The organism is Streptomyces sp. NPDC087901 (assembly GCF_044742205.1).
Taxonomy (GTDB): domain Bacteria; phylum Actinomycetota; class Actinomycetes; order Streptomycetales; family Streptomycetaceae; genus Streptomyces.
This window is the reverse complement of the sequence record NZ_JBIUUC010000001.1, coordinates 229,938-460,623: the sequence shown is the minus strand read 5'-3', so window position 1 is coordinate 460,623 and position 230,686 is coordinate 229,938. Positions and strand designations below refer to the sequence as shown.

Genomic DNA, 230,686 nt, shown 5'->3' with positions numbered 1-230,686 from the left:
TGCCGTTGCAGGTCCTCCCGGACGGCACGTTCGTCGCCAGGTTCACGCCTTCGGCCATGCCGGGATCCAACGGCCCCCGCCCGCTGAAGAGCGGCCGGTGGAACTTCTACCTGCGGTCCGGGGACGGCAGCCCCGACGTACCCTTCGTCATCGACCGGCTCGCCGTGCCGGCCTTCCCGGTCTCCGGCGAACACGCAGGCCGGGAGTACCACTTCGAATCCCGCTGGTACGACTTCCCCCAGCTGCAGTGCCCCTCCGATCTGACCATCCTCGAACGCGGCCGCTACCGGCAGGACAGGCTGCACCACGAGGTGTACGAAGCCGGTCGCGGTAAGCCGCTGCGCGACGCCGTGCTGTACATCAGCTACAACGGCAAGCAGTACTCCGACAGCCCGCGCGCCATCCACGAGGAGCTGCTCCGGCGTCATGCGGATGTCGAGCACCTGTGGCTGGTCAGGGACGGGCAGGTGGACCTCCCGCCCACGGCCGAGAAGGTCCGCTTCTGGGGAACCGAGTGGTACGACGCGCTGGCCCGCTGCCGGTACATCGTGACCAACGCCCACCTCCCCCACTGGATCGAGCGCCGGCCGGGACAGGTCATCGTCCAGACCTGGCACGGCACCATGCTGAAGAAGATCGGCCTGGACATCACCGCGCCGAAGTTCAATCCGCAGTACCACACCCAGCTCCAGCAGGAGTCCCGCAGCTGGAACATGCTGGTGTCCTCCAACCGGTTCAGCACCCCGATCCTCAAGCGGGCCATGGGGTACGACGGCGAGATCGTCGAGACCGGCTATCCGCGCAACGACTACCTCTACGCACCCGACCTGAAGGCCCGGGCCAAGGAGATCAAGGCACGGATCGGGCTGCCGGACGACAAGAAGGTCGTGCTCTACGCCCCCACCTGGCGCGATGACCTGGCCCATCGGCAGGGGCAGTTCAAGTTCGATCTGCGACTGGACATCGAGCAGGCGCGGGAGCGGCTCGGTGACGATCACATCCTGCTGATCCGTCGTCATTCCAACGTGGTGGACAGCATCCCCGGAGCCGGGAACGGATTCGTCTTCGACGTGTCCGAGTACCCCGACATCGCCGATCTCTACCTCATAGCCGACGTCATGATCACGGACTACTCGTCCGTGATGTTCGACTACGCGCATCTCAGGCGGCCGATGCTCTTCTTCACCTACGACCTCGAGCACTACCGGGACCAGCTGCGCGGCTTCTACTTCGACTTCGAGAACGACGCGCCCGGCCCGCTGATCAGCACGTCCGAGGAGCTGATCGGCGCGATCCGCGACATCGACGAGGTGGCGGCCGCGCACGAGGAGCGCTACGAGCGGTTCCACCAGCTCTTCTGCGACCTGGACGACGGCCATGCCTCGGCCCGGGTGGTGGACCGCATGCTGGAGAAGGCGAAGGAACTCGCCGACGAGCGCGAGTAACGAGCAGTCCCCGACGCAAGAAAAGCCGGGCACGGCCGGAGGATCCGGCCGTGCCCGGCTTTCAGGAAGCCCCGAGCCCTACGCGAACGGGTCGAACTCCTGGTACTCCTTGCTGACGTCGTCGCGCTCTTCCTCACGGTCGCGCCGGCGCTGCGCGGCCGGACGCGGCTCCTCGAGCCGGTGGTCCTCGCCACGGCGGCCGAGCATCTCCGCACCGGCCGTCACCGTCGGCTCCCAGTCGAAGACGACGGCGTTGTCCTCGGCCCCGATGGCCACCCCGTCGCCCGCCCGGGCTCCGGCCTTGCGCAGCGCGTCCTCGACACCGAGCCGGTTCAGCCGGTCCGCCAGGTACCCGACGGCCTCGTCGTTGTTGAATTCGGTCTGGCGGACCCAGCGCTCCGGCTTCTCGCCACGCACCCGGTAGATGCCGTCGTCCTCCAGGACCACGGTGAAACCGGCGTCGTCCACGGCCTTGGGCCGGATGACGATACGGGTCGCCTCCTCCACCGGCTTGGCGGCACGCGCCTCGGCGATGACGCCGGCCAGCGCGAAGGAGAGCTCCTTGAGACCGGTACGGGCGACTGCCGACGCCTCGAAGACGCGGTAGCCGCGGGCCTCCAGGTCCGGACGGATCATGTCCGCCAGGTCCTGGCCGTCCGGGATGTCGATCTTGTTGAGGACGACGATGCGGGGCCGGTCCTCCAGCCCCCCGTACAGCTTGAGCTCCTCCTCGATCATGTCGAGGTCGGAGACCGGGTCACGGTCGGACTCCAGCGTCGCCGTGTCCAGTACGTGCACCAGCACCGAGCAGCGCTCGACGTGGCGCAGGAACTCCAGGCCGAGGCCCTTGCCCTGGCTGGCGCCCGGGATCAGACCCGGGACGTCGGCGATGGTGTAGACGGTGCTGCCCGCGGTGACCACGCCCAGGTTCGGGACCAGGGTCGTGAACGGGTAGTCGGCGATCTTCGGCTTGGCAGCCGAGAGCACAGAGATCAGCGAGGACTTGCCGGCGCTCGGGTAGCCCACCAGGGCGACGTCGGCGACGGTCTTGAGTTCCAGGACGATGTCCCGGCTCTCACCGGGCTCGCCGAGCAGCGCGAAGCCGGGGGCCTTGCGCCGGGCGGAGGCCAGCGCGCCGTTACCGAGGCCGCCGCGGCCGCCCTGGCCGGCGACGAACATGGTGCCCTGGCCGACGAGGTCGGCGAGCACGTTGCCGTCCGTGTCGAGCACGACGGTGCCGTCCGGCACGGGCAGGATCAGGTCCTGGCCCTCCTTGCCGGTGCGGTTGTCACCGGCACCGGGCTGGCCGTTGGTGGCCTTGCGGTGGGGGTGGTGGTGATAGTCGAGGAGCGTGGTGACGGCCTGGTCGACGATCAGGGTCACATCACCGCCACGGCCGCCGTTGCCGCCGTCCGGGCCGCCGAGCGGCTTGAACTTCTCACGGTGAACGGAGGCGCAGCCGTGGCCCCCGTTACCCGCGGCGGCATGCAGCTCGACGCGGTCCACGAAGGTGGTCATGGTTGGAACCTCCAGTTACATACGTGCAGAAATGTCTCGCTCGTGCCCCTGTAGGAGCAACACGCGAAAGGCGGACCCACTTCCCGAAAAGGAAGTGAGGTCCGCCTCCACGTCAAACCGCTCGACGAGCGCCGAAAATCAGCCGGCGATCGGAACGATGTTCACGACCTTGCGGCCACGGTGCGTGCCGAACTCGACCGCACCGGCGGCGAGGGCGAACAGCGTGTCGTCGCCGCCACGGCCGACGCCCGTGCCCGGGTGGAAGTGGGTGCCGCGCTGGCGGACCAGGATCTCACCGGCGTTGACGGCCTGACCGCCGAAGCGCTTCACGCCGAGCCGCTGAGCATTGGAATCGCGCCCGTTCCGGGTGGACGATGCGCCCTTCTTGTGTGCCATGTGTTCTCAGTCCCTTACTTCGCAGCCGCGGGGATACCGGTGACCTTGATCGCCGTGTACTGCTGGCGGTGACCCTGACGACGGCGGTAGCCGGTCTTGTTCTTGTAGCGAAGGATGTCGATCTTCGCGCCCTTGTGGTGGTCCACGATCTCGGCCTGGACCTTGATGCCGTCCAGCACCCACGGGTCGCTGGTCACTGCGTCGCCGTCGACAACGAGCAGGGTAGAGAGCTCTACCGTGTCGCCAACCTTGGCGGTGGGAATCTTGTCAACCTCAACGATGTCGCCGACAGCAACCTTGTGCTGGCGACCACCGCTGCGCACGATGGCGTACACGCGGATCTCACTCTCACTCGAAGCGAAAACCTCTGAAGCCAGCCGCTCACACGGGTCCGGGGACCCGTGGTGATCCGGATTGGATGAGCGGCCTCTCCCGAACGAGCGGGAGGTGAGTGCTCAGAGGTGTGGCGAAACAAACGCCGACGGTCAAGATTACGGGGCCCTGTACAGCCGGGTCAAACCGGGCCCCGTTCCCGGGCGGCCCGGCCTCAGGACCCGGCTGCCCTGAGGTAGTCGGCGTAGGCGTCCCGGATCCCGTCCGGGGACAGGTCCAGATGCTCCAGGATCGTGTACCGGCCCGGTCTGGTCCGGGGTGCGTAGCCGACCACCGAGACGAACTCGTCCGCACTGAACCCGATCTCCTCCGCGGTGACCGGCAGACCGTGGCGCCGCAGCGTCTCGGCCATCCGTGCGGACTCCTGGTGCGCGCCGCGCAGGTGCATCGCGAACGCCGCGCCCAGACCGCACTGCTCACCGTGGCTCGCCGCACGCTTGGGGAAGAGCAGGTCGAAGGCGTGGTTGATCTCGTGGCAGGCGCCGGAGGCGGGACGGCTATCGCCCGACACCGACATCGAGATGCCGGTCAGCACCAGCCCCTCGGCCAGCACCCTGAGGAAGCCGTCGTCCGCGAGGGTCCCGGGGTGGCGCAGCACGGCCTCGCCGGCCTGCCGGGCCATCGCGGCGGCCAGTCCGTCCATGTCCTCGCCGTTGACCCGGTGGGCGAGCTCCCAGTCCGCCACCGCGGAGATGTTCGAGAGCGCGTCACCGATCCCGGACCGCACGAAGCGGACCGGCGCCTCACGGATGATGTCGAGGTCGATCACGACGGCGATCGGGTTCGGGACACCGTACGAGCCGCGGCCCGCGTCGTTGTCCAGCGTGGCCACCGGTGAGCACAGACCGTCGTGGGACAGATTCGTCGCCACGGCGACCAGCGGCAGCCCGACGCGCGCCGCCGCGAACTTCGCACAGTCGATGATCTTGCCGCCGCCGAGGCCGACGACGGCGTCGTACCGGCCGGACTTCATGGCCTCCGCGAGCTTGACGGCATCGTCCAGAGTGCCGCCGCCCACCTCGAACCAGGAAGCACCCGGCAGACTGTCCGAGAGCCGCTCGCGCAAGGCCCGCCCGGAACCCCCGCTGATCGCGATCGCCAGCTTGCCCGAGCCGGAGATCCGCTGATCGGCGAGGACGACCGCCAGATCGGCCAGCGCGCCGGCCCGGATGTCGACGACGACCGGTGCGGGGATCAGCCGGGTCAGTACTGGCACGCGATCTTCCTGCCCTTGGCCAGGTCCTCGTGGTTGTCGATCTCGACCCACGTGACGTCACCGATCGGCTCCACGTCGACCTTGAAGCCTCGGTTGACGAGCTCCTGGTAGCCGTCCTCGTAGTAGAGGTCCGGGTCCCGCAGGTACGTGGTCCTCAGCGCGTCGGCCAGCTCCTCGGCGGCCTCTCCCTCGATGAGGGTGACACCGATGTACTCGCCGGTGGCCTCGGCCGGGTCCATCAGCTTCGTGATCCGCTGGACACCCTTCTCGGGGTCGGCCACGACCTTCATCTCCTCGTCGGCGAGCTGCTTCACCGTGTCGAGGGCGAGGATGATCTTCTTGCCCTCGCCGCGTGCGGCGAGCAGCGTCTTCTCGACCGAGACGGGGTGCACGGTGTCGCCGTTGGCGAGGATCACCCCGTCCTTGAGGGCGTCACGGCCGCACCAGAGGGAGTAGGCGTTGTTCCACTCCTCGGCCTTGTCGTTGTCGATCAGCGTGAGCGTGACGCCGTACTTCGCCTCAAGGGCGGCCTTGCGCTCGTACAGGGCTTCCTTGCGGTAGCCCACGATGATCGCGACATCGGTCAGGCCCACCTCGGCGAAGTTGCCCAGTGTCAGGTCGACGACGGTCAGGCTCTCCTCGTCCCCCTCCGGGCCGACCGGCACCAGGGCCTTGGGCAGCGTGTCGGTGTAGGGGCGCAGACGGCGGCCTGCGCCGGCCGCCAGAATCATGCCGATCATGAGGGTTCTCCTCGGTCCATGGTGTGGATGGCTCGGGTGGGGTGCGTGCGTGCGCGGTCGCTCAGAGCTCGGTGGCCACGAAGGCCCGCAGCCAGGTACGGAAGTCCGGACCCAGGTCCTCGCGCTCGCAGGCGAGTCTGACGATGGTCCGCAGATAGTCGCCGCGGTCACCGGTGTCGTAGCGGCGGCCACGGAAGACGACGCCGTGCACCGGACCGCCGAGACTCTCGTCGGCGGCCAGCTGCTGCAGCGCGTCGGTCAGCTGGATCTCGCCGCCCCGGCCCGGCTCCGTGTCCCGCAGCACTCCGAAGACGGCGGGGTCCAGGACATAGCGTCCGATGACCGCCAGACTGCTGGGGGCCTCGCCGGTCTCCGGCTTCTCGACCAGTCCGGTGACCCGGACGACGTCGTCCTCCGGCGTGGTCTCCACCGCGGCGCATCCGTACATGTGGATCTGCTCGGGTGCGACCTCCATCAGCGCGACGACGCTGCCGCCCTCGCGCTCCCGGATCTCGGCCATGCGGGTCAGCAGCGGGTCACGCGGGTCGATCAGGTCGTCGCCGAGCAGGACCGCGAACGGCTCGGCACCCACATGCGGTTCCGCGCACAGGACGGCGTGCCCGAGGCCTTTCGGGTCGCCCTGCCGGACGTAGTGCATGGTCGCCAGATCGCTGGACTCCCGGACCCGGTCCAGCCGTTCGCCGTCGCCCTTGCGGGTGAGCGCCGACTCCAGCTCGTGGTTCCGGTCGAAGTGGTCCTCCAGGGCGCGCTTGTTGCGCCCGGTGATCATCAGCACATCGGTCAGCCCCGCGGCGGCCGCCTCCTCCACGACGTACTGGATCGCCGGCTTGTCGACCACCGGCAGCATCTCCTTGGGCGTCGCCTTCGTCGCCGGCAGAAACCGGGTACCGAGCCCGGCGGCAGGTACGACGGCCTTCTGGATCCTGTGCATGTGCTGAGACTTCCGTGTGGGGGCGGGAGCGGCCGGCACCGGAACGCAGCAGGCCGGCCCCGTGGAGGGACCGGCCTGACTGCGTCACGCGCGGTACGAGGAGATCAGACCTCGTCGGCCGAAGCCGTGACGGCGGACGACGACTGCTCGGCCGCCACCGTCTTCTTCGACGTCGCCTTCTTGGCCGTCGTCTTCTTCGCGACGGTCTTCTTGGCCGCCGTCTTCTTGACGGCCGCCTTCTTGGCCGTGACCTTCTTCGCGGTCTTGCGGGCCGCCTTCTTGGCCGGTGCCGGTTCGGCCTCCGCCTCAGCGGCGGACTCCGGCTCGGCGGCCGGCTCGGCACCCGTCACCACGACGACCTCGGCGTCCTCGGCACCTGCGGGGGAACCCGCGGGCGCGGTGGCCTTACGGGTCGCCCGGCGCCGGGCACGCGGCGGTGCGGCCGGCTCCTCGGCAGGGGCCTCGACGTGCGGCGCCTCGACGACCGGGTCCTCCGCGGCGACCGGGTCGGCGTCGGACACCGGCTCCTCGGCGACCGGGGCGGGCTCGGGGACCACGACCGGCTCGGCGGCCGGTGCGGGCGAACCCGCCGGGGCGGTCGCCTTACGGGTCGCCCGACGGCGCGTACGGCCCTGCGGCGCCTCGGCCGGGGCCTCGGCGACCGGGGTCTCGGCAACCGGCTCCGGTGCCACGACCGGCTCCGGCTCCACCACGGGCTCCGGCGCCACGACCGGCTCGGCCACCGGGGCCGGGGCGGACGCGGACCGCGGCGCACCGGCCGGGGCCGTCGCCTTACGGGTCGCCCGGCGACGGCCACGGCCGCGCGAGGCGGCCGCCTCGGCCTCGGCCGGGCTGCTGTACAGCTCCTCGTCCGGGACGAACTCGGGCTCGGGAAGCGCCAGCGGGGCGGCGACCTCCGCAGCCACCTCGGCCTCGGTCTCGGCCTCGTGGTCCTGCTCGTGGTCCTGCTCGTGCTCGTGGCCGTGCTCGTGCTCGTGGTCCTGGCCGGAACCGCCGCGGCGCTTCTTGGACCGCTTGCCGTTGCCACCGCCACCGACCGAGGTGGGCTGCTCCATGTGCACGATCACGCCGCGCCCGTTGCAGTGGACACAGGTCTCGGAGAAGGACTCCAGCAGACCCTGGCCGACCCGCTTGCGGGTCATCTGGACCAGGCCAAGCGAGGTGACCTCGGCGACCTGGTGCTTCGTACGGTCACGTCCCAGGCACTCCAACAGACGCCGCAGCACCAGGTCCCGGTTGGACTCCAGCACCATGTCGATGAAGTCGACGACGACGATGCCACCGAGGTCGCGCAGCCGCAGCTGACGCACGATCTCCTCGGCCGCCTCCAGGTTGTTCTTGGTGACGGTCTCCTCGAGGTTGCCGCCCTGACCGGTGAACTTGCCGGTGTTGACGTCGACGACGACCATCGCCTCGGTCTTGTCGATCACCAGCGAGCCGCCGCTCGGCAGATAGACCTTGCGGTCCAGCGCCTTCATGAGCTGCTCGTCGATCCGGTACGTCGCGAAGATGTCGACCTCGGAGGTCCACCGCGACAGCCGGTCCGTCAGGTCGGGCGCCACGTGCGAGACGTAGCCGTGGATGGTCTCCCACGCCTCGTCACCGCTGACGATGACCTTGGAGAAGTCCTCGTTGAAGATGTCGCGGACGACCCGGACGGTCATGTCCGGCTCGCCGTAGAGCAGCGTCGGCGCGTTGGAGCTGCCGCTGCTCTTCGACTTCTTCTGGATGTCCTCCCACTGCTGCTGCAGCCGCTCGACATCGCGGCGCAGCTCGTCCTCGCTCGCACCCTCGGCGGCGGTACGGACGATGACGCCCGCGTCCTCGGGGACGATCTTCTTGAGGATGGTCTTGAGCCGGGCGCGCTCGGTGTCGGGCAGCTTGCGGCTGATCCCGGTCATCGAGCCCTCGGGCACGTAGACCAGGTAGCGGCCGGGCAGCGAGACCTGGCTGGTCAGGCGGGCACCCTTGTGGCCGATCGGGTCCTTCGTCACCTGGACGAGGACGGACTGGCCGGACTTGAGCGCGGTCTCGATGCGGCGCGGCCCGTGGGCCATGCCGAGCGCCTCGAAGTTGACCTCACCGGCGTACAGGACGGCGTTGCGGCCCTTGCCGATGTCGACGAACGCGGCCTCCATGGACGGCAGGACGTTCTGGACCTTGCCCAGGTAGACGTTGCCGACGTAGCTGGTGGCCTGCTCCTTGTTGACGTAGTGCTCGACGAGCACGTTGTCCTCGAGGACGCCGATCTGGGTGCGCTCGCCGTTCTGGCGGACGACCATGACGCGCTCGACGGCCTCGCGGCGGGCGAGGAACTCCGCCTCGGTGATGATCGGAACCCGGCGGCGGCCCTGCTCACGACCCTCGCGACGGCGCTGCTTCTTCGCCTCCATACGGGTCGAGCCCTTGATGGACTGGACCTCGTCGAAGCCGGTGCCGGGCTCGCGCTCGGCTTCCTTCTTGCGGGGTTCGCGGACCTTGACGACCGTGCGCTCCGGGTCGTCCGTGCCGTTCTCGGCGTCGGACGAGGAGTCACCGCTGCGACGGCGGCGACGGCGGCGACGCCTGCTGCTGCTCGATCCGGAGGCGCCGGACTCGTGGTCGTCCTGCTCCTCGTCGCCGTCGTCCTCGGACTCCTGGCCGTGCTCGTGCTCGTCGTCGGAACGGTCGGCGGCGTCGTCCGCGTGCTGCTCTGCGGCGTCGTCCTCGGCGGACTCACCGCGACGGCGGCGTCGGCCACCGCGACGACGACGGCGCGACGGGCGGTCGCCGTACTCGTCGGTCTCCTCACCGTCCTGCTCGGCGTCGCCCTCGTTCGAAGGCTCCTGCTCGTCCTCGGCCTGCTCCTGGACCGGGGTGGCGGCCGGAACGGGCGCGGCGGCGGGCTCGGCCTCGGCGGCCTCACCGCGGCGGCGGCGACGGCGGCGCGAGCCGCTCTGCGGCGCGGCCTCGGCGGGGGCGGCCGTCTCGGCGGGGGCGGTCTGCTCCTCCACCGTCGTGATCTCGTCCTCGGGCTCCTCGTCGTGCGAGGCCGGACCGGCGGCAGCCGCTGCGGCGGCCGCGGTCTCCGGGGTCTGGAACATCGGCTCGGCGAAGACCGGCGCCTGGAACACGGCGACGGCGGGGCGCTCGGCCCGACGGCTCCGGCGCACGGGCTCCTCGACCTTGCCGGTGAACTCGGGCCGGCCCGCCGCGGCGGTGGCCCGGCGACGCTGACGGCCGCGCGGGGCGGCCTCCTCGACCTCGGCGGTCTCGGCGGCCAGCTCCTCCACGGCTGCCTCGGGCAGGCTCTCGCCCGTCTGGATCTCGGTGCGCTCCTCGGCGGCCTCCGTGACCTGCGGGGCACCCGCGGGAGAGGTCGCCTTGCGGGACGCACGACGACGGCCGCGCGGGGCCTCGACCGGCTCGGCGGCTTCGACGGCCTCGGCCGTTTCGGTGACCTCGGCCGGCTGCGCCGGCTCGGCGGCGGCCTCGGTCCGGGCGGCCTGCGGCGCACCGGCGGGGGCGGAGGCCCTGCGCCGGGTACGGCCACGCGGCGCCTCGGCGACGACGGGCTCGGCAACGGCGGGCTCGGCGGCCTCGGCCGCGACGGCCTCCTCGACGATCTCGGCCACCTCGGCGGCCTGCGGCGCACCGGCAGGGGCGGTCGCCTTACGCACGGCGCGACGGCGCGCACGCGGCGCCTCGACCGGCACCTCGGCTTCTTCCTCGACCGGCGCCGCAACCGGCTCCACGACCTCGACAGCCTCCGCGGCCTGCGGCGCACCCGCCGGGGCGGTCGCCTTACGGGACGCGCGACGGCGCGCACGCGGCGGCTCGACCGGCTCCACGGTCTCTTCCTCGGCCGGCGCCGCAACCGCGGCGACCGGCTCCACGACCTCGACAGTCTCGACGGCCTGCGGCGCTCCCGCCGGGGCGGTCGCCTTGCGGACGGCGCGACGGCGCGCACGAACGGGCGGCGCGGCCTCGGCCTCTGCGGTGTTCTCGGTGCTGCTTTCCGACACTCCGGCGTCAACGGTCGGTATGGCCGACGACTCGGCTCCGGCCTGTGCGCCCCCTGTCGGCGGGCCCGCCGGGCGGGATGCGGCGCGGCGCCTGCGGCGCGGCGGCAGCTTGTCCCCGGGGGTGTTGTTGTCTTCTGCGTTCCCGGGGGTGCCGGGTTCGGTGGACTGAGGCATGCGGGCGGTTCTCCCGTCGGGCTCCCGGGCGCCGCGCCTGATTCCGGTCCGGCACGGTCCGCATGGTGTACGCGGTACCGCCGTCCGGGGCGCGGGCGCCGCACGGGAACTGAATGTCTGGCTCGCCGGTTCCGTACGCGTTGTGCGCACGGCCTGGCGAAAGTCTTATGGGTCTCAGCACAGCCCGGCCCAGGTGGCTCCCGAGTCCGAGGGCTGCGCTACAACGACCGCCTTACGCGGAACCTGCACCCTCCGGCGCCGTCGCGACGGCGGTCCCGGTGGCCGTGGGTAGAGCGGCCGGGGCTGCCTCGCGGTCAGGCGCGAGCGGGTCGGTCACCGTGCCGGACTCCTCGTCGAAGAGCCCCTGCGCCAGCCTGGTCACCGCTGCGGGGACCGGCGGCGCCAGGTCGGCCACAACGCGGAGACCGGACAGGACGTCGTCAGGCCGAACGGCAGGTGTCACGTGCCGAACAACCAGCCGCAGTATCGCACAGGCCTTGTCCCCGGGCCTATCAGGCTGATGATCAAGGGCCTGCAGGTCGACGACCGCGGAGCGGGCGTCAAAGCTCCGCATGCCGTTCTTCGTGCGGCGCTCGACCTCGACGGTCTCGGCCGCGTTGAACGCGGCGACGGCCTTCTCGGCGTCCTCCACGGCGACCCCGTTCAGCCGCATCTCCCAGATGGAGGCGGTGAGCCGGTCGGCGAGACCCGAAGTGCGGGCCTCGACGGCGTCGGTGATGTCGAGACCGTCCGGCAGCGAGTCGTTGAGCAGCTCGCGCAGCGTGCCCGGATCACGGGCCTCGGTGAGCGCGATCTCCAGGAACTCGGCCTCGCTGCCCGTGCCGGTGGGTGCGGCGTTGGCGTACGAGACCTTGGGGTGCGGGGTGAAGCCCGCCGAGTAGGCCATGGGCACCTCGGAGCGGCGCAGCGCCCGCTCGAAGGCACGCTGGAAGTCTCGATGACTGGTGAACCGGAGGCGGCCGCGCTTCGTGTAGCGCAGTCGGATGCGCTGCACTGCCGGTGCGGGCGGCGGGCCTTCGGGCTGTCGCTTGCCCAGTGGTTCTTCTCCTCGGTGCGGAGCGGACGCGGTGACACGCCGCCCTCGAAATACGGGTGGCCCGGGGGCGTCCGGTCCGGCTCACCCCTGCTGGGCGGATTTCTCTTTCCGCAGGGAGATCTCTGGTTCGGGCGCCGCGCTGGGCACAGTCGTTGTACTACCCAGAGTACGCGCAGACAGGCTTCCCGGTTCCCGGGGCTCGCGTTCGCGCGCTCCGCCGACCAGGGCCCGCCATGCGTCGCTCCTGGCCTGCCGGACGGTCTCGCGGGCCGTGCGCAGCGTCTGCCGGGCCGTCCGGCCCGCCGCGCGGGCGGCCCGCCCGGCGGGGGCGAACACGGCGTCGCGCAGGAAGTGCCCGACCGGGGTGCACACCGTGCGGTAGGCCCAGGTCACCGGCGCCCCGACGAGATGCCACGCCAGCCAGGCCAGCGCCCGGCCGATGGCCCGCGAGATGAATCCGGCGACGCGCCAGGCAACGCCGAACGCGGCGGCGATCTCCCGGCCGACGGGGGTCAGGATCCGCCGGTACACCCAGACCACCGGGCTGACGAGAAGCACCGTGACCAGCCACCGGACGGCGGCCCACAGCCCCCGGCAGCCCGCCTCGATGCCACGGACCAGCAGATCGAGCAGCCAGGCGATGCCGTGACCCAGCGGGGTGAGCAGTTCCCGGTACGTCCACACCAGCGGCAGCACGATCAGGTGCTCCACCAGCCAGGCGACGGCCAGCCCCAGCGGCTTCAGGACGTAGCGCCACAGGAGGACCACCGGCATGACGCATACGACGGTGAGCAGCCACCTCACTGCGGTGGCGACGCCGCGTCCGGCCGGAAGCAGGAGTGCCCGCCAGAGCCACCGCAACCCGTGCCCCACCGGAGTGAGCACCTGCTCGTACAGCAGGACGAGCGGCACCACGATCGCGTACCGCACCCCGGGCACCACCACGTACTGCCACAGCGCGACCCACGGCCACACGAACACCGCCATGGCCAGCCACCGCAGCCCGTGCCCCAGAGGGGTCAGTACCTGTGCGTACAGCCAACGGGCCGGGATCGCGACCAGCACATCGAAGAGCCACGCCAGCGCGCGCCCCAGCGGGCGCAGCAGGATCCGGTCGGCAGCACGGGCACCCGCGACCAGGGCGTCCCAGACCATCCGCACCGGCAGGACGAGGACGAGGACGACGATCCTCACCGGAATCCTGACGAGCGTGGTCAGACAGCCGTCACCGCTCTCGTACCGCGCGGGTGCCTGGTGCTTTCCGTATTCCATGCACCTCATGACGCGAAGGCCCGGCCGGGGGTTTCCCCCGGCCGGGCCTTCGTCACCAAGATGTCACCCGGCAGAGGCCGGGCGCCGCCATGTCACCGGCAGATCTACTTCACGACCGTCAGCGGCAGGAGCTTCTTGCCCGTCGGCCCGATCTGGATGCTCGTGTCCATCTGAGGACACACACCACAGTCGAAGCACGGCGTCCAGCGGCAGTCCTCGACCTCGGTCTCGTCGAGCGAGTCCTGCCAGTCCTCCCAGAGCCACTCCTTGTCGAGACCGGAGTCCAGGTGGTCCCAGGGCAGGACCTCCTCGTACGTCCGCTCGCGGGTGGTGTACCAGTCGACGTCCACACCGAAGTCGGGCAGCGTCTTCTCGGCGCTCTTCATCCACAGGTCGTAGCTGAAGTACTCGCGCCAGCCGTCGAAACGGCCGCCGGCCTCGTAGACGGCGCGGATGACGGAGCCGACCCGGCGGTCGCCGCGGGAGAGCAGGCCCTCGACGATGCCGGGCTTGCCGTCGTGGTAGCGGAAGCCGATCGAGCGGCCGTACTTCTTGTCTCCGCGGATCTTGTCGCGGAGCTTGGTCAGCCGCGCGTCGGTCTCCTCGGCGCTGAGCTGCGGAGCCCACTGGAACGGGGTGTGCGGCTTGGGGACGAAGCCGCCGATGGAGACGGTGCAGCGGATGTCGTTCTGCCCGGAGACCTCGCGGCCCTTGGCGATCACCTTGACCGCCATGTCGCCGATCTGGAGGACGTCCTCGTCGGTCTCGGTGGGCAGGCCGCACATGAAGTACAGCTTCACCTGACGCCAGCCGTTGCCGTACGCGGTGGAGACCGTACGGATCAGGTCCTCCTCCGAGACCATCTTGTTGATGACCTTGCGCATGCGCTCGGAGCCGCCCTCGGGGGCGAAGGTGAGACCGGAGCGGCGGCCGTTGCGGGTCAGCTCGTTGGCCAGGTCCACGTTGAACGCGTCGACGCGGGTGGAGGGCAGCGAGAGGCCGATCTTGTCCTCGGTGTAGCGGTCCGCGAGGCCCTTGGCGATCTCACCGATCTCGGTGTGGTCCGCGGAGGAGAGGGAGAGCAGGCCCACTTCCTCGAAGCCCGTCGCCTTGAGACCCTTCTCCACCATGTCGCCGATGCCGGTGATGCTTCGCTCCCGCACGGGGCGCGTGATCATGCCGGCCTGGCAGAAACGGCAGCCGCGGGTGCAGCCGCGGAAGATCTCCACGGACATCCGCTCGTGGACGGTCTCGGCGAGCGGGACGAGGGGCTGCTTGGGGTAGGGCCACTCGTCGAGGTCCATGACCGTGTGCTTGGACACGCGCCACGGCACGCCCGACTTGTTCGGCACCATGCGGCCGATGCGGCCGTCCGGGAGGTACTCGACGTCGTAGAAGCCGGGGACATAGACGCCACCGGTCTTCGCGAGGCGGAAGAGCACCTCCTCGCGGCCGCCGGGACGGCCCTCGGCCTTCCAGGCGCGGACGATCTCGGTGATCTCCAGGACGGCCTGCTCACCGTCGCCGATGACCGCGCAGTCGATGAACTCGGCGATCGGCTCGGGGTTGAACGCGGCGTGACCACCCGCGAGCACGATCGGGTCGTCGAGGCCGCGGTCCTTGGCGGCCAGCGGGATGCCGGCCAGGTCCAGGGCGGTGAGCATGTTGGTATAGCCGAGCTCGGTGGAGAAGCTCAGCCCGAAGACGTCGAACGCCTTGACCGGGCGGTGGCCGTCCACAGTGAACTGCGGCACCTTGTGCTCGCGCATCAGCGCTTCGAGGTCCGGCCAGACGCTGTAGGTGCGCTCCGCGAGGACGCCCTGGCGCTCGTTGAGTACCTCGTAAAGGATCATGACGCCCTGGTTGGGGAGTCCGACCTCGTAGGCGTCCGGGTACATGAGGGCCCAGCGGACGTCGCATTCGTCCCACGGTTTGACGGTGGAGTTCAGCTCACCGCCGACGTACTGGATGGGCTTCTGCACATGCGGGAGCAGAGCTTCGAGCTGTGGGAAGACCGAATCGACAGACATCGCGAACTTTCGAGAGCTGGCAGGGGTGACCATCCAGCGTACCGCGCCGCTCAGTCTCCGGACGCCGTCCGGATCTCCGCGCGGGAGGCGCGGGCCCACACCCCGGGCAGCTCCCGCTCGCGTGCCGCGGCCGTCGCCTCCTCCTGCCCGTGCAGCAGGCCCCAGGTGAACGAGGACTCCCCCGCCGCGTGGGCCTGGACGGCGAGGGCGCGCAGGGCGTCGCGGGCGACCACGCTGTCCTGGTGGTCACCGAGGACGCCTTGGACGGCCTTGAGCCGCTTGACGGACTTCCTGGCCGGTTTGCCAAGGGCGGGGCGGGCTGCCTCTGCCGCGTAGCGTGCGCGTTTCGCCGCCTTGCGGGCGTTGTGCAGGGCGGCGTCGCGTTCGGGGCCGGGCGGGTGTTCCAGGGCGTGGGCGATCCGGGTGGCGAGGCGTGCCTGGTCCTTGTGGGCGGCGCGGGCGAGCGCCTTGCCGGGCGGGGCGGCGGCCGCGGGCAGCAGGGGCGGGTCGGCGAGGAGCGCTTCCAGGGTGTGCAGCAGCGCGAGGTAGCGTGCGCCGTCGAGGACCGCGACGGTACGGCGGCGGGAGCCGCTGCGGCGTGCCGTGGACCAGATCCGCAGCCGGGCGCGGACCGGGCCGAGGGCCAGGGTGCGGGGCAGTGCGTCGAGCCGGGTGCGCAGGCGGGCGTCGAGGACCTCCTGGTCGCGGTCGACGCCGAGTTCCGCTGCGAGCCACTTCAGTTCCTCGCCAACGGGGTCGGTGACCGTCCGGTCGAGGACCTTCCGGTACGTACGGAACGCGCTGCGGAGCCTGCGGGTGGCGACCCGCATCCGGTGCACGGAGTCGGGCAGGCCCCGGCGCACGGCCGGGTCGAGGGCGACGATCGCGGTGATCTGGTGACGTACGTAGGCGAGGACATGGTCGCCCGCCGTGTGCGGCGGCGCGGTGGGCTGCGGTTGCCGCTTCTTCTTCGGGGAGGTCTCGGTCAGGGCGCGGGACAGTTTGGAGGGGGCTGCGGAGGGCTGTATCCCGGCCTTGCGCAGCCGCCGTTCCACGGCGTCGAGGAAGGCCGGGTCGCCGTCGTCGGCGAGTTCGACCTCGATCTCGGTCCAGGCGGTGCTGCGGCTGCCGCCGTGCAGCCGCTCGGCCCGGACCTCGTCGACGCTGAGTTCGGCGAGCGGTTCGCCGTCCGGGCCGTTGAGCAGGTGGACGTCGCGGGCGGAGCGGAGCCGGACCACGGGGACGACGGCGGTGTCGCGGACCCGGGAGCGGATCAGTCCGGCGAGGCCGGGCGGCAGGGTGTCGGAGAGCGGGGCCCGGATCTCGTCACGGATGCCGGAGGCGACCGGGAACTTGAGGTGCCAGCCTGCGTCGTCGCCGCCGGTGCGACGGCGCAGGGTGAGGCTGTCGGCCGCGAGCCGGAGGTCCTCGGTGTCGTAGTAGACGGCGTCGAGTTCCATGACGCCCTGGTGGTCCACGGCGGCGACCCCGGCCACCCGCGTCAGGTCGGGCAGCCGGCTGTCGCCGGCCGGTTCGTACTTCCGCTCGATCTCGCGCTTCGCGTCCGCCATGCATCGAATCTAGACGTCATATGCGCACTTGGGCAGTGGCCCCGCAACGGCTCAGGCCGTTATCGGCCGTTGCACCCGGATCGACTGGAGCAGTCCGATGGCCACCCAGACGGCGAACATCGAGGAGCCTCCGTAGGAGACGAACGGCAGTGGCAGTCCGGCGACCGGCATGATGCCGAGCGTCATGCCGATGTTCTCGAAGGCCTGGAAGGCGAACCAGGCGATGATTCCGGCGGCGACGATCGTGCCGTAGAGCTCGGTGGTCTCGCGGGCGATGCGGCAGGCGCGCCACAGGACGACACCGAGCAGGACCAGGATCAGTCCGGCGCCGAGGAAGCCGAGTTCCTCACCGGCGACGGTGAAGACGAAGTCGGTCTGCTGCTCGGGGACGAACTGGCCGGTGGTCTGGGTGCCCTGGAAGAGGCCGGTGCCGGAGAGGCCGCCGGAGCCGATCGCGATGCGGGCCTGGTTGGTGTTGTAGCCGACGCCGGCCGGGTCGAGTGCCGGGTTGGCGAAGGCGGCGAACCGGGCGATCTGGTAGTCGTCGAGCAGTCCGAGCTGCCAGATGGCGACGGCTCCGGTGGCGCCCGCGCCGAGGAGTCCGAAGACCCAGCGGTTGGACGCCCCGGATGCCAGCAGCACGCCGAGCACGATGACGACCATGACCATCACGGAGCCGAGGTCGGGCATGCCCATGACGACCGCCATCGGGAGCGCCGCCAGGCCGAGGGCCTTGGCGACGGTGCGGTGGTCGGGGTGCGGCTGGTCGCCCGCGTCGACGCGGGTGGCGAGCAGCATCGCCATGCCGAGAATGATGGTGATCTTGGTGAACTCGGAGGGCTGGAGGGAGAAGCCGCCGGGGAGGAGGATCCAGGCGTGGGCGCCGTTGACGGTGGTGCCGAGCGGGGTGAGGACCGCCATCACGAGGACCACGGACACGCCGTACAGGATCGGCACGGCACCGCGCAGGGTCCGGTGGCCGAGCCAGATCGTGCCGACCATCAGGGCGAAGCCGATGCCCGTGTTGAGGGCGTGACGGAAGAGGAAGTAGTACGGGTCGCCGTGGGTGAGCGAGTCACGTCCACGGGTCGCCGAGTAGACGAGCAGCGAGCCGATGAAGGACAGCGCGATCGCCGAGCCGAGCAGCGGCCAGTCGAGGCGGCGCACGACGGAGTCGCGGGCGGTGAGCCTGCCCCAGGTGGAGCGCTCGGGGGCGTACCGCTGGACGGAGAAGCCTGCCATCAGTCGCGCCTCCCCAGGACCGCGGCGAGCGTCTGCGCGCCCGGCGGCTTCTGCGATTCGGGGTTGTAGGGCTTGATCCTCGGGGCGTCGATGGTGCCGTCCGTCTGGATCTTCGGCAGGGACTTCTGCGGCGTCGGCAGCAGGGCCTTCTTGAGGTCCTGCTTGCCCGCGGCGTCGAGGCCGTAGAGCGCGTTGTAGATGTTGCGGACGGCGGGTCCCGACGCTCCGGAACCCGTACCGCCCTGGGAGATCGTCATGACGATCGAGTAGTCCTTGGTGTACGTGGCGAACCAGGAGGTCGTCTGCTTGCCGTAGACCTCGGCGGTACCCGTCTTGGCGTGCATCGGGATCTTGTCCTGCGGCCAGCCGCCGAATCGCCAGGCGGCGGAGCCGCGGGTCGCGACACCCGCGAGGGCTTCGTCTATTTCGTTGCGCGTCTTCCGGGTGAAGGGGAGCTTGCCGTGCGAGGTGGGCTCGATCGCCTGGACGGTCTTGCCGTCGCCGCTGACGATCGCCTTGCCGACGGTGGGGTCGTAGAGGGTGCCGCCGTTGGAGATGGCCGCGTAGATGGTCGCCATCTGGATCGGGGTGACGAGGGTGTCGCCCTGGCCGATCGAGTAGTTGACGGAGTCACCGGCGCGCATCTTGTCGCCCTCGAGGCAGTTCTCGTACGCGATCTTCTCGACGTACGTGCCGTCCTTCTTGCCCTGCTTGCACCAGGCGTCGTGGTTGGCCTTGGCGAAGTTCTTCTTCCACTCGCGGTCCGGGACGCGGCCGCTGACCTCGTTGGGGAGGTCGATGCCGGTCTCCTTGCCGAGGCCGAACTGGTGGGCGGTCTTGTAGAACCAGTCGTTGGCGTTCTTCTTGGGGCTGTTGCCGCCGTCCTTCTGCCACTCCTTGTGCGCGAGGCCGTAGTACACGGTGTCGCAGGAGACTTCGAGGGCGCGGCCGATGCTGATGCTGCCGTAGCCCTGGGACTCGAAGTTCTTGAAGGTCTGGCCGCCGATGGAGTACGAGCTGGGGCAGGGGTAGTTGCCGTCGAACGGGTACCCGGCGTTGACCGCGGCGGTGGAGGAGATGACCTTGAAGATGGAGCCGGGGGCGGCCTGGCCCTGGATGGCCCGGTTCAGCAGCGGGAAGTTGGAGTTCTTGCCGGTGAGCTTGGCGTAGTCCTTGCCGGAGATGCCGCCGACCCAGGCGTTGGGGTCGTAGCTGGGCAGCGAGGCCATGGAGACGACCCGGCCGGTCTTGGCCTCCATGACGACGACGGCGCCGGAGTCGGCCTTGTAGTTCTCGCCGGTGTTGGTGTCGAACTCGGTACGGGCCGTCTTCATGGCCTGGTTGAGCTCGTACTCGGCGACGGCCTGGACGCGGGCGTCGATGGAGGTGACGACGCTGGCGCCGGCCTCCGCCTCGTCGTTCTTGGCCTGGCCGATGACCCGGCCGAGGTTGTCGACCTCGTAGCGGGTGACGCCCGCCTTGCCTCGCAGCTCCTTGTCGTACGTGCGCTCCAGTCCGGAGCGGCCGACCTGGTCGGAGCGGAGGTAGGGCGAGTCGCTGTCCTGGGCCTTGGTGATCTCGTCGTCGGTGACGGGTGAGAGATAGCCGAGAACCTGGGCGGTGTTGGCCTTGCCGGGGGCGGCGTAGCGGCGGACCGCGGTGGGCTCGGCGGTGATGCCGGGGAAGTCCTCCGCGCGCTCACGGATCTGGAGGGCCTGCTGGGTGGTGGCCTCGTCGGTTACCGGGATCGGCTGGTAGGGCGAGCCGTTCCAGCAGGGCTGCGGGGTCTTCGCGTCGCAGAGCCGGACCTTGTCGAGGACGTCCTTGGGCTTCATGTCGAGGACGCCGGCGAGCCGGGTCAGGACGCCCTTGCCGTCGTCGTCCATCTTCAGCAGCTCGGTGCGGCTGGCGGAGACGACGAGGCGGGTCTCGTTGTCGGCGAGGGGCACGCCGCGGGCATCGAGGATGGAGCCGCGGGCGGCGGGCTGAACGACCTGCTGGACGTGGTTGTTCTTCGCCTCGTCGGAGTACTCCTGGCCGTTGCGGATCTGGAGGTACCAGAGGCGGCCGCCGAGGGTGAGCAGCAGGGAGAAGACGAGGACCTGGATGACGATGAGGCGGATCTGGACCCGCTGGGTCCGCCCGGTCTCGGGAATGTTGGTCACGGGGCGCCCCCGGTGGTGGTCGGGCCGGTTCCTGTGCGGAGTTCCGCGTCGTCCGCGCGGAGCGCGGGCGGGGAAGTCCGGTCAGGACCCAGGGCTACGGGGGGCGAGGCCGGCGCCTCCGGGTGATGCGGTGTCACAGTCGCTTGACTCCCTTGATCCGTCCGGCGCGGGCGGCGCGGTTGCGGGCGGCCTTGACGCGCAGTCCGCCGCGCTGGCTGCCGATCCGGAGCCCGGTGCCCGCGGCGAGCCAGCCGGCCGCGGCATCGCCGCGCCCGGAGGAGGACTCGGTGAGCGGGTCGTTCACCGTGCGTCTGGCGATCGCCATGATCAGCGGAACGGTGAACGGCGCGAGAAGCAGGTCGTAGACGGCCGCGGTGAACAGCAGGCTGCCCAGCCCCACATGGCGGGCCGCCGTGTCGCCGACGAGCGCGCCGACGCCGGCGTAGAGCAGGGTCGATCCGACCGCCGCCGCGACGACCACCGCCATCGGGACGAAGGCGGACTTCAGCTGCCCGTTCTCCGGCCTGGCGAGTCCGGCGAGGTAGCCGATGACGCAGAGCACCAGGGCGTACCGCCCGGCGGCGTGGTCGGCCGGGGGTGCCAGGTCGGCGAGGAGGCCCGCGCCGAAGCCGATGAGGGCCCCGCTGACGTGCCCGTACACGAAGGCCAGTCCGAGGACGACCATGAGCAGCAGATCGGGTACGGCGCCGGGGAGCTGGAGCCGGGAGAGTACGGACACCTGGACGACGAGGGCGATCACGACCAGAACGATGGAGAGCAGAGTCCGGTTGACACGCATGGGGATCAGCTCTACCTCTGTTCGTTTACCGCGTTGTCGGCGTTCGGTGTGGCGTTCCCGCTGGGGTTGGGGTCCGGGCTCCCGCTGGGGCTCGCGCTCTGGTGGATGTTCCCGACGACGTTGCCGCTGGTGTCGACGATGTCGCCGTTGGGCGAGATGGTGACGGTGACGGTCGGGGTGGGCTTCGGCTTGGCCGGCTTGACGGCCTTCTTCGGCAGGACGGCGTCCCGGGGGTCCTCGCGGGGTGCCTGGACGACGATGCCGACGATGTCGAGCTTGGTGAAGCCGACGTACGGGCGGACGTAGACCGTACGGGTCAGTTCGCCGCCGGACGGGTCGACGCGGACGACCTCACCGACCGGGACGCCGGGCACGAAGGGCTTGTCCTTGCTGGAGCCGAACGTGACGAGGCGGTCGCCCTTCTTGACCTTGGCCTTGCCGTTCAGGAACTGGACGGACAGCGGGCGCGAGCCCTGGCCGGTGGCGAAGCCGAGTTCGTCGGTGGACTCCATACGGGTGCCGACGGTGAAGTCGGGGTCGTTGGCCAGGAGCACTGTGGCGGTGTCCGGGCCGACGGTGGTGACGCGGCCGACGAGTCCGTCGCCGTTGAGGACGGTCATGTCGCGCTTGAGGCCGTCCTTGGAGCCGGCGTCGATGGTGACGGTCCAGGAGAAGCCCTGGGCCGCTCCTATGGCGATGACTTCGGCGGCCTTGATGCCGTACTGGCCGGCGTCCGACTTCTTGAGCATCTTGTCGAGCTCGCGGACCCGGCTGCGGTTCTGGTCGTCGCTGCCGAGCTCGGCCTTGAGCGCGGCGTTCTGTTTCTCCAGCTCAGCGATCTTGTCGTGGCGGTCGCCGGAGGCGCGTACGGCCCCTATGGCGTTGCCCACCGGGTCGACCGCTGCCGCCACGCCGTTCTCCACCGGTCCGAAGACCGTGGCGGCGGCCTGCCGGGCGCCGTCCACCGGTGACTCCTCGCCGCCGCGGATGTCCACCGTGATCAGTGCGAATGCGATGGCGATCAGCAGCACCAGGAGCAGCCGGCTCTCTCGTGTGTCCCTCACGTGCGGCGGCCGTGCCTTCCTCGTAGGAATGTTCGTGCCTGTATATCAACGATCCTCCGCGCGGAGCGGCAGCGTCCGCGCGGAGGTCGTTGAATTTCTAGCGCCGGGGCTGGGCGTCCAGCACCTGCTGGAGAGCCTCGAACTCCTCGACGCACTTGCCGGATCCGAGCGCGACGGAGTCCAGCGGGTCCTCGGCGATGTGGATCGGCATGCCCGTCTCGTGGCGCAGCCGCTCGTCGAGGCCGCGCAGCAGCGCGCCGCCGCCGGTCAGGACGATGCCGCGGTCCATGACGTCGCCGGACAGCTCCGGCGGGCACTTGTCCAGCGTCGTCTTGACCGCGTCGACGATCGCGTTGACCGGCTCCTCGATCGCCTTGCGGACCTCGGTGGCGGAGATGACCACGGTCTTGGGCAGCCCCGAGACGAGGTCGCGGCCCCGGATCTCGGTGTGCTCCTCCTTCTCCAGCTCGAACGCCGAACCGATGGTGATCTTGATCTGTTCGGCGGTGCGCTCACCGAGCAGGAGCGAGTACTCCTTCTTGATGTGCTGGATGATCGCGTTGTCCAGCTCGTCACCGGCGACCCGGATGGACTGGGCAGTGACGATTCCGCCGAGCGAGATGACCGCGACCTCGGTGGTGCCGCCGCCGATGTCGACGACCATGTTGCCGGTGGCCTCGTGGACCGGCAGGCCGGAACCGATGGCCGCCGCCATGGGCTCCTCGATGATGTGCACCTGGCGTGCGCCGGCCTGCGTCGACGCCTCGATGACGGCGCGTCGCTCGACCCCGGTGATGCCGGAGGGCACGCAGACGACGACCCGCGGGCGGGCCAGGTAGCGGCGCTTGTGGATCTTCAGGATGAAGTAGCGGAGCATCCGCTCCGTGATCTCGAAGTCGGCGATCACGCCGTCCTTCAGGGGCCGTACGGCAACGATGTTGCCCGGTGTACGGCCGATCATCTTCTTGGCCTCGGAACCGACCGCGAGGATGCCGCCGGTGTTGGTGTTGATGGCCACGACGGACGGCTCGTTCAGAACGATGCCGCGCCCCCTGACGTACACCAGCGTGTTGGCAGTCCCGAGGTCGATAGCCATGTCACGGCCGATGAACGACATTGAGTTCCCCTTGTTCCCCATGAGGATGCGTCGGGCCTTCCCAAGCGAAAGCGGTGATGGCTTGTTTTGGTAGGCGAGGTGAGCGCTGCGGGCGTGGAAGCTTCCATCGTAGTGCCGGAAACACCGACACAGCGCGAGGGTCCTTCGCCATGCTGAGCAGAACGGGTGGCCGTTCCACTCATGGTGACGTTACGTCGGAGTCATGCGTTCCCGCGATCCGGAACCCTATGCCGAAGGGCGACCGAATTACTTCGGTCGCCCCAGGTCATCAGCGCTGTTCGGCTGATCCGAAGTCAGGAAAGTCCCGGAAAGAACAGCTTCATTTCTCGCTCTGCGGACTCCTCGGAGTCCGAGGCGTGGATGAGGTTCTCCCGGGTGATGGTGCCGAAGTCGCCACGGATCGATCCGGGCGCGGCGGCGATCGGGTCGGTGGGGCCCGCCAGGGCGCGCACGCCCTCGATGACCCGCTCGCCCTCGGCGACCAGCGCGACGACCGGGCCGGACTGCATGAACTCGACGAGCGGCTCGTAGAACGGGCGGCCGACGTGCTCGGCGTAGTGCTGCTCCAGCGTGGCGCGGTCGAGGGTACGGAGCTCCAGCGCCGTGATCTTCCAGCCGGCCTTGCGCTCGATGCGGCCGACGATTTCGCCGACCAGACCGCGACGGACGGCGTCGGGCTTGAGAAGAACGAGGGTGCGCTGGGTCATGTGCGGCTCCTTGCAGGCATACGGGTGCGGTGAGGCGAGGTTACAGGGGTTCGGTGACGGGCCGGCGGCCGGGTTTGGCCGCCCGGTCGCAGGCCGCCCGGCAGCCTCTCTCAGGTACCGGCAGGCGCCTGTGCGGCCTCCTGCGCGGCCCACCGGGCCTTCACCTCGTCGATCTTGCGGCCGTAGTGCACGGAGGCCCACCACAGGCCGCCGAAGACGAGGCCGAGGATGAACATCATCGGGACGACGAAGCCACTGGCGAGCAGCGCGATCTGGAGCGCCCAGCCGAGCTGTATGCCCCCGGGACGGGTGATCATCCCGCAGAGCAGCACGGAGAGCAGCATGCCGATGCCGCAGACCGTCCAGACCGTGGCGGACGTCAGGTCGTCGGACTTCATCGCGACGAGTCCGGCGAACCCGATCACGAAGAACTCACCGATCAGCGTCGATGCACAGAGCGTACGCACTTCGGTCAGCGCCTTCCCATAAGCAGCCGGGCCTCGCCGACCGTGATCACGGATCCGGTCACCAGCACCCCGGCGCCCGCGTACTCGTCCTCTTCCTCGGCGAGGGTGATCGCCGCCTCCAGCGCGTCGTCGAGCCGGGGTTCGACCTGGACCCGGTCGTTGCCGAAGACCTCGACGGCTACCGCGGCGAGCTCGTCCGCGTCCATCGCGCGTGCGCTGGAGTTCTGGGTGACGACGACCTCGGCGAAGATCGGCTCGAAGGCCTCCAGGAGCCCCCGGACGTCCTTGTCGCCGCTGGCGCCGACCACACCGATCAGCCGGGAGAAACCGAAGGCCTCGGAGAGCCCCTCGGCGGTGGCCAGGGCGCCCGCCGGGTTGTGCGCGGCGTCCAGGACGACGGTCGGGCTGGAGCGGACCACTTCGAGGCGGCCCGGCGAGATCACCGCGGCGAAGGCCTTACGGATGATGTCGGCGTCGAGCGATCCGGTCTGCTCGGCGCCGATCCCGAAGAACGCCTCGACCGCGCAGAGCGCCACCACCGCGTTGCGTGCCTGGTGGGCGCCGTACAGCGGAAGGAAGATGTTGTCGTACTCGCCGCCGAGGCCGCGCAGCGTCAGCAGCTGGCCGCCGACCGCGATCTCCCGGGAGACGACACCGAACTCCATGCCTTCGCGGGCCACGGTGGCGTCGACCTCGACGGCCTTCTTCAGCATCACCTGGGCGGCGTCGACGGGCTGCTGGGCGAGGATGACCGTCGCGCCCTGCTTGATGATCCCGGACTTCTCCACCGCGATCTCGCCGGGCGTGGAGCCCAGCCGGTCGGTGTGATCCAGGGAGATGGGGGTGACGACGGCGACCGTGGAGTCGATCACGTTGGTCGCGTCCCAGCTGCCGCCCATGCCGACCTCGACGACGGCGACGTCGACCGGCGCGTCGGCGAAGGCCGCGTACGCCATGCCGGTCAGCACCTCGAAGAAGGAGAGCCGGTAGGGCTGCTGCGCGTCGACCATCTCGACGTACGGCTTGATGTCCTGGTACGTCTCGACGAACCGCTCGGGGTCCATCGGAGAGCCGTCCAGGCTGATCCGCTCGGTGATCGACTGGACGTGCGGCGAGGTGTAGCGGCCGGTGCGCAGATCGAAGGCGCCGAGGAGCGCCTCGATCATGCGGGCGGTGCTCGTCTTGCCGTTGGTACCGGTGATGTGGATGGAGGGGTAGGCGCGCTGCGGCTCGCCGAGCACGTCCATCAGCGCGGCGATGCGCGCCACCGACGGCTCCAGCTTGGTCTCGCCCCAGCGCCCGGCGAGCTCCTGCTCCACCGCGCGCAGCGCCTTGTCCACCTCCGGATCGGCGGGGCGGGCGGGGACCTCGTCACTCTGGGGCGGCCCGGAGGCGGCGCGCAGCGTACGGCTCCCGGCCTCGATCACCGCCAGGTCGGGGTCGCGCTGGGTCGCTTCGTCGACGATCTCCGCGAAGGTCTCGTCGGAGTCGGACGCGTCGTGCCGGTCGGAAGGGCGGGGCTCACTCACGGGGCCCAGTCTACGGATCGGCACGGACATCGCGCGCAGCGCCCGGCGACCCTGGGCAAGAGGAAGCCCCCGTACCCCTCCTGCGGGGGACACGGGGGCTTCGTGACGGTCTCAGCCCTGTGGCAGGGACGCCAGCTGGCTGGTGATCCGCTCGATGTCGGCCTCTGCCTTGGCGAGCCGGCCACGGATCTTGTCGACCACGTTGTCCGGGGCCTTGGCCAGGAACGCCTCGTTGCCGAGCTTGCCGGTGGCCTGCGCCTTCTCCTTCTGCGCGGCCTCCAAGTCCTTCGTGAGGCGCTTGCGCTCGGCGCCGACGTCGATCGTGCCGGAGAGGTCGAGCGCGACGGTGGCACCCGCGACCGGCAGCGACGCGGTGGCGTGGAAGCCGTCGCCGGCCGGCTGGAGCCGCGCGAGCTGGCGGATGGCCGCCTCGTGCGGGGCGAGCGCGGTCCCGGTCAGGGTGAGCTCGGCCGGGACCTTCTGGCCGGGCTGGAGACCCTGGTCGTTGCGGAAGCGGCGGACCTCGGTGACGACCTGCTGGACGAGCTCGATCTCCTGCTCGGCCGCGTCGTCACGGAAACCGCTGTCCTTGGGCCAGTCGGCGATGACGACGGACTCGCGGCCGGTGAGCGCGGTCCACAGGCTCTCCGTGACGAACGGGACGACGGGGTGCAGCACACGCAGCATCACGTCGAGGACCTCGCCCAGGACCCGGCCGGAGACCTCGGCCGGGCGGCCGCCGCCGAAGAACGTGGTCTTGGACAGCTCGAGGTACCAGTCGAAGACCTCGTCCCAGGCGAAGTGCCGGAGCGCCTCGCTGAGCTTGGAGAACTGGAAGTCGTCGTAGTACGCGTCGACTTCGGCGACCGTCTTGTTGAGGCGGGACAGGATCCAGCGGTCGGTCACCGACATCTCGTCGGCGGACGGCAGCTCGCCCTCGATCGTCGCGCCGTTCATGAGCGCGAAGCGGGTGGCGTTCCAGATCTTGTTGGAGAACTTGGCGGAACCCTGGACCCACTCCTCACCGATCGGGACGTCGGTGCCGGGGTTGGCGCCGCGCGCGAGCGTGAAGCGCAGCGCGTCGGAGCCGTACTTGTCCATCCAGTCCAGCGGGTTGACCACGTTGCCGAAGGACTTCGACATCTTCTTGCCGTGCTCGTCGCGGACCATGCCGTGCAGGACGATCGTCTCGAACGGCGGGACGCCGTCGTTGACGTACAGGCCGAACATCATCATCCGGGCGACCCAGAAGAAGAGGATGTCGTAGCCGGTGACCAGGACGGAGTTCGGGTAGAACTTCGCGAGGCTGTCGGTCTGTTCGGGCCAGCCGAGCGTGGAGAACGGCCACAGGCCGGAGGAGAACCAGGTGTCCAGGACATCGCTGTCCTGGGTCCAGCCCTCGCCCGTGGGCACCTCGTCGTCCGGTCCGACGCAGACGACCTCGCCGTTCGGGCCGTACCAGACGGGGATGCGGTGGCCCCACCAGAGCTGGCGCGAGATGCACCAGTCATGGAGGTTGTCGACCCAGTCGAAGTACCGCTTCTCCATCTCCTGCGGGTGGATCTTGACCTTGCCGTCGCGGACGGCGTCACCGGCCGCCTTGGCGAGCGGGGCGACCTTGACCCACCACTGGAGGGAGAGGCGCGGCTCGATGGTGGTCTTGCAGCGCGAGCAGTGCCCGACGGAGTGGACGTACGGCCGCTTCTCGGCGACGATCCGGCCCTCGGCCCGCAGGGCGGCGACGATGGCGGAGCGGGCCTCCAGGCGGTCCAGGCCCTGGAAGGGGCCGGGGACCGTGATGACGGCGCGCTCGTCGAGGACCGTGAGGAACGGCAGGTCGTGACGCTTGCCGATCTCGAAGTCGTTCGGGTCGTGCGCCGGGGTCACCTTGACGGCTCCGGTGCCGAACGCCGGGTCGACGTGGTGGTCGGCGACGACCGGGATCGTACGGTCCGTCAGCGGCAGCTTGATCTGCTTGCCGACCAGATGCTTGTAGCGCTCGTCATCGGGGTGGACGGCGACGGCGGTGTCACCGAGCATCGTCTCGGCGCGGGTGGTGGCGACGACGATGGTCTCGTCGCCCTCGCCGTACTGCATGGAGACGAGCTCGCCGTCGTCCTCCTGGTACTCGACCTCGATGTCGGAGATCGCGGTGAGGCAGCGGGGGCACCAGTTGATGATGCGCTCGGCGCGGTAGATCAGCTCGTCTTCGTACATCTGCTTGAAGACCGTCTGGACGGCCTTGGACAGGCCCTCGTCCATGGTGAAGCGCTCACGGGACCATGCGACGCCCTCGCCGAGGCGGCGCATCTGCCCGGAGATCTGGCCGCCGGACTCGTTCTTCCACTGCCAGACACGCTCGACGAAGGCCTCGCGGCCCAGGTCGTGGCGGGACTTGCCCTCCTTGCCGAGCTCGCGCTCGACGACGTTCTGGGTGGCGATGCCGGCGTGGTCCATGCCGGGCTGGTAGAGCGCCTCGAACCCCTGCATCCGCTTGCGGCGGACGAGGGCGTCGATCAGCGTGTGCTCGAAGGCGTGTCCCAGGTGCAGGGATCCGGTGACGTTGGGCGGCGGGATGACGATGGAGTACGGCGGCTTGTCGCTGTTCTCGTCCGCCTCGAAGTAGCCGCGTTCTACCCAGCGCTCGTACAGCTTCCCCTCCACCTCGGCCGGCGTGTACTGGGTCGGCAGTTCGGGGGTGCTGGCTGGCTGCTGCGCTGCGTTCTCGGTCACGCCCCACAGTTTAGGGCCGTCACAAGCGTGCACTGAAACCGGTTTGTTCAGTAACGGTCTCCCTCCCGGTGCCCCACGGTCGTGGGCCGTCCGTCAGGATGTTCGGAACGCATAAGAACGCATGAGCATGACGAACAGGGGACACCGCAGATGAGCTACAACCAGCCGGGCCCGTACGACGGCCAGCCGCAGCAGGGCCAGCCCGGCCCGTACGGCCAGCAGCCGGGCCCGTACGGCGGCCCGCCGCCGCAGGGCCAGCCGCAGGGCCAGCCCGGCTACGGCTACCCGCAGCAGGCCCCCCAGGGTGTTCCGCCCCAGCAGCAGCCCCCGCAGCCGGGCTACGGCTACCCGCAGGCCCAGCAGCCCGGCCCGTACGGCCAGCAGCCCCCCACTCCCCCGTACGGCGGCCAGCCGGCATACGGCCAGCAGCCGGGATTTCCGCCGGCCGCTCCGCCGAAGAAGAAGACCGGCCTGATCGTGGGCGGCGTGATCGTGGCGCTGGCGGTCATCGGGGGCGGGGTGTACTTCCTGACGTCGGGCGGCGCCAGCAACAGCGATGTCGCGGACTCCACCAAGGGGTACAAGCTGACGCCTGCGGCTTCGGTGGACGCGTACAAGGCCACGGGCAGCGCCAAGACTGTCAGCCCGCTGACCGGCGCCAAGAAGACCTCGATCGAAAACTCGGGGATCAAGAACCCCAGCGGCGTCAGCACGAGCTACCAGGGCGGCTCGGAGAAGGATCTGAGCATGAAGATCCTCAGCTTCCAGGGCTACTGGGGCGACGTGAGCGACCCGGCTGCGGTGATCAACCACTCGTTCGACGAGGCCAAGGCAAACATGAACCAGGGAGACAGCGGGACCAAGGCCGAGTTGCTCGGTTCACCGAAGGATGTCACCCCGGCTGGGTTCAAGGGCGCGCTGATGCGGTGCCAGAACCTCAAGATGGACAACCCCGAGGGTGACGGAAGTGTCGACAAGGGGCCGAAGTCCCTTGAGATGCCTGTCTGCATCTGGGCCGACTACAGCACCGTCGGCATCGTCACCGGCATCGACATGGGTCTCGCCATGACCAACAAGTCCATGTCGCAGGATGACGTAGCCGCCCTCACGGCGAAGCTCTACAACACCTCCCGCACCAAGAACTGATCCACGCAACGCGAAGGGGCGCCCCGCCGGCTGAACCGGCGGGGCGCCCCTTCGCGTTGCCTACGAAACCGCGGCTACGCCGACTTCTCGTGCCGCCCGTCGTCGCCCTTGCCGATCGTCCGCGGCTCGCGCGGGACCAGGGTCGGGTTGACGTTGTTGCGGACCACGTCCGACGTGATGACGACCCGGGCGACGTCCTTGCGGGACGGCACCTCGTACATCACCGACTGGAGGACCTCCTCCATGATGGCTCGCAGGCCGCGCGCGCCGGTCTGGCGCAGGATCGCCTGGTCGGCGATGGCCTCCAGCGCCTCGCGCTCGAACTCCAGCTCCACACCGTCGAGTTCGAACAGCCGCTGGTACTGCTTCACCAGGGCGTTGCGCGGCTCGATGAGGATCTGGAGCAGAGCCTCGCGGTCCAGGTTGTGGACCGAGGTCAGGACCGGGAGGCGGCCGATGAACTCGGGGATCATCCCGAACTTCACCAGGTCCTCCGGCATGACCTCCTGGAACTGGTCGCTCGCCTGGATCTCCCGCTTGGAGCGGATCGTGGCGCCGAAGCCGATGCCCTTGGCGCCGGCCCGGGACTCGATGATCTTCTCGAGGCCGGAGAACGCGCCGCCCACGATGAACAGCACGTTCGTCGTGTCGATCTGGATGAACTCCTGGTGCGGGTGCTTCCGCCCGCCCTGCGGCGGCACGGAGGCGGTGGTGCCCTCCAGGATCTTCAGCAGGGCCTGCTGCACGCCCTCGCCGGAGACATCGCGGGTGATCGACGGGTTCTCGCTCTTGCGGGCGACCTTGTCGATCTCGTCGATGTAGATGATCCCGGTCTCGGCCTTCTTGACGTCGTAGTCCGCGGCCTGGATCAGCTTCAGCAGGATGTTCTCGACGTCCTCGCCGACATAGCCGGCCTCCGTCAGCGCCGTCGCGTCGGCGATGGCGAACGGGACGTTGAGCATGCGGGCCAGTGTCTGCGCGAGGAGCGTCTTGCCCGAGCCCGTGGGGCCCAGCAGCAGGATGTTGGACTTGGCGAGTTCGATCGCGTCGTCGCGGTTCGCACCGCCGCCGTTCTCACCGGCCTGGACCCGCTTGTAGTGGTTGTACACAGCGACCGAGAGGGCCTTCTTCGCGGGCTCCTGCCCGACGACGTACCCCTCGAGGAACTCGTAGATCTCGCGAGGCTTGGGAAGTTCTTCCCAGCGGACCTCGCTCGTCTCCGCGAGCTCCTCCTCGATGATCTCGTTGCAGAGATCGATGCACTCGTCGCAGATGTACACACCGGGTCCCGCGATGAGCTTCTTCACCTGCTTCTGGCTCTTTCCGCAGAACGAGCACTTGAGCAGGTCGCCGCCATCACCGATGCGTGCCACGAGGTGCTTCCCCTTCGCCTGGGAGACGCCTGGTTCAGCGGCTCCTGGTGCCTCTATCCGACGGTACCTTGCCTGGCCCCCCGTTCGGGCCCCCCTTGGCACGGTTCACACGGCCGAGGCCGGGTGAGCCTGCCGTACCAAGGGGTAAAGGCCGACGTCAGGCGGCCGCTCCGGCCGCGCTCTTACGGGTCGCGACGATCTGGTCGACCAGACCGTAGGCCAGGGCGTCATCGGCGGTCAGGATCTTGTCGCGCTCGATGTCGTCACGGATCTTCTCGATCGGCGTGGTGGAGTGCTTGGCCAGCAGCTCCTCCAGCTGGGCCCGCATCCGCAGGATCTCGTTGGCCGCGATCTCCAGGTCGGAGAGCTGCTCACGGCCGGTCTGCGAGGACGGCTGGTGGATCAGGACACGCGCGTTCGGCAGCGCCAGGCGCTTGCCCGGCGTGCCCGCGGCGAGCAGCACGGCCGCGGCGGAGGCCGCCTGGCCCATGCAGACCGTCTGGATGTCCGGCTTCACGAACTGCATCGTGTCGTAGATCGCGGTGAGCGCGGTGAACGAGCCGCCGGGGCTGTTGATGTAGATCGAGATGTCCCGGTCCGGGTCCATCGACTCCAGGCACAGCAGCTGCGCCATGACGTCGTTGGCGGACGCGTCGTCGATCTGCACACCGAGGAAGATCACGCGCTCCTCGAAGAGCTTCGCGTACGGGTCGTACTCACGCACGCCCTGCGAGGTGCGCTCCACGAAGCGCGGGACGATGTAGCGGTTGTCCACCTGCGGGCCGGTGTAGAGGCCGCTCGCGGACGCGCCGGGGAAGTTGTTCATGTGGGTGTTCACCATCCTGGTGGCGTTCTGTGGCTGGGTGTCTCGGCGTACGAGAGAAAAGCGGTGCGGTGTGGCGCGATCCGGTGGGAGCCGGGTCAGGCGCCGGTGCCGCCGCCGCCCGGAACGCCCGATGCGACCGTGATGATCTCGTCGATGAGGCCGTACTCCTTGGCCTCCTCCGCGGTGTACCAGCGGTCACGGTCGCCGTCGCGGATGATCGTCTCCACGGTCTGGCCGGAGTGGCGGGCGGTGATCTCCGCCATCCGCTGCTTGGTGCGCAGCAGGTACTGGGCCTGGATCTTGATGTCCGACGCCGTACCGCCGATACCGGCCGAACCCTGGTGCATGAGGATGTCGGTGTTCGGGAGCGCGAAGCGCTTGCCGGCGGCGCCGCCGGTGAGCAGGAACTGGCCCATCGAGGCCGCCATGCCCATACCGATGGTGACGACGTCGTTCGGGATGTACTGCATGGTGTCGTAGACCGCCATGCCGGCCGTCACCGAACCGCCGGGGCTGTTGATGTAGAGGTAGATGTCCTTGTCCGGCTCGGCGGCAAGGAGAAGCAGCTGTGCGGTGATCTTGTTGGCGATGTCATCGTCGACCTGCTGACCGAGGAAGATGATGCGCTCGCCGAGCAGTCGGCTGTAGACCTGGTCACCGAGGCCTCCACCGAGGGACGGCTCTCCGGCGGCGTAGGGCATCAGATTCGTCACGTATCCACCTGCTCGTCTCTGACGGCTCCGGCCGTCTCAGCGTCTTCGTACCGGGTGGGCCGGGACTGCCCGACCCTTCCTCTTCATGGACCCTAACGCGCAGGTGGGACAACGCCATCCCGCTTCCGCAACTGTTCGCTGGGAGCGCAAGCTCCGCAGTCCGCACAAGGGTTGTGGGGAACGTCCGCCGATACGACGACGGGCTCCGGACGCAGTGGCGTCCGGAGCCCGTCGTGCGGGGTTCAGCGCGAGGCTCAGGCCTCGGTCTTCTCCTCGGAGGCGTCGGCGGTGCCCTCGGCGGCCTCGACCACCTCGGTGGCCTCCTCCGCCGCCTCTTCGTCGTCCTCCAGCTCGACGAGCTCACCATTGGTGTCGACGACCTTGGCGGCCTCGACGACCACGGCCAGCGCCTTGCCGCGGGCGACCTCGCCGACGAGCATCGGCACCTGGCCACCCTCGACGACGGCCTGGGCGAACTGGTCCGGGCTCATGCCGGAGGAAGCAGCGCGCCGCATGAGGTGCTCGGTGAGCTCCTCCTGGTTGACGTTCAGCTTCTCCTTGTTGACGAGCTCGTCAAGGATGAACTGGGTCTTGATGCCCTTGATGGCCTGCTCGGACGTCTCCGCCTCGAACTCCTCGAGGGTCTTGCCCTGGATCTCCAGGTACTTCTCGAGGTCGAGACCCATCTGGCCGAGCTGGTGGTGCTCCAGGTTGTGCTTGCGGGTCTGGACCTCGTCCGCGAGCAGCTTCTCCGGGATCGGGACCTCGGCGAGCTTCAGCAGCTCCTCGAGGACGCGCTCCTGGGCCTGGGTGGCCTGGTCGTACTGCTTGGTGTTCTCCAGGCGCTTGCGGCTGTCCGCCTGCAGCTCCTCCAGCGTGTCGAACTCGCTGGCCATCTGGGCGAAGTCGTCGTCCAGCTCGGGGAGCTCACGGGCGGCGACGGCGGTGACCTTGACGGTGACCTCCGCGTCCTTGCCCTCGGCGGAGCCGCCCTTCAGCGCGGAGGTGAAGGTGGCCTCGCCACCCGCCTCCAGGCCGGTGACGGCGTCGTCGATGCCTTCGAGGAGCTCGCCGGAACCGATGGTGTACGAGACACCCTCGGCCACGCCGTCCTCGAGGACCTCGCCCTCGACCTTGGCCTGCAGGTCGATCGTCACGACGTCGCCCTCGGCGGCGGCGCGCTCGACCGGGTTGGTCGAGGCGAAGCGCTCGCGGAGCTGCTCCACGGCCTTCTCGACGTCCTCGTCGGTGACCTCAAGCGCGTCGACGGTGACCTCGATGCCGGAGTAGTCCGGGATCTCGATCTCGGGGCGTACGTCAACCTCGGCGGTGAAGGACAGCAGCTCGCCGTCCTTCAGCTCCGTGATGTCGACCTCCGGCTGGCCGAGGACGTTGAGCTCACCCTCGTTGACGGCCTCGGTGTAGAACTTCGGGAGCGCGTCGTTGACGGCCTCCTCCAGCACTGCACCACGGCCGAACCGCTGGTCGATGACCCGGTTGGGGATCTTGCCCTTGCGGAACCCCTTCACCGTGACCTGCTGGTTGATCTTCTTGTACGCCGCGTCGAGGCTGTCCTTGAGCTCCTCGAAGGGCACCTCAATGCTGAGCCGAACCCGGGTCGGGTTCAGGGTCTCCACGGCGCTCTTCACGGTTCGGTCTCCTTGGTGGCTGACTTCTTGGGGTTCTGCTCCACCGCACAGGAGGCGGCTTCGCGGACCGAGCCCGGTACATCAGACACACGGGCACGCATTTTGCATAGTAACGGCAAGGGGGAGAACTCCCACAATGCGATCTTGCCGGTGGTCGGGGTGGCCGGATTCGAACCGACGACCTTCCGCTCCCAAAGCGGACGCGCTACCAAGCTGCGCCACACCCCGTCGGTGCGACACGTAGGGTACATGCAGACGGGCAGTGCATCGGACGCTTTTACGCGGGCGCCGCCGGACTCGGAGCCGCGTGCCGCAATCAGGTGTGCGGACAACGGCCGCGACCCGCTACGATGCTTCTCGTGCCGCGGTCCCCGTGACCTGCGGTGCGCTGCATGCGGGCGTAGCTCAATGGTAGAGCCCTAGTCTTCCAAACTAGCTACGCGGGTTCGATTCCCGTCGCCCGCTCCATGCTTCGGGCCCGGCCCGGCGGATCCCCTCGGGGATGTCCGCCGGACCGGGCCTCCTGCGTTCCCGGCCGGCTCCGGCCGCCCCCGCACGGAGCGGCCCCGGCCAGTGGCCGACCCGACGGACAGTTGACCTGCCGGACAGTTGATCCGGCAGACAGCTGATCCGTCGGAAGCCGATCTGTTCAGAAGCTGATCTGGTTGATGCTCTGCGCTATCGAGTCCATGAACTTCTGGATCGACGGCGCCATGCCGGTCGATGCCAGGAAGAAGCCGAAGAGCACCGCGACGATCGCGGGTCCGGCCTTGATGGAGCCACCTCGGATCAGGACCACCAGGATGATCGCCAAAAGAAGCACCACGGACAGTGAAATGGCCACGACTGCTCACACCCTCGGTCGGTCCGCCTTGCCGGCCCGGAGGCGTGCGGCCGCGCACTCCTCCGTTGGCATCCATCGTGCCACCAACTCCCCTGTGGTCGCTGCCAGGTGAGGAATCGACCTGTCGATATCGCGCCATCTTGCGCCCCCTGCGCCCCCTGCGCGCCGGTCACTTGACGAGGCGGGACCGAGCGCCGGCCGTGCGGCACCAGGCCCTCCGGCAGAGCGCCCAGCAGCGGAGACCCTCTGCGGCCAGGAAATTGCAACGGTGATCGTTTCCGTATCCACACAGTTCATTCACAGGCAATTCCTATGCCGAGGCGAGACGTAATTGACCGCGATCAACTGCCTGCCGATATGCACCATTTAAGCAGGATTAACACGGGCATACCGGACAGTTTTCGATGGTTTGACATTTAATCGAACGGGAACACGCAATATCCGACGGTGGTTTTACGAATTGCAATCGAGGCGTCTAGGGTGCCTGAGATGTTCCAAGCTCCGAACGTATTTCAGAGGGCCACGCTCCCACCGGCGACCCGGGAGTCGGAGCCCAGACCCCGAGCAGTGGTGATCACGGACGACGGCCCCGCCCCGGCCCCGGTCCGGCCTGCGAAGGACGCTGCCTCGAAGAGGCGTGACGCCTACTTCGACAATGCCAAGTACCTGGCCATCGTGCTGGTCGCGGTGGCTCACTCATGGGTGCCGGTCATGGAAGGGAGCAGGGCGGCCCGGGCGCTGTACATGGTGACCTACACCTTCCACATGCCGGCCTTCATCATCATCTCCGGCTACTTCTCGCGCTCGTTCGACATGAGCCCGGCCAAGGCGAAGCGCCTGATCACCGGCGTCGCCGTGCCGTACGTGGTGTTCGAGACGGCCTACACGCTGTTCCGGCGGTACGCCAACGGCGAGTCCGACGCCGCGATCAGCCTGACCGACCCGTGGTACCTCGCCTGGTTCCTGATCGCGCTGTTCATCTGGCGGCTCACCACCCCGCTGTGGCGCAGCATGCGCTACCCGCTGACGGTCTCCCTCGTCATCGCCGTGCTCGCATCGGTCACCCCCGGGATCACCGAGCACCTCGACCTGCCGCGCGTACTGCAGTTTCTGCCGTTCTTTGTTCTCGGCCTCCAACTCAAGCCCGAGCACTTCCAGTTGGTCCGACGCCGTGAGGTGCGCCTGCTGTCCTTGCCGCTGTTCGCCGGGGCGTTGGCCCTTGCCTACTGGGTGGCGCCGCGGATCACGACGGACTGGTTCCTGCGTGACTACTCCGCCCAGGACCTGGACGCACCCTGGTGGGCGGGCGTGCTCATGACGCTCTTGCTGTTCGGTGGAGCGGTGCTGCTCACCGCCGGGTTCCTGTCATGGGTCCCCAGGCGCCACATGTGGTTCACGGTGCTCGGAGCCGGCACGATCTGCGGCTATCTGCTGCACGGGTTCATGGTGAAGGGCGTCGAGTACTCCGGGCTCATCGACCGGAACGACTGGCTGGTCTCGCCGGCCGGTCTGGTGCTGGTCACCGTCGTCGCCTCGGCCGGGGTGACTCTGATGTGCACGCCGCCGGTACGGCGAGTCCTGCGGTGCGTGACCGAGCCGGACATGAACTGGGCGTTCCGGCGGGAGTCCGCGAAGCTCTGAGCGGAACACCTCGGAGAGCAGAACACCGCCGTCAGGCACCCGGACACGTCGGAGCCCGGCCCGTTCGCGGGCCGGGCTCCGACGTGTTGGCTCAATCCCGTTGTTCGGCGGACGGTTGCGGGACGGTGAGCCCGAGCAGCTCCCGTACCAGCGCATACTTTTCGGTCAGCCGGGTACGGGTCGCCGGCTCCAGCGCCGCGAGGCGGGCCGGGTCGGCGTTGTGCGCGAGGTCGGCCTCCTTGATCAGCAGGGCGCCGGGCGTGGCCAGGATGCGCCGGGAGTACGCCGGCAGGTCCTCGCCGTCCCGCTTGGTGACGGCGAGGACCATGTCCTTGACCTTCTGCGGCAGCGCGGCCCCGGCCAGCCACTGCTCCGACAGCGCGTCGTCCTCGACCGCGTCGTGCAGCCAGGCCGCGGCGATCTGTTCGTTGCTGCCGCCCCGGGCCCGCACCCCCTCGGCGACGGCCGCAAGGTGCTCGCTGTACGGCCTGCCCGCCTTGTCCCGCTGCGCGGCATGGGCCTCGCGGGCGATGGCCTCGACTTCGGTCAGGGTCAGCTGTGCGCGTGATGCCGTCATGGCCCGACCCTACGAGGCGCCGCCCTCGTTGCCTGCCCTTCACCGAGAGCCCACCGACGGTCATAGTTGCAGCGTCAATCGTTCGGTAAACTAATTACTGACGATTTCTTGACGCTCTCTTGACCTGACGAAGGACAAGCTCATCGGACACGCAGACACGCTCATAGCCATGGGCGGCGCCTTCCTCGCCGCCGCCGTCCTCGCCCGCGTCGGCAGCCGTATCGGACTGCCGACCATCCCGCTGTTCATCCTGGCGGGGATCCTGCTCGGCCCGCACACCCCCGGCATCGTTCTCGTCGCCGACCCGCACGACCTGGAGATGCTCTCCGCACTCGGCCTGGTGCTGCTGCTCTTCTACCTCGGCCTGGAGTTCCACCTCGACGACCTCAAAGCGGGCGGCCGCAAGATGGCCGTCGCGGGCGGCGCCTACCTCGCCCTGAACGTCGGCGCCGGGCTCGGGTTCGGCTTCGCGCTCGGCTGGGGCACCTCGGAGGCGCTGGTCCTCGCCGGGGTGCTCGGCATCTCGTCGTCGGCCATCGTCACCAAGGTCCTGGTGGACCTCGGCCGCATCGGCAATCCGGAGACCAAACCGATCCTCGGCATCATCGTCGTCGAGGACGTGTTCCTCGCCCTGTACCTGGCAGCCCTCCAGCCCATCCTCTCGGGCGCCGACAGCCTCGCATCGGCCGCGGTCGACGGCGGCAAGGCCTTCGGATTCCTGCTGATCCTCGCGCTCGCCGCCCGGTTCGGCACCAAGGTCATCGGCAAGCTCATCAACACCCGGGACGACGAACTCCTCGTCATCTCCTTCCTCGGCGCCGCCGTCCTCGTGGCCGGCATCTCCGAGTGGTTCGGCGTCGCTGACGCCATCGGCGCCTTCATGGTGGGCCTGATGCTCGGCAGCACGACCTCGGGGACCCGCATCCTCAAGCTGGTCCATCCGCTGCGCGACGCCTTCGGCGCGATCTTCTTCTTCGCCTTCGGCCTCTCCATCAACCCGGGCGACCTGCCGACCGTGCTGTGGCCGGTACTGGCCGCCGTGGCGGTGACCCTCGCCATGAACGTCGTGGCCGGGCTCGCCGCCGCGAAGGTGTACGCGTTCGGCCCGCAGGCCACGGCGAACATCTCCACGACCCTGGTGGCGCGCGGCGAGTTCGCCCTGATCCTCGCCACGATGGCGGCGGGCGCGGGGCTGGACGAACGGCTCTCCCCGTTCATCGCGGGCTATGTGCTCGTCCTCGCGGTCCTGGCACCCCTGGCTGCCGGGCGCTCGCACTGGCTGGCCCGGCTGCTGCCCGGCGGGCGCGAGGCGATTCCGCTCCCGATCCGGTGACGTGTACCCGGCTGCGTTGACGTGCGTCCGGTTCGAGCCGGTTGTGCACGGTTCAGGATCTGCGTGACAGCAGCAGCAGTGCCCGGTCGTCGTTGACGTCCTTGGCGCAGGCCTCGATGAGGTGCCAGGCCGCGCCCTCGAAGCCCGTGGTGACATAGCGGTCGGCCTCGCCCGTCAGCCGGTCGATGCCTTCCGCGATGTCACGGTCGGAGGCCTCCACCAGCCCGTCGGTGAACAGCATCAGCACGTCACCGGGGGCCAGATGCCCCTTGACGGCGTCGAACTCCGCCCCGTCGTACACCCCCAGCAGCGGGCCCTCCGCCGCCATCTCCTCCCACTGACCGCTGCCGGCGTGGAGCTGGAGGGCGGGCGGATGGCCTGCCGAGAGGAGCTCGTAGTCACCGGACTCCAGGTCCAGGACCAGGTGGATCGAGGTGGCGAAGCCCTCGTCCCAGTCCTGGCGCAGCAGATAGCCGTTGGCCGCGGGCAGGAAGCCGTGCGGCGGCAGCGATCCGAGGAGTCCGCCGAAGGCACCGGAGAGCAGCAGTGCCCGGGAGCCCGCGTCCATGCCCTTCCCGGAGACGTCGGTGAGTACGGCCTCCAGCGTGCGGCCGCCGTTGGTGCGGGCCGCGACGACGAAGTCCCCGGAGAAGGACTGGCCGCCCGCCGGGCGCAGCGACATCTCGCGGTGCCAGCCCTGCGGGAGGCGGGGCAGCGCGCTCTGGACCCGGATGCGTTCGCGCAGGTCGAAGAGCATGGTGCCGCCGCGCCGCCACGGAACGCCGACCCTGGCACGGAACTGGGCGAGGATCAGGCCCAGGAATCCGCAGGCGGCGACCGCCAGCACGGTGCCGGGGGTGACCCGGGCCGGGCCGTCCTCGTACGGACCGAGCCAGAGGGACTCCACGATCAGGGCCGCGGCGGCGGTCGCGTACAGGCCGAGCAGGCTGGCGGGCCGCAGCAGCAGTCCGCCGGCGACGATCGGCAGGACGAGCATGGTGGGCGAGCACCACACCGGGTTCCACAGGGTGGCGCAGGTGATCGCCGGGATGGTCAGCAGCAGCCCGGCCAGGGCGATCCAGTCCGATCCGTCCCCGCGGAAGTAGTCGACCCCGGACCTGCGCAGCGTGGTGCGTACCCGGTGTGCCGATTTCCGCCATCGGGCCGGGTATCTCTCTGCTCCTGCGCGTCGGGCCATTGCGGGGACCTTATCCACCCTGCGGGCTCCGGTGCAGGGGGACCCCTGTGACAATGCGTTCGAAAACGACTCGCCTCGCTGCGAAAGCCCTGGTAGGGATGGCATATGACAACAGAGCTCCGCGTTTTGCAGCCTTCCGAATGGAACAAGTGGTTCTCGTCCTTGGAGCTCGCGTTCGGAGGGGCCCAGGAGCCCGCCGAGCAGCGGGAGCAGTATCAGTCCGTGACCGAGTACGAGCGGTCGATCGGAATCTGGGACGGCGACGACGTGGTCGCGACGGCGGGTGCGTTCAGCTTCCGGGTGGCCGTGCCCGGCGGGGCGCTGGTGCCGGCGGCCGGGGTCACGATGGTGAGCGTCGCGTCCACCCACCGCAGGCGCGGCCTGCTGACCGCGATGATGCGCCGCCAGCTCGACGACGTACGGGCGCTGGGTGAGCCGGTTGCCCTGCTGACGGCGTCGGAGCCGGCGATCTACGGCCGGTTCGGGTACGGGGCGGCGACCCGTCAGATGTCGCTGGCGATCGACACGGACCGGGTGCGGCTGAGCGTGCCCGAGGGCACGGACGAGGTCCGGCTGCGGTACGCGCGCGAGGACGAGGCGGTCGCGGCGTGCGAGAGCGTGTACGCGAGGCTGGTGCCGGGCCGGCCCGGCACCCCGGCCCACGGTCCCGGCTGGGAGCGCAAGTCGCTGGTCGATCCGGCGAGTTCACGCGAGGGCGGCTCTGCGCTGCAGTGCCTGCTGGCGGAACGTGACGGCGAACTCGTCGGCTATACGAATTACCACATCAAGCCGGAATGGGAGAATGCGGGCCCCAAGGGGCGCATCGTGGTGAGCGATCTGGCGGCGCTGGACCCGGCGGCGTACGCGGCGCTGTGGCAGTTCCTGTTCGGGATCGACCTGACATCGACGGTCGAGGCACGGAACAGGCCGGCGGACGACGCCGTACTGCATCTGGTGTCGGACGTGCGGCGGTGCGACATCCGGCTGCGGGACTCACTCCATGTACGTCTGGTGGACGTGGGCGCCGCGCTGGAGGCGCGGACCTACCGGGGCCCACTGGACGTGGTGTTCGAGGTCGAGGACACCTTCTGCCCCTGGAACGAGGGGCGTTGGCGGCTGACGGTCGACGCGAAGGGTGGCGCGTCGTGCAAGCGCACCGAGGACGCGGCTGATCTGGCGCTGTCGGTACGGGAGTTGGGCTGCGCGTATCTGGGCGGTGAGGCACTGGTCTCGCTGGCCCAGGCCGGACGGGTGCGCGAGCTGCGGGCCGGTGCGGTGACGGAGGCGTCGTCGGCGTTCCTGTCCGACGTGGCGCCGTGGCTGCCGCGGGGGTTCTAGGGCACTGTCAGGCGGACTGGCACCCCGGACACCAGAACAGGTTCCGGGCTGCCAGGTCAGCCGTGCGGATCTCCGTACCGCAGATGTGGCAGGACCGGCGGGCGCGCCGGTAGACGTACACCTCGCCGCCGTGGTCGTCCACGCGCGGCGGGCGGCCCATGGCCTCGGGCAGGTGCTCGGGACGCACCGTGTCGATGCGGTTGTTCCGCACGCCCTCGCGCATCAGCGCGCCCAGGTCCGCCCAGATCGCGTCCCACTCGCGGCGGGTGAGGTCCCTGCCGGCCCGGTACGGGTCGATGCCGTGCCGGAACAGCACCTCGGCGCGGTACACGTTTCCCACGCCCGCGACGACCTTCTGGTCCATCAGCAGGGCCGCCACGGTGATCCGGCTGCGGGAGATCCGCTGCCAGGCCCGCTCGCCGTCGTCACCGGGGCGCAGCGGGTCGGGGCCCAGCCGGTCGTGTATCGCGCGCTTCTCGGCGTCGGTGATCAGGGCGCAGGTGGTGGGGCCCCGCAGATCCGCGTGGTGCTCGTCGTTCAGGATGCGCAGCCGGACCGTGTCGGTGGGCGGCGGGGCGGGGACCGTACCGAATCCGAGCTTGCCGAACAGGCCGAGGTGGATGTGGACCCAGCCGGTGTCCCGGAAGCCGAGGAAGAGGTGCTTGCCGTGGGCGTCCGCCCCGTCCAGCACCCGGCCGTCGAGCAGGGCCGCGCTGTCGGAGAACTTTCCCTGCGGGCTGCTCACCCGCACCGGCCACCCGGCGAACCGGTCCCGGTGGTCCTCCGCGAGGCGGTGGATGGTGTGTCCCTCGGGCACGGCTGCGGTTCTCCTCGGTGAGGTGAGAGGTGTGGGGCTGGGCGGGGCGGACATGGCTGTGCCGCCGGGGCTGCCGGCGGCACGGAGTGGGTGGGGCGGTCAGCCCTGCTGCGGGTGGTGGGCCGGGATCGGGGGGAGCTCGCCGGTGTTCTCGTACGCCGTGAGCATCTCGATGCGGCGGGTGTGCCGCTCCTCGCCCGAGTACGGGGTGGAGAGGAAGATCTCGACGAACTTGGTGGACTCCTCGGCCGTGTGCATCCGGCCGCCGATGGAGATCACGTTGGCGTTGTTGTGCTCGCGGCCCAGCGCGGCGGTCTGCTCGCTCCAGGCGAGTGCGGCGCGGACGCCCTTGACCTTGTTCGCGGCCATCTGCTCGCCGTTGCCCGAACCACCGATCACGATTCCGAGGCTGTCCGGGTCCGCGGCCGTCTTCTCGGCGGCACGCAGGCAGAACGGCGGGTAGTCGTCCTGGGCGTCATAGATGTGGGGACCGCAGTCGACGACTTCGTGGCCCTGTGCCTTGAGCCACTCGACGAGGTGGTTCTTGAGTTCGTAACCGGCATGGTCGGATCCGAGGTACACGCGCATGGGAGGAGTGTGGCACGAGTGACGCCGGGTAGCCGACGACGGGGTGCGGTGTGCCTCTGATGTGCGGGCCCTGTGTGCGCAACGCCACTGAGGCAACGATCCGGTCAACGAACCGGAAGAGGGGGTTCCGCTTTCGGGGTTCATCGGGCTTCAATGCATCGCTTGCCCCTCCGCCACCGCGGGGCGGCCGGCAACGCAACCGAGTGATCCGAAAACGTAAGGATTCGATCCATGACGTCGCAGACGACTCTGGCAGGGCCGGGCCAACAGCCCGACGGGCCGGACCGTTCGGACCGGACGGAGTCCCAGGGCGGGCTCCAGGCCGGTCTCAAGAACCGTCACCTCTCGATGATCGCGATCGGCGGTGTGATCGGGGCGGGCCTGTTCGTGGGCTCCGGGGCCGGCATCGCCGCCGCCGGACCGGCCATTCTGCTGTCGTACGCACTGGTCGGCCTGATGGTCGTCTTCGTGATGCGGATGCTCGGCGAGATGGCGGCCGCCCGCCCCGCATCGGGCTCCTTCTCCACCTACGCCGACCAGGCGCTGGGCCGCTGGGCCGGTTTCTCGATCGGCTGGCTGTACTGGTTCTTCTGGGTCGTGGTGCTCGCCGTCGAGGCCACGGCGGGTGCCAAGATCCTGGAGGGCTGGGTACCGGGCGTACCGCAGTGGGGCTGGGCCCTGATCGTGATGCTGGTGCTGACCGCGACGAACCTGGTCTCGGTCGGTTCGTACGGCGAGTTCGAGTTCTGGTTCGCCGGGATCAAGGTGGTCGCGATCGGCGCGTTCGTGATCGTCGGTCTGCTCGCCGTCTTCGGCGTGCTGCCCGGATCGGACCACGCCGGATCGGGGCTCGCCCACCTCACCGACACCGGCGGCTTCTTCCCGGAGGGTCCGGGCGCGATCCTCACCGGGGTGCTGATGGTCGTCTTCTCCTTCATGGGCAGCGAGATCGTGACGCTGGCGGCCGGCGAGTCGGAGAACCCGCAGCGCGCCGTCCAGAAGGCCACCAACAGCGTCATCTGGCGGATCGCCGTCTTCTACCTGGGCTCGATCTTCATCGTGCTGACGCTGCTGCCGTGGAACGACCCGTCGATCCTCGAAAAGGGCAGCTACGTCGCCGCGCTCGACGTCATCGGCATCCCGCACGCCGGCCAGGTGATGGACGTCATCGTGCTGACGGCCGTGCTGTCCTGCCTCAACTCCGGCCTCTACACGGCCTCCCGGATGGCGTTCTCGCTCGGCGGCCGCGGCGACGCCCCCAAGGCGTTCGCCCGGACCAACAAGCGGGGCGTGCCGCAGGCGGCGATCCTCTCCTCCGTCGTCTTCGGCTTCGTCGCCGTCTTCTTCAACTACCAGTGGCCCGACACCGTCTTCGCGTTCCTGCTGAACTCCTCCGGCGCGGTCGCCCTCTTCGTCTGGCTGGTCATCTGCTTCACCCAGCTGCGGATGCGCGGGATCATCCTGCGCGAGTCCCCCGAGAAGCTCGTCGTGCGGATGTGGCTCTTCCCGTATCTGACCTGGGCGACCATCGCGATGATCTCGTTCGTGCTGGTCTACATGCTCACGGATGACGCCGGTCGCGAGCAGGTGCTGCTCTCGCTGCTGGTCGCGGTGCTGGTGGTGGCCGTCTCACTGGTCCGGGAGGCGCGCAGGCGCCGGAGCGGTACGCCGGCCGGGTCCACCGGAAGCTGATCATCCATACCTGACGGCTGTTGTCAGGTATGACGGGGAGGCTCTCCCTCGCAAGCGCATCGAGCGAGCGACTGGAGAGCCTCCGCCATGACTGCCGCCCCCACCGGATACCAGACCGGTTTCGCGATTCGCCCGGACCTCGTCGTCGAGGCCGCCGGGGCCGAGGACGTACGGACCGCGGTGGCCCGGGCCGCCCGTGACCGGCTCCGGGTCGGCGTCCACGCCACCGGGCACGGGCTGCCGGGCCCCGTCGAGGGCGGAGTCCTGATCGACACCCGGCGGATGGACTCCGTCCTGGTCGATCCGGTGCGCCGCACCGCCCGGATCGGCGCGGGCGTGACCTGGGGCCAGGTGATCGAGGCCGCCGCTCCGCACGGGCTCGCCCCGCTGAACGGCTCCGCCCCCGGTGTCGGGGCCGTCTCGTACACGCTCGGCGGAGGTCTCGGCGTGCTGGCCCGGGAGTTCGGCTACGCCGCCGATGCGGTCCGCTCCTTCGACGTCGTGACCGGGGACGGGGTGCTGCGCCAGGTCACCGCCGAGGACGAGCCGGAGCTGTTCTGGGGGCTGCGCGGCGGCGGGCACCGGCTGGGCGTGGTGACGGGGATGGAGACCGGGCTGGTCCCGGTGGCCCGGCTGTACGGCGGCTCGATCGCCTTCGACGGGGACGGGGAGGCCGGTGCGGAGGTGCTCCGGCGCTACCTGGAGTGGACCCGGTCCGTGCCAACGGCCCTGACCTCCTCGGCCGGCGCGCTCGTGTACCCGGACATCCCTCAGGTGCCGCAGGAGTTGCGCGGCCGGTACGTGATCTCGGTGCGGGTCGCGTACACCGGCTCCGCGGCCGAGGGCGAGCGCCTCGTCGCACCGCTGCGGGCGATCGGACCCGCACTGGCGGACTCACTGCGGGAGATGCCTTACCCCGACAGCCACACCATCCACAGCGATCCGCCGTTCCCGCACGCCTACTACGGGGACGGGCTGATGCTGAGCGGGATCGATCCCGGACGTGCGGCGCGGGTGCTGGAGCTGACCGGCCGGACGGCACCGATGATGACCGTGGTGCAGCTCAATCATCTGGGCGGCGCCCTGGCCGCCGCGCCGGACCCGGACAGTGCCGTGCCGTACCGGGACGCCGGCTTCCTGCTCCGGCTGCTGTCGCCGCTCGCCGGTACGGACGTGCCGTCGGTCCGGGCGCTGTATGAGCAGGTGGCCGCGGTCCTGGGGCCGCTGGTCGTCGGCCGTTCGCTCAACTTCTCCTTCGGCGGCGGGGACCGCACCGAGGGCCTCCACGGCCCGGAGACGCAGAAGAGGCTCGCCGGTCTGGTGTCGCGATACGACCCGGCGAGCCTCTTCGGAGGCGCTTACGGAAGCGGTGGCGTCAGCCGCGACGGCCGATGAGCTTCCAGGACGCGGGCAGCGCGCCCATGGCGAGCGCGGCCTTCAGCGCGTCGCCGAGCAGGAACGGAGTCAGACCGGCCGCGATCGCGGCGCTCGCCGACATGCCGGTGGACAGCGCCAGGTAGGGCACGCCGACCGCGTAGATGATCGCCGAGCCGAGCACCATCGTGCCCGCGGTGCGCAGCACGGAGCGGTCGCCGCCGCGGCGGGCGAGGCCGCCGACGACGGTGGCGGCGAGCAGCATGCCGAGCACGTAGCCGAAGGAGGCACCGCCCGCGCCGGAGCTGCCTGCGGAGAACCACGGCATGCCGGCCATGCCGACGAGTGCGTACACGGCGAGGGCCAGGAAGCCGCGGCGGGCGCCGAGCGCGGTGCCGACCAGGAGCGCGGCGAAGGTCTGGCCGGTGACCGGGACCGGGGAGCCGGGGACCGGGACGGCGATCTGGGCCGCTATGCCGGTCAGCGCGGCGCCGCCGAGCACCAGAGCGGTGTCCACGGCGTAGCGGTGCCGGGCGGCGGGCAGCAGATCGGCGAGGACCGCTCCGGTACGGACGGGGGCGGCGGCAGCAGTGCTCATCGGGACTCCGCGGGGTGAGGGCAGGTGGGGACAGACTGAGCCTGACGTTAGCCGACGGAGTATCGCCTGATCACCATCAGCGGCCCACAAAGCGGTGGTTGGAGGATTGGTGGGATTCACACAAAGCGGGGCCCGCAATCACATCGGGGCGTGACGCTCATCACTGAGGTGATGGCAGACAGCGCCACCCCCGGCCGGGAGGGGCGGATGAGTCCGTACTGTGAATTCCCTCTAAAACGACCGTTCATGGCGGCGACCGGTCCCGCGCGGCCGGGTGCGCGCGGTGTGTGAGCCTGGTGCCCGTATAGCGGACGGCGGTTCCCCGTGACCGGGGCGCGTGTTCAGACTGTGTACACGTCCCCCCGTCTCACCGACCGAACAGAGCTCGTCCATGTCTCGGACCTCCGCGCCTCCCCCCACAGGCTCTCCGGCTGTCGCCTCCGGCACCGGAGGCGACTCGGCCCTCACCCACGGACTCAAGCAGCGCCACCTGTCGATGATCGCCCTCGGCGGTGTCATCGGCGCCGGACTGTTCGTCGGCTCCGGGGCGGGCATCGCCGCCGCGGGGCCGTCGATCGTCATCGCCTACGCCGTCTCCGGCCTGCTGGTCATGCTCGTGATGCGCATGCTCGGCGAGATGTCGGCTGCCAATCCCGCCTCCGGTTCGTTCTCCGTCCACGCCGAGCGGGCCATCGGGCCGTGGGCGGGGTTCACGGCGGGCTGGGCCTTCTGGGTGCTGCTCTGTGTGGCCGTCGGCCTCGAGGGCATCGGCGCCGCCAAGATCGTCACCGGCTGGCTGCCCGGGACCCCGGAGTGGGCCTGGGTGGCACTGTTCATGGTGGTGTTCCTGGGGACGAACCTGGCCTCGGTGACGAAGTTCGGTGAGTTCGAGTTCTGGTTCGCCGCGCTCAAGGTCGCCGCGATCACGCTGTTCCTGGTGCTGGGCGTGCTGGCGGTCCTCGGGGTCCTCCCGGGCACGGACGCCCCGGGCACCGCCAACCTCAGCGGTGAGGGCGGCTTCATGCCGAACGGATCCGAGGGCCTGGTCATCGGGCTGCTCGCCTCCGTCTTCGCGTACGGCGGCCTGGAGACCGTCACCATCGCCGCCGCGGAGTCCGAGAACCCGGTGCAGGGCGTCGCGAAGGCCGTGCGGACGGCGATGTGGCGGATCGCGCTGTTCTACGTCGGCTCGATGGCGGTCATCGTCACGCTGGTCCCGTGGGACGACCCGAAGGTGGTGGAGGTGGGTCCGTTCTACGCGGCCCTTGACCACCTCGGTATCCACGGCGCGGCGGAGATCATGAACGTGGTCATCCTGGTGGCCCTGCTCTCGGCGATGAACGCCAACATCTACGGCGCCTCCCGCATGGCCTGCTCCCTGGTCGCCCGCGGCCAGGGTCCGAAACGGCTCGGCCGGGTCACCTCCGGTGTGCCGCGCACGGCTGTCCTGGTCTCGTCGGTGTTCGGCTTCCTGTGCGTACTGCTGAGCTACTGGCGCCCGGACGACGTGTTCCCCTGGCTGCTCAACATGATCGGCGCGGTGATCCTGGTCGTCTGGATCTTCATCGCGGTCTCCCAGCTGATCCTGCGCGCCCGGATGGAGCGCGAGGCGCCCGAGAAGCTGGTGGTGCGGATGTGGCTCTTCCCGGGCCTGACGGTGGTGGCGCTCCTCGCGATGGCCGGCATCTTCGTCCTGATGCTCCGCCAGCCCGACACCCGCGACCAGTTGGTGGCGACGGGCGTACTGACGGCGGCCCTGATCGCGGTCGGAGTCGTACGGCAGCGGCGTTCCGCGGCGGCGACGGACAAGTAACCCGGTACGCAGAGAACGCCGGGCGGGCCGGATCATTCCGGCCCGCCCGGCGTTTTCGCGTGCGCCCGAGCGGGTGCGAGGCCATGGTCCTACGCCGAAGGGCTGATCCGCCCTCAGTCACTCCTGCTGTTAGCCTGCTCCTGCATATAGTTTGCAATAACAACTGGGCAGCAGCTGGAGGGTTCGAACCATGGCCACGTACACGCTTCCGGAACTCCCGTACGACTACGCGGCGCTCGAACCGGTCATCAATCCGCAGATCATCGAGCTCCACCACGACAAGCACCACGCCGCGTACGTCAAGGGCGCGAACGACACCCTGGAGCAGCTGGAGGAGGCACGGGACAAGGAGGCCTGGGGGGCGATCAACGGGCTCCAGAAGAACCTCGCGTTCCACCTCTCCGGCCACATCCTGCACTCGATCTACTGGCACAACATGACCGGTGACGGCGGCGGCGAACCCCTGGCCGCGGACGGTGTCGGCGGCCTCGCGGACGCGATCACCGACTCGTTCGGCTCCTTCGCGGGCTTCAAGTCCCAGCTGACGAAGGCCGCGGCCACCACGCAGGGCTCCGGCTGGGGCGTCCTCGCGTACGAGCCGGTCAGCGGCAAGCTGATCGTCGAGCAGGTCTACGACCACCAGGGCAACGTGGGCCAGGGCTCGGTCCCGGTCCTGGTCTTCGACGCCTGGGAGCACGCCTTCTACCTCCAGTACAAGAACCAGAAGGTCGACTTCATCGAGGCGATGTGGCGCGTCGTCAACTGGCAGGACGTGGCGAAGCGGTACGCGGCCGCCAAGGAGCGCGCCGACGTCCTGCTGCTCGCCCCCTGACCCCCGGCACACCGAGAACGTCCTGCCTCGTGATCGTCTTCTCAACCTTCACCGGGCAGGCGGACGAAGGAGGGGTCCCCGCCTGGACATGACAGGCGGGGACCCCTTTGTCCTACGGGAAATCCACCTGCCCCAGCCGCCCGGCTCGCCTATCGTCGATCTGGTCTCCGGCCCGGGGAAACAGCTCCGGCCGGTACCGGAACCACCACATGGGGGATGACTGTGCGCTACCGCGACCTGGGACGCAGTGGACTGTCGGTGTCCGAGATCGGCTACGGCGCCTGGGGCATCGGTGAGTCCAGCTGGGTGGGCGCGACGGAGGACGAATCCGTGCGGGCCCTCCACCGGGCCGTCGACCTCGGCGTGAACTTCATCGACACGGCGCGCGGATACGGCGAGAGCGAACGCATCGTGGGGCGGGTCGTGCGCGAGCGGGCCGATGACGAGGTGCTCGTCGCGACCAAGGTGCCGCCGAGGAACGGGAAGTGGCCCGCACCGGACGGCACGGATCCCGGCGACGCGTTCCCGGGCGAGCACATCCGTACGAGTGTGGAGACGAGCCTGAAGGCGTCCGGCCTCGACCACTTCGACGTCCTGCAGTTCCACGTCTGGAACGACGAGTGGGTGGGGCGCGGGGACTGGCTGGAGACGGTCGCCGGGCTGAAGCGGGAGGGCAAGATCCGGCTGTTCGGCGTCTCCGTCAACGACCACCGGCCCGAGAGCGCGCTCGCGCTGGTGCGCAGCGGCGCGGTGGACAGCGTGCAGGTCATCTACAACGTGTTCGACCAGGCACCGGCCGACGAACTGCTGCCGGCCTGCGAGGAGCACGGCGTCGGGGTGATCGTGCGGGTCGCGTTGGACGAGGGCGGGCTGACCGGCCGGATCACTGCGGACACGACGTTTCCCGAAGGCGACTGGCGCAACCGCTACTTCCGGGACGACCGCCCCGCCCAGGTCGAGCGGCGGGTGGCGGCGATCGTCGCGGACCTGGGCATCGAACAGGACGCGGTCGCGGAGCACGCGCTGCGCTTCGTCCTGAGTTCACCGGCGGTCTCCACCGTCATCCCCGGCATGCGCAGCGTGCGCCATGTGGAGCGCAACACCGCCCTGAGCGACGGGCGTCCGCTCACCGCCGACCAGCTCGCCGTGCTGGCCGGGCACCGCTGGCAGCGCAACTTCTACTCCTGAGCCACGGGCGGGCGCCGGCCGTCGGCCAGGCGCCCGCCCCAGGGCACTCACCGGGCCGCCGTGTCGTCCTTCGTCCACGGACCGACGCCGAGCCGGCCCGTGGTCCCGAGGTCGAGTTCCGGGGTCACCGTCACGGCCGCGGCGCCGGCCTTCGCCGTGACCCTGGCGTACGGGGCGTTCACCGCGTCGCCCGCGCCGGTGGTGTTGCGCCAGGCCAGGTTGGCGTACGCGGACTCGCCCGGCTGCAGCGTCACGGGCCGGGGCGCGGCATCGCCGCCGATCCCGGTGGAGATCTTGTCGGTGCCGTGGAGGATCCGCACGCCGCTCACCGGCTCGCGTCCCTCGTCCAGCAGTTGGAGCCCGGGATACCCCTCGACCCGGTAGGCGGCGGTGCCGCAGTTGAGCAGGTGGAGGCCCACCACGCGCAGGCCCATGGCGGCGTCGCCCCGGTCCGCCGTGACACGGATACCGGAGGGCGGGCAGGTGCCGGACCCGGAGGACGCCTCGTCCGCCGGGACGGCGCGCACCTTGATGATCCGGGCCGGCCTCTCCCGGGCCACGACCGGTTCGTCGTCCGTGTCGAGGGTGCGCCGCACGGTCTGGCCGGGCTTCACCGACTCGACCGTGCGCGTGGTGTTGTCCATGGCCTGACCGGACTCGTTCATCAGGGCGAACGTGATGGTGAAGGTGAGCGCTTCCTTCTCGGTGTTGGTGACCTCGAACTCGGTGACCGGAGCCCCGGAGGGGCCGCAGAGCCGGTTGACGAGGGTCACGTTGTCCCACGTCCGGCCCGAGGGATCGGCGACGGGCGAGGCGGACGCGCACGTGGCGGAGGCGGCAGGGGTCCCCGAGCCGCCGGCCGTCTCCGTCCCGCATCCGGCGAGCAGCGCGGTGCTCGCGAGGGCGGCACACAGGGCGAGAGGGGTGGCGGTACGCATGCGCCCAGAAGATCAGGGGCCGCCCACCGCGGCTGTGCTCCAGGTCACATATCGCGTCACGGTGGCGTCACAACAGCGGCCGGGGCGTGCGGGCGTGCGGGCGTGCGGGCGTGCGGGCCAGGCATCGCGCGGCAGACGGCAGTCCGACGACAGCACCGGGGCCGGCCCTCAGATCCGGAAGACCGATCCCACGAACTCCGCGAGCAGCCGTTCCTTCAGCGGTCCGGGGAGCGCGTCCAGGAGGACCAGGACCGGGGCCATCCGCGTCGGCAGTCCGCCGTCGCCGGTGAGCCCGGCGAAGGCCAGGACCGCCTCGATCTCGTCGGGCCCGAGCTTCGACGGATCGAGCCCCGCGGCCAGTTCGGCGAGGGCGGGATCCACCGCGACCGGGGGCAGGGCGCGGGCCGCGCGCAGCGCCGTCGCGAGATCGGCGAGCAGGGCGTCCACCTGGCCGACCGTGGCCGGGGTCAGGGTGAGGTGGAGGTTGGGCGGCAGACCGTCGAAGGAGAGCTGCGGCTGGAGATACCAACCGCGCTCCCGCATCTCGTCCGCCAGGTGCAGCAGCAGGCTCAGGCCCGGGGTGTCGTCCGGTCCGTCCACGAGCGTGAAGGCGACGAGCCCGGCCGAGGGATCGCCGAGCACCCTGACGCCGCCCATGGTGCGCAGCCCCGCGAGCAGCCGGTCGGACGCCTCGGCCACCCGGCCCGCCAGCGCGGTGTACCCGTCCGCGCCGACGTACCGCAGCACCGCCCACGCCTGGGCCAGCAGTCCGGCGGACTTGGTGCCCTGGACGGTCGGGTTGACGACGGGGTAGCCGGGCCAGCCCGCATGGGCGAAGTACTGGTGGCGGCGGAGTTCCGCGTCGCGGTAGAGCACCACGGACGCACCCTTGTCGGCGTAGCCGTACTTGTGCAGGTCCACGGAGAGCGAGGTGACACCGGGCACGGAGAGGTCGAACGGCGGTATCTCCCGGCCCGCGCGCCGCAGATGGGGCAGGAGCCAGCCGCCGATGCAGGCATCCACATGGCACAGGACGCCCCGTTCGGCGGCGGCCGCCGCGATCTCGGCGACGGGATCGATCACGCCGTGCGCGTACGAGGGGGCCGAGGCGACGACGAGGGCGGTGCGCGAGGTGATCGCAGCGGCCACGGCGTCGGCGTCTGCCCGGTACGTGGCCCGGTCGACGGGCACCACGACCACTTCCAGGCCCAGGTAGTGGGCCGCCTTGTGGAAGGCGGCATGGGCGGTGGAGGGCAGCACCAACTGTGGTTCGGTCACGCCGCGTTCGGCCCTGGCGTGGTCGCGGGCGGTCTTCACCGCGAGCAGGATCGACTCCGTGCCCCCGCTGGTGAACGTGCCTTGCGCACCCGGCACGCCCAGCAGCTCGGCCGCCGCCCCCACCACGTCGTTCTCCAGCCGGGCGACGCTCGGGAAGACCGTGGGGTCCAGGCCGTTGACGGTCGCGTACGCGCTGTACGCGGCGGCGGCCAGCTCGTCGAGGCCCTCCAGGCCCGCGTCGTAGACGTACGCGAACGTCCGGCCGCCCCGGGTGGGGGCGTCGGCGCCTCGCAGGGCGGCGAGTTCGGCGAGGACGTCCGCGGCGGGGACGGCGGGTGCGGGATCAGTCGGCATGGGCGGGCTCTTCCTGGAGAGGGGCTCGGTACAGGTGCAGCAGCCAGAGGCTCGCCGCGGCCAGGACGGCGGGGATCACGCTCATGCCGAGCGTGATCCCCGTCAGCGCCGTCTCGGGCTGGTCCACCCGGTGGCCGGCGTCCGAGGACCGGAAGCCGGTCACGGCCAGCACCAGGGCGAACGCCCCCGCACCCAGCGCGAAGGCCAGGGTCTCGGCTGCGGTCCACAGCCCGGTGAAGGTCGCGGCCCGCCGCTTCCCGGTCCGGGCCACGTCGTCGGCGAGGGTGTCGGCCAGCATGGTGAGCGGCAGCAGCTGGAGCCCGGCGTAGGCGATCCCGATGACGGCGACCGCCGTATAGCCGAGGGCCGGTCCCGCCTGCCGGGTGAAGGCGAGCGCGACGGCGCCCACAAGGTAGAGCAGGGATGCGCACCACTGGGCGTACGAGGTGGAACGGAGCCGGGCCAGCCGGTTCCACAGCGGCATGAACAGCACCAGCGGGCCGATCATGCAGGCGAAGAGCGGGGTGACGGCACCGGCCGAGCCGAGGGTGTACGTGGCGAAGTACTGGACGCCCGCGAGCATCAGGCCGATCGCGAGGGCCTGGAGCGTCCACATGGCGACAAGGGTGCGGAACGGCCGGCTGGAGCGGGCGGCGGCGAGCTGGGCGCGCAGGGAAGGCTCGGCCTCGCTGCGGGCGACGGCCGGGGCCCGGCGGGTGGTGAACCAGGCGCCGAACATGCCGACGGCGAGGAGCACGGCGACCGCGAGGCCCATCAGCCGGTAGCTCGCCGGGGTGTCCCCGTCGGCGTGCGCGATGGCGGGGGCGAGCGCCCCGGAGAGCAGGATGGCGACGCCGAGGAAGGCGACCCGCCAGCCGAGAATCCGGCGGCGTTCGTCCGGGTCCTCGGTCATCTCGGCGGGCATCGTCACGTACGGCACCTGGAAGACGGCGTAGGCGGTGGCGGCCAGCAGGAACAGGGCCGCCACGTAGCCCGCGGCGGCCGCGCCGCGCAGCGGCGGTGCGGCGAAGAGGAGCACGAAGAGCGGGGGCAGGGTGCAGGCGCCGATCAGCAGGAAGGGCCGGCGCGGACCGCCGCGCAGCCGGCTGCGGTCGGAGACGGCACCGACCAGGGGATTGATCAGGACGTCCCAGGCCTTGGGCAGGAACACTGCGGCGCCCGCGACGGCGGCGGGCACGGCGAGCACATCGGTGAGGTAGTAGAGCAGGATCAGTCCGGGCACGGTGGCGAACGTGCCCGTACAGAGCGAGCCGAGCCCGTAGCCGATCCTGACCCGGCGGGGCAGGCGTGGGGCCGTGTCCGGTTCCGCTTCCGGGGCCGTGCGGGCGTCGGCTGGCATGCCGCCGATCATGAACGAGAGTTCGAGCCCGCGGCAAGGGTCCGGTATGACAGGCGTGTGAACTCGGCCTGCGGCGGCCACGGTTCGGGCCAGGCCCGTTGTCATACCCCTGCTGCATGCTTCGGCCCATGGACACCAAGGAATTCTGGAAGCTGATCGACGACGCGCGCACCCTGGTCGTCGACCCCGCCGACGCCAGGGCCGTGGCCGGGCGGATGGCGGCGCTGCTCGCCCAGCGGCCGGCGGACGACATCCTCGCCGCGCAGCAACTGCTGTGGGACCTGATGGCGGTTTCCTACCGGGCGCCGCTCTGGGCCGCGGCCTACACGGTCAACGGCGGATGCTCGGACGACGGCTTCGACTACTTCCGGGCCTGGCTGATAGCGCAGGGCCGGGAGGTGTTCGAGCGGGTGGTGGCCGACCCCGACGCACTGGCCTCACTGCCGGTGGTCAGGGCGGCAGCGGCCGAGGGCGCCGACCTGGAGTGCGAGCGGGTGCTCGGGGTGGCGTGGGACGCGTACCAGGAGGCGACGGGCGAGCAGCTGCCCCCGGCCTCGTTCACGATCGACTATCCGGCGCTGGACCCGGATTGGGGCTTCGACTTCGACGACGCGGAACAGATCGCGCAGCGGCTGCCCCGGCTGGACGCGCTGTACGGGTGAGACGCCGGGGTGGGGGGGCCGGCCGGCCCCCGCACCCGCACCCGCACCCGCACCCGCACCCGCACCCGAGGACGGTCGGTCGAAGACGGTCAGACGGTCAGTCGAAGACCGGGCCCTGCGTCCGGGTCCGCTTGATCTCGTAGAAGCCCGGGATCGACGCGACCAGGAGCGTGCCGTCCCACAGCTTCGCCGCGTCCTCGCCCTTCGGGGCGGGGGTGACGACCGGACCGAAGAAGGCGATCTGCTCGCCGTCCGCGCCGGGCACCGCGATGACCGGGGTGCCGACGTCCTGGCCGACCTTGTCGATGCCCTCCTGGTGGGAGGCGCGCAGCTCGGTGTCGTACGCGTCGGAGTCGGCGTACTCCGCGAGCTCGACCGGCAGGTCGACGTCCTTCAGCGCGCCCACGATCGCCTCGCGGGTGGGGCCCTCGCCCTGGTTGTGGAATCGGGTGCCGAGCGCGGTGTAGAGCGGGCCGACGATGTCGTCGCCGTGCTTCTGCTGGGCGGCGATCACCACGCGGACCGGGCCCCAGGCCTTGTTCTCGAGCATGTCGCGGTACTCGTCGGGAAGCTCGTCCAGCCGGTTCTCGTTGAGCACGGCCAGGCTCATCACGTGCCAGCGGACCTCGACGTCGCGGACCTTCTCCACCTCCAGCATCCAGCGGGAGGTCATCCAGGCCCAGGGGCAGAGCGGGTCGAACCAGAAATCGGCGGGGGTCTTGCCGGTCACCGTGCTGTTGTCAGACATCTCTCTCCTCATGAGGGCCGATCGCATGCTGTGACCGAGAACGCCGATGGGCGCCCCCGCCATTCCCGAACGCGTGGCCGGAAGGCGGCATGGGAGGATCAAATTATTCGAAGGTGACACAAAGGAGTGTGCTCGTGCCCGGTGAGAACCTGTCCCGCGACGAGGCCCGTGAACGGGCCGAGCTGCTGACCGTCGACGGTTACGACGTCGTGCTCGACGTCCGTTCCGCGATCGGTGGGCCCGACGGGGAGGGCGAGCAGACCTCCGGTCCGCGGACCTTCCGCTCGGTGACGACGATCCGGTTCCGCTCGGCGCGTGCCGGAGCGACGACGTTCGCCGATCTGATCGCCCCGTCCGTGAACGCGGTGACCCTGGACGGCACCGCGCTGGACCCGGCGGCCGTCTTCGACGGCGTGCGGGTGACCCTGGCGGACCTGCCGGAGGGCGAACACGTCCTGGTGGTCGACGCGCAGTGCGCGTACAGCAGGACCGGCGAGGGCATGCACCGCTTCGTCGACCCCGAGGACGGCGAGGTCTACCTCTACACGCAGTACGAGCCGGCGGACTCGCGACGCGTCTTCGCCAACTTCGAGCAGCCCGACCTCAAGGCGCCCTTCCGCTTCCAGGTGACGGCCCCCGCGGAGTGGACGGTCTGGAGCAACGGCGCCGAGGAGTCCCGCGAGGGCGGGGTGTGGCGGTTCGCCGAGACGAAGCCGATCTCGACGTACATCACGGCGGTCGTCGCCGGTCCGTACCACTACGTGACCGACTCCTACAGCCGTACGTTCGACGACGGCACGACGCTGGACATCCCACTCGGCGCGATGTGCCGCAAGGGGCTCGCCCGGCACTTCGACGCCGACGACGTCTTCCTGATCACCAAGCAGGGACTGGACTTCTTCCACGACTACTTCGACTACCCGTACCCGTTCGGCAAGTACGACCAGGCGTTCGTGCCCGAGTACAACCTCGGCGCGATGGAGAACCCCGGCTGTGTCACGTTCCGCGAGGAGTACATCTTCCGCGGCAAGGTGACGCAGGCGGCGTACGAGAGCCGGGCCAACGTCATCCTGCACGAGATGGCGCACATGTGGTTCGGCGACCTCGTCACCATGCAGTGGTGGGACGACCTGTGGCTCAAGGAGTCCTTCGCCGACTTCATGGGCGTCTTCGCCATGGTGGAGTCCACGCGGTTCGAGAACGGCTGGATCACCTTCGCCAACAACCGCAAGTCCTGGGCCTACCGCGCCGACCAGCTGCCGTCCACCCACCCGATCACGGCCGACATCCGTGACCTGGAGGACGCCAAGCTGAACTTCGACGGCATCACGTACGCCAAGGGCGCCTCGGTACTGAAGCAGCTGGTGGCGTACGCGGGGCGGGACGCGTTCCTGGAGGGCGCGCGGCGCTACTTCAAGAAGCACGCGTACGGCAACACGCAGCTGGGCGACCTGCTGTCGGTGCTGGCCGAGACGTCCGGGCGGGACATGACCTCGTGGTCGCGCTCCTGGCTGCAGACCGCCGGTGTCAACTCGCTGACCCCGGTGGCGACCTATGACGCCGCGGACCGGATCACCGAACTGGCGGTCCTCCAGGAGGCCGCCGAGTCCCACCCGGAGCTGCGCCCGCACCGGGTCGCGGTCGGCCTGTACCGGCGCACGCCCGACGGCGATCTGGTGCGTTACGCCCGGGCCGAGGCGGACGTGGCGGGACCGCGCACCGTGATCACGGAGCTGGCCGGGGCCGAGCGGCCCGAGCTGGTCCTCGTCAACGACGACGACCTGACGTACTGCAAGGTCCGCTTCGACGAGGTGTCGCTGGCCACGCTCCGGACGCATCTGGGCGACATCACGGACCCGCTCGCGCGGGCGCTGTGCTGGTCCGCGCTGTGGAACCTCACCCGGGACGGGCTGATGCCGGCCCGCGACTTCGTCTCGCTGGTCCTGGCCTTCTCCGGCCGGGAGACGGACATCGGTGTGCTCCAGATGCTGCACGCCTGGACCCGGACCGCGCTGGTGCACTACGCGGCGCCCGCGTGGCGCGAGGAGGGCGGCCGGGCGCTGGCCGAGGGCGCGCTGCGCGAGCTGCGGCTCGCCGCACCGGGCAGTGAGCACCAGCTGGCCTGGGCCCGCTTCTTCGCGGCGGTCGCCGCATCGGACACGGACTTCCAGCTGCTGTCCGGGCTGCTCGCCGGCACGGCCCGGATCGACGGGCTCGACGTCGACCAGGAGCTGCGCTGGGCGTTCCTGTCGCCGCTGGCCTCGCACGGCGCGGCCGACGAGGCGGCCATCGGCGCCGAACTGGCCCGGGACGACACGGCGTCCGGCAAGCGCCACCAGGTGCGGTGCCTGGCCTCGCGGCCGTCGGCCGCGGTCAAGGCGCAGGCATGGGCGGGCGTCGTGGAGTCGGACGCGCTGTCCAACGCGCTGGTGGAGGCGACGATCGCGGGGTTCGAGCAGTCGTCGCAGCGGGAGCTGCTGGCACCGTACGCGAGCACGTACTTCGAGGTGATCGAGCGGGTGTGGGCCGAGCGGTCCATCCAGATCGGGATGGCCGTGGTGAAGGGCCTGTTCCCGGCCCTTCAGGACGATCCCGCCACGCTGGAGGCGACGGACGAGTGGCTGGCGGCGCACGCGGACGCGGCGCCTGCGCTGCGGCGGCTGGTGCTCGAGGCCCGGGACGACCTGGCCCGGGGGCTGCGGGCTCAGGCGTGTGACGGCGGAGCCGTCTGAGGGCGATTCGGGCCGTCCGGTGTGACGCCCTCGCCGGGGTGCCGGTCACCTCGGCGAGGGTTCCGCCCTCAAACGCCGGACGGGCCGGGCGTCGCCGGACGGGCTGGATCGGAACCCTTGAGGGCGTGCGCGTGCGGCGCTCAGGGGCTGGGGCGCGCCCCCGGTGACCGGCTCATAATCCCCGGCGGGTCGGACCTTTTCGGCAGTCGAACGTCCGTACTTTAGGACGGCGTTGTCCTGGAATGTCGACGGGCCTGTAACAGGGGTTAGGCCCCGGCCGCCGGCGGGATACACCGGAGCATGACCCAGAACACCCCGCTCTCCCCCTGCCACCTCCGCATCACCTCCGACGTCCGGCAACGTGTCCTGTCCGCCGCCCAGTTGAAGGCCCGCGGGGTCTCCCCCGCACGGGCCGGCGAGCAGTGCCGGACCGGTGGGCCGTGGCAGCAGCCGCTGCCCGGCGTCTTCGTGCTGCACCCGGGGCCGCTCAGCGGCCGGGAGCGGCTGCGATCGGCCCTGCTGTACGCGGGACGGCCGCCGGCCTCCGGGCGGCGGAGCGGGCCCGCGCGGGTCGGCGGTGCGGACGCCGGATACGGCGAGGCGATGATCACCGGCCTGGCCGCGCTCTCGCTGTACGGCTTCGCCGCCGCGCCCCCCGCCGTCTCCACGGACCGCATCGACGTGCTGGTGCCCCGCAGCCGACGGCTGCGGTCGGTCCGGTACGTCCGTCTGGTGCGGACGTCGGAGCTGCCGCGGCCCGAGCAGCTGGACGGGATGCCGGTGGCTCCGGTGGCCCGCGCCCTGGCGGACGCCGTCGCAGGTCTCACGGACGCCCATGCCGTGCGCCGGCTGCTCACCGAGGCGGTCCGCGGCGGCCACTGCGAACCCGCCGTCCTGGTCGGCGAGCTGAACCGGGCCAAGGTGCTCGGCCGGCCCCAGGTGGTGAACGCCGTGGACTCCCTGCTCGCCGAGGGCCGGGCACTCGCGGAGGAGCGGCTGTACGACATGGTGCGGACCCACGGGCTCCCGGAGCCACTGTGGAACGTGGACCTTCGGCTGCCCGGCGGTCCGCACCTGGGTGCCGTCGACGCCTACTGGCCCGAGGAGGCGGTCGCCGTGGAACTGGACACCAGGGCCCCGCGCCACAGCCGTCTCGACGACCCCCACCGCCAGCAGGAGCACGAGGCCGAGTGGTCCGCGTACGCCGCCCGGCGCGAGCACCTGGAACGGCTCGGCGTCACCGTCGTCAACCTCACGCCGAAGAGACTTCGTGACGCGAGGGAGCAGCAGGCGGCCGTCGTCCGGACGGCACTGATGGCGGCGGCCGACCGTGAACCGGCCGCGTACGTGATGATCCTGCCCAGGTGAGGCCCCCGCACGCCGCGTATCAACCGTTTCGTCCCACGTGACGCTTCGGCCCCATTGGCGGAAGTCCGCCATGTCCATAACTCGCCCCTCACAACTCTCCACAAACCCCTGTCATTTACGAAAGGGTGAGCGGTCATCCGGTACCGATTTCCGGACTCTCTCTTTCACATACAGGGATGCTGATGACCTCCGAATCCCCCAGCTCCATACCCGGGGCGAGACGCGTGGCCCGCGTCGCGGCCGCCGCCGGACTGGTGGCCGCTCTGGCCGCCACCGGCGCCGTTCCCGTCTTCGCGGCCGACGACCCGGCCACCGCCCCCGTCAAGGCTGCCGCCGGCAATGCCTCGGCGGACAAGCTCGGCACGGCCGACGCCGATGTTCTGGCCAAGGCCAAGGCCAAGGGCGAGAAGAACATCACGATGATGGTCGCCACCGCCCCCGGTGCGACCGAGCAGGTCACCGAGCAACTGGACGCCGTCAAGGGCTCCGTGCTGGGCCGTGCCTACGACAAGCTCGGCTACGTGCGGGCCACCGTGCCCACCGCGGCCGCCGAGGCCACCATCAAGGCGGCCTCGAAGCTGACCTCCGTCCACGGCATCGATCTCAAGCAGGAGATCGTGCTGGACGACCCGACCCCCGCGGCCGACCGGGCGACCGGCAGCCGGACCGCGGTGAAGTCGACCGGGACCTACCCGGCCCCCGGGAAGAAGACCCCGGCGAAGAACCCGTACAACCCGTCCTTCGAGACGGGTGCGGTCGACTTCGTCAAGCAGCACCCGAAGGCCGACGGCCGCGGCGTGACCATCGGCATCCTCGACTCGGGTGTCGACCTCGGCCACCCCGCGCTGCAGAAGACCACCACCGGTGAGCGCAAGATCACCGACTGGGTGACGGCCACCGACCCGGTCAGTGACGACGACGGCACCTGGCTGCAGATGACGGAAGCCGTGTCCGGCCCGACGTTCACCCACGACGGCCGTACCTACTCGGCCCCGGCGGGCTCGTACAAGATCAGCGTGTTCGAGGAGGCCGCCACCAAGGGTGGCGACATGGCGGGCGACCTCAACCGTGACGGTGACACCACCGACGCGTGGGGCGTCCTGTACGACCCGGTCACCGGCACCACCCGGGTGGACCTGAACAACAACGCGGACTTCTCCGACGACGCCGTCCTGAAGCCGTACAAGGAGAAGCACCAGGTCTCCTACTTCGGTACGGACGACCCGCGGACCGACGTCGTCGAGCGCATCCCGTTCGTCGTGGAGACCCGCAAGGACGTCGTGTACGACGCCGCGGGCAACACCTCCGACTACGTCTCCATCGGTGTCATCGAGTCCGAGCACGGCACGCACGTCGCGGGCATCACCGCCGCGAACGGCCTGTTCGGCGGCAAGATGAACGGGGCCGCGCCCGGCGCGAAGATCGTCTCCTCGCGCGCCTGCACCTGGTCCGGCGGCTGCACCAACATCGCGCTCACCGAGGGCATGATCGACCTCGTCGTGAACCGCGGCGTCGATGTCGTCAACATGTCGATCGGCGGACTTCCGCCGCTCAACGACGGCAACAACGCCCGCTCGGAGCTGTACAAGCGCCTCATCGACATCTACGGCGTCCAGCTGGTCATCTCGGCCGGCAACGACGGTCCGGGTGTCAACACCATCGGTGACCCCGGCCTCGCCGACCACGTCATCTCGGTCGGCGCGTCCATCTCCAAGGAGACCTGGGCCGCGAACTACGGCTCCGGCGTCACCAAGAAGTACGACATGCTCCCGTTCTCCTCGCGCGGTCCGCGTGAGGACGGCGGCTTCACGCCGACCCTGACGGCCCCCGGCGCGTCGATCAACTCGACGCAGACCTGGCTGCCCGGCGGTCCGGTCAAGGAGGCGGGTTACTCCCTCCCGGCCGGCTACTCCATGCTCCAGGGCACGTCGATGGCCTCCCCGCAGGCCGCCGGCGCGACCGCGCTGCTGCTGTCCGCCGCGAAGCAGAAGCACATCGAGCTGCCCCCGGCCGATCTGCGCACCGCGCTGACCAGCACCGCCACCCAGATCAAGGGAGTGCCCGCGCACGCCCAGGGTGCCGGTCTGATCAACATCGTCGGTGCCTGGAAGCAGATCGAGAAGAAGGGCGCCCCGGCGCACGAGTACACGGTCAAGGCCCCGGTCGACACCGCGATCGACTTCGCGCTGAAGACCCCGGGCTTCGGCACCGGCCTGTACGACCGCGAGGGCGGCCTCAAGGCCGGCCAGAAGAAGTCGTACGACGTCACGGTCACCCGCACCACGGGCCCGGACAAGGACGTCAAGCACAAGCTCTCCTGGAAGTACAACGACGGCACCTTCAAGCTGACCGGTCCGAGCACCGTCTCACTGCCGCTCGGCAAGCCGGTGACGGTCAAGGTCCAGGCGAAGCCGGGCAGCGCGGGCGTGCACAGCGCGATCCTGCAGCTCGACGACGCGAAGACCTCCGGTGTGGACCAGCAGATCCTGACGACGGTCGTCGTCGCCAAGGACCTGGTGAAGCCGGGTTACGCGTACACGGCGTCCGGTTCGGTGCAGCGCAACGGCACCACGTCGTACTTCGTGAACGTGCCGGAGGGCTCCAAGACCCTTGAGGTCGCCATGAGCGCCCTGCGCTCGGGCAGCCAGACCCGCTTCATCTCCATCCACCCGTACGGGGTCGCGGTGGAGGACAGCGGGACGCCGTTCTGCTACCCGAACTACGAGAACCCGGCCAACACCTGCCGCCCCGACGTGCGCTCGTACGCCGACCCGCAGGCCGGTGTCTGGGAGATCGAGGTCGAGGCCCGGCGTACGTCGCCGCTGCTGGACAACCCGTACAAGCTGGACGTCTCGCTGCTCGGCGCGACCTTCGACCCGGCGGTGCAGACCATCGCCGAGGCGAAGATCGGCACCCCGGCCGCGGTGAACTGGACGGTCACCAACAACGCCGGTGACCTGGCGGGCAAGCTCAAGGGCGGCTCGCTGGGCTCGGCCGACGTCGAGCGTCCGTCGATCTCCACGGGCGGCGAGTACGTCAAGGAGGTCACCATCGGTGCGGGCGTCGAGAAGCTGGACGTCGCCATCGGCTCCACCTCGGACGCCAACGCCGACCTGGACCTGTACGTCTACAAGGGCGCGGCCCAGGTGGGTGCCTCCACCACGGCCGGCTCCGAGGAGACCGTCAGTCTGGTGAAGCCCGCCGCGGGCACCTACACGGTCGTCATCCAGGGCTACGACGTCCCGGCCGGCACCACCGAGTACGACTACCGCGACGTGTACTACTCGCCGTCGCTCGGCAAGATCAACGTCGACGAGTCGAAGGCCGTGGACCTGGCCAACGGCGCGTCGGCCCAGGTCGGTGCCGAGGTCGCGGTCGCCGGGGCGGCCCCCGAGGGCCGGCAGTTCTTCGGCGAGGTCCAGCTGGTGAATTCCCGCGGCACCGCCGCGGGCACCGGCAGCGTCGTGATCGAGAAGGTCACGCCGTAACCGCATCGCGGTGACCATGTGATCCGTACGACAGTGGGGCGGGCGCTCAACGGGCGCCCGCCCCACTGCGCTGTCCGCCCGCTGCTCGCACCCCGTCCGCAGGTCGGACAATGGATTGGACAAGGAAGCCGTGGACATACGCATCATGGAGCGGCAACCGTGCCCGTTCGTACGTATGAAGGAGTCCCTGTGAAGGTCGGAATCGTCGGCGCCACCGGTCAGGTCGGCACAGTCATGCGCAGCATCCTGGCCGAGCGGAAGTTCCCCGTCGCCGAACTGCGGCTCTTCGCCTCCGCGCGCTCCGCGGGCTCCACGATCGCCTACGAGGGCACCGACATCACCGTCGAGGACGCCTCCACGGCCGACTACACGGGCCTGGACATCGTGCTGTTCTCGGCCGGCGGCTCGACGTCGAAGGCGCTCGCCGAGAAGGTCGCCGCACAGGGCGCCGTCGTGATCGACAACTCCTCCGCCTGGCGCAAGGACCCCGAGGTCCCGCTGGTCGTCTCCGAGGTCAATCCGCACGCGATCGCGAACCGCCCCAAGGGCATCATCGCCAACCCGAACTGCACCACGATGGCCGCCATGCCCGTGCTGCGCCCGCTGCACGACGAGGCCGGTCTGGAGACGCTGACCGTCGCCACGTACCAGGCGGTGTCCGGCTCCGGAGTGGCCGGCGTCGCCGAGCTGCACGGCCAGGCGTCCAAGGTCGTCGCCGACGCCGACAAGCTGACCCACGACGGCGGGGCCGTCGACTTCCCGGAGCCGGCCGTCTACAAGCGCCCCATCGCCTTCAACGTGCTGCCGCTGGCCGGTGCCATCGTCGACGACGGGTCCTTCGAGACGGACGAGGAGCAGAAGCTCCGCAACGAGTCCCGCAAGATCCTGGAGATCCCGGAGCTGAAGGTGTCCGGCACCTGCGTCCGGGTCCCGGTCTTCTCCGGCCACTCGCTCCAGGTCAACGCCCGTTTCGCGCGTCCGATCAGCGTGGAGCGCGCGTACGAGCTGCTGAAGGACGCGCCGGGCGTCGAGCTCTCGGAGATCCCCACCCCCCTCCAGGCCGCCGGCCAGGACGCGTCCTTCGTCGGACGCATCCGGGTCGACGAGACCGTGGAGCACGGTCTCGCGCTGTTCGTCTCCAACGACAACCTGCGCAAGGGTGCCGCGCTGAACGCGGTGCAGATCGCGGAGCTGGTGGCGGAGGAGCTGAAGGGCTGACCGCCTTCAGCCACTCCGCGGGGGTTCGGGGGCTCCGCCCCCGGGCCCCCGTTCCTCATTCGCCGGAGCGGCTTGAGATCGGGCGCCGTACCTCGAAGTGCCAGCAGCCGTACTCCAGGGCTCTGACGTGCACCAGCGCCACCTCCGGATCGGCGAAGGCCTCCGCGATGGCCTCGTCGTACCCCCGCTCCTCGTCGGCCGGGATCTCCATCAGGCGGCCGCCCACGATGTGCCCGTCCGCGTTGTAGCGGCGGACGGTGCGCAGCGCGCCCGCCCGCGAGAACGGGTAGCCGGGCCGGTCCGCCTCGGGCCCGTCGCATTCCCCGGCGTGGATGAAGACCGGGCCCTGCTCGTCGTACGCCCCGGGGCGGGCCCAGGTCGCCGCCGCCCAGCGCCGCAGCGGCGCGTACGAGACGAGGGCGATCTCCTCCCCCACCTCGTTGCCCCGCAGGCAGCAGCGCAGCGGGCTGCCCGCGTCCGTGGCGGTGTACGGGACGCAGGGGCGTCCCGCGTCGTCGATGTCCCGGAGTTCCTTCAGCGCGGCCGGGTCGATCGCGCGTGCCTCGTAACTGGTCATATGACGAGAATGGCCCGCCCGGCCGTCGTGGTCCGGCGGAAAACGGACATCGCTCTGACAGGGGTCACGTGGAAGGATGGCGGGAAACATCGCATAGCAAGGAGATGACCGCGTGCCTGGCACGAATCTGACCCGCGAAGAGGCACAGGAGCGGGCGCGCCTGCTGACCGTGGACGCGTACGAGATCGATCTCGACCTCTCCGGAGCGCAGGAGGGCGGGACCTACCGGTCCGTCACCGTCGTGCGCTTCGACTCCGCCGAAGCCGGTGCGGAGACCTTCATCGACCTGGTCGCCCCGGCGGTGCACGAGGTCGAGCTGAACGGCAAGGCCCTGGACGTCGCGGCCGTGTTCCGCGATTCGCGCATCACGCTGCCGCATCTGGTGGCGGGTTCCAACGAGCTGAAGGTCGTCGCCGACTGCTCGTACACCAACACGGGTGAGGGTCTGCACCGGTTCGTCGACCCGGTCGACGAGCAGGCCTACCTGTACACCCAGTTCGAGGTCCCGGACGCGCGCCGCGTCTTCGCGAGCTTCGAGCAGCCGGACCTGAAGGCGACCTTCCGGTTCACCGTGAAGGCCCCGTCCGGCTGGACCGTTATCTCCAACTCGCCGACGCCGGAGCCCAAGGACGACGTCTGGTCCTTCGAGCCGACGCCGCGCATCTCCTCGTACATCACGGCGCTGATCGTGGGTCCGTACCACTCGGTGCACAGCAGCTACGAGAAGGACGGCCAATCCGTCCCGCTCGGCATCTACTGCCGTCCGTCGCTCGCCGAGTACCTCGACGCGGACGCGATCTTCGACGTGACGCGGCTGGGCTTCGACTGGTTCCAGGAGAAGTTCGACTACGAGTACCCCTTCGCCAAGTACGACCAGCTCTTCGTCCCGGAGTTCAACGCGGGCGCGATGGAGAACGCGGGCGCGGTCACCATCCGCGACCAGTACGTGTTCCGGTCCAAGGTGACGGACGCGGCGTACGAGACGCGGGCCGAGACGGTCCTGCACGAGCTGGCCCACATGTGGTTCGGCGACCTCGTCACCATGGAGTGGTGGAACGACCTGTGGCTGAACGAGTCGTTCGCCACCTACACCTCGATCGCGTGCCTGGCGTACGCCGAGGGCTCGCAGTGGCCGCACTCCTGGACCACGTTCGCCAACTCCATGAAGACGTGGGCGTACCGCCAGGACCAGCTGCCCTCGACGCACCCGATCATGGCGGACATCCGTGACCTGGACGACGTCCTGGTCAACTTCGACGGCATCACGTACGCCAAGGGCGCCTCGGTCCTGAAGCAGCTGGTGGCGTACGTCGGCATGGACGCGTTCTTCAAGGGCGTCCAGGCGTACTTCAAGGCGCACGCCTTCGGCAACACCCGGCTCTCCGACCTGCTGGGCGCACTGGAGGAGACCTCCGGCCGCGATCTGAAGACCTGGTCGAAGGCGTGGCTGGAGACCGCGGGCATCAACATCCTGCGCCCGGAGATCGAGACGGACGCGAACGGCCACGTCACCTCGTTCACCGTTCTCCAGGAGGCCCCGGCACTGCCCGCGGGCGCGAAGGGCGAGCCGACGCTGCGGCCGCACCGGATCGCCATCGGCTGCTACGACCTCAACGAGGCCGGCAAGCTGGTCCGTACGGACCGGATCGAGCTGGACGTCGACGGCGAGCGCACCACGGTGCCGTTCCCGGCCGGCACCGCGCGCCCGGCCGTCATCCTCCTCAACGACGACGACCTCTCGTACGCGAAGGTCCGCCTCGACGAGGATTCCCTGCGGGTCGTCACCGAGCACCTGGGCGACTTCACCGAGTCGCTGCCGAGGGCCCTGTGCTGGGCGTCCGCCTGGGACATGACCCGCGACGGCGAACTGGCCACGCGCGACTACCTCTCGCTCGTCCTGTCCGGGGTGGGCAAGGAGTCGGACATCGGCGTCGTCCAGTCGCTGCACCGTCAGGTGAAGATGGCGCTGGACATGTACGCGGCGCCGGACTGGCGCGAGGCGGGTCTGACCCAGTGGACCGAGGCGACGCTCGCGCACCTGCGCGCGGCGGAGCCGGGCAGCGACCACCAGCTGGCCTGGGCGCGCGCCTTCGCGACCACGGCCCGCAACCCGCAGCAGCTCGACCTGCTGCAGGCGCTGCTCGACGGCACCGAGGTGATCGAGGGCCTGGCCGTCGACACCGAGCTGCGCTGGGCGTTCGTGGAGCGGCTGGCTGCCACCGGGCTGCTCGACGACGAGGAGATCGACGCCGAGTACGCGCGCGACCGGACTGCGGCGGGCGAGCGCCACGCGGCGGCCGCCCGTGCGGCGCGTCCCTCCGAGGAGGCGAAGGCCGAGGCGTGGGCGTCGGTCGTCGAGTCCGACAAGCTGCCGAACTCCCTCCAGGAGGCGGTCATCGGCGGGTTCGTCCAGACCGACCAGCGCGAACTGCTGGCCCCGTACACGGAGAAGTTCTTCGCCGCGGTGAAGGACGTCTGGGACTCGCGGAGCCATGAGATGGCGCAGCAGGTCGCCATCGGTCTCTACCCGGCGCTCCATGTCTCGCAGGAGACCCTGGACGCCACGGACGCCTGGCTGGCCTCGGCCGAGCCGGGCGCCGCGCTGCGCCGGCTGATGTCGGAGTCCCGGTCGGGTGTGGAGCGTGCGCTGAAGGCCCGTTCGGCGGACGCGGAGGCGGCGACCGCGTAAGCGCCGCACCGCCGCACACGTGAGGGGCGCCTCCTTCGGGGGGCGCCCCTTCGCGTTTCGAGCCGTTACCGCGTCACTCCGGCTGCGGCGCCAGGATGAGCGGCCAGTTCTCGCCGGACCGGGCCTGCGCGACGACCTGTTCGGCCGGCGTCCCTGCGGGTGCCGTCAGTACGGCGGTGATGTCCGTGGCCCGTGCGTACGTACCGGGGCTGACCTGTGCGCTCACCCGCAGGAGCCGCACCGCTTCCGGGTCGGCCGCCGACCGTTCGGGGAACCGGTCCGCGGCGGCCTCGAGGCCCTTCAGCACGGCGGGGTACGCGACGATGTCCACGGTCAGCAGCTCGCCGTCCAGACGTCGCTCGGCCCAGCCGTCCGTCCGCACGAAGTAGAGGCAGCCGTCGCCCTCGTATCCGTACAGTCCGAGCCTCGTGACGGCGTCCTCGTCCGCGGCCCCTCCCTCGGTGACGATCACGACCGGCGTCACGGAGTCCGGTTCGTCCGGGTCCAGTCCGGTGCACAGCACGAGCTCTGCCATCTGTCTTCCTCACGGGAGCGAAGGAACGGAACCGACCGTGGGCAGAGTAGTCCGTCCGTCGGGGCCGCTTCCCCGGGTGTCCCCCTCGGCCTTCCGGGGCGTGGAGACCCGCCCGGCGGGCAGGCGCCGCAGCGCAGCCGTCCGCCGGGCGGGAGCAGGGATCGCGGTGCTGCTCTCAGGCGCCCGACTCCTCGTGGCGGCGGGCCAGTTCGGCCGCGCCCGACTCCGTCAGCGAGCCGTGCAGTCGCATCCTGGCCACTCCGCCGTCGGGGAAGGCGTCGAGGCGGACGTGGGTGACGACGGCCTGGGCGCGGAGCGGGAAGCGGTGCAGGGTGTCGGGCTGGAGCCTGGTGCGCGGGATGATCTCGAACCACTCGCCCGTCTCGCCGTTGCGGCCCTGGAGGGCGATCCAGCCGGCCGCGTTCCCCTTGAGGTAGGCCGTGTCGATCTCGACCGCGCGGACCGCGCCCTGGGCAGGCAGCCGGAAGCGGACCCAGTCGTTGGTGTCGCGGACGCGACGGCGGCGGTTCTCCCAGCCGTCGTCCATCTTGCGGGAGGTGCCGGGCAGGATGATCTGGGTCGGCGAGGAGTAGAAGCGGTCGGAGGCGTCCTCGTAGCTGCCGCCGTTCAGGACCGAGATCAGGTCGAACGTGCCGAGCGTGGCGAGCCAGGACGGGTCGGGGAGCACCTCGCCGTGCACGCGGAGCCGGGCGATGCCGCCGTCGGGGTGCTGGCAGAGGCGGAGGTGGGTGTAGCGGCGCCCGCCGGTGATCTCGAAGCCGTTGGCGGCGTGGCCGCGTACGGGGGTCGGCGGGATGATCTCCTCCCACTTCACGTCGTCGGCGAGGAGTTCGGCGGGGCTGGGCGAGCCCCCGACGGACGTCGCCCGGACCGATACGCGCTGCGGGTAGTTGCCGCGGAAGTGGGCCGTGTCGACGACGATGCCGCGGATGATGCCGGGGGCGCCGAGCCGGATCAGGGCCCAGTCGTGCTCGTCCGGAGCGGGGAACGGGTGGGCGGCGTCCGCGCCGCGCCTGCGGCGGGTCTCCCAGCCGTCCATGATCTTGCCCTTGTGGCCGAAGTGCTCGGGGTCGAAGGCCGCGCGCTCCCGGACCAGGAGGTTCTCGCGCTGGGCGAAGAACTCGTCGTTGGCGGCGATCACGCCTGCGCCGAGGCGGCGGTCGGCCAGGTCGACGAGGTCGGTGAAGGGCAGGTCAGTGGTGCGGTAGTCGGCGTACGGGTCACCGCCGCCGTAGGGGGCCGCGTCGTTGGCGTGGGGGTCGTCGTGGCGGTTCTCATTCTGTTCGAAGGTCATGCGTTCACTGTCGTACGACGGAAGTCATTAGGTCCATCGAAAGTTTTCGCATGAATCATTAAGGCTGACTGAACGGTTTCGCGGCCTCGCGCAACGCCGCGAGTACCCGGGCCACCGCCGGGCCATGCTCGGCGCCCTGCCGGACCGCGGCCACCACATGGCGGCGCGGCCGGTCCTCGTCGAGGATCCGCATCACCACACCGTCCCGGCCCTGCCTCTCCGCCGACGCCATGCGCGGGATCAGCGCGACCCCCATGTCCGCCTCGACCATGGCGAGGATCGCCGTCCAGCCGGAGGCGCTGTGCGCCTGCTCCGGGACGAAGCCCGCGGCCTCGCACGCGGCCGTGGTGATCTCGGACCAGGGTCCCGATCCGCCGAAGATCCACGGCTCGGCGGACAGGTCCGCCAGCCGCAGCCCGGGCTCGGCGGCGAGCCGGTGGCCTGCCGGCAGCGCCACGTCCAGGGGGTCGGCGAGCAGCGGCAGCACGGCGAACCGGGGGTCACGGGCGGTCGGGGCGTGGGCTGCCAGCGAGAGGGCCAGGTCCACCTCGCCGGCGACGAGGAGTTCGTACGCCTGCGCAGCCTCGGCCTCCCGGACCCGCACGTCCGGCCCCGGGCGGTCCTCGTCACGCAGCGCCTGCACAGCCGGCACGACCAGGGCGGGGACCGCGGTGGCGAACGCCGCGATCCGCACCTCGCCCGCCTCGCCGTGCAGATAGCCGGTCAGTTCGGCGTCGGCGCGCTCCAGTTGGGCGAAGACCGCCTCGGCGTGCCGCAGCACCAGGTGGGCGGCGTCGGTCAGACGGACGCGCCGCCCCTGCGCCTCCAGCAGCGGTACGCCGAGCTGTCTGGAGAGGTTGGAGAGCTGCTGGGAGACGGCTGACGGGGTCATCAGCAGCGCCTCGGCTGCCGCGGTGACGGTGCCCCGGTCGTGCAGGGTGCGCAGGATGCGGAGCTTCTTGACGTCCCACTCGATCATGGCGGCAACCTACCGGGCGGGCCGGGCCCCGCTCCGGGTCCGGGTCCGGACATGCGAATGCGCCGCGCGGTACCTCGGTACCGGCGGCGCACCCGGGATGTCCGGGGTGTCCTGAGCAGCCCTCAGGCCTGCTTCTTGGACTTGTCGAGGACCATGACCAGGCCCGCGATGACCGCGAACAGGGCGATCGGCGCCACGACGAACAGACCGATCGTGTCGATCACGCTCAGGCCCGGACCCGGGTCGTCGCCGTCGTCGCGGGTGAGCGCGAGCGCGGGGGACGACATCAGCAGCATCATCAGCGTCGTTCCGGCAGCGACGGCGCCGGCGCGCATAGCGTTCTTCTTGTCCACGGTGCAAACGTAGCGAACGCCTACGAGGGCCGCTCGCCCGGGGGTGCCGTACGGGGCCTCGGGGGCTCCTGACGAGGTCTGAGGACGTCCATCAGCCGGTGCAGGCGGGGTGATGCGGCGAGTTCCTCCAGGGTGACCGGGTGACCCTCGGCGTCGGCGATGGGCAGCCGCCAGTTGGGGTACTGGTCCCAGGTGCCCGGCAGGTTCTGCGGGCGGCGGTCGCCGATCGCGTCCGGGAGCCAGACCCCGGCCATGCGGGCGGGGGTGCGCAGCAGGAAGCGGTGAACGGCGCGGACGGCCGCCTCCTCGTCGCCTCCGCCCTCGGGGAGCAGGCCGAGGCGGGAGAGCAGGCCGAGCCACTCGGCGGTGTCGGTGCCGTCCTCGGTGCGCTCCTCGTCCAGCGGGCGGGTGAGCAGGCCGAGGCGGTGACGCAACGCCACATGGTCGCCGGTCAGCCGGGCGGCGGTGGACGGCAGGTCGTGGGTGGTGGCGGTGGCCAGGCAGTCCTCGCGCCATTCCTCCGGGGCGAGCGGGCGGCCGGTGCCCGACCAGTCCCGCTCGAACCAGAGGACGGAGGTGCCGAGGACGCCGCGGCGGGCGAGCGCCTCACGGACGCCCGGTTCCACGGTGCCGAGGTCCTCCCCTATGACGACGGTGCCGGCGCGGTGGGCCTCCAGGACGAGGACGGCGAGCATCGCTTCCGCGTCGTGGCTGACGTAGGTGCCCTCGGTGGGCGGGCGCCCCTCGGGCACCCACCAGAGCCGGAACAGACCCATGACGTGGTCGATGCGCAGGGCACCGGCGTGGGCGAGGAGCCCGCGCAGCAGTCCCCGGTACGGGGCGTAGCCGGACGCGGCGAGCGCGTCGGGTCTCCAGGGCGGCAGCCCCCAGTCCTGGCCGCGGGCGTTGAAGGCGTCCGGGGGTGCGCCGACGGACATGCCGTGCGCGAAGGCGTCCTGCTGGGCCCAGGTGTCGGCGCCGCCGGGGTGCACGCCCACGGCGAGGTCGTGGACGATCCCGACGGCCATCCCGGCGTCCTTCGCGGCGCGCTGGGCGGCGGCGAGCTGGGCGTCGGTCAGCCAGGCGAGCCGGCAGTGGTGGTCGACCCGGTCCAGCAGTTCGGCGTGGGCGCGGGCGGTCTCCTTGGAGCGGGGGTCGCGCAGACCGGCCGGCCAGGTGTGCCAGTCGGAGCCGTGCACCTCGGCGAGGGCGCACCACAGGGCGTGGTCCTCCAGGGCCTGCCCCTGCTCGGCGAGGAAGTCGCAGTAGGCGGCGCGACGGCCGGGCGTCAGGGGTACGGCGACGAGGATGTCGAGGGCCTGCCGCTTGAGCTCCCAGACGGCGTCCCGGTCGATCAGGGCGCCCTTGTTCAGCACGGCGTCGCTGAGCTCTCCGGCGCGGCGGCGCAGCTCGTCGAGGGCGGCCGGGTCGGGCGCGTGGCCGTACTCCGGGACGGACTCGATGTGCAGGTGCACGGGGTCGGGGAACCGCCGCGAGGACGGGCGGTAGGGCGAGGGGTCGGTGGGGGTGCCGAGGACCGCGGCGTGCAGCGGGTTGACCTGGACGAAGCCGGCGCCGAGTGAGCGCCCTGACCAGGAGGCCAGGTCGGCGAGGTCCCCGAGGTCGCCCATGCCCCAGGAGCGGGCGGAGAGCAGGGAGTAGAGCTGGACGAGGAAGCCGTGACTGCGCCCGGGGGGCTGCGGGACCCGGGCCGGGGCCACGACGAGGGTGCAGGTCTCGGCCGGTGCCCCCGGCGCCCGGACGCTCAGCCGGTGGACCCCGAGCGGCGGTTCGGTCCACCAGTCCGGCACGGCGGGGGTCCGCGGCGGGGCCGTCCCACGGGCCGCGGGGGTGCCTGCGCCCGGCGCTCCGGGGTCCGCGGCGGCGGCGCGGACGGCATCCGGGCCGGAAACGGCCGGAACCGTACCCCTGGCGGGGACGTGCATCGGGGGCGGCGGAGCCGGAGCGGGCTCCTCCGGACGGACCGTCAGCACCGTGCCGGGCGGCAGTGCGGTCAGGGCCGGGGGCAGCGGCTCCCCGGTCCATACCACCAGCGTGGCCGGGAGCAGACGCGTGCCGGCCGCGGACTCGGCGGCGGCGAGCGCCTCCTGTACCGCTTCAGGCGTGGCGGCGTCGACACCGAGCGCGGCGAGCACCGCGACGACCGTGCCCTCGGGGACGGGCACCGTGACGTCGGCGGACGGGGAGAAGGAGGTGGCGACGCCGTGCAGTGCGGCGAGCCGGGACAAGCCCATTCAGACTCCTGGGGACTCCATGCCCCGAGCGCTGCCGGAAGAAGCCGGCTCGCTGGTCAGCGGGGCGAGGACGGCGAGCGGGGGTTCGCTGGTCAGTGGTGTGGCATCGGCGAGCGGGGGCTCGCTGGTCAGGGGTATGGCGTCGGCCAGCGGCGCTTCGCTGGTGAGCGGGCCGGTGGCGGTGGCCGGGCATGCGCTGATCAGCGGGGCGGGAGCCGGCACCTGTGGGGTCAGGGCGGAGAGCAGGAGCTGCGCTGCGGCGGGCATGGTGGCCTCCTGGCCGTGGGGAACAGGACACAGCAGACCTACCCAGCGGACGCGGCCGCAGACGTAGGCGTTATGACAACGAGCTCAACGTGCTCCGGGTCACAATCCGTTCCCCGGGGGCCGGATATCCGTAAGACGTCCGCCTGTTTCGGCCATTCGGCGCCGACTTTCGCGTGCACCGACGATCACCGCACCCCCTTCAAGCCAACCGACATACAGGGCATTTACCCCACAACGACCATGCGCATTGACACCCTCGCGCGCGGGTGGTGGGCTCGGCACCCACCGGTGGAAGCGAGGGGAGACAGGCATGCAGCTCAGGCGCAGGAAGCACGCGACGGCCGTCGCCGTGGCCGTGCTCGGCGGGCTGCTCTCCGCGGGGGCCCCGGCCGCCGTCGCGGCCCCTTCGACGCCCGGCACTCCCGCCGTCACCACTCCGGACCGCACCGACGACGCCGCGCCGCCCGCCGTGTGGCCGCGGCCACAGAGCATCAAGGCGTCAGGGTCCTCGGTCCCGCTCTCCGGCGAGGTGACGCTCCTCGCCGACGGCCGAGCCGACCCCTACGCGGTCGACGCGCTCCGCCAGGTGCTGCGCGACGCGGGTGTACGGACCGTCCACGAGGCGCTGCCCGGCGGCGGGCCCGTCATCCGGCTCGGCGGCGACGGCGCCGTCGACACACTGCGCACACTGCGCGCGCCCGACCGCACCGATCTCCCGTCCGGCGGCTACCGGATCGCGGTCGGCCGGGTCGCTGGCCGGGACACCGTCGCCGTGGACGGCGTCGGTGACGACGGCCTGTTCCACGCGGTACAGACGCTGCGTCAGCTCACCGGGGGCGGCCGCATCGCCGGCGTCACCGTCCGGGACTGGCCGGCCGGCGCCGTACGCGGGATGACCGAGGGCTTCTACGGACAGCCCTGGTCCCAGGAGGAACGGCTCTCCCAGCTCGGCTTCATGGGGCGCACCAAACAGAACCGGTACCTCTACGCGGCCGGCGACGACCCGTACCGGCAGGACCGCTGGCGCGATCCCTACCCCGCCGGGCAGCGTGCCGAATTCCGAGCGCTGGCCGAGCGGGCCGCCGCCGAGCATGTGACGCTCGGCTGGGCCGTGGCTCCCGGCCAGTCCATGTGCCTGTCGTCGGACCGCGATCTGAAGGCGCTGACGAAGAAGATCGACGCGATGTGGGCGCTGGGCGTACGGGTCTTCCAGGTGCAGTTCCAGGACGTCAGCTACAGCGAATGGCACTGCTCGGCCGACGCCGACACCTTCGGCAGCGGCCCGGAGGCGGCGGCCGGGGCGCAGGCCCGCGTCGTGAGCGCGGTGGCGCGGCACCTCGCGGACCGCCACCCGGGCTCGGAGCCGCTGTCGATGATGCCGACGGAGTTCTACCAGGACGGGGCGACGGACTACCGCACCGCGCTCGCCAAGGAACTCGACGACCGGGTGCAGGTCGCCTGGACCGGTGTCGGGGTCGTACCGAGGACCATCACCGGCGGCGAACTGGCGGGGGCCCGCACCACGTTCCGCCATCCGCTGGTCACGATGGACAACTACCCCGTCAACGACTACGCGCAGGACCGGATCTTCCTGGGCCCCTACACCGGCCGGGACCCGGCGGTCGCCATCGGTTCGGCGGCGCTGCTGGCCAATGCGATGGAGCAGCCGTCCGCTTCCCGGATCCCGCTGTTCACCGCCGCCGACTTCGCCTGGAATCCGAAGGGGTACCAGCCGCAGGAGTCCTGGCAGGCCGCCCTGGACGATCTCGCGGGCGGCGACGCCCGCAGCCGGGACGCGCTGCGCGCACTGGCGGGCAACAGCACGGGCTCGGTGCTGGGCGGCGACGAATCGGCGTACCTGCAGCCGCTGTTCGCCGCGTTCTGGAAGTCCCGTACGGGCGACGGCACCCCGGCGCGCGACGAGGCGGCACGCCGGCTCCGCGCCGCGTTCACGGTGATGCGCGAGACCCCGCAGCGGCTGGCCGGGCTGGCCGACGGGCGCCTCGATGGCGAAGTACGGCCGTGGAGCGAGCAGTTGGCCCGATACGGCAGGGCGGGCGAGCTGGCCGTCGATCTGCTCCAGGCGCAGGCGCGCGACGACGGTGCGGCCGCCTGGGAGGCCTCACTGGCCCTGGAACCGGCTCTCAAGGCCGTGAAGACGGGCGGCGCGACGGTCGGCAAGGGTGTGCTCGGTCCGTTCCTCGACCGGGCACGCAAGGAGGCCGACGCCTGGAGCGGTTCGGACCGCGACAACGGCACGGTGACCGAGGCTCCGGGCAGCTACACGGTGCGGTTCGCCCGGGTGCGCCCGCTGGAGGCCGTCACCGCGATGGCGGTGCCCGGCGACGACTCGACCGCATCGGGGGCCACGGTCCAGGCCCATGTGCCCGGCGAGGGCTGGCGCAGCCTCGGCACCCTGTCGGCGCGGGGCTGGACCCAGTCGCCGGGCCAGGGCGTGCGGGCCGACGCGGTCCGGATCAGCTGGCCGACCGCCACCCCGGCGATCACCGGCGCACCGCCCCTGATCATTCCCCCGCTCGCGGGCGCCGCCCCGGCCGCCGGAACGGCTCCCCGGGTGCGCTCGCTCGTCCCGTGGTTCGGCGACGAACCCGCAGCCCGGCTCGCACTCGCACGCGGGGAGACGGACGCCGAGATCGGCGGCAAGCCGCAGCGGGTCGAGGCGCAACTGTCCGCGCGCCGCCCGGCCGAGGTGCGCGGCGCACTCACCGCGAAGGCACCCAAGGGCATCAAGGTGCAGGTGCCGAAGCAGACGACCGTGCCGCGCGGTTCCCGCACCGGGGTGCCCGTGGAGATCACCGTCGCCGCGGACACGCCCGCGGGTGAGTACCAGGTGCCGTTCGCCTTCGGTACCGAGGAGACCACCCTGACCGTCCGGGCCTTCCCCCGTACGGCAGGCCCCGATCTGCTGCGTACGGCCACCGCCTCCTCGTCCGGCGACGAGACCGCGGACTTCCCGGCGACTGCCGCATCGGACGGCGACCCGAAGACCCGCTGGTCCTCACCGGCTGAGGACGGCGCCTGGTGGCAGGCCGAACTGCCGGCCACGGCCCGGGTCGGCCAGGTCGTGCTGGACTGGCAGGACGCCTACGCCTCCCGCTACCGCGTACAGGTCTCCGCCGACGGCCGCACCTGGCGCACGGCGGCCACCGTCCGGAACGGCGGCGGCGGCCGCGAAGCGGTCCGGATGGACGCGAAGGACACCCGTTTCATCAGGATCCAGGGCGACGGGCGGGCCACCGAGTACGGCTACTCGCTCTGGTCGGTCCAGGCGTACGCCGTGGCCGGGGAGAACGACTGAAGTACCCCGGGACGGCCGGGTACCTGGGCACCCGCACCCGGCACCGAGCTGCCCCGGGACGGCCGGGTACCTGGGCGCCCGCACCCGGGACGGCCGGGGCCCGGGTGCTCAGGCCGAGATGCCGTCGATCCGGGCCATCGCGTCGTCCGCGCCGAACGGTTGCAGGTAGGGCAGCCAGCGCGGGTCGCGGTGCCCCGTGCCGATGATCCGCCAGGCCAGTCCGGTCGGCGGGGCGGGCTGCTGGTGCAGCCGCCAGCCGAGCTCGGGCAGATGGCGGTCGGCCTTGACGTGGTTGCAGCGGCGGCAGGCTGCCACCACGTTGTCCCAGGCGTGCTGCCCGCCGCGGCTGCGCGGAATGACATGGTCGACGCTGGTCGCGGCGGCGCCGCAGTACATGCAGCGCCCTCCGTCCCTGGCGAAGAGCGCCCGGCGGGTCAGCGGGACGGGTCCCCGGTAGGGGACGCGGACGAACCGCTTCAGGCGGACGACGCTCGGGGCCGGGACGGCACGGGTGGCACTGTGCATGAAGGCGCCGGACTCCTCGAGGCAAATGGCCTTGTTCTCGAGGACGAGGACGAGCGCGCGGCGGAGCGGTACGACGCCGAGTGGCTCGTACGACGCGTTGAGAACCAGGACATGCGGCACGTGGACGCCTCCTTGTACGCCGGCGGCGCGTGGCTCGCGCCGGGACGATCCGACCTCAGTCTCCCCTCCTGCCTGGTCGGAGCGCCACCACGTGCGGGTAACGGGCCGGAGGGATTTTCCTCCGGGGCCCTGCCGCCCATACGCCTGGACGCGCCCGGAACAGGCGCTTCGGAGCCCCTGCCGCCGCGATCGCGTCGGTGTGCGATCGGCCACAGGCCGCCCGCTCACCCCGCCGCCACCGCGCTCGCCGGACAGGTCCCCTACCTCTCGCATATCCCCGGGTGAGACGCGTCTCTCCCCTCGATCACGGCAACGGAGCATTCCGGATGCCCCGTTAGTGTGGTTGTTCAGCGCTCGCCCAACCGGAGGTTTCACCGTGTCCTTGTCCGCCCTGTTGGCCGCAGCCCCGTCGCCCGAGCCCGGTGGCTCGCTGGACGAAGCGGCGAAGCAGGCGGGCAACGCCGCGAGCTGGGTCGAGGAGAACTGGTCCACCTGGCTGAACACCGGTCTGCGGATCGTGCTCATCGCCGCCATCGCGATCGCGTTGCGCATCGCCGTCCGCCGCACCCTGACCAAGCTCATCGAGCGCATGAACCGCAGCGCCCAGGCGGTGGAGGGCACCGCGCTGGGCGGTCTGCTGGTCAACGCCGAACGGCGCCGTCAGCGCTCGGAGGCGATCGGTTCGGTACTCCGTTCGGTGGCCTCGTTCCTGATCCTCGGCACGGCCGCCCTGATGATCCTGGGCGCGTTCGAGATCAATCTGGCCCCGCTGCTGGCCTCCGCGGGGGTCGCCGGGGTGGCGCTCGGCTTCGGTGCGCGCAACCTGGTCACCGACTTCCTGTCCGGCGTCTTCATGATCCTCGAGGACCAGTACGGCGTCGGCGACACCATCGACGCGGGCGTCGCCTCGGGCGAGGTCATCGAGGTCGGCCTGCGGGTCACCAAGCTGCGCGGCGACAACGGTGAGATCTGGTACGTCCGCAACGGCGAGGTGAAGCGGATCGGCAACCTCAGCCAGGGCTGGTCCACCGCCGGCGTCGACGTACAGGTACGCCCCGCGGAGGACCTCGACCAGGTACGTACAGTGATCACCGAGGCCGCCCAGCAGATGGCCAAGGACGACCCGTGGACCGAGCGCCTGTGGGGCCCGGTGGAGATCCTGGGCCTGGATTCGGTGTTGCTCGACTCGATGACGGTCCGGGTGACCGCGAAGACGATGCCGGGCAAGGCCCTGGGCGTGGAGCGCGAGCTGCGCTGGCGTATCAAGCGCGCCTTCGACGAGGCGGGCATCCGCATGGTCGGCGGCATCCCGGCCCAGCCCGACGAGCCCTCGGCCGCCGACCCCACGGCCGCGATGGCCGCCCCCTCGGCCTACGCCTCGGCCACCTCGCCCCAGTCCCTGGCGGCGACGCCGATACCTCCGTCGGTGCCGAACATCTCGAAGTAGCACGGTCCCCACACGCCGAGGGGCGCCCCGCGAGGCCTGCGGGGCGCCCCTCGTGCGTGGTGCGGTGGGGCGGGGTGGTGTCTCCCAGGCAGTCCCCCGCCATCCGACAGCCGGTTTCCGGGGATCAGGCGCCGGCCCTCAGCAGGCCGTGAGGGTCATGACCGCCGAAAAGTGCTCTCCGCCGCCGAAGCCGCCACAGCAGCAGGCACTGCCGGAGCCGCCGGAGCGGTCGGCGAGCGAGCCGATGTCGGATCAACTCGGTTCATAGGAACGGTGTTGGGAATACACAACCCCGTGAGGCCGCCCGGCGACGGCCGGTGCCGCGCGGGCGCCGCCCCCGCCCAGGTAACGCTTTGGTTGCCACCGCGGTGCAGACCATTGACGCCCTGGTGACGTGCGCCCTACGGTCCTCTCACCGAATAGGAAACTTTCCTAACAGAGGGCAGGTGCAGTGACCATGGCCGGAACCACACCGGGTACCCCCCGCGTTCTGCGCGCCATGAACGATCGCGCCGCCCTCGATCTGCTGCTGGAGCACGGCCCCCTGTCGCGGACGCGGATCGGGAAGCTGACCGGGCTCTCCAAGCCCACCGCCTCCCAGCTGCTGGCCCGGCTGGAGGCGGCCGGACTGGTCGTCGCCACCGGGACCGCGGCCGGGCGGCCGGGGCCCAATGCGCAGCTGTACGCCGTCAACGCCTCGGCCGCGCATGTGGCGGGGCTCGATGTGAACGCCCAGCGGATCGTCGCCGCCGTCGCCGATGTGACGGGTGAGACGGTGGGCGAGTTCGAGCTGCGGACGCCGGGCCGGCGCGCCGACAGTGTGGTGCGCCAGGTGGCGGACGCGCTGGACGGGGCGGTCAAGGAGGCCGGGCTGACGCGGTCCGACGTGCACCGGGTCGTCATCGGCACGCCGGGCGCGTTCGACCCGGGCACGGGCAGGCTGCGGTACGCCTCGCACCTGCCCGGCTGGCACTCCCCCACCCTGCTGGACGAGCTGGCGGCCTTCCTGCCGATGCCGGTGGAGTACGAGAACGACGTGAACCTCGTCGCGGTGGCCGAACAACGGCTCGGCGCGGCGCGGGGACACGACGACTTCGTGCTGCTGTGGAACGAGGAGGGGCTCGGTGCCGCCCTCGTCATCAACGGCCGGCTCCACCGCGGCTTCACCGGCGGCGCCGGTGAAGTCGGCTTCCTGCCCGTGCCGGGCGCCCCGCTGGTCCGCCAGGTCACCAAGGCGAACGCGGGCGGCTTCCAGGAACTGGCGGGCGCCCAGGTGCTCGCCCGGCTGGCCCGCGAGCTCGGCATCGACGACGAGGCCGTGCGCGGTCCCGGCACCCATCACGAGATCGCGGCCGAGCTGGTGGGCCGGGCGGCCGCGGCCGTGGAACAGGGCGAGGGCGGGCCGTACGGCCGGCTGCTCGATCTGTTCGCCACCGGTCTGGCGACCGGTCTCGCCTCGATGGTCGCCGTCCTGGACCCCGAGGTCGTCGTGCTGTCCGGCGAGCTGATCGCGCGCGGCGGGGAACCGCTGCGCGGCCGGGTGGCGGCCGAGCTCGCCGAGCTCGCGGCGTCCCGGCCCCGGCTGATCACCGGCGAGGTGACCCACCGCCCCGTACTGCGCGGCGCGCTGGAGAGCGCGCTCGCCACCACCCGCGACGAAGTGTTCGACACCTCGCGCTGACCCCGCACGTCCACGTACACCCCTCCTTCCCTGTCCCAACCCTTCATCGGGAGACACCACCATGTCCGGAAACCGCCGGAAGCCGGCCGTCGCGCTCGCCGCGACCGCCGCGATAGCCCTGTTCGCCTCCGCCTGTACCGGGCAGAGCAACTCCGGTGCCAGTGATGACGCGTCCAAGGAGACGACCATCAACTTCTGGCACGGCTGGAGCGCCCCGGGCGAGGTCAAGGGAATTCAGGACACGGTCGACGCCTTCGAGAAGGCGCACCCGAACATCCACGTGAAGGTCGTCGGCAACATGACCGACGACAAGATCAACCAGGCGCTGCGCGCGGGCGGTTCCAAGGCTCCGGACGTCGTGTCGTCGTTCACCACGAACAACGTGGGCAAGTTCTGCAAGTCGAAGGCCTTCGTCGACCTCAACCCCTTCCTGAAGAAGGACGGGATCGACGCGGAGGCGACCTTCCCGAAGGCGATGAACGAGTACACGCAGTTCGACGGGGTGCGCTGCACGGTGCCGCTGCTCGGCGACGCGTACGGCCTCTACTACAACAAGGACGCGTTCAAGGACGCCGGGATCACCAGCCCGCCGAAGACCTGGACCGAGTTCGCCGCCGACGCGAAGAAGCTGACGAAGACCAAGGGCGACTCGTACGAGCAGCTCGGCTTCATGCCGAACTACCACGGCTACGAGTCCACGACCGAGCACTACCTCGGTGGCTGGAGCCCGACGTACTTCGACGCGGACGGCAAGTCGAACGTCGCCAAGGACCCGGCCTTCGCCGACATGCTCACCAGCCAGAAGAAGCTGGTGGACTCCCTCGGCGGCTACCAGAAGCTGGAGAAGTTCCGTACCGGCTTCGGTGACGAGTGGGGCGCCAAGCACCCGTTCCACACCGGCCAGGTGGCCATGCAGCTGGACGGCGAGTGGCGGCTCGGCATGGCCGAGGAGACCAAGCCGGAGTTCGAGATCGGGGTGGCCCCGATGCCCGTCGCCGACAGCGAGGCCGACACGTACGGCAAGGGCTATCTGACCGGCACCATCGCCGGTATCGCCGCCACCTCCACCAAGCAGAACGCCGCGTGGGAGCTGGTGAAGTTCATGACGACCGACACCGACGCGGTCGTCAACTTCGCCAACGCCATCCACAACGTGCCGTCCACGCTCGCCGCGCTCAAGTCGCCGAAGCTGAAGTACGACCCGCGCTTCAAGACCTTCCTGGACATCGCGGCCAACCCGCAGTCCACCACCACCCCGCCCTCGGTGAACGGCGGCGCGTACCTGACGTCCCTGCAGAACCTCGGCTTCGAGGTCGAGAAGGGCACCCAGAAGGACCTCGCGGCGGGCCTGGAGAAGACCGCCAAGGAGATCGACGCGGCGATCGACCAGGCGAAGTAGAGCCGACGCGATGAGCACGTACACACTCCGTTCGAAGCGCCGTCGCTCGGCGCTTCGGACGGCGGCCTTCATGTCGCCGTGGCTGATCGGGTTCTGCGTCTTCTTCGCCTACCCGCTGATCTCCACGCTCTATTTCTCCTTCACCAGCTACGACGGCTTCTCCGCCCCCGAGTTCAGCGGGCTGCAGAACTGGTCGTTCGTCTTCAACGACTACCCGCTGTTCTGGCCCGCCCTGCGCAACACACTGTGGCTGGTCCTGGTCATGGTGACCTGCCGGGTGGTCTTCGGACTCGGCATCGGCATGCTGATCACCAAGATCAAGACGGGTACCGGGTTCTTCCGGACGCTGTTCTACCTGCCGTACCTGGCCCCGCCGGTCGCTGCGACGCTGGGCTTCGTCTTCCTGCTCAACCCGGGTACGGGACCGGTCAATTCGATCCTCGGCGAGCTCGGACTGCCGACCCCTGGCTGGTTCACCGACGCCACCTGGTCCAAGCCGGCGCTGACCGCCCTCGCGGTGTGGGGGGTGGGCGACCTGATGGTGATCTTCATGGCCGCGCTCCTCGACGTACCGAAGGAGCAGTACGAGGCGGCGGAGCTGGACGGGGCGAACTCGTACCAGCGGTTCCGCTTCGTCACGCTGCCGAACATCTCGCCGATCATCATGTTCGCCGTGGTCACCGGCGTCATCCAGACGATGCAGTACTACACCCAGCCACTCGTGGCGGGGAAGGTCGCCTCGGGTGTCATGGGCGGCTCGGGGCAGCAGTTCGAGCCGGGCTATCCCGACAAGTCGACACTGACGCTTCCACAGCTGGTCTACAACCTCGGTTTCCAGCGCTTCGACTACGGCTCCGCCTGTGTGGTCGCGCTCGTTCTCTTCGTCCTCGCCATGGCGTTCACCGCACTCCTGATGCGGCGCCGCAGCGGACTGATCCAGGCAGGTGAGTGACGTGGCGCAGGTTCTCGACACCCCGAAGACCGCCGGCCCGGCGAGTGACCCCGTCACCCCGGCCGAGCGCGTCGCGCGCCGCAAGGCGCTGCTGCACTGGATCGGTGTGCACTCGCTCGGCGTAGCGGCCGCGCTCTTCTTCGTGCTGCCGTTCGTCTTCCTCTTCCTCACCTCGCTGATGAGCGACGAGCAGGCACTGACCCGTGACCTGTGGCCGCACCCCTTCGAGTGGAGCAACTACAAGCAGGTGTTCGACACCCCGGGCTTCCTGACCTGGTGGAAGAACACCCTGCTGTACGCGGGCCTGGGCACCGTCCTCACGGTCGTGTCCTCGCTGCCCGTGGCGTACGCGCTCGCCAAGTTCCGTTTCCGCGGCCGGCATCTGTCGCTGATGCTCGTCATCTCGATGATGATGCTGCCGCCGCAGGTCGTCGTCATCCCGATGTACCTGTTCTGGGCCAAGCAGCTCGACATGTCCGGCACGCTCTGGCCGCTGATCATCCCGATGGCGTTCGGCGACGCGTTCTCCATATTCCTGCTGCGGCAGTTCCTGCTGACCATTCCCAACGAGTACCTCGACGCGGCGAAGGTCGACGGCTGCGGTGAATTCCGCACCTTGCTGCGCGTCGTGATCCCGATGGCCAAGCCGGGCATCGCCGCCGTCGCCCTCTTCCAGTTCTTCTACGCCTGGAACGACTACTTCGGCCCGCAGATCTACGCCTCCGAGAACCCGGCGGCCTGGACCCTGAGTTACGGACTGGAGTCCTTCAAGGGCGCACACCACACCGACTGGAACCTGACCATGGCCGCGACCGTTCTGGTCATGGCCCCTGTGATCCTCGTCTTCTTCTTCGCACAGAAGGCATTCGTCGAGGGCGTCACACTGACCGGAGTAAAGGGCTGATTCATGAAGCTCGCAGTAGTGGGTGGCGGGTCCACCTACACACCTGAACTGATCGACGGTTTCGCACGGCTGCGGGACACCCTGCCGGTCGAGGAGCTCGTGCTCGTCGACCCGGCGGCCGACCGGCTCGAACTCGTCGGCGGCCTCGCCCGGCGGATCTTCGCCAAGCAGGGCCACCCGGGGAAGATCGTCACCACCTCGGACATCGACGCGGGCGTCGCCGACGCCGACGCGGTCCTGCTCCAGCTGCGCGTGGGCGGCCAGGCCGCCCGCAACCAGGACGAGACGTGGCCGCTGGAGTGCGGCTGCATCGGCCAGGAGACCACCGGGGCCGGCGGCCTCGCCAAGGCCCTGCGCACCGTCCCGGTCGTGCTCGACATCGCCGAGCGCGTCCGGCGCACCAACCCGAACGCCTGGATCATCGACTTCACCAACCCGGTCGGCATCGTCACCCGCGCCCTGCTCCAGGCCGGCCACAAGGCCGTCGGCCTGTGCAACGTCGCGATCGGCTTCCAGCGCAAGTTCGCGCGGCTGCTCGATGTGACCCCCGGTGAGGTGCACCTCGACCACGTCGGGCTGAACCACCTCAGCTGGGAGCTCGGGGTGCGTCTCGGCGGCCCCGAGGGCGAGAACGTCCTGCCGCGGCTGATCGCCCAGCACGGCGACGCGATCGCGGACGACCTGCGCATGCCGCGGGCGGTCGTCGACCGGCTCGGCGTGGTTCCCTCGTACTACCTGCGCTACTTCTACGCGCACGACGAGGTCGTGCGGGAGCTCGGCACCAAGCCCTCGCGGGCTGCCGAGGTCGCCGAGATGGAGACGGAACTCCTCGCCATGTACGGGGACCCGGCGCTGGACGAGAAGCCCGCGCTGCTCGCCAAGCGGGGCGGGGCCTTCTACTCGGAGGCGGCCGTGGACCTGGCGGCCTCGCTCCTCGGCGGCGGCGGCTCCGCGGTGCAGGTGGTCAACACGTACAACAAGGGGACGCTGCCCTTCCTGCCGGACGACGCGGTGATCGAGGTCCAGGCCCGGGTCGACGGGACGGGTGCCACACCCCTCGCCGTGCCGGAGCTGGACCCGCTGTACGCCGGTCTGATCGCCAACGTGACGGCGTACGAGGACCTGGCGCTGGAGGCCGCGCTGCGCGGTGGCCGCGACCGGGTGTTCAAGGCGCTGCTCTCGCACCCCCTGATCGGCCAGTTCGAGTACGCCGAGGCGCTCACCGACAAGCTGATCGCGCACAACCGGGAGCACCTCGCGTGGGCGTGAACGGTTCGGTCCTCGCGATCGACGCGGGGAACAGCAAGACCGATGTGGCACTCATCGGTGAGGACGGCACCGTGCTGTCCACGGCCCGGGGCGGCGGCTTCCAGCCGCCGGTGGTCGGTGTCGGTACGGCCGTGGATGTGCTCGGCGCCGCGGTGGAGCAGGTGCTGGCCTCGGCCGGTGCGGACGCCGGGTCCGTCGCCCATGTGTCCGCGTGTCTCGCCAACGCCGATCTGCCGGTCGAGGAGGCGCAGTTGACCGACGCCCTGCGCGCCCGTGCCTGGGGTCGCACGGTGGAGGTGCGCAACGACACCTTCGCGATCCTGCGGGCCGGGGCCGACGAGCCGCGCGGGGTGGCCGTCGTGTGCGGTGCGGGGATCAACTGTGTCGGCATGGTGCCGGACGGGCGGACCGCGCGCTTCCCCGCCATCGGCCGGATCTCCGGTGACTGGGGCGGCGGTTCGGGGCTCTCCGAGGAGGCGATGTGGTTCGCCTCGCGTGCCGAGGACGGCCGCGGTGAGCCGACCGAGCTGGCCCGCGCGCTGCCCGCGCACTTCGGGCTCGACTCGATGTACGCGCTGATCGAGGCGCTGCATCTGGGCCGGATCGAGTCCGGGCGGCGCCATGAGCTGTCGCCGGTGCTGTTCGCGACCGCCGCGGCCGGCGACGCGGTGGCGCGCGGGCTCGTGGACCGGCTGGCCGAAGAGGTCGTGGCGCTGTCCTCGGTCGCACTGTCCCGCCTCGGGCTGCTCGGGGAGGAGGCTCCGGTGGTCCTGGGCGGCAGCGTGCTGGCCGCCCGGCACCCCCAGTTGGACGACCGGATCGCCGAACTCCTCGCCCTGCGCGCCCCCAAGGCGGTGGTGCGGGTGATGAAGGAGTCCCCGGTGCTGGGCGCCGGGCTGCTCGGCCTGGACCACACGGGTGCGCCGCCCCGGGTGCACGCCAGGCTGCGGGAGCAGTACGTCTGACGGACCGCCGCGCAGGAACGTGTCGGAGACGTCCCGTAACCTTCGGGTTACGGGACGTCTTCTGCGTACGGGAACCGATCAGTTGCCCCGGACGTGTTCATGAGTGGGGAGATCGTTCCGCTTTCGGGGACTGCTCAGGGAATTGCTTCGGGGATTGCTCCGCCGATCGTCTTGATCGACGGCGTCGACCTTGATCGAATGCTGTGTGACCGCAGCTGATCACAGTTGGCTGCTTGATGGACCGGTGCAGGATCCGGGCGTTCACCATGTGGACACCGGTCCCTGCGGCCATACTTCTGGCCGGGTACCAGTCCCCCGATCGGCCGGGGGGCGGGCCACCGTCAGTGACCGAGGGGGAGGTCAAGTGACATACCCGCCGAATGTGCGGCCGGCGCCGCAGCACGCGCCGGAGCAGCAGCCTGCGGCGGCGGCGGCCGTACCCGCGCCGCCGCCACACAGCGTCCGGGCCGTGGTGACCGAGCGGCTGCGTGCCGCGGCGACCACCGAGCCCGGCCGGCTCCAGATCATCGGAGCCGTGCTCGCGCTGCTCGTCGTCGCGTTCGGGGCGGTGACGGCGTTCGAGATCAGCGACCGCGCGGCAGCCGCGAACGACGTGGTGGAACGCAGTCAGCCGCTCAGCGCGGACGCGGCGGGCATCTACCGCTCGCTGGCCGATGCCGACGCGGCGGCCGCGAGCGGCTTCCTGGCCGGACCGCAGGAGCCGAAGGCGGTCCACGACCAGTACGTGAAGGACATCGACGACGCCTCGCGGCTGCTGGTGAAGGCCGCGGCCAACACGGACTCCTCGACCGAGTCCGGCCACGAGATCACCACGCTCAACCAGGAACTCCCGCGCTACACCGGACTGATCGAGCGCGCCCGCGCCAACAACCGGCAGGGGCTGCCGCTCGGCGGCGCCTACCTCCGGTACGCGAACCAGAAGATGGCGAACGAACTGCTGCCGGCCGCCGAACGGCTCTACACGGCGGAGACGGACCGGCTCGACCAGGACTACCACTCCGCCCGGACGTGGCCGTTCTTCTCCCTCGGCATCGGCGTCATCGCGCTGGCCGTGCTGTTCTGGGCGCAGCGGCGCAACTACCGCAGGACGAACCGGGTGTTCAACCACGGTCTGCTCGCGGCGACCGCGGCGGCGACCGTGGTCCTGCTGTGGCTGGCGGTGGGGCACACGGTGGCCCGGTCCGATCTGGCCGAGGCCGACACACACGGCCAGCAGTCCCTGGACGTGCTGAACCGGGCGCGCATCGACTCCCTGAAGGCGCGCTCCAGCGAGAACCTCACGGTGGTCGCCCGTGGCGCCGTGCTCACCGCGGACGGCAAGAAGGACAAGTACGAGACCGACTACGGCACGGGCATGAAGGCACTCGGCGAAGAGCTGAGCAGGGCCGCGAAGCTCGCCGATGACACCGACGACACCGAGGGCGGCAAGCCCGTGGCGGATGCCATCAAGGCTGTCACCGAGTGGCAGAGCCGCCACCGGACCGCCCGCAAGACCGACGACGGCGGCGACTACGACACCGCGCTGGAGCAGATCATCGGGTCGGACAACTCGACGGGTCAGTCCTTCAGCCGGGTGGACGAAGCGCTGCGGAAGGCGCTCGCCCACGAGCAGAGCGAGTTCACCCAGGCCGCCAAGGACGGGCGCGGAGCCCTGGGCGGGCTGCCGATCGGGGCCGCGGCCCTCGCCGTGCTGGGCGCGGTGGCGGCGATCGTCGGGGTCAACCGCAGGCTCTCGGAGTTCCGGTGACAGGGGAAGCGATGACAGCGAAGGACCCGAGGACGGGCCCGCGGACGGCCCGCGGGGGCCGGCTGCACCGGCTGCGCGGCTGGGGCGGGGTGACCGCCATGGCCGCGGCCTGCGCGGTGACGGCATCGCTGACCCTGCTGCCGCTCTCCCACGGCGGCAAGGCCCCCTTCGACACGAAGGGCGCCGGGCCCGGGACGACCCACGCCGTTCAGGCGCGGGCCGACGACTGCACGGACCCGGAGGCCAGCCTGTCGCCCGGCCGGCCGGAGGGCGACGCGATCAAGCGGATCAGGGAGCGCGGCAAGCTGATCGCCGGCGTCGACCAGAACAGCTTCCAGTGGGGCTTCCGCAACCCGGAGTCCGGGAATCTCGAAGGCTTCGACATCGACCTGGTGCGGGCCATCGCCGAGGACATCCTGGGCAGCCCGGACAAGGTGATCTTCCGGGCGATCCCCACCAACCAGCGCATCGCCGCGCTGGAGAACGACAAGGTCGACGTCGTCGTCCGGACGATGACGATCAACTGCGCCCGGCTGGACCAGGTGTCGTTCTCCACGGCCTACTTCCAGGCCGGTCAGCAGGTCCTCGCACCGAAGGCCGACCCGAAGGCGGACGCGAAGAAGGGTGCGGAGATCACCGGCTTCAACTCCTCGCTGGCCGGCAAGCGGGTCTGCACCGCCGAGGGCTCCACCGCGTACGAGGCCCTGGAGAAGGAGTCGTTCGGCTCCGTGTTCAAGGACGAGCACGACGGCACCGAGGCCGACGAGGACCAGCTCACCGTCCCCAACCAGCTGGACTGCCTCGTGCGGCTCCAGATGGGTGAGGTCGACGCGGTCGTCACGGACAACGCCCTCGCGGCCGGCCAGGCCGCCCAGGACCCTGCCGTGGAGCTCAAGGGCGCCCCCTTCACCACCGAGTACTACGGCGTGGCCACGAAGAAGGGCGCGGACGACCTGGTGTCCCGGGTCAACAAGGTGCTGGCCGGCTACCGCTCCGGTGGCGCGAACAGCCCCTGGATGATCTCGTACCGCCACTGGCTGGCCGACGGCCTGCCTGGCATAGAGGAGCCACCGGCGCCCAAGTACCGGGACAACTAGGGCGTTTCGTTTGGATCAGGCCGGATCAGGGGGCACAGGCACCCGGACGGCGGGTTGGCAGCACTGATCCTGCCGGGCCCCCGCCCGGCAGGAAGAGCGGAGAGGTGATCGATGGGCGTCGCGGGCCCCTTCCCCAGCTACGCGGCCCGGCCTCCCGGCCCGGTCATGGACCGGGACGAGGCCGACCGTGCGCTGGCCCGGCTCGGTGCGGAGCACGAGGCGATCGAGACCTCGCTCCTGGCCCTGCAGGACCACGCCGGGCGCCGGCTGCTGGAGGGCGCCGACCTCACCGGTGTCACCAAGGAGCGCTGGAGCACCACCGAACAGTCGATCACGCTGCTGTGGACCTACTTCGACGCGTACGCGGGGGCGCTGAACCGGGCGCGTGAGGTGCGGTCCCGGCGTCGTCAGCCCAACCGCGAGGACCTGGTGGCACTCACCGAGCTGCTGCGTGGCCAGGGGGTGACGGTGGCGCATGCCGCCGCCGCCCACGATCCGTCGATCACCGGCCCGGCCCGGCTCTCGGAGCGCTTCACGCTGGAGGAACTGGTCCAGCGGATGAACGAGCTGTACGCGCGCTCGCTCGACATGGTCGTCGCCTCCGACTCCGTGTGGTCCGCGATGCCCGCCCGGATAGATCTGCTCGCCGCCGAACTGCGCCGCACCCACTCGCTGGCGCACTCGGTCGGCGTACGGCCCGGGGAGCACCCGGCGGGCGACGACCTGGAGTCGATCGTCCAGGAGCTGACCACGCTGCGAGTGCAGGTCATCTCCGACCCGCTGGCGTTCTGGCTTCCGGGGCCCGGCAGTTCGGCGCCGGGTGGCGGCCGCCCGGACACGGCGCGCTACGACCGGGCGGCGCGCGCGCTGGACGAGGTGCGGCGGGAGGTCGAGGCGGTGCTCGCGGTCCGGCAGGACGCCGAGCAGCGCCTCGTCCAGCTGCGCGATGTCCTGTCCCGGGCCGACCGCACCCTGGCAGAGGCCAGGGCGGCGCGCGGTGAGGTGCTGGCGAAGATCGCCGCCTCCGAGGTGCCCGCGGTCAACGGCCCGCCGACAGCGCTGCAGGAGCGGCTGGCCGTGGCGTCGGAGTACCGCAGGCACGCGCAGTGGCACCGGCTCTCACCGCTTCTGGAGTCCCTGGAGCAGCAGGCCGGCGAGGAGTTGCTGCGAGCCCGGGAACAGCTGACGGCGGTCACGGCTCCGCTGGCCGTCCGGGCGGAGCTGCGCGGCCGGCTCGACGCGTACAAGGCGAAGGTGGCCCGGCACGGCCTGGCGGAGGACCCGGTCCTCATCGAGCGTTACGACGCGGCGCGCCGGATGTTGTGGAGCGCGCCGTGCGATCTGCGGGTCGCGGCGCTGACGGTGCAGCGCTATCAGGACGCGGCGCTGGACATGCTGGCCGGGCGCGGGCCGTCCGGCCCCGAGGACCGGTGGGGGCGCCTGTGAGACGGCCGGGTTTCTTGGGGCACATGGTGTGCATGACGGATAGTGACGGAGCATCGTGGCCGCCGCGGCGGCGGGGCGAACAGGGGGAATGATCATGAGTACGCAGTGCCAGCGCCCCTCGTGCGAGGGCAACTACGAGGACATGGGCGGCGGTGAGCTGTACTGCGACACCTGCGGTCTGGCACCGGTCGTCTCGCCGAACGGCATGGTGAGTTCGCCGCCCACCGGTATCGCGGTCGGCGGCCGGGGCAGCAACAGCACCTCGGCCCGCAGCAGTTCGCAGTCCTCGTCGAGGGCTTCCTCGCGGTCCTCCTCACGCTCGTCGACGTCGCGGCGTTCGGTGTCGGGGCGGCTCTCGCGCGCGCTGTCCGGAAGCACCACGTCGCGTTCGGTCTCGGTGCGTTCCTCCGCCAGGTCGACCGGTTCCTCCAGCCGCAACCGGCTGGGCGCCGGGCTGGTGCTCGTACCGGACGTGCCGCGCCCCGATCCGCGCACCGCGGTGATGAAGAACCCGGAGGTGCCGGAGCGCAAGCGTTTCTGCTCGCGTTCGGACTGTGGGGCGCCGGTGGGCCGGGCCCGGGGTGAGCGGCCGGGGCGTACGGAGGGGTTCTGCACCAAGTGCGGCCACCCGTACTCATTCGTGCCCAAGCTCACGGGGGGCGACATCGTCCACGGGCAGTACGAGGTCGCGGGCTGTCTGGCGCACGGCGGCCTCGGCTGGGTGTATCTCGCGGTGGACCGTGCGGTCTCCGACCGGTGGGTGGTGCTCAAGGGTCTGCTCGACACCGGCGACCAGGACGCCATGGCGGCGGCCATCTCGGAGCGCCGGTTCCTCGCCGAGATCGAGCACTCCAACATCGTCCGGATCTACAACTTCGTCGAGCACCTCGACCAGCGGACCGGCTCCCTCGACGGCTACATCGTCATGGAGTACGTCGGCGGCAAGGCGCTCAAGGAGATCGCCAACGAGCGCCGCACCCCGGCCGGGAAGCGGGATCCGCTGCCGGTCGAGCAGGCGTGCGCGTTCGGCATCGAGGCTCTGGAGGCGCTGGGCCACCTGCACAGCCGCAACCTCCTGTACTGCGACTTCAAGGTCGACAACGCGATCCAGACCGAGGACCAGCTGAAGCTGATCGACATGGGCGCGGTCCGCCGGATGGACGACGAGGAGTCGGCCATCTACGGCACGGTGGGGTACCAGGCGCCGGAGGTCGGGGAGGCGGGCCCTTCGGTGGCCTCCGACCTGTACACGGTCGCGCGGACGCTCGCGGTGCTCACCTTCGACTTCCAGGGGTACACGAACATCTTCGTGGACTCGCTGCCGGACCCGGACAACATCGAGGTGTTCCGGACCTACGAGTCGTTCTACCGGCTGCTGGTGCGGGCGACCGATCCCGATCCGGCACGACGGTTCGCCTCCGCCTCGGAGATGGCGGAGCAGCTGACGGGCGTGCTGCGCGAGGTGGTGTCGCTGCAGACCGGGCGCCCGCGTCCGGCTCTTTCGACGCTGTTCGGTGCGGAGTTGCGCGTCACCGACACCGAGCTCTTCACCCTCCGGACCGGTGATGTCTCCCGTCTGGGTGCCAGGTCGCCGGAGCCCGGCCGGCCCGGGCTCTTCGGGCGGCGGCGGGGTGGCCGAGCGCCGGTGGCGCATCCCGCCTCCCCGCCGGCCCCCGTGGCGCCGCCGGGCGGTGTCCCGGGCGCGCTGCCGGCCGGCCGGCCTCCCGGGTTCACCGCGGAGGCCGGACCACTGCCCTCCACCACCACACACGTCCGCGGCGGCACTCCGGGCGGCGCGGGGAACGGCGCCCCGCTCCCGTACGCGCAGACCCAGGCGCCCATTCCGGCCCCCCGGGCCCCGGTCGCGGGTCCGGGCACGGTGCCGGGGCCGCACAGCGCGAACGGCCCCCGGCTTGCCGGGCTCGACGTGCGCGGGACCTCGCTCGCACTGCCGGTCCCCCGCGTCGACGCGAGTGACCCCAACGCGGGTTTCCTCGCCGGGGTGATGGCTTCGGCGCCCGCCGAACTGATTGCCGCACTGCAGGCCGTGCCGGCCGCCTCGCTGGAGACGCGGCTGCGCGAGCTGCGGGCCCTGCTGGAGATGAACGACCTCGGCGGCGCGAGGGAGACCCTGGCCTCGCTGGAGGCGCAGCACGCGGACGACTGGCGGGTGGTCTGGTACCGCGGGCTCACCTCCCTGGTGTCCGGTGACAAGGAGAACGCGGCGCTGTCCTTCGACGCGGTCTACGACGCGTTTCCCGGGGAGCCCGCACCGAAGCTGGCCCTCGGCATCTGCGCGGAGGTCCTGGGTCAGCTGGACAACGCCGCCGAGTACTACCGGCTGGTCTGGATGACCGACCCGAGCTTCGTGAGCGCGGCGTTCGGCCTGGCCCGGGTGCAGATCGCGGCCGGGGACCGGACCGGCTCCGTCAGGACCCTGGAGTCGGTGCCGGAAGCGTCGATCCACTTCACGGCGGCCCGGGTCGCCGCGGTGCGGGCCCGGCTGCGGGAGCGGGCCCCGGACGAGCCGTTGATCACCGATCTGATGGCGGCGTCGGCCCAGGTCTCGGGGCTGGCCGGTCTCGGCCTGGACGCGGTGCGCCGCGAGCAGTTGTCGACCGAGGTGCTGGGGACGGCCCTCGACTGGGTACTCTCCGGTAGTCCCACGGCTCGGCCCTCGGACCCGAAGTCGGCCCCGTACACCGGGGCGCAGGGGCCGAAGACGCTGCTCGGCAGTGAGCTGGACGAGCGCGGCCTGCGTTTCGGGCTGGAGAGGTCGTACCGGATGCTCGCCCGGCTTGCTGAGCCCGGTGACGAGAGGATCGAACTGGTGGAGCGGGCCAACCGTTTCCGCCCCCGAACGTGGGTGTGAACATGTCGCAGAAGCACCAGGAGACTGCCTTGTCGAGGTGTCCCGGCTGCCAGGAGCCGCTGGAGCCGGGGGACCTGTTCTGCGGTGCGTGCGGGTACGACCTTTCGGCCGTGCCCGAGCCGCCGCAGGACCACCCGACGATCGCCATCGCCGTCCCGGCCGGGAAGTCCGCGCCGGGTGCCGGCTTCGGGCCGGCCCCCGGGACGGCGGAGCCGGGGCACGGGCGAGTGCCCGGCTCCGCCCCGGGCGCGGAGCGTTCGGCGCCGCCGCCCGTCGGCGGCGCTCAGGGCGTCCGCTTCGACGGGCCCGACGCGTCGGGCGACTTCGAGCTGGCCGCGCCCGCGGCTCCGGCGGAGGCGGCGCCCGATCCCCGCACCTCCCCCGACCCCACGCTGACCCCGTCGGCCGGCACCAAGGTGTGTGTGGCCTGCCGGGCCGGTCGTGTCGACAACGACGGCTACTGCGAGAACTGCGGCCACGCCCAGCCGCGCGAGCGCGACCACATGGAGCAGGAGCTCGAGTCGGTCGCCGCCGTCAGCGACCGCGGACTGCGTCATCACCGCAACGAGGACTCCTTCGCGGTGTCGACCACCGCGTTGCCGGACGGCTCCCCGGCGGTCGTCGCGATCGTCTGCGACGGGGTGTCGTCGGCCAGCAGGCCCGACGAGGCCTCGGCCGCCGCCGCGTACACCGCCAACGAGGCGCTGCTGGAGTCGCTGCCGCGCGGCACGCATCCGCAGCAGGCGATGCACGAGGCGATCGTCGCCGCCGCCGAGTCGGTCAACCGGCTGGCGCAGGACCCCGGTCAGGCCCAGGAGCACGATCCGCACCGCCACCAGAACGCCCCGGCGTGCACGCTGGTCGGCGCGATCATGGCGAGCGGTCTGCTGGTCGTCGGCTGGGTCGGCGACAGCCGCGTGTACTGGGTGCCCGAGGACCGGAGCAGTCCGCCGGCCCGGCTCACCGAGGACGATTCCTGGGCCGCGCAGATGGTCGCAGCCGGCCTGATGAACGAGGCGGAGGCGTACGCCGACGAGCGCGCCCACGCCATCACGGGCTGGCTCGGCGCGGACGCCTACGAACTTGAGCCGCACACCGCGTCGTTCAAACCGGACCGGTCGGGACTCGTGGTGGTCTGCACGGACGGCCTGTGGAACTACGCGGAGTCCGCGGCCGAAATGGCCGCCGCGGTGCCCGAGGACGCGTACGAACGGCCTCTGCACGGCGCCCAGGTGCTGGTGGGGCACGCCCTGGACGGCGGGGGCCACGACAACGTAACAGTGGCCCTGGTGCCGTTCGCCGTGGCACCGCAAGGGGCAGGATCCGCCTGAAGCAGTGGGTCCCTCTAAGTCCCGTTCCGTCCAGACCCGTTCCGCCCAGACCCGCTCCATCCGGTCCCGTTCCGCCCAGACCCGTTCCGTCCGCCCCCGCATCCCCGATGCCTTTGTCCGCACATCAGTCTTCATCTGACATGTGGAGCCTCAAGGAGCCGATCAGATGGCCAACTTCTCCAAGTCGAACGTGCCGCAGTTCTCCGTCGAGGTGTATCAGAACGAATATCTGCCCGAGGGCGGCCGTGAGGTCAACGGCATCATCACGGTCACCTCCACCGGGGGCGGCACCACCGGCGGTGTTCCGCTGACGGGTGGGGCGACCTCGCAACTGCCGGGCGGCGCGGCGAACGCAGCCGTGGTGATCATGGTGGACTGCTCGGGTTCGATGGACTACCCGCCCACGAAGATGCGCAATGCCCGCGACGCGACGGCGGCGGCGATCGACACCCTGCGCGACGGCACGTCCTTCGCCGTGGTGGGCGGCACGCACGTGGCCAGGGAGGTCTACCCGGGCAACGGGCGGCTCGCCGTCGCCGATGCGCAGACCAAGGCCCAGGCGAAGGAGGCCCTGCGTCGGCTCAGCGCGGGCGGCGGTACGGCGATCGGGACCTGGCTGCGGCTGACGGACCGGCTGCTCGGCGCCGCCGACGTGGAGATCCGGCACGGGATCCTGCTGACGGACGGACGGAACGAGCACGAGGCCCCGGAGGATCTGCGGGCCGCGCTCGACGCGTGCGCGGGCCGGTTCACGTGCGACGCCCGCGGCGTGGGCACCGACTGGGAGGTGAAAGAGGTCACAGCGATCGCCTCCGCGCTGCTCGGCACGGCCGACATCGTCGCCGACCCGGCGGGGCTGGCCGCGGACTTCACGCAGATGATGGGGAACGCGATGGGCAAGGAGGTCGCGGACGTCGCGCTGCGGCTCTGGACCCCGGTCGGCGTGGAGATCAAGTTCGTGAAGCAGGTCGCGCCGACCGTGGCCGAACTGACCGACCGGCGCACGGAGGCCGGTCCCCGCGCAGGCGACTATCCCACCGGTTCCTGGGGCGACGAGTCCCGCGACTACCACGTATGTGTGCAGGTGCCGGAGGCCGGCATCGGGCAGGAGATGCTGGCTGCCCGCGTCTCGCTGATCCTTCCCGCCCCAGCGGGCGGTACGCCCCAGACGCTCTCGCAGGGGCTGGTACGGGCGGTGTGGACCGACGACATGGTGGCCTCGACCTCGATCAATCCGCAGGTCGCGCACTACACGGGCCAGGCGGAACTGGCACAAGTCATCCAGCAGGGGCTCGATGCGCGCAAGTCGGGAGACTTCGACGGCGCGACGGCCAAACTCGGCCGGGCGGTGCAGCTGGCATCGGCGTCCGGGAACGAGGACACTGCGAAACTGCTTTCGAAGGTGGTAGATGTCGTCGACGCGGCGACCGGTACTGTGCGACTGAAGGCGAAGGTCGCGGATGCGGACGAGATGACACTCGAAACGCGCTCCACGAAGACGGTTCGCGTCAAGAAATAACCACATATCCGCACTGACGAGCCGCCCGACCGGCCAGGTCCGCCGGGCGGCTACGCAAGGAAAATGACGGCCCCCGGGGCCGGACGAGGAGAGGGGGAAGCGCCGACATGCCGACCTGCCCGAACGGACACCAGTCGGGTTCCGAGGACTGGTGCGAGGTCTGCGGCCACCGCATGGCCGAGGCGGGCGCGCCTGCGGGCGCCGTTCCCCCGCCGCCTCCCCCGCCACCCGCGCCCGGCTACGGATACCCGCAGGGCCACGGCCCCGATGCGACCCAGCAGGCCGAACTCTGCCCCCAGTGCCGCACCCCGCGGGAGCCCATGGCGCCCTTCTGCGAGGAGTGCCGCTGGAACTTCCTCACGAACACCGCGACGTCGTACACGCCGCTGGCACCGCAGCACGGCGTTCCGGGTGGTCCGGGCGGTCCCGGTGGTCCGGGCGGTCCCGGTGGTCCGGTCCCCGGTCTCAATCTGCCGCCGGGCTTCCAGGCTCAGCAGCAGCAGGGCCCGCCGCAGCCGCGCGAGCCCCGCGATCCGTTCGAGTACCAGAGTTCGCGCCCCTCGCAGGTGAACCGGTCGGCCGAGCCGCTCTCCTCCGGCCCGGGCCAGCCCGGGCCTCCGGGACCGGGGCAGCATTCCCCTCACCCGTTCCAGCAGCAGGGCCCGCCGCCTCCGCCGCCGTTCCAGCAGCAGGGGCACCAGGGGGGCCCGCAGGGTTTCCCGCAGGGCCAGCAGCACGCCCAGCAGCAGAACTCGCCGCAGGGCTCGCCTCCCCCGCCGTTCCAGCAGCAGGGCCCGCCGCCCCCGCCCCCGTTCCAGCAGGGACAGCAGGGCCCGCCGCCCCCGTTCCAGCAGGGACAACAGGGCCCTCCGCCGCCCTTCCAGCAGGGACAGCAGGGACAGCAGGGACCGCCCCCGCCGCCGTTCCAGCAGCAGAGCGCGTCGCCCGCGTTCCAGCAGACGGCTCCCCCGGTCTTCGAGCAGCCGGGACCGCCGGCCCCGCCGCAGCCGCAGGCGCCCCAGACCGGCGGTGACGACTGGCTGCTGTCGCCGCCCTCGCAGGCCCAGGGCCCGCAGAGTCCGATGCAGCAGCAGCCGTACCCGGGCCAGAACCAGGGGCCGGGCCAGGCCCAGGGTCCCGGGCCGGACCAGGGCCAGGCTCATGGGCAAGGTCAGGGCCATGGGCAAGGTCAGGGGCAGGCTCCGCAGTCCATGAACTGGACCGCGGTCATCGCGCCCGACCGCGAGTACTTCCTGGCGATGATGCAGCGCAGCGGCCCCGAGGCCACCGGGCTCAACCTCCCGGCGTACTCCCCGGAGCAGCAACTGCCGCTCATCGGCAACCAGATCACCATCGGCCGCCGTCGGCACAGCACGGGCGAGTCCCCCGACATCGACCTGTCCGTGCCCCCGGAGGACCCGGGTGTCTCGCACCAGCACGCGGTGTTGGTGCAGCAGCCGGACAGCAGTTGGGCCGTGGTCGACCAGAACTCGACGAACGGCACCACGCTCAACGGCGCCGAGGACCCGATCCAGCCCTACGTCCCCGTACCGCTCCAGGACGGCGACCAGGTGCACGTCGGGGCGTGGACGACGATCACGATCCGCCGGGACTGACCGGCTCGGACGCATACGCGGCCGGCGAGGGGGTGACCACCCCGTCGCCGGCCGCCGTGCTGTCGGAGGCCCGCATCACAGCCCTCATCACCCGCCCCGCACATAGTTCGCACCACGAATATCAGCAGACTGACGCGAAGGCTCCACTCCCACCGAGGCCGATCCTTCACGGCCTGCCGTATTCTGGGCGAATGCGAAAGGCCGAGCACGGAAAGATGGGGGTCGTCACCGCATTGGTGCGCTCCTCGTTCCTGGTGAATGCCGTGTATGCCGATTCCGGCCGCGAGCACGGAATCACCGCACAGCAGGGGCAGCTGCTGTGCGTGCTGATGGTGCAGCCGTACGGGATGAGCGAGCTCGGCGCGATGCTGGGGCTGGCGAAGTCGAGCCTCACCGGCCTGGTGGACCGCAGCGTCCAGCGCGGCCTGGTGCGCCGCGAGCCCGACCCCGAGGACGGCCGCGCGGTCCGGGTCGCCCTGACCTCGGCGGGCGACGTCCTGGCGGACGCGTTCTACGCCGAAACCTGCCACCGGGTGGACGCCCTGTCGGCGGGCCTCGACGAGGCGGACCGCGAGCAGCTTGCGACGCTGCTCGGCCGGCTGGTACTGAGCAACAAGGTGCCGGTGGTCTTCATGGAGCCCGAGGAGGGCGCCCCGCCCGCGCCCGTCCGCTGAGCGCCACGGGCCTTACCCGCGAGCCACTCCGAACAGCGCGGCAAACCGGCCGGTGAACAGGTCCACGCCCTTGTACTCGCTGACCGCCGACGCCGGCAGGAGGGCGGGCCCATCGGGCGTGGGCACCTGCCCCACCCCGCCACCGGGGCCGAGCGGCAGCAGCACCGAGGGGACGGGGGACGGCCGGTAGGTGGCCGTGGGCCGCCCTCCGCGCACCTGGGCGAGGATGTTCTCCGCGACCACCTCGGCGTGCTTCATGGCATATCCGGCCATCTTGGCCTCGGCCAAGTCCGTGATGTCCCCGAGCGCGTAGATGTGGTCGTGGCCCTCGACGTTGAGCGTCTCGGTGACCCGGACCCGGCCCTGCGGGGTGCGTACGGCGACCCGGCCGTCGGCGAGGTAGTCGCTGTTGGTGCTCCCGCCGTAGCAGCGGAACCAGATGTCGGCGGAGATCTCTTCGCCATCGGTGGTGGCCACCGTGAAGGACTTGCCCCGGCCCGGCCCGGTGGGCGGCTGCTCGGCCAGGGCGGTGCCCAGTCGCAGCTCCACACCCAGCGCGTCCAGCTGCCGGAGCAGTTCCTCGCGGAACTCCGGCAGGAAGCCCGGTACCAGTCGGCCGGCGGGATCGGTGATGATCACGTGCTTGCCCGGCCACACCGCCTTGATCTCGCCGGCGAGTTCCAGCCCGACCGGCCCGGCGCCGGCGATCAGGACCCGCTCGGCTGCGGCCAGTTCGGCGTGGGCCTCGTGGATGCGCTCCAGAGCCTCTCCGGAGAGGTCGGTGTCCATCTTGGCCGGGAACGGGTAGTCCGAACCGGTGGCGAGGACCAGCCGAGCAGCCTCGATCCGCTCCCCCGACGCCAGGGTGACTCCGCCGGGGTCCACCGAGGCGGCACGCTCACGGATGACGGTGCCGCGCCGCAGCAGGGTGTCGTAAGGAAAGAAGATATGCCCCGCCCAGTCGGGCCGGACCAGCGCCCGCAGCGCCCCCGCCGCATGGACGAACGCGTCCTTGGGATCTATGAGTACGACATCGGTCTCCTCGTCGAGCGCTTTCGCGACCGCAGCGCCGCCGTATCCCCCACCGATGACCACAACCGTACGGTCCACGTCTTCTCCCCGCCTGATTCCACTCGCCACGTTTCCCACTCCCACCATGATCTGAATCAATCATTCGCGACACGAACCGTCTATCGTTCGCAACACGAACCATACTAGTTCGCATCACGAATTACAGGAGGAGTCAGAAGAGAGAGCCAGAAGAGAGCCAGGAAAGAACCGGGAAGGAACTTCGGCGACCCCCCGCCACCGGCACGCGGCGAGGAGGGATGGCGCGATCCGCGCCCCCGGGCCGCCGTGCCCGGCGGGCGCGTCTGCGACCATGGACGGGTGACTGAGAATCCGCACGACACGCTGCAGGAGCTGACCTTCTACGAGCTGGTCGGCGGCGAGGAGACCTTCCGGCGCCTGGTCCACCGCTTCTACCAGGGAGTGGCCGGGGACCCGCTGCTGCGGCCGATGTACCCGGAGGAGGATCTGGGCCCGGCCGAGGAGCGGTTCACGCTGTTCCTGATGCAGTACTGGGGCGGCCCCCGCACCTACAGCGAGGAGCGCGGACACCCCCGGCTGCGGATGCGGCACGCGCCGTTCCAGGTGGACCGCGCAGCGCACGACGCCTGGCTGAGCCACATGCGGGTGGCTCTGGACGAACTCGGGCTGGCCCCGGAGCACGACCGGCAGCTGTGGGACTACCTCACCTATGCGGCCGCCTCGATGGTGAACACCGAGGGCTGAGCCCGGTCGATTGAGTGGGGAATCCGGCACTCCACCACCGGACATCGATCCCGGGTGGAGCGAGCAGGCCTGCGGGGAGGCGGCCCGGGGCCCGGAGGCCGCCGCACAACCCCGTACAGGACTGCCGGGGAGGGGATCCGGAGGCCCGGAGGCCGCCGCGCAACCCCGAACAGGACTGCCGGAGAAGGGCCCGAGGCCGCCTCATGACCCGGGGCGGGACTGCCCGGGCGCGGCCCGGGGCCCGCTATAGGATCCGCGCATGACGACGTCCGAACGCGAGATCACCGAGCCGGTCGACCTCTGTCTGCCCGACGGGAGTCTGAATCCGGCTGCGGTCGGCTGGTCCCGGGTCCCGCTTCACCGCGCCAATCTGCGCGGCTGGGGCCGCACGAAGCGCTGGGAGTACTGGTGCGTGACGACGCCCACCCATCTGGTGGCGCTGACCGTCAGTGACCTCGACTTCCTCGCTCTGAACACCGTCTACCTGCTCGAGTACGCACCGGGCGGGCTGGAATCGGAGCGCACCGCGATCATCCCCGGCGGCTTCGGCGTCGAGCTCCCCGACACCGTCGCGGGCGCCCCCGGCTCCAGGGACGTGGTGGTCGGACCCGAGCGGCCGTCCAGCGGCAAGGTGCGCGTCGAGATCCGCGACGAGAACGCCGGCACCCGGCTGAGGGCCCGCTGCCTGACCCCGGACCGGCTTCCGCTGGAGGTCGACATCCTGGTCGCCCGGCCTCCGGAGCACGAGTCGCTCTCCGTCGTCGTACCGTGGAGCGAACGGCGGTTCCAGTACACCTCCAAGCACACCGCACTCCCCGCGTCCGGCCGGGTCAGGATCGGCAGCGAATTCCTGGACTTCGACGGGGACGACACCTGGGCCGTCCTGGACCACGGCCGCGGCCGCTGGCCGCGCACGGTCGACTGGAACTGGGGCGCCGCGTCCGGACGCACCGACGGGCACACGGTGGGCCTCCAGTTCGGCGGGCGCTGGACGACGGGCACCGGCTCCACGGAGAACGGGCTCTGCGTGGACGGACGGCTGACCAAGATCGGCGAGGAACTCGACTGGCGGTGGTCCACGACCGACTTCCTCGCGCCCTGGACCATCCGTACGCCGTCGTCCGACCAGGTCGACCTGACGTTCACCCCGTTCCACAACCGGTCGACACGCACGGAGACCGGCCTGATCGACAACCGCACCGACCAGTGCTTCGGCTACTACGACGGGCGTGTCCGCACCGACGACGGCACGGAGATCGCGGTGGAACGGCTGCTGGGCTGGGCCGAGGACGTCCACATGCGCTGGTGACAGCGGCCTGTGGGGCTCTTACCCGCCCACGGAGACGGCGAGCGTCCCCAGGCCCCCCGCCGCGCCGGCCCGCCGCAGGGCGATGGACCCGTAGGGGGTACGCAGCCGCAGCCACGCACCGGTGGCCAGCAGGGCCACGGGAAAATCGGGGGCGGCACGCAGAAAACCGAGCGCCTGGGCCGCATGCACAGCGCGCAGCGGAAGCTCCGTACCACCGACGGTCCGTGACCAGATGTCGCGCCCGATGAGGTCCCGCTCCGCGCGCGTACGCCGGTCCTCGGGCAGGGCTTCGTCGCGGGTACGGAACTCTGCGACGGCGTCGGTCAGCGCAGCGCGCAGGGAGAGGGAGTCGGGCAGCCCCGGCCGTTCCTCCCAGCCGCCGCGCGGAGGCAGGACACCCGTCCACGGCGGACCGGTGACCGGCGCGGGGACCGCACCGGAGCCGGTCGACTCCTCCAGCGACTCCAGGAACTCACCGGCGGACACGGTCACATCGAATTCATGCGCACCGTCGAACCGCACCGCCCGGATCGCCAAGACCTCGAACGACGGTGGCCGGCCGAACACGGCCAGCGCACCGCCGCCCGCCTGCAGCCGTACGGCCGCGGCACGGTCGTAGTGGAGCAGCCGGCCGAGGAAGGCCGCGAGATCTGCGGCCTCCCTCGCGTCGGCGAACTGCAGGGACTGCACGGGCGCGGTCATACTGCCGCGGGCTCCTCGGCCAGATACTCCTGGAGGAAGAGCTTCTCCTCCGCCGAGATCCGCCGCGGGCGCTCCTCGGCCAGGTTGTACGGGACGACAACGGTCGACGCCCGTACGTACACCTGCTCCGGATCCTTGATCTCGTACGCGATCGTGAGCGAAGCGGCGCCTATCTTCGTGACCCATGACTCGACGGTCACCGGCGCGTGCCGGTGGACCAGCGGGCGCACGTAGTCGATCTCGTGCCGGGCCACGACGGAACCGCCCGCGAAGGACGGCGAGCCGTCCCCCGGCGCCAGCCGGAACATGAAGTCGATGCGCGCCTCCTCCAGGTAGCGGAGGAAGACCACGTTGTTGACGTGGCCGAAGGCGTCCATGTCCGACCAGCGCAGCGGGCAGCTGTAGATGTGACGTGCCAAGACGATCAGCCTCGCGTGAGCTTCTTGTACGTGGCACGGTGCGGGCGGGCCGCGTCCGCACCGAGACGCTCGACCTTGTTCTTCTCGTACGACTCGAAGTTGCCCTCGAACCAGTACCACTTGGACTCGCCCTCGTAGGCGAGGATGTGGGTGGCGACTCGGTCCAGGAACCAGCGGTCGTGGGAGATGACCACGGCCGCACCGGGGAACTCCAGCAGCGCGTTCTCGAGCGAGGACAGGGTCTCGACGTCGAGGTCGTTGGTGGGCTCGTCGAGGAGCAGCAGGTTGCCGCCCTCCTTGAGCGTCAGCGCCAGGTTGAGGCGGTTGCGCTCACCACCGGAGAGCACACCGGCCGGCTTCTGCTGGTCCGGGCCCTTGAAGCCGAACGCGGAGACGTACGCCCGCGACGGCATCTCGACCTGGCCGACGTTGATGTAGTCCAGCTCGTCCGAGACGACGGCCCACAGCGTCTTCTTCGGGTCGATGTTGGCGCGGCTCTGGTCGACGTACGAGATCTTGACCGTGTCGCCGACCTTGATGGAGCCGCTGTCCGGCGTCTCCAGGCCCTGGATCATCTTGAACAGCGTGGTCTTGCCCGCACCGTTCGGACCGATGATGCCGACGATGCCGTTACGCGGCAGCGTGAACGACAGGTCGTCGATGAGGACCTTGTCGCCGAAGGCCTTCGAGAGGTTCTCGACCTCGACGACGATGGAACCGAGCCGCGGGCCCGGCGGAATCTGGATCTCCTCGAAGTCCAGCTTCCGCATCTTGTCCGCCTCGGCCGCCATCTCCTCGTACCGGGCGAGACGGGCCTTGGACTTGGTCTGGCGCCCCTTGGCGTTCGACCGCACCCACTCCAGCTCTTCCTTGAGCCGCTTCTGCCGCTTCTCGTCCTTGCGGCCCTCGACCTTGAGGCGGGTGGACTTCTTCTCCAGGTACGTGGAGTAGTTGCCCTCGTACGGGATGGCGCGGCCGCGGTCGAGCTCGAGGATCCACTCGGCGACGTTGTTCAGGAAGTACCGGTCGTGGGTGACGGCGACCACGGCGCCCGCGTACTTCGAGAGGTGCTGCTCCAGCCAGTTCACCGACTCGGCGTCGAGGTGGTTGGTGGGCTCGTCGAGCAGCAGCAGGTCGGGCGCCTCGATGAGGAGCTTGCAGAGCGCGACGCGGCGCTTCTCACCACCGGACAGGTTGGTGACGGCCCAGTCACCGGGCGGGCAGCCCAGCGCGTCCATGGCCTGCTCCAGCTGAGCGTCCAGGTCCCACGCGTTGGCGTGGTCCAGGTCCTCCTGGAGCTTGCCCATCTCGTCCATGAGCGCGTCGGAGTAGTCGGTCGCCATGAGCTCGGCGACCTCGTTGAAGCGCTTGAGCTTGCCCATGATCTCGGCGGCGCCGTCCTGGACGTTCTCCAGAACGGTCTTCGACTCGTCGAGGTGGGGCTCCTGCATGAGGATGCCGACGCTGAACCCGGGCGACAGGAAGGCGTCACCGTTGGACGGCTGCTCCAGGCCCGCCATGATCTTCAGCACCGTGGACTTACCGGCACCGTTGGGACCCACCACACCGATCTTCGCGCCGGGCAGGAAGCTCAGCGTCACGTCGTCAAGGATGACCTTGTCGCCGTGCGCCTTGCGTGTCTTGCGCATCGTGTAGATGTACTCAGCCAAGAGAAACCGTCCGGCAATCGATGAGTGGGCAGATACACCCCATCTTGCCTGACGGCTACCTCTTGACGGAAACCCGTATCACGCGGGACCTGTGACCTGCCCCTTCCTCCGGGCCGGTAGCCGGCCCTTCATCCCGGCCGGTAACTGGCCTGTCACTGCTTGTCGCATGACTGCCCGAGGAGAGGGAGCCGCTTGCACCCCTGTCAGGTGTCGAGCGGCATATGAGGCAAATGCTCATCAAAAGGCTAGGGTCGAGAAGTGAGCCGAATGGAGAGGACCGCCGAGGGTTCGGGGCCGTTCACGACTCGGCTGGCCTGGCGCCTCAGCGATGGGGGCACGGCCGTCTGGGAGTCGCGGCCGGCACGCAAGCGCGGTCTGCTCACCGTGCGGGCAGCAGGCGAGTCCGAGCCCCGCTCCCGAAGAGCGGACAGCGCCTCGGTCGGCCGTCTCCGCAGGCTGAATGCCATTGCGGCGGGCACGTTCGCGGTGGGCGGGGGCTTATTCGCCACTGGGGCCGCGGTGGCTCAGTTCGGCACGGGTGACGCGACGGGTGCCTGGATCTACTTCGTCGGCGGCCTGTTCTTCAACACCGGCGGATATGTGTCGCTGCTCCAGGCGGTCAATGCTCCTCGCCAGGACGGCGGAATCGGGGCGCTTGCCGCTCGGCGCTGGAGGTGGTGGAGCTACGAGCCCGGCCGCATCGACTGGCTGAGTACGTTCCTGCTGTTCGTAGGAACGCTTGTGTTCGGCATCAACCTGCTGAGTTCCTTGTTGCAGGGCCTTTCGGTACAGCAGGTGAACAGGCTGGTCTGGGCCCCCGACATGGTCGGGTGCACCCTGTTCCTTCTCTCGGGGCACTTTGCCCTGGTCGAGGTCTGCCACGGCCGACCGGGAATCCGTCCCCGCGATCTCGGCTGGTGGATCGTCGCGGTCAACCAACTCGGGTCCGTGCTCTTCCTGGGCGCGGCACTGGCCGACTTCACCCGCCCCGCGACGGGAAGCCTCGTGAACATCGACATCGCCAACTGGGGCACCCTTACGGGAGCGCTCTGTTTCTCCGCCGGAGGGGTGCTCCAGTACTTCGAGCGCCCATGATCCCCAAGTTCGCGGAGGGTGCTCGACGGACGCCGGTGAGGGCCACGGAGTCTCAAGGGGCGAGTCGGCCCATCAGCGGTCCTGCAGACCGCCGTGGTGGGAGCCACCATGGGCTCGAATCCCCTGCCCACCGCAGATGACGGCCCCTGACCAGGTGCCTCCGTACGGCCCTCACGTGGAACAGGGGCCGTACGGAGGCGAATGCCGGGAAGGCCCCCGCCGGAGCCATGTACGAGTGGCCCACGCTCAGTGGCTTCGCGAGCAGCAGGTTTCGGAGCTGATCTGTCGACCGACTGCTACGTACTGATACGTGACGGTCAACGCGGCCTTCCGTGGCCCCCGGACCCGTCTGACGGGCTTCCTCCGGGACAGCGACGACGGGCAGACGACCTCGTCCCGGGCGGGCCACGTCCCACTCGCGGCCCGGTGCGCGAGACACCTGATCCCGCCCGCGGTACGCGAAGGCCCCGGCCGGCCGAAGCCGTACCGGGGCCGTGCTCAGCGCACCGTGACAGTGCGCCTGCAGTTCATCACTCGGCGGAGGACTGACCGTTGCGCCGACGGAGGAAGAAGACCGCGCCGCCGCCGATGACGACCAGCGCGATCGCGACGCCCGCGATGATCGGGGTGGCGTTGGAGCCGCCGGTCTCGGCGAGGTTGCCCTCGGCGCCGGCCGTGCTGCCGCCGGCCGTGGCGGTGGTCGTGGCGGGCTTGTCGACGGTCTGCGTGGTGACGCCGTCGTTGCCGCTTCCGGTGGTCAGGCAGTCCAGCACGCCCTTGAACGTCCGGGTGAACCCGCCGGGGCCGGTGACCGTGACGTCGTACGCCTGGTCCTCGGCGACCGGCACGGTCACCGTCTCGGACTTGCCGGGCTCGACCGTGTGCTGCGCGCCTGCCAGCTCGTAGGTGAACGCCTCGTCGCCCTCGTTGCTCGCCGTGACGTCCACGCCGCCCTTGGCGCAGTTCTTCTTCGCGGTGACTGCCGGGATCGCACCCTTACCGGCCCACGTCGCGGTGGCGCCAGCAGAGACGGTGGACTCGCTGGAGCCGGCCAGGATCTGGGTCTGGCTCTTGGTGGCACCGGCGAAGGCCCGGCCGACGGGGACCGAGGTGGTGGCCTGGACCGTCAGGGAGGCGGAGCCGTCAGCGGCGCCTGCCGGGATGTCGAAGTAGAGCTCAGTGCCGTCGGTGGCCGTGGTGACGGCCTTGCCCTTCTTGTCGGTCACCTTTACGCCGCTCGCGGAGTCGGCGGGCGGGGTCACCGAGACCTGGCCGGCGTTGGTGTGGACGGTGACGGGCCCGACGCGCTGGCCGGAGCGGCCGGACACCGCGGCGGGCTCCAGGGCGAGGGACGCCTTGGGCTCGGCAGTGTCGGTGGCGGACTCCTCCAGCCAGTCGGCGAGCTTCTCCGCCTGGTCGTCGGACGCGTTGACGTCGGCGTCGTCCGAGTAGCGCCAGATGGCGACCTGGGTGCCGGCCGCCGCGGTCCGCTCGGTGAGCGGGCCGGTACCGGCCTCCTCGGCAAGCGCCTGGAGGTCGTTGACCTTCGGGTAGGAGTGCTCCAGGATCCAGCGGATCTTGCCGGCGTTCTTGTTCGTGCCGAGCGAGGTCTGGCTCCAGGGAGTCTCCAGGTACTTCGCCTGGTCCTGGGTGGGGTTGTGGATGTCGATGCAGTACGTCTTGAAGTTGCCGCCACCGTCGACGGTCATCTCGAAGAGCCCGGCGGGCAGCTTCTGATCCTCGCCGTCCGTGTGGAGGACCGCGGTGTCGAAGGTCTTCAGCCCGTCCAGGGTCGCGGTCGCGCCGCCCTGGTGCTGGAGTGCCTCGTCGGCGGTCGCGACGCCCGCGCCGGTGAGGACGCCGACCATGACCAGGCCCGTTGCCACCACCGAGGCAGTCAGCCGGGCTATGCCCCGGGTTCGTCGGGGGTCGGCCGTCGTCGTGGATGACGAGGCGGTCGCTGAAGAAACAGAAAACACAGAATTCCCCTCCGGGCGAGACCCTCGCGTCCGGTACGCGTGTGGGGAATGTCCCGCCTGCCTACTCAAGTGCCCTGTGAGTACTGAGGAATCCTAAGGACCGAGCGAAGCACAGTCCCCCGTCATACCGTCCGACAACCATTCCGAATCGGAATCGTTATCCCGGTAACGTCCCGGAGGAGGAGGGGACTCGGGTCGCAATGCAGTCGTCGCCCTCCTCCAACAGGTGGTCGGTCAGGGCACCGACACCAATTCCGCTTTTGCTTCCTGACGGGCCGTCCGGCGCCTTGCGGCAGGGCGTTCCGCCCGGTCGGCCGCCGTCGGCTCACGCTCCACATCCCGTGGTTCCGCCCGCTCCGCGGGCTGTTTCCGGTCAACCGGACGGTCCCGTACGGCCCACTGGTCCGGCTCGCCGGCCTCCCGGCCGCCGGTCCGCGCCGTCAGCCCCGGATCGCCCCTGACCACACGCCGGAACGCCGACGTCCCCCGGGTCAGATCGTGTCCCACCGCCACCGCCTCGATGTCCACGAACGTCCGGCGCTGCCCCTCCCGTTCCTCCTCGCGCACCTTCAGCCTGCCGTGCACCACCAGGGGTTCTCCCACGGCCACGGAACCCGAGAGATTCGACGCCAGGGTGCGCCAGGCCCACACGGTGTAGAAGCTGGTGTGCCCATCCGCCCAGAGCTGTTTCTCCCGGTCCCACCGCCGCGGCGTCACCGCGAACCGGAATCGCGCCATTCCCCCGCTCCCGGTCTCCCGGAACTCCACGCCGGTCGCCGCGTTCCCCACCAGCGTCACCAAGGTCTCGTTCATGACTCCGCCTCCCCTTCGGTCCGGATGTCGGTGACCACGCTCCTGCGTGCGGTCACTGATCCCATGCTGAAGGGGAGGCGGAATTCCTGCTGCGGCCTGTGGACTAACGGCCCGTTGTGGAAAACTCCGTCACCGCCACGAAACGCTCCCGCACCTCCCGGTAGCGCACCAGTTCCGCCGCCACCGGATCGAGGACCCGGGCCCGCCCGCAGGCCGCTGCCGCTTCGCGCAGCCTGCGCTCGGCCTCCTGGCCGTACCGTCGCGCGGGCCCCCGGGCAGCCGCCGCGCACGACCACTCCACCAGCGGGCCGCCGATGATGCCCGCCAGCATCACCAGAGCAGGCGTCAACAGCCCCGGCTCCAGTACGCCGATGATCTGGCCCGCCAGCCACAGGCCACCGAAGATCTGCAGCAGCGTCATCGCCACCTGAGCCAGTACGGCCGCGGGCCACCAGGCCGGACGTGGGGGCTTCGCACCGCGACCCGCGTGCGCCTGGCCCGCACCACCCCGAACAGCGGTCCCGTTACCGCCCCGGACGCCGGTCCCGGCACCTGTCTTGGCGCCGGCGTCCGTGACCGTGTCCGTGTCCCGGCCATCCGTCCCCGCCCCCATGGCCCGCCCGGCCAGTTCGTCGAGTGCCTCGGGCAGCCCCTGCGCCCCGTGCACCGCGGCCTCGCGCACCGCCTGTGCCCAGGGTCCGGGAAGTCCGTCGGCGGCGTCGTCGGCCACCGTGCGGACCGCCTGCTCGACCCGTTGGCGTGCGGTGAGGTGCTCCTCGGGCGGCGCGGTGAGCGCGCCGCGGTCCAGGCCGCCCGGCTGCCGGGTGGACTCGTACCAGCGCCACAGCCGCAGCCACGGCGTCCCGCACGCCCGCCCGGCGTTGCGGCGCCATTCGCGTTCGGCCGCCTGTCCTGCGGCGGCGGCGCCCACGGCCTCCGCGAGCCGGTCGGTGAACTCCTCCCGGGCCCCCTCCCCCAGTCCCGGCCGCCCCTCGGCGACGTACACCGGGCGGAGCCTGGCCGCGGCGGCGTCCACGTCCGCGGAGAGCCGGCGGGTGGCCGCCGTGCGGTCCTGGACGAACCGGCCGAGCAGTTCACGCAGTTCACCCACCCCGTCGCCGGTGAGGGCGGACAGGGACAGGACGGTGGCGCCGGGTTCGCCGTGTTCGCCCAGCGCCATGCCGTCCTCGTCGAGGAGCCGGCGCAGGTCGTCCAGGACTTGGTCGGCTGCTTCTCCGGGCAGCCGGTCGATCTGGTTGAGGACCACGAAGGTGACCTCCGCGTGTCCGGCCAGCGGCCGCAGATAGCGCTCGTGCAGGGCGGCGTCCGCGTACTTCTCCGGGTCCACCACCCAGATCACCGCGTCGACGAGCGCCAGCACCCGGTCCACCTGGTCGCGGTGCCCGGCCGCCGCCGAGTCGTGGTCGGGCAGGTCGACCAGGACGAGGCCTTGGAGCGCCTCGTCGGCCGCCGTGCCGCCGGCCTGCGGCCTGCGCCTGAGCCGTCCGGGGATCGCGAGCCGGTCCAGCAGCCCGGCGGCACCGTCCGTCCAGGAGCAGGCGAGGGGCGCGGAGGTGGTGGGCCTGCGGAGTCCGGATTCGGAGATCTGGGCGCCTGCGAGGGAGTTGAAGAGGGTCGACTTTCCGCTGCCGCTCGCTCCGGCGATGGCGACGACGGTGTGGCGCGAGGAGAGCCGCTGCCGCGCGGCGGCCTCGTCGAGCACCCGGCCCGCCTCGGCGAGGGCGGTCCGGTCGAGCCGGGCCCTGGAGAGGCCGACGAGTTCGCGCAGCGCGTCCAGGCGCGGGCTGAGCGGGCTGCCCGAGGGGACGTACGCCTCGACCTGGGGCCGTACGTCGTCCTCCGGGACTGCCGGCGGGGCCTCGCCGGGCGCGGTCTCGTCGGTGGCGGTGGCGGCCCGGCGGGCGATGAGTCCGTCGTCCCAGCCGCCCGGCGGCCTGTCCTGGCCGTGACCGGGGTCCTCGCCGGGGGCGGCTCCGCCGTCCGGGCTCCGCCCGGTTGCCGGCTCCTGGGCCCGGGCACGTCCCCTGCTCTGTCCCGGACCTTCGTCAGTGACGGCAGTCATCGCTGCCACCTCTCCTTCTGCAGTACGGACAGCGCGGCGATCAGTTCGGCCTGCGGTTCGGGGGCCACGTCGAGCGCGTCCAGCGGGGCGAGCCGGCGGTCGCGTTCGCCGCCGAGCACCTGGTCGAGGTACGTGGTGAGCAGCGCGCCACCCTTGTCGCGCAGCCGCAGGGCGCCCTGGACGCCGATGCGTTCGGCCAGCTGCTCTCCGGCGGTACGGGCCCGGCGTCCGCCGAGAAGCGCGGCGGCGAGGAGGGTGGCGACGGTTTCGGTGTCGGGCGCGGTGTTGCGTTCCATGAGGCGCAACTCCTCCTCGGCCAGTTCCTCCAGGACCCGGCGCCACCGCCGTACGGTCATGGCGATCCGGCCACGGATGTCCTCGGCGGGCCCCCAGCCCCCGGCTTCCCGGCCTGCCGCCTCGAAGCCGAAGACGGCGGCTGCGGGCTCGCGCCGCCAGGTCGTGCGGATCTGTTCGTCTGCGGCCGCCACCGCGCACTCCAGAAGTGCGGCGAGGGAGTCCACGAGTGCGTCGAGCACCTCCTCCGAGGTGCTGTAGAGCGGGTAGCCGCGCCACCGCGTCCTGGCGTCCCCCGCAAGCGCCCCGCCGTTCTGGAGCCGCTTCCGGACGCGTGCGCCCTCCTTGCCGTAGGCGTCCTCCACCACACCCGTCAGCCGTACGGCGGCCGCGTACTGCGCCGCGACGGCTCCGGCGAGGGCCGGCATCCGGACGTCGAGGGAGTCGATGACCCCGGCCGCCGTCCGCCCGACCGCCTGCTGACGGGCCGCCGGGTCCTGCGCGCGGTGGGTGAGCCAGGCGCGCAGCGGGGCGACGGCGGTGGTGGGCAGCAGCCCGCTGCCGCCGCCGGCCGATTCGGGCAGTTCGGGAATGGTGAAGCGCGGCACCTCACCGAGTCCGGCCTTGGTGAGCAGTGCGCCGTACTGCCGTGACACTTCGGCGATCACCTGGTGCGGTACCCGGTCGAGGACGGTGACGAGGGAGGCGTCGTACTCCTTGGCCGTACGCAGCAGATGCCACGGCACGGCGTCGGCGTAACGGGAGGCGGTGGTCACCATGACCCAGACGTCTGCCGCACAGATGAGTTCGGCAGCCAGGACACGGTTGCGGACGACGAGCGAGTCGATGTCGGGGGCGTCCAGCAGGGCGAGGCCGCGCGGCAGTCCGGCGGCGGTCTCGACGCGGAGCGCGGTCCCTTCCTCGGCCGCGCTCCCGTCGAGTCCGTCGAGGTCGTCGCACTGGCCGGGGTCGGCGGACTCCTCTGGCGGCAGCCAGACCCGGGTGAGCTGCGGCAGCACCCGGATACCGGAGAACCAGTGATGATCATCCGGATGGCAGACGAGCACGGGGGTCCGCGTGGTCGGCCGCAGCACACCGGCCTCGCTGACCCGGCGCCCCACGAGGGAGTTGACGAGCGTCGACTTGCCCGCGCCGGTGGATCCGCCGATGACCGCGAGCAGAGGCGCTTCGGGGTCCTTGAGCCTGGGCAGCAGGTAGTCGTCGAGCTGGGCGAGCAGTTCGATCCTGGTCTGCCGGGCGCGTGGAGCTCCTGGGAGCGGGAGTGGAAGACGCACGGCAGCGACACGGTCGCGCAGGGCGGAAAGTGCGTCGATGAGCTGAGGCCGTACGTCCAAGGTCACCACATGCGAAGAATGCCCAATTTTGGCGCCTTTTTGAAGCGTATAGCCACCTCTGCGCGCCGGTTCCCCCGTCCGGACAGAGGGGATGAGTGGGGCGCAGGCATAACGAGTGCACAACACCCGGGGCGTGAGGCGCCAAAAGCGGTGCATGAATCGCACCTACCTGCGATTATCGTCTCGCTTCACTGAACCTCCACATCGTGCCACGCAGGTGAAGCAACCGGGCCGAGACAATCGGAGCCCTATCCTTGTCCCGGCAAGGTCACGGACCGCCCGGTCCCAGGGCTCCAGGTCACCGAGGCCCACGCCCGGCCCCCGTAGCTCAGTGGATAGAGCAGGCGCCTTCTAAGCGCTTGGCCGCAGGTTCGAGTCCTGCCGGGGGCGCACAGCTGCACAACCGTGGGGCCCTCCGACCAGGAGGGCCTTTTTCGTGGGCCGGAGGCACGCTAGCGAGCGGGGCGTAGTGGCGGCGTAAGAGCCACCGCCCACCCGCTGGGCCCCCGCGATGCCCCCATTGACCGCACACCCGCTGTCCGTCTAGCTTTCGACCAGCTTGATTGAAACCTTTCAGCCGACCCATCAGCCGACCTTCAACCGACCATTCGGCCGGCCTTCAGTCGACCCATCAGTCCGTGCGCCCTGCGGCCTCGCACCGGCGCGCCCACCGCCCGGGAGTCCCGATCATGCAGCGCGTCTGCTTTCTGCTGAACGTACGCAAGGACCGCATCGACGAATACCGCGAGCGTCATGCCGCCGTCTGGCCGGACATGCTCGCCGCGCTCTCCGAGGCGGGCTGGCACAACTACTCGCTCTTCCTTCGCGAGGACGGGCTGCTCGTCGGCTATCTGGAGACGGAGGACTTCGACGCGGCCCGCAAGTCGATGGCCACGACCGAGGTCAACGAGCGGTGGCAGCGTGACATGGCGGGCTTCTTCGAGCAGTCGGAGGCGGCGGACGATGCCATGGTGCCGCTCGCCGAGGTGTTCCACCTGGCGTAACGCGTCTCCGTGACGGCGCGTCAGCCCGCAGCGGCCAGCAGGGCGAAGGCGAGGAGTGAGAGCGCGGTACGGAAGCGGTGCAGGGCGTTCCAGTGGGCTTCGAACGCCGTACGTGCCGCGCTGTCGTCGCCGCCCTCGGACTCGGCGAGCGCCTTGTTCAGCGGAATGTTGCCGACGATCGTCACGAGGTGGGAGACGACGGCGCACGCCAGCGCCACGGCCACCAGCGGCCACTCGTGCTCGCCGTTCCCGGTGAAGGTCACGACGGCCGGGAAGACGATCACACCGACGAACAGGACGAGGAAGACGGGCCCGGGAACCTTCTCGTTGAAGCGGCGCATCGCCGTGGTGAATTGCTCGTCGGACAGTGCGGCGAGGCCGGGCATGATCGCGACGAGGAACGTCAGCATGAAGCCGGCGTAGAGGCCGGTCGTGATCACGGCGAGAGTCAGGAACGGGGAGTCCATGGGGTCATCATGGTGCGGCGGAGCCGGTCGTACAGCCCGTTTCCGTAAGGCTGTACGACCGGCCCCCGTTCCGGCCGACCGGTCCCCGTTCCGGTGGGGTGGGGCGGGGCGGCCGCTCAGTCCATCTCGCCCTCTCCCGCTCCGGTTCCGGCGTCGGCGCGGCCGCTCTTGAGACGGTCCGCCCTGCCGATCGCGGTGGCCAGTTTCGCCACCGAGTCGTCCTCGGTCTTCCTGGCCAGCTCGTCGGCCCTGGAGGCGAGTGCGGCGAGCGAGGGGGCTCCCGGGAGCGCCCCGCCACGCAGGTTGTCGGCGAAGTAGGCTGCCACGGCCGTCACTTGGAGCCTGGCGCTGCTATCGCCCCACAGCTTGCCGTCGATCGCGCCGGTCTCGACCGATCCCGTCCGCTCGTGCGCAGCCCGGGACTTGGGGTCCAGCCAGCGCACGGTCGCGGTGGCGACATGGCCCGAGGCTCCGTCCCGCAGGCGTACGGCGTAGAGCGCCGTCACCGTGTGGCCGGGGCCGACCTCGCCGCCGTCCACGCTGTCGTTGCGGAAGTCGTCGTCGGCGACCTTGCGGTCCTCGTACCCGATCAGTTTGAACTTCTCCACGGTCTTCGGATCGAAGGCGACCTGCGCCTTCGCGTCGCGCGCCGTCAGTTCGATGTGTGCGGGCAGCTGGTCGACGAAGACCTTGCGGGCCTGTTCCTCGTCGGCGATGTAGGTGGTGTGGCCGTCGCCCTTGTTGGTGAGCCGTTCCATCAGGGCGTCGCCGTAGTCGCTGCCGACCCCGACCCCGAAGAGGGTGATGCCGTAGTCGCGGCGGGCCGAGTCGATCCGTTCCAGGATCGCGTCGGCGTCTGTCTCACCGGTGTTGGCGAGGGCGTCGGAGAGCAGGACGACGCGGTTGTTGGCGCCCTTGCGGTGGCCGTCGACGGCTTCCTCGTAACCGCGCCGGACGCCTGCCGCCACGTTGGTGGAGTCGGCGGATTCCATGGAGTCGACGGCGTCGTGGATCTTCCCCCGGTGCTCCCGCAGCCGCGTCATCGGCAGTACGGTGCTCGCCTCGTCGCTGAAGGTGACCAGGGAGACCGAGTCGTCGTCGCGGAGCTCGTCGGTGAGGGTGCCGAGTGACGTCTTCACCAGGCCGAGGCGGTCGGGCGAGGCCATCGAGCCGGAGATGTCGACGACGAAGGTGAGCGCGGCGGGTGGCCGTTCGGCGCTGCTGGGCGCAGCCCTGGTGGCCAGGCCGACCCGTACCAGCGACCAGTCGCCGTCCTCGTCCTCGCCGGCCGCCCGCGCCCCGTCCACGGAGACCGTGAAGCCGTTGCCGTCCGGGCGGTGGTACCCCTGCCGGAAGCTGTTGACGAACTCCTCGGGCCGTACGGTCTCCGGGCCCGGCAGCCTGCCGTCGGCGAGGGTGCGGCGCGCGTATCCGTACGAGGCGGTGTCCACGTCCAGCGCGAAAGTGGAGAGGTAGTCGGGCGGGGCGGCCTCCCTCAGCTCGTCCGGCTTCTCCGCGCTGTCCGCCGGCTTCGCCCCGTCCTCTGCCGCCCCGCCGGTGGAGGCCGCCCCGCCGGTCGCGGCCGGCGCGGGCACGGGCGCCCGTTTGCCGCGCTCGGCGGCACTCGTGTCGTGGGTCGTCCCACCACCCGAGCAGCCCGTGAGCAGTACGCCCCCCGCGAGGAGCAGACCCACTGCGCCCCGGTACATCCGTGTCCGGCGTTCCATCCTTCGGCCCCCAGTGTCGTCGTGTCACCACTTGTGAATGTGACGTGCGAGAGGGGGCGCCGGAGCCGTCGGAGAAGTTGCGGAACCATCTCGATGCGGCAACGGCGGACGGCGATCCGGCGGAATGTCAAGGTCAGGACACGATGTCCTTACGACTGAACCCCCGGAAGGCGAAGGCGAACAGGATCAGGGCATACGTCACCGAGATGGCCGCGCCCTTCGCCATGCCGGCCCACTCCAGGTCGGGCTGGAGCGCGTCGGCCCATGCGAACTGCCAGTGGGCGGGCAGGAAGTCGCGCCAGGAGCCCAGCGCGGTGACCGCGTCCAGCACGTTGCCGACGATGGTCAGTCCGACCGCGCCGCCGACCGCGCCGAGCGGGGCGTCCGTCTTCGTCGACAGCCAGAACGCCAGCCCCGCGGTGACGAGTTGCGAGACGAAGATGAAGGCGACGACGAGCGCGATCCTGGGCACGGTGTCCCCGGTCGCGAGCGCACCGCCGGTGGGCAGTTCGAGCGGTCCCCAGCCGTACGCGGCGGCTCCCGCGCCCAGTGCGACGAGCGGCAGCAGCACCATCGCGGCCAGGCTGAAGCCGAGCGCCACGACGAGCTTGCTCCACAGCAGCCTGGCCCGGGGCACGGGCGCGGCCAGCAAGTAGCGCAGCGAGGACCAGCTGGCCTCGGAGGCCACGGTGTCGCCGCAGAACAGTGCGACCGGGACCACCAGCAGGAATCCGGCCGAGACGAACAGGCAGGTCGCCGCGAAGTTCGCGGCGGACGCGGTCGCCGTGTCCATCAGGGTGAGCCGGTCGCCGCCCCCGGGTCCGCCGTCCGGGGTGCCGCCGATCGCGAACGCGATGATCAGGATGAACGGCAGCGCGCCCAGCACCCCGCCCATGAGCAGGGTGCGCCGCCTGCGCAGCTGGCGGACGGCCTCGACGCGCAGCGGAAGGGTGTGCCGGGCGCGGTATCCGGGCGCCTCCGGCGCTTCGGCGACTTCGGCTGCGGTACTCATGCGGAGCCTCCGGAGATCAGGGTGAGGAACGCGTCCTCCAGGCGGCGGTGCGGTCCGACGCCGGTCAACGGCACGTCCAGGCGCACCAGTTCGGTGACGAGCTGCGGCGAGGTGGCGCCGTCGAGCCGGACCAGCAGCCCGTGCGCGTCGTCCGTACGGACGGCGGAGCCGATCCCCGCGAGGGCGGCGATCTTCTCGACGAGCGGCTCGGTGATCTCCTCGGCGGACGTGACCAGCACCATGTCGCCGGAGCCGGTGATCTCGGCGACGGGACCGGCCTGGACGAGCCGGCCGCGGTCCATGACCACCAGATGGGTGCAGGACTGCTCGACCTCGGACAGGAGGTGGCTGGAGACGATGACGGTACGGCCGCCGGCCGCGTACCGGATCATCACGTCCCGCATCTCGCGGATCTGGGGCGGGTCGAGCCCGTTGGTCGGCTCGTCCAGGATGAGGAGGTCCGGCATCCCGAGCATGGCCTGGGCGATGGCGAGGCGTTGCCGCATGCCCTGCGAGTACGTACGGACGGCCCTGGCCAGTGCGTCGCCGAGCCCGGCGATCTCCAGGGCCTCCTCCATCTGCGAGTCCTCGGCGGGCCGTCCGGTGGCCTGCCAGTACAGCTCCAGGTTGGCGCGGCCTGACAGGTGCGGCAGGAAGCCGGCGCCTTCGACGAAGGATCCGACGCGGGACAGTACGGGCGCACCGGGCCGGATGGCCCGTCCGAAGACGCGGATCTCGCCGTCGTCGGGCGTGATGAGCCCCATGAGCATGCGCAGCGTGGTGGTCTTGCCCGCGCCGTTCGGCCCGAGGAGCCCGAGCACCTGTCCCTTCTCGACGCGGAACGACAGCTCCTTGACCGCGTACCGGTCGGCGGACTTGGCGTACTTCTTCGACAGGCCGGTGATCTGCAGCGGTACGTCGGCGAGTGCGGGGTCCGGGGCCGGGGTGGCGGTACGGCGCCGGGCGGTGAGCAGGAGGGCCGCGGCGATCACGACGGCGGCGGCCGGCAGCCCCCAGGTCCACCAGGGCAGGGTGGCGGACCCGGTCGTCAGTCCGGGGGCGGTGGGCAGGGTGAGCGGGCTGTCGAGGGAGACGGTGTACGTGGTCGGCGCGGCCGGGGAGGCATAGCCGAGGTCGGTGGCGGCCAGCACGAGCCGGAGCCGGTGTCCGGAGTCGATTTCGTGGTCGACGGCGGGCAGCGTCAGGTCGAGGGGCCTGCCCTGCTGCTCGGGGGTGATCCGGTAGGGGACGACGAGCTGGGAGGGGAGCACCTGCTGCTTCCCGTCCGGCGACACGTCGTACACCTTGCCGAACAGCACCGCGTCGCCCTGCCCCGCCTTCACGTTCACGCGGACGGTCGGTGAGCCGGTGATGCGGCGCGAGGCCGTGAGCGGGGCGGATTCGAACGTGGCGTGCTGCCCGGGGAAGTCGACGGAGAGCCCGACGCCGAGCGTGGACAGCTGGGCGAGGCCGCCGCCGACCCCGGGGACGGCGGAGATGGCGGGCGGACTGGCTCCGGCGGGGTTGCTGAACTTCTGGGTTCCTCCCCGCAGTTCGATGCTCTGCGGGCCGCTGTTCAGGCCGGGGTAGGTGTCGCTGCTCGCGCCGCGGGTGAGGGCGGCCCCGTCGGTGGAGTCGATGCCGCCGGTCCGGGTGACGCGGAAGGCGGGTCCGGTGTCGGCACCCTTGTCGTCCTTCAGATAGCGGTCGAACCAGGCGCCGACCCGCTTCTGCACCCGGCCGGTCTCCCTGTCTCCGCCGTCGTGCCCGCCGGCGATCCAGTCGACGGCGACGGGTGCCCCGTTGGCCTCGATGGCCTTGGCCATGGCGTCGGCCTGGCCGAGCGGGAAGAGGGAGTCGGTCTGCCCCTGCACGATGAGCGCGGGGACCTTGATGCGGCCGGCGACGGCGCTCGGGGACCGTTCGGTGAGCAGGGCACGCGCGGCGGCGTCCGGCTTCCCGCTGACGGCGACCCGTTCGTACATCGAGCAGAGCTGCTTCTCGAAGTTCCCGCAGCCGCCGCCGGTGGTGACGAAGATGCCCGCCCAGAGCTTCTTGAACACCCCGTCGGGGAACAGCGCGTCGGCGAGGTTCCAGTAGGTGATCTCCGGAGCGATGGCGTCGACGCGCTGGTCGTACCCGGCGGCGAGAAGCGAGACGGCTCCGCCGTAGGAGGCGCCGGTGATGCCGACGCGGGGATCACCCTTGCCGTCGAGCTGCACCTCGGGCCGGCCGGCGAGCCAGTCGATGAGCCGGGAGGCGTCCTTGACCTCGCGGTCGGGTGCGTTGAGCGAGATCTTGCCGCCGGACCTGCCGAAGCCGCGCGCGGACCAGGTCATGACGGCGTACCCGTCGGCGGCCAACTTCTCGGCCTGCGCACGTGTCTCGGCCTTGCTACCGCCGAAGCCGTGGCCGATGAGCACGGCGGGCCGACGCTGTGTGCCGCCGGTGGTGAAGTACGAGGTGTCCACGGACACCCCGTCGACGCGCATCATCCGGTCCTGCCGGTGCACGGCCGGCGCGCTGTCGTCGGCCACGGCGGTCCAGGTGCCCGCCCCGGCCAGCACGACGAGCGCGGCGATGCCCGCCGCCCACCGGCCGCGGCTGCGGGGCAGCAGGCGCCGCCACCTGGACGTACGCGCAATAGGGGTCTCCATGTGTCGAGCCTAAGCGGGCGTCCGCCGCGCCGAAGCTGCCACCAGGGGGAAGTGTCCGGCCTCCTCAAGGCGTACGGTGCTCACCCCGCGTACTCCACTCGCGGTATGCCCCGCCGCGCGGCCCGGCCCGACCTCCGAAAGGCCTTCCATGGACAACCCGGTGGAAATCCGGCAGGCCACGACCGTCGCCGAGCTGAAAGCCGCCCAGCACCTCTACGACGGTCCGGCACACCCGGAGTGGGCGGCGCGCTTCCTCGCCGCGGACGGCCATCTGATGGTGATCGCGTATGTGTCCGGCGTCCCGGCCGGCTTCGTGTCCGGCATCGAGATGCTGCACCCGGACAAGAGCGCGGAGATGTGCCTGTACGAGCTCTCCGTCGACGCCCCCTACCGCCGTCGCGGCATCGGCCGTGCGCTGACGCGGGCGCTGGCGGCGGTGGCCGAGGAGCGGGGCTGCTACGACATGTGGGTGGGCGTGGACCTCGACAACGAGGCCGCGCAGGCGACGTACCGCTCGGCGGGGGCGGCGGACGACGGGCGCTTCGCGATGCTGACGTGGGGGTTCGGCGCGTCGGAGTGAGCGGGGCTTCAGCTCTTGAGGTCGGTCATGAGGTCGCGCATGTCGCTGATCATGGCGGCCTTGTGGGGGGCCAGATCCGGCAGTTCCTCGTCGCCGGGCACCGGCCCCTTGTCCTCCTCCCAGTTGAGGGAGGCTGAGATACCCAGGGAGAGGACCGCCCCGCCTTCCAGTACCCGCAGCTCCTGCACCCCGCTCTCCGAGGAGAGCAGGTACGCCTTGTCGCCGAGCTCCTGCACCGCCTCCACCTCGGTCTCCGGGTCGACACCGAGATCGGTCGCGGTCCGCTCCGCCTCGAACTCGGCACGCGGGTCGGTCTTCTTGTGCAGGGCGACCCTGATCGTGACGGTGTAGTCGACGAACCAGCCCTTGCCCGGCCGCTGCTGTCCGCTCTCCACGCGGAGGGGGATGTAGCACTGGGCCCGGTCGAGGGCGTCATGCCGCAGCGTCCCCGCTTCGAACCGGCTCTCGGTTTCTCTCGGCGCTATCGCCGCGCCGATCGACTTCAGCCGCACGGCCGCGCAGGGGTCCTGGCCCAACCGGTACCCGTGCTGGTCGGGCGCCCCGTCACGCGGTCCGCCGGTGAGCAGCACCGTCCCCCACACGGCCGACGCCACCACAGCCCCGCCGAGCGCCCACAGCCACCGGGCCCCCGGCCTCGGAGGCCGCTGCGGGGGATCTCCCTCCGGCTGCGGGCCGGAATGGTCCAGTACTTCAGGTTCGGCGGACGCGCCGAACTCCCCGGCCATCTCCGGCTCGGAAATCATCCCGCTCCCCCACCAGTCGGAAGGCCCGCCTTGTGAATGCGCCGGGCCGATTGCCCCGATCAGCCGTCAGTTCTTCTTCAGCTCCTGGGCGAGCATCACAAGGATGCCGCTGGGACCGCGGAGGTACGTGAGCTTGTAGACGTCCTCATAGGTCGCCACACCACGAAGCGGAAGGCATCCGTGCTTTGCGGCCGTCTCGAGGGCTTCGTCGATGTCGTCGACCGAGAAGGCGACGCGATGCATGCCGATCTCGTTGGGGAGAGTGGGTTTCGTTTCGATCGCTTCGGGGTGGATGTACTCGAAGAGCTCAAGGCGCCCGTGACCATCCGGCGTCTGGAGCATCGCGATCTTGGCGTGATTGCCGTCGAGGCCGACGGCGGTGTCGGTCCATTCACCACTGACCGTGTCACGGCCGACGACCGTGAGGCCGAGGTCGGTGAAGAAGGAGATCGTTGCTTCGAGGTCGCGAACGGCGATGCCCACGTTCTCAAGTTTGATGGCCATGCTTTGCATGTTACCGAGCCGGGCCGATCGGCCGGGCGCTCAATTCATCCCGTTTCCCGGGCCGGCCGTCGGTGCCGGATACGGCCGCTCCTCCGGCAGGAGCCGGGCCGCGGCATCCGCCTTGCCCGCTCGGGCCAGCTCATGGATCTCCCGGGCCAGCGGGGTGACATCGCGGATCGTCACCGTCCACTCGTCCGCGTACGCCCGCGACGCCTCTCCCGCGAGTCCGAGCTGAAGGGAGCGGTACGGGAGCCGGTTCAGGTGCAGGTCGCGCTCGGGATCCCACTGGACGCGGGCCGGGGCGCGGCGGAGGGTGCGCTGCCAGGTGGCACGGTCGGGGTGCACGCCCCGTTCGTAGTGCGAGAGTTCGGCGTTGGCCAGCGCCCAGTCGAAGCCCTCGCGGGTGATCTCGACGGCCAGGACGGTCTCCTGGCCTTCCTTGGCCGCCCAGCCGCAGCGGTACATCATCCACAGGAAGCTCGGCTTGATCCATGTCATGCGGTCCCGCTTCCAGGCCGGCGGGAAGCGGCCGTCACGGGCGGCGGGGAGGCCGAGGGCCAGGGAGTACGCCTGGTAGACGGTGACGGTCGAGTCGGTGTGAAGCGCGCGGATCTCGTGCTGCGGTGGGGTGGGTGCGGCCATGGCGGTCATGGGGACATCCCAGCACCGGCGGGGCCTCGTGGGCGAACGGGTTTCCGAAGCAGCCTCGCGAAGAAGGGACATGACCTTTCGTCATGCATGGCGGCCGCGCCGCCGTGTCACCCGCGGACACTGACATTCGTCATACGGAGATCGGTACACCCGGCCCTGCCGGGGACCGGGGTCCGGCGGCCAGTCTGTACGTATCGAGAGCGGGAGCCGCGAGGGCGCCGCCGATACGGGAGGAACCCGTCATGAGCAGCCCGGTCGCCACAGTCACCGCACCTGTCGCCGATGCTCCGGCCGGTGCCGTTCCGTTCTCCCCGCGCAAGGCTCTGCTGGACAGCATGATGCCGCTGCTCGTGGATGTGGCGGTGCCGCTCGCCTCGTACTACCTGCTGAAGGCGGCGGGCATGGGGACTTTCGGCGCGCTGGCCTGGAGCAGTGTGGTGCCGGGCGTGCGGACGGTGTGGGGTGTGGTGCGCGACCGGCGGCTGAACGGGCTCGCGGCGCTGATGGTGACGGTCAACGCGGTGGGGCTGCTGCTGAGTCTGGTGGCCGGTGACCCGCGGCTGATGCTCCTCAAGGACAGCGGGGTGAGCAGCACCATCGGTCTGGTGGTCCTGGTGACGGCGTTTCGCGGGCGGCCGATGATGTCGGCCGGGCTGCGGCCGTGGCTGACGCGGGGCGAGGCCGGCAAGTCCGCGGCCTGGCTGCGGCTTTCGACGGAGTCGGCGGCGTTCCGGCGGGCCGAGGTGCGGTTCTCGGCGGTGTGGGGTGCGGCGCTGCTGGGCGAGTGCGCGGTGCGGGCCGTGGGCGCGTACACCGTGCCGGTCGAGACGATGGTGTGGGCCGGGACCGTGGTCCTGGTGGCGGCGATGGTGCTCGCGTTCGTCGTCTCGGGGCGGGTCGCGGTCGTTCCGATGGAGCGGATGATCGAGGAGGCGGCCGGTTCGGGCCGCTGACCTCCCACGAACCGCTGCAGGGCCGCCCCGGGGGAGCGGCCCTGCAGTGCTGTGCGGGTCAGGGTGAGGGTCGGCGTCAGTGGTTGCTGGGGAAGCCCAGGTCGACGCCGGCGGGGGCGTCGGCCGGGTCCGGCCAGCGGGTGGTGGTGACCTTGCCACGGGTGTAGAAGTGCACGCCGTCGTTGCCGTAGATGTGGTGGTCGCCGAAGAGCGAGTCCTTCCAGCCACCGAAGGAGTGGTAGCCCACCGGCACCGGAATCGGGACGTTGATGCCGACCATGCCGGCCTCGATCTCCAGCTGGAAGCGGCGGGCGGCGCCGCCGTCGCGGGTGAAGATCGCGGTGCCGTTGCCGTACGGCGAGGCGTTCATCAGCTCCACGCCCTCCTCGTACGTGTCGACGCGCAGCACACACAGGACCGGGCCGAAGATCTCGTCCTTGTACGCGTCCGAGTCGGTGGAGACGTTGTCGAGGAGGGAGAGGCCGATCCAGTGGCCGTCCTCGAAGCCCTCGACCGTGTGTCCGGTGCCGTCGAGGACGACATCGGCGCCCTGGGCGGCCGCGCCGGTGACGTAGGAGGCGACCTTGTCGCGGTGGGCGGCGGTGATCAGCGGGCCCATCTCGGATGTCGGGTCGTTGCCGGGGCCGATCTTGATCTTCTCGGCGCGGTCCTTGATCCGGGCGACCAGGTCGTCGGCGACGGAGCCGACCGCGACGACGGCGGAGATCGCCATGCAGCGCTCGCCGGCGGAGCCGTACGCGGCGGAGACGGCGGCGTCGGCGGCGGCGTCGAGGTCCGCGTCCGGCAGGACCAGCATGTGGTTCTTCGCACCGCCGAGCGCCTGGACGCGCTTGCCGTTCGCGGACGCGGTGGCGTGGATGTACCGCGCGATCGGGGTCGAGCCCACGAAGGAGACGACGGCGACGTCCGGGTGGTTCAGCAGGCCGTCGACGGCGACCTTGTCACCGTGCAGGACGTTCAGTACGCCGTCCGGCAGACCGGCCTCGGAGGCGAGCTCGGCAAGGAGGTTGGCGGCCGACGGGTCCTTCTCACTCGGCTTGAGGACGAAGGTGTTGCCGCAGGCGACGGCGAGCGGGAACATCCACATCGGCACCATGGCGGGGAAGTTGAACGGCGTGATGCCGGCGACGACACCGATCGACTGGCGGATCGAGGAGACGTCGACCCGGGTGGACACCTGGGTCGACAGCTCGCCCTTGAGCTGCGTGGTGATGCCGCACGCCAGCTCGACGATCTCCAGACCGCGGGCGACCTCGCCGAGCGCGTCGGAGTGCACCTTGCCGTGCTCGGCGGTGATCAGGGCGGCGATCTCGTCGCGGTGGGCGTCCAGCAGCGCGCGGTAGCGGAACAGGACCGCGGTGCGGGCGGACAGCGACGAGGTGCCCCATGTCGCGTACGCGTCCTTCGCGGCGGCCACCGCGGCGTCGACCTCTTCCAGGGAGGCGAGCGCGACCTGGGTGGTGACGGCTCCGGTGGCCGGGTCGGTGACCGGGCCGTAGTTGCCCGACGCGCCCTCGACGGTCTTGCCACCGATCCAGTGGTTGACGGTCTTCATACTGTGTCTCCTTCAGAGGTGGCGGCGTCGGTGGTGAGGCGTCGGTCGGTGAGGCGTCGGTCGTGCTCTTCCCGTGCTGGGACCTCCGACGGGCGAGTGGGCCTTTCCGGCTACCTCAACATCCCACCACGCCCGCGCCGGAGGGGGCCCCGACACTGTGTCTGCCGTTTCGGTCCCGGCGTAGACACAAGGAGGACGGCCGGGGAAGGCCCTGGGCGGGGTCACCGGGGCGCCTCGCTCCCGTAGAGCGGAAGTCTCGGGTCCACCGGCTGTGCGGGCCAGATGTCCCGGATCCAGTGGTGGTCGGGGTGGTCGCGGATCAGCCACTCCCGCTGCTCCCCCGGGCCCGCCATGACGTTGAGGTAGTAGAGCGTGCGGCCGGGCGGGGCGATAGACGGGCCGTGCCAGCCGTCGGGGATGAGGACGGCGTCCCCGCTGCGGATCTCGGCGAGGACGTCCGTACCGCCCGGACGGGACGGGGAGACCCGGTGGTAGCCGACGCCGTCGTCCGCCACCTCGAAGTAGTAGATCTCCTCCAGGACGCACTCCTCGCCCGGGTGGTGCTCGTCGTGCTTGTGCGGCGGGTAGGACGACCAGTTGCCGCCCGGGGTGAGGACCTCGACGGCGATCAGCCGGTCGCATTCGAAGGTGTCGGCCGCGGCGAAGTTGTTGACCTGGCGCGAGCAGTTGCCCGAGCCGCGCAGCTCGACTGGTACCTCCGGCGCGGGGCCGTAGCGAGCGGGGAGCCTTCGCTCGCACTTCGCTCCTGCCAGGGCGAAGCGGCCGCCTGCGCCGGAGGCGATCTGTGCATGGGCGTCACGCGGTACGTACGCGAAGTCGGATACCCCGCTGAACACGCTTTTCCGGCCCAGCAGTTCAAAGATCTCATCTGAGATGTGCACCGTACAGCCACCGGTCAACGGCAGTACGATCCATTCGCACTCTCCGGTGACAAGTGTGTGAACACCTCCCGGCTCCAGCTCCACCACTCGCAGGCTCGACCGCTCCCAGCCTGCCCGCTCCGGACCGATGTCCAGGGCGTAGGGACCGCTCGCCGTGCTGCCTGCGGGCAGGTGATGTCCCGGCTCTCCTCGCATCGTCATACCTCCTTCCCTACCCGCTTCCTCTACCCGCCTCCTCTACCCGCCCTTCCTACCCGCCGCGCCCGGGTCGAGGGCGGCAATGACGGCGCCGGCGGCGGTCGCGGCCTCGACCGGCCGGGGCGGGGCGCGCCCCGACGGCCGTCCCGGGAGTGACGTGACGGCGGTACGCGCTGTTGTCCTCGACGAGAGGACGGGGCCCGCCGCCACCGGCACCGGTCACCGTCGCCGCATCGTCCGAGGAGTACCCCATCGTGATCCGCATGACTCCGACGTTCCGCCGCACCGCCCGGGGCCCCGCCCTGGCCGCGCTGGCCCTGGCCGCCGCCCTCGCCGTGGCGCCCGGCGCCGCAGCCGACGAGAGCAACACTCCCCCGGCCGGCTCCAGCCCCGTCTGCGCCTTCTACGACGGGGACGGGCTGACCACGTTCGGCGAACAGGGCGAGCGCGTCTCCCAGGTGCAGTGCATGCTCGCCAACCGGCGCTACCTGCCGTGGGAGGCGGTCGACGGGGTGTTCGGCGCGCGGACCCTCGCCGCGGTCCAGCGCTTCCAGGCCGACCACCCGCCGCTCGTCCCGGACGGCCTGGTCGGCCCGCGCACCTGGTCGGCGCTCTGGCACGCCTGACGACCGGGGTGCGCCCGGGACTCGGGGCCGGGGCGCACCCGCCGGACGGGCGCCGTCGCCCTGGCCCCGTGTTCGTTATGTCTCGGACGTGCCCCGCTCGTCACACATGTCTCCGTTACGCGGGTTTTCCGTCACAGGCGGTCGACAGCCCCACCCCACCTCCCGTCGCCCTCGTTCACCGGCCAGAGGCTGAGGGATCGACAGCGTCCGTACCGCAGCTCCCCCCGACGGCCCCCAGGCCACCGCTGCGGCACAGAGAGGTGGCACGCATGACGGACAGCAGGCTCTGGTCCTACAAGGACATCGCCGCACACATCCGGGTGCAGCCGGACACCGTCCGCTCCTACCGCAAACACGGCCTTCTTCCGGCTCCGGACCATGTGGAGAGCGGTAAGCCCTACTGGTACGCGGACACCATCCGCACCTGGGTCGCCGCCCGTCCCGGCAACCGGGGCCGCCGGGAATGACCACCCCCTCACCTGGTCACCCGGTTGGCCCACTGCCCCGGGGACCCACTCGCCTTCATACCCCCTAGGGGTATATAGTCGAGAGTGTGGAGGCGCACCGGCCTTCCCGGAGTCCCTCTGGGCCCCCGCCGCCACATCCATTTGTGCTCGTCGAAGAGGAGAACACGATGACCGCCGAGACCCAGCTCCCCCAGGCGACCGGCTCCTGCTGCTCGCCCAGCGGCTCCTGCCACGACAGCGCGGGCACGGACGCCGCGCAGGGCGACGTGACCACGGTCTACCAGGTGACCGGCATGACCTGCGGGCACTGCGAGGGCGCGGTCTCCGAGGAGATCTCCGGAATCGAGGGTGTCACCTCGGTGAAGGCCGTGGCGTCCACCGGCCAGGTGACGGTCGTCTCCCAGGCCCCCCTGGACGAGGAGGCCGTGCGCGCAGCCGTCGACGAGGCGGGTTACGAGCTCGCCGGCCGGGCCGCCTGACCTCTTCGGGATCCACCGCAACCGCATCACCCCTTTGCCGCCGGGCCGGGCCGACCAGCAGATACTGGTGGGGCACGGCCCGGTCGGCGTTTCAGGAGTTCGGACATGCACAGCGCAACAGATGTCGAGGCCCCGGTGGCGGAGAGCTCGGAGGCCGAGTTCGCGATCGGCGGGATGACCTGCGCGTCCTGCGCGGCCCGCGTCGAGAAGAAGCTGAACCGGATGGACGGGGTCACCGCCACCGTCAACTACGCGACCGAGAAGGCCCGGGTCGCCTTCGGCCCCGGAACCGGCCTCGCGGATCTGATCGCCACGGTCGAGAAGACCGGTTACACGGCGCAGCCCGTACACCGTCCGGAACCGACACCGCCCGCTCGGACGCCGGCGCCCGCGGCCCAGGACACCGGATCCGTCGCCCCCGCCCCGGCGCCCGACGCCGAGGCCGGCACCGAGGATGACGAAGGCACCGCCACCGGGACCGGGACCAGCCCCACCCCCGGCCCCGCGGCCGACGACGCCCCCACCCCCGCTCTCGCCGCACTGCGGCAACGGCTCATCGTCTCGGCCGTCCTCGCCGCCCCCGTCGTGGCGCTCGCGATGATCCCGGCCCTCCAGTTCGACAACTGGCAGTGGCTCTCCCTCACACTCGCCGCTCCCGTCGTCGTCTGGGGCGGGCTGCCCTTCCACCGCGCCACCTGGACCAACCTCCGGCACGGCGCGGCCACGATGGACACCCTGGTGTCGGTCGGGACCCTCGCCGCCTTCGGCTGGTCGCTCTGGGCACTGTTCCTCGGCGACGCCGGCATGCCCGGCATGCGGCACGGCTTCGACTTCACGGTCTCCCGTACCGAAGGTGCCTCCACGATCTATCTGGAGGTCGCGGCCGGGGTAGTCACCTTCATCCTGCTGGGCCGCTATCTGGAGGCGAGGTCCAAGCGGAAGGCCGGCTCCGCCCTCCGGGCGCTGATGCACCTGGGCGCCAAGGACGTCGCGGTCCTGCGGGGCGGCACGGAGGTACGCGTCCCCGTGGACCGGCTCGCCGTCGGCGACCGCTTCGTCGTCCGCCCCGGCGAGAAGGTCGCCACCGACGGCACCGTCGTCGAGGGCGCGTCGGCGGTGGACGCGTCGATGCTCACCGGTGAGTCCGTGCCCGTCGACGTGCGGGCCGGGGACTCCGTCACCGGCGCCACCGTGAACGTCTCCGGCCGGCTCGTCGTCGAGGCCACCCGCGTCGGCGCCGACACCCGGCTGGCCCGGATGGCCCGGCTCGTCGAGGACGCGCAGAACGGAAAGGCCGAGGTGCAGCGGCTGGCCGACCGGATCTCCGCGGTGTTCGTCCCCGTGGTCCTGGTGATCGCCCTGGTCACCCTGGTCGCCTGGCTGCTGGTGACGGACGACGTGACGGCCGCGTTCACGGCCGCCGTCGCCGTACTGATCATCGCCTGCCCGTGCGCCCTGGGCCTCGCCACCCCGACCGCCCTCATGGTCGGCACCGGACGCGGCGCCCAGCTCGGCATCCTGATCAAGGGCCCCGAAGTCCTGGAGACCACCCGCCGCGTCGACACCATCGTCCTCGACAAGACCGGCACCGTCACCACCGGCAAAATGACCCTCCAGACCGTCCACACCGCCGACGGAGTCACCGAGACCGACGTCCTGCGCCTCGCCGGAGCCCTGGAACACGCCTCCGAACACCCCATCGCCCAAGCCGTCGCCACCCGAGCCACCGAACGCACCGGAGCACCCCACCCCACCCCCCAGGACTTCGCCAACATCCCCGGACTCGGCGTCCAAGGCGTCGTCGAAGGCCACGCGGTCCTCGTCGGCCGCCCCCGGCTGCTCACCGACGCCGGAATCGACTTCCCCGACGCACTCGCCGCCGCGATGACGGAGGCGGCCGCCCAGGGCCGTACCGCGATCGCGGTCGCCTGGGACGGCGAGGCACGCGGCGTGCTCGAGGTCGCCGACGCGGTCAAGGGGACCAGCGCGGAGGCGGTCGCCGGCCTCCGCGCGCTCGGCCTGAAGCCGATCCTGCTGACCGGCGACAACCGGGCCGTGGCGGAGGCGGTGGCCCGCGCGGTGGGGATCGACGAGGTCCGCGCCGAGGTGCTGCCAGAGGAGAAAGCGCACGTCATCGAGCGGTTGCAGGCTCAGGGGCGAGCGGTCGCCATGGTCGGCGACGGGGTCAACGACGCGGCGGCGCTGGCCACCGCAGACCTCGGTCTGGCGATGGGAACCGGCACGGACGCCGCGATCGAGGCGAGCGATCTGACCCTCGTTCGTGGAGATCTCAAGGTGGCCGCTGATGCCATCCGGCTCTCCCGGCGCACCCTGGCCATCATCAGGGGCAACCTTTTCTGGGCATTCGGCTATAACGTTGCGGCTCTACCCCTTGCGGCATTTGGCCTGCTCAACCCTATGATTGCAGGAGCGGCGATGGCCTTCTCCTCGGTCTTCGTCGTGACGAACAGCCTGCGCCTGCGGTCCTTCACGTAACTTCCACAAAGAGACTTAGATCACACCGGTTCAGGGGTAACCATTCGGTGGGTTCGCGAGTCTAAGAGTGCGATGCCAAAGGATGTCTTGGGGGACGTCCGTCGGAGAGTCTTGGGGGACGCTCCGGGCAAGCGTGGGCCGGGGGACGTGCACCGGGGAGCTTTGAGCGGCCCTCCCGTCGGTACGTACCCCGGCAGACCGCAGTTCGCAGTACGAGGAAAAGCGCAGCACCGAGCAGTACCCGAGGAACCCAGGAGCTTCGGCTCCCACTGAACGCCCGGCCGGATCCCGTGGGGGGAATCCGCTCCGGGATATGGGAAGCGCCTCGTCGTCGGCCCGTGGGGGGATCGACGGCGGGGCGCTTCTCGCTTTCCTACGGGAGCGCTCCCGTATCGACGGCACGCTCCACTCATACCGCGACGCAGGTCCACCCGTACCGTCGGCGCAGGCCTCCCGCACCGACGACACGCTCCTCCCGTACCGACGGCACGAGCAGGGGGCGGCGCGTTCCGGGCAAGCAAATCGCCCCGGACACCGCGCTCTGTGCGAAAGCGCGGCAGTCGGGGCGAAGGCAACCGGCCCACGGGGCCGGGGTGGTGCGGGGGTGGTCCGGGGGTCAGCGACCCTCGACCGGGACGAAGTCGCGCAGGACCTCGCCGGTGTAGATCTGGCGCGGGCGGCCGATGCGCGAACCCGGCTCCTTGATCATCTCGTGCCACTGGGCGATCCAGCCCGGAAGGCGGCCGATCGCGAAGAGCACGGTGAACATCTCGCTCGGGAAGCCCATGGCCCGGTAGATCAGACCGGTGTAGAAGTCCACGTTGGGGTAGAGGTTGCGCGAGACGAAGTACTCGTCGTTGAGCGCGTGCTCCTCCAGCTTGAGCGCGATGTCGAGCAGCTCGTCGGACTTGCCGAGCGAGGACAGCACGTCGTGGGCCGCGGCCTTGATGATCTTGGCGCGCGGGTCGAAGGACTTGTACACCCGGTGGCCGAAGCCCATCAGGCGGACGCCGTCCTCCTTGTTCTTCACCTTCTGGATGAAGCTGTCGACGTCGCCGCCGTTGGCCTGGATGCCCTCGAGCATCTCCAGCACCGACTGGTTGGCGCCACCGTGCAGCGGGCCCCACAGCGCCGAAATGCCGGCGGAGATCGAGGCGAACATGTTCGCCTGCGAGGAACCGACCAGACGCACCGTGGAGGTCGAACAGTTCTGCTCGTGGTCCGCGTGCAGGATGAGCAGCTTCTCCAGCGCCGAGACGACGACCGGGTCCGGCACGTACTCCTGGGCGGGGACCGAGAAGGTCATGCGCAGGAAGTTCTCGACGTAGCCGAGGTCGTTGCGCGGGTAGACGAACGGGTGACCGATCGACTTCTTGTACGCGTACGCCGCGATGGTCGGCAGCTTGGCCAGCAGCCGGATCGTCGAGAGGTGACGCTGCTCCTCGTCGAACGGGTTGTGGCTGTCCTGGTAGAACGTGGACAGCGCGCTGACGACCGAGGACAGCATGGCCATCGGGTGGGCGTCGCGCGGGAAGCCGTCGAAGAACCGCTTGACGTCCTCGTGCAGCAGCGTGTGCTGGGTGATCTCGTTCTTGAAGGCCGACAGCTCGTCGACCTTCGGAAGCTCACCGTTGATGAGCGTGTACGCGACCTCAAGGAACGTCGACTGCTCGGCGAGCTGCTCGATGGGGTAGCCGCGGTAGCGCAGGATTCCCTGCTCGCCATCGAGGTAGGTGATGGCCGATTTATAGGCAGCGGTGTTGCCGTATCCGCTGTCCAGCGTCACCAGACCGGTGTTCGCCCGGAGCTTCCCGATGTCGAAGCCCTTGTCGCCGACGGTGCTGTCGATCACCGGGTAGGTGTACTCGTCATCGCCGTACCGCAGTACTACAGCGTTGCTGGTGTGCTCGCTCACGTCATCCCTCACCGACGTAGTGCCTCTTCTTCGAGGTTCCCTGACTGTCTCCACCCTCCCCCATTTGGCTCAGGAGAGTGCACTCGGGGTCGTCCATTGGACCTACTCGCGGCACTGAGTGCCGCGAACTTATTCATCCTGCCCCCTTGACTGCGGTTGCGGAAGACCTGCGTGATGTTTCCCACCGATTTGATCGATCATTTTTTCCGCGGATCCTCCTTCGGTGCCTCCGCGCAGCCGGTAATCCAGCGCCGTACAGCGCCTGCCTGCGGAAACCGTGCGGACCGCCTGGCCGATCGCCTGCCTGGAACCGACCAGCACGACGAGCTTCTTGGCCCTCGTCACGGCCGTGTACAGCAGGTTTCGCTGGAGCATCATCCAGGCGCTCTTCGTCACGGGGATGACGACGGCCGGGTACTCGCTGCCCTGGGAGCGATGGATCGTCATGGCGTACGCGTGGGACAGCTCGTCGAGCTCGTCGAAGTCGTAACTGATCTCCTCGTCCTCGTCCGTGAGCACGCTCAGCTTCTGTTCGTCCAGGTCAAGGGCGGTGACGACGCCTACGGTCCCGTTGAAGACTCCGTTCTCCCCCTTGTCGTAGTTGTTGCGGATCTGGGTGACCTTGTCGCCCACGCGGAACACCCTGCCGCCGAACCGCTTCTCCGGCAGATCGGGGCGGCCCGGCGTGATGGCCTGCTGGAGCAGCCCGTTGAGATGACCGGCCCCGGCCGGTCCGCGGTGCATCGGGGCGAGCACCTGCACGTCCCGGCGCGGGTTCAGCCCGAACTTGGCCGGAATACGGCGGGCCGCGACGTCCACCGCCAGCACCCCCGCGTCCTCCGTCTCGTCCTCCACGAAGAGGAAGAAGTCGCTGAGCCCCTGGGTGAGGGGCGGCAGGCCGGAGTTGATCCGGTGGGCGTTGGTGACGACGCCGGACTGCTGGGCCTGACGGAAGATGGTGGTCAGCCGGACCGCCGGAACGGGGCTGCCGTCGGCGAGCAGATCCCGCAGCACCTCCCCCGCGCCGACCGAGGGCAGCTGGTCCACATCGCCGACGAGCAGCAGATGGGCACCAGGTGCCACGGCCTTGACCAGCTTGTTGGCGAGCAGCAGATCGAGCATGGACGCCTCGTCGACGACGACCAGGTCGGCGTCGAGCGGACGGTCCCGGTCGTACGCCGCGTCGCCGCCCGGCTTCAGTTCGAGCAGCCGGTGCACGGTGGAGGCCTCGGCCCCGGTCAGCTCGGAGAGCCGCTTCGCCGCCCGTCCGGTCGGCGCGGCCAGCACCACTTTCGCCTTCTTCGCACGGGCCAGCTCCACGATCGACCGGACGGTGAACGACTTGCCGCAGCCGGGCCCCCCGGTCAGCACGGCCACCTTCCGGCTGAGCGCGAGCCGCACGGCGGCCTCCTGCTCGGGCGCCAGCGTCGCGCCGGTACGGCCCCCGAGCCACTTCAACGCCGCGTCCCAGTCCACGTCGCCGAAGGCCGGCATCCGCTCCTCCGGCGTCCGCAACAGCCGGCGCACCTGCGAGGCGAGGGAGATCTCGGCCCGGTGGAACGGCACCAGATAGACGGCCGTGACCGGCTCACCGCCCTCGGGCGAGGGCACCTTCTCCCGTACGACACCCTCCGGCTCCGCGGCGAGCTCGGCCAGGCACTCGATGACGAGCCCGGTGTCCACCTGGAGGAGCTTGACCGCGTCCGCGATGAGCCGCTCCTCGGGCAGGAAGCAGTGCCCCTGATCGCTGGACTGCGACAGCGCGTACTGCAGTCCGGCCTTGACCCGCTCCGGGCTGTCGTGCGGAATGCCGACGGCCTGGGCGATCCGGTCAGCGGTGAGGAAGCCGATGCCCCAGACGTCGGCGGCCAGCCGGTAGGGCTGGTTCTTCACCACGGAGATCGAGGCGTCCTCGTACTTCTTGTAGATACGGACGGCGATGGAGGTCGAGACGCCGACGCTCTGGAGGAAGATCATGACCTCCTTGATCGCCTTCTGCTCCTCCCACGCGGCAGCGATCATCTTCGTCCGCTTCGGCCCGAGCCCGGGGACCTCGACCAGGCGCTTCGGCTGCTGCTCGATGATGTCGAGGGTGTCCACGCCGAAGTGCGTGGTGATCCGGTCGGCCATGACCGGACCGATGCCCTTGATCAGCCCGGAGCCGAGGTAGCGGCGGATGCCCTGGATGGTGGCGGGGAGAACCGTCGTGTAGTTCTCGACGGTGAACTGCTTGCCGTACTGCGAGTGGGAACTCCAGCGCCCCTCCATCCGCAGCGACTCACCGGGCTGCGCCCCGAGCAGCGACCCGACGACGGTGAGCAGGTCGTTGCTCCCCCGCCCGGTGTCGACGCGCGCGACCGTGTACCCGTTCTCCTCGTTGGCGTACGTGATGCGCTCGAGTACGCCTTCCAGGACGGCCATGTTCGGTGTGGACGACGTCGTGGAGGACATGGTGGACATGGCCGTGACGGTACCGGGCGGGGCTGACATCCGGCGGGCCGCACTCATACGGCGCCACCCTGCCCGGAGCCGGTGTCCCGGCCACGGCCGTCCGCCCCGCGCGTCCCCCTGACCGACCTGACCGGCCCCCTACGCCCCTGACCTTGACCGTGCCGGTGTCCGCGACGGCCCGTACCGGGTACGGTCAGCCGGCCACTGCGGTGATCGAGCGTCGGTTCTTCGGGGTCTCGATCTCGTCGATCAGTGCGACCGCCAGGTCCGCGTAGGAGAAGGACGGGGCGCCGTCGGCCATCACCTCGCCGCCGCCCGTCCGGTACCGGCCGGTCCGGGGAGCCTCGTCGTCCAGCATCACGGGCGGCGGGGCGATGACGAGCCAGTCGATCTCCGTCTCGGCGGCGCGGAGCACGTCGAGTTCGGCGGCATGACCGAGTGAGAAGGCCCGTGCCTCCTCGGGGAAGCCGGGGGCGTCGTGGACGGCCACGCCGGGTGCGGTCTCCAGTACGGACCCGATCCCGATGAGCACCAGCCGGCCGACGCCCGCCCGGGCCAGGCCGTCGAGCAGGGCGCGCGTCGCGCTCACGTAGAAGTCCCGCGACGGCACGTCCATGCGGCCGGCCGCGTTGATCGCGGCGTCGTGTCCTGCCGCGGCCTCGGCGACGCTTTCCGCCCGGGTGACATCACCGGCGACGACGCTGACGTGGTCGCCGGTCGGCCCCTTGTACGCGGCCACGTCCCGCACGACCGCGGTGACCTGATGCCCGCGCGCCACAGCCTCGGCGACCGCACGCCTTCCGGCACGTCCACCGGCTCCGAAGACGACGATTCTGCTGCTCATGGGGTTCCCCTCGCCAAGGCCCGCGGACCGCCGGCCGATGCAGCGGACGCTAGCCCCGCACCCCATGGTTTCCGCAACGATAGTTACGTACGCTCGCCAGGGTGATCCAACCACTTGATCCCGAAATGTTCACCGGCTGCTCCCATGACACCTCGCCGTTCCGGATCGGCGGCAAATGGACCCCGAAGATCATCAGGTGTCTGGAGACCGGCCCCCGGCGCTTCTCCGAACTGGAGGTCCCGCTGCACGGCATCACGCCCAAGGTGCTGACGGAGACGCTGCGGTCGATGGAACGGGACGGCCTGGTCACCCGTACCGTGGGTGGCGGCACCCCGCCCCGGGTGGACTACGAACTGAGCACCCTCGGGCGTACGTTGCTCGCGCCGATGGCCGCCTGCTGCGCGTGGGCGGCGGAGCATCTGCCGCGGTTGCGGGATGCGCGGGAGGCGTACGAGGGGAACCTGGTCCCCGCACCCCCGCCGGAGGGGACCGCGACGCGCTGAACGCCGGCCGCGCTAATGCCGGGTGCCACGTCGCGGCTGCTGAAGCGCCACCTCGGGATACGCGGCCGCTGGGCCATCGAGGAGTGGCTGCGCCATGCCTCGCAGGTGAAGGTCGAAGAAGGCTGATACGTAGTCGCGGGTGATGCGCCACCCACGTTCCCCGGAGAGCGGTACGGCGGGGTCCGACAGGCCCAACTGCCCTGCCAGATAGGGCAGGTCCGTGAAGGAGAAGTGTTCAGCACCGTCCACGGTCAGCCAGCGCTTCCGGCCGTTCAGGTGCCTCCACGCCCCGGGCCCTCCACCAAGGCGACGACATGGCCGCGCCTCGCGAGCTCCTCCGCTATCGAGGTGAGTGTGGAGCGCGGCATCGAGAAGCCCGGGGAGAGCAGCACCAAGGGGAGTCGCCCCGGCGCCGGGGCAGCTCCCACATGAGCGTGAGTACAAGCCCCGGCAACCGTTGCGTGGGGCACGACGCCGCCGAGACCTCTCGCCTCCAGGAGGAGCTGCGCCTCCTCGTCGGTCAGGTACGCCGCCGATGGCCCGCTCGCCGAGCGTGCCGGGTAGAAGACCGTCACCATCAACTCCCGGTTGCACCCAGCCGAATCCAGGTTCTGGTTCCCCCCCAACACATGTAGCCCCAGGACCAGTTGGCCATACCCCTTCGACGTATCCACGTCAGACTCAGGCATCACGCAAATGAGGGCGACCGCCCCTTGGGCGTCCGCGTCCCCCGACCGCGAGCGCGAGACTCTCGCCGGCCCCGAATCCGGTGGTGATCCGCGTCCGGGTCCCCGTATCTTCGGCCTCATGACTGACGCGTGCTACGGAGACCCACAGCTTGCCGCGCTCTACGACCCGCTGGACCCGGACCGTGGTGACCTCGACGTCTATCTCCGGATCGCCGAGGAGTTCGGGGCTCGGCGCGTGCTGGACATCGGGTGCGGGACGGGTGTGTTCGCGTTGCTGCTGGCCGAGCGTGGGATCGAGGTCGTCGGAGTGGACCCCGCTCGTGCCTCCGTCGACGTGGCTCGGGCCAAGCCGGGGGCCGGGCAGGTCCGGTGGGTCGACGGGGACGCTGCTGCGGTGCTGCCGCTCCAGGCCGATCTCGCGACCATGACGGCGAACGTCGCGCAGGCGATCGCCGATCCGCAGGCATGGCGGGCGACCCTTCGGTCGGCGTACGAAGCCCTGCGGCCGGGCGGGTGCCTGGTGTTCGAGACCCGCGTCCCGGCCGTGCGCGCCTGGGAGGAGTGGACCCGTGAGGCCTCGTACAAGGTGACGGAGGTCCCGGGGGTCGGAGCGGTCGAGAGCTGGGTCGAGGTCATCGAGGTGAACGGGCCGCTGGTGACGTTCCGTGGGACCTGCGCATTCGCGGTGGACGGGCAGGTGCTCACGTCGGAGTCGACATTGCGGTTCCGCGAGCGGCAGGAGGTCGAGAAGGACCTGACCGCGCAGGGGTTCACGGTGGAGGACGTACGCGACGCACCCGACCGGCCGGGCCGGGAGTTCGTCTTCGTCGCGCGACGCCCATGGCCGGCGGAGGCGGCCCCTGACCTTCGTTCATGAGGGCAGGCCCGACGCCATGGCACGCTCTGAGCCCGTGAAGAAACACGTCCCGGCGACACCCGGGAACTCCCGCGTAAGAGCCCTCAGGAACCCTGCGGGAAGGTGCGCGTACCCAGCTCGAGGGAGGGCCACCTCTCGCAGCGCGCAGCCCCGGGAGCGCACGCAAGGCCCACGCATCGGCGATGACCTGGCCTTGTGCGCCTGCCACTCCTAGGGTCGTTGCGAAGGTGGATCGTCTGTCAGACCTGCCTGGGATGCTCCGGGTATGGAGATGACAGTGCAGCTGACGATCGACTGCTCGATCCGCAGAGAATGGTGGCTTTCTGGGCCGAGGCCCTGGGCTACGTGCCCGAGCCTCCACCGGGCGGGCACGCCACGTGGCGTGCCTACTGGGCGGCGGTGGGGGTGCCCGAGGCGGAGTTGCCGGCCGGCGCCGGAGATATCCCGGAGTCCGTCATCGATCCCGCGGGATGTGGGCCGAGGGTGTGGTTCCAGCAGGTTCCGGAGCAAAAGGTCGCCAAGAACCGGTGGCACTTCGACCTGAAGGTCGGTGGGGGCCGTGACATCCCACTGGACGTCCGCACTCAGCGGGTCAAGGCTACGGTCGAGCGGCTGGTCAAAGCAGGTGCCACCGTGCTGCGGATCAAGGATGAGCCGGACACGGGGCTCTACGCCGCCGCCATGCAGGACCCCGAGGGCAACGAATTCGACGTCGTCTGAAGGCCGTTGCGACGGCGCCGGTCACAGCGACTCGTTCACTGCATCGCCGCTGCCGTGGCCAACACGGCGGAAGCCCAGCGGCCACCCGGTGTGTGAGGCTGTGCGGACAGCGAAACGGGGCCCGGTCTCTCGACCGGACCCCACTCGCTTTCCCCCTCGGTCGGAGCTTCCCAATCCCCCCGGATCCCTCCCCGGAAGCGTCCGACGGGAGATATGACGCGGCAGGGTGCTCAAGGGTTGTACGCCTTGGCAATCTCTTTGCCTGGGAGGCCGCAGCGACCGGATCTACGGACTCAGCAGGCGTGCTCCACGTACCGGGCGGCGACCTCCGCCAGGACCTCGGCGCCGTCGCGGGCCCAGAGGTCCTCGTTGAAGATCTCCACCTCGATGGGGCCGTCGAAGCCGGTGGCCTCCACTGCCGTGCGGAGGGCGCGGAAGTCCACGCTGCCGTCGCCGAGTTGGCCACGGCCCAGCAGGACGCCCGCCGGGAGCGGGGTGATCCAGTCGGCCAGCTGGAACGAGTGGATGCGGCCGCCCGCTCCCGCGCGGGCGATCTGGGTGGGAGCCTGGTCGTCCCACCAGAGGTGGTAAGTGTCGACGACCACGCCCACCTGGTCGGCCGGGAAGCGTTCCGCGATGTCCAGGGCCTGGGACAGGGTGGAGACGACGCAGCGGTCCGAGGCGAACATCGGGTGCAACGGCTCGATGGCCAGGCGTACGCCGCGTTCGGCCGCGTAGGGGGCCAGTTCGGCCAGTGCGTCAGCGATGCGTTCGCGGGCGCCGTACAGGTCCTTGCTGCCCTCCGGGAGGCCGCCCGAGACCAGGACCAGGGTGTCCGTGGACAGGCCCGCCGCCTCGTCGAGCGCCGCGCGGTTGTCGTCCAGGGCGCGGGCCCGCTCGGCCGGGTCGAGGGCGGTGAAGAAGCCGCCCCGGCAGAGGCTGGTCACGGACAGGCCGGAATCCGAGAGGAGTTGCGCCGCGCGCTCGACTCCGTACTCCTGGACGGGGGCCCGCCACAGGCCGACCTTGTCGATGCCCGCCTTCGCGCAGCCCTCCGCGAGCTCGGGCAGCGACCACTGCTTGATGGTCTCCTGGTTGATGGAGAGCCGGGAGATGTCGGTAGGGGTGTCGGTCATCGGGAGCCTCCTTGCACGGTGAGCAGGGCGCGCATCCGCGACTCGGCCAGTTCCGGGTCGGGGAACAGGCCCAGGCGGTCCGCCAGTTCGTACGCCTTCGCCAGATGCGGCAGTGAACGGGCCGACTGCAGTCCGCCCACCATCGTGAAGTGGTCCTGGTGGCCGGCCAGCCAGGCGAGGAACACCACGCCCGTCTTGTAGTAGCGGGTGGGTGATTGGAAGAGGTGGCGGGACAACTCGACGGTCGGGTCCAGGAGTTCACGGAACCCCTTCGCGTCGCCCGTGTCCAGGACCCGTACCGCGTGCGCGGCCAGCGGGCCGAGGGGGTCGAAGATTCCGAGCAGGGCGTGACTGAAGCCGCGGTCGTCGCCGGCGATCAGTTCGGGGTAGTTGAAGTCGTCCCCGGTGTAGCAGCGCACCCCGCTCGGGAGGCGGCGGCGGACGTCGATCTCGCGCTCCGCGTCGAGGAGGGAGATCTTGATGCCGTCGACCTTGTCGGGGTGCTCGGCGATGACCTGGAGGAAGGTGTCGGTGGCCTTGTCGAGGTCGGCGGAGCCCCAGTAGCCGTCCAGGGCGGGGTCGAACATCGGGCCCAGCCAATGCAGGACGACCGGTTCGGTGGCCTGGCGGAGGAGATGGGCGTACGTCTCCAGGTAGTCCTGCGGGCTCTTCGCCGCGGCGGCGAGTGCGCGGGAGGCCATCAGGATGGCCTGGGCGCCGCTCTCCTCGACGAGAGCGAGCTGCTCCTCGTACGCGGACCGCACCTCGGCGAGCGTGGCCGGGCCCGCGGGGAGCTGGTCGGTGCCGACGCCGCAGGCGATGGCACCGCCGACGGACTCGGCCTCGGCTGCCGAGCGGCGGATCAGCTCGGCCGCGCCGGCCCAGTCCAGGCCCATGCCGCGCTGGGCGGTGTCCATGGCCTCGGCGACGCCCAGGCCGTGCGACCAGAGGTGGCGGCGGAAGGCGAGGGTGGCGTCCCAGTCGACGGCTGCCGGTGAGTCGGGGCTGATGTCGGCGTACGGGTCGGCGACGACGTGGGCGGCGGAGAAGACCGTGCGGGAGGCCAGGGGCGCGCCGCCCGGGGCGAGGTCGAGCAGGGTGGCGCGGGGCTCGTACGGCCCCTGCGGGAGGTGGATCGTCATCGTGTCCACTCCGGTGCGACGGGGACGGGAACGGGTACGGCGGGGGTGGGTACGGCGGCGGCGCGGGGCTGCGTCACAGGTTCAGCTCCGGGACGTCGTAACGGCGGCCTTCGGCGGAGGACTTGAGACCGAGCTCGGCGAGCTGGACGCCGCGGGCGCCGGCCATCAGGTCCCAGGTGTAGGGCTCGTCGAGCACGATGTGGCGGAGGAACAGCTCCCACTGGGCCTTGAAGCCGTTGTCGAAGACCGCGTTGTCGGGGACTTCCTGCCACTGGTCACGGAAGGACTCGGTGACCGGGAGGTCGGGGTTCCAGACCGGCTTGGGGGTGGCCGAGCGGTGCTGGACGCGGCAGTTGCGCAGGCCCGCGACGGCGGAGCCGTGCGTGCCGTCGACCTGGAACTCGACGAGTTCGTCGCGGTTGACGCGGACCGTCCAGGAGGAGTTGATCTGGGCTACCGCGCCGCTCTCCAGCTGGAAGATGCCGTACGCGGCGTCGTCGGCGGTCGCGGCGTACGGCTTGCCGTGCTCGTCCCAGCGCTCGGGGATGTGCGTCTGGACGTGCGCCTGGACGGTGGTGACCCGGCCGAACAGCTCGTGGAGCACGTACTCCCAGTGCGGGAACATGTCGACGACGATGCCGCCGCCGTCCTCGGAACGGTAGTTCCAGGAGGGACGCTGGGCCTCCTGCCAGTCTCCCTCGAAGACCCAGTAGCCGAACTCGCCGCGCACGGAGAGGATCTCGCCGAAGAAGCCGCCGTCGATGAGGCGCTTCAGCTTCAGCAGGCCCGGCAGGAAGATCTTGTCCTGGACGACGCCGTGCTTGATGCCGGCGTCCCGGGCGAGGCGGGCGAGGTCGAGGGCGCCCTCGACGTCGGTGGCGGTGGGCTTCTCGGTGTAGATGTGCTTGCCCGCCGCGACGGCCTTCTTGATCGCCTCGACGCGGGCCGAGGTGACCTGGGCGTCGAAGTAGATGTCGATGGTGTCGTCGGCGAGGACCGCGTCGAGGTCGGTCGACCACTCGGTCAGACCGTGGCGCTCGGCGAGCTCCTCCAGCGCGTGGGCGCGGCGGCCGACGAGGACCGGTTCGGGCCACAGCACGTCGCCGTTGCCGAGATCGAGGCCGCCCTGCTCGCGGATCGCGAGGACCGAGCGCACCAGGTGCTGCCGGTATCCCATGCGACCCGTGACGCCGTTCATGGCGATGCGCACTGTCCTGCGTGTCACGAAAGTTCCTCCATACAGCCGTAGCAAGCGCTTTCTATGCGGTATGACGCTAGCCTGCCGACAGCGGCCTGGACAAGAGGGGGCGCGCTGATTGGTTTGGTCCACTCCCCCTCATCACTCCTCGGAGGAATGCGATGACAGTCACCCTGGCGGACGTGGCGGCTCGCGCCCGGGTGTCCCCGGCCACCGTCTCCCGCGTGCTGAACGGCAACTACCCGGTGGCGGCGTCCACCCGGGAGCGGGTCCTGCGTGCGGTGGACGACCTGGACTACGTGCTCAACGGGCCCGCGAGTTCGCTCGCGGCGGCCACGTCCGACCTGATCGGGATCCTGGTCAACGACATCGCCGACCCCTTCTTCGGGATCATGGCGGGCGCGGCCCAGACGGAGATCGGCGGTCCGGGCGACGGATCGGGCCGGGCCGGCGGCGAGAAGCTCGCGATCGTCTGCAACACCGGCGGCACCCCGGAACGCGAACTCACCTACCTCACCCTGCTCCAGCGCCAGCGCGCCGCCGCGGTCGTCCTCACCGGCGGCGCGGTCGAGGACCCGGCCCACCAGGCCGCGATGTCCGCGAAGCTGGCGAAACTCGCGGACGCGGGCACCCGGGTGGTGCTGTGCGGGCGGCCCCCGCTGCCGGACAACGCCTCCGTGGTGGCCGCACTCGCCTTCGACAACCGGGGCGGCGGCCGGCGCCTCACCGAGCATCTCCTCTCGCTGGGCCACCGCGACATCGGCTATGTCGCGGGCCCGGTCGAACGCACCACGACCCGCCACCGGCTGGAGGGCCACCGCGACGCGATGAAGGCCGTGGGGCTCGTGGGCGACGAGGAACGGCTCACCGTGCACGGCTCCTACGACCGCCGGTCCGGCTACGACGCCACGGTCGAACTCCTGCGCCGCGAACCGGAGATCACGGCCGTCGTCGCGGCGAACGACACGGTCGCCCTCGGTGCCGCGGCGGCGATCCGCGACCGCGGACTGCGCATCCCCGAGGACATCTCGGTGGCCGGCTTCGACGACCTGCCGTTCTCGGTGGACGTGGTCCCGGCCCTGACGACCGTACGGCTGCCGCTCGTCGAGGCGGGGGCCCGGGCGGGCCGGCTGGCGACCGGCAAGGAGACCCCGCCGCCCGGCGGCATCGCGACGATCGCCGCCGAGTTGATGGTGCGGGGGTCGACGGCCGCACCCCGAGGGTGAATCACCCGCGGGGCCGGGGCCGGGGCCGGGGATCGACAGCTGCGCCCCGGAGGTGACGGCCCGCACCGGCCCGTGAGTCGGGCCGCCGGGACCGGGTACGCGTCGGACATGCCCCGGTCCGTACGGTGCAGGGGCACATACCGACGGAAGGGACACGCACGTGAAGCTCGCTTTCTCCACTCTCGGGGTGCCGGGACTGCCGGTATCCGAGGTCGTCCGGCTGGCCGCCGAGCACGGCTACCAGGGGGTGGAGCTGCGCGCCCACCCCGAGGAGCCGGTGCATCCCGGGCTGTCGAAGGCCGAACGGGCCGATGTGGTGCAGGAGTTCAAGCGGGGCGGGGTCGAGATCCTGACCGTGGCCGGCTATGTACGGGCTGCCGCCGAGGGCGACGACCAGCCGGTGCTGGACGAGCTCGCCGGGCTGATCGAGCTGGCCCACGACCTGGGCGCGGACCACGTCCGGGTCTTCCCGGGCGGCGGCGACCAGGACCCCGCCACGGCCGACGCGACCGCCGCCCGCCGGCTGGCCGCCGCAGCCCCGTACGCCGCCGACATGGATGTACGCATCCTGCTGGAGACCCACGACTCGCACCGCGCGGGGGTCGATGTGGCCCGGGTGGTCGGCACGGTGGGGCACGGGAGCATCGGCGCGTTGTGGGACATCATGCACACCTGGCTGGCGGGTGAGGAGCCGGTGGCGAGCCATGCGGTACTGGCCCCGCACCTGGGATACGTACAGGTGAAGGACATCGCCTCCACCGAGGACACCACGCCGGTGGCCCTGGGCGCGGGGGTGCTGCCGCTGCGGGAGTGCCTGGACACCCTGGACGCGGACGCCTGGGTCTGCTGGGAGTACGAGAAGCGCTGGCACCCGCAGGCTGCGGAGCTGCCCGGACTACTGAGCGCGGGGCGCGAGCACCTGCTGCGGCTGGGTGCACCCAAGGACTAGGAAGCGTCCGCGAAGCGGCGTCGTCCGCCCGAGGGCTGGGCCTGCGGCGTCCGGTGCTCGCTCTCACACAGCGCCGGAGTGCCCTGGTAGCAGAGGCTGCTCGGGCATTCCGGCAGCGCCGCGAGAGTCCGTGCCGGACCCCGCAGGCCGGGCGGGACTTCGCGGACACGGCCCACAACCTCGTGCACGACAGGAACCCTCGCTGCATCCGTACAAGCCAACGGCTCGGGCTGGGCGACGACGCAAGCTGCTGAACTGCGGCGATGCCTATCGTGCACGAGCTCGTCAGAGTGGCATGGGGACCGGCTCCGGAACGGACTCGCGGGGGCGCCGCGCCCCCGCGAGCGAGGTCAGGGCCACCCCGCCGACCAGCAGCGCCGCCGCGCACCACCGCAGCGGGCTCACCGACTCGTCGAGCAGCAGCGCGGCCGACGACATCCCGAAGACCGGCACGAGCAGGGTGAACGGGGCCACGGACGAGGCCTGGTAGCGGCTCAGCAGGAAGCCCCACGCCCCGAAGCCGAAGATCGTGACGACCCAGGCGACGTAGACGATGATTCCGGCGCCGCTCCAGTCGAGCGCGGCGAGCGCGTCCCGGTCGCGGTCCCAGCCCTCGAAGAGCAGGGAGAGTCCGAGCAGCGGCAGGACGGGCACGGTCGAGACCCAGACCATGAAGTTGAGCGAGTCGGGCGGGGCGGCCTTGCGGGTCAGGACGTTCGACACACCCCAGCAGGCCGCCGCCGCGATCACCAGGACGAACGCGAGCACGGGCCCGCTCGCCCCCTCGTCGACGGCGGCGACCCCGATACCGGCGAGGGCCACCGCCATCCCCAGCACCCGGACCTTCCCCGGCCGTTCACCCAGCACGAGTGCCGCGAGGATCGCGGTGAAGACCGCCTGCACCTGAAGGACCAGGGAGGAGAGCCCGGCGCCCATCCCCCGGTCCATGCCGATGAACAGCAAGCCGAACTTGGCCACGCCCAGCGCCAGCCCCACCCCCACGATCCACCTCCACGCGACCTTGGGCCTGCCGACGAAGAAGACCGCGGGCAGCGCCGCGACCAGGAAGCGCAGGGCGGAGAAGAGCAGCGGCGGGAAGTGGTCGAGCCCGAGCTCGATGACGACGAAGTTGACACCCCAGAGGGCGGCCACCAGAACGGCCAGGGCGATGTGGAGGGGACGCATGCACCGAGGATCGCGTGCGCGGACCATGTAGCACCAGCGCGGATTTCTTCATGGTGAAATTGAGCGTTGCTAATGAATGGCCCATGAACCGACGGAACAACGGCTCATGCGCCAAAGGAACCCCGGAGGCTCCGGTGCTCGATCTCGCCCGGCTGCGCGCACTGCACGCCATCTCCGTCCACGGCTCCGTCGCGGGCGCCGCCGCCGCTCTCGGCTACACCCCGTCGGCGGTCTCGCAGCAGATCACCAAGCTGGAGCGGGAGACCCGCACGACGCTGCTGGAGCGCCGTGGCCGCGGTGTCGCACTGACCGAGGAGGCGGTCCATCTGGCCGCCGCCGCACAGGAGTTGCTTGCGATCGTGGAGCGCGCCGAGACTTCGCTGGAGGAGCGCAGGGGGCTGCCGACGGGGCGGCTGTCGATCGGCGCGTTCGCTTCGGCGGCGCGCGGGCTGCTGCCCGGGGTGCTGGCGGAGCTGGACCGCGAGCACCCGGCGGTGGACGTACGGCTGACGGAGGTCGACCCGCACCTCTCCGTCGACCTCGTGGCCAAGGGCGTGATCGACCTGGCCGTCGCGCACGACTGGGACATCGCCCCGCTGCCCGCCCCGGAGGGCGTGGCGCAGGCGGTGATCGGGGACGACCGCTGCGATCTGCTGGTGCCGGCGGGACATCGGCTCGCGGGCCGGGACGGGGTGCGGCGCGAGGAACTGGCGAGGGAGCGGTGGATCTGCCAGCCGCCGGGGACCGTCTGTCACGACTGGCTCGTACGGACGCTGCGCACGGCGGGCTACGAGCCGGACATCCGCCACCAGGCCGAGGAGAACCACACCCAACTCGCCCTGCTCGCGGCCGGTCTCGGCGTCGCGATGATCCCCCGGCTGGGCCGCGGGCCGCTGCCCGACGGGGTGGTGGCGGTGCGGATCGACCCCGTACCGGTGCGGCGGCTGTACGCGCTGTGGCGTACGGAGGCGGCGCGCCGTCCGGCGATCACCGCGGCCGTCTCGGCACTTCAGGCGCACGGAGCGGGTGTGGGGCTGCGGTAGCCGGGGCGGTCCGCCCTGCGCCGGGACGCGCTCAAAATGGTCCGGACCCTTGACCGGAAGTTATTTTCTGGATATCCGTGATCCTTGGAAGTTTCTTTCAGCACAGTTGCTTTCACCACCTCTCGTCACCGAGTACGGCCGAAGGAGCTCACGTGCACGACCGCACCTCCAGACGCACCCTCCTCACCGCCACCGCAGCCACGGCTGTCGCGGCGGCTGCGGGTATGGCAGTCGCCCCCGGCGCCGTCGCCGCCCAGAAGTCCGCAAGCAGCAGCAGCCATACCTCCGCCGCCACGACTCGACGGCTGAAGCGGCTCATCTCCCGGATGAGCCTGGAGGAGAAGGTCGGCCAGCTCTTCGTCATGCGGGTCTACGGGCACTCCGCGACCGAGCCCGACCAGGCGGACATCGACGCCAACCTCGCCGAGATCGGGGTGCGCACCGCCGCCGAGATGATCGCCAAGTACCACGTGGGCGGCATCATCTACTTCGCGTGGGCGCACAACACCCGTGACCCGCACCAGATCGCCGATCTCTCCAACGGCATCCAGCGGGCCGGCCTGGCGGGCGCCAACGCCCTGCCGCTCCTCATCTCCACCGACCAGGAACACGGCATCGTGTGCCGGGTCGGCGAGCCCGCCACGCTGATGCCGGGCGCGATGGCGCTGGGCGCGGGCGGTTCGCGTTCCGACGCGCGGCGGGCCGGGCAGATCGCGGGCGCCGAACTGGCCGCGATCGGCATCCGGCAGAACTACGCCCCGGACGCGGACGTCAACGTCAACCCGGCCAACCCGGTGATCGGTGTCCGTTCCTTCGGCTCCGACCCGCAGTCCGTCGCCGGGATGGTCGCCGCCCAGGTGAAGGGGTACCAGAGCTCCGGGATCGCCTCCACGGCCAAGCACTTCCCCGGCCACGGCGACACCAGCACCGACAGCCACACCGGCCTGCCGGTGATCACCCACACCCGTGAGCAGTGGGCCGAGCTGGACGAGCCGCCGTTCCGGGCGGCGATCGCCGCGGGCATCGACTCGATCATGACGGCGCACATCGTGGTGCCCGCGCTCGACCCGGCGGAGGACCCGGCGACCCTGTCCAAGCCCATCCTCACCGGCATCCTGCGCGAGGAGCTCGGCTACGACGGCGTCGTGGTCACCGACTCGCTCGGCATGGAGGGCGTACGGACGAAGTACGGCGACGAGCGGGTGCCGGTGCTCGCCCTGCAGGCGGGCGTCGACCAGCTGCTCAACCCGCCGAGCCTGGAGGTGTCCTGGAACGCCCTCCTGGCGGCCGTGAAGGGCGGCGAGGTCAGCGAGGCCCGCCTCGACGAATCGATCCTGCGCATTCTGCGGCTGAAGACGAAGCTGGGTCTGTTCGACGACCCGTTCGTCACCCACCGGGGCGTGGACCGTACCGTCGGCACCCGGTCGCACCTCGCGGCCGCCGACCGGATCGCGGAGCACACGACCACGCTGCTGGACAACCCCGGTGCGCTGCTGCCGCTTTCGCGCCGCTCCCACAAGAACCTGCTGGTGGTGGGCGCCGATCCGGCCTCACCGTCCGGTACGACGGGGCCGCCGACCACCACCCTGGCCGAGGCGTTCAACGAGCTGGGGTACACGGCCACGGCCCTGTCCACCGGCACCGCCCCGACCAGGGCGGCCATCGACGCGGCGGTGGCGGCCGCGCAGGGCAAGGACGCGGTGGTCGTGGGGACGTACAACGTCACGGCGACCAGTTCGCAGCGGACCCTGGTGAGCGAGCTGGCGGCGACCGGCGTCCCGGTGATCACGGTCGCGATCCGCAACCCGTACGACATCGCCCGGCTGGCCGGGACCGGATACGCGGCGAGCCTGGCTTCGTACTCCTGGACCGACGTCGAACTGCGGGCGGCCGCCCGGGTGATCGCGGGCCGGGCCGAGCCGGAGGGGACGCTGCCGGTGCCGGTGCAGCGCGCGGACGATCCCGCGCAGGTGCTGTACCCGGTGGGCTACGGGCTGACGTACTAGGCGGTGTCCGCGAAGGATCGCCGTCCGCCCGGAGGGCGGGCGGGACTTCGCGGACACGACCTGGACGGTTCCCGCGCCGGCGGCGGCCCCTGAACGGGCCGGCCGCCGGCGCGGGGTTCCGCTACGGGCGCCTGGTGCCGAGCCGGTGCTCGGTCGTCAGGTCCTTCTTGTCGAGCCGTGCGTCGAACTTCGCGAGCGGCTTGGCCTTCGCCGGGTCCGCCTGGACGGCGGCCGGGGCGACGCCCGCCCAGCGCAGGATCGCCGCGGTGGCCGTGGCGTTCTCCGCCGGGGCCAGACCTGCGACGTTCGAGCCGTGGTTGCCGCCGGGCACCGTGAAGACATAGCTGTCACGGGCGCCCGCACCGAGCCGGAAGCGCTCGGCGCCCCACGGGTCGTTCTGCCCGTACACGTACAGCATGTGGCTGGCGTGGTGCTTCACCCAGGTGTCGACGTCGCGCATCGCCGAGGGCTGGAACTTCATCGGGATGGAGCTCGGCACGAAGTTGCGCGGCGGCTGGTAGCCGTAGCGGCTGAGCCCGCCGAGCCAGGGCTGCTCGATGTCCGGCGAGCCGAGCTGGGTGCCGGCCTGGTAGTAGTACGGCGTGTAGTTCGCCAGGCCCTGGTCCGCGTAGGCGGAGAAGCCGGAGATCGAGTCGATCGAGTCCCAGATCGCCTGGTCGGTGGCGGTCTTGGCGTCGGCCGGGATGGTGTCGCAGTCGGCGAGCAGACTGTACTGCCAGTACGCCCAGACGTAGTCCATGACGACGGCCTCGTAGGCCTTGTCGAGGGTGCCGACGGTGGTGAAGGTGTAGCCGTTGTCGGCGGCGTACTGCTCGTACTTCCGCTCCAGCGGTTCCCGGCGGACCAGCGCCTCGCGCTGCACGCCCTCCAGCCGGTCGCGGCACTCCTTGGTGCCCACGTTCGCGAAGAACCGGTCGTACGCCGAGTCCTCCTTGTTGACCACGTCGTTGGGAGCGACGTACGCGACGACGCCGTCCATGTCCTTCGGGTAGAAGCGCTCGAAGTACGTGGCGGTCATGCCGCCCTTGGAACCGCCGGTGGTCAGCCAGTTCTTGGAGTAGATCCGCTTCAGCGCGGTGAAGACCCGGTGCTGGTCACTGGCTGCCTGCCAGATGTCGAGCTTGGACCAGTCGGCGGGCGCCGGGCGCGACGGGGTGAAGAACCGGTACTCCAGCGAGACCTGGTTGCCGTCGATGATCCGGGTCGGCTCCGAGCGGCTGGGGTTGGTGGAGACGTTGTAGCCGCTGGTGTAGAAGACCGTCGGGCGGGAGGTGTCCTTGTGCAGCAGGGTGATGCGCTGCTGGAAGGTGCCCTTGGACGGGTGCCGGTGGTCGACCGGCTGGGTGTAGTTGAGGATGAAGTAGCGGTACCCCTCGTACGGCTTCTCCTCGATGAGACTCATTCCCGGGATGGCCAGGATGCGGTCCTTGATGTCCGTGCTCGTACCGCTGTCACTGACTGCGGTACGGACCGCGGCCGGTTCTGCGGCGGTGGCCGCTCCGGCCGAAGCACCCGTCGCACTCACTGTGCCGATGAGCACCGCGAGCGACAGGAACCCTCTGAGCGCCTTACGCATTTACACCCTCCCCATGATTCACAACAGACGTCGTGAACCTAGCGGGGCAATACCTGCACCACCAGACCCTGTTGCCAGGGCATGCGCTCGGGTCACCCGGTCAGCACAGGATCCAGTCCGTGGTTCCGGTCTTCCCCGCGATCGTCCCCGAGGCCCGGACGCACCGGTTCAGCGCGTGGACGGTCACCGGTCCGGCCCGGTGGGTGAAGCCGCCGCTGTCGACGACGGGCCGGCCGCCGCGGGCCTGGATCTGTACGGACATCCGGCGGCGCTTGCCGGGCTTGGACGCGACGGCGGTGGCGCAGGCGTAGCCGCGCGTCCGGTAGACGCGCAGCTCTCCCGTCGCGAACTTGACCGTCTTGGCGGGCCGTCCGGCGCACACCGAGGCGGCGTCGGCACTGCTCGCCTCCACGCCGCCGACGACGAGCGCGAGGGCGGTCGTCAGAGCAAGGGCGAGCAGGCGGGACGGGACCCCGCGTACCGTGCGCCCACCATGTCGTGCGGTCCCTCTGGTCACCAGCAGCCCCATCGCCTCATCGAACGTCCGTGCCCCTACCCCACGCTTGTACGTGCACACGTGTACCTGCGTACGACGCGGGAGGCCATCCGGAGGTTGCACCCGGCGCGGTCCGCATTCCGCGCAGCCGGACCGGCACACGATGGGCCCGACAGGACAGACCCGCACGAAGGGCAGGAACCGCCATGACCCGACTCCGCACCTCCGGGCGCCCCCGTGGCCGGCTCGTCATCGGCCGCACGCTGCTCGCCGCCGCTCTCCTGACCGCGGTGGCCGCCGTCCCGGCCACCGCTGCGGTCACTCCGGGCGCACCGGTCGCGGCGACGGCCCGCAGCGGACTCGCCGCCCCGGCGTACCAGCAGGTCGCCCACTTCTACGGCGCCTACATCGACGCGGTCGCCAACGGGGACGGCGGCGGACTGGCCGCCTCGCTGCGGGACTTCTACCTGACGTCCGGCCTGCGCGCCGAGCTGAACGACTGGGAGGCGGCCAACCACGCCGACGGTGTGCTGCGCGCCCAGAACACCCCGGCCGGCTTCCGGGTCACCGGGGGCGACAGCGGCGCCGGCCACACCTGGTCGACGGTCCGGCTCACCTGGGGTTCGGAGACCGACCCCACCTACACGTATCTGAAGGTGCAGTCGGACCTGGCGACCGGAAGGATCTCCGGCATCCGCGAGTGACCGAAGCCGCAGCGGGGACCCGCCGGTTCACACCCCGGCGGGCTCGTCCTCCCCTATGAAGGTGCGCCACAGCACGGCGTAGTGCCCGTCCTGGGCGAGGAGTTCGTCGTGGGTGCCGTCCTCCACGACCCGGCCGTGGTCCATCACCACGACCCGGTCGGCACGGGCGGCGGTGGTGAGGCGGTGGGCGACGACGAGAGTGGTGCGCCGGCCGGCGAGGCGGTCCGTCGCCTGGTTGACCAGGGCCTCGCTGGCGAGGTCCAGGGAGGCGGTGGCCTCGTCGAGCAGCAGGACGTCCGGGTCGACGAGCTCGGCGCGGGCGAGCGCGATCAGCTGGCGCTGGCCGGCCGAGAGGTTGCGGCCCCGTTCGGCGACCTCGTGGAGGTAGCCGCCGTCCAGGGTGGCGATCATGTCGTGCGCGCCGACCGCCCGGGCCGCCGCCTCCACCTCGGCGTCGGTGGCGTCCGGCCGCCCGTACGCGATGGCGTCGCGCACCGTGCCGGCGAAGAGGTACGCCTCCTGCGGCACGACCCCGAGCCGGTGCCGGTACGCGGTGAGGCCGAGGTCGCGCAGATCGGTGCCGTCCGCGGTGACCCGGCCGCCCGTCGGGTCGTAGAAGCGGGCGACGAGCTTGACGAGGGTGGACTTGCCCGCGCCGGTCTCGCCGACGAACGCGACCGTCTGCCCGGCCGGGATGTGCAGGTCGATGCCGGTGAGCGCCGCCTCCTCGCCGCCGTACGCGAAGGACACGTCCTCGAACGCGATCTCACCGCGCAGCGACAGCACGTCCAGCGGTTCGTTCCGGTCGGTGGTGGACGCCGGCTCCTGGAGGAGTTCCTGGATGCGGCCGAGGGAGACGGTGGCCTGCTGGTAGCCGTCGAAGACCTGCGAGAGCTGCTGCACGGGCGCGAAGAACAGGTCGATGTAGAGCAGATAGGCGACCAGCGCACCGGTGGTGAGCGTGCCGTTGTCGACCCGGCCCGCGCCGACGATCAGCACGGCGGCGGCGGCCACCGCCGCCAGCAGCTGCACGAACGGGAAGTACACGGAGATCAGCCACTGGCCGCGGACCCGGGCCTCGCGGTAGTGGTCGCTGCGCGCGGCGAACCGGTCCGCGCCGTCCTGCTCGCGGCGGAAGGCCTGCACGATGCGGAGACCGGAGACGGACTCCTGGAGGTCGGCGTTGACGACGCCGATGCGCTCACGGGCCAGCTCGTACGCCTTGACGCTCTTGCGGCGGAAGAAGAACGTACCGACGACGAGGACCGGCAGGGTCGCGAAGACGACCAGGGCCAGCTCCACGTCGAGCACCAGCAGCGCGACCATGATGCCGAAGAACGTGACGACGGAGACGAAGGCCGTGACCAGACCGGTCTGGAGGAACGTGGACAGGGCGTCCACGTCGGTCGTCATCCGGGTCATGATCCGGCCGGTCAGTTCACGCTCGTAGTAGTCCAGGCCGAGACGCTGGAGCTGCGCGAAGATCTTCAGCCGCAGCGAGTAGAGCACCCGCTCGCCGGTGCGGCCCGTCATGCGGGTCTCGCCGACCTGAGCCGCCCACTGCACGAGCACGACCAGGAGGCCGAAGGCCGAGGCGGTCCAGACCGCGCCGAGCGCCAGCTGGGTGACTCCCTCGTCGATGCCGTTCCTGATCAGCACCGGCAGCAGCAGGCCCGCCCCGGCGTCCACGGCCACCAGTGCCAGGCTCACCAGCAGCGGCAGCCCGAAGCCGCGCAGCAGCCGGCGGAGTCCGTAGGACTCCTCGGCGTGCACGGCGCGGGCCTCGTCGATGTCCGGGGTGTCGGTCGCCGGGGGCAGGGACTCGACCTGGGCGAGGAGCTCGGGGGTGGCGGGTGTGCCGGCCGCGTCGGTCTCGCGCTCCTCCTCCTTGCGGACCCACAGCTCGGGGGTGATGCCGCGCTCGGCGTCGAACTCGGCGTCGATCTCCTCCTGGAGTGCACGGTCGTCGGCGGGGTCCGTAACCGTGGCTGCCTGATGGCCGGGCGAGGTGCCGCCCAGCTCGTCAGGGTCGGTGAGCAGGCGCCGGTAGAGCGCGGAGCGGCGCTCCAGCTCCTCATGGGTGCCGATGTCGGCGAGCCTGCCGTTCTCCAGGACGGCGATCCGGTCCGCGAGGCCCAGGGTGGAGCGGCGGTGGGCTATCAGCAGGGTCGTGCGGCCGGCCATGACCTGCCGCAGCGCCTCGTGGATCTCGTGCTCGACGCGGGCGTCGACGGCGGACGTGGCGTCGTCGAGGAGGAGCAGCCGGGGGTCGGTGAGGATGGCGCGGGCGAGTGCGACGCGCTGACGCTGGCCGCCGGAGAGGGTGAGCCCGTGCTCGCCGACCTTGGTGTCGTAGCCGGCGGGCAGCTCGGCGATGAACCGGTCGGCCTGGGCGGAGCGGGCGGCCTGGGCGATCTGTTCGTCGGTGGCGCCGGGGAGCCCGTAGGCGATGTTGGCGCGGATGGTGTCGGAGAACAGGAAGCTGTCCTCCGGTACGAGTCCGATGGCGGCCCGCAGCGAGTCGAGGGTCAGTTCGCGCACGTCGTGTCCGCCGACGAGGACGGCGCCGTGCGTCACGTCGTAGAACCGGGGCAGCAGCAGCGAGACGGTGGACTTGCCACTGCCGGACGCGCCGACGACGGCGACGGTCTCGCCGGGCTCGATGGTCAGCGAGAAGCCGTCGAGGACGGGGCGGGACTCGTCGTAACCGAAGCGCACGTCGTCGAACTCGACGCTGGCGGGGGCGTCGGCCGGGAGCTCCTTGGTGCCGTCCTGCAGGGACGGCTCGGTGTCGATCAGTTCGAGTACGCGCTCCACACCGGCACGGGCCTGCTGGCCCACGGTGAGGACCATGGCGAGCATCCGGACCGGGCCGACGAGCTGGGCGAGGTAGGTGGAGAACGCGACGAACGTACCCAGCGTGATCTCGCCGCGGGTGGCGAGCCAGCCGCCGAGGGCCAGCATGGCGACCTGGCCGAGGGCGGGGACGGCCTGGAGGGCGGGGGTGTAGCGGGAGTTCAGGCGGATGGTGCGCAGCCGGCCCGCGAAGAGCCTGCGCCCGACCTCGCGCAGCTTGCCGGTCTCCTGCTCCTCCTGCCCGAAGCCCTTGACGACGCGGACGCCGGAGACGGCCCCGTCGACGACTCCGGCGACGGCAGCGGCCTGCGACTGGGCGTACCAGGTGGCGGGGAAGAGGCGGGTGCGGGAGCGGCGGGCGATGAACCAGAGGGCGGGGGCGACGGCGACGGCGATGAGGGTCAGCAGCGGCGAGAGCCACGCCATGATCACCAGGGAGATGAGGAAGAGCAGCACGTTCCCGATGGTCATCGGGAGCATGAACAGCAGGCTCTGGATCAGCTGGAGGTCGCTGGTGGCGCGGCCGACGACCTGCCCGGTGGAGAGCTCGTCCTGGCGCCTGCCGTCGAGGCGGGTGATCGTCCCGTACATCTCGGTCCGCAGGTCGTGCTGGACGTCGAGGGCGAGCCGGCCGCCGTAGTAGCGGCGGATGTAGGTGGAGACGTAGACGAGCGCGGCCGCGACGATCAGCAGTCCGGTCCAGACGGCCAGGGACCGGGTGTGGCCGACGACCACGTCGTCGATGATCACCTTGGTGACCAGGGGGACGAGGGCCATCACCGCCATTCCGGCGAGCGACGAGCCGAGGGCGAGCAGCACGTTGCGCCGGTAGCGCCAGGCGTAACCGCACAGCCTCCGTGCCCAGCCGCCCGGCTGCCCGCCGCTCCCTTGCTCCCCTGCGTCCGACACCCGGTGCCTCCCGATCTACCTGCTCCGACGGAAGGCACCAACGCGGTGGACTGCGGATTTCATCCCGCTGCAACAAATACGGGACCTTGGGCGTAGGTCCTGCGGTCTGCCCGCCTGCCGCCTGCCCGCCTGCCCGCCTGCCCGCCGAAGCGGGCTCGCGGGCGGCCGGAGAGTCGTACGTGCCCGGCTGAACGCCATGGGTGCGGCCCGGAGGCCCCGGGCGCGGTGCGCGGGCGCCCTACAGGTGCGTCGGCTCGAACATCCTGAGCAGGGCCGGGAGCACGACGACCGAGGGGCCGGGCTGGGCGATCGCCTTGGCCAGGTCGTCGGCGAGCGTCTCCGGGCTCGTACGGACCGCGGGGACGCCGAAGGACTCGGCGAGGGCGACGAAGTCCGGGCGGGACAGTTCCGTCGCGCTGGTCTCGCCGAACGCATCGGTCATGTACTCGCGCAGGATGCCGTAGCCGCCGTCGTCGACGATCAGCCAGGTGACCGGGAGGTCGTACTGACGGGCGGTGGCGAGTTCCGCGATCGAGTACATGGCGCCGCCGTCGCCGGAGACCGCGAGGACCGGCTTGGTCACGTCGGCGGCGGCCGCGCCGATGGCCGCGGGGAAGGCGTAGCCGAGGCCGCCGGAGCCCTGGGCGGAGTGCATGGTGTTGGGGCGGCGGGCGTCGAAGGCGGCCCAGGCCCAGTAGGCGAGGATCGTCATGTCCCAGAAGCTGGGGGACGTGTCGGGCAGGGATGCTCGGATCCCGGCGACTAGGTGCTGTTCGAGGGTGAGCTCCTGGGCGGCGATCCGGTCCCGAACCCGGCCGAGCACCGCTGCGACGCGCTCGGCGGCGGCCGGGTCCTCGCGTGGGCTGACCGCTTCGAGGAGGTCGGACAGTGCGTCGCGGGCGTCGGCGTGGATGCCGAGGGCCGGGTGGTTGGACTCCAGCTTCCCGGCGTCGGCCTCGATCTGCACGACCCGGCCGCGCGGGGCGAAGGTGTAGTAGTTCGACGAGAGTTCACCGAGGCCGGAGCCGACGACCAGCAGAACGTCGGCGTCCTCCAGGAAGTCCGTCGTGTGCCGGTCCTCGATCCAGGACTGGAGCGAGAGCGGGTGCTCCCATGGGAAGGCGCCCTTGCCGCCGTAGGTGGTGACGACCGGCGCGCCGACCCTCTCCGCGAGGGCGCGCAGCTTGCCGGACGCGTCGGAGCGTACGACTCCGCCGCCCGCGATGATCGCCGGACGCTCCGCGTTCGACAGCAGGTGGGCTGCCACCGCGATGAGCTCGGGGCGGGCGTGCACCTCGCGCGGGGTGGCGTCCATCGCGGTCACGACGGGGAGCGTCGTGGCGGTGATGAGCACGTCCTGCGGGATCTCGATCCAGACCGGGCCGTGCGGGGCCGTGAGCGCGGACTCCCAGGCGGCGGCGATCGCGGACGGGATCTGCGAGGCGGTACGGACGGTGTGCACGGACTTCACGATGTCGCGGAACGACGCCTTCTGGTCGCGCAGCTCGTGCAGGTAGCCGTGGCGGCCGCCGCCCAGGCCCGCGGTCGGGATCTGGCTCGAGATCGCCAGCACCGGGGCGGAGGCGGCCGCCGCCTCCTGGAGTGCGGCGAGCGAGGTGAGGGCGCCGGGTCCGGTGGACAGGAGGAGCGGGGCCACCTCGCCGGTGATGCGCCCGTAGGCGTCGGCGGCGAAGCCCGCGTTGTTCTCGACGCGCAGGCCGACGTAGGTGAGGGACGAGCGGCGCAGCGCGTCGAACATGCCCAGGGCGTGCTGCCCGGGCAGGCCGAAGACGGTGGTCGCACCGAGACCCTGGAGGGTCTCGACGACGAGGTCGCCGCCGTTGCGCCCGGGCGGCGGGTTCAGCGCGGCGGCGATCTGGCCGGGGGTGAGCTCGGGCCGCTCGTCGTGGTGGTCGTGGCTCACTTCTGGCGGGCCTCCGCAATCTGCCGGGTCATGATCGTCGTCAGCTCGTACGCGGTGTGCGAGGCGGCGACGGAGGTGATCTCGGCGTGATCGTACGCGGGGGCCACCTCGACCAGGTCGGCGGAGACCAGGTTGCAGGAGGACAGCCCGCGCACGATCTCCAGCAGCTCGCGGGAGGTGAGGCCGCCGGCCTCGGGGGTGCCGGTGCCGGGGGCGTGTGCCGGGTCCAGCACGTCGATGTCGATGGAGATGTAGAGCGGCCGGTCGCCGATGCGCTGGCGGAGCTGGTCGGCGATCTCGTCGACGCCGCGTCGCATCACGTCGGCGGAGGTGACAATGCCGAAGCCCATCTTGGCGTCGTCGGTGAGGTCCTGCTTGCCGTACAGCGGGCCGCGGGTGCCGACGTGGGAGAGCGCGGACGTGTCGAGGATGCCTTCCTCGACGGCCCGGCGGAACGGGGTGCCGTGGGTGTACTCGGCGCCGAAGTAGGTGTCCCAGGTGTCGAGGTGCGCGTCGAAGTGGAGCAGCGCGACGGGGCCGTGCTTCTTGGCGACGGAGCGCAGCAGCGGCAACGCGATGGTGTGGTCGCCGCCGAGCGTCATCAGGCGGGCGCCGGTTGCGAGCAGGTCGTCGGCCGCGGCCTCGATGGTCTCGACGGCCTCGTTGATGTTGAAGGGGTTCGCGGCGATGTCCCCTGCGTCGGCGACCTGCGCGAGGGCGAACGGCGAGGCGTCCTGCGCCGGGTTGTAGGGACGCAGCAGCCGCGAGGCCTCCCGGATCGCGTTGCCCCCGAAGCGGGCGCCGGGCCGGTAGGAGACGCCCGAGTCGAAGGGCACACCGACGACGGCGACGTCCGTCGTGCCGACCTCGTCGAGGCGGGGCAGCCGGGCGAACGTCGCGGGCCCGGCGTACCGCGGGACGCGGGAGGAGTCGACGGGGCCGCGCGGCGTTTCGTTGCTGCTCATGGGGTGGGGGCCTTTCCTTCGGTTCCTTCGGCGACGCGCTGTTTCGAGTGTGCCGGATCCCCCACGACGGCACGGAAGCGCGCGCACGGGTCCGCTGACGACGCTAGGCGTCGGGGCAGCAACCCTGAAGTGTATGTTTCATCCATTCTTACCTCGCCGAACGGATGAAACATCCATGCCCGATGTCCCCCCAGGCCCGCCCGCCCCGGCCGACTCCCCCGCCGGACCGCCCACCCCGCCCGTTCCGCTGACCGGGCTGCTGGCCCTGGAGGAGCTCGGGCTCCGCAGGATCGCGGGTCCGGCCGACGCCGAGCTGTTGTGGGTGCACACCTCGGAGATGGCGGACCCGTATCCGTATCTGCTCGGCGGCGAGCTGCTGCTGAGCGCCGGGGTGCTGCTCACGGACCCGGACACCTATGTGGCCCGGCTGGTGGAGGCGGGGGCGGCGGCGCTCGGTTTCGGGGTGCGCCCGGTCCATGACACGGTTCCGCCGGAGCTGGTCGCGGCGTGCGACCGGCACGCGCTGCCGCTGGTGGAGGTGCCGCCCGGGACGCCGTTCACCGCGATCGCGCGGGCGGTGTGGGGGCTGATGGCCGAGGCCCGCCACCGGGAGCTGCGCCGGGTGACCCGGGCCCAGCAGGCCCTGGCGACGGCGGCGGCCCGGCCGGACCCGATCCCCGCGGTGCTGCACCAGCTGGCGGTCCGCCTGTCGGGGCGGGCGGCCCTGCTGTCAGCCGACGGCGAGGAGCTGCACGCGGCGGGCCGGCAGCCGGCCCCGGAGGTGCGGGCGGCGCTGGCCAGGCTCTCCCGGGTGGTCGCCCCCGCAGTCCACCCCGCCCCCGCCCCCACCTCGGCCACCGACACGCTGGGCCCCGCCCACCTGTCCGCGTACGCACTGGGCGGCGGGCAGGGGCTCGCCCTGACCCTGGCCACGGACCACCGCGAGCCGGGCGACCACACCATCGCCGGGGTCGCCGTCGTCCTGCTCTCCCTGCTGACCGCCCCGCACCAGGGCGCCGACGCGGCGGACCGCTCGGCGGCGCTGGTCCGGCTGCTCCTCGGCGCGGACCCGGCCGGGGTCGCGCCGCTGCTGGGCGGCGACGGGCGGTGGACGGTGGTGCACGCGCGCCGCAGCGGCGGCGAAGCGGTGGACCCGCTCACGGCGGGCGCGCTCGGCGCGGCCCTGGGCTCGGCGCTCGTGGACGCGGGCCGGGGCGGCGAGGCGGTACGGGTCCTGGTCCCCGGCGGCGACCGGATCACCCCGCAGCCGGGCTGGACGCTCGGCGCCTCGGCCCCCGCCCCGGCCGACGCCCTGGACACCGCCGACACCCAGGCCGCGCGCGCACTCGGCCGGGCGGAGGCGACCCGCACCCCACTGGCGGTGGACGAGCCGGTTTCCGGCCTCGCCGCCCTGCTCCCGCCCGGCCCGGCGGCCGCCCGTGCCCGCACCCTCCTCGCCCCGCTCACCGCGCCGCTCGCCGAGACCCTGCGCTGCTGGCTCTCCCTGAACGGCAGCTGGGACCGTACGGCGGTGGCCCTGTCCGTCCACCGCAATACCGTCCGCCAGCGCATCGCGCGATGCGCGGTGCTGCTGGGGGTGGACCTGGACGACATGGACGTACGTACGGAGTTGTGGCTCGCCCTGCGGCAGAGGTGACTCGCGCACGAGCACGCACACAGGCCCGCAGGGCCGCAGGGCACTCACGCACGCCGGCGGACGGACGCCCCCGCAGCGCCCCGCCGGCTTCATCGGCGGAACGCCGGGCGTCCGACGTCAACTGCCCGACGCCAACTGCCCTTGCGTTAGAGCGCGGTTCAACATCTAGCGTCCCCCTCATGACAACACCTCAGCACAAGACCGGATCAGGCTTCGGTGCCCGCAGCACCGCGGACGACGTCCTGAGCGGGATCGACCTGTCCGGCAGCACCGCGATCGTCACCGGCGGCTACTCGGGACTCGGCCTGGAGGCGACGCGCGCTCTGGCGGCTGCCGGAGCCCACGTCATCGTCCCGGCCCGGCGACGGGCGGTCGCTCAGGAAGCGGTCGAGGGCATCGACGGCGTGGAGACCGACGACCTCGACCTGGCCGACCTCGAAAGCGTCCGCGGGTTCGCCGAACGGTTCCTGGCCTCCGGGCGCGAGATCGACATCGTGATCAACAGCGCCGGGATCATGGCCTGCCCCGAGACGCGGGTCGGCCCGGGGTGGGAGGCGCAGTTCGCCACCAACCACCTCGGTCACTACGCGCTGATCAACCGTCTCTGGCCGGCGATCGCCCACGGTGGTGCGCGCGTGGTCGCCGTGTCCTCCGGCGCCCACGGCATGGGCATGCGCTGGGACGACGTGCACTTCGAGAGCGGCTACGACAGGTGGGAGGCGTACGGGCAGGCGAAGGCGGCGAACGTGCTGTTCGCCGTCCACCTCGACGCACTCGGCCGCGACGCCGGAGTCCGGGCGTTCGCCGTGCATCCGGGCAGCATCCTCACCCCGCTCCAACGCCACCTCGCCAAGGCGGACATGGTCGACGCGGGCTGGATCGACGAGAACGGCACCCCGACCGATCCCACCTTCAAGACCCCCCGGCAGGGCGCGGCGACGCAGGTCTGGGCGGCGGCCTCCCCCCAGCTTGCGGGCATGGGCGGCGTGTACTGCGAGGACTGCGACATCGCCGAGCCGGCCGGCGACGGCTCGGAGGGCGGCGTGCACGCACACGCCACCGATCCCGAACAGGCCGCGCGCCTCTGGGCGTTGTCGGCCGGCCTCACGGGTGTCGACGCTTTCGCAGCGGCCCGCTGAGGGCCGTCCGGCGATCCCTGTGCGCCGGGCCTGCGCGATGTAGCGTCGCCGTCATGAGACCGCCGATTGGCACCACCGACCAGGCGCCGGCTGATCCGACCGCCACCGACGACATGCTGGCCACCCAGCCCATCGGTTACTGGAGCGGCCTCGCGCACTCGGCCGTCACCCGGCATCTGCGTGACGCCATGGCCAGGATCGACGTCACGCAGCCGCAGTACTGGGTGTTGAACCGAGTGAACGGCGGGCCCGCGGCGCCGAGCCGCGAGGAGGTGGTCAGTCAGCTGACCCCCCTCGCGGACGGGCGGCACGAGATCGCGCGGGCCGTCGACCAGCTGATCCACCGCGGCTGGCTCTCGATCGACGCCGGGCAGCTCCTGCGCCTCACCGATGCCGGGGAGGCGGCCAGAGTGCGGCTGCGCGAGCTGGTGACCGGGCTGCGGGCCGTGGTCCACGACGGCATCAGTGACGAGGAGTACGTGGCCGCGCTCAAGGTGCTGCGCAGGATGGTCGCCAACGTCGAGGGCGACGGGAACTGATCGGCAGCCGGCTGCGAGATGACCGGGCCGCACACCGTACGGTCAGGCTCGGGGCCTGCGCGTGCACGGCGACCGTCACACCCAGCCCATCTGCCTTCGACCCCGCTTCGGTCGCAGCGCCGGTCGGTGCCCGTGCAGGTCATCGCGGAAGTAATCGAACGCACCTTTACGCGTGGGGAATGAAGCTAGGGTCAGCTCCCGTGGAAGCAGCGGGCGGAGCACTGATCGGAGGCCGGTACCAGCTCGTGGAGCTGATCGGCCAGGGCGGCATGGGCCGGGTATGGCGCGGGCGGGACACGGCTCTCGAACGGGACGTGGCCGTGAAGGAGGTGCTCCTTCCGCAGGGGCTGACCAGCGACGAACGCCATCACTTCCTCCAGCGCGTGGTGCGTGAGGCACGGGCTGCCGCGCGGCTCAATCACCCCGGGATCATCACCGTGCACGACGTGGTCGAGCACGAGGGCGCGCCCGTGATCGTCATGGAGCTCGTCACCGGCATGTCGTTGGCCGCGCTCATCGCGCGCGACGGTGCGCTGCCGGTCCAGCGCGTGGCGGAGATCGGGGCGGCGATGCTGAAGGCCCTTCGGCCGGCGCACGCGTCCGGCATCGTCCACCGTGATCTCAAGCCGGACAACGTGCTGTTGATGGGCGACCGGGTGATCATCACCGACTTCGGCATCGCGCACATGGCGGACGCGAACACGGTCCTCACCCGCACCGGTTCGGTCATGGGCACCCCCGCATACATGCCTCCCGAGCAGTTGGAGGGGAGGCCGCCGACGCCCGCCAACGATCTGTGGTCGCTGGGCGCGACGCTGTACTGCGCTGTCGAGGGCGAACCGCCGTTCAGCGGGGACACGTTCGGTGCGCTCTGCATAGCCGTCGCCACGAAGGAGCCGCGGCCGCCCGTACGCGCCGGCGCGCTGGGGCCGCTGCTGGCCGCGCTGATGACCAAGGACCTGGCAGGTCGCCTCACGGCCGAGCAGGCGCTCGTCGCGCTGGAAGAGGTGGCACGGACCGGAACGGCCGCGCCCGTCCCGACCCCGACCCAGGTCGTGGATCCGACGCCGCAGCCTGCCGGGGTTCCCGGCGGGGCATGGCACCCGCCGCGGCCGCCCCAGGCGCCCGGACCCGCCGCCTGGCCGACGCAGACGTCACCGCCCCCCGCCACGACGCCCGACGGCCCGGCCCGCCCGGCCCGCCCGGCCCGCCCGGCCCGCCGGACAGCCAACTCGCGTATCGGCGCCCTCGAGGCGATGGCGGTCCGGTTCGTCGGCTGCATGGCCCTCCTGTGGACCCTCGGCGCCACGCTGCCGTGGAACTACCTCGACGAGGTGGACTCGGAGTACATGCCGATCATCGTTCTGATCACCTGTGCCCTCTGCCTCATCCAGGCTGTGCCCCGGCCCCGTTGGCACCCTGCGGCAGCCTGGCCCGCGTTCGTCGCGTTCGATCTGGTGCTGTACTTCGCCACCAAGGAACTGGTCCTGCCCGGGTTGCTCGGACATTCGGCGCGCACCGGATTCAGCGAGGCCCCGGCCGAAATGGCCGCCAACATGCTGCTCCTCGCCACCGGCGCCTGGCTCCTGTGGTGGAAGGTGCCGGGCAGCCGTCCGGCCTGACGGGCAGCGAGGGCCCCGCAGCCCGGGTCGCGGGTCACTCCTTCCGGAGCGGCACCTCCCGCATCAGCCAGGCCGCCAGGAAGATCACCGCCCCGAGCAGCGCGGCACCGATCAGCACCCCGTGCAGGCCTTCGGTGACCGCTGTCCGTACCGCGTCCCGGACCTCGTCCGGCATCCCGCGCACCGCCTCGGGCGTCCAGGCTGTACCGCCTTCGGGCATACCGGCCGAGTGGACCCGGCTCGTGTACACGGCGCCGAGCACCGCGATGCCCAGGGAGCTGCCGATCGTGCGGACCAGGGTGGCGGTTCCCGTGGCGGCGCCCATGTCGCGCGGCGTCGCGCTGTTGATGGTGACGAGCAGCGTGCTCTGCATCAGCAGGCCCATGCCGACGCCGAGCACCAGGGTCAGTGCGGAGGTCACGGCCGTGGGGGTGTTGGTGCCCGTCGTGAGCAGGACGAGCGCGCCCACGGCCGTCAGCGCGCCGCCGATGACGGGATAGGGGCGGTAGCGGCCGCCGTTGGCGAGGAGCCGCCCGGTCAGGAGTTGCGCGCCGAACATCCCCGCCATCAGCGGGAGCAGCAGCATGCCGCTGGCCGTCGAGGACGCGCCGCGGACGAACTGCATGTACTGCGGCAGGTAGGCGGACGCCCCGAGCATGGCGGCGCCCGCCAGGAACGTGAGCACCTGGGCGACCGTGAAGTTGCGGTCGGCGAACAGCCGGGGCGGGATGATCGGTTCGGCGGCACGCCGCTCGACCCGGGCGAACCAGGCCAGGGCGACGGCGCCGGTCACGCCGAGGCCGATGATCTGCGGTGACGACCAGGCGTACGTCGTACCGCCCCAGCTGCCCAGCAGGGTGAGGGCCAGGATGGCGGCGCAGAGCAGGCCGGCCCCCGCGTAGTCGATCTGCGCCTTGACCCGCTCGGTGTGCAGGCGCAGGCGCAGCCCGACGACGAGCAGGGCGAGCGCGCCGATCGGGACGTTGACGTAGAAGACCCAGCGCCAGTTCAGCTGGTCGGTGAGGAGGCCGCCGAGCAGCGGCCCGCCGACCAGCGCGACCGGCATCATGGCCCCGATCATCGCCTGCGAGCGGCCCGCCTGGGAGGGCGGCAGCATGACACCGATGATGGAGATCGCGCCGACCATGAGGCCGCCCGCGCCGAGTCCCTGCACGGCCCGGAAGGCGATGAGCTGGCCCATGTCCTGGGCGAGCCCGGAGAGTACGGAGCCCGCGAGGAACACCGTGATCGACCAGATGAAGCTGCCCTTGCGCCCGTACAGGTCGCCGAGCTTGCCCCAGATGGGAGTGGAGAGGGAGGCGGTGAGCAGATAGGCGGTCACCACCCAGGACAGGTGGTCGAGGCCTCCCAGGTCGCCGACGATCGTGGGCAGGGCGGTGCCGACGATCGTGCCGTCGAGCAGGCCGAGCATCAGACCGAGTAGGAGGCCGAACAGGACGAGTTTCGACGGGCCTCCGCTCTCGTCGGCGGGTGGCTCGGTGGCCTCAGGTCCTTGCCGGTCGTGCGTGTCGCTCGTGTGCTGGCTCATGGTCGCCCCGTATCCGGTGATGAGTCGTCAGGCCGCGTACGGGGCTGCGGCCCTGGCGTCCCGCAGCGCGTGCGCCCACCAGGCCAGCTGGTCCAGCAGCGCCTTGGCCGCCGCGTCGACCTGGGCGTCGTCGACGGTGCCGTCCGTACCGAACAGTCCGTAGGCGTTGTGGAAGCTGACCGTGTTGCGGATGGTCGTGGCGTTCAGCTCGGCCATGACGACGCGGAGCTGTTCCACGGCGCGCAGGCCGCCGGAGAGGCCGCCGTAGGAGACGAAGGCGACCGGCTTGGCGTGCCACTGCTCGTTGTGCCAGTCGATGGCGTTCTTCAGCGACGCGGGAAAGCTGTGGTTGTACTCCGGCGTGACGAAGACGAACGCGTCGGCTGCCGCGAGGCGCGGTGACACCAGGGCGAGGGCCTCCTCCGTACCCGGCGCCGGCGGCTGCCCGAACGCGGGCAGGACGGTGGGCAGCGGGGTCTCGGCGAGGTCCACGACATCCGTCGTCATGTCGTCGCGCTGGGACAGGTGTCCCTTCAGCCACTGGATGACGACGGGAGCGAAGCGGCCCTCGCGGGTGCTGCCGACGACGACGGCGACGCGGAGCTGCGGGCGGGTGCTGGTCATGGGTCCCCCTGGAAGCAATGAATACGGAAGCGGCGATCGGAAGCCGCGGAATCGGAAGCCGCGGAATCGGAAGCCGCGAATGTGTACTGCGTATCCCGTGGCGTACAACGTACACGTCCATGTGTACGTCGTCTACTGACGGATACGCTGTACGCTGACCGCCTATCGAGAGGAGCCTGTCCATGGCCGACCAGAAGAAGGACAGCGGCAAGGACGGCCGGACAGGCAGCAGGACGGGGCCGGACACATCCCTCTGGCAGCGCCTGGAGCGGCCGGCGGCCGCACCCCGCGCCTCGCTCACCCTGGAGCGGATCGGGGCCGTGGCCGTGGAGATCGCCGACGCCGAGGGCTTCGCCGCCGTCACCATGCGCAGGCTCGCCACGGAACTGGGCGTCGCCCCCATGGCCGCCTACCGTCACGTGTCCGGCAAGGACGACCTGTGGGCGCTGATGGCCGAGCGGGTGGCCACGGAGATGCGGATCCCCGACGAGGTGACCCAGTGGCGCGAGGTGCTGCGCGCCTTCGGCCTGCTGACCCGGGACGCGATGCTGCGGCATCCGTGGGTGGGGCAGTTGCCCACCCACCTCTTCGTGCTCACGCCCGGCCGGCTGGCCATCGCCGAACGGCAGCTTGCGGCGCTCGACGGACTCGGCCTCGACGAGGACACGATGATGGTCGCGTTCCGCACCGTCAGCGCCTTCGCCCACGGCGCGGGACAGTCGGAGGTGGCCCTGCGGGAGTGGACGGAGTCGGCCGGCTGGTCTTCCGGCGACGAGACACGGATGGGCCTGGCGCCGCAGATGATGTACCTGATGGACACCGGCCGCTACCCCACGTACCAGCGCTACGGGCAGCGCGCGACCCGCAAGGACGACGCGACCTGGGCGTTCGAGACAGGCCTGGACTGCGTGCTCGACGGGATCGCCGCCCGGCTCGGCATCTGAGGCGGCACCAGGAATCGGCCTTCGATACCTGGAGGCCCCAGCCCCGCGAACGACATCCGGCACCCGGAGGCCCGAGCCTCGCGAACAGCCCTCGCCACCCGGAGGCCCCAGCCCCGCGAACGGAAAGCAACACCCGAGGGCCCCAGCCCCGCGAGCGGCATCCAACACCCGGGGATCCGAGCCCCGGGCGCAGCATCGACGCCCTCCCCGTCGGCGTGCTCAGCATCACCCTGGACAGCTCCGGTGACCGCCGGGTAACTTTTAACCAAGGCTGAGCAAGCGCTTAGCCAAGCCGAGCGAAGCCGACCAGGGAGGCACCCCGTGCGCCGTACGGTATTCAACGAGGACCACGAGGCGTTCCGGGAGACCATCCGCGCCTTCATCGCGGCCGAGGTCGTGCCCGTGTACGACGACTGGTTCGCGGCCGGCCAGGCCCCGCGCGACTTCTACCTGAAGCTCGGCGAGCTGGGTGTCTTCGGCATCACGGTGGACGAGGAGTACGACGGCGCGGGCATCGACTCGCACAAGTACGAAGCCGTCATCTACGAGGAGACCGCCCGCGCGGGCGTCTCCTTCGGCGGCTCCGGCGTGCACACGCTGCTGGGCCTCCCGTACGTCAAGATGCTCGCCACCGACGAGCAGAAGAAGCGCTGGCTGCCGAAGTTCACCACCGGCGAGGAGATGTGGGCCCTCGCGATGACCGAGCCGGGCACCGGCTCCGACGTCGCGGGCATGAAGACCACCGCCAAGCTCTCCGAGGACGGCACGCACTACGTCCTCAACGGCTCCAAGACCTTCATCACCGGCGGCGTGCACGCCGACCGTGTGATCGTCTGCGCCCGCACCTCCGCCCCGCGCGAGGACGACCGCCGCTTCGGCATCTCCCTGTTCGCCGTCGACACCAAGTCCGAGGGCTACTCGATCGGCCGCAAGCTCGACAAGCTGGGTCTGCGGGTCTCCGACACCGCCGAGCTGGCGTTCGTCGACGTCAAGGTCCCGGTCGACGACCTGCTCGGCGAGGAGAACAAGGGCTTCGGCTACCTCGGCACCAACCTGGCCTCCGAGCGCTGGGGCATCGCCTTCGGTGCGTACGCGCAGGCCGCGGCCGCCGTCCGGTTCGCCAAGGAGTACGTGCAGGACCGCACGGTCTTCGGCAAGACCGTCGCCTCGTTCCAGAACACCAAGTTCGAACTGGCCGCCTGCCAGGCCGAGGTGGACGCGGCCCAGGCCGTCGCCGACCGCGCGCTGGAGGCGCTGGACGCCGGTGAGCTCACCGCCGCCGAGGCCGCCTCCGCGAAGCTGTTCTGCACCGAGGTCGCGCACCGCGTGATCGACCGCTGCCTCCAGCTGCACGGCGGCTACGGCTTCATGAACGAGTACCCGATCGCCCGCCTGTACGCGGACAACCGGGTCAACCGCATCTACGGCGGCACCAGCGAGGTCATGAAGTCGATCATCGCCAAGTCCATGGGCCTGTAGAGCGGCTACGTTCTCTCCATGAGCTCAGCACCACCAGACGCCGCCCTGCTCGATCTGCTCGATCTCCTCGACCTCGAGCAGATCGAGCAGGACATCTTCCGGGGCACCAGCCGCTCGGCGATCGTGCCCCGCGTCTTCGGCGGACAGGTCGCGGCCCAGGCGCTCGTCGCCGCGGGCCGGACCGTCCCCGCGGACCGGCCCGCCCACTCCCTGCACGCGTACTTCCTACGGGCGGGGGACCCGGGCGCGCCGATCGTCTACAGCGTCGACCGCATCCGGGACGGCCGTTCCTTCACCACCCGGCGGGTCGTCGCCGTCCAGCACGGGCAGCCGATCTTCCACCTCTCGGCGTCCTTCCAGACGTACGAGGAGGGGCTGGAGCACCAGGCGGACATGCCGGCCGCGCCGGACCCCGGGACGCTGCCCACCGCGGCCGAGATGCTGCCGCGGTACGCGGACCGGTTCAGCAGCCCCGATGTCGTGGACCGGCTGATCGAAGCCCGGTCCGCGGTCGACCTGCGGTACGTCGACGCCCCGCCGTTCGGCACCGTCGGCGAACCGCGCGAGCCCCGCTCCCAGGTGTGGTTCCGCACCAACGGCAAGCTGGCGGACGACCCGCTGCTGCACGTCTGCATGGCGACGTACGTCTCCGACATGACGCTGCTCGACTCGGTGCTCCTCGCCCACGGGCGCGGCGGCTGGGCGGTAGGCGACGTGGTGGGGGCGAGCCTGGACCACGCGATGTGGTTCCACCGGCCGTTCCGGGCCGACGAATGGCTGCTGTACGACCAGGAGTCACCGTCCGCGTCCGGCGGGCGCGGGCTCGGCCAGGCCCGTATCTACACCCAGGACGGGCGGCTGGCGATCACCGTCATCCAGGAGGGCGTCGTCCGGGTCCCCCGGGAGGACTGAACGGGCCGCACGGCCACGCGTCGGACATGCCCGGCCCGGCTGCGGACATACTCCCCACCATGAGTGACGAGAAAACTCCTGGTGGCGAGTCCACGTTCACCGTCATCGTCGCGGCGGTCGCCAACCTCGGCATCGCCGTGGCGAAGGCCGTCGCGGGGCTGATCAGCGGATCGAGCGCGATGCTCTCCGAGGCGGCCCACTCGGTCGCCGACACCGTCACCGAGGTGCTGCTGCTCACCGCGCTCAAGCGCAGCGAGAAGCCCGCCGACGAGGAACACCCGCTGGGCTACGGCCCCGAGCGGTACATCTGGGCGATGCTCGCCTCCGTCGCCACGTTCGTCGGCGGCGCCGTCTTCTCGGTCTACGACGGCATCCACACCCTGGTCGCGGGCGAGGAGCTCGGCGACCCTCTCATCTCGTACATCGTGCTCGCCGTGGCCTTCCTGCTGGAGGGCTACTCGCTGCGCACCGGGCTTCGGCAGGTGCGCCGGGAGGCCGTCCGGCTGGGCACCCCCGCCACGCGCTACTTCCGGCTCACCCCGGACACCGCGGTCAAGGCCGTCGTGATGGAGGACTCCGCGGCACTGGTGGGACTGCTGCTGGCCGCGGGCGGGCTGCTCGGGGGCCAGCTGTCGGGGTCCGGCGTCTGGGACGGTGTCGCGTCGATCCTGATCGGTGCGCTGCTCGTGTACGTGGCCTGGGTGCTCGGCCGGTCCAACGCCCAACTGCTCATCGGACGGCCGGTTCCGCAGTCGATGCGGGCGGGGGTGCGCGAGGAGCTGCTCTCGGTGCCGCACATCATCGACGTACTGGAACTGACCACGCTCATCCAGGGCCCGACCGAGATCCTGATCGCCGCGAAGGTCGACTTCCGGGACGTGGCCAGTGCCGAGCAGGTCGAGTGGGCCTGCGAGGAGGCGGAGCAGCAGCTGCGGGAGCGGTATCCGTCGATCCGGCGGGTGTACCTCGACCCGACGCCGGGTCTGGAACAGCGGCGCCGGGCCCGGGCCGCCGGGGGAAATCCGGTGGCCGGGCCCGGCGAGGAGTCACCCGACAGCCCTTAGGGCCTTGGGTTTTGGATCAGGCCGGGCCCGCGGGGTCCTCGGCGAGGCCGGCGAAGAACTCGCGGACGTCCTTGGTCAGCAGCTCGGGCTGTTCCAGCGAGAGGAAGTTGCCGCCGCGGTCGAACTCGGTCCAGCGCACCACGTGATGGTCGCGCTCGGCGAACCGGCGGATCGCGACGTCGGCCGGCAGCGCGACGGCCACGGCGGTCGGGACGGTGCCGCGGCCCTTCGGCGCCCACGCGGACGGGTCGTGGGCCATCTCGTAGTAGAGGTGTGCGGATGAGCCCGCCGTACCGGTGAACCAGTACACGCTGATATTGGTCAGCAGGTGGTCGCGGCCGATGGCGTCCTCGGGGAGCTCACTCGCGGGGTCGGTCCATTCCTTGAACTTCTCGGTGATCCAGGCCAGCTGCCCCACCGGGGAGTCGTGCAGGCCGAAGGCGAGGGTCTCGGGGCGGGTCGACTGGATGGCGTTGAAGCCCATCTTGTCGTCGCGGAAGTTCTGCAGGCGCTCCAGCCGGGTCTGCTCGGACTCGGTGAGTCCGGCGAAGTCCGCCGGGTCCTCCGAGGGGAAGGTGACCAGGCCGTTCACGTGGATGCCGGTGACGGCGTCGGGGGCGAGACGGCCCATCTCAGCGGCGATCCAGGCGCCGCCGCCGTTGCCCTGCACGCCGTAGTGCCCGTAGCCGAGCCGGTCCATGAGGGTGGTGAACGCCCCGGCGATCCGGCCGGTGGTCCAGCCGGTCGAGGTGAGCGGGCCGGAGAAGCCGATGCCCGGGGTGGAGGTGACGACGACATCGAAGTCGCGGGAGAGCGGTTCGATGACGTCGGTGAACTGGACGAACGATCCGGGCCAGTCGTGGATCAGCAGCAGTGCGGGGGCGCCGGCCTTCGCCGAGCGGACGTGGACGAAGTGGATGTCCTGGCCGTCGATCTCGGTGAGGAACTGCGGGAACCCGTTCAGCCGGGCCTCAGCCGCGCGCCAGTCGAATCCGTCGGCCCAGTACGCGGCCAGGTCCTTCAGGTAGTCGGCGGGCACACCCCGCGTCCAGCCCTCGACGCCCGGCAGACCGGTGTTCCAGCGGGTGCGGGCGAGGCGGTTGCGCAGGTCGTCGACGTCGGCCTGCGGGATCTCGATCCGGAAGGGACGGACCTCCGTGGCGGCCGCGTCCTGGGCGGTGCGGGCTGCGGTGGTGCGGGCTGCGGTGGCGCTGCTGTTCTCCATGGACAGAAATATAGGATGGCATCAGGAAAGGTTCGTTCCTAATGAGGGAGCAGTGTCCGGACCATGCTGGAAACCTCCGCACGCCTCCTCAGACTGCTGTCCCTGCTCCAGTCGCCGCGCGAGTGGCCGGGCACCGAACTCGCCGAACGGCTGGGGGTGAGCAGCCGCACCGTGCGCAACGACATCGAGCGGCTGCGCACCCTCGGCTACCCGGTGGACGCCACCCGCGGATCGGCCGGCGGCTACCGGCTGGCAGCCGGGGCGGCGATGCCGCCGCTGCTGCTGGAGGACGACGAGGCGGTCGCGGTGACGATCGCCGTGCGCACGGTCGCGCGGAGCGCGATGCCGGGCATGGAGGAGACCTCGCTCCAGGCGCTGGCCAAGCTGGAGCAGGTGCTGCCGTCGCGGCTGCGCCGGCGGGTACGGGCGCTCCAGCAGTACACCGTGCCGGTGCCCGCCGACCGCGCCGATCCGGGCATCGACACCGAGCTCCTGATGACGCTGACATCCGCCTGCCGGGACCGCGAACGCCTCCGGCTGGACTACCGGGACCATGCGGGGACGCCGACCCGCCGGCTGGTCGAACCCCAGCGCGTCGTCAACTGGGGGCGCCGCTGGTACCTCGTCGCGTGGGACGTGGACCGCGACGACTGGCGGATGTTCCGGGTGGACCGGATCACGCCGCGCACGCCGTCGGGCCCGCGCTTCGCGCCGCGCGAGGACCCGGAGGGGGACGCCGCCGCCTATGTGGCGGGCAAGGCGTCGGCGGCGGCCTGGCGCCACCGGGCCCGGGTCACGGTGCACGCGCCAGCGGCGACCGTGCTGGAGCGGATCAACCCGGCGGTGGGCGTGGTCGAGGCCGTCGACGAGCACACCTGCGTGCTGGCCACGGGAGCGGACTCGCTGGACAGCCTCGCCGTCCATCTCGGGATGCTCGGTCACGACTTCACCGTGACGGAGCCCGCCGAGCTGGTCGCCCACCTGCGCGACCTCGCCGCGCGGTACGCCCGCGCCACCCCCGCACCACCGGACGGGCCCTGACCCTCGGCCGCTCCCCCTGGCCCCCTCGCCCCTCGCCCCCTCGCCCCTCGGCTCAGAGCAGTCCGGCCGCGTCCAGGAGGTAGTCCGTCATCGGGTCGTAGAACCGCGGGTCCAGCACATGGTCGTCCAGCGGGACGGCCACCTGGAGGGTGCCCTCGGACTCCCCCAGGAACAGTGCCGGGTCGTTGCAGTCCGCGTATCCGATGGCGTCCAGTCCGCGCTGCGCCGCGCACCCGGCCCAGCCGTGGTCGGCGACGACCAGGTCGGGCATGGGGCGCCCCTCCCGCTCCAGGCCGTCCAGGATCGCCGCCATGGGAGCCGGGGAGTGGGTGTGCCAGAGGGTCGCGCCGCGCTCCTGCACGGCGACGTCCGCGAACTGGAAGACCATGCCCTCGTCCGCGGTCAGCCCGGACGGGATCGTCACGATCTCGCAGCCGGCCGCCCGCAGCGCGGCCGCGGTCTGCCGGTGGACGTCCAGCAGCCCGCCCGGGTGGCCGGTGGCGAAGAGCACCCGCTCGGAACCGTCGGCAGCCTTCCGCAGCCGGGCCGCGGCCCGCTCCAGGGCGTCGACCGTGAGCTCGGGATCAATGGTGTCCTGCCCGAAGCGGTGCTCCGGGTCGTCGCTCACCCCGCACCGCTCCGCCATGACCGCCAGGACGTCCTGCTCGTCGCGCCAGCGGTCGCCGAGCTCCAGTCCCAGCCAGAAGTGGCGGTCGCCGTTGGCGAGCTTGCGGTAGTGGGAGAGGTTGTTGTCCCGCGGGGTCGCGACATCTCCCGCGATGCGGGTGCGGACGAGATGTTCGACGAGGGCGGAGCGGCTGGGTATCGGCATGAACCCATTGTGCCGTGGAGTGTGCGCAGTGTGCCGGTCGTATGAAGCGGTGGGCGGTCCGGGCCGCCCGGCACCGGACCGGTGGTTCCATGAGTGCGGCAGCCGGCCCGGTGGGGCCCCGATCCGGACCTGCCGCGAGCCCCCGCCGGAAGTTGGGCGCCCGTTCACCCCCGCGCGACCTGGAACTTCCCGCTCCACCCGACAGTGAACGTCGAATAGGTCCAGACCACTTGAATTGCGCCAACCTGGCATCGCATTCCCTGCCGGGCGGCAATTGGTCTATACCTTTGGCAGTAGGGTGGGTCCCCAGATACCGGGACATGCACAGCCGTGGGGGGCTTTATGACCGTGCATCACTTGCCGCAACCTCCGTCCGACCAGGAGCTCTACTGGTACTTCGGGCCGCAGCGCCGCTGGGTACTGATCAGCTCCTCTCTCGCCTTCGTGCTCACGGCGGCGACGATGTTCACCTTCGCCCTGCGCACCCCGGCCCTGTGGGCCTTTCTCGCGGTGCTCTCCCTGAACGTCGTCGCGCTCGCGCTCTCGTCGGTGAACAGCCTGCGCCAGCGCCGGCTGACCAGGCGCTCGCACGAGGTGCTCGTACACGCCTGGAACCCACCCGGACTCCCTTCCGTGGACCTGTACTTGCCGACCTGTGGCGAACCGCTTCCGGTCCTGGACAACGCCTACCGGGCCGTCGCGGCCATGGAGTGGCCGGGCGCGCTGACCGTCTGGGTGCTGGACGACGCCGACAGCGCCGAAGTGGCCGCGCTGGCGGCCTCGTACGGGTACCGCTACGTCGTCCGGCCCGACCGGGGGCACCTCAAGAAGGCGGGCAACCTCAACCACGCGCTCACCCTGAGCAGCGCCGAGTACATCGCCATCCTGGATGCCGACTTCGCCCCCCGCCCCGACTTCCTGCGCCATCTCGTGCCGTATCTCGCCGACCCGGGTGTCGGCATCGTGCAGAGCCCGCAGTGCTTCGACACCGACGGGACGATGGACTGGATCCAGCGCGCCGCCGGGTCGGCCCAGGAGTGGTTCTTCCGCTGGATCCAGCCTTCCCGGGACGCGAGCGACGCGGCCATCTGCTGCGGCAGCAACGCGGTCTACCGGCGCAGCGCCATCGATCTGGCCGGCGGCTTCGCCCGGCTCGACCACAGCGAGGACCTGTACACCGGACTCGCCCTGTACGAGCAGGGGTTCAGGACCCTGTACGTGCCGGTGCTGGTGGCCAAGGGGACCTCGCCGGACAACCTCGCCTCGTATCTCAACCAGCAGTACCGCTGGGCGATGGGCAACCTGCACCTGATGGGGACCCCGGTGCTCGGGCGGATGGGCGCCCCATGGCGGATGCGGCTCTGCTTCTACGAGGGCATCGTCGGCTATCTGACGACGGTGGTGAACACCTTCGCGGCCCCGCTGCCGCCGCTGGTGATGATGTTCTGGTACCCGGACCACATCCGGCCCTGGCACGTGCTGCCGCTCCTCGCGCCGCTGTGGCTCTGGCATGTGCTGCTGCCGCGGATCAGCCGGACCCGCTGGCGGATCGAGGTGATCCGGGCCAACGTCCTGACGAGCGTGGCCGCCGGGGCCGCCTTCCTGCACACCCTGCGCGGCCGCAGCACCGCGTGGGTGCCCACCGGGGCCGGTGGCGGGAAGCCCGGCACGATGGCGCACCGGGTGGTGCTCGTCTCGCTCGGCTGGCTCTGCTGCTCCACGGGGGCGGCGGCCGGCGGTCTCGCCCTGGCGGTTTCCCGTAACGGCTGGGAGCCCAACTGGGGACTCGGCCTCTACCTGTTGGTGCAGCTGCAGATCAACGTCCCGCTGATCAGGGACCTGTTGACCGGGTTGCGCCCCTCGGCTCCCGCTCGGCCCGAACGGCTCGGGCGCGGCCGGCGCACCTCGGTGCTGCCCAGGCGCTGGCCCGAAACACTGGCCGTGACGGCCACGCTCCTGCTCACCGCCCTGCTCGCGTCCGGCTGGGTCGATCCCATGCTGCCCTGGCTGAGCTGAAAGGTCCTCGTAGCGATGCCCACCCTCGTCTCCTCCGGTCCGCGGACCGGAGGCAGCACCGTCGCCCGGCCGCCGTCCGGCGGGCCCGGATCCGGTGCCCCCGCTTCCCGCCGGCCGGCCTTCCGGCCCGACATCGAGGGGCTGCGCGCTTTCGCGGTCCTCTCGGTCCTCGCCTTCCACGCGTCCGTGCCGGGACTGGCCGGCGGATTCACCGGCGTGGACGTCTTCTTCGTCATCTCCGGCTATCTGATCACCGGGCTGCTGGTGCGGGAGGCCGTCACCACCGGCCGGATCCGGCTCGGTGAGTTCTTCTCCCGCCGGGCCCGCCGGCTGCTGCCCTCGGCCGCCGTGGTGCTCGTCGCGGTAGCGGTGGCCGGGGCCTGGCTGACCGTCCCGCTGCGCCGAACCGACCTGGAGAACGACGTCGTGGCGGCCGCACTTTCGGTGGCCAACTGGCGTTTCGTCCAGCAGCGGACCGACTACCTGGCCGCCGGGCAGGGCGAGAGCCCGCTGCTGCACTTCTGGTCGCTGGCGGTGGAGGAGCAGTTCTACCTCTGCTGGGCCCCCCTGCTCGCCGCGCTCGCACTCTTCACCGCCCGGGCGACGCGCCGGGGCCGCGCCCTGCGGCCCGTGGCGGCCGCCGTCACCGCCGTGCTGACGCTCGCCGGCTTCGCCCTCTCGCTGCACTGGACGGGTGACTCCGTCTCGCTGGCGTACCTCGGAACGCCTTCGCGCGTCTGGCAGTTCGGTGTCGGCGCCCTGCTGGCGCTGCTGCCGTGGCATCTGCTGCGCGGACCGCGCGCCCTGCGGCTGCTGTGCGGATGGGCGGGGGCGGCGGCCCTGGTGTGGTGTGTGCTCCGGTACGACACCGGCACGCCGTACCCCGGATACGCGGCGCTCGTCCCGACCCTGGCGACGGCCGCGGTCATCCTGGCCGGCATCCCCGGCCGGCACCCGGACGGGCCGGCCCGTCACGGGGTGGGACGGCTGCTGGGGTTGCGGGGTCCCCGGGCGGTCGGGCGGCTCTCCTACACGCTGTACCTCTGGCACTGGCCGGTCCTCGTTCTCGCCGAGGCACGGTTCGGCACGCTGGACTGGCCTGCCAGGGCGGCCCTGACACTGGCCGCGGTACTGCCCGCCGCGGCCACCATGCGCTGGGTCGAGCACCCGCTGCGGCAGAGCCGTACGCTCTCCGAACTCCCCCGGCGAGGACTCTCGCTGGGCGTCGCATCCGTCGTCATTCCGGTGGCCCTGGCGCTCGTGGTGGGCACGACGACGCTGCAGCTGCTGGGCCCGTCAGATCCGGTGGACGTGAAGGGGCTCCCGCCGGGGGCGGTCACCGGACCCTCGCTGCTGAGCCGGACCGGGACGCCTCCCAAGGGCGGGCCCGTGGTGCCGAGTCCGGTCCAGGCCCGCAAGAGCTTCCCGCCGGACGGGGCCTGCGAGGTGGCGCCGCCGGTTACCAGCAGCCCGCCCTGCCTGTTCGGGGCGGTGGACAGCCCCGACCGGATCGTCCTGCTCGGCGACTCGCACGCCGGGCAGTGGTTCTCCCCGGTGCTGAGCCTGGCGGCGAAGCGCGGCTGGGCCCTTCAGGAGCTCGTGAAGCAGGGCTGCCCGCTGCCGGAACTGTCGGTGGTGAACCCGCAGTTGGGGCGGACGTACCACGAGTGCGACACCTGGCGGGCCGACAGTCTGGCCCGGCTGGCGAAGGGCCCGAAGCCCCGCCTGATCGTGATCTCCTCGCTCAACCGCTACACCGACGACCAGCGCCTGCTGCTCAAGGGCTGGGAGAGGACGCTGAAGCCGCTGCGGGCGCTCGGGGTGCCGATCGTCCACATCGAGGACACCCCGGTGCCGGGCACCGACGTCCCCGCGTGCGTGTCCGGCCACCTCACGGACCCGGAGGCCTGCGCCTTCGACCGGGACACGGCCCGGTGGCCCGATCCACTGGCGGAGAAGGTGGCGTCCGGCGGGCTGCCGGGGGTGCGGAACGTGCAGGTGAACTCGGTGCTGTGCCCGGCCACGGGCCCGACATGCCCCGCGGTCCTGGACCGGATCCTGCTCTACCGGGACGACGCCCATCTGACCGATGTAGCGGCCGTGGTGCTGGCCCCCAGGCTCGAACGGCTGCTCATGAGGACCGGCGCGCCGTCCGCGGGCGGCTGGACCGAGCTGCTGCGCGAGGACTTCGACGGTCCGGCGGGCAGCCGCCCGGCCGCCTCCCGCTGGCTGTACGACCGCGGCACCTGCTACCCGGGCTGCCCGGCCCCGCAGTGGGGCACCGGGGAGATCGAGACGATGACGGACTCGACGGACAACGTCCGGCTGGACGGCAAGGGGGCCCTCGAAATCGTGCCCACGTTCCGCGCGGGGCGGTGGTACTCGGGCCGTGTCGAGTCCCGGCGCTCCGACTTCGTACCGCCGACCGGTGGCGTCCTGCGGATCGAGGCGTCGATCGCCCTGCCGGATGTCACGGGCGCGAAGGCGGGCGGCTACTGGCCGGCCTTCTGGACCCTGGGTGCCGGGCTGCGCGACGGCTACACGGGCTGGCCCGCCATCGGCGAGATCGACGTCATGGAGTCGGTCAACGGACGGGACTCCGTCTTCGGCACCCTGCACTGCGGCACGCCGGACGGCGGTCCCTGCAAGGAGCCGATGGGGCTCACCTCGCCCCGGCAGAAGTGCTCCGGCTGCCGCGGCGCGTTCCACTCGTACGCCGTGGAGGTCGACACCGCGCCCGGCGCCGAGGAGCTGCGCTGGTATCTGGACGGCCGGGTGTACCACCGGGTGAGGGCGTCCGCCATGGACGCGGCCACCTGGGACCGGGCGCTGAAGCAGGGCCAGTTCCTGATTTTGAACGTGGCGGTGGGCGGCGCGCTGCCGTCGGCCGACGGTGCCACCGCGGGCCCCTCCACCGAGGCCGGGCACCCGATGCGGGTGGCACGGGTCACCGTGTCGGCCCGGGAGGCGACCGGCTCCTGACCGGGGCGCTCAGGCGTCTTCCCGGGCCCCCGCCGCGGCGAAGGCGCCCCGCGCCAGCCGGTGCAGCAGCGCCGCCGTGTCCGTACGGCCGGGCAGCGCGCCGGGGCGGCCGAGGTGCGGGGTGGAGTTCAGCAGGCCGAAGACGGCGTGGACGGTGGCGCGGGCCTCGTACTCGGGGAGCGCCGGGTAGAGGTCGCGGACGACGGCCACCCACACCTCGACGTACTCGCGCTGGAGCCTGCGCACCCGCTTGCGGTCGGTGTCCCGCAGGCGGTCCAGCTCACGGTCGTGCAGGGTGATCAGAGGGCGGTCGTCGAGGGCGAAGTCGATGTGGCCCTCGATGAGCGCGTCCAGGAGCGCCTCGGGCGACCCGTCGCCCGAGGCCGCGTCCTCGGAGACCCGGAGCTCGCCGCCGGCCAGCAGCCGCTCACTGATGCCGACGAGCAGCTCGGCGAGCATCGCGTCCTTGCCGGGGAAGTGCCGGTAGAGGCCGGGGCCGCTGATGCCGACGGCGGCGCCTATCTCGTCGACGCCGACGCCGTGGAAGCCGCGCTCGGCGAAGAGGCGGGCGGCCTCCTTGAGGATCTGCTCGCGGCGGGTGGGGGCCGCGACGCGGGCGGCGGCATGGGTGCTCATGAGCAACCATTCTAGACAGAGGGGTTAGCGGTCGTTAACCTGAAGGTGTTAACGACCATTAACCACTGCGGTACGGGCAAGGGGGCTCGACAGGATGCAGCAGGCACCGGTGCTGGCGAGCGCGGCCGATCCCGCCTCGGAGGCCTGGCAGGCCAACGAGGCGGCGCATCACGCGCTCACCGACGAGCTGCGCAAGCGGCTCGCCACGGCCAGGCTCGGCGGGGGTGAGAAGGCCCGCGCCCGGCATGTGGCACGCGGCAAGCTGCTGCCCCGGGAGCGGGTGGACACCCTGCTCGATGCGGGCTCGCCCTTCCTGGAGCTGGCCCCGCTGGCGGCCGAGGGACTCTACGGGGGCGCCGCACCGGCCGCCGGGGTGATCGCCGGGATCGGCCGGGTGAGCGGCCGGGAGTGCGTGATCGTCGCCAATGACGCGACCGTCAAGGGCGGCACGTACTACCCGATGACCGTGAAGAAGCACCTGCGGGCCCAGGAGGTGGCGCTGGAGAACCGGCTGCCGTGTCTGTACCTGGTGGACTCCGGCGGTGCCTTCCTGCCGATGCAGGACGAGGTGTTCCCGGACCGGGAGCACTTCGGGCGGATCTTCTACAACCAGGCCCGGATGTCCGGGGCCGGTATCCCGCAGATCGCGGCGGTGCTGGGGTCCTGCACGGCCGGGGGCGCGTACGTCCCCGCGATGAGCGACGAGGCCGTGATCGTCCGCAACCAGGGCACGATCTTCCTGGGCGGGCCGCCGCTGGTGAAGGCCGCGACCGGCGAGGTCGTGACCGCCGAGGAGCTGGGCGGCGGCGAGGTCCACTCCCGTACGTCGGGCGTCACCGACCATCTCGCGGAGGACGACGCGCACGCGCTGCGCATCGTGCGCAACATCGTGGCCACCCTGCCGGACCGGGGCGCGCTGCCGTGGTCCGTGCAGCAGGCCGACGAGCCGAAGGTGGACCCCGCCGGTCTGTACGGGGCCGTCCCGGTCGACTCGCGCACCCCGTACGACGTGCGCGAGGTGATCGCCCGGGTCGTCGACGGCTCGCGTTTCGCCGAGTTCAAGGCGGAGTACGGGACGACACTGATCACCGGTTTCGCACACATCCACGGCCACCCGGTCGGCATCGTCGCGAACAACGGCATCCTGTTCTCCGAGTCCGCCCAGAAGGGCGCGCACTTCATCGAGCTGTGCGACCAGCGCGGCATCCCGCTCGTCTTCCTCCAGAACATCTCCGGCTTCATGGTCGGCCGCGACTACGAGGCGGGTGGCATCGCCAAGCACGGCGCCAAGATGGTCACGGCCGTCGCCTGCACCCGTGTGCCGAAGCTGACCGTGGTCGTCGGCGGCTCCTACGGCGCGGGCAACTACTCCATGTGCGGCCGGGCCTACAGCCCCCGCTTCCTGTGGATGTGGCCCAACGCGAAGATCTCCGTCATGGGCGGCGAGCAGGCCGCGTCCGTCCTCGCCACGGTCAAGCGCGACCAGCTGGGCGACGACTGGAGCGCCGAGGACGAGGAGTCCTTCAAGGCCCCGATCCGCGAGCAGTACGAGACCCAGGGCAACGCGTACTACGCCACCGCCCGGCTCTGGGACGACGGCGTGATCGACCCGATGGAGACCCGGCAGGTACTGGGGCTCGCCCTGACCGCGTGCGCCAACGCCCCGTTGGGCGACGCCGGCTTCGGCGTCTTCCGGATGTGAGGAAGAGATGACGATGTTCGACACGGTTCTCGTCGCCAACCGCGGCGAGATCGCGGTCCGGGTCATCCGGACCCTGCGCGAGCTCGGGGTGCGCTCCGTCGCCGTCTTCAGCGACGCGGACGCGGACGCCCGGCACGTACGGGAGGCCGATACGGCGGTACGGATCGGCCCCGCCCCGGCGGCCGAGAGCTACCTTTCGGCGGACCGGCTGCTGGAGGCCGCCCGTCGCACGGGCGCGCAGGCCGTCCACCCCGGCTACGGCTTCCTCGCCGAGAACGCGGGCTTCGCGCGAGCGTGCGTGGATGCCGGGCTGGTCTTCATCGGTCCGCCCGCCGCCGCCATCTCCCTGATGGGCGACAAGATCCGGGCCAAGGAGACAGTCGCCACGGCCGGGGTCCCGGTGGTGCCCGGCTCCACGGGCAGCGAGCTGACCGACGGCCAACTGGCCGAAGCGGCCCACGAGATCGGCATGCCGGTCCTGCTGAAGCCCTCCGCGGGCGGCGGCGGCAAGGGCATGCGCCTGGTCCGCGACGCGGCGCTGCTCGGGGACGAGATCGCCGCCGCCCGGCGCGAGGCGCGCGCCTCCTTCGGCGACGACACCCTGCTCGTGGAGCGGTGGATCGACCGGCCGCGCCACATCGAGATCCAGGTGCTGGCGGACGGGCACGGCAACGTGGTGCACCTCGGCGAGCGCGAGTGCTCGCTCCAGCGCCGCCACCAGAAGATCATCGAGGAGGCGCCGTCGGTCCTGCTCGACGAGAAGACCCGGGCGGCGATGGGTGAGGCGGCCGTGCAGGCCGCCCGCTCCTGCGGCTATGTCGGCGCGGGAACGGTGGAGTTCATCGTCCCGGGCAACGACCCGGCCTCGTACTACTTCATGGAGATGAACACCCGCCTCCAGGTCGAACACCCGGTGACGGAGCTGATCACCGGCCTCGACCTGGTGGAGTGGCAGCTACGGGTTGCGGCGGGCGAGCGACTCCCGTACACACAGCAGGACATCACCCTCACCGGGCATGCGGTCGAGGCCCGGATCTGCGCCGAGGACCCGGCCCGCGGCTTTCTGCCCTCGGGCGGCGCCGTGCTGGCCCTGCACGAGCCGCAGGGCGGCGGCGTGCGGACGGACTCGGGGCTCGCCGAGGGCGGCGAGGTCGGCAGCCTGTACGACCCGATGCTGTCCAAGGTGATCGCGTACGGCCCCGACCGGGCGACGGCGCTGCGCCGGCTGCGGGCGGCGCTCGCGGACACGGTGGTCCTCGGCGTCCCCACCAACGCGGGCTTCCTGCGCCGGCTGCTCGGCCACCCGGCCGTGGTGGCGGGCGACCTGGACACCGGGCTGGTGGAGCGCGAGGTGGACGCCCTGGTCCCGGACGGAGTCCCGGAGGAGGTGTACGCGGCCGCGGCGCTGCTGCGGCAGCACTCCCCCGCCGCCCGGACGGCCGGAGCCTGGACCGACCCCTTCTCGGCCGGTGACGGCTGGCGGCTCGGCGGCACCCCGGCGCGCACGGTGCGGCACTTCCGGATCCCCGGCCACGACCCGGTCCAGGTCGGCCTGCGGCCGTGCGGCGCGGGCGTGGAGCTGACGTTCGGCCACGTCGGCGAGGGCGCCCGGCCACCGGCCCCCGCCTCGGGCGCCTGCGGACCGCTGGGCCCGCTGCCGGGCGGCGCGGAGACGGCCAGGACCCTGTCCGCCGACGGGGGCCGGATCACGATCGAACTCGCCGGTGTCACACACGCGTTCGCGTACGCAGCCTCCCCGGAGGGCCACTGGCTCGGCCGGGACGGCGACACCTGGCACGTGCGGGACCACGACCCGGTGGAGGCGTCGCTGTCCGGCGCCGCCCGCTCCGGGGCGGACACGCTCGCCGCACCCATGCCCGGAACCGTCACCGTGGTGAAGGTGGCCGTCGGGGACGAGGTCGTGGCCGGGCAGAGCCTCCTCGTCGTGGAGGCGATGAAGATGGAGCACGTCATCTCCGCCCCGCACGCCGGCACCGTGACCGAGCTCGACGTCACCGCCGGGACCACGGTGGCCATGGACCAGGTACTGGCCGTGGTCGTGCCGGTCTCCGCCACCGGGGAGGAAGCATGACGACCACCGACCGCACCCTGCCCATGACCGTGGCCGCCCCGGACCTGCCCGCCCGGGTCCGTATCCACGAGGTCGGGGCCCGCGACGGGCTGCAGAACGAGAAGACGGTCGTGCCGACCGAGGTGAAGGCGGAGTTCATCCGCCGGCTCGCGGTCGCCGGCCTGACCACGATCGAGGCGACGAGCTTCGTCCACCCCAAGTGGGTGCCCCAACTGGCTGACGCGGAGCAGCTGTTCCCGATGCTCGGCGACATGGGGGAGTTGGGCGATGTGGCGCTCCCGGTCCTCGTGCCGAACGAGCGGGGACTGGACCGGGCACTGTCGCTCGGGGCGCGCAGGATCGCCGTCTTCGGCTCGGCGACGGAGACGTTCGCGGCCCGCAACCTCAACCGCACGATCGACGAGTCGCTCGCCATGTTCGAGCCCGTCGTGGCCCGCGCCAAGGCGGACAAGGTGCATGTGCGCGGCTATCTGTCGATGTGCTTCGGCGATCCGTGGGAGGGCCCGGTCCCCGTCCACCAGGTCGTCCGGGTCGCGAAGGCGCTGATGGACCTCGGCTGCGACGAGCTCTCGCTCGGCGACACGATCGGCGTCGCGACGCCCGGCCACGTACAGAACCTGCTGTACCGGCTGAACGAGGAAGGCGTGCACACCGACACGATCGGGGTGCACTTCCACGACACCTACGGACAGGCGCTGTCCAACACCCTCGCCGCGCTCCAGCACGGCGTGTCCACCGTGGACGCCTCCGCGGGCGGCCTCGGCGGCTGCCCCTATGCGAAAAGCGCGACCGGGAATCTCGCCACCGAGGATCTCGTGTGGATGCTCGACGGCCTCGGTATCGAGACCGGGGTCGACCTCGGCGAGCTCACCGCCACGAGCGTGTGGCTCGCCGGACATCTGGGCCGGCCGAGCCCGTCCCGTACAGTCCGCGCACTCGCGGCGCAGTGAACACCTTGAACACCCCACAAGGAGTGACCGCCCCCATGTCCCTGGACCACCGGCTGACCGCCGAGCACGAGGAACTGCGACGCACCGTCGAGGAGTTCGCCCACGACGTGGTCGCGCCGAAGATCGGCGACTTCTACGAACGCCATGAGTTCCCGTACGAGATCGTGCGCGAGATGGGGCGGATGGGCCTGTTCGGGCTGCCGTTCCCGGAGGAGTACGGCGGGATGGGCGGCGACTACCTCGCCCTCGGCATCGCCCTGGAGGAGCTGGCCCGGGTCGACTCGTCGGTGGCGATCACCCTGGAGGCCGGGGTCTCGCTCGGCGCGATGCCGGTGTTCCGCTTCGGCACGGAGGAGCAGAAGCGGCAGTGGCTGCCGAAGCTCTGCTCGGGCGAGGCACTCGGCGCGTTCGGCCTGACGGAGCCGGACGGCGGTTCGGACGCGGGCGGCACCCGGACGACGGCGGTGCGCGACGAGGCCGCGGGCGAGTGGGTGATCAACGGATCCAAGTGCTTCATCACCAACTCCGGCACGGACATCACCGAGTTGGTGACGGTCACGGCGGTGACGGGCCGCAAGGAGAACGGCGCCCCGCGCATCTCCTCGATCATCGTCCCGTCCGGCACCCCCGGCTTCACGGTCGCCGCCCCGTACTCCAAGGTCGGCTGGAACGCCTCGGACACCCGGGAGCTGTCCTTCTCCGACGTGCGCGTCCCGCTGGGGAACCTGCTGGGCGAGGAGGGCCGCGGCTACGCGCAGTTCCTGCGGATCCTGGACGAGGGCCGGATCGCCATCTCGGCGCTCTCGACGGGACTGGCGCAGGGCTGTGTGGACGAGTCGGTGAAGTACGCCGCCGAGCGGCACGCGTTCGGGAAGCCGATCGGCGCCAACCAGGCCATCCAGTTCAAGATCGCGGACATGGAGATGCGGGCCCACATGGCCCGGATCGGCTGGCGGGACGCGGCATCGCGGCTGCTGGCGGGTGAGCCGTTCAAGAAGGAGGCGGCGATCGCCAAGCTGTACTCCTCGACCGTGGCGGTGGACAACGCCCGCGAGGCGACCCAGATCCACGGCGGCTACGGCTTCATGAACGAGTACCCGGTCGCCCGGATGTGGCGCGACTCCAAGATCCTGGAGATCGGCGAGGGCACGAGCGAGGTGCAGCGGATGCTGATCGCGCGGGAGCTGGGGCTGCCTGCCTGACGGGGACGGCGGCGGGGCGGCGGTCGGTCCTGACCGACTGAACTGAACTGAACTGACTTGATCTTCAGCCCGCACGGCACGGCGTGGACGTGGGATCGCCGCCTTCTTCGTCCACGCCGCGCGGGCTTGGAGATCGGTTCAGGGGCTCGCTCCGGCGAGATCCGAACGATGCGGTGCGGTCGCGGCGTTCCAGGAGGCAGAGGTCCCAGCTGTCGGGGTCGCCGATGCGGCGAACAGCTTCGGGTGCTCGAACGTCCCGAGTACCTCCCGGGTGTGCGCCACGGTCCTCAATGATTCGTCGCGGTCGAGCGTCTCGACGCAAGTCGCCGTGGCCTTCCGTCCGCCGCGAGGACGAGTGTGCCGCCCTTGGAACTGCACCTTCCGGATATGGATTGCCTCAGGTCCGAGCCGAGGCGGCAAGGACGGCGGAGAGTGCGACGGCGGCGTCGAGGAGGGCGCGGGAACGAGTCTCGATGTGCGCGTCCCTGGCCGCCAGCGCGGCTCGGACGTCTTCCGACCGGAGCCCGCGCCGCAAGTCCGGCATCAGTGCCCGGAGTGGGCCGATGCGGTACCCGGCGCCGCGTAGCTGGTGGACGATCCGGGCATCCCTCGCCTGGGCCGGTGAGTACCGCCGTGTGTCCCTCGGGGGGACCCGGTCGGGAACGACGAGACCCTCGGCGTCCCAGTGCCGCAACGTCGAAGGGCGCACTCCCAGCACGGCAGCGAGTGCGGAGACACTCATCGCGTCCGACGGGCGTACGTCCTCGATGGGCTCGGCAGAGATCGCCGCTGCCGCCTCCTTGGCGAGCCTGAGGTCCGTACGCTCCCGGTCGAGCCGGGCGTGTGCCGCGTCAAGAAGGGCGAGCACCTCCGGGACGGGGCGCTGATGTACGGCACGTACGGTCCGCTTGGCCTCGACCGGACCCGTGCCGGCTGCGAGGGCGCGGTAGGCCAGCGCGGATTGCAGGTGCACCTCTCGGTAGATCCGATAGCCCGCAGCTGTACGTGTCGCCGGCGGCAGCACGCCGTCGCGCTCGAGATTGCGCACCTGCTGAACCGAGCATCCGGCACGTCGCGCGACATCGGCTGTGCGCATGGCCGACGATTTGAGGGTTGGCACCCGTCCTCCCCTTGATCTTCGGCTCCAAGTCTCCACAAGCACCTTAATGAAACGCTTGAGGACATGACCATCGACGAGATCATCGACTTCATGCTGGACCTCGACGGAGTCCTGGCCATCCGGCCGGGGCCCGACGACGGCTCACCGGAGATCAGCTGGGGCGATGCCTTCTTCTCCTACTCTCCTGACGCTGTCGCGCCGGCAACGGCTCAACCGTTCGCGACGATCGTGACGAAGAACTATCCGGGCGACGAGAGGTCGTGCCTGGACCGACCGGACACGTTCCGCGTCAATATCGCCGCCGGGAAGGAAGCCTTCATCGACCGGACCGGTCACGCACCACGCGTACCGGCCGCCGACGACGACCCCGGCGTCACCGATGCCGTGATGGCGCACCCCGTCTACGGCTCCGCAGGCTGGCTCGCGGTCGTGAATCCGGGCCGGCGGACCGACGCGGCCACCTGCGAGCTGCTCCTCGGCGCCTACCACCTCGCACGCTCTCGCCATGAGCGACGTACGGGTTGAGGACCCGGCCGCCACGTGGGATCGGGGCGGTTCCCGCCGCTGGGCAGGGCGGCGGGGCGGCAGGGCTTTGGAGGAGGGGCGCTAACGCCAGGGATCGAGCGCGTGCTTGCCGCGGGTCCGGCCGGCTTCGAGTTTCCGCAGCACTGACGCCCCCTCGGCCAGGGGGTGGACCTGGGGAGTGCCGGGCGGGTACACGCCGTGAGCGATGAGTGCCTCGATCTCGACGAGCAACGACTGGTAGAGGGACGGTGCCGCGGCCGCCAGCGCGCCGATGTGCAGGCCCTTGAGGTGAACCTGGTGGGTGAAGACCAGGTCGTGCGTGGTCACAGTGGCGTCGCCGGAGGCGGCACCGAAGACGACGACGCGTCCGGTGAAGGGTTTGGTGACCGCCAGGCTGGTCTCGAACGTGGCTTGTCCCACCGATTCCAGGACCAGGTCGACCCCACCGGTCAGGCGGCTGATCTCCGCGGCCAGATCGGGGCGCCCGCTGTCCAGGACTTCGTCGGCGCCGAGCGCTTCGACGGTGTCGTGCTTGGCCGGTGACGCCGTGGCGATCACGCGTGCACCGTAGTGGCGGGCAAGGCGGACGGCGGCCTGCCCCACTCCTCCGGCCGCGGCATGAACGAGCACCACCTCACCCGCCTTGATCTCGCCCAACGGCTTCAGCGCCGCCAAGGCGGTGGCCCAGTTCAGCACCAGGCCGAGGGCTTCGGCGTCGCTCCAGCCGGAAGGCACGGGGAGTGCGCCGGCGGCCGGCATCGTCATGTACTGCGCGAAGGCGCCCGGTCCGGCTCCGACGACGTGGGTGCCGAGCGGAAGCGGGCTCTCGACGTCCGGGCCGACGCCCACGATCTCGCCGGCGGCTTCGAAGCCCGCCACATAGGGCGCCTGCGGGCCTCCGCCGTATGTGCCACGGGTCTGCATGACGTCAGCGAAGTTGACCCCGGCGGCGCCCACGCGGATCAGGTACTCGCCGGGCCCCGGGGTGGGACGGCGCCGGTCCGTCGTGACGGCCAGGTCCTGCGGCCCTCGGTGCGACCGCTGGACCAGTGCTCGTACCGTCCGACCGGCGCTGTGCTGCTGCTCGTTGATCTCCATGCGCGAAACGTAGGAGTCTCACACTTGTGTCAAGGTCAAGTGGCCGTCACCGGCCGGTGCGACGAGCCTCCCGCAGGTAGGCATCGAGTGCCGCCTGCTGATCGCTGAGAATGGCGATACGCGCAGCAAGGCGATCGCGATGGGCCTGCACCTCGTGCAGGAACTCCTTATGCACCACGCCCGTGCCACCGTCCGAGCCACCATCCGCGCCACCGCCGGACCGGCCGGACCGGCCGGATCCGTCGGTGAGGCCGGGCAGGGCTTCTCTGATCAGCCGCACGGGCAGCCCGGACTCCAGCAGCGAACGGATGACGAGCACCTGGTCGACAGTGGACCGGCAGTAGTCGCGGAACCCGTTGCTGAAACGACCGGGGACGATCAAGCCCTCGTCCTCGTAGTGCCGCAACGACCGCGCGCTCACACCACTGGCTCTGGAAGCTTCGCCGATCTTCATACCTGGAGACAACGCCCGGGTGCACCCCGATCTTCCAGCACGCACAGCGACGCCGGCCGGACTTGATCCGGCGTCATCACCCTTATGTGCCACGCCTATTGGATGCGCGGGTGCGGACCGCGCTGATCGCGGGCTCCCCCTCAACCGGAGCCCATGACGCAGCTTCGCCTGGGCAGGATGGCGTCGATCAGGCCGGGAAGGCCGCAATTCGTTCGACAGCGGCCACCCCACCCCGGCAGAGTCCGTCCATGAAGCCGCAACACTGGCCCCTGTACGGGCTCCACATCCGCACCCCCCGCCTGGAACTCCGCCTGCCGGACCTGGAGTTGCTGGACGAGCTGGCCTCGGTCGCCGCCGACGGGGTGCACGCCCCGGATGTCATGCCCTTCACCGTCCCCTGGACCGACTGCCCGCCCGCCGGGCGCGCACAAGCCGTGTTCCAGCACGTGCTCAGCACCGTCGCCAACTGGTCGGCGCGCGACTGGTCGTTGAGCCTCGCCGTCCTGCACGAGGGACGGGTGGTGGGACGTCAGGACCTGATGGCGAAGGACTTCGCGGTGACCGGAGAGGTCAGCACCGGTTCCTGGCTGGGGCTCGCGCACCAGGGCCGTGGCATCGGCACCGAGATGCGGGCCGCCGCCCTGCATCTCGCCTTCGCGGGTCTCGGCGCGGGTACGGCCGTCTCGGCCGCGATGACGGACAACCCGCGCTCGCTGGGGGTCTCGCGGCGGCTCGGCTACCTCCCTGACGGACTGACGGTCGCCGCACTGCGGGGCGAACGGGTCACACTCCAGCGGCTGCGCCTGGAGCGCGCGCGGTGGGAGGAGCACCGCTCGGCCGAGGTCACGGTCGACGGGCTCGACGGCTGCCGGGCGATGTTCGACGCATGACCCTCCTGGTGCACACCTACGTACGGGGCCGGAGCGGCGAGGACCACTTCCTCGACGATCCCGACCACGGGCGGACACTCGCCGGGTTCGAGAGCAGCAGGACCAAGCTGTGGGGCTCGCAGCCGGTACGTGACCTCGGGGCCCGGTTCCTGCCCCAGCTGGCCACCGCCAACCTCTGCGTGGATCCGGAGGACGTCCCGGACTTCCTCGCCGAGTGCGAGCTGCTGCGCGGCCACATCGCGGCGCTCGCCGCGCACAGCGGCTACTTCGACGACTACGTGGCGACGCGGCTGGCCAACATCACGGCCGCCGCGGTGCGCGCCCAGGACGTAAACGGCGGGGTCATCGTGTGGTGAGAGGGGCCGGGGGCATCGGCGGGCTCGACAGTTCGTGAGGTTAGGCTAACCTTCGCTCGAACTTGTCACCGGCCGGTCTCCGGCTCGTACGAAAGCGGATTCCGTCATGCGCACTGCCCGAGTGTCCCGTCCCACCCGCCGCGGCCTGCTGGCCATGGGCGGCGCCGTTGGTCTGGGCGCCGTGCTGGCGGCCTGTGGTGACAGCGACTCGAAGGACTCCGGTTCCACCACCTCCAAGGGCGCCGACGCCGGGCCGTGGAGTTTCAAGGACGACCGCGGGCAGACCGCCGAGGCCAAGTCCGTCCCGAAGAACATCGTCGCCTTCACCGGTGTCGCCGCCGCCCTCCACGACTACGGCGTCGAGGTCAAGGCCGTCTTCGGCCCGACGAAGACCACGGACGGCAAGGCCGACGTGCAGGCCGGCGACCTGGACATCAGCAAGGTCGAGATCCTCGGCAACGTCTGGGGCGAGTTCAACGTCGAGAAGTACGCGGCGCTCGGCCCGGAGCTGCTGGTCACCGCGATGTGGGAGAAGGACGCCCTCTGGTACGTGCCGGACGCGTCCAAGGACAAGATCCTTAAGCTCGCCCCGAGCGTCGCCCTGTGGGCCGCCCAGACCACGATCCCCAAGGCCATCCAGCGCCACGAGGACCTCGCCGCCTCGCTCGGCGCCGACGTGAAGGCCAAGACGGTCACCGACGCGAAGGCCCGCTTCGAGAAGGCCGCGGCCCGGCTGCGCGCCGCCGCGAAGTCCAAGCCGAACCTCAAGGTCCTGATCGGCTCGGCCAGCCAGGACCTTTTCTACGTCTCGCTCGCCAAGATGTCCCCCGACACCCTGTACTTCCAGGAGCTGGGCGTGAAGTTCGTCGAGCCGAAGGTGAACGCGGCGGGCTTCTTCGAGGAGCTGAGCTGGGAGAACGTCGACAAGTACGAGGCCGACATCATCATGATGGACAACCGGTCCTCGGCCCTGCAGCCCGAGTCCCTGACCTCCAAGCCGACCTGGACGCAGCTGCCCGCGGTCAAGGCCGGACAGGTCATCCCGCGTACCACCGAGCCGATCTACAGCTACGACAAGTGCGCTCCGATCCTCGAGGGCCTCGCGAAGGCCATCGAGGACGCGAAGAAGACCGCCTGACCATGACGACCGCCGCCACCTCCGACGTCGATCCCTTCCGGCTCTTCCGGCTGACCGTCCTGCGCACCAGGCGGCTGGGGCCGTCGATGCTGCGGATCACGTTCGGCGGAGCGGGGCTCGAGGGGTTCGCCTCCGGGGGCCGCGATCAGAGCCTTTCGCTGTTCCTCCCGCACCCCGGACAGGCGGAACCAGTCGTTCCGGTCGATAACGAGGGCAACTGGTTCGCCCCCTGGCGTGCACTTCCGGCCGAGGTGCGGGCCGTGCTGCGCTCGTACACGGTCCGCGCGCAGCGTCGCACCGCCGGCGGTGCGGCCGGCGAGATCGACATCGATTTCGCGCTTCACGAGGACGGTGGCCCGGCCTGCCGCTGGGCCGCCGCGGCCTCCCCCGGCGATGTCCTCAAGGCGCTCGGACCGGCCGTCGAGGACAACACGGCGGTCCGTTTCCGTCCGCCCGAGGACACCGACTGGGTGCTGATCTGGGCCGACGAGACGGCACTGCCGGCCGCGACGGCCGCCCTGGAGTGGCTGCCGGCCCGTCTGCGGGCCCGGGTCTGGCTGGAGGTCCCGCACTCCGGGGACCGCCGGACGGTCGACACCCCGGCCGACGCCCGGATCAGCTGGCTGGTGCGGGACGAGGACGCGCCGGACGCCGTGGAGGCCGTGCGCGCGGCGGAACTCCCTGAGGGAACGCCGTACGTCTGGATCGCGGGCGAGGCGTCCACGGTGCGCGCGTTGCGGCGGCACCTGGTGCGGGAGCGCGGTATCGACCGCAAGCGGGTGACGTTCGTGGGCTACTGGCGTCGCGGTCTGAGCGAGGAGCAACTGCGCGAGGAAGCCACCGCTTCGAGCGACTGAGCCCGTCCGGAACATTCGAGCCCGTCCGGCGACCGAGGACGTCATCGACAGCCCGTCCGGCGCTTGAGGACAACGCACCGAGCCCGTCCGACGCTTGGAAACAGCGCGCCGAGCCCGTCCGACGCCTGGGAACAACGCACCGGGCCCGTCCGGCGCTTGAGGGCATCCCCCAACCGCCGGACGGCCCCGGCCCCGCTCACCCCGCCGCAGCCGGCTCCGCCGGCCACGGCACCTGGGGCGACCGGTAGTAGTCGATCCCCAGCGCGGTGAACCGCGGCCCGAGCGCCGCCAGCCGCACCTTGTAGGTGTCCCAGTCGTGCGTCTCGGCCGGGGACCAGCCGAGCTCCGCCGCGCCGGGCAGCCTCGGGAACGCCATCACGTCGATGTCGTCGCTGTCGGTCAGCGTCTCCGACCAGATCGGCGCCTCGACCCCGAGCACCGCGTCCGCCGGGGTGTCGGCGAGATACGTCGCCGGGTCCCAGTCGTACGAGCGCTGCACCTCGACCAGGCCGGCCCACTTCAGGCCCAGCTCGGTCTGGTCGTTGTACTTCATGTCGAGGTACACCCGGTCCGCCGGTGACAGCACCAGCCTGGTGCCGTTCTTCGCCGCGTCCGCCACCTGCTGCCGGTCCGCCGCGCTCGTCTTGTCATAGCCCCAGTACTGGGCCACCGCGCCCTCGACCGGCGTGGCCCCGGTGAGCTGGTGCCAGCCCATCACGGTCTTGCCGTACTTCCCGACGACGGCCTGCGCCTTCTCCATGATCTTGGCGTAGTCCTCGTGGCTGGTGGAGTGGGCCTCGTCACCGCCGATGTGGATGTATCTGCCCGGCGTCAGTTCGGCCACTTCACGGATGACGTCGTCGATGAACCGGTACGTGACGTCCTTGGCCGCGCACAGCGAGCTGAACCCGACCTTGGTCCCGGTGTAGAGCGGCGGCGCGACGCCGTCGCAGTTCAGCTCCGCGTACGAGGCGAGGGCGGAGTTGGTGTGACCGGGCATGTCGATCTCCGGCACCACCTCCAGATAGCGGGAGGCCGCGTAGCGCACGATCTCCTTGTACTGGGCCTTGGTGTAGTAACCGCCGGGTCCGCCGCCGACCTCCGTGGAACCGCCGTACGTGGCCAGTTGCGGCCAGGAGTCGACGGCGATCCGCCAGCCCTGGTCGTCGGAGAGGTGCAGGTGGAACGTGTTCATCTTGTACAGCGCGATCTGGTCGATGTAGCGCTTGACCTCGGCGACCGAGAAGAAGTGCCGCGAGACGTCGAGCATCGCGCCGCGGTAGGCGTAGCGCGGCGTGTCGGTGATGCTGCCGCCCGCGACCCTCCACGGCCCCTTCTGGCGGCTGTCACGCTCCACCTGGGCCGGCAGGAGCTGACGCAGCGTCTGGACGCCGTGGAAGAGCCCTGCGGGCTTGCGGGCGGTGATGGTGACGGCGCCCCGCCCTGCGGTCAGGGTGTAGCCCTCGGCGCCCAGCCCGCTGTCGTGGGAGCCGAGCCGGAGCCGGATGCCGTCGGAACCGGCCCGTCCGGTGACCGGCAGGGCGTATCCGGTGGAGGGGCGCAGCACGCCCGCCAGGTATTCGCCGATCTTCCGGGCCTCGCCGGACGAGCCGTCGACGCGGATCCTGGTGGCGCCGGTGATGGAGTACGGGGATCCGCCCGGCCTCACCGAAGCGGGGGCGGGGACGACCTGGCCCAGCGGGCTGGGCGCCGATGCGGCCGGGCCACTGCTCGCCGCGGACGCCGTGGGAGCCACGCACGCGGTGGAGATGCCGGCCGCCGTGACGAGAAGCAGCGAGCCGAGAAGACGGGGTAGAGCACGGGGAAGAGCACTGCGCTGCGCCGTGTGCAGTCTCACAAGCCGGGTCCCTTTCTACTGGTTCACACCTGGATCTCCTGACCATTCGAACCGTCACCATGCGTACCGCGTGCCTCACGGATGGTCAAGGTGTAGACCACTTCCCCGCATTGCCCGCGCCTGAACGTGGCCGAGCCGTCAGGGGCATCTGGCCGAATCGGCCCCGCCTCCCCCACCTCCCCCCAGACCTCTCCGCGCTCGACGGCCCCGGAGGGTGCCGCAGATGCCGACGCGGGCGCACCGAAGTCGCCCAGAACATCAAAAGGAGCACTGCTTGACCCGATCCCTGCCCGATATCGGGCAGGATTGTTGCGCCGGAGGCTCTTCCGCCGCAATATCGACGAGTGCTCGAACGCCGCTCGTCGTACGACGACCTCATTGACCACCTGGTGCGCAGCACCGCGCTCCCGCGCGGTGAGGCAGCCCGGGTGATCCTCGACGTGCTCGCCTACTTCGACGAGACGACCGATACCTTCGTCCGCCGGCGCCACCGTGAACTGCAGTCCGGTGGCCTGGTCAACACGGAGATCTTCGAACGGATCTCGGCCGAGCTGCCGCACCGGGCGGTCGCACCGCCGGAGCTCTCGCTCCGCCAGCTGCGCCGCATCGTCTACGGCTGAGACCGGCCCGCCCACGGCCGGGCACCCCTTCACCTGCTTGCACCAGCATGTCCTTACTTGTTCACATCTGTACTTCGATGGAGAGGCAGAGACTCTATGTGCGGAATCGTCGGCTATATCGGAAAGCGTGATGTGGCTCCGCTGCTGCTGGAGGGTCTGCAGCGGCTGGAGTACCGGGGTTACGACTCCGCGGGCATCGTCATCACCGGGAAGCCGGCGGCCGGCAAGCCCGCCGCGCTGAAGGTGGCCAAGGCCAAGGGCCGGGTCCGCGAGCTGGAGGCCCGCGTACCCAAGCGATTCGCCGGCACCACCGGCATCGCCCACACCCGCTGGGCCACCCACGGCGCCCCGAGCGACGAGAACGCCCACCCCCACCTGGACGCCGACAGCAAGGTCGCCGTCGTCCACAACGGCATCATCGACAACGCCTCCGAGCTCCGCGCGAAGCTCGTCGCCGACGGCATCGTCTTCCTCTCCGAGACCGACACCGAGGTGCTGGTCCACCTGATCGCCCGCTCGCAGGCGGACACCCTGGAGGAGAAGGTCCGCGAGGCGCTGAAGTCCGTCGAGGGCACGTACGGCATCGCCGTCCTGCACGCCGACTTCAACGACCGCATCGTCGTCGCCCGCAACGGCTCCCCGGTCGTGCTCGGCATCGGCGAGAAGGAGATGTTCGTCGCCTCCGACGTCGCGGCCCTGGTCGCACACACCCGCCAGATCGTCACCCTGGACGACGGCGAGATGGCCACCCTCAAGGCCGACGACTTCCGCACGTACACCACCGAGGGCTCGACCACGACGGCCACGCCCACCACGGTGGAGTGGGAGGCCGAGTCGTACGACATGGGCGGCCACGACACGTACATGCACAAGGAGATCTCCGAGCAGGCCGACGCCGTGGACCGCGTGCTGCGGGGCCGTATCGACGACCGCTTCTCCACCGTGCACCTGGGGGGCCTGAACCTGGACGCCCGCGAGGCCCGCGGGGTCCGCCGGATCAAGATCCTGGGCTGCGGCACCTCGTACCACGCGGGCATGATCGGCGCCGGCCTCATCGAGGAGCTGGCCCGCATCCCCGCGGACGCCGAGCCCGCGTCCGAGTTCCGCTACCGCAACCCGGTCGTGGACCCCGACACCCTGTACGTCGCCGTCTCCCAGTCCGGTGAGACGTACGACGTGCTGGCCGCCGTCCAGGAGCTCAAGCGCAAGGGCGCCCGCGTCCTCGGCGTCGTGAACGTCGTCGGCTCGGCGATCGCCCGCGAGGCCGACGGCGGCATGTACGTCCACGCGGGCCCCGAGGTCTGCGTCGTCTCCACCAAGTGCTTCACCAACACCGTGGTCGCCTTCGCGCTGCTCGCCCTGCACCTGGGCCGCATCCGCGACCTGTCGGTCTCCGACGGCAAGCGGATCATCGAGGGGCTGCGCAGGCTGCCCGAGCAGATCGGTCAGATCCTCGAGTCGGAGGACGAGATCAAGAAGCTGGCCGAGGAGTACGCGGGCGCGCAGTCGATGATGTTCATCGGCCGCGTCCGGGGCTACCCCGTCGCACTGGAGGCCTCCCTGAAGCTCAAGGAGATCTCGTACATCCACGCCGAGGCCTATCCCGCCTCGGAGCTGAAGCACGGCCCGCTCGCGCTCATCGAGCCGGCGCTCCCCACGGTCGCGATCGTCCCGGACGACGACCTCCTGGAGAAGAACCGCGCGGCCCTGGAGGAGATCAAGGCCCGCAGCGGCCGCATCCTGGCCGTGGCCCACCGCGAGCAGGAGAAGGCCGACCACACGATCCTCGTCCCGAAGAACGAGAACGAGCTGGACCCCATTCTGATGGGCATCCCGCTCCAGCTCTTCGCCTACCACACGGCGCTGGCCATGGGCCGGGACATCGACAAGCCGCGCAACCTGGCGAAGTCCGTCACCGTCGAGTAGTCACGTCGTCACGGACGCCGAGAGCGGCCCCGCACCCACTTCTGCCGTGGGTGCGGGGCCGCTCTCCCGTGCGGGCCGGTGCCGCCCCGGACCGGCCCGCGGGCCGCTGCCTCAGCCGGTGGCCGTCACTCCTCGGCCGGCAGCACGCTTCGGCACCGCCGTCGGCCAATGGGCCAGGGCCGCCGTCGCTCCGTACCAGGCGGCGAGACCGGCCGCCGCGGCGAACCAGCCGCCCGCCTTGCCCAGGAAGCCGCTGTCCGCGAACTGCCCGACGCCCAGCAGCACAAGGGCCACGAACAGCAGTCCGTACGTCCCCTGGCCGAGCAGACCGCGCCCGGACGCCCCGAGCGTCAGCGTGAGCGCGAACAGGGCCCAGAGCAGCAGGAACAGCCCTGCCGCATGGTCCGACACCCGGGCGTCGGCACCGGTGCCCCAGGTGAACCAGAAGGCGCCCAGTCCGGCGAACGCGGTGCCGTTGAAGCCGTTGCCGCCGCGGAACTCCAGGAGTCCGGCGACGAACAGAGCGATACCGCCGACATACAGCGCGAGCGAGACGGCATCGGCCGCCGTCACCCCGTCCACGGCCCCGGTGTGACCGATCCCGAATGCCAACAGTGTGAGTCCCAGGGCGAGATGGCCGAGGGTGGAGGTGCTGGTGTTTCCCGCAGAGACGTCGTTGTCCACGGCGGGCTCCCTTCACATGCAATCGTGCTGTTTCCAGTGGCGTTTATGTACCCTTCACAAACGCACAATCCACATCTACGGACCGGTAGCTTCGCCTTTTCCGCTGTTTCCGTAGTCGAGTTGACGCCATGTCCGCTCGGCCTCGACGGAAACAGACCGGCCGTTGGCCGAAGTCGATCACCTCCGGGCGCGGAACCGATCCGAAGCAGACCGCCCGTCCCCGGCGACGCGGTGAACGGGCGGAAGGCGCGGAGGCGCGGAGGCGCGGAGGGAAGGCGTCCCACGGAGACCGTGGGCGGCGGCAGCAGTTGATGCGGCGGGGGCACGGGCCGCGGAGGCGGCCACCGGCCCAGGGCGCGGAAGTACGAGGGCGACTGCCGGAGCAGACAGTTACCGGAGCGGGCGGCTACCGGAGCAGGCGGCTACTGACTCAACGGACCACTACGGGATGACGACGACCGGGCGCTGCGCGCGGCGCGCCAGCCGCCCCGCCACCGAGCCGAAGATCCGGCCGACGATCCCGTGCGTGGAGCCCACGACGATCGCGTCGGCCGAGTACTCCCGGCCGACCTCCTCCAGCTCGTGACAGATGTCCCCGCCGCGCTCGACGAGCACCCACGGCACCTCGGAGAGGTATTCCGCGCAGGCGAGCTCCAGGCCGAGGACCTCGGTGCGGTGATCGGGGACGTCCACGAAGACGGGCGGCTCGCAGCCTGCCCAGACGGTGGTCGGCAGCCGGTTGGCGACATGCACGATGATCAGGCCGGAGCCCGTCCGCCGGGCCATGCCGATGGCATACGCGAGGGCCCGCTCACTGGAGGTCGAGCCGTCGAAGCCGACGACGACACCGTGCCGGAAGGCGGGATCGCAGGAATGACATGCTTCTTCGGCCGCCTGCTGGTCCGACAGAGGGTCGGCTACCTGCTTGCGGTCCGCGGGTTCGGGGATTTCGTGACCGGCCATCGGTGTCTCGGCGAAGAGAGTCCTCGTGAGGAGAGCGACGTGGAGAAGGTGCGTCAGCGGGCGGTGTAGTGGTGTCCGGGAATCATCTTCCCAACCCCTTACCCCCAAGGGTACGGCTGCACTCCTCCGCTGCCAGACCCGCGCAAAGCGCGTGCGACGTTTCACGGAGCATGCCCGAGACCGGGCCCCTATGGCAATGCCGGTTGCGCGGTACACCGACGTCACGGCCCCCGGACGGCCGCAATCGGTGACCGGCCGGGGCCCGGCCCGTCAGCCACGTGACCACGCCCCGCGCACCTGTCGCGGCGCCCTCCGCCGCTCCGTACCGACCGGAGCGGCACCCGAGCCGCCCAGGGAGCACCTCGTGCCCGCCGCACCCGCCCCGCCCAGGGAGCACCCCGTGTCCGCACCCGCCCCGCCCACTCCTCCGGAACCCGCCGCACCGCCGGTGACCGATGTGGTCCGCTGGGCGGCATGCGGCTGCCTACTGGTGCCCGTCGCCCTCCTCGCCCACGGGGGCTCCGCCGGCGGCGCCGCGACCGTCCGCTCGGCCTGGCCGCCGTCACCGTGGTCTGCCGGGTACTGCTCCGCCGGGTCCGCCCGTGCGGCCGTCGGCACAGCCACCCGCACGAGCGACTGTTCCACCTCCCATTCCACCTCCCGTCCGGGCTCCCGTTCAACCGAGGGGGCGCACAGGAGTGACCGCACCTCTCGGGTCGTGCGCCGGTAGAACGACTGATTTCCGCACACGCGACCGTACGTTTTCAGCCAACTTCTAGTCTCGGTCGAATCCTTGCCGAAATGGCCGATCAACCCCCTTGCCAGCAGGCAGGAAGAGACCGAGCGGTACGCTTCCACCCCATGGGGACGGGCCATGAACGTCAGGCGCACTTCCCTGCACGACTCACGAGTGAAACGCTTCGTGATCGAATGCTTCCCGCCAGGTTGCCTTGTCGACATAAAGCCGGTTGGTGAACTTGTCACGACGGCACCACGGGACGCAGTAGATTCGATCTTGGGTGTCGAAGGCTGGGGACTCGTGCACGACCGAGGGGACATGTGCAGGTGCGACAGGCCCGTAAGGACCAGGAAGACGCGAACACCGAGGGGGGCTTAGCGTCATGAGCCAGGACTCCGCCACCGCAACGGAGGCTGTACGGAAGCTGAGCGGGCGCCGACGCCGTGAGGTGGTCGCCGTTCTGTTGTTCAGCGGTGGCCCCATCTTCGAGAGCTCCATTCCGCTCTCGGTGTTCGGGATCGACCGCCAGGACGCGGGAGTTCCGCGTTATCGGTTGCTCGTGTGCAGCGGCGAAGAAGGACCGCTGCGCACCACGGGGGGACTCGAACTGACCGCGCCCTACGGGCTGGAGGCGATCAGCAGGGCCGGCACCGTCGTGGTGCCCGCCTGGCGCTCGATCACCTCGCCGCCGCCCGTGGAGGCGCTCGACGCGCTGCGCCGCGCCCACGAAGAGGGCGCGCGCATCGTGGGGCTGTGCACGGGGGCCTTCGTGCTCGCCGCGGCCGGGCTGCTGGACGGCCGCCCGGCGACCACGCACTGGATGTACGCACCGACGCTGGCCAAGCGCTACCCGTCGGTGCACGTCGATCCGCGCGAGCTCTTCGTCGACGACGGCGATGTGCTCACCTCCGCCGGTACGGCGGCAGGGATCGACCTCTGTCTGCACATAGTCCGCTCGGACCACGGCACGGAAGCCGCCGGGGCACTGGCCCGCCGGCTCGTCGTGCCGCCGCGGCGCAGTGGCGGCCAGGAGCGCTATCTCGACAGATCTTTACCGGAGGAAATCGGCTCCGACCCGCTCGCCGAGGTCGTCGCCTGGGCGCTGGAGCATCTGCACGAGCAGTTCGACGTGGAGACGCTGGCCGCGCGCGCCTACATGAGCAGGCGGACCTTCGACCGGAGGTTCCGCTCGCTCACCGGCAGCGCACCGCTCCAGTGGCTGATCACCCAGCGGGTGCTGCAGGCGCAGCGGCTGCTGGAGACGTCCGACTACTCGGTCGACGAGGTCGCGGGCCGCTGCGGCTTCCGCTCGCCGGTCGCACTGCGCGGACACTTCCGGCGTCAGCTGGGTTCCTCGCCTGCCGCGTACCGGGCCGCGTACCGGGCTCGTCGTCCGCAGAGCGGTGGCCCGGAACAGGTCCTCATGGCGAGCGAACCGGTGGTGCCCGCCCAGGCCTCCGCGAGCCGTCGTGCCCCGGTGCCGGCTTCGGGTGGGCCGTCCACGGCCGCTGCGGACGCGGGCCGCGGGGAGCACGGGAAGCCGGGCTCCGAGGCGTACGCCGCGGGCCGCCCGGCCCTGCCGGGACAGCGGAGCGCCCCGTAGGGTGGGGCGTATGAACGACCGCATGGTGTGGATCGACTGCGAGATGACCGGGCTCTCGTTGACGGAAGACGCACTCATCGAGGTGGCCGCACTGGTCACCGACTCGGAGTTGAACGTGCTCGGCGAAGGGGTGGACATCGTGATCCGCCCGCCGGACGCGGCGCTGGAGACCATGCCCGAGGTGGTGCGGCAGATGCACACCGCCTCGGGCCTCCTCGACGAGCTGGCCGGGGGTACCACCCTGGCCGACGCCGAGGAGAAGGTCCTGGCCTATGTCCGCGAGCATGTGAAGGAGCCCGGCAAGGCCCCTCTCTGCGGGAACACGGTCGGTACCGACCGTGGCTTCCTGTCGCGGGACATGCAGTCGCTGGAGGGCTACCTCCACTACCGGATCGTCGATGTCTCCTCGATCAAGGAGCTGGCCCGCCGCTGGTTCCCGAGGGCGTACTTCAACAGTCCGGAGAAGAACGGCAACCATCGCGCGCTCGCGGACATCCGTGACTCCATCACGGAGCTGCGGTACTACCGCGAGGCCGTCTTCGTCCCGCAGCCGGGTCCGGACTCGGAGCGCGCGAAGTCGATCGCTGCGCGCCTGTCGCAGCCCCCGGCCTAGGTCCTTGGGAAAGCCGCTGGTCACGGCCTTTTCGGGGGCCGGGACCGGCGGCAGATCAATGGGGGCGCGAGCACCCTCTCAGACCCTGTACACTTTTTCTCGGCCGGTCGGAAACGCCCGGACATGGTGGGTATAGCTCAGACGGTAGAGCACCTGGTTGTGGTCCAGGATGTCGCGGGTTCGAGTCCCGTTACTCACCCTGAATGATCAAGGGCCGATTCGCGAAAGCGGATCGGCCCTTCGTCATGTGCGGGGCCGGTCCGTGGCGCCCGGCTTCGACGACCGCTTCTCGCGCCGCGCAGCCCGGCGCCGTGACCGGCCACGCCGCGCCGCACGCGGTGCACTCACGCACCCTGCCGCGACCGCCCCTCCACGAGACTTCTACCATCATGTGGCGTTTCGCCGGCGGGCGCCGGTGCGTGCCTCACCGCGTCCGCCACGCAGCGCTGGAGCCGGATCGAGCAGTCGACGAGAGGAACGTTCATGCGCGCCCGGAGTATCGGAGCGGCCGCCGCCGCAGCAGTGGCGCTGGTGGCTGTCCGCGACCTCGCCCAGAAGAAGCACGCACTGCTCAGAAACTTCCCCGTGGTCGGGCACGCCCGGTACCTGCTGGAGAGGATCGGGCCGGAGCTGCGGCAGTACGTCGTGACGTCCAACGAGGAAGAGCGCCCGTTCAGCCGGGACCAGCGCACCTGGATCTACGCGTCGGCGAAGGAAGAGAACAACTACTTCGGGTTCGGAACCGACGTGGACGTCGAGCACGTGCAGGGGCACGCGTACATCAAGCAGCGGACGTTCGCCGGCGCGTTGCCGGATCTGCACGACCCGCAGAGCCCGCTGCCCTCGGCCAAGGTGCTGGGCGGCCCGCGGGGGCGCGCCAAGGCGTTCCGGCCCGCGAGCGTCGTGAACATCTCGGCGATGAGCTTCGGATCGCTGTCCGGCCCGGCCGTCACGGCGCTCAACAAGGGCGCGGCGCTGGCCGGTGCGATGCAGAACACGGGCGAGGGCGGCCTCTCGCAGTACCACCGCAACGGCGGTGACCTCGTCCTCCAGATCGGGACGTCATACTTCGGCTGCCGCAACGAGGACGGCACCTTCAGCCTCGACAAGCTCAAGGACGTGATCGCGGGAGCCCCGGTCAAGGCGATAGAGATCAAGCTCTCGCAGGGCGCGAAGCCGGGGCTCGGCGGGCTGCTGCCGGGCGCGAAGGTGACCCCCGAGATCGCCGAGATCCGCGGCATCCCGGCCGGCGAGGACTGTGCCTCGCCCTCTCGGCACACCGCGTTCCACGACGTCGACTCGATGCTCGACTTCGTCGAACTGCTCGCCACCGCGACCGGTCTGCCGGTCGGGATCAAGAGCGCTGTGGGGGAGATGAGCTTCTGGCAGGAGCTGGCCACCCTGATGGCGCGTGGTGATCGCGGAGTCGACTTCGTGACCATCGACGGAGGCGAGGGCGGCACCGGAGCAGCTCCGCTGATCTTCTCCGACTCCGTGTCGCTGCCGTTCCGGATGGGCTTCTCCCGCGTCTACGGCACCTTCGCCGAGCGGGGTCTGACGGACGACATCACCTTCATCGGCTCCGGCAAGCTCGGACTGCCCGAGAACGCCGTCGTCGCGTTCGCCCTGGGTGTCGACATGATCAACGTCGCCCGTGAGGCGATGCTGTCCATCGGCTGCATCCAGGCCCAGAAGTGCCACACCGACAAGTGCCCCACCGGCATCGCCACCCAGGACCCGTGGCTGGTGCGGGGCGTCGACGCGCCCTCGAAGGCCACTCGGGCCGCCGTCTACCTGCGCACCCTGCGCAAGGAGCTACTGAAGATCTCGGGCGCTGTCGGCGTCGCCCACCCGGCGCTCATCACCACCGGCGACATCGAGATCATGAACGGCGACTACGACGCCCGCGTGCTGGCGAGCGTCTACGGCTACAAGGACGGCTGGGGCGAGCTCGGCCCGGAGCTCACCCAGGAGATCACCGCGCTCCTCACCGCCGTACCGGCACCCTCCCGTGAGGCCGGTACCGACGTGTGACGAGTTGTCGGTGCCTGATCGTCAGCGGCTCGGCAGGACTTCTACGCCCACCCGCCGCAGGCCCGGAGTGCCTCCCTCGCACCCGGCACGGGTTGAGGTTGCGTCGGGAGCTCGACGTCGGCCGCGCCCTCGGCCGACGGCGTTGAACTCCCGCTCGTGGCTCTGCCGGGATCACACGACGCCTGGGGCCGCGCAGCGGAATAGCACGGCCATCGCGAGGGGGGACCGGAACGGCCCGGCGCCCCGCCCGTTCACCGCGCCGGGGGTACCGGACGGCCAACTGCCCGACGGTGGCTCAGCTCGCAAAGCCGCGGCCGGCCAGTTTCGCAGGGGAGCTGGGCGGGACCCGCGGCCCTCCCGCGCCCGTCCTCACGACGAGTCCCGGACCACCAGTTCGGTGGGCAGCACGATCTGCGGGCGCTCGGTGTTCTCGCCCGCGATCTCCGCCAGGAGAACCCGGGTCATCTCCCGGCCCATCTCCTCGATCGGCTGGCGCACGCTCGTCAGCGCGGGGTCCATGTGCCGGGCCACGGACGAGTCGTCGAAGCCGACGAGGGCCACGTCGTCCGGGATGCGCCGGTCGGCCTCGCGCAGCACCTGGCGGGCGCCTGCGGCCATCAGGTCGGAGGCGGCGAAGACCGCGTCCACGTCGGGGCGGCGGGCGAGCAGTTCGCGCATGGCCCGGACGCCGCCTTCCTCGGAGAAGTCCGCGGGGGCGATCAGCCGCTCGTCCGGTTCGAGGCCCGCGTCGGCCAGGGCCCTGCGGTAGCCGTCGAGGCGCCGCTGGGCGGCGTAGACGTCCAGCCGCCCGGTGATGGTGGCGATGGAGCGACGGCCCCGGGAGACCAGGTGCTCGACGGCGCAGCGGGCGCCCTCGAAGTTGTCCGAGTCGACCGAGGGCAGCGGCTCGGTGGCGGACCTGCGGCCGTTCATGACGGCGGGCATGCCGAGCTGTTCCAGCAGATCGGGCAGCGGGTCGTCGGCGTGCACGGAGACCAGCAGCACGCCGTCGACGCGGTGCGCGGTCAGGTACTGAGCGAGTCTTCGGCGTTCGCGGTCACTGCCGACGAGGGTGAGCAGCAGCTGCATCTCGGTGTCGGCGAGGGCGGCGCCCACTCCGCGGACGATGTCGGAGAAGTAGGGCTCGGTGAAGAAGCGGCTCTCGGACTCGGGCACGACGAGCGCGATGGCGTCCGTCCGGTTCCCGGCCAGGGCGCGGGCCGCGCGATTGGGTACGTAACCCAGCTCGGCGACGGCCGCCTCCACCGCCTCCCGTGTGTGCGCGCTGACCCGCGGTGAGCCGTTGATGACCCGTGAGGCGGTACCGCGCCCCACCCCCGCCCGGGCCGCGACCTCTTCGAGCGTGGGCCGGCCCCCGCTCCGTACTCGCGCTGCCGCCATGGCTGCCTCCCGTTCGCGGTCAATTTCTCACAGTCGGATAACCAAACCAAGTCCTGGCGTCGGGTCCCTTGACACTCAACGGGGCCGGTCGGCTGCTCCCCGGCCGGACCATGGGAGCGCTCCCACTCTACGCGCGTGGTCAAGCGGGTCCCGCAGGTCGCGGCGACGGGGCGGAGGGAAGAGCTGCGGACACGACTGAGGCCCGGCACGGGGCCGGGCCTCAGGGGTGGTGCGGGTACCGCGACCGGCAGGGTCCGCCGGGAAGGAAACGGTCAGGAAAGGCCGCCCTGCGGCAGCGCGTGACGGCGGATCACATCGGAGTACCAGTGCGCGCTCGACTTGGGAATGCGGCGCTGGGACGCGTAGTCGACGTACACGGTGCCGAAGCGCTTCGAATAGCCGTACGCCCACTCGAAGTTGTCCATCAGCGACCAGAGGAAGTAGCCGCGGACGTCCGCTCCGTCTGCCACCGCCCGCTGTACGGCGTCGAGATGGCCGTGCAGGTAGGCGATCCGCTCGGGGTCCACCACCCGCCCCTCGGGCGAGACGTAGTCGTCGAAGGCGGCGCCGTTCTCGGTGACCATCAGCGGCAGGCCGGGGTGGTCGCGGGTGACGTCCATCAGCAGGTCGTACAGCCCGTTGGGGTCGATCGACCAGTTCATCGCGGTGCGCTCCTTCCCCTCGGCGAGGTGGAAGGCGACGTGCTCGGAGCCGGGCCACGGGGAGTGGTCGCTGGCGCCGTGGACATCGTTGCCAGAGCCGCCCTCGCCCTTCTCGGGCATGGAGACCAGCGTCGGCGTGTAGTAGTTGACGCCCAGGACGTCGACCGGACGGGAGATGGCGGCCAGGTCGCCGTCCTGCACCAGCTTCGACCAGTCCACCAGGTGCGCGGTGTCGGCGAGCAGGTCCGCGGGGTACTCGCCGCGCAGCATCGGGCCGGTGAAGATCCGGTTGCCGACCGCGTCGATCCGACGGGCGGCGTCCGCGTCGGCCGCGCTCGCGGTCAGCGGGCGGACCTGGTGGAGATTGAGGGTGACCGAGGTCTGCGCACCAGCGGGGAGTTGATCGCGCAGGACCTCGATCGCCCGGCCATGGGCGAGGTTGAGGTGATGGGCCGCCCGCAGGGCGGAGGCGGGCTCGGTGCGGCCGGGAGCGTGCACACCGGAGCCGTATCCGAGGAAGGCCGAGCACCACGGCTCGTTGAAGGTGGTCCAGGTCGCGACCCGGTCACCGAGCGCGCCCGCCATGATCGCGGCGTAGTCGGCGAAGCGGTCGGTGGTGACCCGCTGGGGCCAGCCGCCGGCGTCCTCCAGCTCCTGGGGCAGGTCCCAGTGGTAGAGGGTGGCCACGGGTGCGATGCCGGCTTCGAGCAGCTCGTCGACGAGCTTGCGGTAGAAGTCCAGGCCGCGCTCGACGGCGGGGCCGCGGCCGGTGGGCTGCACGCGGGACCAGGAGATGGAGAAGCGGTACGCCTTCAGCCCCAGCTGCTTCATCAGCGCCACGTCGTCGCGGAAGCGGTGGTAGTGGTCGGCGGCGATGTCTCCGGTGTCGCCGTTGTGGACCTTGCCGGGCGTGTGGCTGAAGGTGTCCCAGATGGAGGGGGTGCGGCCGTCCTCGGCAGCGGCGCCCTCGACCTGGTAGGCGGCGGTCGCCGCCCCCCAGACGAAGCCCGTCGGGAATTGCGTTGCCTCGGGCGCCTGCTTCGGGGCGATGTCAGGTCGTACGGCAGTCATGCGGGAGCGCTCCCAGGGGTGGACGGACAGGGGCGGTGAAGGGGTGGAACTCCGGAGCCCGTACGGCCCGTGGTCAGGTACGGGCCGTACGGGATCTCCGGGACTCTTGGAACTTCCGGGGTTTCCGGGAAGAGACGGCCGACGGGACGTCAGCCCTTGACGGCTCCGGACATGATCCCGCCGACGATCTGCTTGCCGAAGATCACGAACACCACGAGCAGCGGCAGTGTGCTGATCAGCGCGCCGGCCATCACGATGCTCTCGTCGGGGGTGTAGGAGGCCTTCAGTGAGCCGAGGGCCACCTGAAGGGTGGGGTTCTGCTGGTTCAGCGCGAGGTAGGGCCAGAAGAAGTCGTTCCACGACTGGACGAAGGTGAGCATGCCCAGCACCATCATCGCGGGGCGGGCCACCGGAATCACGACGCTTCGCACGATACGGAAGTTGCTCGCGCCGTCGATCTTGGCGGCCTCGATCAGCTCGTACGGCAGCGCCTCGATCAGGTACTGCCGCATGAAGAACACGCCGAACGCGCTGACCAGGGTCGGGAAGATCACCGACTCCAGGCTTCCGCTCCAGCCGAGGTCGGACATCATCATGAACAGCGGGACGACGCTGAGCTGCGGCGGGATCGTCAGGGTCGCGATCACCCCGGTCATCAGCGCGCCGCGGCCGCGGAAGCGCATCTTGGCGAAGGCGTAGCCGGCCAGGGTGCAGAAGAAGAGCGTCGCCAGCGTGATGCAGCCGGAGACGATGAAGCTGTTGACGATCGCCTTGCCCAGGTTGGCCTGCTCCCAGGCGGCTTCGAGGTTGTGGAACAGCCGTCCACCGGGCAGGAAGGGCGGGGTGGTGGCCAGAACTTCGTCCTGCGTGTGGGACGCGGCCACGAGGGTCCAGTACAGCGGCAGCAGCGAGCCGATGCCGACGACGGTCAGCGCGATATAGGCGAAGGGGCCGCCCTTCAGCTGCTGTCCGGCACCGGGCTTGAAGCGGCTGGGACGCTTCTGCGCACGGTGCGCGGTGCGCACCGGGTGGACGGACCCGGGAACTTTGGTGGGGCTGGTGATGGTCATGGATATCGCTCCCGGTCAGACCGCGGATTTGCGTACGAAGCGGCCGATGAACCAGTTGACCGCGGCGATGATCAGCAGGATGGCGAGCATCGCCCAGGCCACTGCGGCGGCCGGACCGAGATGACCCAGTTTCCAGCCGTAGTTGAAGAGGTAGATGCTGAGCGTCTCGTACTGGTTCTCGTTGCCGCCGGTCGCACCGAGGGCGCCGCCCTCCAACAGCAGCGGCTCACCGAACAGCTGCATGGAACCGATGGTCGAGATGACGATCGTGAACAGGATCGTGGGCCGCAGCGAGGGAATGGTCACCTTGAGGAACTGCTGCCAGCGCGAGGCGCCGTCCAGCGAGGCGGCCTCGTACAGATCGGACGGAACGGCCTGCATCGCGGCGAGGTAGATCAGCGTGTTGTAGCCGGTCCAACGCCAGATCACGATGACCGAGATGGCGATCTTGGATGTCCAGTGGCCGTTGGCCCAGTTGGTGTCACCGAGGCCGACGAACTCCAGCGCCCAGTTCAGCAGACCGCCGTCGGCCCGGAAGACCAGGGCGAAGACGAGGGCCGCGGAGGCCACCGAGGTGGCGTACGGGGTCAGGATGACGGTCCGCCAGAAGGTACTGGCGCGGAGCTTGTAGTTCAGCAGGTGCGCCAGACCGAGCGCGACGAGCAGCTGCGGAACCGTCGACATGACACCGATCAGGAAGGTGTTGGTGACGGCCGTCCAGAACTCCGAGTCATGCAGGATCTTGTCGAAGTTGCCCCAGCCGACCCATTCCATCTGGTCCAGGCCGGTCATCTCGACCCGGTGCAGGGCGATCCAGCCGGTGTAGATCAGCGGATAGAGCCCGAAGGCGCCGAAGACGAGGAAGAACGGGGCGATGTAGGCGTACGGCGACGCCTTGTCGTCGAACCGCCAGAGGCGGCTCCGCCACGTCTGCCGACGGTCACCCACCGGCTTCTTCTGAGGTGGCGGGGTGTATGCGTCCCGGGTGGGAGACGAGATGGCCACGGGCGGAATTCCTTCCCTGGAGTGCTTGAGTTACCCGGGTACGAGGCAGGGCCCAGGGCGCCTGCGGTGGGCTTCCACGGGGCGGCCGGGGAGGTACCCGGTCGCCCCGTGGAAGCCCGCCGGCAGACGCGTCCCGCACGGCCACGCCCCTGCGGGACGGCGACGTGCAGGTGCGGGCGGCCCGGGGGCCGCCCGCCACTGCGAACGTCAGCCGATCACCTTGTCGATCTGCCCCGTGGCCGCGTCCCACGCCTTGTCGGGGTCGGTTCCGCGCTGCTCCATGTTGTTGATCTGGGTGGAGATGGCTTGCTTGATGTCGGCGTCCTTCGGGCCGATGATGGCCTCGGGGATGGACTTGGCCTCATCGGCGTAGATCTCGCCGATCGGGGCGTCGCTGAAGTACGGGAGCTTGCCGCTCTTCACGTCGGCCAGCTCGTACGCGCCCTTGTTGGACGGGAAGAGGCCGACGGCCTTGAAGACGGCGGCCTGCTGCTCGGGGGCGGTCAGCCACTTCACGAGCTTGCCGGCCTCGTCGACGTTCTTGCCCGACTTGGGCACACCGAGGAACGATCCGCCCCAGTTGGCGGCGGACGCGCCGGGGGCGGTGGTGATGTCCCACTTGCCCTTGTTTTCTTCACCGGCGTTCACCGAGATCTGGGCGGCCATCCAGGCCGGGCAGACGACGGTGGCCATCGTGCTCTTGCGCAGAGCGGCCTTCCACGGGTCACTGAACTGGGCGAGGCCCTGGGTCAGGCCCTTGTCCGCGGCCTCGGCCGACAGGTTCCAGCCCTGCTTGACGCTGGGGCTCTCCTTGTAGATCGCCGTGCCGTTCTCGTCGTAGTACTGCTTCGGGCTCGAGCTGACGACGGCGTTGAACATCGCGCTGGCGGAGTCCATGAAGTACGTGTCCTTGGGCGCGTTCTTCTTGTACTCCTCACCGAGCTTGAGGTAGTCCTCCCAGCCCCCGGCGAACTTCGCGGCGACTTCCTTGCGGTCGGTCGGCAGGCCGGCCTTCTTGAAGAGCTCGGTGTTGTAGCAGAGCGACATCGGGCCGATGTCGGTCCCCGCGCCGATCACCGCGCCGTCCTTCGCGGTGGCCTGCTTCTCCTTCCAGGACACCCACTCGTTGACGTCGATGACCTTGCTCAGGTCGGCGAACTTGTCCGCCTGGGTGTCAACGAGCTCCTTGATGCGTCCGACCTCGAGGCCATGGACGTCGGCCAGACCACTGCCCGAGTTCAGCTGCTGGAGCAGCTTGGGGTAGTAGTCCTCCTCCTTGGCGGTGGTCTCTTCCTTCACCGTGATGTTCGGGTGCAGCTCGTGGTACTTCGCGAAGAGGCCGGCTTCCTTGTAGCCGAACTGCCCGAAGTCCGCGACGGTCAGCGTGATCTTCCCGTTCGCGTCGGAGGACGTGTCGTCCGACGAGTCGGAGTCGCTGCTGCAGCCGGTCAGCAACAGCGCCGTGGCTGTCAGGCCCGTGGTGGCCAGAACCGCGACTCTGCGGCTCCGACCGGCGGCGGTGCGGGTGATACGCATTCCACTACTCCTTGTTCCAGGGTGGGACTGGCTCACTGCGTGACATACGCACTGGTGGGTGCGGGTGCCGAAGGGTTCAGGGGGGAGGACACGGGCAGTGCCGTTCGCACGAGAAATCCTCTTGCGATATGGGAGCGCTCCCATGCGTCGATGTCGGAAGGTTGCTGCCTGAGGGGGGTGGGTGTCAAGAGTTGAAGACGCTTCCGTTGCGCGAGCGTGTCCTGCAAGTCACGAGACCGTGTCCGGCCGAAGGCTTGCCAAAGCGCGTCACCATCGGAAGCGGACTGGTCGATTCCCGAATTCCCGCAGGTGGCAGCCCTATTGAGAGTGGATCTCCCGCTCGACTCCGGGAAGCGGACGCGCGCACGCCTATTTTCCGGCACCCCCCGGAAACACCCTCCGCCACCCCCGATTCCTCCGACCGGGCCCGCCGGAAGGTGAACGGGATGCGCCGCCCAGGGGGCACCCAGGCCCACCTCCGCGTTCTTTCCCCGAAGTCGAGCCCCGGACGGTGGCCGAAACGACGACCCGACGGATGACCGGAACAGTGCCCGCACGAAAGCCGCCGATCCGGGCAACCTGGACTACCGGGACGGCCTGGGCCGCCGGGACGAGACGGACCAACTGGGCGCGCCGGGCGACGTGATGCGGGCCGGGACGCACGGGCGCCGATACGCCGCAGCCAGGGCCGGCGGGTGCGGACCGGGCGGGCGGACCGACCCACCGCACCCCTCAGGCGGCGCGCAAACGGTCCAGGGTGTGCTGCAACTCCCCCTGGGCCGCCCGGCCCGCAGACTCCGCGTCACCCGCCACCACGGCGGTGACCAGCGCCCGGTGCTGCGCCTCACCGTGGTGGGGGTCGCCGCGGCGCAGCCCGAGCAGATCCACGAGGTCGATCAGGGCCTGCCGCAGCGCGGGGGCGAACTCGGTGAAGAGATCGGTGAGTACGGGGTTGTGGGCGGCCGCCACGACCGTCCGGTGCAGGGCGATGTCGGCGTCCACGAACGCGGCGTCGTCCGGCCCGGCGCCCGCCGCCCGGCGCGCCGTGAGCGCCTCGTCGAGCGCGATCAGGTCCTCGTCGGTGCGGCGGCGGGCGGCCAGCCGGGCGGCCTGGACCTCGATGAGCATGCGCACCTCGTAGACGTCGGTGACCGAGGCCCGGCGCAGCCTGACCGGCCACTCCTCCGTCGCGTGGTCGGCGATGACGAAGACCCCGGCGCCCTGGCGGGACCGGAGCAGGCCGAGCGTGGCGAGCGTCCGCACCGCCTCGCGCACGGTCGAGCGGCCCACACCCAGCGTCTTGGCGAGCGTGGTCTCACCGGGGATCTTCGTACCGACCGGCCAGTGCCCCTCGGTGATCTGCGCGCGCAGATGACTCGTGGCCTGTTCGACCAGGGGGCTGGGGCGGAGCGGACCGAGCGAGGACACGAATTCACCTGTCAGGTTGTCTGAGGACTTGCTTTCTGGCTACTGTACCGGCCATGACGTACCGCGGTCTCCTTCTTCTCGGCTGCCGCGGCGGGGCCTGAAGCGATCGGCACCCCGCCGCGGGGTGCCGTGCTGTGCCGGTCGCATCCGGCGATGCGAGAAGAGACCACGTTCATGTCCGAGCTCACGTCCGAGTTCATGTCGGCCGCCCCGTCACCGATGCACGGCTTCCCCACGATCTGCACCCCGCGCGGGCCCGTCCCCGAGGCCGCGCCGGACTGGAATCCGCAGCGCTCCAGCTCGATGCCGTCGCACCGTTACCGGTCGGCCTTCGACCGGGTGGACATCCCGCTGACCGGCCGGAGCTGGCCGCAGGCCCGTATCGGCCGCGCCCCGCTCTGGGTCCCCGTCGATCTGCGGGACGGCAACCAGGCCCTCTCCGAGCCGATGGACACCCCGCGCAAGCGCCGGATGTTCGATCTGCTCGTCGCGATGGGCTTCAAGGAGATCGAGGTCGGCTACCCGTCCGCGAGCCGCACCGACTTCGACTTCGTACGGCATCTGGCGGAGAGCGGGGCCGTACCCGACGACGTGACCGTGGTCGTCTTCACCCCGGCCAGGGCCGAGCTGATCGAGCGGACCTTCGAGTCCGTCGCGGGGATGAGCCGGGTGGTCGTCCACCTCTACATCCCGACCGCGCCCGTCTGGCGTGACGTCGTCCTGGGGCGGAGCCGGGCCGAGGTGCACGGTGTCGTACGGGACGCCGGGCGGCTCATGGACCGGCTGGCGAGGGCGAGGCCGGACGCGGACATCCGCTTCGAGTTCTCGCCCGAGGTCTTCATCCTGACCGAACCCGACTACGTCCTGGAGATCTGCAACAGCCTCACCGAGCTGTGGGACGCCTCGCCGGACCGGCCGGTCATCCACAACCTCCCGGCCACGGTGGAGATCGCGACACCGAATGTCTACGCGGACCAGATCGAGTACATGCACCGCCATCTGGACCGGCGTGAATCCGTGATCCTCTCCGTCCACCCGCACAACGACCGCGGAACGGGCGTGGCCTGCGCGGAGCTCGCCGTGCTGGCGGGGGCGCAACGGGTGGAGGGCTGCCTGTTCGGCAACGGGGAGCGCACCGGCAACGTCGACCTGGTCACCCTGGCCCTCAATCTGCACGCCCAGGGTGTCGACCCGATGATCGACTTCTCGGACATCGACGAGATCCGCCGCACGGTCGAGCACTGCAACCGGCTGCCGGTGCCGCCGCGCCATCCGTACGGCGGCGACCTGGTCTACACCGCGTTCTCGGGCACCCACCAGGACGCGATCAGCAAGGGGTTCGCGCACCGGGCGGGCAGCGACTCCGAGCTGTGGTCGGTGCCGTACCTGCCGATCGACCCGGCGGACGTGGGGCGTACGTACGAGGCGGTCATCCGGGTCAACAGCCAGTCCGGCAAGGGCGGCATCGCCCACCTGCTGCGGAACAACCACGGGGTGGACCTGCCGGCGGGGATGCGGGCGGACTTCTCCCGCACGGTGCAGGAAGCGACGGACGACAGCGGTCTGGAGGCGACGCCGGAGGACCTGTGGAAGCTGTTCGAGGCGACGTATCTGACCCCCGGTCGGGACGGATCGGTCGCCCTGGCCTCCTGGTCGGCGGAGGGCGGCCCGGCCGGTGAGTGCCGCTTCGTCTGCACGCTGCGGGCGGACGGGCGCGAGGGCGACTACGAGGGCACGGGCGGCGGTGCGGTGTCGGCGTTCACGGACGCGCTGGAGGGTGCCGGAGTGAAGGTCACGGTCCTCGACTTCGCGGAGCACGGGGCGTCCGGGGGGACGGTGACCGCGTACGCGGAGTGCCGGGTCGGCGATCGGGTGTGCTGGGGCGCGGGCCAGGACGCGTCGGGGGTGGCCGCGTCGGCGGCGGCGGTGCTGTCGGCGGTGAACCGGGCTCGGGTGTAACGCAGTTCGGGTGGCACATGGGGCGCGCATCCCGGCCGGGTGGGGGGATTGTGGGGGCCGGCCGGGATGCACGGGCGGGGGAAGGTGGCTACTTGTAGGCGCCGAACGCCTTCGTGAAGGCGAGCGGCTCCTGCGCGATCGAGCTGCACGAGGCGTCCGCGGAGGGCTTCGGCCCGCCCGCGCACTCCTTGTCCCGGGTGCCGGACCACATCGCGAGCCAGGCGAGGCCCTTCTCCTTGGCGAAGGCCACCAGTTGGGTGGCGTCCTCGACCTTGAAGATCTCGGTGCTGACGTCGTTCACGCCGATCATCGGCGTGACGGCGACGGCCTTCCACGCGTCCGCGTCGGAGAGGCCCAGCACGCCCTTGACCTGGGCCTGGGTGGCCGTCGCCGCCTGGATCGCGTACGCGCCCATGTCGCCGCTGTAGGAGGCGCCGTAGTCCATCGCCATCACGTTGACCGCGCCGACGTCCACGCCGTTCTTCTTCGCGTCCGCGATCAGGTCCACGCCGGGCTGGGTGAGGCCCTCGGGCATCACCGGCAGGGTGAAGGAGACGTCCAGGCCGGGGTGGGACTTCTGGAGCTGGGCGATGGCCTGGGAGCGCCGCGAGTTGGCCGCCGTGTCGGGCAGCGCCCCGCCCTCGATGTCGAAGTCGACCTTGGTCAGCTTGTACGTGTCGACGACCTTGCCGTAGGCCGCGGCCAGATCGGCGGCCGAGGTGCAGTTCAGCGCCAGTTCGGAGCCGGAGGCTCCGCCGAAGGAGACCCGGACGTCGCCGCCGGCCGCGCGCAGGGCGCCGATCTGGGAGGCGACGTGGTCGTCGCCAAGCCCGGTGACCCCGCCCCAGAGCGGGGCGCAGCTGCCTCCGGAGGTGATGAAGGCGAGGTTGAACTGCTTCACGCCGGTCTTGGTGGCGGTGTCGACCAGGTCGTACGCCGGGTAGAGCGAGGTGTCGACGTACGGGGCGAAGCCCGCACCGCTCGTCGTGCCGCCGCCGTCGGTCTCGGTGGGCGTGGGGGTCGGTGTCGCGGTGGGGGTGGCCGAAGCGGTCGGGGTGGGCTCTTCGGTCGGGGTGGCCGAAGCGGTCGGGGCGGGGGTCGCGGTCTCGGTGGGGCGGCCGCTCGGCTCCGGTGTCGCGCCGGTGTCGACGGAGCACGTGGCGTCGTCGATGAGGCAGCCGGTGGGGTCGGCGGCCGTGCCGTCGGAGCTGGTGACGAAGCCGATGGTGACGGACTTGCCGGGCGCGAGCTCCTTGTCCCAGCTCGCCGGCCTGACGGTGACGTGGCTGCCGCTGACGGTGTGCTCGCCGTTCCACAGGGAGCTGAGCTTCGTGCCCGCCGGCAGGTCGAACTCGAGCGTCCAGCCGGACTTGGCCGCGCCGGTTTCGTTGGTGACGACGTACTGCCCGGTGTAACCGCCGGTCCAGCCGCTGGTCCTCGTGTACGCGGCGCCTACCGCTGCCGCCTGGGCCGTGCCGGTGAGGGCGAAGACCGTGCCGCCGATCACGGCCGCGGCGACTACTGCGCCGATCGTCTTGGTCCTGGTGCTCGCCGTGCGCCGGTGCGTGCTGGTGCCCATCGCGTTCCTGCCTCGTCGTACGGAAGTGGGGATGCGGGAGCACGCTAGCGGCACCGAATCCGACAAACAGCTCGATTCGGACCGGAGTTGATGTTCTTAGGGTTGGCTTAAGGAGCGCATCGGCCGGTCTAAAGGTTCGGACCCGCACCGGAGCGGAATGGGCGCTTTGTGCCCCGGCCGATCGCTCCGCGCCGCTGCCGCCCCACCCGGTGTCCGCGCCCGCGCCGCTGCGGCTGCTGCCCGTCGAGCCCGATCCAGATGCGCACCTCGGTGCCGCCGAGCACGGAGCGCCCGATCCGCACGTCGCCGCCGGTGGACTCGGCGACCCGGCGGACGATGTCGAGGCCGAGACCGGTCGAGCCCACCGCACCTTTCACGCCGCCGCGCCCGCTGCTGCCGCGCGCCAGCGCCGCCTTCGGGTCCGCTATGCCGCCGCCCGCGTCCGAGACGAGCACGATCACCGCGTCCCCGCTGTGATGGACGTCGACGGCGAAGGCGGTGCCCTCCGCCGTGTGCCGGAAGACGTTGCCGAGCAACGCGTCGAGTGCGGCGGCCAGTTCGGGGCGGGCCACCGGGATGCGTACCGTACGGTCCACTCCCGCGAGGCGTACCTCGCGGCCCTCGTCCTCCGCCAGCGCGGACCAGAAGCCCATCCGCTCGCGGATCACCTCGGAGACGTCACAGCCGGCCCCCGGACCACCGTTCTGCCCCTGGGACTGGGGGCGCTGCTCGCGGGCGGTCCTGATGATCGTGTCGACCTCGCGCTCCAACTGCTGGACGGCCGCCCGGGTCTGTTCGGCCGCCGGTCCCTCTCCGAGCGAGGCGGCGTTGAGCCGGAGCACGGTGAGGGGGGTGCGCAGCCGGTGCGAGAGATCGGCGGCGAGTTCGCGCTCGTTGGCGAGAAGCTGGACGACCTGGTCGGCCATGGAGTTGAACGCGGCCGCGGCGGAACGGAGTTCGGTCGGCCCCTCCTCCGGCACCCGGGTGCCGAGCCGGCCCTCCCCCAGGTCCTGTGCGGCGCCCGCCAGACGCCGGGCCGGTTCCACCATGCGTACGCCGAGCCTGTCGGCCACCGCGACCGAACCGACGATCAGCGCGATGCCGACGCCGGCGAGCATCAGCCAGGCGGTGGCGACGCCGTTGGAGACCTCGTCCTCCGGTACGAACACCTCGACGACGACGGTGCCCCTGGAACCCAGCGCGGTCGGCTGGAGCAGCGCGGAGCCGCCCGCCACCTCGGTGATGGAGGCGCGCCCCGACTCCCGTACGGTCTCCAGGTCCTTGCGGGTGGCGCGCCGGGTGCCGATCTCCACCGCCACGCTGTCGGCCTCGCCGGACGCGGGCACGTGGACGGCCATCCGGCCCGCGGCTCCCGGTTCGGTGGTGAGGACGGCCGTCTCCAGCTCGGTGCGGTCGGTGGTGATGGAGAGCGTGGGGCCGATCGTCGCGGCCTGGCGTTCGGCGTCGGAGAAGGCACGGTCGCGCGCCATCTCCTTGATGACGAGGCCGAGGGGGACGGCGAAGGCGACGACGACCATCGCGGTGACGGCCAGGCAGACCTTGACCAGGGCCCATCTCATGCGGGCTGCTCCGGGGGTGCGGCGGGCGGCTGGAGCTTCACGCCGACGCCGCGCAGGGTGTGCAGATAGCGGGGCCGGGCGGCGGTCTCGCCCAGTTTCCGGCGCAGCCAGGAGAGGTGGACGTCGATGGTCTGGTCGTCCCCGTAGGACTGCTGCCAGACCTCCGCGAGGAGTTCCTTGCGTGGGACGACGACGCCCGGCCGGCCGGCCAGGAAGGTGAGCAGGTCGAACTCGCGCCGGGTGAGGTCGAGTTCCGCTCCGTCGAGTTCGGCGAGGCGTCGCAGCGGGTCGATGGAGAGCCCGCCGACCTGGATGACGCGTGGCGGCGGGGCCCCGCCGCCGGCCGCCCGCGAGCGGCGCAGCACGGCCGCCATCCGGGCCGAGAGGTGTTCCACGGAGAACGGCTTGGTCAGATAGTCGTCGGCGCCGTCGTTGAGCAGCCGGACGATCTCGCTCTCGTCGTCGCGCGCGGTCGCGATGATGACCGGAACGTCGGTGATGCCGCGCAGCATCTTCAGCGCCTCGGCCCCGTCGAGATCGGGCAGCCCGAGGTCGAGGATGACCACGTCGAACCGGAAGTGGGCGACCTCGCGCAGCGCTTCGAGCGCGGTGCCGACACTCCGTACCGTGTGGGAGGCCTCGGTCAGGTGCCGGATGAGGGCGGAACGTACGAACTGGTCGTCCTCGACCACGAGCACACTTGGCATGGGCGGCACCGTACGCCATCGGGCCCCGCGCGGTCCGCCCGGTGGCGGTAGTGGGACAGAGGCGCGGCCGTGGGGCAGGATGTGCCGGATGCAACGAGGTCTCGTACACGTGCTCGCGTGGTCGCTCGCCACCGGCGCCGCGGTCACGCTGTCGTGGTGGGGTGTGCACACCGTGATGACGGGTACGGCGTACGACCCGCCGCGCGCGGTGCCGATCGCGGCGGGACCCCGGGACGGCCGGGCCGGCGCCGAGACCCTGTCGTCCTCGACCCATCGCCCGGAACCGTCCCCGTCGAAGACGCCCCGGGCCACACCCCGGACCGCCCCGAAGCCGTCCCCGACCCCGTCCCGGACACCGTCGCACTCCCCTGCGGGCACTCCGCGGCCGACGGCGACGGCCACGGCCACGGCGTCGGGTACGGCGAGGAGTTACGCGACGGACGGCGGCCGGATCGTCTTCGAGCTCGGCACGGACTCGGCGAAGCTGGTCTCGGCGACTCCGGAGCAGGGCTGGTCGGTGCAGGTCTGGACGAACACGACCTGGATCCGGGTGAACTTCACCAAGGACGACGGCACGACGGTGTCGGTCTTCTGCACCTGGAACGACCATCCGCCGCAGGTCGAGATCGTGAAGTCGTAACGGAGTTCAGTCGAAGACGGACGCGGGTGGTGCGGGTGACGGCCTGGCGTCGGCGTCGTGCACCGCGGCCGCGCCGCCGGTGAAGTCGGCGAGCGCCCGCCCGTGTTCGACGCGCCCCGGGTGCGGGTCCGTCGCCACCCTGCGGGTCAGCTCCGCGATCTTCGGCGCCACGTCCGAGGCGAGCAGTACGGCGTTGCCGAAGCGGCGGCCGCGGAACACGGTCGGATCGGCGGCGAGCGCCAGTTCGGGAAAGACGGTCGCGGCGGTGGCGATCTGGCCGCGCAGGTGGGCCAGCGGCGGCCCGTCGGCGAGGTTGGCCACGTAACTCCCGCCGGGCTTCAGGACCCGGCGCACCTCGGCGAGGAACTCGGTACTGGTGAGGTGGGCAGGGGTCCGGGCCCCGCTGAAGACGTCGGCGATGACGAGGTCGGCCCAGCCGTCCTGGATTTTGCCGAGCCCGGCGCGGGCGTCGGTGGCGCGGACCCGGATCCTGGCCTGCGGGTCCAGCGGCAGTTCCCGGCGCACCAGCTGGACGAGGGCGGCGTCCACCTCGACGATCTGCTGGGTGGAGCGGGGGCGGGTCGCGGCGATGTAGCGGGCGAGGGTGAACGCGCCACCGCCCAGATGCACGACGTGCAGCGGCTGTCCGGCGGGCGCGACCAGGTCGGCGATGTGGCCGATCCGGCGCTGGTACTCGAACGAGAGGTACGTCGGATCGTCCAGGTCCACATGGGACTGCGGGGCACCGTCGATCGTCAGGGTCCAGGCGCGCCGGCGTTCCCGGTCGGGTACGAGCTCGGCCAGGCCGCCGTCCACCGGCTCGGTGACGTTGCCCCCGGGACCCTCGGAGCCGCGTGCCGCCTTGCGGTCGGTCCTTCGGTCCGCGCGCTGCTTGCGGTCGCCCGCACCGCCGGCCGCTCCTCGACGTGCCACTGCTACTCGTCCCTGCTTCACTGCTCATCGTGTCCGGGCGCGGCCGGAACGGCCGCGGCGGGCTGATCAAGGCACCCGCCACCCGGCCATTATGAGCTCAGGGACCACCCGGCACCTTCTCAGCGGCGGTTGTCGGCCGCCTCGATCAGCCGGGCCGCCTGGTCGAGCGCGGCCCGCAGCACGGCCGGGTCGGTGACCGGGGTGTCGTCGGCGGGCGGCAGCAGCCAGCCGCTGCCCGGGGCCGGCGGCTCGGCGGGGATGCGCAGCCCGCGGCCGTCGGTCTGCGTACAGGCGCTGCCCGGTACGTCCCAGGCCTGCGCGGTGCCGGGAGGCACCAGGAAGCCGAGGGTGGCGCAGGCCCCGTCGTGGAGGACCGGTCCGACCGCCTCCTGGTCGGCGCCGCGCCGCAGGATGTCGACGGCCTCCAGCCCCTGGCGGGCGGGGACGGTCACGAGATCGCAGGGTTCGGGCCCGGGGTGTACGCCGGGGGCACCGGGCCCCTCGGCGGATGCCGTGGCGCCTGTCGTCGCCGTGGTGCCTGCCGTCGCCGTGGTGGGCGCCGTCGTCCCGGTCGTCGCGGTCGATCGCGATCCGGTCGCCATGCCGAGGTGCAACAAGGGACCTCTCCTCTCATCGCCGGGCGGAGCCGGACTCCGTCTCCGCATGAACCAACGCGCCGACCGCGTCAAGGGCTACGGTGCAGCACCCCCGCAAAGGGTGGCAGTTCATGGCGGATCGTGGACGAGATGTCCGATTTGTTGGTAAACGCAGCGTGTGTGACTCGTCACAGCAGGTACGTTCTTGCTCCGCCGGGACACCGGAAACAGGCGCCCGGCTCGCACCAGAGAGGGCCCCGCCATGGTGACGACACCGGCAGTTCCCAACGTCGTCTTCCGGCGGCTGCGCGGACAGCGCTCCGCCGGAGAGTTCGCTGCCGCGGTACGCAGGTCGGCTCGCGAGATCGGCGAGCAGGTCGCGTGCGACGCCCGGTACATCGGACGCGTGGAGTCCGGCGAGATCCGCTGTCCCAACTACGCGTACGAGCGGGTCTTCCTGCACATGTTCCCCGGGGCGACCCTGGCGGACCTGGGCTTCTCACCGCGCGAATCGGTACGCGGCCGAGGGGCCCGGTCCGCGGCGGACGCCCCGCCACCCCCGACTTCCCCGCTGCTGGTGCCCGGCAGCGACACCGACGAGGAGAGCGACGTGCTGCGTCGCGCATTCATGACGAGCGGCACCACCGCGGTGGCGGCCGTCTCCCTGGGCCTGGGGCTCGGCGGCCCGGCCGCCGCGTCCGTGCCCGCGCAGCGCCGGGTCGGCGAGGCGGAGGTGAGCGCCGTCGAGAAGGCGGTGCGACAGATCCGCCTGCTCGACGACCGGCACGGTGGCGACGGCCTCTACCGGCGGGCCTCGCAGCCGCTGCGGGCGGCGTACGCGCTGCTCGACTCCGGCACCGCGGCCCGGCGTTCCACGGCGGACCGGCTGCACGCGGGCGCCGGTGAGCTGGCCATCTCGGTGGGCTGGCTGGCCCATGACTCGGGCCGGTTCGACGACGCCCGCTCCCACTACGCGGAGGCGCTCGCCACCGCGCGGGTGGCCGGGGACCCGGCGCTGGAGGCGCACGCGTTCTGCAACGCGTCGTTCCTGGCCCGCGACACGGGCCGGCCGCGCGAGTCCGTACGCGCGGCGGAGGCGGGCCAGCGGGCCGCACAGCCCCTGGGCTCGCCGCGGCTCCTGGCGCTCCTCGCGCTGCGGGAGGCGGGGGGCCGGGCCGGACTCGGGGACCGTACCGGCTGCGAGCGGGCACTCGGCCGGGCGCACACCGCGTTCGGACGGGGGCCGTCCGCGGCGGACCCGGAGTGGATGACCTTCTTCCGGGAGGCGGAGCTGGAGATGCTGGAGGCGCAGTGCTGGTCGGCGCTGGGCGACTGGTCGCGGGCCGCACGTCATGCGCGGCGGGCGACGCGACTCCAGGAACCGCACTTCACCCGGAACCTGGCGCTGTACCGCGCGGAGCTGACCACGGACCTGGCCCTGGCCGGCCTCACGGAGGAGGCCGCCGCGACGGGTCACCGGGTGCTGGACCTGCTGGACCAGGTCCAGTCCTCCCGCATCCGGTCGATGCTGGCGGACGCGGTCACGGTCCTGCGCCCCCGGGGCCGGGATTCGGTGGACGTCAAGGACTTCCTGGACCGCCACGCAATGACCGCAGCGGGCAGCTGACGGGCACGCACAGAACGAATACACCGGCCCACTTCAAGCCCGTCCGGCGATTGAGGACGGAACCCTCAACCCAGGACCGGGGCACACAACCCAACCCGCCCGGGCCCACCCAAGCCCGTCCGGCGATTGAGGACGGAACCCTCAGCCCAGGACCGGGGCGCACAACCCAACCCACCCAGGCCCACCCAAGCCCGTCCGGCGATTGAGGACGGAACCCTCAGCCCAGGACCGGGGCGCACAACCCAGCCCGCCCGGCGCTTGAGGGCAAAGACCCGCGCCACGACCGGCGCAACGGTTCCGTCCCCGTACGCCGGACAGGCCGAAACGTGCCGAACCCCCAAACACCCCGCACCCCGCACCCGCACCCCGCGCGCTACCGCTCCAGATGCCCCGTATCGTTCCAGCACTCCAGCGCCGGCGCCCCGTACGCCCATCCCAGGACCGACAGCGACGTCGGCTCCAGCCGCAGACGTGCCGCGAACGACGCGTCCTCGCCCAGCCACCGCGCCCCCAGCACCCGCAGGATGTGGCCGTGGCCGAAGACCAGGACGTCGCGGTCGGACGAGCGCGCCCACTCGACGACCTCGTCGGCGCGGGCCGACACCTGGGCCAGGGTCTCTCCCTCCGGCACCCCGTCGCGCCAGATGAACCAGCCCGGGCGGGCCGCCTTGATCTCGGCCGGCGTCATCCCCTCGTACGCCCCGTAGTCCCACTCCATCAGCGCGTCCCACGGCTCGGCCCGGTCGCCGAACCCCGCGATCCCGCATGTCTCGGACGCCCGCACGAGCGGACTGGTGCGGACCTCCAGACCGGGCAGGTCCGCCCACGGCCCGAGGTGCAGCCGCTCACCGAGCAACCTGGCCCCCTCGCGCCCCGAGTCGAGCAACGGAATGTCCGTCCTGCCGGTGTGATTGCCCTTGACGGACCATTCCGTCCGGCCGTGCCGGGCCAGCAGGATGCGCGGTGCCATGTGACAGCTCTCCCTGAAAAACTGGGACCTGAGATGCGGTATCTGAGATCTTGGACATCGATGGGGACGAATCCGTCCGGGATGGAACGGATACAACGGGCGGAGCGGGGAAACGGATCGTCCGGATTTCCATCATCGCGTACCTTCGCGAGAGGCAACCTGGGGGGCCGTACCGGCGTCCCAATGACCACAGACGAATCCGAGCAGCTGAGGTGCCCTCATAGGACACCCCGGGCGAACCGCGGCCAACCTGCACCGTACGGTTGAACGCCCGCCGTCGGCCGCATGAACACATGATGGAGAACTTCCGGATGCCGCATGCCACCACCGCGCCCGTGCCGCGCCCCCGGCCCCGCTGGTGGACCGAGCTCCCGCTCCTGGCCCTGGTGTACGCAGCGTACTCGGGTGGCAGGCTCCTGGTCCGCGGGGACGTGTCCACCGCCGTCGACCACGGGCTGCGCATCCTGCATCTGGAGAAGGCCCTCTTCCTCAATGCCGAGCACCCGCTCAACCGGCTGTTCACCGCGCACCCTTCCATAGGCATACCCGCCGACTTCGCGTACGCCTCCCTGCACTACCTCGTCACCCCGGCCGTCCTCATCTGGATGTTCCGCCGCCACTCGGCCGCCTACCGCCGGGCCAGGACCTGGCTGATGACCTCCACGATGCTCGGCCTCATAGGCTTCACGCTGATGCCGACCTGCCCGCCGCGGCTGCTCGCCGCCGGGCACGGTTTCGTCGACACGATGGCCCAGTACAGCTCGTACGGCTGGTGGGGCACCGAGGCGAGCGCACCGCGCGGCATGGGCGGCATGACGAACCAGTACGCGGCGATGCCGAGCCTGCACGTCGGCTGGGCGCTCTGGTGCGGCATCCTCATCTGGCGCCACTGCAAGCACCCCCTCCTGCGGGCCGCCGGCATCGCCTACCCGCTGATCACCGTCATCGTGGTGATGGGCACGGCCAACCACTACTTCCTCGACGCCGTCGCCGGCGCCGCCGTCATGGGCGCCGGGGCGCTGCTCGCCCGGCCCGTGTCGCGTCTGGCCGACCGGATCAAGGACGCCGTGCTGACCCGCTTCGCACGGGTGTCCCCCGCCATGAAGTCCCCGGATGTCAGTGCCGGATGCAAGACTTCCGCGGGTGAGCGAATCCCCGGCCAGCGGACCACCTCCGCAGATCCCACCGATGCAGCAGCACCGACCGGCCCACCTGCCCCGGCCGATGTCCCGGCCTCCGCAGGAAGAGCCGCAGGCGGTGACGCTGCGAAGGCGGCTCGCTGAGCTGAGGGGCCCGGCCGTCGCGCCCCGGCCGCTGGACGCACGCGCCCTGGCCGCCCTGGCCGCCAACCCCGGCTGCAAGCGGCGCGCCCTGCTCGACGGGGCCGGTGTCGACAAGGGCGCACTCGCCACCGCACTCGGGTCACCGGCCGCCTTCGGCCAGTCCCAGTTCGCCTTCATGCGGGGCAACGCCTTCGAGGCCAAGGTCAAGGCCGACGGGGGTACGGAGCTGATGCGCCTGCTGCACGAGGGGTTCGGTGAGCCCGGCGAACCGCCGGTTGACGTCCCTGTGCCCGATCTCACGGCAGCCGGCCCCGAGGGCCGCGCCGCCCGCACCGCGCTCGCCCTGCGCGAGGCCACCGCGTCCGGCGGCTGGGCGCTGCTCGACCACCCGATGCTGGCCCTGGAGGTGGCGGGCTCACCCGCCTATCTGGAGCCGGACGCGGTGGTGGTCCACCCCGACGGCACCTGGACCGTCGTCGAGATCAAGTCCTTCCCCATGATCGACGGCTCCGCCGACGCGGCGAAGGTCGGCGCGGCCGCCCGCCAGTCCGCCGTGTACGTACTGGCGCTGGAGCGGGTCGCCGCGGTGACCGACGGCGCGGAGGTCGGCCACCGGGTACTGCTGGTCTGCCCCAAGGACTTCTCCAACCTGCCGACCGCGTCCGTCGTGGACGTGCGCAAGCAGCGCGCGGTCACCCGCAGGCAGCTGACCCGGCTCACCCGGATCGAGGACATCGCGGCGGCGCTGCCCGAGGGAACCACCTTCGACCCGGAGTGCTCCCCCGATGAGCTGGACACCGCGGTCGAGTCCGTCACCGCGGCGTACGCACCGGAGTGCCTGGCCGCCTGCGAGCTCGCCTTCCACTGCCGGGCCAGGGCCCGGGCCGCCGGCGCGGTCGAGGCGCTCGGGCGGAGCGTGCGGGGTGAGCTGGGCGGACTGACCACGGTCGCGGGGGTACTGGCCGCGGCCGCGGGCAAGGAGGGCGACCCGGCGGACCCGACGGTCGCCGCACTGCTCCGCGCGGCAGCGCTGCGCGCCGAGGCTCTGGAGGGCAGCACCGCATGTCGCTGATCGGCACCCTGGCCCGGCTGGAGGCCGTGGAGAGCGGCCGCGCCCAGCCGATGGCCACCGTCCGCCACCGCCACCTCGGCGACCGGCCGCTCGTGCTGGTGCCGCTCACCACCGCGGGTGAGGCCGGCGCCCCGCTCGGCGCGCTCGTCGGCACGGACCGGGACGCGCCCCGGCTGCTGGTCGTGGCCCAGCCGCGCGACCGGGACCTGCGGTTCGCGTTCCTCGCGGAGCTGGCCGAGACGGTCCTGCCGTACATCGAGTCGTACGCCGATGTCATCGAGGCGGCCGAGCGCAGCGAGACCGACCCCTCGACCGGCAAGAAGGTCAAGGTGGAGACCGAGCTGTGCACGGACGCGGCGCAGCTGATCGTGCCGAGCCGGGCGGGTATCGAGTTCGTCCGGCTGCTCGGCCGCTCCATGCGGTTCCGGCGCACCGCCGAGGATGATCCCGACACCCCGTATCCGGCGCCCGCCCGGGTCCCGCTGCTGGGCCGCTGGCTGACGCACTACGGCGAGCGGGCCCGGGTGCCCGGCTCCTCGCTGCTGCTGGCCGGCACCGATCTCCTCAACCGGCACTGGGCGAGTGGCCAGTCCTCCCTGGAGGACCAGCATCTGGGCGCCCTGCTCGCCTGGATCGACCCGCCGGTGGGCGAGTCCGGGGCCGAGGCCGCGCTCCGCGCCGAGCTGGGCAGGGACGCCGGGGGTCAGCTGCTGTGCCCGCCGGCCGGACCGGCCACCGACCCGGACTTCGACAACCGGCTGCTGGCCCCCGCGATCGAGAAGTACGACCGGGCGCGCACGTCGCTGGCCGCCGCGGAGGACGGTCTGGCGGCCGATGCCCGGCTCGCGGAACTGACCGCGGCCGAGCGGGAGATCCGAGGACTGCTGGCCGGTGTCCTGCGGCCGACCTGGGACGCGGTGTGGCAGGGCCTGGACCTGCTGCGGGAACTGCCCGAGGGGTCCAGGGCCGAGGATCGCTGGACCCGCGACCGCTGGTCGTTCACCGGCCACCGCGACCGGGTGCGGGCCGGCGAGCCGCCGCAGCCGCGCCGGGACGACGCGGTGACGGCGGCGCGCAAGCTGGCCGCGCGGGAGACGGCGCAGGCCCAGCTGGAGGCCCAGGAGGCGCTGGACGATCCGCTGGTGCTGGCCGGCCGGCGGCTGGCGGGCGAGGCGTTCCTCGGCGAGGTGACCGCGGTGGAGATGGCGTACAGCGAGTCCAAGCGCCCCTCGCCGCGCCCGCTGGTCACCGTGCGCACGGCCGAGCAGCCGCATCTGGGCGAGCGTGTGAAGGTCTACCGCTCGCTGGACGGCAAGCCGCAGACCGCCGAGTTCGCGGGCTACGGGGCGCCGGAGGAGAGCGGCGACGGGGGCGTCCCGTCGCTGGTGCTGCGCATCACCGACCGGATGGGCCGTGGCAAGGAGCCCGCCCCTGGCTCGGTGCCGGAGCCAGGTGACGTCATCGCCTGGACGCTCTTCGAGCACGACCAGCGCGGCGGCCCGCAGCTGCCGGATCCGGAGGAGACCCCGTGGACCCACGGCGGCCCGCCGGGCGGCGCGGCGGCTGCCGAGCGCCCTGATCCCGTGACCACGGAGGACCTGCTGTGACGGCCGTATTCGACCCGGGCGCGGCGGCGGGCCTGGCCACCGCCCGGATCCTGGACGACACTCTGAACGGCACGGCCCGCGGCATCGTGGTGGACTCCCCGCCGGGTGCGGGCAAGTCGACCCTGGTGGTGCGCGCCGCGCTCGAACTCGCCGCGGCCGGGCGCCCGCTGATGGTGGTCGCGCAGACGAACGCCCAGGTCGACGACCTGGTGGTGCGGCTCGCCGAGAAGGACCCCGGCCTGCCGGTCGGCCGGCTGCACAGCAACGACTCCGATCCGTACGACAAGGTGCTGGACGGCCTGGCCAACGTACGGAAGTCGGCGAAGGCGGCGGATCTGGCCGGTCTCGACGTCGTCGTCTCGACGGCCGCGAAGTGGGCCCATGTGAAGAACGTCGAGCCGTGGGGCCACGCGATCGTCGACGAGGCGTACCAGATGCGCTCGGACGCGCTGCTGGCGGTCGCCGGGCTCTTCGAGCGGGCGCTGTTCGTCGGTGATCCGGGCCAGCTGGACCCGTTCTCGATCGTCGGCGCGGACCAGTGGGCGGGGCTGAGCTACGACCCGTCGGCCAGCGCGGTCTCCACGCTGCTCGCGCACAACCCTGAGCTGCCGCAGCACCGGCTGCCGGTCTCCTGGCGGCTGCCGGCCTCGGCGGCGCCGCTGGTGTCGGACGCGTTCTACCCGTACACCCCGTTCCGCAGCGGTACGGACCACGGCGACCGGCTGCTGTCGTTCGGGGTGGCTTCCGACGGCTCGGCGGCGGACCGGGTGCTGGACGAGGCGGCGGAGTCCGGCTGGGGTCTGCTGGAGCTCCCCGCCCGGCACACCCCGCGCACCGACCCGGAGGCCGTACGGGCCGTGGCCCAGGTGGTACGCCGGCTGCTCGACCGGGGCGGGGCGGCGACCAGTGAGCGCTCCCCGGACCCGGCGCCGGTGACGGCGGACCGGGTCGCGGTCGGCACGGCGCATCGCGACCAGGCGGCCGCGGTACGGGCGGCGCTCGCCGAGCTCGGGGTCACGGGGGTGGCGGTGGACACGGCGAACCGGCTCCAGGGCCGAGAGTTCGATGTGACGGTGGTCCTGCATCCACTGTCCGGCCGTCCGGACGCCACCGCGTTCCACCTGGAGACGGGCCGGCTGTGCGTGCTGGCCTCCCGCCACCGGCACGCCTGCATCGTGGTGTGCCGCGAGGGGGTCACGGACCTGCTGGACGAGCACCCGTCGACGGAGCCGGTCCAGCTGGGCGTGACCGTGAAGTTCCCGGACGGCTGGGAGGCCATGATGGCCACGTACGACCACCTGTCCAACCATCGGGTGTCGTGGCGGCCTTAGGGGGTGTCTCCGTCGACGAGCAGGCCCGCGGCCTCGCGTTCGAGTGAGATGTCACGTAGCAGCGCAGTGTCCTGGTAGAAAGATCGCTTCTTGGTGATCTTGCCGTTCACGACGTCGACCAGTTCGAGAACGGTCATCCTCCACGGGTTGCCGTGGATGTCGCTGCCGGTGTTCGTGGCCACGACCACCACGCGCGTAGGGCCGTCGGCGGTGAGTTCGTCGATGGTGATGGTCGTGAGGTCCAGGCCGGTCAGCTCGTGCATCCTGCGCCGCGCCGGTCCGATCTGAGCACCCTTGTGGACCCCGCTGTCGGGGTGTCCCCAGTTGAGCTCGACCTCCTGCTCGTCGGTCAGCTCTTCGATCGTGGCGAAGTCCGGTCCGCCGGGCGTTCGGAGAACGGCTCGGTAGAAGCGGCGGACCACCTCCTTGTTCAGGTCGGCCCGGGTCGGGCTGTCGCTCGTCATGGCGCTCCCGTTCTGTGGAAGGTGCCCCGGAACCGGTGTGGGCCCGGGGCGGTGGAGGCTGGTCCGCCCGCTGTGTGTCATCGGACTCCGCGTATCAGGTGGCCGGGTTGCCGAACCAGCGGGTCGCGGCATGCCGGAATGCTTCGGGGGCGGGGGCAGGTGCGGGGGCGGGGTCGTGGGCTTCGGCCCAGGCGACGATGCCGTCGGGCCGGATCAGCAGGGCAGCGAGTCCCAGGTCGTTGCTGACCGGCCCGGCCGCGTAACGGATCCGGCCCTTCCAGTCCGTCACCGCGTCGTGCAGACGGTGGTCGGTGGTGAAGTCGAGCGCGACGCCGTGGCCTTCCCTCAGCAGGTCGCCGAGGTGGCTGCCGTCGTCGAAGCGGAAGTCAGGGGCGGTCCGGCCCACCAGCGGCTCGTCGCTGCCCAGGTCGTAACGGTGGGACAGCCCTGCGGTGTTCCGGAAGACATGGGTGGTCCCGTCTCGGGTGCCGAGCAGATCGCGGACCATGTGCCGCAGCGCCGGGGCGTGGGGACTCGGATTCATGGTGGCCACCTGGGCGCGCGACCAGTCGAGGATCGCCGCACCGACGGGGTGGCGTTCGGCGGTGTAGGTGTCGAGCAGGCCATCGGGGGCGTCGCCGCGGACGGTGGCCGAGAGTTTCCAGCCGAGGTTCATGACGTCGCCGATGCCGAGGTTGAGTCCCTGGCCCCCGAGCGGCGAATGGATGTGGGCCGCGTCCCCGGCAAGCAGAGTGCGGCCCTGCCGGTAGGTCGTGGCCTGCATCGCGCGGTCGGTGAAACTGGAGGCGAGATGGACCTCGGTCAGTGTCGCGTCGGTGCCGGAGACGCGGCGCAGGACCTTCTGGAGATGGTCACGGGTCAGTGGCTGCGAGCGGTCGAAGGTCCCCCCGTCGAAGTCCATCATTCCCAGGTGCCCTTCGAAGGGCGTGCGCAGGTACATGCCGGTCGGCGTCAGGTTGAAGCCCAGGTCCAGCTTCTGGGAGTCGGCGAAGGTGACGCGGGCGACGTAGCCGGTGAACAGCGGCTCGGTCCCGACGAAGTCGAAGCCCGCCGCCGCACGCACCGCGCTGCGTCCGCCGTCGCATCCCACCAGCCAGCGCGCCCGGTAGTCACGGCCGCCGGCTCGTGCGACGACGGTGTCGCGGTCCTGCGTCACGGCCTGGACGGGTACGCCCCGCACCACCTGCACGCCGAGCCCGGCCGCCCGCTCGGCCAGCACCGTCTCGACGGCTTCGAGACTCGTCATGAAGCCCTCCACCGCCGGGCCCGGCAGACGGGACGGGACGGCGCCGGCATCGATGTCGGCCGGGTCGAGCCCTATGCCGGCGAAATGGCTCACGTCGCGAGGAGCCGGAGCTTCCTGCGCGCCGGGGTCCGCACCGACCGCCCGGGGATCGGCGCCCGAGGCTTTCATCAGTGCGTCCAGCATCCCGCGGCGGTGGAACGCCTCGACCGATCCGGCGTTCAGGCCCCGCAACCCCAGCGGGAGCGCCTTGAGCGGTGAGCTCGGATCCGGGTCCCGCTCCAGGACCAGGACCGAGCAGTCCGCCAGCGCAAGCTCCCCGGCAAGGAACAGCCCAACCGGTCCGGCACCCACGATCATCACGTCAAACATGTTGAACCTTTCTCGAAGCAGGACTGCCGTACGAGACCCGGGCACCCTGTCTGGAGCGTCGCTCCAATACTGGAACGGTACTCCATCATGGATCAGCGCTCCATAATGGATCGATGCTCCAACATGACAGAATGGGTGGATGGCCACACGGACACGTCAGTCACCGCGACGCAGGCAGGCGCTCACCCTGGAGCAGATCGTCCGGACCTCCGTCGAACTGCTGGACGCGGCGGGAGCGGGTGCTCTGACGGTCCGGGCACTGACCGAGCGCCTGGCCACCGGACCCGGTGCGATCTACTGGCACATCGGCACCATGGACGACCTCCTGGACGCCGCGACCGGCACAGTCGTCGCCGCCGCCCTGGCCGCACGGCCCGACGAAGCCGAAGCCGGCGGGACCGGCAGGCCGGCAGGCTCACCCCAGGACGAGATCCGCGGCATCGCGCTCGGCCTGTTCGACTCGGTCACCGAGCACCCCTGGCTCGCAGGCCAGCTCGCCACCCAGCTCACCCGCAAGGCCCGGGGACCGGTCACGCTGAGGATCTTCGAGAGCATCGGCCGGCAGGTCCGCGCGCTGGGTGTACCGCGAGGCGACTGGTTCGCCACGACTTCGACGCTGGCCCACTACATCCTCGGCGCCACCACCCAGAGCCGCCTGGACACGGGCGACGACGACGCCCCCGGCTCGGAAACGGACCGCGCCGAGTTCCTCGACACCACATCCCGGGCATGGCTGGACCTCGACCCCGAGGACTACCCGTTCGTCCGGGCCATCGCCGACCAGATGCGCCAGCACGACGACCGCGAACAGTTCCTCACCGGCATCAACCTGGTCCTCACGGGCATCACCACCCTCCACCCGCCCACCACGTAAACCCACCACGTAAACCCGCGCCGGCCGCCCGCGTGGGCCGGTGGCCGGCGCGCACGGGTGGCCGCCGGGTGCGCACGCCGCAGCCCGCGGTGCCAGGTCCGCGGTGCCAGGTCCATACGGAGGACGGCCGGACAGGCTCGAAGACCGCTCAGCGCTGACCGGTGGGGCGAGGCAGGGCGGACGGCAGAGGCGGGGTCAGAACGGATTCCAGCAGCTGGGCGAACTGCCGTCGCTGCGACGCGTCGAGTCGGCCCGTCGCCGGAGCCAGGGCATCCCTGACCTCCTGATACACCCGCCCGCTGAGTTCACGGCCCGCGTCGGTGATGACGACGTCGACGACCCGTTTGTCGTCCGGGTTGGCGGCGCGCGTCAGGAGACCTCGCCGCTCGGCGCGGTCGATGAGGCCGGAGAGGGTCGACTTGTCCAGCCCGAGGAAGGCCGCCAGGTCGCTCATGCGAGGGCGCCGGTCCCTGACGATGCCGAGGACCCGCAACTGCGTGAGGGACAGGTCCTGCTCGGCGCCGATACGGGTGAGCACGCCCATGATCTGGAACGCGCTGCGCACGAGTCCGTCGACCATGGCGTCCGCGGAGTCGTCGGTGGTCATGCACACCACCCTACTTGACATTGTTTGCATTACCAACAACTCTGGATTTACTTGGCAATGCAAACGAATCCGAGTGGGAGCCCCTCATGCATGCTGCGGTCATCACCTCGTTCGACGCCCCGCCCGCCTACGGCGAGTACCCCGATCCCGTCGCCACCGGCGAGCACGACATGGTCGTGGAGGTGCTCGCCGCGGGCCTGCACCACCTCACCCGGGCGAAGGCGAACGGCACGCACTACTCCAGCACCGGCGCCTTCCCGCGCGTGCCCGGCGTCGACGGTGTCGTGCGCGACGGTTCGGGACGCCTTCGCTACGCGGTCCTGGACGACACGGATCTCGGCACATTCGCGGAGCGCACCGTGATCGACGTCCGCCGCAGCGTGCTGCTGCCGGACACCATCGACCCGGTCCGCATCGCCGCCGCGATGAATCCGGGCATGGCCTCCTGGGTGGCGATGCGCCGGCGCATCGCGTTCCGCGAAGGCGGGCGCGTGCTCATCCTCGGCGCCACCGGCAGCGCCGGAAGCATGGCGATCCAGATCGCGAAGCGGTTCGGCGCCGCGCAGGTCATCGCCGCAGGCCGTGACACCACCCGCTTCAAGGACTTGGAGGCCCTCGGCGCGGACCGGACCATCACCTTCGACGAGGCCCGGGTCGCTGCCGACGTGGACGTCGTCCTCGACTTCGTGTGGGGCGAGCCCGCCGCCGGCGCCATGCTCCCCATGCTCACCGCCCGCGCCGATCGCTCCGCCCCCCTGACCTGGATCCAGATCGGATCCATGGCCGGCCCGACCGCCCCCGTCCCCTCCACGGCGCTGCGTGCGGCGCAGCTGCAGATCCTGGGCAGCGGCATCGGCTCGGTCTCGCCCCGCGACTTCATCGCGGAGCTGCCGGAACTGGCCGAGGCGGTCACCGAGGGCGCCCTCGACATCCGAGCCCGGGCCGTGCCGCTGGCCGACATCGCACAGGCATGGGGCGAGCAGAGCAGTGAGCGCCTCGTCTTCGTCCCGTAGCGCTACCGCCCCGGCCCGCCCCATTTCGCGTGAGAGCGGGCCGGAAGCATCCACTCCGGACATGCCGACCACGTCATGCGGCGCCGACGGAACACCGGGTGCGCCCGGGACGTTGACGGCGGGGGCGCGTGGAGGCGAACGGGACTTCCGCAACACGCCCCGGGCGCCCTTGCGGCGGGCTGGACAATGGAGGGTGGCCGTCGGGCCCACCGGAGGAGGAAGAACCACATGGCACAACCCGAGCGGAACGAGCAGCAGCGGCTGCGCCCCGCACCCCTGCTCTTCGAGCCGTCGGCGGCGGTCGCCGATCCCGAGCACTTCTTCGACCTGGAGTCGATGGACGATCCGAAGGAGCTGCTGAGCCGCGCCACCGAGCTGACACTGGCCTTCCGCGCCGCGACGGACCGGGCGGTCGAGTTCCAGGCGATCGCGGCGGCACAGTTGGCGGATCCCCGCCGGTTCGACCGGCTGACGACCGCGGACATCGCGCAGCGGGCGGAGTGGACCGAGGACTATGCGACGAAGATGGTCGAGTTCGGCCGCAGCCTGCTGAACGACCCGCGGCCCTGAAGCTCGAACGAGCCGAGGAGGCTGCCTTCCTGACGGGCCGAAGGCCTGCCGCCCGAACCGGCCGAGGATCTGCCGCCCGAACCGGCCGAAGGCCTACCGCCCGAACCGGCCGAGGGCCTGCCGCCCGCGGCGGCCTACGCGACGGGCCCCGCGGTGACTCCGGGTGCAACCGTTGGCATATGCCAGGTGCGCAAGATACTCCTCACTACCCCAACCTGTCCTGATTTCCGGCAACTCTCGGAATCCGAGTGATCACTCCGGGTAGACCTGTGCATATGACCGCATGGCTGCCTGACGAAACGACCCTGCATCACGGCGACGGGCCCCACCACCGCGCCGGTGAAGACGCCGACATCTTCGCCGTCCTGCGCAAGCAGGCCGGAAACCAGACGGCTCAGGTGACCGCGGCCGGCGCCGCCTGGCTGGCCGGAGCCGCGGCGTATCCGCGCAGCACCCTGGCCCAGTGGGAGTCGCACCCCTCCGCGCCCGGGGTCCTGCCGTGCGGTTCCGCGTTCGACGTGGTCAACGTGCCGACGCTGTTCGGGCGCCGGATGCTGGAGCATCTGTGGGCCGACGGCCCGGGCTCCGGTCCCGTCGCCACGCACCGCGGCCGGATGCTGCTGTTCGCCTCCCCCGGCACCGCCCAGCGACTGCCGTCGTTGCTGGACTGGGAGGAGTGGGGATCCGGACCTGGTAACCGGTCCGGGCGGGACCTGGCGGGTCCGGACGACGGCGGCCCGAAGGTGCCCCCGCTGCTCTGTCACGGTGCCGGGGACGCGGTGACGGTCCCGCCCCTGACCTGCGGGACGGCCTTCGCCGGGCCCCGTTGGCTGGTCGCCCCCGACACGCGCAATCCCTGGCTCCCGGGGCCGGACGTCCTGCTCTGGGCCTGTGTCCGGGTGGCGCGGTCGGTGCCCGCTCCGGCGCCCCGGATTTCGATTTTTCCTCCCCCGGATCAGGGTGCTAATGTCTACGACGTCAGCAGGCGCCGCTAGCTCAGTTGGTTAGAGCAGCTGACTCTTAATCAGCGGGTCCGGGGTTCGAGTCCCTGGCGGCGCACAGACGGAAGAAGCCCCCTCGCGAGAGCGAGGGGGCTTCTTCGTTGCGGTCCACCGCTTCAGGTTCCCGTGGTGATCCGGACCGTCCACGCGCCCGACGGCGTCCGGTCGGCGACCTCGACCGTGGCATGTCCGCCGGGGACGGAGTACGTCTCGCCGACCCTCAGCGGGGCGTCCGCGAGCGGTGGGTAGACCGAGCGGTCCCAGCAGGCGTCGGTTTCGGGGTGGGTGTCGAGGACGTCGACCGGTCCGCCGCCCGACGGCGTCCGGTTGCGAATCCGGTAGAGCAGCACCCCTTCGGTGCACGTCGCACTGTCGTTGCCGGTGGCGCTGCGGGCCTCGATCGCCACGGCGCTGCCCTCGCCGGTCCTGATCACGGCGAGCCGGGTCCCGAGGGACTCACCGGGCACGGGTACGGCCGCCATCGGCTCCAGGGTGACGACACGGCTGCTCTGGATGCAGGTGACCTGCCGGTCGTCGAGCCAGCCCAGCTTCCACTTGTGCCAGCCGAAGAGGTCCGGTGCGAGGCCGAACTGGCTGCCCATGACGTCCCAGTCCCCGACGTAGGTGTCCCAGTCCCCCTTGCCGTCCGAGGGCCGGTGGTAGAGGTCGGGCAGGTCGAAGACATGTCCGGTCTCG

184 protein-coding genes, 5 tRNA genes and 1 pseudogene (2 of these 190 only partly in view) are annotated in these 230,686 nt (G+C 71.0%); 90 read left to right on the top strand and 100 right to left on the bottom strand.

The window, feature by feature from the left end:
• Window positions 1-1,445: the 3' portion of a CDP-glycerol glycerophosphotransferase family protein gene (locus ACIOEW_RS01970; RefSeq protein ID WP_401960492.1), read on the top strand. 2,167 nt of this gene lie to the left of the window's left edge; the window shows 1,445 of its 3,612 coding nt (coding positions 2,168-3,612); its start codon lies off the left edge, out of view; its stop codon occupies window positions 1,443-1,445.
• A gap of 78 nt (window positions 1,446-1,523) precedes the next feature.
• Here ACIOEW_RS01970 and obgE read toward each other — a convergent pair whose 3' ends face one another.
• The 20 genes from obgE to ACIOEW_RS01870 all read right to left on the bottom strand — a co-directional run bounded on the left by obgE (window position 1,524) and on the right by ACIOEW_RS01870 (window position 28,612).
• Window positions 1,524-2,963 (bottom strand): GTPase ObgE, encoded by a 1,440-nt coding sequence (gene obgE, locus ACIOEW_RS01965; RefSeq protein WP_362540723.1) that lies wholly within the window; start codon window positions 2,961-2,963, stop codon window positions 1,524-1,526.
• Window positions 2,964-3,101: 138 nt separating this feature from the next.
• On the bottom strand, window positions 3,102-3,359 hold the full coding sequence (gene rpmA / locus ACIOEW_RS01960; protein WP_018103204.1) for a 50S ribosomal protein L27: 258 nt from the start codon (window positions 3,357-3,359) through the stop codon (window positions 3,102-3,104).
• Window positions 3,360-3,373: 14 nt separating this feature from the next.
• The gene (gene rplU / locus ACIOEW_RS01955; protein ID WP_018551604.1) at window positions 3,374-3,694 is read right to left on the bottom strand and encodes a 50S ribosomal protein L21; all 321 of its coding nucleotides are present in this window, start codon (window positions 3,692-3,694) and stop codon (window positions 3,374-3,376) included.
• Between the two features lie 212 nt (window positions 3,695-3,906).
• Window positions 3,907-4,968, bottom strand: coding sequence for an iron-containing alcohol dehydrogenase family protein (locus tag ACIOEW_RS01950; protein ID WP_401960489.1), 1,062 nt, complete (start codon window positions 4,966-4,968; stop codon window positions 3,907-3,909).
• Complete coding sequence (locus ACIOEW_RS01945; RefSeq protein WP_401960488.1) at window positions 4,956-5,708, bottom strand: sugar phosphate nucleotidyltransferase; 753 nt, start codon at window positions 5,706-5,708, stop codon at window positions 4,956-4,958. The genes ACIOEW_RS01950 and ACIOEW_RS01945 overlap by 13 nt, the downstream gene beginning before the upstream one ends.
• Window positions 5,709-5,769: 61 nt before the next feature.
• On the bottom strand, window positions 5,770-6,660 hold the full coding sequence (gene galU / locus ACIOEW_RS01940) for a UTP--glucose-1-phosphate uridylyltransferase GalU (protein WP_401960486.1): 891 nt from the start codon (window positions 6,658-6,660) through the stop codon (window positions 5,770-5,772).
• A gap of 104 nt (window positions 6,661-6,764) precedes the next feature.
• Entirely contained in the window at window positions 6,765-10,859 is a 4,095-nt protein-coding gene (locus tag ACIOEW_RS01935) for a ribonuclease E/G (protein WP_401960483.1), read from the bottom strand.
• Between the two features lie 232 nt (window positions 10,860-11,091).
• Window positions 11,092-11,874 carry a TIGR03936 family radical SAM-associated protein gene (locus ACIOEW_RS01930; RefSeq protein ID WP_350997007.1) on the bottom strand — a complete coding sequence of 261 codons (783 nt, stop codon included), beginning with the start codon at window positions 11,872-11,874 and terminating at the stop codon, window positions 11,092-11,094.
• A gap of 123 nt (window positions 11,875-11,997) precedes the next feature.
• The gene (locus ACIOEW_RS01925; protein ID WP_401960479.1) at window positions 11,998-13,188 is read right to left on the bottom strand and encodes a hypothetical protein; all 1,191 of its coding nucleotides are present in this window, start codon (window positions 13,186-13,188) and stop codon (window positions 11,998-12,000) included.
• A 104-nt stretch (window positions 13,189-13,292) separates the two neighbouring features.
• Entirely contained in the window at window positions 13,293-15,218 is a 1,926-nt protein-coding gene (locus ACIOEW_RS01920) for a TIGR03960 family B12-binding radical SAM protein (protein WP_362540708.1), read from the bottom strand.
• 50 nt (window positions 15,219-15,268) lie between these two features.
• Complete coding sequence (locus ACIOEW_RS01915; protein WP_401960476.1) at window positions 15,269-16,789, bottom strand: CHAD domain-containing protein; 1,521 nt, start codon at window positions 16,787-16,789, stop codon at window positions 15,269-15,271.
• Between the two features lie 51 nt (window positions 16,790-16,840).
• On the bottom strand, window positions 16,841-18,031 hold the full coding sequence (gene rodA, locus ACIOEW_RS01910) for a rod shape-determining protein RodA (RefSeq protein WP_362540702.1): 1,191 nt from the start codon (window positions 18,029-18,031) through the stop codon (window positions 16,841-16,843).
• Window positions 18,031-20,196 carry a penicillin-binding protein 2 gene (mrdA, locus tag ACIOEW_RS01905; RefSeq protein ID WP_401960474.1) on the bottom strand — a complete coding sequence of 722 codons (2,166 nt, stop codon included), beginning with the start codon at window positions 20,194-20,196 and terminating at the stop codon, window positions 18,031-18,033. Before mrdA ends, rodA begins: the two co-directional genes overlap by 1 nt.
• A 133-nt stretch (window positions 20,197-20,329) precedes the next feature.
• Complete coding sequence (gene mreD, locus ACIOEW_RS01900; protein ID WP_362540696.1) at window positions 20,330-20,995, bottom strand: rod shape-determining protein MreD; 666 nt, start codon at window positions 20,993-20,995, stop codon at window positions 20,330-20,332.
• An 11-nt stretch (window positions 20,996-21,006) separates the two neighbouring features.
• Entirely contained in the window at window positions 21,007-22,059 is a 1,053-nt protein-coding gene (gene mreC / locus ACIOEW_RS01895) for a rod shape-determining protein MreC (protein ID WP_401960471.1), read from the bottom strand.
• Window positions 22,060-22,156: 97 nt separating this feature from the next.
• A complete protein-coding gene (locus ACIOEW_RS01890) occupies window positions 22,157-23,176 on the bottom strand; it encodes a rod shape-determining protein (RefSeq protein WP_362540690.1) in 1,020 nt (339 codons plus the stop codon).
• 293 nt (window positions 23,177-23,469) lie between these two features.
• On the bottom strand, window positions 23,470-23,883 hold the full coding sequence (gene ndk / locus ACIOEW_RS01885) for a nucleoside-diphosphate kinase (protein WP_024492992.1): 414 nt from the start codon (window positions 23,881-23,883) through the stop codon (window positions 23,470-23,472).
• Between the two features lie 110 nt (window positions 23,884-23,993).
• On the bottom strand, window positions 23,994-24,350 hold the full coding sequence (locus tag ACIOEW_RS01880; RefSeq protein WP_327711163.1) for a DUF4233 domain-containing protein: 357 nt from the start codon (window positions 24,348-24,350) through the stop codon (window positions 23,994-23,996).
• Window positions 24,351-24,355: 5 nt separating this feature from the next.
• Window positions 24,356-25,879, bottom strand: coding sequence for a bifunctional folylpolyglutamate synthase/dihydrofolate synthase (locus ACIOEW_RS01875; RefSeq protein WP_401960467.1), 1,524 nt, complete (start codon window positions 25,877-25,879; stop codon window positions 24,356-24,358).
• Window positions 25,880-25,990: 111 nt separating this feature from the next.
• Window positions 25,991-28,612 carry a valine--tRNA ligase gene (locus ACIOEW_RS01870; RefSeq protein ID WP_362540681.1) on the bottom strand — a complete coding sequence of 874 codons (2,622 nt, stop codon included), beginning with the start codon at window positions 28,610-28,612 and terminating at the stop codon, window positions 25,991-25,993.
• Window positions 28,613-28,762: 150 nt separating this feature from the next.
• Between ACIOEW_RS01870 and ACIOEW_RS01865 the strand changes: the two genes are divergently transcribed.
• A complete protein-coding gene (locus ACIOEW_RS01865; protein ID WP_401960464.1) occupies window positions 28,763-29,758 on the top strand; it encodes a hypothetical protein in 996 nt (331 codons plus the stop codon).
• Window positions 29,759-29,832: 74 nt separating this feature from the next.
• Here the strand turns inward: ACIOEW_RS01865 and clpX are convergent, their stop codons facing one another.
• From clpX to ACIOEW_RS01840, 5 genes are all read right to left on the bottom strand, one after another.
• Complete coding sequence (gene clpX / locus ACIOEW_RS01860; RefSeq protein ID WP_326662250.1) at window positions 29,833-31,131, bottom strand: ATP-dependent Clp protease ATP-binding subunit ClpX; 1,299 nt, start codon at window positions 31,129-31,131, stop codon at window positions 29,833-29,835.
• A gap of 157 nt (window positions 31,132-31,288) precedes the next feature.
• Window positions 31,289-31,972, bottom strand: coding sequence for an ATP-dependent Clp protease proteolytic subunit (locus tag ACIOEW_RS01855; RefSeq protein ID WP_350996974.1), 684 nt, complete (start codon window positions 31,970-31,972; stop codon window positions 31,289-31,291).
• Window positions 31,973-32,052: 80 nt separating this feature from the next.
• Window positions 32,053-32,658 (bottom strand): ATP-dependent Clp protease proteolytic subunit, encoded by a 606-nt coding sequence (locus tag ACIOEW_RS01850; protein ID WP_168713553.1) that lies wholly within the window; start codon window positions 32,656-32,658, stop codon window positions 32,053-32,055.
• A 266-nt stretch (window positions 32,659-32,924) separates the two neighbouring features.
• Window positions 32,925-34,319 (bottom strand): trigger factor, encoded by a 1,395-nt coding sequence (gene tig, locus ACIOEW_RS01845; protein WP_362540675.1) that lies wholly within the window; start codon window positions 34,317-34,319, stop codon window positions 32,925-32,927.
• Window positions 34,320-34,470: 151 nt separating this feature from the next.
• Window positions 34,471-34,547, bottom strand: a tRNA-Pro gene (locus ACIOEW_RS01840).
• A 166-nt stretch (window positions 34,548-34,713) separates the two neighbouring features.
• Here ACIOEW_RS01840 and ACIOEW_RS01835 point away from each other — a divergent pair.
• Window positions 34,714-34,787, top strand: a tRNA-Gly gene (locus ACIOEW_RS01835).
• 181 nt (window positions 34,788-34,968) lie between these two features.
• Here ACIOEW_RS01835 and ACIOEW_RS01830 read toward each other — a convergent pair.
• Entirely contained in the window at window positions 34,969-35,163 is a 195-nt protein-coding gene (locus ACIOEW_RS01830; RefSeq protein ID WP_123471025.1) for a hypothetical protein, read from the bottom strand.
• A 489-nt stretch (window positions 35,164-35,652) separates the two neighbouring features.
• Between ACIOEW_RS01830 and ACIOEW_RS01825 the strand changes: the two genes are divergently transcribed.
• Window positions 35,653-36,804: an acyltransferase family protein gene (locus ACIOEW_RS01825; protein WP_401960460.1), complete on the top strand. Its 1,152-nt coding sequence runs from the start codon at window positions 35,653-35,655 to the stop codon at window positions 36,802-36,804.
• Window positions 36,805-36,895: 91 nt separating this feature from the next.
• Here the strand turns inward: ACIOEW_RS01825 and ACIOEW_RS01820 are convergent, their stop codons facing one another.
• Window positions 36,896-37,381 (bottom strand): HD domain-containing protein, encoded by a 486-nt coding sequence (locus ACIOEW_RS01820; protein ID WP_401960458.1) that lies wholly within the window; start codon window positions 37,379-37,381, stop codon window positions 36,896-36,898.
• Window positions 37,382-37,550: 169 nt separating this feature from the next.
• On the opposite strand from ACIOEW_RS01820, the gene ACIOEW_RS01815 reads away from it, so the two are divergent.
• The gene (locus ACIOEW_RS01815) at window positions 37,551-38,714 is read left to right on the top strand and encodes a cation:proton antiporter (RefSeq protein ID WP_401960455.1); all 1,164 of its coding nucleotides are present in this window, start codon (window positions 37,551-37,553) and stop codon (window positions 38,712-38,714) included.
• 52 nt (window positions 38,715-38,766) lie between these two features.
• Here ACIOEW_RS01815 and ACIOEW_RS01810 read toward each other — a convergent pair whose 3' ends face one another.
• Window positions 38,767-39,912 (bottom strand): PP2C family protein-serine/threonine phosphatase, encoded by a 1,146-nt coding sequence (locus ACIOEW_RS01810; protein ID WP_362540662.1) that lies wholly within the window; start codon window positions 39,910-39,912, stop codon window positions 38,767-38,769.
• A gap of 105 nt (window positions 39,913-40,017) precedes the next feature.
• On the opposite strand from ACIOEW_RS01810, the gene ACIOEW_RS01805 reads away from it, so the two are divergent.
• Entirely contained in the window at window positions 40,018-41,250 is a 1,233-nt protein-coding gene (locus ACIOEW_RS01805) for a GNAT family N-acetyltransferase (protein WP_362540659.1), read from the top strand.
• 7 nt (window positions 41,251-41,257) lie between these two features.
• Here ACIOEW_RS01805 and ACIOEW_RS01800 read toward each other — a convergent pair whose 3' ends face one another.
• Together ACIOEW_RS01800 and ACIOEW_RS01795 are read right to left on the bottom strand one after the other, a co-directional pair.
• The gene (locus tag ACIOEW_RS01800; RefSeq protein WP_401960450.1) at window positions 41,258-42,067 is read right to left on the bottom strand and encodes an Fpg/Nei family DNA glycosylase; all 810 of its coding nucleotides are present in this window, start codon (window positions 42,065-42,067) and stop codon (window positions 41,258-41,260) included.
• A gap of 99 nt (window positions 42,068-42,166) precedes the next feature.
• Window positions 42,167-42,655 carry a ribose-5-phosphate isomerase gene (locus ACIOEW_RS01795; protein WP_148018694.1) on the bottom strand — a complete coding sequence of 163 codons (489 nt, stop codon included), beginning with the start codon at window positions 42,653-42,655 and terminating at the stop codon, window positions 42,167-42,169.
• A gap of 231 nt (window positions 42,656-42,886) precedes the next feature.
• Between ACIOEW_RS01795 and ACIOEW_RS01790 the strand changes: the two genes are divergently transcribed.
• Window positions 42,887-44,347, top strand: coding sequence for an amino acid permease (locus ACIOEW_RS01790; protein ID WP_401960447.1), 1,461 nt, complete (start codon window positions 42,887-42,889; stop codon window positions 44,345-44,347).
• Between the two features lie 87 nt (window positions 44,348-44,434).
• The gene (locus ACIOEW_RS01785) at window positions 44,435-45,742 is read left to right on the top strand and encodes an FAD-binding oxidoreductase (RefSeq protein WP_401960445.1); all 1,308 of its coding nucleotides are present in this window, start codon (window positions 44,435-44,437) and stop codon (window positions 45,740-45,742) included.
• On the opposite strand, the gene ACIOEW_RS01780 is transcribed toward ACIOEW_RS01785, so the two are convergent.
• Window positions 45,723-46,319 carry a biotin transporter BioY gene (locus ACIOEW_RS01780; protein WP_148018696.1) on the bottom strand — a complete coding sequence of 199 codons (597 nt, stop codon included), beginning with the start codon at window positions 46,317-46,319 and terminating at the stop codon, window positions 45,723-45,725. The two genes, ACIOEW_RS01785 and ACIOEW_RS01780, sit on opposite strands and share 20 nt — an antisense overlap.
• Window positions 46,320-46,710: 391 nt before the next feature.
• Between ACIOEW_RS01780 and ACIOEW_RS01775 the strand changes: the two genes are divergently transcribed.
• From ACIOEW_RS01775 to ACIOEW_RS01765, 3 genes are all read left to right on the top strand, one after another.
• Window positions 46,711-48,132 carry an amino acid permease gene (locus ACIOEW_RS01775; protein WP_401960442.1) on the top strand — a complete coding sequence of 474 codons (1,422 nt, stop codon included), beginning with the start codon at window positions 46,711-46,713 and terminating at the stop codon, window positions 48,130-48,132.
• Between the two features lie 190 nt (window positions 48,133-48,322).
• Window positions 48,323-48,964, top strand: a complete 642-nt coding sequence (locus ACIOEW_RS01770; RefSeq protein WP_362540643.1) for a superoxide dismutase — start codon at window positions 48,323-48,325, stop codon at window positions 48,962-48,964.
• 222 nt (window positions 48,965-49,186) lie between these two features.
• Window positions 49,187-50,152 carry an aldo/keto reductase gene (locus tag ACIOEW_RS01765; protein WP_401961496.1) on the top strand — a complete coding sequence of 322 codons (966 nt, stop codon included), beginning with the start codon at window positions 49,187-49,189 and terminating at the stop codon, window positions 50,150-50,152.
• 47 nt (window positions 50,153-50,199) lie between these two features.
• Here ACIOEW_RS01765 and ACIOEW_RS01760 read toward each other — a convergent pair whose 3' ends face one another.
• From ACIOEW_RS01760 to ACIOEW_RS01750, 3 genes are all read right to left on the bottom strand, one after another.
• Window positions 50,200-51,090, bottom strand: a complete 891-nt coding sequence (locus ACIOEW_RS01760; RefSeq protein WP_401960439.1) for a DUF4232 domain-containing protein — start codon at window positions 51,088-51,090, stop codon at window positions 50,200-50,202.
• A gap of 168 nt (window positions 51,091-51,258) precedes the next feature.
• On the bottom strand, window positions 51,259-52,722 hold the full coding sequence (locus tag ACIOEW_RS01755) for a pyridoxal phosphate-dependent decarboxylase family protein (protein ID WP_401960437.1): 1,464 nt from the start codon (window positions 52,720-52,722) through the stop codon (window positions 51,259-51,261).
• Complete coding sequence (locus ACIOEW_RS01750; RefSeq protein ID WP_401960435.1) at window positions 52,712-54,082, bottom strand: MFS transporter; 1,371 nt, start codon at window positions 54,080-54,082, stop codon at window positions 52,712-52,714. The genes ACIOEW_RS01755 and ACIOEW_RS01750 overlap by 11 nt, the downstream gene beginning before the upstream one ends.
• 128 nt (window positions 54,083-54,210) lie before the next feature.
• On the opposite strand from ACIOEW_RS01750, the gene ACIOEW_RS01745 reads away from it, so the two are divergent.
• Entirely contained in the window at window positions 54,211-54,744 is a 534-nt protein-coding gene (locus ACIOEW_RS01745; protein WP_401960433.1) for a DUF4240 domain-containing protein, read from the top strand.
• A gap of 97 nt (window positions 54,745-54,841) precedes the next feature.
• Here the strand turns inward: ACIOEW_RS01745 and ACIOEW_RS01740 are convergent, their stop codons facing one another.
• Complete coding sequence (locus ACIOEW_RS01740; RefSeq protein WP_401960430.1) at window positions 54,842-55,492, bottom strand: DsbA family protein; 651 nt, start codon at window positions 55,490-55,492, stop codon at window positions 54,842-54,844.
• Window positions 55,493-55,626: 134 nt separating this feature from the next.
• Here ACIOEW_RS01740 and pepN (ACIOEW_RS01735) point away from each other — a divergent pair, with 134 nt between their 5' ends.
• From pepN (ACIOEW_RS01735) to ACIOEW_RS01720, 4 genes are all read left to right on the top strand, one after another.
• On the top strand, window positions 55,627-58,224 hold the full coding sequence (gene pepN / locus ACIOEW_RS01735; protein ID WP_401960428.1) for an aminopeptidase N: 2,598 nt from the start codon (window positions 55,627-55,629) through the stop codon (window positions 58,222-58,224).
• 300 nt (window positions 58,225-58,524) lie between these two features.
• Window positions 58,525-59,592, top strand: a complete 1,068-nt coding sequence (locus ACIOEW_RS01730) for a hypothetical protein (RefSeq protein WP_401960425.1) — start codon at window positions 58,525-58,527, stop codon at window positions 59,590-59,592.
• A 176-nt stretch (window positions 59,593-59,768) separates the two neighbouring features.
• The gene (locus ACIOEW_RS01725; RefSeq protein ID WP_401960422.1) at window positions 59,769-63,080 is read left to right on the top strand and encodes a S8 family serine peptidase; all 3,312 of its coding nucleotides are present in this window, start codon (window positions 59,769-59,771) and stop codon (window positions 63,078-63,080) included.
• Window positions 63,081-63,269: 189 nt separating this feature from the next.
• The gene (locus ACIOEW_RS01720) at window positions 63,270-64,298 is read left to right on the top strand and encodes an aspartate-semialdehyde dehydrogenase (protein WP_362557328.1); all 1,029 of its coding nucleotides are present in this window, start codon (window positions 63,270-63,272) and stop codon (window positions 64,296-64,298) included.
• Between the two features lie 55 nt (window positions 64,299-64,353).
• Here the strand turns inward: ACIOEW_RS01720 and ACIOEW_RS01715 are convergent, their stop codons facing one another.
• A complete protein-coding gene (locus ACIOEW_RS01715; RefSeq protein WP_401960419.1) occupies window positions 64,354-64,875 on the bottom strand; it encodes a DUF1203 domain-containing protein in 522 nt (173 codons plus the stop codon).
• A gap of 112 nt (window positions 64,876-64,987) precedes the next feature.
• Between ACIOEW_RS01715 and pepN (ACIOEW_RS01710) the strand changes: the two genes are divergently transcribed.
• Window positions 64,988-67,564, top strand: a complete 2,577-nt coding sequence (pepN, locus tag ACIOEW_RS01710) for an aminopeptidase N (RefSeq protein WP_362557332.1) — start codon at window positions 64,988-64,990, stop codon at window positions 67,562-67,564.
• Window positions 67,565-67,637: 73 nt separating this feature from the next.
• Here pepN (ACIOEW_RS01710) and ACIOEW_RS01705 read toward each other — a convergent pair whose 3' ends face one another.
• The 6 genes from ACIOEW_RS01705 to ACIOEW_RS01680 all read right to left on the bottom strand — a co-directional run bounded on the left by ACIOEW_RS01705 (window position 67,638) and on the right by ACIOEW_RS01680 (window position 73,268).
• Window positions 67,638-68,099, bottom strand: coding sequence for a hypothetical protein (locus tag ACIOEW_RS01705; RefSeq protein WP_401960416.1), 462 nt, complete (start codon window positions 68,097-68,099; stop codon window positions 67,638-67,640).
• 175 nt (window positions 68,100-68,274) lie between these two features.
• The gene (gene alc / locus ACIOEW_RS01700) at window positions 68,275-69,414 is read right to left on the bottom strand and encodes an allantoicase (RefSeq protein ID WP_401960413.1); all 1,140 of its coding nucleotides are present in this window, start codon (window positions 69,412-69,414) and stop codon (window positions 68,275-68,277) included.
• A 58-nt stretch (window positions 69,415-69,472) separates the two neighbouring features.
• Window positions 69,473-70,393: a LysR family transcriptional regulator gene (locus tag ACIOEW_RS01695; RefSeq protein WP_401960411.1), complete on the bottom strand. Its 921-nt coding sequence runs from the start codon at window positions 70,391-70,393 to the stop codon at window positions 69,473-69,475.
• 122 nt (window positions 70,394-70,515) lie between these two features.
• Window positions 70,516-70,746, bottom strand: a complete 231-nt coding sequence (locus tag ACIOEW_RS01690; RefSeq protein WP_326736202.1) for a hypothetical protein — start codon at window positions 70,744-70,746, stop codon at window positions 70,516-70,518.
• Between the two features lie 20 nt (window positions 70,747-70,766).
• On the bottom strand, window positions 70,767-73,001 hold the full coding sequence (gene malQ, locus ACIOEW_RS01685; RefSeq protein WP_401960409.1) for a 4-alpha-glucanotransferase: 2,235 nt from the start codon (window positions 72,999-73,001) through the stop codon (window positions 70,767-70,769).
• The gene (locus ACIOEW_RS01680) at window positions 73,002-73,268 is read right to left on the bottom strand and encodes a hypothetical protein (protein ID WP_401960407.1); all 267 of its coding nucleotides are present in this window, start codon (window positions 73,266-73,268) and stop codon (window positions 73,002-73,004) included.
• Between the two features lie 310 nt (window positions 73,269-73,578).
• On the opposite strand from ACIOEW_RS01680, the gene ACIOEW_RS01675 reads away from it, so the two are divergent.
• Window positions 73,579-76,587 carry a beta-N-acetylglucosaminidase domain-containing protein gene (locus tag ACIOEW_RS01675; protein ID WP_401960404.1) on the top strand — a complete coding sequence of 1,003 codons (3,009 nt, stop codon included), beginning with the start codon at window positions 73,579-73,581 and terminating at the stop codon, window positions 76,585-76,587.
• A gap of 108 nt (window positions 76,588-76,695) precedes the next feature.
• Here ACIOEW_RS01675 and ACIOEW_RS01670 read toward each other — a convergent pair whose 3' ends face one another.
• The gene (locus tag ACIOEW_RS01670; RefSeq protein ID WP_018552807.1) at window positions 76,696-77,232 is read right to left on the bottom strand and encodes an HNH endonuclease; all 537 of its coding nucleotides are present in this window, start codon (window positions 77,230-77,232) and stop codon (window positions 76,696-76,698) included.
• A 376-nt stretch (window positions 77,233-77,608) separates the two neighbouring features.
• On the opposite strand from ACIOEW_RS01670, the gene ACIOEW_RS01665 reads away from it, so the two are divergent.
• From ACIOEW_RS01665 to ACIOEW_RS01595, 15 genes are all read left to right on the top strand, one after another.
• Window positions 77,609-78,679, top strand: a complete 1,071-nt coding sequence (locus tag ACIOEW_RS01665) for a mechanosensitive ion channel family protein (RefSeq protein WP_362557344.1) — start codon at window positions 77,609-77,611, stop codon at window positions 78,677-78,679.
• Window positions 78,680-79,136: 457 nt separating this feature from the next.
• On the top strand, window positions 79,137-80,360 hold the full coding sequence (locus ACIOEW_RS01660; RefSeq protein ID WP_362557346.1) for an ROK family transcriptional regulator: 1,224 nt from the start codon (window positions 79,137-79,139) through the stop codon (window positions 80,358-80,360).
• Between the two features lie 61 nt (window positions 80,361-80,421).
• The gene (locus ACIOEW_RS01655) at window positions 80,422-81,759 is read left to right on the top strand and encodes an ABC transporter substrate-binding protein (RefSeq protein WP_362557347.1); all 1,338 of its coding nucleotides are present in this window, start codon (window positions 80,422-80,424) and stop codon (window positions 81,757-81,759) included.
• 10 nt (window positions 81,760-81,769) lie between these two features.
• The gene (locus ACIOEW_RS01650) at window positions 81,770-82,711 is read left to right on the top strand and encodes a carbohydrate ABC transporter permease (protein ID WP_401960400.1); all 942 of its coding nucleotides are present in this window, start codon (window positions 81,770-81,772) and stop codon (window positions 82,709-82,711) included.
• A 1-nt stretch (window position 82,712) separates the two neighbouring features.
• Entirely contained in the window at window positions 82,713-83,615 is a 903-nt protein-coding gene (locus ACIOEW_RS01645; RefSeq protein WP_362557351.1) for a carbohydrate ABC transporter permease, read from the top strand.
• A gap of 3 nt (window positions 83,616-83,618) precedes the next feature.
• Window positions 83,619-84,884 carry a 6-phospho-beta-glucosidase gene (locus ACIOEW_RS01640; protein ID WP_401960396.1) on the top strand — a complete coding sequence of 422 codons (1,266 nt, stop codon included), beginning with the start codon at window positions 83,619-83,621 and terminating at the stop codon, window positions 84,882-84,884.
• Complete coding sequence (locus ACIOEW_RS01635; protein WP_362551813.1) at window positions 84,875-85,849, top strand: BadF/BadG/BcrA/BcrD ATPase family protein; 975 nt, start codon at window positions 84,875-84,877, stop codon at window positions 85,847-85,849. The genes ACIOEW_RS01640 and ACIOEW_RS01635 overlap by 10 nt, the downstream gene beginning before the upstream one ends.
• A gap of 364 nt (window positions 85,850-86,213) precedes the next feature.
• Window positions 86,214-87,617: a hypothetical protein gene (locus ACIOEW_RS01630; RefSeq protein ID WP_401960394.1), complete on the top strand. Its 1,404-nt coding sequence runs from the start codon at window positions 86,214-86,216 to the stop codon at window positions 87,615-87,617.
• An 11-nt stretch (window positions 87,618-87,628) separates the two neighbouring features.
• Window positions 87,629-88,714 (top strand): glutamate ABC transporter substrate-binding protein, encoded by a 1,086-nt coding sequence (locus ACIOEW_RS01625; RefSeq protein WP_362551810.1) that lies wholly within the window; start codon window positions 87,629-87,631, stop codon window positions 88,712-88,714.
• Between the two features lie 111 nt (window positions 88,715-88,825).
• Window positions 88,826-90,160 carry a hypothetical protein gene (locus ACIOEW_RS01620; RefSeq protein ID WP_362551807.1) on the top strand — a complete coding sequence of 445 codons (1,335 nt, stop codon included), beginning with the start codon at window positions 88,826-88,828 and terminating at the stop codon, window positions 90,158-90,160.
• 94 nt (window positions 90,161-90,254) lie between these two features.
• Window positions 90,255-93,032: a tetratricopeptide repeat protein gene (locus ACIOEW_RS01615; protein ID WP_401960390.1), complete on the top strand. Its 2,778-nt coding sequence runs from the start codon at window positions 90,255-90,257 to the stop codon at window positions 93,030-93,032.
• Entirely contained in the window at window positions 93,029-94,363 is a 1,335-nt protein-coding gene (locus ACIOEW_RS01610) for a PP2C family serine/threonine-protein phosphatase (protein WP_401961493.1), read from the top strand. Before ACIOEW_RS01615 ends, ACIOEW_RS01610 begins: the two co-directional genes overlap by 4 nt.
• A gap of 166 nt (window positions 94,364-94,529) precedes the next feature.
• Window positions 94,530-95,882 carry a VWA domain-containing protein gene (locus ACIOEW_RS01605; RefSeq protein ID WP_362551802.1) on the top strand — a complete coding sequence of 451 codons (1,353 nt, stop codon included), beginning with the start codon at window positions 94,530-94,532 and terminating at the stop codon, window positions 95,880-95,882.
• Window positions 95,883-95,989: 107 nt separating this feature from the next.
• Entirely contained in the window at window positions 95,990-97,498 is a 1,509-nt protein-coding gene (locus ACIOEW_RS01600; protein ID WP_401960387.1) for an FHA domain-containing protein, read from the top strand.
• Window positions 97,499-97,713: 215 nt separating this feature from the next.
• The gene (locus tag ACIOEW_RS01595) at window positions 97,714-98,172 is read left to right on the top strand and encodes a MarR family winged helix-turn-helix transcriptional regulator (RefSeq protein ID WP_401961490.1); all 459 of its coding nucleotides are present in this window, start codon (window positions 97,714-97,716) and stop codon (window positions 98,170-98,172) included.
• Between the two features lie 12 nt (window positions 98,173-98,184).
• On the opposite strand, the gene ACIOEW_RS01590 is transcribed toward ACIOEW_RS01595, so the two are convergent.
• Entirely contained in the window at window positions 98,185-99,282 is a 1,098-nt protein-coding gene (locus ACIOEW_RS01590) for an NAD(P)/FAD-dependent oxidoreductase (protein ID WP_401960386.1), read from the bottom strand.
• A 279-nt stretch (window positions 99,283-99,561) separates the two neighbouring features.
• Here ACIOEW_RS01590 and ACIOEW_RS01585 point away from each other — a divergent pair, with 279 nt between their 5' ends.
• Together ACIOEW_RS01585 and ACIOEW_RS01580 are read left to right on the top strand one after the other, a co-directional pair.
• Complete coding sequence (locus ACIOEW_RS01585) at window positions 99,562-99,966, top strand: globin (RefSeq protein ID WP_362551793.1); 405 nt, start codon at window positions 99,562-99,564, stop codon at window positions 99,964-99,966.
• Window positions 99,967-100,225: 259 nt separating this feature from the next.
• Entirely contained in the window at window positions 100,226-101,275 is a 1,050-nt protein-coding gene (locus ACIOEW_RS01580) for a DUF2804 domain-containing protein (protein WP_362551790.1), read from the top strand.
• Between the two features lie 18 nt (window positions 101,276-101,293).
• Here ACIOEW_RS01580 and ACIOEW_RS01575 read toward each other — a convergent pair whose 3' ends face one another.
• The 3 genes from ACIOEW_RS01575 to ettA are packed head-to-tail and all read right to left on the bottom strand — an operon-like array spanning window position 101,294 to window position 104,066.
• Window positions 101,294-101,977, bottom strand: coding sequence for a hypothetical protein (locus tag ACIOEW_RS01575; protein ID WP_362551787.1), 684 nt, complete (start codon window positions 101,975-101,977; stop codon window positions 101,294-101,296).
• Window positions 101,974-102,396, bottom strand: a complete 423-nt coding sequence (locus tag ACIOEW_RS01570) for a thioesterase family protein (RefSeq protein ID WP_168713538.1) — start codon at window positions 102,394-102,396, stop codon at window positions 101,974-101,976. Before ACIOEW_RS01570 ends, ACIOEW_RS01575 begins: the two co-directional genes overlap by 4 nt.
• A gap of 5 nt (window positions 102,397-102,401) precedes the next feature.
• A complete protein-coding gene (ettA, locus tag ACIOEW_RS01565) occupies window positions 102,402-104,066 on the bottom strand; it encodes an energy-dependent translational throttle protein EttA (protein ID WP_326736224.1) in 1,665 nt (554 codons plus the stop codon).
• Window positions 104,067-104,324: 258 nt separating this feature from the next.
• Here ettA and ACIOEW_RS01560 point away from each other — a divergent pair, with 258 nt between their 5' ends.
• Window positions 104,325-105,161 carry a hypothetical protein gene (locus ACIOEW_RS01560; protein ID WP_401960385.1) on the top strand — a complete coding sequence of 279 codons (837 nt, stop codon included), beginning with the start codon at window positions 104,325-104,327 and terminating at the stop codon, window positions 105,159-105,161.
• A 530-nt stretch (window positions 105,162-105,691) separates the two neighbouring features.
• Here the strand turns inward: ACIOEW_RS01560 and ACIOEW_RS01555 are convergent.
• The 4 genes from ACIOEW_RS01555 to ACIOEW_RS01540 all read right to left on the bottom strand — a co-directional run bounded on the left by ACIOEW_RS01555 (window position 105,692) and on the right by ACIOEW_RS01540 (window position 111,685).
• On the bottom strand, window positions 105,692-107,140 hold the full coding sequence (locus ACIOEW_RS01555) for an LAETG motif-containing sortase-dependent surface protein (protein ID WP_401960383.1): 1,449 nt from the start codon (window positions 107,138-107,140) through the stop codon (window positions 105,692-105,694).
• 234 nt (window positions 107,141-107,374) lie between these two features.
• Window positions 107,375-107,953 (bottom strand): single-stranded DNA-binding protein, encoded by a 579-nt coding sequence (locus tag ACIOEW_RS01550; RefSeq protein ID WP_362551775.1) that lies wholly within the window; start codon window positions 107,951-107,953, stop codon window positions 107,375-107,377.
• A 103-nt stretch (window positions 107,954-108,056) separates the two neighbouring features.
• Window positions 108,057-110,036, bottom strand: a complete 1,980-nt coding sequence (locus tag ACIOEW_RS01545; protein WP_401960381.1) for a GTP-binding protein — start codon at window positions 110,034-110,036, stop codon at window positions 108,057-108,059.
• Window positions 110,033-111,685, bottom strand: coding sequence for a dynamin family protein (locus tag ACIOEW_RS01540; protein WP_362551836.1), 1,653 nt, complete (start codon window positions 111,683-111,685; stop codon window positions 110,033-110,035). The genes ACIOEW_RS01545 and ACIOEW_RS01540 overlap by 4 nt, the downstream gene beginning before the upstream one ends.
• A gap of 317 nt (window positions 111,686-112,002) precedes the next feature.
• Here ACIOEW_RS01540 and ACIOEW_RS01535 point away from each other — a divergent pair.
• A tRNA-Arg gene (locus ACIOEW_RS01535) sits at window positions 112,003-112,075 on the top strand.
• 299 nt (window positions 112,076-112,374) lie between these two features.
• Window positions 112,375-112,689 (top strand): L-rhamnose mutarotase, encoded by a 315-nt coding sequence (locus ACIOEW_RS01530; protein ID WP_401960379.1) that lies wholly within the window; start codon window positions 112,375-112,377, stop codon window positions 112,687-112,689.
• 20 nt (window positions 112,690-112,709) lie between these two features.
• Here ACIOEW_RS01530 and ACIOEW_RS01525 read toward each other — a convergent pair whose 3' ends face one another.
• From ACIOEW_RS01525 to ACIOEW_RS01510, 4 genes are all read right to left on the bottom strand, one after another.
• Entirely contained in the window at window positions 112,710-113,156 is a 447-nt protein-coding gene (locus ACIOEW_RS01525; RefSeq protein ID WP_362551766.1) for an anthrone oxygenase family protein, read from the bottom strand.
• 116 nt (window positions 113,157-113,272) lie between these two features.
• Window positions 113,273-114,883 carry a von Willebrand factor type A domain-containing protein gene (locus ACIOEW_RS01520; RefSeq protein WP_401960376.1) on the bottom strand — a complete coding sequence of 537 codons (1,611 nt, stop codon included), beginning with the start codon at window positions 114,881-114,883 and terminating at the stop codon, window positions 113,273-113,275.
• 133 nt (window positions 114,884-115,016) lie between these two features.
• Window positions 115,017-115,895 carry an ABC transporter permease gene (locus ACIOEW_RS01515; protein ID WP_362551760.1) on the bottom strand — a complete coding sequence of 293 codons (879 nt, stop codon included), beginning with the start codon at window positions 115,893-115,895 and terminating at the stop codon, window positions 115,017-115,019.
• Complete coding sequence (locus ACIOEW_RS01510; protein ID WP_401960374.1) at window positions 115,892-118,552, bottom strand: alpha/beta fold hydrolase; 2,661 nt, start codon at window positions 118,550-118,552, stop codon at window positions 115,892-115,894. The genes ACIOEW_RS01515 and ACIOEW_RS01510 overlap by 4 nt, the downstream gene beginning before the upstream one ends.
• Before the next feature lie 160 nt (window positions 118,553-118,712).
• Between ACIOEW_RS01510 and ACIOEW_RS01505 the strand changes: the two genes are divergently transcribed.
• The gene (locus tag ACIOEW_RS01505) at window positions 118,713-119,132 is read left to right on the top strand and encodes a GNAT family N-acetyltransferase (protein WP_401960371.1); all 420 of its coding nucleotides are present in this window, start codon (window positions 118,713-118,715) and stop codon (window positions 119,130-119,132) included.
• An 8-nt stretch (window positions 119,133-119,140) separates the two neighbouring features.
• Here the strand turns inward: ACIOEW_RS01505 and ACIOEW_RS01500 are convergent, their stop codons facing one another.
• The 3 genes from ACIOEW_RS01500 to ACIOEW_RS01490 form a co-directional block, all read right to left on the bottom strand.
• Entirely contained in the window at window positions 119,141-119,896 is a 756-nt protein-coding gene (locus tag ACIOEW_RS01500; protein ID WP_401960368.1) for a hypothetical protein, read from the bottom strand.
• 66 nt (window positions 119,897-119,962) lie between these two features.
• Window positions 119,963-120,400, bottom strand: a complete 438-nt coding sequence (locus ACIOEW_RS01495) for a VOC family protein (RefSeq protein ID WP_362551750.1) — start codon at window positions 120,398-120,400, stop codon at window positions 119,963-119,965.
• 39 nt (window positions 120,401-120,439) lie between these two features.
• Entirely contained in the window at window positions 120,440-121,051 is a 612-nt protein-coding gene (locus ACIOEW_RS01490; RefSeq protein ID WP_401960365.1) for a DUF4291 domain-containing protein, read from the bottom strand.
• A 242-nt stretch (window positions 121,052-121,293) separates the two neighbouring features.
• On the opposite strand from ACIOEW_RS01490, the gene ACIOEW_RS01485 reads away from it, so the two are divergent.
• Complete coding sequence (locus ACIOEW_RS01485) at window positions 121,294-122,004, top strand: VC0807 family protein (protein ID WP_401960364.1); 711 nt, start codon at window positions 121,294-121,296, stop codon at window positions 122,002-122,004.
• A gap of 76 nt (window positions 122,005-122,080) precedes the next feature.
• Here the strand turns inward: ACIOEW_RS01485 and ACIOEW_RS01480 are convergent, their stop codons facing one another.
• A complete protein-coding gene (locus ACIOEW_RS01480) occupies window positions 122,081-123,580 on the bottom strand; it encodes a CoA-acylating methylmalonate-semialdehyde dehydrogenase (RefSeq protein WP_362551732.1) in 1,500 nt (499 codons plus the stop codon).
• A gap of 221 nt (window positions 123,581-123,801) precedes the next feature.
• Window positions 123,802-124,683: a 5-deoxy-glucuronate isomerase gene (gene iolB / locus ACIOEW_RS01475; protein WP_401960362.1), complete on the bottom strand. Its 882-nt coding sequence runs from the start codon at window positions 124,681-124,683 to the stop codon at window positions 123,802-123,804.
• A 260-nt stretch (window positions 124,684-124,943) separates the two neighbouring features.
• On the opposite strand from iolB, the gene ACIOEW_RS01470 reads away from it, so the two are divergent.
• The 4 genes from ACIOEW_RS01470 (at window position 124,944) to ACIOEW_RS01455 (ending at window position 128,748) form a co-directional block, all read left to right on the top strand.
• On the top strand, window positions 124,944-125,306 hold the full coding sequence (locus ACIOEW_RS01470; RefSeq protein ID WP_401960361.1) for a peptidoglycan-binding protein: 363 nt from the start codon (window positions 124,944-124,946) through the stop codon (window positions 125,304-125,306).
• 269 nt (window positions 125,307-125,575) lie between these two features.
• Window positions 125,576-125,773, top strand: coding sequence for a MarR family transcriptional regulator (locus ACIOEW_RS01465; RefSeq protein ID WP_362551724.1), 198 nt, complete (start codon window positions 125,576-125,578; stop codon window positions 125,771-125,773).
• A 167-nt stretch (window positions 125,774-125,940) separates the two neighbouring features.
• Entirely contained in the window at window positions 125,941-126,252 is a 312-nt protein-coding gene (locus ACIOEW_RS01460) for a heavy-metal-associated domain-containing protein (protein ID WP_362551721.1), read from the top strand.
• A gap of 105 nt (window positions 126,253-126,357) precedes the next feature.
• Window positions 126,358-128,748 carry a heavy metal translocating P-type ATPase gene (locus ACIOEW_RS01455; protein ID WP_401960357.1) on the top strand — a complete coding sequence of 797 codons (2,391 nt, stop codon included), beginning with the start codon at window positions 126,358-126,360 and terminating at the stop codon, window positions 128,746-128,748.
• A gap of 616 nt (window positions 128,749-129,364) precedes the next feature.
• Here the strand turns inward: ACIOEW_RS01455 and ACIOEW_RS01450 are convergent.
• The 3 genes from ACIOEW_RS01450 to ACIOEW_RS01440 form a co-directional block, all read right to left on the bottom strand.
• Window positions 129,365-130,663 carry a citrate synthase gene (locus tag ACIOEW_RS01450; protein ID WP_401960356.1) on the bottom strand — a complete coding sequence of 433 codons (1,299 nt, stop codon included), beginning with the start codon at window positions 130,661-130,663 and terminating at the stop codon, window positions 129,365-129,367.
• Window positions 130,664-130,792: 129 nt separating this feature from the next.
• A complete protein-coding gene (locus tag ACIOEW_RS01445) occupies window positions 130,793-133,114 on the bottom strand; it encodes an ATP-dependent RecD-like DNA helicase (protein ID WP_362551829.1) in 2,322 nt (773 codons plus the stop codon).
• A 193-nt stretch (window positions 133,115-133,307) separates the two neighbouring features.
• Complete coding sequence (locus ACIOEW_RS01440) at window positions 133,308-133,958, bottom strand: NAD(P)H-binding protein (RefSeq protein WP_362551712.1); 651 nt, start codon at window positions 133,956-133,958, stop codon at window positions 133,308-133,310.
• A gap of 125 nt (window positions 133,959-134,083) precedes the next feature.
• Between ACIOEW_RS01440 and ACIOEW_RS01435 the strand changes: the two genes are divergently transcribed.
• Window positions 134,084-134,461 carry a winged helix-turn-helix transcriptional regulator gene (locus ACIOEW_RS01435; RefSeq protein ID WP_401961486.1) on the top strand — a complete coding sequence of 126 codons (378 nt, stop codon included), beginning with the start codon at window positions 134,084-134,086 and terminating at the stop codon, window positions 134,459-134,461.
• Window positions 134,462-134,473: 12 nt separating this feature from the next.
• Here the strand turns inward: ACIOEW_RS01435 and ACIOEW_RS01430 are convergent, their stop codons facing one another.
• Window positions 134,474-134,710 (bottom strand): hypothetical protein, encoded by a 237-nt coding sequence (locus ACIOEW_RS01430; protein WP_401960355.1) that lies wholly within the window; start codon window positions 134,708-134,710, stop codon window positions 134,474-134,476.
• Window positions 134,711-135,268: 558 nt separating this feature from the next.
• On the opposite strand from ACIOEW_RS01430, the gene ACIOEW_RS01425 reads away from it, so the two are divergent.
• Complete coding sequence (locus tag ACIOEW_RS01425) at window positions 135,269-136,027, top strand: class I SAM-dependent methyltransferase (protein WP_401960352.1); 759 nt, start codon at window positions 135,269-135,271, stop codon at window positions 136,025-136,027.
• A gap of 265 nt (window positions 136,028-136,292) precedes the next feature.
• Window positions 136,293-136,747, top strand: a pseudogene (locus ACIOEW_RS01420) (VOC family protein).
• A 293-nt stretch (window positions 136,748-137,040) separates the two neighbouring features.
• Here the strand turns inward: ACIOEW_RS01420 and ACIOEW_RS01415 are convergent.
• The 3 genes from ACIOEW_RS01415 to ACIOEW_RS01405 all read right to left on the bottom strand — a co-directional run bounded on the left by ACIOEW_RS01415 (window position 137,041) and on the right by ACIOEW_RS01405 (window position 140,250).
• The gene (locus ACIOEW_RS01415) at window positions 137,041-137,883 is read right to left on the bottom strand and encodes a sugar phosphate isomerase/epimerase family protein (protein WP_401960349.1); all 843 of its coding nucleotides are present in this window, start codon (window positions 137,881-137,883) and stop codon (window positions 137,041-137,043) included.
• Window positions 137,880-139,025, bottom strand: a complete 1,146-nt coding sequence (locus ACIOEW_RS01410; RefSeq protein WP_401960347.1) for a dihydrodipicolinate synthase family protein — start codon at window positions 139,023-139,025, stop codon at window positions 137,880-137,882. Before ACIOEW_RS01410 ends, ACIOEW_RS01415 begins: the two co-directional genes overlap by 4 nt.
• A gap of 73 nt (window positions 139,026-139,098) precedes the next feature.
• A complete protein-coding gene (locus tag ACIOEW_RS01405; RefSeq protein ID WP_362551694.1) occupies window positions 139,099-140,250 on the bottom strand; it encodes a Gfo/Idh/MocA family oxidoreductase in 1,152 nt (383 codons plus the stop codon).
• Window positions 140,251-140,384: 134 nt separating this feature from the next.
• Between ACIOEW_RS01405 and ACIOEW_RS01400 the strand changes: the two genes are divergently transcribed.
• On the top strand, window positions 140,385-141,449 hold the full coding sequence (locus ACIOEW_RS01400) for a LacI family DNA-binding transcriptional regulator (RefSeq protein WP_362551691.1): 1,065 nt from the start codon (window positions 140,385-140,387) through the stop codon (window positions 141,447-141,449).
• Between the two features lie 160 nt (window positions 141,450-141,609).
• Window positions 141,610-142,398, top strand: coding sequence for a sugar phosphate isomerase/epimerase family protein (locus tag ACIOEW_RS01395; protein WP_401960345.1), 789 nt, complete (start codon window positions 141,610-141,612; stop codon window positions 142,396-142,398).
• Between the two features lie 285 nt (window positions 142,399-142,683).
• Here ACIOEW_RS01395 and ACIOEW_RS01390 read toward each other — a convergent pair whose 3' ends face one another.
• Window positions 142,684-143,583, bottom strand: a complete 900-nt coding sequence (locus tag ACIOEW_RS01390) for an EamA family transporter (RefSeq protein WP_401960342.1) — start codon at window positions 143,581-143,583, stop codon at window positions 142,684-142,686.
• A 134-nt stretch (window positions 143,584-143,717) separates the two neighbouring features.
• Here ACIOEW_RS01390 and ACIOEW_RS01385 point away from each other — a divergent pair, with 134 nt between their 5' ends.
• Both ACIOEW_RS01385 and ACIOEW_RS01380 read left to right on the top strand, forming a co-directional pair.
• Window positions 143,718-144,626 carry a LysR family transcriptional regulator gene (locus ACIOEW_RS01385; RefSeq protein WP_401961484.1) on the top strand — a complete coding sequence of 303 codons (909 nt, stop codon included), beginning with the start codon at window positions 143,718-143,720 and terminating at the stop codon, window positions 144,624-144,626.
• A 152-nt stretch (window positions 144,627-144,778) separates the two neighbouring features.
• Complete coding sequence (locus tag ACIOEW_RS01380; protein WP_401960339.1) at window positions 144,779-146,632, top strand: glycoside hydrolase family 3 protein; 1,854 nt, start codon at window positions 144,779-144,781, stop codon at window positions 146,630-146,632.
• A 121-nt stretch (window positions 146,633-146,753) separates the two neighbouring features.
• On the opposite strand, the gene ACIOEW_RS01375 is transcribed toward ACIOEW_RS01380, so the two are convergent.
• Together ACIOEW_RS01375 and ACIOEW_RS01370 are read right to left on the bottom strand one after the other, a co-directional pair.
• On the bottom strand, window positions 146,754-148,229 hold the full coding sequence (locus ACIOEW_RS01375) for a S28 family serine protease (protein WP_362551679.1): 1,476 nt from the start codon (window positions 148,227-148,229) through the stop codon (window positions 146,754-146,756).
• A gap of 100 nt (window positions 148,230-148,329) precedes the next feature.
• Window positions 148,330-148,746: a hypothetical protein gene (locus tag ACIOEW_RS01370; RefSeq protein WP_401960336.1), complete on the bottom strand. Its 417-nt coding sequence runs from the start codon at window positions 148,744-148,746 to the stop codon at window positions 148,330-148,332.
• A 185-nt stretch (window positions 148,747-148,931) separates the two neighbouring features.
• Here ACIOEW_RS01370 and ACIOEW_RS01365 point away from each other — a divergent pair, with 185 nt between their 5' ends.
• Window positions 148,932-149,429 carry a hypothetical protein gene (locus ACIOEW_RS01365; RefSeq protein ID WP_401960334.1) on the top strand — a complete coding sequence of 166 codons (498 nt, stop codon included), beginning with the start codon at window positions 148,932-148,934 and terminating at the stop codon, window positions 149,427-149,429.
• A gap of 27 nt (window positions 149,430-149,456) precedes the next feature.
• Here the strand turns inward: ACIOEW_RS01365 and ACIOEW_RS01360 are convergent, their stop codons facing one another.
• The 3 genes from ACIOEW_RS01360 to speB form a co-directional block, all read right to left on the bottom strand.
• Window positions 149,457-153,194, bottom strand: a complete 3,738-nt coding sequence (locus ACIOEW_RS01360; protein WP_401960331.1) for an ABC transporter ATP-binding protein — start codon at window positions 153,192-153,194, stop codon at window positions 149,457-149,459.
• 238 nt (window positions 153,195-153,432) lie between these two features.
• On the bottom strand, window positions 153,433-155,118 hold the full coding sequence (locus ACIOEW_RS01355; protein WP_401960328.1) for a thiamine pyrophosphate-binding protein: 1,686 nt from the start codon (window positions 155,116-155,118) through the stop codon (window positions 153,433-153,435).
• A complete protein-coding gene (speB, locus tag ACIOEW_RS01350) occupies window positions 155,115-156,083 on the bottom strand; it encodes an agmatinase (protein WP_362551665.1) in 969 nt (322 codons plus the stop codon). Before speB ends, ACIOEW_RS01355 begins: the two co-directional genes overlap by 4 nt.
• Before the next feature lie 175 nt (window positions 156,084-156,258).
• Between speB and ACIOEW_RS01345 the strand changes: the two genes are divergently transcribed.
• The 4 genes from ACIOEW_RS01345 (at window position 156,259) to ACIOEW_RS01330 (ending at window position 161,040) form a co-directional block, all read left to right on the top strand.
• Window positions 156,259-157,740, top strand: a complete 1,482-nt coding sequence (locus tag ACIOEW_RS01345; RefSeq protein ID WP_401960325.1) for a PucR family transcriptional regulator — start codon at window positions 156,259-156,261, stop codon at window positions 157,738-157,740.
• A gap of 179 nt (window positions 157,741-157,919) precedes the next feature.
• Window positions 157,920-158,879: an SDR family NAD(P)-dependent oxidoreductase gene (locus ACIOEW_RS01340; RefSeq protein WP_401960322.1), complete on the top strand. Its 960-nt coding sequence runs from the start codon at window positions 157,920-157,922 to the stop codon at window positions 158,877-158,879.
• Window positions 158,880-158,932: 53 nt separating this feature from the next.
• A complete protein-coding gene (locus tag ACIOEW_RS01335; RefSeq protein WP_401960318.1) occupies window positions 158,933-159,418 on the top strand; it encodes a MarR family winged helix-turn-helix transcriptional regulator in 486 nt (161 codons plus the stop codon).
• A 200-nt stretch (window positions 159,419-159,618) separates the two neighbouring features.
• Window positions 159,619-161,040 (top strand): serine/threonine-protein kinase, encoded by a 1,422-nt coding sequence (locus tag ACIOEW_RS01330; RefSeq protein WP_401960315.1) that lies wholly within the window; start codon window positions 159,619-159,621, stop codon window positions 161,038-161,040.
• 34 nt (window positions 161,041-161,074) lie between these two features.
• Here ACIOEW_RS01330 and ACIOEW_RS01325 read toward each other — a convergent pair whose 3' ends face one another.
• Together ACIOEW_RS01325 and ACIOEW_RS01320 are read right to left on the bottom strand one after the other, a co-directional pair.
• Entirely contained in the window at window positions 161,075-162,589 is a 1,515-nt protein-coding gene (locus ACIOEW_RS01325) for an MDR family MFS transporter (protein WP_401960313.1), read from the bottom strand.
• Window positions 162,590-162,616: 27 nt separating this feature from the next.
• The gene (locus ACIOEW_RS01320; protein WP_362551644.1) at window positions 162,617-163,213 is read right to left on the bottom strand and encodes an NAD(P)H-dependent oxidoreductase; all 597 of its coding nucleotides are present in this window, start codon (window positions 163,211-163,213) and stop codon (window positions 162,617-162,619) included.
• A gap of 182 nt (window positions 163,214-163,395) precedes the next feature.
• Between ACIOEW_RS01320 and ACIOEW_RS01315 the strand changes: the two genes are divergently transcribed.
• From ACIOEW_RS01315 to ACIOEW_RS01300, 4 genes are all read left to right on the top strand, one after another.
• Entirely contained in the window at window positions 163,396-164,157 is a 762-nt protein-coding gene (locus tag ACIOEW_RS01315) for a TetR/AcrR family transcriptional regulator (protein WP_401960309.1), read from the top strand.
• Window positions 164,158-164,478: 321 nt separating this feature from the next.
• A complete protein-coding gene (locus tag ACIOEW_RS01310) occupies window positions 164,479-165,636 on the top strand; it encodes an acyl-CoA dehydrogenase family protein (protein WP_362551637.1) in 1,158 nt (385 codons plus the stop codon).
• Window positions 165,637-165,654: 18 nt separating this feature from the next.
• Entirely contained in the window at window positions 165,655-166,548 is an 894-nt protein-coding gene (locus tag ACIOEW_RS01305; RefSeq protein WP_362551634.1) for an acyl-CoA thioesterase II, read from the top strand.
• Between the two features lie 59 nt (window positions 166,549-166,607).
• Complete coding sequence (locus tag ACIOEW_RS01300) at window positions 166,608-167,612, top strand: cation diffusion facilitator family transporter (protein WP_362551631.1); 1,005 nt, start codon at window positions 166,608-166,610, stop codon at window positions 167,610-167,612.
• Window positions 167,613-167,628: 16 nt separating this feature from the next.
• Here ACIOEW_RS01300 and ACIOEW_RS01295 read toward each other — a convergent pair whose 3' ends face one another.
• On the bottom strand, window positions 167,629-168,837 hold the full coding sequence (locus tag ACIOEW_RS01295; RefSeq protein WP_401960305.1) for an epoxide hydrolase family protein: 1,209 nt from the start codon (window positions 168,835-168,837) through the stop codon (window positions 167,629-167,631).
• Window positions 168,838-168,900: 63 nt separating this feature from the next.
• On the opposite strand from ACIOEW_RS01295, the gene ACIOEW_RS01290 reads away from it, so the two are divergent.
• Entirely contained in the window at window positions 168,901-169,878 is a 978-nt protein-coding gene (locus ACIOEW_RS01290; protein ID WP_401960304.1) for a helix-turn-helix transcriptional regulator, read from the top strand.
• Window positions 169,879-169,930: 52 nt separating this feature from the next.
• On the opposite strand, the gene ACIOEW_RS01285 is transcribed toward ACIOEW_RS01290, so the two are convergent.
• Window positions 169,931-170,710, bottom strand: a complete 780-nt coding sequence (locus tag ACIOEW_RS01285; RefSeq protein ID WP_362551622.1) for a phosphatase — start codon at window positions 170,708-170,710, stop codon at window positions 169,931-169,933.
• Window positions 170,711-171,052: 342 nt separating this feature from the next.
• On the opposite strand from ACIOEW_RS01285, the gene ACIOEW_RS01280 reads away from it, so the two are divergent.
• Window positions 171,053-172,726 (top strand): glycosyltransferase family 2 protein, encoded by a 1,674-nt coding sequence (locus ACIOEW_RS01280; protein WP_401960302.1) that lies wholly within the window; start codon window positions 171,053-171,055, stop codon window positions 172,724-172,726.
• 15 nt (window positions 172,727-172,741) lie between these two features.
• Complete coding sequence (locus tag ACIOEW_RS01275; protein WP_401960300.1) at window positions 172,742-175,708, top strand: acyltransferase family protein; 2,967 nt, start codon at window positions 172,742-172,744, stop codon at window positions 175,706-175,708.
• A gap of 9 nt (window positions 175,709-175,717) precedes the next feature.
• Here ACIOEW_RS01275 and ACIOEW_RS01270 read toward each other — a convergent pair whose 3' ends face one another.
• On the bottom strand, window positions 175,718-176,344 hold the full coding sequence (locus ACIOEW_RS01270) for a TetR/AcrR family transcriptional regulator (RefSeq protein WP_362551613.1): 627 nt from the start codon (window positions 176,342-176,344) through the stop codon (window positions 175,718-175,720).
• Window positions 176,345-176,438: 94 nt separating this feature from the next.
• Between ACIOEW_RS01270 and ACIOEW_RS01265 the strand changes: the two genes are divergently transcribed.
• The 4 genes from ACIOEW_RS01265 to ACIOEW_RS01250 are packed head-to-tail and all read left to right on the top strand — an operon-like array spanning window position 176,439 to window position 182,290.
• Window positions 176,439-178,046 carry a carboxyl transferase domain-containing protein gene (locus tag ACIOEW_RS01265; RefSeq protein ID WP_393058249.1) on the top strand — a complete coding sequence of 536 codons (1,608 nt, stop codon included), beginning with the start codon at window positions 176,439-176,441 and terminating at the stop codon, window positions 178,044-178,046.
• Window positions 178,047-178,059: 13 nt separating this feature from the next.
• Entirely contained in the window at window positions 178,060-180,138 is a 2,079-nt protein-coding gene (locus tag ACIOEW_RS01260; RefSeq protein ID WP_401961482.1) for a biotin carboxylase N-terminal domain-containing protein, read from the top strand.
• Window positions 180,135-181,088: a hydroxymethylglutaryl-CoA lyase gene (locus ACIOEW_RS01255; protein ID WP_401960298.1), complete on the top strand. Its 954-nt coding sequence runs from the start codon at window positions 180,135-180,137 to the stop codon at window positions 181,086-181,088. The genes ACIOEW_RS01260 and ACIOEW_RS01255 overlap by 4 nt, the downstream gene beginning before the upstream one ends.
• A 35-nt stretch (window positions 181,089-181,123) precedes the next feature.
• Window positions 181,124-182,290 carry an acyl-CoA dehydrogenase family protein gene (locus tag ACIOEW_RS01250; protein ID WP_362551604.1) on the top strand — a complete coding sequence of 389 codons (1,167 nt, stop codon included), beginning with the start codon at window positions 181,124-181,126 and terminating at the stop codon, window positions 182,288-182,290.
• A 397-nt stretch (window positions 182,291-182,687) separates the two neighbouring features.
• Here ACIOEW_RS01250 and ACIOEW_RS01245 read toward each other — a convergent pair whose 3' ends face one another.
• The gene (locus ACIOEW_RS01245; RefSeq protein WP_362551601.1) at window positions 182,688-183,386 is read right to left on the bottom strand and encodes a MerR family transcriptional regulator; all 699 of its coding nucleotides are present in this window, start codon (window positions 183,384-183,386) and stop codon (window positions 182,688-182,690) included.
• An 87-nt stretch (window positions 183,387-183,473) separates the two neighbouring features.
• Between ACIOEW_RS01245 and ACIOEW_RS01240 the strand changes: the two genes are divergently transcribed.
• Window positions 183,474-183,935 carry a DUF6194 family protein gene (locus tag ACIOEW_RS01240; protein ID WP_401960295.1) on the top strand — a complete coding sequence of 154 codons (462 nt, stop codon included), beginning with the start codon at window positions 183,474-183,476 and terminating at the stop codon, window positions 183,933-183,935.
• An 81-nt stretch (window positions 183,936-184,016) separates the two neighbouring features.
• On the opposite strand, the gene ACIOEW_RS01235 is transcribed toward ACIOEW_RS01240, so the two are convergent.
• Together ACIOEW_RS01235 and ACIOEW_RS01230 are read right to left on the bottom strand one after the other, a co-directional pair.
• On the bottom strand, window positions 184,017-185,033 hold the full coding sequence (locus ACIOEW_RS01235) for an NADPH:quinone oxidoreductase family protein (RefSeq protein WP_401960292.1): 1,017 nt from the start codon (window positions 185,031-185,033) through the stop codon (window positions 184,017-184,019).
• A gap of 46 nt (window positions 185,034-185,079) precedes the next feature.
• Entirely contained in the window at window positions 185,080-185,487 is a 408-nt protein-coding gene (locus ACIOEW_RS01230) for a MerR family transcriptional regulator (protein ID WP_401960290.1), read from the bottom strand.
• A gap of 248 nt (window positions 185,488-185,735) precedes the next feature.
• Here ACIOEW_RS01230 and ACIOEW_RS01225 point away from each other — a divergent pair, with 248 nt between their 5' ends.
• The 4 genes from ACIOEW_RS01225 (at window position 185,736) to ACIOEW_RS01210 (ending at window position 188,728) form a co-directional block, all read left to right on the top strand.
• Window positions 185,736-186,377, top strand: coding sequence for a GNAT family N-acetyltransferase (locus ACIOEW_RS01225; RefSeq protein WP_401960288.1), 642 nt, complete (start codon window positions 185,736-185,738; stop codon window positions 186,375-186,377).
• Window positions 186,374-186,733, top strand: a complete 360-nt coding sequence (locus tag ACIOEW_RS01220; RefSeq protein WP_401960286.1) for a hypothetical protein — start codon at window positions 186,374-186,376, stop codon at window positions 186,731-186,733. Before ACIOEW_RS01225 ends, ACIOEW_RS01220 begins: the two co-directional genes overlap by 4 nt.
• A 106-nt stretch (window positions 186,734-186,839) precedes the next feature.
• A complete protein-coding gene (locus ACIOEW_RS01215) occupies window positions 186,840-187,871 on the top strand; it encodes an ABC transporter substrate-binding protein (protein WP_401960284.1) in 1,032 nt (343 codons plus the stop codon).
• Window positions 187,872-187,873: 2 nt separating this feature from the next.
• Window positions 187,874-188,728, top strand: coding sequence for a siderophore-interacting protein (locus tag ACIOEW_RS01210; RefSeq protein WP_401960283.1), 855 nt, complete (start codon window positions 187,874-187,876; stop codon window positions 188,726-188,728).
• A gap of 196 nt (window positions 188,729-188,924) precedes the next feature.
• Here the strand turns inward: ACIOEW_RS01210 and ACIOEW_RS01205 are convergent, their stop codons facing one another.
• Window positions 188,925-190,586 carry a beta-N-acetylhexosaminidase gene (locus tag ACIOEW_RS01205; RefSeq protein ID WP_362551580.1) on the bottom strand — a complete coding sequence of 554 codons (1,662 nt, stop codon included), beginning with the start codon at window positions 190,584-190,586 and terminating at the stop codon, window positions 188,925-188,927.
• 344 nt (window positions 190,587-190,930) lie between these two features.
• On the opposite strand from ACIOEW_RS01205, the gene ACIOEW_RS01200 reads away from it, so the two are divergent.
• The gene (locus ACIOEW_RS01200) at window positions 190,931-191,206 is read left to right on the top strand and encodes a hypothetical protein (protein WP_327711063.1); all 276 of its coding nucleotides are present in this window, start codon (window positions 190,931-190,933) and stop codon (window positions 191,204-191,206) included.
• A gap of 96 nt (window positions 191,207-191,302) precedes the next feature.
• Window positions 191,303-193,132 (top strand): glutamine--fructose-6-phosphate transaminase (isomerizing), encoded by a 1,830-nt coding sequence (gene glmS / locus ACIOEW_RS01195; protein ID WP_362551577.1) that lies wholly within the window; start codon window positions 191,303-191,305, stop codon window positions 193,130-193,132.
• A 111-nt stretch (window positions 193,133-193,243) separates the two neighbouring features.
• Here glmS and ACIOEW_RS01190 read toward each other — a convergent pair whose 3' ends face one another.
• Together ACIOEW_RS01190 and ACIOEW_RS01185 are read right to left on the bottom strand one after the other, a co-directional pair.
• Entirely contained in the window at window positions 193,244-193,816 is a 573-nt protein-coding gene (locus ACIOEW_RS01190) for an acetate uptake transporter (protein ID WP_362542989.1), read from the bottom strand.
• A gap of 441 nt (window positions 193,817-194,257) precedes the next feature.
• A complete protein-coding gene (locus ACIOEW_RS01185) occupies window positions 194,258-194,779 on the bottom strand; it encodes a universal stress protein (protein WP_362542992.1) in 522 nt (173 codons plus the stop codon).
• A gap of 1,121 nt (window positions 194,780-195,900) precedes the next feature.
• Here ACIOEW_RS01185 and ACIOEW_RS01180 point away from each other — a divergent pair.
• The 4 genes from ACIOEW_RS01180 (at window position 195,901) to ACIOEW_RS01165 (ending at window position 199,768) form a co-directional block, all read left to right on the top strand.
• Window positions 195,901-197,121 (top strand): helix-turn-helix domain-containing protein, encoded by a 1,221-nt coding sequence (locus ACIOEW_RS01180; protein WP_362542994.1) that lies wholly within the window; start codon window positions 195,901-195,903, stop codon window positions 197,119-197,121.
• Between the two features lie 10 nt (window positions 197,122-197,131).
• Window positions 197,132-197,734, top strand: a complete 603-nt coding sequence (gene orn, locus ACIOEW_RS01175; RefSeq protein WP_362542997.1) for an oligoribonuclease — start codon at window positions 197,132-197,134, stop codon at window positions 197,732-197,734.
• Between the two features lie 126 nt (window positions 197,735-197,860).
• A tRNA-His gene (locus ACIOEW_RS01170) sits at window positions 197,861-197,933 on the top strand.
• 284 nt (window positions 197,934-198,217) lie between these two features.
• Window positions 198,218-199,768 carry an FMN-binding glutamate synthase family protein gene (locus ACIOEW_RS01165; RefSeq protein ID WP_401960278.1) on the top strand — a complete coding sequence of 517 codons (1,551 nt, stop codon included), beginning with the start codon at window positions 198,218-198,220 and terminating at the stop codon, window positions 199,766-199,768.
• Window positions 199,769-200,137: 369 nt separating this feature from the next.
• Here the strand turns inward: ACIOEW_RS01165 and ACIOEW_RS01160 are convergent, their stop codons facing one another.
• From ACIOEW_RS01160 to ACIOEW_RS01135, 6 genes are all read right to left on the bottom strand, one after another.
• Entirely contained in the window at window positions 200,138-201,169 is a 1,032-nt protein-coding gene (locus ACIOEW_RS01160; protein ID WP_401960276.1) for a LacI family DNA-binding transcriptional regulator, read from the bottom strand.
• Window positions 201,170-201,441: 272 nt separating this feature from the next.
• Window positions 201,442-202,902 (bottom strand): GH1 family beta-glucosidase, encoded by a 1,461-nt coding sequence (locus ACIOEW_RS01155; RefSeq protein ID WP_401960275.1) that lies wholly within the window; start codon window positions 202,900-202,902, stop codon window positions 201,442-201,444.
• A 149-nt stretch (window positions 202,903-203,051) separates the two neighbouring features.
• Complete coding sequence (locus tag ACIOEW_RS01150) at window positions 203,052-203,972, bottom strand: carbohydrate ABC transporter permease (RefSeq protein ID WP_362543023.1); 921 nt, start codon at window positions 203,970-203,972, stop codon at window positions 203,052-203,054.
• A 15-nt stretch (window positions 203,973-203,987) separates the two neighbouring features.
• Window positions 203,988-204,977 (bottom strand): carbohydrate ABC transporter permease, encoded by a 990-nt coding sequence (locus tag ACIOEW_RS01145; RefSeq protein ID WP_401960274.1) that lies wholly within the window; start codon window positions 204,975-204,977, stop codon window positions 203,988-203,990.
• A gap of 207 nt (window positions 204,978-205,184) precedes the next feature.
• On the bottom strand, window positions 205,185-206,513 hold the full coding sequence (locus ACIOEW_RS01140; RefSeq protein ID WP_401960273.1) for an extracellular solute-binding protein: 1,329 nt from the start codon (window positions 206,511-206,513) through the stop codon (window positions 205,185-205,187).
• Window positions 206,514-207,245: 732 nt separating this feature from the next.
• Complete coding sequence (locus ACIOEW_RS01135) at window positions 207,246-207,941, bottom strand: FadR/GntR family transcriptional regulator (protein WP_401960272.1); 696 nt, start codon at window positions 207,939-207,941, stop codon at window positions 207,246-207,248.
• 174 nt (window positions 207,942-208,115) lie between these two features.
• On the opposite strand from ACIOEW_RS01135, the gene ACIOEW_RS01130 reads away from it, so the two are divergent.
• Complete coding sequence (locus ACIOEW_RS01130) at window positions 208,116-209,900, top strand: 2-isopropylmalate synthase (RefSeq protein ID WP_401960269.1); 1,785 nt, start codon at window positions 208,116-208,118, stop codon at window positions 209,898-209,900.
• An 88-nt stretch (window positions 209,901-209,988) separates the two neighbouring features.
• Here ACIOEW_RS01130 and ACIOEW_RS01125 read toward each other — a convergent pair whose 3' ends face one another.
• The 3 genes from ACIOEW_RS01125 to ACIOEW_RS01115 form a co-directional block, all read right to left on the bottom strand.
• On the bottom strand, window positions 209,989-211,479 hold the full coding sequence (locus ACIOEW_RS01125; RefSeq protein ID WP_401960268.1) for a cellulose binding domain-containing protein: 1,491 nt from the start codon (window positions 211,477-211,479) through the stop codon (window positions 209,989-209,991).
• A 128-nt stretch (window positions 211,480-211,607) separates the two neighbouring features.
• Window positions 211,608-213,059, bottom strand: a complete 1,452-nt coding sequence (locus ACIOEW_RS01120) for a sensor histidine kinase (protein WP_401960265.1) — start codon at window positions 213,057-213,059, stop codon at window positions 211,608-211,610.
• Window positions 213,056-213,766: a response regulator transcription factor gene (locus tag ACIOEW_RS01115; protein ID WP_362543043.1), complete on the bottom strand. Its 711-nt coding sequence runs from the start codon at window positions 213,764-213,766 to the stop codon at window positions 213,056-213,058. Before ACIOEW_RS01115 ends, ACIOEW_RS01120 begins: the two co-directional genes overlap by 4 nt.
• An 88-nt stretch (window positions 213,767-213,854) precedes the next feature.
• On the opposite strand from ACIOEW_RS01115, the gene ACIOEW_RS01110 reads away from it, so the two are divergent.
• Complete coding sequence (locus tag ACIOEW_RS01110) at window positions 213,855-214,406, top strand: hypothetical protein (RefSeq protein WP_401960263.1); 552 nt, start codon at window positions 213,855-213,857, stop codon at window positions 214,404-214,406.
• Between the two features lie 6 nt (window positions 214,407-214,412).
• Here ACIOEW_RS01110 and ACIOEW_RS01105 read toward each other — a convergent pair whose 3' ends face one another.
• Both ACIOEW_RS01105 and ACIOEW_RS01100 read right to left on the bottom strand, forming a co-directional pair.
• Complete coding sequence (locus tag ACIOEW_RS01105; protein ID WP_401960261.1) at window positions 214,413-215,339, bottom strand: spermidine synthase; 927 nt, start codon at window positions 215,337-215,339, stop codon at window positions 214,413-214,415.
• A gap of 119 nt (window positions 215,340-215,458) precedes the next feature.
• The gene (locus ACIOEW_RS01100; protein WP_401961479.1) at window positions 215,459-215,953 is read right to left on the bottom strand and encodes a hypothetical protein; all 495 of its coding nucleotides are present in this window, start codon (window positions 215,951-215,953) and stop codon (window positions 215,459-215,461) included.
• 244 nt (window positions 215,954-216,197) lie between these two features.
• On the opposite strand from ACIOEW_RS01100, the gene ACIOEW_RS01095 reads away from it, so the two are divergent.
• A complete protein-coding gene (locus ACIOEW_RS01095) occupies window positions 216,198-217,562 on the top strand; it encodes a tetratricopeptide repeat protein (protein ID WP_362543052.1) in 1,365 nt (454 codons plus the stop codon).
• Between the two features lie 373 nt (window positions 217,563-217,935).
• On the opposite strand, the gene ACIOEW_RS01090 is transcribed toward ACIOEW_RS01095, so the two are convergent.
• Complete coding sequence (locus ACIOEW_RS01090; RefSeq protein WP_362543055.1) at window positions 217,936-218,532, bottom strand: histidine phosphatase family protein; 597 nt, start codon at window positions 218,530-218,532, stop codon at window positions 217,936-217,938.
• Between the two features lie 311 nt (window positions 218,533-218,843).
• Here ACIOEW_RS01090 and ACIOEW_RS01085 point away from each other — a divergent pair, with 311 nt between their 5' ends.
• The 4 genes from ACIOEW_RS01085 to ACIOEW_RS01070 are packed head-to-tail and all read left to right on the top strand — an operon-like array spanning window position 218,844 to window position 223,825.
• Complete coding sequence (locus tag ACIOEW_RS01085) at window positions 218,844-219,815, top strand: phosphatase PAP2 family protein (RefSeq protein WP_401960258.1); 972 nt, start codon at window positions 218,844-218,846, stop codon at window positions 219,813-219,815.
• Window positions 219,721-220,887 (top strand): hypothetical protein, encoded by a 1,167-nt coding sequence (locus ACIOEW_RS01080; RefSeq protein WP_401960256.1) that lies wholly within the window; start codon window positions 219,721-219,723, stop codon window positions 220,885-220,887. Before ACIOEW_RS01085 ends, ACIOEW_RS01080 begins: the two co-directional genes overlap by 95 nt.
• Window positions 220,878-222,494 carry a hypothetical protein gene (locus tag ACIOEW_RS01075; protein WP_401960254.1) on the top strand — a complete coding sequence of 539 codons (1,617 nt, stop codon included), beginning with the start codon at window positions 220,878-220,880 and terminating at the stop codon, window positions 222,492-222,494. The genes ACIOEW_RS01080 and ACIOEW_RS01075 overlap by 10 nt, the downstream gene beginning before the upstream one ends.
• The gene (locus ACIOEW_RS01070) at window positions 222,491-223,825 is read left to right on the top strand and encodes an AAA domain-containing protein (RefSeq protein WP_401960252.1); all 1,335 of its coding nucleotides are present in this window, start codon (window positions 222,491-222,493) and stop codon (window positions 223,823-223,825) included. The genes ACIOEW_RS01075 and ACIOEW_RS01070 overlap by 4 nt, the downstream gene beginning before the upstream one ends.
• On the opposite strand, the gene ACIOEW_RS01065 is transcribed toward ACIOEW_RS01070, so the two are convergent.
• Together ACIOEW_RS01065 and ACIOEW_RS01060 are read right to left on the bottom strand one after the other, a co-directional pair.
• Entirely contained in the window at window positions 223,822-224,289 is a 468-nt protein-coding gene (locus ACIOEW_RS01065) for a hypothetical protein (protein WP_362543066.1), read from the bottom strand. The two genes, ACIOEW_RS01070 and ACIOEW_RS01065, sit on opposite strands and share 4 nt — an antisense overlap.
• 94 nt (window positions 224,290-224,383) lie before the next feature.
• On the bottom strand, window positions 224,384-225,925 hold the full coding sequence (locus tag ACIOEW_RS01060; protein ID WP_401960250.1) for an FAD-dependent monooxygenase: 1,542 nt from the start codon (window positions 225,923-225,925) through the stop codon (window positions 224,384-224,386).
• Between the two features lie 139 nt (window positions 225,926-226,064).
• Between ACIOEW_RS01060 and ACIOEW_RS01055 the strand changes: the two genes are divergently transcribed.
• Window positions 226,065-226,799 (top strand): TetR/AcrR family transcriptional regulator, encoded by a 735-nt coding sequence (locus ACIOEW_RS01055; protein WP_401960248.1) that lies wholly within the window; start codon window positions 226,065-226,067, stop codon window positions 226,797-226,799.
• Between the two features lie 148 nt (window positions 226,800-226,947).
• Here the strand turns inward: ACIOEW_RS01055 and ACIOEW_RS01050 are convergent, their stop codons facing one another.
• Complete coding sequence (locus ACIOEW_RS01050) at window positions 226,948-227,406, bottom strand: MarR family transcriptional regulator (protein WP_362543075.1); 459 nt, start codon at window positions 227,404-227,406, stop codon at window positions 226,948-226,950.
• A gap of 86 nt (window positions 227,407-227,492) precedes the next feature.
• Here ACIOEW_RS01050 and ACIOEW_RS01045 point away from each other — a divergent pair, with 86 nt between their 5' ends.
• The 4 genes from ACIOEW_RS01045 to ACIOEW_RS01030 all read left to right on the top strand — a co-directional run bounded on the left by ACIOEW_RS01045 (window position 227,493) and on the right by ACIOEW_RS01030 (window position 230,048).
• The gene (locus tag ACIOEW_RS01045) at window positions 227,493-228,419 is read left to right on the top strand and encodes a zinc-binding alcohol dehydrogenase family protein (protein ID WP_401960245.1); all 927 of its coding nucleotides are present in this window, start codon (window positions 227,493-227,495) and stop codon (window positions 228,417-228,419) included.
• A gap of 228 nt (window positions 228,420-228,647) precedes the next feature.
• A complete protein-coding gene (locus tag ACIOEW_RS01040; RefSeq protein WP_362543080.1) occupies window positions 228,648-228,989 on the top strand; it encodes a hypothetical protein in 342 nt (113 codons plus the stop codon).
• Window positions 228,990-229,264: 275 nt separating this feature from the next.
• Window positions 229,265-229,984, top strand: a complete 720-nt coding sequence (locus ACIOEW_RS01035) for a bifunctional DNA primase/polymerase (RefSeq protein ID WP_401960244.1) — start codon at window positions 229,265-229,267, stop codon at window positions 229,982-229,984.
• Window positions 229,975-230,048: transfer RNA gene (locus ACIOEW_RS01030), tRNA-Lys, on the top strand. The genes ACIOEW_RS01035 and ACIOEW_RS01030 overlap by 10 nt, the downstream gene beginning before the upstream one ends.
• Window positions 230,049-230,106: 58 nt before the next feature.
• On the opposite strand, the gene ACIOEW_RS01025 is transcribed toward ACIOEW_RS01030, so the two are convergent.
• A protein-coding gene (locus ACIOEW_RS01025; protein WP_401960242.1) for a M6 family metalloprotease domain-containing protein crosses the window boundary here: on the bottom strand, window positions 230,107-230,686 show its end. It continues 635 nt past the right edge of the window; the window shows 580 of its 1,215 coding nt (coding positions 636-1,215); its start codon lies beyond the right edge, outside the window; the stop codon is at window positions 230,107-230,109.

What these genes read in the sequence shown, in the direction of transcription:
- obgE (WP_362540723.1), bottom strand. Translation starts at nt 2,963, where the DNA reads ATGACCACCTTCGTGGACCGCGTCGAGCTGCATGCCGCCGCGGGTAAC.
- rpmA (WP_018103204.1), bottom strand. Translation starts at nt 3,359, where the DNA reads ATGGCACACAAGAAGGGCGCATCGTCCACCCGGAACGGGCGCGATTCC.
- ACIOEW_RS01945 (WP_401960488.1), bottom strand. Translation starts at nt 5,708, where the DNA reads ATGATCGGCATGATTCTGGCGGCCGGCGCAGGCCGCCGTCTGCGCCCC.
- galU (WP_401960486.1), bottom strand. Translation starts at nt 6,660, where the DNA reads ATGCACAGGATCCAGAAGGCCGTCGTACCTGCCGCCGGGCTCGGTACC.
- ACIOEW_RS01935 (WP_401960483.1), bottom strand. Translation starts at nt 10,859, where the DNA reads ATGCCTCAGTCCACCGAACCCGGCACCCCCGGGAACGCAGAAGACAAC.
- ACIOEW_RS01925 (WP_401960479.1), bottom strand. Translation starts at nt 13,188, where the DNA reads ATGGAATACGGAAAGCACCAGGCACCCGCGCGGTACGAGAGCGGTGAC.
- ACIOEW_RS01920 (WP_362540708.1), bottom strand. Translation starts at nt 15,218, where the DNA reads ATGTCTGTCGATTCGGTCTTCCCACAGCTCGAAGCTCTGCTCCCGCAT.
- ACIOEW_RS01915 (WP_401960476.1), bottom strand. Translation starts at nt 16,789, where the DNA reads ATGGCGGACGCGAAGCGCGAGATCGAGCGGAAGTACGAACCGGCCGGC.
- rodA (WP_362540702.1), bottom strand. Translation starts at nt 18,031, where the DNA reads ATGGCAGGCTTCTCCGTCCAGCGGTACGCCCCCGAGCGCTCCACCTGG.
- mreD (WP_362540696.1), bottom strand. Translation starts at nt 20,995, where the DNA reads ATGCGTGTCAACCGGACTCTGCTCTCCATCGTTCTGGTCGTGATCGCC.
- ACIOEW_RS01890 (WP_362540690.1), bottom strand. Translation starts at nt 23,176, where the DNA reads ATGTCGTTCATCGGCCGTGACATGGCTATCGACCTCGGGACTGCCAAC.
- ndk (WP_024492992.1), bottom strand. Translation starts at nt 23,883, where the DNA reads ATGACCCAGCGCACCCTCGTTCTTCTCAAGCCCGACGCCGTCCGTCGC.
- ACIOEW_RS01865 (WP_401960464.1), top strand. Translation starts at nt 28,763, where the DNA reads ATGAGCTACAACCAGCCGGGCCCGTACGACGGCCAGCCGCAGCAGGGC.
- ACIOEW_RS01855 (WP_350996974.1), bottom strand. Translation starts at nt 31,972, where the DNA reads ATGGTGAACACCCACATGAACAACTTCCCCGGCGCGTCCGCGAGCGGC.
- ACIOEW_RS01850 (WP_168713553.1), bottom strand. Translation starts at nt 32,658, where the DNA reads ATGCCCTACGCCGCCGGAGAGCCGTCCCTCGGTGGAGGCCTCGGTGAC.
- ACIOEW_RS01825 (WP_401960460.1), top strand. Translation starts at nt 35,653, where the DNA reads ATGTTCCAAGCTCCGAACGTATTTCAGAGGGCCACGCTCCCACCGGCG.
- ACIOEW_RS01820 (WP_401960458.1), bottom strand. Translation starts at nt 37,381, where the DNA reads ATGACGGCATCACGCGCACAGCTGACCCTGACCGAAGTCGAGGCCATC.
- ACIOEW_RS01815 (WP_401960455.1), top strand. Translation starts at nt 37,551, where the DNA reads ATGGGCGGCGCCTTCCTCGCCGCCGCCGTCCTCGCCCGCGTCGGCAGC.
- ACIOEW_RS01810 (WP_362540662.1), bottom strand. Translation starts at nt 39,912, where the DNA reads ATGGCCCGACGCGCAGGAGCAGAGAGATACCCGGCCCGATGGCGGAAA.
- ACIOEW_RS01805 (WP_362540659.1), top strand. Translation starts at nt 40,018, where the DNA reads ATGACAACAGAGCTCCGCGTTTTGCAGCCTTCCGAATGGAACAAGTGG.
- ACIOEW_RS01795 (WP_148018694.1), bottom strand. Translation starts at nt 42,655, where the DNA reads ATGCGCGTGTACCTCGGATCCGACCATGCCGGTTACGAACTCAAGAAC.
- ACIOEW_RS01790 (WP_401960447.1), top strand. Translation starts at nt 42,887, where the DNA reads ATGACGTCGCAGACGACTCTGGCAGGGCCGGGCCAACAGCCCGACGGG.
- ACIOEW_RS01785 (WP_401960445.1), top strand. Translation starts at nt 44,435, where the DNA reads ATGACTGCCGCCCCCACCGGATACCAGACCGGTTTCGCGATTCGCCCG.
- ACIOEW_RS01780 (WP_148018696.1), bottom strand. Translation starts at nt 46,319, where the DNA reads ATGAGCACTGCTGCCGCCGCCCCCGTCCGTACCGGAGCGGTCCTCGCC.
- ACIOEW_RS01775 (WP_401960442.1), top strand. Translation starts at nt 46,711, where the DNA reads ATGTCTCGGACCTCCGCGCCTCCCCCCACAGGCTCTCCGGCTGTCGCC.
- ACIOEW_RS01770 (WP_362540643.1), top strand. Translation starts at nt 48,323, where the DNA reads ATGGCCACGTACACGCTTCCGGAACTCCCGTACGACTACGCGGCGCTC.
- ACIOEW_RS01760 (WP_401960439.1), bottom strand. Translation starts at nt 51,090, where the DNA reads ATGCGTACCGCCACCCCTCTCGCCCTGTGTGCCGCCCTCGCGAGCACC.
- ACIOEW_RS01755 (WP_401960437.1), bottom strand. Translation starts at nt 52,722, where the DNA reads ATGCCGACTGATCCCGCACCCGCCGTCCCCGCCGCGGACGTCCTCGCC.
- ACIOEW_RS01750 (WP_401960435.1), bottom strand. Translation starts at nt 54,082, where the DNA reads ATGCCAGCCGACGCCCGCACGGCCCCGGAAGCGGAACCGGACACGGCC.
- ACIOEW_RS01745 (WP_401960433.1), top strand. Translation starts at nt 54,211, where the DNA reads ATGGACACCAAGGAATTCTGGAAGCTGATCGACGACGCGCGCACCCTG.
- ACIOEW_RS01740 (WP_401960430.1), bottom strand. Translation starts at nt 55,492, where the DNA reads ATGTCTGACAACAGCACGGTGACCGGCAAGACCCCCGCCGATTTCTGG.
- ACIOEW_RS01730 (WP_401960425.1), top strand. Translation starts at nt 58,525, where the DNA reads ATGACCCAGAACACCCCGCTCTCCCCCTGCCACCTCCGCATCACCTCC.
- ACIOEW_RS01725 (WP_401960422.1), top strand. Translation starts at nt 59,769, where the DNA reads ATGCTGATGACCTCCGAATCCCCCAGCTCCATACCCGGGGCGAGACGC.
- ACIOEW_RS01715 (WP_401960419.1), bottom strand. Translation starts at nt 64,875, where the DNA reads ATGACCAGTTACGAGGCACGCGCGATCGACCCGGCCGCGCTGAAGGAA.
- ACIOEW_RS01705 (WP_401960416.1), bottom strand. Translation starts at nt 68,099, where the DNA reads ATGGCAGAGCTCGTGCTGTGCACCGGACTGGACCCGGACGAACCGGAC.
- alc (WP_401960413.1), bottom strand. Translation starts at nt 69,414, where the DNA reads ATGACCTTCGAACAGAATGAGAACCGCCACGACGACCCCCACGCCAAC.
- ACIOEW_RS01695 (WP_401960411.1), bottom strand. Translation starts at nt 70,393, where the DNA reads ATGATCGAGTGGGACGTCAAGAAGCTCCGCATCCTGCGCACCCTGCAC.
- malQ (WP_401960409.1), bottom strand. Translation starts at nt 73,001, where the DNA reads ATGGGCTTGTCCCGGCTCGCCGCACTGCACGGCGTCGCCACCTCCTTC.
- ACIOEW_RS01680 (WP_401960407.1), bottom strand. Translation starts at nt 73,268, where the DNA reads ATGCCCGCCGCAGCGCAGCTCCTGCTCTCCGCCCTGACCCCACAGGTG.
- ACIOEW_RS01675 (WP_401960404.1), top strand. Translation starts at nt 73,579, where the DNA reads ATGCAGCTCAGGCGCAGGAAGCACGCGACGGCCGTCGCCGTGGCCGTG.
- ACIOEW_RS01660 (WP_362557346.1), top strand. Translation starts at nt 79,137, where the DNA reads ATGGCCGGAACCACACCGGGTACCCCCCGCGTTCTGCGCGCCATGAAC.
- ACIOEW_RS01655 (WP_362557347.1), top strand. Translation starts at nt 80,422, where the DNA reads ATGTCCGGAAACCGCCGGAAGCCGGCCGTCGCGCTCGCCGCGACCGCC.
- ACIOEW_RS01650 (WP_401960400.1), top strand. Translation starts at nt 81,770, where the DNA reads ATGAGCACGTACACACTCCGTTCGAAGCGCCGTCGCTCGGCGCTTCGG.
- ACIOEW_RS01640 (WP_401960396.1), top strand. Translation starts at nt 83,619, where the DNA reads ATGAAGCTCGCAGTAGTGGGTGGCGGGTCCACCTACACACCTGAACTG.
- ACIOEW_RS01625 (WP_362551810.1), top strand. Translation starts at nt 87,629, where the DNA reads ATGACAGCGAAGGACCCGAGGACGGGCCCGCGGACGGCCCGCGGGGGC.
- ACIOEW_RS01620 (WP_362551807.1), top strand. Translation starts at nt 88,826, where the DNA reads ATGGGCGTCGCGGGCCCCTTCCCCAGCTACGCGGCCCGGCCTCCCGGC.
- ACIOEW_RS01615 (WP_401960390.1), top strand. Translation starts at nt 90,255, where the DNA reads ATGAGTACGCAGTGCCAGCGCCCCTCGTGCGAGGGCAACTACGAGGAC.
- ACIOEW_RS01605 (WP_362551802.1), top strand. Translation starts at nt 94,530, where the DNA reads ATGGCCAACTTCTCCAAGTCGAACGTGCCGCAGTTCTCCGTCGAGGTG.
- ACIOEW_RS01600 (WP_401960387.1), top strand. Translation starts at nt 95,990, where the DNA reads ATGCCGACCTGCCCGAACGGACACCAGTCGGGTTCCGAGGACTGGTGC.
- ACIOEW_RS01595 (WP_401961490.1), top strand. Translation starts at nt 97,714, where the DNA reads ATGGGGGTCGTCACCGCATTGGTGCGCTCCTCGTTCCTGGTGAATGCC.
- ACIOEW_RS01580 (WP_362551790.1), top strand. Translation starts at nt 100,226, where the DNA reads ATGACGACGTCCGAACGCGAGATCACCGAGCCGGTCGACCTCTGTCTG.
- ACIOEW_RS01575 (WP_362551787.1), bottom strand. Translation starts at nt 101,977, where the DNA reads ATGACCGCGCCCGTGCAGTCCCTGCAGTTCGCCGACGCGAGGGAGGCC.
- ACIOEW_RS01550 (WP_362551775.1), bottom strand. Translation starts at nt 107,953, where the DNA reads ATGAACGAGACCTTGGTGACGCTGGTGGGGAACGCGGCGACCGGCGTG.
- ACIOEW_RS01545 (WP_401960381.1), bottom strand. Translation starts at nt 110,036, where the DNA reads ATGACTGCCGTCACTGACGAAGGTCCGGGACAGAGCAGGGGACGTGCC.
- ACIOEW_RS01530 (WP_401960379.1), top strand. Translation starts at nt 112,375, where the DNA reads ATGCAGCGCGTCTGCTTTCTGCTGAACGTACGCAAGGACCGCATCGAC.
- ACIOEW_RS01525 (WP_362551766.1), bottom strand. Translation starts at nt 113,156, where the DNA reads ATGGACTCCCCGTTCCTGACTCTCGCCGTGATCACGACCGGCCTCTAC.
- ACIOEW_RS01520 (WP_401960376.1), bottom strand. Translation starts at nt 114,883, where the DNA reads ATGGAACGCCGGACACGGATGTACCGGGGCGCAGTGGGTCTGCTCCTC.
- ACIOEW_RS01515 (WP_362551760.1), bottom strand. Translation starts at nt 115,895, where the DNA reads ATGAGTACCGCAGCCGAAGTCGCCGAAGCGCCGGAGGCGCCCGGATAC.
- ACIOEW_RS01510 (WP_401960374.1), bottom strand. Translation starts at nt 118,552, where the DNA reads ATGGAGACCCCTATTGCGCGTACGTCCAGGTGGCGGCGCCTGCTGCCC.
- ACIOEW_RS01500 (WP_401960368.1), bottom strand. Translation starts at nt 119,896, where the DNA reads ATGATTTCCGAGCCGGAGATGGCCGGGGAGTTCGGCGCGTCCGCCGAA.
- ACIOEW_RS01495 (WP_362551750.1), bottom strand. Translation starts at nt 120,400, where the DNA reads ATGGCCATCAAACTTGAGAACGTGGGCATCGCCGTTCGCGACCTCGAA.
- ACIOEW_RS01490 (WP_401960365.1), bottom strand. Translation starts at nt 121,051, where the DNA reads ATGACCGCCATGGCCGCACCCACCCCACCGCAGCACGAGATCCGCGCG.
- ACIOEW_RS01485 (WP_401960364.1), top strand. Translation starts at nt 121,294, where the DNA reads ATGAGCAGCCCGGTCGCCACAGTCACCGCACCTGTCGCCGATGCTCCG.
- ACIOEW_RS01480 (WP_362551732.1), bottom strand. Translation starts at nt 123,580, where the DNA reads ATGAAGACCGTCAACCACTGGATCGGTGGCAAGACCGTCGAGGGCGCG.
- iolB (WP_401960362.1), bottom strand. Translation starts at nt 124,683, where the DNA reads ATGACGATGCGAGGAGAGCCGGGACATCACCTGCCCGCAGGCAGCACG.
- ACIOEW_RS01470 (WP_401960361.1), top strand. Translation starts at nt 124,944, where the DNA reads ATGACTCCGACGTTCCGCCGCACCGCCCGGGGCCCCGCCCTGGCCGCG.
- ACIOEW_RS01465 (WP_362551724.1), top strand. Translation starts at nt 125,576, where the DNA reads ATGACGGACAGCAGGCTCTGGTCCTACAAGGACATCGCCGCACACATC.
- ACIOEW_RS01460 (WP_362551721.1), top strand. Translation starts at nt 125,941, where the DNA reads ATGACCGCCGAGACCCAGCTCCCCCAGGCGACCGGCTCCTGCTGCTCG.
- ACIOEW_RS01455 (WP_401960357.1), top strand. Translation starts at nt 126,358, where the DNA reads ATGCACAGCGCAACAGATGTCGAGGCCCCGGTGGCGGAGAGCTCGGAG.
- ACIOEW_RS01445 (WP_362551829.1), bottom strand. Translation starts at nt 133,114, where the DNA reads ATGTCCTCCACGACGTCGTCCACACCGAACATGGCCGTCCTGGAAGGC.
- ACIOEW_RS01440 (WP_362551712.1), bottom strand. Translation starts at nt 133,958, where the DNA reads ATGAGCAGCAGAATCGTCGTCTTCGGAGCCGGTGGACGTGCCGGAAGG.
- ACIOEW_RS01435 (WP_401961486.1), top strand. Translation starts at nt 134,084, where the DNA reads ATGTTCACCGGCTGCTCCCATGACACCTCGCCGTTCCGGATCGGCGGC.
- ACIOEW_RS01425 (WP_401960352.1), top strand. Translation starts at nt 135,269, where the DNA reads ATGACTGACGCGTGCTACGGAGACCCACAGCTTGCCGCGCTCTACGAC.
- ACIOEW_RS01415 (WP_401960349.1), bottom strand. Translation starts at nt 137,883, where the DNA reads ATGACCGACACCCCTACCGACATCTCCCGGCTCTCCATCAACCAGGAG.
- ACIOEW_RS01410 (WP_401960347.1), bottom strand. Translation starts at nt 139,025, where the DNA reads ATGACGATCCACCTCCCGCAGGGGCCGTACGAGCCCCGCGCCACCCTG.
- ACIOEW_RS01400 (WP_362551691.1), top strand. Translation starts at nt 140,385, where the DNA reads ATGACAGTCACCCTGGCGGACGTGGCGGCTCGCGCCCGGGTGTCCCCG.
- ACIOEW_RS01390 (WP_401960342.1), bottom strand. Translation starts at nt 143,583, where the DNA reads ATGCGTCCCCTCCACATCGCCCTGGCCGTTCTGGTGGCCGCCCTCTGG.
- ACIOEW_RS01375 (WP_362551679.1), bottom strand. Translation starts at nt 148,229, where the DNA reads ATGCGTAAGGCGCTCAGAGGGTTCCTGTCGCTCGCGGTGCTCATCGGC.
- ACIOEW_RS01365 (WP_401960334.1), top strand. Translation starts at nt 148,932, where the DNA reads ATGACCCGACTCCGCACCTCCGGGCGCCCCCGTGGCCGGCTCGTCATC.
- speB (WP_362551665.1), bottom strand. Translation starts at nt 156,083, where the DNA reads ATGAGCAGCAACGAAACGCCGCGCGGCCCCGTCGACTCCTCCCGCGTC.
- ACIOEW_RS01345 (WP_401960325.1), top strand. Translation starts at nt 156,259, where the DNA reads ATGCCCGATGTCCCCCCAGGCCCGCCCGCCCCGGCCGACTCCCCCGCC.
- ACIOEW_RS01340 (WP_401960322.1), top strand. Translation starts at nt 157,920, where the DNA reads ATGACAACACCTCAGCACAAGACCGGATCAGGCTTCGGTGCCCGCAGC.
- ACIOEW_RS01335 (WP_401960318.1), top strand. Translation starts at nt 158,933, where the DNA reads ATGAGACCGCCGATTGGCACCACCGACCAGGCGCCGGCTGATCCGACC.
- ACIOEW_RS01325 (WP_401960313.1), bottom strand. Translation starts at nt 162,589, where the DNA reads ATGAGCCAGCACACGAGCGACACGCACGACCGGCAAGGACCTGAGGCC.
- ACIOEW_RS01320 (WP_362551644.1), bottom strand. Translation starts at nt 163,213, where the DNA reads ATGACCAGCACCCGCCCGCAGCTCCGCGTCGCCGTCGTCGTCGGCAGC.
- ACIOEW_RS01315 (WP_401960309.1), top strand. Translation starts at nt 163,396, where the DNA reads ATGGCCGACCAGAAGAAGGACAGCGGCAAGGACGGCCGGACAGGCAGC.
- ACIOEW_RS01305 (WP_362551634.1), top strand. Translation starts at nt 165,655, where the DNA reads ATGAGCTCAGCACCACCAGACGCCGCCCTGCTCGATCTGCTCGATCTC.
- ACIOEW_RS01300 (WP_362551631.1), top strand. Translation starts at nt 166,608, where the DNA reads ATGAGTGACGAGAAAACTCCTGGTGGCGAGTCCACGTTCACCGTCATC.
- ACIOEW_RS01295 (WP_401960305.1), bottom strand. Translation starts at nt 168,837, where the DNA reads ATGGAGAACAGCAGCGCCACCGCAGCCCGCACCACCGCAGCCCGCACC.
- ACIOEW_RS01290 (WP_401960304.1), top strand. Translation starts at nt 168,901, where the DNA reads ATGCTGGAAACCTCCGCACGCCTCCTCAGACTGCTGTCCCTGCTCCAG.
- ACIOEW_RS01285 (WP_362551622.1), bottom strand. Translation starts at nt 170,710, where the DNA reads ATGCCGATACCCAGCCGCTCCGCCCTCGTCGAACATCTCGTCCGCACC.
- ACIOEW_RS01280 (WP_401960302.1), top strand. Translation starts at nt 171,053, where the DNA reads ATGACCGTGCATCACTTGCCGCAACCTCCGTCCGACCAGGAGCTCTAC.
- ACIOEW_RS01275 (WP_401960300.1), top strand. Translation starts at nt 172,742, where the DNA reads ATGCCCACCCTCGTCTCCTCCGGTCCGCGGACCGGAGGCAGCACCGTC.
- ACIOEW_RS01270 (WP_362551613.1), bottom strand. Translation starts at nt 176,344, where the DNA reads ATGAGCACCCATGCCGCCGCCCGCGTCGCGGCCCCCACCCGCCGCGAG.
- ACIOEW_RS01265 (WP_393058249.1), top strand. Translation starts at nt 176,439, where the DNA reads ATGCAGCAGGCACCGGTGCTGGCGAGCGCGGCCGATCCCGCCTCGGAG.
- ACIOEW_RS01260 (WP_401961482.1), top strand. Translation starts at nt 178,060, where the DNA reads ATGTTCGACACGGTTCTCGTCGCCAACCGCGGCGAGATCGCGGTCCGG.
- ACIOEW_RS01255 (WP_401960298.1), top strand. Translation starts at nt 180,135, where the DNA reads ATGACGACCACCGACCGCACCCTGCCCATGACCGTGGCCGCCCCGGAC.
- ACIOEW_RS01250 (WP_362551604.1), top strand. Translation starts at nt 181,124, where the DNA reads ATGTCCCTGGACCACCGGCTGACCGCCGAGCACGAGGAACTGCGACGC.
- ACIOEW_RS01245 (WP_362551601.1), bottom strand. Translation starts at nt 183,386, where the DNA reads ATGCGCACAGCCGATGTCGCGCGACGTGCCGGATGCTCGGTTCAGCAG.
- ACIOEW_RS01240 (WP_401960295.1), top strand. Translation starts at nt 183,474, where the DNA reads ATGACCATCGACGAGATCATCGACTTCATGCTGGACCTCGACGGAGTC.
- ACIOEW_RS01235 (WP_401960292.1), bottom strand. Translation starts at nt 185,033, where the DNA reads ATGGAGATCAACGAGCAGCAGCACAGCGCCGGTCGGACGGTACGAGCA.
- ACIOEW_RS01230 (WP_401960290.1), bottom strand. Translation starts at nt 185,487, where the DNA reads ATGAAGATCGGCGAAGCTTCCAGAGCCAGTGGTGTGAGCGCGCGGTCG.
- ACIOEW_RS01225 (WP_401960288.1), top strand. Translation starts at nt 185,736, where the DNA reads ATGAAGCCGCAACACTGGCCCCTGTACGGGCTCCACATCCGCACCCCC.
- ACIOEW_RS01220 (WP_401960286.1), top strand. Translation starts at nt 186,374, where the DNA reads ATGACCCTCCTGGTGCACACCTACGTACGGGGCCGGAGCGGCGAGGAC.
- ACIOEW_RS01215 (WP_401960284.1), top strand. Translation starts at nt 186,840, where the DNA reads ATGCGCACTGCCCGAGTGTCCCGTCCCACCCGCCGCGGCCTGCTGGCC.
- ACIOEW_RS01210 (WP_401960283.1), top strand. Translation starts at nt 187,874, where the DNA reads ATGACGACCGCCGCCACCTCCGACGTCGATCCCTTCCGGCTCTTCCGG.
- glmS (WP_362551577.1), top strand. Translation starts at nt 191,303, where the DNA reads ATGTGCGGAATCGTCGGCTATATCGGAAAGCGTGATGTGGCTCCGCTG.
- ACIOEW_RS01185 (WP_362542992.1), bottom strand. Translation starts at nt 194,779, where the DNA reads ATGGCCGGTCACGAAATCCCCGAACCCGCGGACCGCAAGCAGGTAGCC.
- ACIOEW_RS01180 (WP_362542994.1), top strand. Translation starts at nt 195,901, where the DNA reads ATGAGCCAGGACTCCGCCACCGCAACGGAGGCTGTACGGAAGCTGAGC.
- orn (WP_362542997.1), top strand. Translation starts at nt 197,132, where the DNA reads ATGAACGACCGCATGGTGTGGATCGACTGCGAGATGACCGGGCTCTCG.
- ACIOEW_RS01165 (WP_401960278.1), top strand. Translation starts at nt 198,218, where the DNA reads ATGCGCGCCCGGAGTATCGGAGCGGCCGCCGCCGCAGCAGTGGCGCTG.
- ACIOEW_RS01160 (WP_401960276.1), bottom strand. Translation starts at nt 201,169, where the DNA reads ATGGCGGCAGCGCGAGTACGGAGCGGGGGCCGGCCCACGCTCGAAGAG.
- ACIOEW_RS01155 (WP_401960275.1), bottom strand. Translation starts at nt 202,902, where the DNA reads ATGACTGCCGTACGACCTGACATCGCCCCGAAGCAGGCGCCCGAGGCA.
- ACIOEW_RS01150 (WP_362543023.1), bottom strand. Translation starts at nt 203,972, where the DNA reads ATGACCATCACCAGCCCCACCAAAGTTCCCGGGTCCGTCCACCCGGTG.
- ACIOEW_RS01140 (WP_401960273.1), bottom strand. Translation starts at nt 206,513, where the DNA reads ATGCGTATCACCCGCACCGCCGCCGGTCGGAGCCGCAGAGTCGCGGTT.
- ACIOEW_RS01130 (WP_401960269.1), top strand. Translation starts at nt 208,116, where the DNA reads ATGTCCGAGCTCACGTCCGAGTTCATGTCGGCCGCCCCGTCACCGATG.
- ACIOEW_RS01125 (WP_401960268.1), bottom strand. Translation starts at nt 211,479, where the DNA reads ATGGGCACCAGCACGCACCGGCGCACGGCGAGCACCAGGACCAAGACG.
- ACIOEW_RS01120 (WP_401960265.1), bottom strand. Translation starts at nt 213,059, where the DNA reads ATGAGATGGGCCCTGGTCAAGGTCTGCCTGGCCGTCACCGCGATGGTC.
- ACIOEW_RS01115 (WP_362543043.1), bottom strand. Translation starts at nt 213,766, where the DNA reads ATGCCAAGTGTGCTCGTGGTCGAGGACGACCAGTTCGTACGTTCCGCC.
- ACIOEW_RS01110 (WP_401960263.1), top strand. Translation starts at nt 213,855, where the DNA reads ATGCAACGAGGTCTCGTACACGTGCTCGCGTGGTCGCTCGCCACCGGC.
- ACIOEW_RS01095 (WP_362543052.1), top strand. Translation starts at nt 216,198, where the DNA reads ATGGTGACGACACCGGCAGTTCCCAACGTCGTCTTCCGGCGGCTGCGC.
- ACIOEW_RS01090 (WP_362543055.1), bottom strand. Translation starts at nt 218,532, where the DNA reads ATGGCACCGCGCATCCTGCTGGCCCGGCACGGCCGGACGGAATGGTCC.
- ACIOEW_RS01085 (WP_401960258.1), top strand. Translation starts at nt 218,844, where the DNA reads ATGCCGCATGCCACCACCGCGCCCGTGCCGCGCCCCCGGCCCCGCTGG.
- ACIOEW_RS01080 (WP_401960256.1), top strand. Translation starts at nt 219,721, where the DNA reads ATGCAGCAGCACCGACCGGCCCACCTGCCCCGGCCGATGTCCCGGCCT.
- ACIOEW_RS01075 (WP_401960254.1), top strand. Translation starts at nt 220,878, where the DNA reads ATGTCGCTGATCGGCACCCTGGCCCGGCTGGAGGCCGTGGAGAGCGGC.
- ACIOEW_RS01065 (WP_362543066.1), bottom strand. Translation starts at nt 224,289, where the DNA reads ATGACGAGCGACAGCCCGACCCGGGCCGACCTGAACAAGGAGGTGGTC.
- ACIOEW_RS01060 (WP_401960250.1), bottom strand. Translation starts at nt 225,925, where the DNA reads ATGTTTGACGTGATGATCGTGGGTGCCGGACCGGTTGGGCTGTTCCTT.
- ACIOEW_RS01055 (WP_401960248.1), top strand. Translation starts at nt 226,065, where the DNA reads ATGGCCACACGGACACGTCAGTCACCGCGACGCAGGCAGGCGCTCACC.
- ACIOEW_RS01050 (WP_362543075.1), bottom strand. Translation starts at nt 227,406, where the DNA reads ATGACCACCGACGACTCCGCGGACGCCATGGTCGACGGACTCGTGCGC.
- ACIOEW_RS01045 (WP_401960245.1), top strand. Translation starts at nt 227,493, where the DNA reads ATGCATGCTGCGGTCATCACCTCGTTCGACGCCCCGCCCGCCTACGGC.
- ACIOEW_RS01040 (WP_362543080.1), top strand. Translation starts at nt 228,648, where the DNA reads ATGGCACAACCCGAGCGGAACGAGCAGCAGCGGCTGCGCCCCGCACCC.
- ACIOEW_RS01035 (WP_401960244.1), top strand. Translation starts at nt 229,265, where the DNA reads ATGACCGCATGGCTGCCTGACGAAACGACCCTGCATCACGGCGACGGG.